At 74.0% G+C, this 186,703-nt stretch carries 167 protein-coding genes, 4 tRNA genes and 1 pseudogene; 66 read left to right on the forward strand and 106 right to left on the reverse strand.

Annotated features, from left to right (window positions below):
* Positions 1–508 precede the first annotated feature (508 nt).
* From glgB to RF644_RS13600, 3 genes are all read right to left on the reverse strand, one after another.
* Positions 509–4,447: a 1,4-alpha-glucan branching protein GlgB gene (gene glgB / locus RF644_RS13590; protein ID WP_368796875.1), complete on the reverse strand. Its 3,939-nt coding sequence runs from the start codon at positions 4,445–4,447 to the stop codon at positions 509–511.
* A gap of 53 nt (positions 4,448–4,500) precedes the next feature.
* The gene (treS, locus tag RF644_RS13595) at positions 4,501–6,267 is read right to left on the reverse strand and encodes a maltose alpha-D-glucosyltransferase (protein ID WP_017831955.1); all 1,767 of its coding nucleotides are present in this window, start codon (positions 6,265–6,267) and stop codon (positions 4,501–4,503) included.
* A 109-nt stretch (positions 6,268–6,376) separates the two neighbouring features.
* Complete coding sequence (locus tag RF644_RS13600) at positions 6,377–8,830, reverse strand: alpha-1,4-glucan--maltose-1-phosphate maltosyltransferase (protein WP_368796876.1); 2,454 nt, start codon at positions 8,828–8,830, stop codon at positions 6,377–6,379.
* Positions 8,831–8,987: 157 nt separating this feature from the next.
* Here RF644_RS13600 and glgP point away from each other — a divergent pair, with 157 nt between their 5' ends.
* Entirely contained in the window at positions 8,988–11,585 is a 2,598-nt protein-coding gene (gene glgP, locus RF644_RS13605; RefSeq protein ID WP_368796877.1) for an alpha-glucan family phosphorylase, read from the forward strand.
* Between the two features lie 112 nt (positions 11,586–11,697).
* On the opposite strand, the gene glgX is transcribed toward glgP, so the two are convergent.
* Genes glgX through RF644_RS13635 form a run of 6 tightly spaced genes read right to left on the reverse strand, consistent with a single transcriptional unit; the run spans position 11,698 to position 18,198 of the window.
* Complete coding sequence (gene glgX / locus RF644_RS13610) at positions 11,698–13,917, reverse strand: glycogen debranching protein GlgX (RefSeq protein ID WP_368796878.1); 2,220 nt, start codon at positions 13,915–13,917, stop codon at positions 11,698–11,700.
* Positions 13,904–14,881 (reverse strand): 23S rRNA (guanosine(2251)-2'-O)-methyltransferase RlmB, encoded by a 978-nt coding sequence (gene rlmB, locus RF644_RS13615; protein ID WP_284562672.1) that lies wholly within the window; start codon positions 14,879–14,881, stop codon positions 13,904–13,906. The genes glgX and rlmB overlap by 14 nt, the downstream gene beginning before the upstream one ends.
* Before the next feature lie 35 nt (positions 14,882–14,916).
* Positions 14,917–16,347: a cysteine--tRNA ligase gene (gene cysS / locus RF644_RS13620; protein ID WP_368796879.1), complete on the reverse strand. Its 1,431-nt coding sequence runs from the start codon at positions 16,345–16,347 to the stop codon at positions 14,917–14,919.
* A 35-nt stretch (positions 16,348–16,382) separates the two neighbouring features.
* On the reverse strand, positions 16,383–16,874 hold the full coding sequence (ispF, locus tag RF644_RS13625; RefSeq protein WP_368796880.1) for a 2-C-methyl-D-erythritol 2,4-cyclodiphosphate synthase: 492 nt from the start codon (positions 16,872–16,874) through the stop codon (positions 16,383–16,385).
* Between the two features lie 3 nt (positions 16,875–16,877).
* Positions 16,878–17,708 carry a 2-C-methyl-D-erythritol 4-phosphate cytidylyltransferase gene (gene ispD, locus RF644_RS13630; protein WP_368796881.1) on the reverse strand — a complete coding sequence of 277 codons (831 nt, stop codon included), beginning with the start codon at positions 17,706–17,708 and terminating at the stop codon, positions 16,878–16,880.
* 7 nt (positions 17,709–17,715) lie between these two features.
* Complete coding sequence (locus RF644_RS13635; RefSeq protein WP_017831963.1) at positions 17,716–18,198, reverse strand: CarD family transcriptional regulator; 483 nt, start codon at positions 18,196–18,198, stop codon at positions 17,716–17,718.
* 155 nt (positions 18,199–18,353) lie between these two features.
* On the opposite strand from RF644_RS13635, the gene RF644_RS13640 reads away from it, so the two are divergent.
* The gene (locus RF644_RS13640) at positions 18,354–18,905 is read left to right on the forward strand and encodes a hypothetical protein (protein WP_017831964.1); all 552 of its coding nucleotides are present in this window, start codon (positions 18,354–18,356) and stop codon (positions 18,903–18,905) included.
* Positions 18,906–18,985: 80 nt separating this feature from the next.
* On the opposite strand, the gene RF644_RS13645 is transcribed toward RF644_RS13640, so the two are convergent.
* Positions 18,986–19,666, reverse strand: coding sequence for a winged helix-turn-helix domain-containing protein (locus tag RF644_RS13645; protein ID WP_368796882.1), 681 nt, complete (start codon positions 19,664–19,666; stop codon positions 18,986–18,988).
* Positions 19,663–20,931, reverse strand: a complete 1,269-nt coding sequence (locus RF644_RS13650) for a sensor histidine kinase (protein ID WP_368796883.1) — start codon at positions 20,929–20,931, stop codon at positions 19,663–19,665. Before RF644_RS13650 ends, RF644_RS13645 begins: the two co-directional genes overlap by 4 nt.
* A 220-nt stretch (positions 20,932–21,151) precedes the next feature.
* Between RF644_RS13650 and phoU the strand changes: the two genes are divergently transcribed.
* A complete protein-coding gene (gene phoU, locus RF644_RS13655; protein WP_017831967.1) occupies positions 21,152–21,850 on the forward strand; it encodes a phosphate signaling complex protein PhoU in 699 nt (232 codons plus the stop codon).
* 105 nt (positions 21,851–21,955) lie between these two features.
* Here phoU and RF644_RS13660 read toward each other — a convergent pair whose 3' ends face one another.
* The 3 genes from RF644_RS13660 to RF644_RS13670 form a co-directional block, all read right to left on the reverse strand.
* The gene (locus RF644_RS13660) at positions 21,956–22,714 is read right to left on the reverse strand and encodes a phosphoglyceromutase (RefSeq protein ID WP_368796885.1); all 759 of its coding nucleotides are present in this window, start codon (positions 22,712–22,714) and stop codon (positions 21,956–21,958) included.
* Positions 22,715–22,811: 97 nt separating this feature from the next.
* On the reverse strand, positions 22,812–23,126 hold the full coding sequence (locus RF644_RS13665; protein WP_229587767.1) for a DUF2516 family protein: 315 nt from the start codon (positions 23,124–23,126) through the stop codon (positions 22,812–22,814).
* A gap of 10 nt (positions 23,127–23,136) precedes the next feature.
* The gene (locus RF644_RS13670; protein WP_368796886.1) at positions 23,137–24,306 is read right to left on the reverse strand and encodes a PLP-dependent aspartate aminotransferase family protein; all 1,170 of its coding nucleotides are present in this window, start codon (positions 24,304–24,306) and stop codon (positions 23,137–23,139) included.
* An 81-nt stretch (positions 24,307–24,387) separates the two neighbouring features.
* Between RF644_RS13670 and tmk the strand changes: the two genes are divergently transcribed.
* The 3 genes from tmk to RF644_RS13685 are packed head-to-tail and all read left to right on the forward strand — an operon-like array spanning position 24,388 to position 27,862.
* The gene (gene tmk, locus RF644_RS13675; protein ID WP_368796888.1) at positions 24,388–25,107 is read left to right on the forward strand and encodes a dTMP kinase; all 720 of its coding nucleotides are present in this window, start codon (positions 24,388–24,390) and stop codon (positions 25,105–25,107) included.
* Positions 25,104–26,243 carry a DNA polymerase III subunit delta' gene (locus RF644_RS13680; protein WP_368796889.1) on the forward strand — a complete coding sequence of 380 codons (1,140 nt, stop codon included), beginning with the start codon at positions 25,104–25,106 and terminating at the stop codon, positions 26,241–26,243. The genes tmk and RF644_RS13680 overlap by 4 nt, the downstream gene beginning before the upstream one ends.
* Positions 26,244–26,272: 29 nt before the next feature.
* Positions 26,273–27,862, forward strand: a complete 1,590-nt coding sequence (locus RF644_RS13685; protein ID WP_368796890.1) for an alpha/beta hydrolase — start codon at positions 26,273–26,275, stop codon at positions 27,860–27,862.
* Positions 27,863–27,902: 40 nt separating this feature from the next.
* Here the strand turns inward: RF644_RS13685 and RF644_RS13690 are convergent, their stop codons facing one another.
* Positions 27,903–28,622 carry an HAD-IA family hydrolase gene (locus tag RF644_RS13690; protein ID WP_368796891.1) on the reverse strand — a complete coding sequence of 240 codons (720 nt, stop codon included), beginning with the start codon at positions 28,620–28,622 and terminating at the stop codon, positions 27,903–27,905.
* A gap of 221 nt (positions 28,623–28,843) precedes the next feature.
* Here RF644_RS13690 and RF644_RS13695 point away from each other — a divergent pair.
* Positions 28,844–28,916 (forward strand) — tRNA-Thr (locus RF644_RS13695).
* Between the two features lie 788 nt (positions 28,917–29,704).
* On the opposite strand, the gene RF644_RS13700 is transcribed toward RF644_RS13695, so the two are convergent.
* On the reverse strand, positions 29,705–31,522 hold the full coding sequence (locus RF644_RS13700) for a sensor histidine kinase (protein ID WP_368796892.1): 1,818 nt from the start codon (positions 31,520–31,522) through the stop codon (positions 29,705–29,707).
* A gap of 78 nt (positions 31,523–31,600) precedes the next feature.
* Here RF644_RS13700 and RF644_RS13705 point away from each other — a divergent pair, with 78 nt between their 5' ends.
* From RF644_RS13705 to RF644_RS13725, 5 genes are all read left to right on the forward strand, one after another.
* A complete protein-coding gene (locus RF644_RS13705; RefSeq protein ID WP_368796893.1) occupies positions 31,601–32,698 on the forward strand; it encodes a PP2C family protein-serine/threonine phosphatase in 1,098 nt (365 codons plus the stop codon).
* Positions 32,695–34,650, forward strand: a complete 1,956-nt coding sequence (locus tag RF644_RS13710; RefSeq protein WP_368796894.1) for a glycosyltransferase family 2 protein — start codon at positions 32,695–32,697, stop codon at positions 34,648–34,650. Before RF644_RS13705 ends, RF644_RS13710 begins: the two co-directional genes overlap by 4 nt.
* On the forward strand, positions 34,634–34,966 hold the full coding sequence (locus RF644_RS13715; RefSeq protein ID WP_017831980.1) for an STAS domain-containing protein: 333 nt from the start codon (positions 34,634–34,636) through the stop codon (positions 34,964–34,966). The genes RF644_RS13710 and RF644_RS13715 overlap by 17 nt, the downstream gene beginning before the upstream one ends.
* Positions 34,959–35,390 (forward strand): ATP-binding protein, encoded by a 432-nt coding sequence (locus RF644_RS13720; RefSeq protein WP_368796895.1) that lies wholly within the window; start codon positions 34,959–34,961, stop codon positions 35,388–35,390. The genes RF644_RS13715 and RF644_RS13720 overlap by 8 nt, the downstream gene beginning before the upstream one ends.
* Positions 35,391–35,609: 219 nt before the next feature.
* Positions 35,610–36,248, forward strand: coding sequence for a glycosyltransferase family 2 protein (locus RF644_RS13725; protein ID WP_368796896.1), 639 nt, complete (start codon positions 35,610–35,612; stop codon positions 36,246–36,248).
* 25 nt (positions 36,249–36,273) lie between these two features.
* Here the strand turns inward: RF644_RS13725 and RF644_RS13730 are convergent, their stop codons facing one another.
* From RF644_RS13730 to RF644_RS13745, 4 genes are all read right to left on the reverse strand, one after another.
* The gene (locus RF644_RS13730) at positions 36,274–36,594 is read right to left on the reverse strand and encodes a hypothetical protein (protein ID WP_368796897.1); all 321 of its coding nucleotides are present in this window, start codon (positions 36,592–36,594) and stop codon (positions 36,274–36,276) included.
* 59 nt (positions 36,595–36,653) lie between these two features.
* On the reverse strand, positions 36,654–37,118 hold the full coding sequence (locus tag RF644_RS13735; RefSeq protein WP_368796899.1) for a hypothetical protein: 465 nt from the start codon (positions 37,116–37,118) through the stop codon (positions 36,654–36,656).
* Between the two features lie 112 nt (positions 37,119–37,230).
* Positions 37,231–38,214, reverse strand: coding sequence for an NAD(P)H-quinone oxidoreductase (locus RF644_RS13740; protein WP_368796900.1), 984 nt, complete (start codon positions 38,212–38,214; stop codon positions 37,231–37,233).
* A 108-nt stretch (positions 38,215–38,322) separates the two neighbouring features.
* A complete protein-coding gene (locus RF644_RS13745; RefSeq protein ID WP_368796901.1) occupies positions 38,323–39,759 on the reverse strand; it encodes a deoxyribodipyrimidine photo-lyase in 1,437 nt (478 codons plus the stop codon).
* Positions 39,760–39,854: 95 nt separating this feature from the next.
* Between RF644_RS13745 and RF644_RS13750 the strand changes: the two genes are divergently transcribed.
* Positions 39,855–39,942, forward strand: a tRNA-Ser gene (locus RF644_RS13750).
* A 147-nt stretch (positions 39,943–40,089) separates the two neighbouring features.
* Entirely contained in the window at positions 40,090–44,088 is a 3,999-nt protein-coding gene (locus RF644_RS13755; RefSeq protein WP_368796902.1) for an ExeM/NucH family extracellular endonuclease, read from the forward strand.
* Positions 44,089–44,128: 40 nt separating this feature from the next.
* Here the strand turns inward: RF644_RS13755 and RF644_RS13760 are convergent, their stop codons facing one another.
* Positions 44,129–46,093, reverse strand: coding sequence for an FAD/NAD(P)-binding protein (locus tag RF644_RS13760; protein WP_368796903.1), 1,965 nt, complete (start codon positions 46,091–46,093; stop codon positions 44,129–44,131).
* A gap of 64 nt (positions 46,094–46,157) precedes the next feature.
* Between RF644_RS13760 and RF644_RS13765 the strand changes: the two genes are divergently transcribed.
* Positions 46,158–48,275: a prolyl oligopeptidase family protein gene (locus RF644_RS13765; RefSeq protein WP_368796904.1), complete on the forward strand. Its 2,118-nt coding sequence runs from the start codon at positions 46,158–46,160 to the stop codon at positions 48,273–48,275.
* 13 nt (positions 48,276–48,288) lie between these two features.
* Here the strand turns inward: RF644_RS13765 and RF644_RS13770 are convergent, their stop codons facing one another.
* The 4 genes from RF644_RS13770 to RF644_RS13785 form a co-directional block, all read right to left on the reverse strand.
* Entirely contained in the window at positions 48,289–48,699 is a 411-nt protein-coding gene (locus RF644_RS13770; protein ID WP_017831991.1) for a phage holin family protein, read from the reverse strand.
* Positions 48,700–48,711: 12 nt separating this feature from the next.
* Positions 48,712–49,134 (reverse strand): spore germination protein GerW family protein, encoded by a 423-nt coding sequence (locus RF644_RS13775; protein ID WP_017831992.1) that lies wholly within the window; start codon positions 49,132–49,134, stop codon positions 48,712–48,714.
* A gap of 175 nt (positions 49,135–49,309) precedes the next feature.
* Positions 49,310–49,398, reverse strand: a tRNA-Ser gene (locus RF644_RS13780).
* A gap of 78 nt (positions 49,399–49,476) precedes the next feature.
* Complete coding sequence (locus RF644_RS13785) at positions 49,477–50,571, reverse strand: glycosyltransferase (RefSeq protein ID WP_368796905.1); 1,095 nt, start codon at positions 50,569–50,571, stop codon at positions 49,477–49,479.
* A 107-nt stretch (positions 50,572–50,678) separates the two neighbouring features.
* Here RF644_RS13785 and RF644_RS13790 point away from each other — a divergent pair, with 107 nt between their 5' ends.
* The gene (locus RF644_RS13790) at positions 50,679–52,145 is read left to right on the forward strand and encodes a lipopolysaccharide biosynthesis protein (RefSeq protein ID WP_368796906.1); all 1,467 of its coding nucleotides are present in this window, start codon (positions 50,679–50,681) and stop codon (positions 52,143–52,145) included.
* 71 nt (positions 52,146–52,216) lie between these two features.
* Here the strand turns inward: RF644_RS13790 and RF644_RS13795 are convergent, their stop codons facing one another.
* The 3 genes from RF644_RS13795 to RF644_RS13805 form a co-directional block, all read right to left on the reverse strand.
* The gene (locus RF644_RS13795) at positions 52,217–53,305 is read right to left on the reverse strand and encodes a glycosyltransferase family 2 protein (RefSeq protein ID WP_368796907.1); all 1,089 of its coding nucleotides are present in this window, start codon (positions 53,303–53,305) and stop codon (positions 52,217–52,219) included.
* Positions 53,306–53,358: 53 nt separating this feature from the next.
* Positions 53,359–55,545: an ATP-dependent DNA helicase RecQ gene (locus RF644_RS13800; protein ID WP_368796908.1), complete on the reverse strand. Its 2,187-nt coding sequence runs from the start codon at positions 55,543–55,545 to the stop codon at positions 53,359–53,361.
* A gap of 577 nt (positions 55,546–56,122) precedes the next feature.
* Complete coding sequence (locus tag RF644_RS13805) at positions 56,123–57,919, reverse strand: AMP-binding protein (protein ID WP_368796909.1); 1,797 nt, start codon at positions 57,917–57,919, stop codon at positions 56,123–56,125.
* A 158-nt stretch (positions 57,920–58,077) separates the two neighbouring features.
* On the opposite strand from RF644_RS13805, the gene RF644_RS13810 reads away from it, so the two are divergent.
* Positions 58,078–59,604, forward strand: a complete 1,527-nt coding sequence (locus RF644_RS13810) for an MFS transporter (protein ID WP_368796910.1) — start codon at positions 58,078–58,080, stop codon at positions 59,602–59,604.
* Positions 59,605–59,613: 9 nt separating this feature from the next.
* On the opposite strand, the gene RF644_RS13815 is transcribed toward RF644_RS13810, so the two are convergent.
* A complete protein-coding gene (locus tag RF644_RS13815) occupies positions 59,614–60,906 on the reverse strand; it encodes a DUF2254 domain-containing protein (protein WP_368796911.1) in 1,293 nt (430 codons plus the stop codon).
* A gap of 120 nt (positions 60,907–61,026) precedes the next feature.
* Here RF644_RS13815 and pstS (RF644_RS13820) point away from each other — a divergent pair, with 120 nt between their 5' ends.
* Positions 61,027–62,169 (forward strand): phosphate ABC transporter substrate-binding protein PstS, encoded by a 1,143-nt coding sequence (pstS, locus tag RF644_RS13820; RefSeq protein ID WP_368796912.1) that lies wholly within the window; start codon positions 61,027–61,029, stop codon positions 62,167–62,169.
* Positions 62,170–62,192: 23 nt separating this feature from the next.
* Complete coding sequence (locus RF644_RS13825) at positions 62,193–63,275, forward strand: ArsO family NAD(P)H-dependent flavin-containing monooxygenase (protein WP_368796913.1); 1,083 nt, start codon at positions 62,193–62,195, stop codon at positions 63,273–63,275.
* Here the strand turns inward: RF644_RS13825 and RF644_RS13830 are convergent.
* Positions 63,272–63,496, reverse strand: coding sequence for a hypothetical protein (locus RF644_RS13830; protein ID WP_017832004.1), 225 nt, complete (start codon positions 63,494–63,496; stop codon positions 63,272–63,274). The two genes, RF644_RS13825 and RF644_RS13830, sit on opposite strands and share 4 nt — an antisense overlap.
* Before the next feature lie 162 nt (positions 63,497–63,658).
* Between RF644_RS13830 and RF644_RS13835 the strand changes: the two genes are divergently transcribed.
* Together RF644_RS13835 and RF644_RS13840 are read left to right on the forward strand one after the other, a co-directional pair.
* Complete coding sequence (locus RF644_RS13835) at positions 63,659–63,913, forward strand: hypothetical protein (RefSeq protein ID WP_035926085.1); 255 nt, start codon at positions 63,659–63,661, stop codon at positions 63,911–63,913.
* A 165-nt stretch (positions 63,914–64,078) separates the two neighbouring features.
* The gene (locus RF644_RS13840; protein WP_368796914.1) at positions 64,079–64,363 is read left to right on the forward strand and encodes a hypothetical protein; all 285 of its coding nucleotides are present in this window, start codon (positions 64,079–64,081) and stop codon (positions 64,361–64,363) included.
* Between the two features lie 108 nt (positions 64,364–64,471).
* Here RF644_RS13840 and RF644_RS13845 read toward each other — a convergent pair.
* Positions 64,472–64,544: transfer RNA gene (locus tag RF644_RS13845), tRNA-Lys, on the reverse strand.
* A gap of 134 nt (positions 64,545–64,678) precedes the next feature.
* Between RF644_RS13845 and glsA the strand changes: the two genes are divergently transcribed.
* From glsA to RF644_RS13865, 4 genes are all read left to right on the forward strand, one after another.
* Positions 64,679–66,550 carry a glutaminase A gene (gene glsA, locus RF644_RS13850; protein WP_368796915.1) on the forward strand — a complete coding sequence of 624 codons (1,872 nt, stop codon included), beginning with the start codon at positions 64,679–64,681 and terminating at the stop codon, positions 66,548–66,550.
* A 43-nt stretch (positions 66,551–66,593) separates the two neighbouring features.
* On the forward strand, positions 66,594–67,238 hold the full coding sequence (locus RF644_RS13855; RefSeq protein WP_017832008.1) for a hypothetical protein: 645 nt from the start codon (positions 66,594–66,596) through the stop codon (positions 67,236–67,238).
* 292 nt (positions 67,239–67,530) lie between these two features.
* Positions 67,531–68,145 carry a DUF47 domain-containing protein gene (locus tag RF644_RS13860; RefSeq protein ID WP_368796916.1) on the forward strand — a complete coding sequence of 205 codons (615 nt, stop codon included), beginning with the start codon at positions 67,531–67,533 and terminating at the stop codon, positions 68,143–68,145.
* A gap of 4 nt (positions 68,146–68,149) precedes the next feature.
* Positions 68,150–69,166 (forward strand): anion permease, encoded by a 1,017-nt coding sequence (locus RF644_RS13865; protein WP_368796917.1) that lies wholly within the window; start codon positions 68,150–68,152, stop codon positions 69,164–69,166.
* 139 nt (positions 69,167–69,305) lie between these two features.
* Here RF644_RS13865 and pstB read toward each other — a convergent pair whose 3' ends face one another.
* The 4 genes from pstB to pstS (RF644_RS13885) form a co-directional block, all read right to left on the reverse strand.
* The gene (gene pstB, locus RF644_RS13870) at positions 69,306–70,085 is read right to left on the reverse strand and encodes a phosphate ABC transporter ATP-binding protein PstB (RefSeq protein ID WP_095650878.1); all 780 of its coding nucleotides are present in this window, start codon (positions 70,083–70,085) and stop codon (positions 69,306–69,308) included.
* 63 nt (positions 70,086–70,148) lie between these two features.
* Entirely contained in the window at positions 70,149–71,282 is a 1,134-nt protein-coding gene (gene pstA, locus RF644_RS13875) for a phosphate ABC transporter permease PstA (protein ID WP_017832012.1), read from the reverse strand.
* Positions 71,282–72,217: a phosphate ABC transporter permease subunit PstC gene (gene pstC / locus RF644_RS13880; RefSeq protein ID WP_126349852.1), complete on the reverse strand. Its 936-nt coding sequence runs from the start codon at positions 72,215–72,217 to the stop codon at positions 71,282–71,284. Before pstC ends, pstA begins: the two co-directional genes overlap by 1 nt.
* Before the next feature lie 175 nt (positions 72,218–72,392).
* A complete protein-coding gene (gene pstS, locus RF644_RS13885; protein ID WP_368796918.1) occupies positions 72,393–73,505 on the reverse strand; it encodes a phosphate ABC transporter substrate-binding protein PstS in 1,113 nt (370 codons plus the stop codon).
* Between the two features lie 302 nt (positions 73,506–73,807).
* Between pstS (RF644_RS13885) and RF644_RS13890 the strand changes: the two genes are divergently transcribed.
* Positions 73,808–74,956, forward strand: a complete 1,149-nt coding sequence (locus tag RF644_RS13890) for an aromatic acid exporter family protein (RefSeq protein ID WP_368796919.1) — start codon at positions 73,808–73,810, stop codon at positions 74,954–74,956.
* 28 nt (positions 74,957–74,984) lie between these two features.
* On the opposite strand, the gene RF644_RS13895 is transcribed toward RF644_RS13890, so the two are convergent.
* From RF644_RS13895 to arsB, 3 genes and pseudogenes are all read right to left on the reverse strand, one after another.
* Positions 74,985–75,413 (reverse strand): arsenate reductase ArsC, encoded by a 429-nt coding sequence (locus tag RF644_RS13895; RefSeq protein ID WP_368796995.1) that lies wholly within the window; start codon positions 75,411–75,413, stop codon positions 74,985–74,987.
* An 18-nt stretch (positions 75,414–75,431) separates the two neighbouring features.
* Positions 75,432–75,869, reverse strand: a pseudogene (locus tag RF644_RS13900) (low molecular weight phosphatase family protein); the annotation flags it as partial.
* Positions 75,847–76,938: an ACR3 family arsenite efflux transporter gene (gene arsB, locus RF644_RS13905; protein WP_368796920.1), complete on the reverse strand. Its 1,092-nt coding sequence runs from the start codon at positions 76,936–76,938 to the stop codon at positions 75,847–75,849. The gene arsB and the pseudogene RF644_RS13900, both read right to left, overlap by 23 nt.
* A gap of 84 nt (positions 76,939–77,022) precedes the next feature.
* Here arsB and RF644_RS13910 point away from each other — a divergent pair, with 84 nt between their 5' ends.
* The 3 genes from RF644_RS13910 to disA are packed head-to-tail and all read left to right on the forward strand — an operon-like array spanning position 77,023 to position 79,970.
* Positions 77,023–77,409, forward strand: a complete 387-nt coding sequence (locus RF644_RS13910; protein ID WP_368796921.1) for an ArsR/SmtB family transcription factor — start codon at positions 77,023–77,025, stop codon at positions 77,407–77,409.
* A gap of 49 nt (positions 77,410–77,458) precedes the next feature.
* On the forward strand, positions 77,459–78,886 hold the full coding sequence (gene radA / locus RF644_RS13915; RefSeq protein WP_095650876.1) for a DNA repair protein RadA: 1,428 nt from the start codon (positions 77,459–77,461) through the stop codon (positions 78,884–78,886).
* Positions 78,887–78,893: 7 nt separating this feature from the next.
* Complete coding sequence (gene disA / locus RF644_RS13920) at positions 78,894–79,970, forward strand: DNA integrity scanning diadenylate cyclase DisA (protein WP_031282255.1); 1,077 nt, start codon at positions 78,894–78,896, stop codon at positions 79,968–79,970.
* A 16-nt stretch (positions 79,971–79,986) separates the two neighbouring features.
* Here the strand turns inward: disA and RF644_RS13925 are convergent, their stop codons facing one another.
* Positions 79,987–80,730 (reverse strand): hypothetical protein, encoded by a 744-nt coding sequence (locus tag RF644_RS13925; protein WP_368796922.1) that lies wholly within the window; start codon positions 80,728–80,730, stop codon positions 79,987–79,989.
* Positions 80,731–80,754: 24 nt separating this feature from the next.
* On the opposite strand from RF644_RS13925, the gene RF644_RS13930 reads away from it, so the two are divergent.
* Complete coding sequence (locus tag RF644_RS13930; RefSeq protein ID WP_368796923.1) at positions 80,755–81,732, forward strand: A/G-specific adenine glycosylase; 978 nt, start codon at positions 80,755–80,757, stop codon at positions 81,730–81,732.
* Here RF644_RS13930 and RF644_RS13935 read toward each other — a convergent pair.
* The 20 genes from RF644_RS13935 to dacB all read right to left on the reverse strand — a co-directional run bounded on the left by RF644_RS13935 (position 81,716) and on the right by dacB (position 102,145).
* Complete coding sequence (locus RF644_RS13935) at positions 81,716–82,243, reverse strand: amino-acid N-acetyltransferase (protein ID WP_133411178.1); 528 nt, start codon at positions 82,241–82,243, stop codon at positions 81,716–81,718. The two genes, RF644_RS13930 and RF644_RS13935, sit on opposite strands and share 17 nt — an antisense overlap.
* 132 nt (positions 82,244–82,375) lie before the next feature.
* The gene (locus RF644_RS13940) at positions 82,376–84,940 is read right to left on the reverse strand and encodes an ATP-dependent Clp protease ATP-binding subunit (RefSeq protein WP_035926045.1); all 2,565 of its coding nucleotides are present in this window, start codon (positions 84,938–84,940) and stop codon (positions 82,376–82,378) included.
* Between the two features lie 304 nt (positions 84,941–85,244).
* Positions 85,245–85,577 carry an Lsr2 family protein gene (locus tag RF644_RS13945; RefSeq protein WP_368796924.1) on the reverse strand — a complete coding sequence of 111 codons (333 nt, stop codon included), beginning with the start codon at positions 85,575–85,577 and terminating at the stop codon, positions 85,245–85,247.
* 260 nt (positions 85,578–85,837) lie between these two features.
* Positions 85,838–86,053, reverse strand: a complete 216-nt coding sequence (locus RF644_RS13950; RefSeq protein ID WP_017832026.1) for a hypothetical protein — start codon at positions 86,051–86,053, stop codon at positions 85,838–85,840.
* Between the two features lie 75 nt (positions 86,054–86,128).
* A complete protein-coding gene (gene lysS, locus RF644_RS13955; protein ID WP_095650873.1) occupies positions 86,129–87,652 on the reverse strand; it encodes a lysine--tRNA ligase in 1,524 nt (507 codons plus the stop codon).
* Positions 87,653–87,696: 44 nt separating this feature from the next.
* A complete protein-coding gene (panC, locus tag RF644_RS13960; RefSeq protein WP_368796925.1) occupies positions 87,697–88,599 on the reverse strand; it encodes a pantoate--beta-alanine ligase in 903 nt (300 codons plus the stop codon).
* Positions 88,596–89,552: a Rossmann-like and DUF2520 domain-containing protein gene (locus RF644_RS13965; RefSeq protein WP_368796926.1), complete on the reverse strand. Its 957-nt coding sequence runs from the start codon at positions 89,550–89,552 to the stop codon at positions 88,596–88,598. The genes panC and RF644_RS13965 overlap by 4 nt, the downstream gene beginning before the upstream one ends.
* Positions 89,549–91,075, reverse strand: a complete 1,527-nt coding sequence (locus RF644_RS13970; protein ID WP_368796927.1) for a PH domain-containing protein — start codon at positions 91,073–91,075, stop codon at positions 89,549–89,551. The genes RF644_RS13965 and RF644_RS13970 overlap by 4 nt, the downstream gene beginning before the upstream one ends.
* On the reverse strand, positions 91,072–91,584 hold the full coding sequence (locus tag RF644_RS13975) for a PH domain-containing protein (RefSeq protein ID WP_031282261.1): 513 nt from the start codon (positions 91,582–91,584) through the stop codon (positions 91,072–91,074). Before RF644_RS13975 ends, RF644_RS13970 begins: the two co-directional genes overlap by 4 nt.
* Positions 91,585–91,594: 10 nt before the next feature.
* A complete protein-coding gene (locus RF644_RS13980; protein WP_133411186.1) occupies positions 91,595–92,164 on the reverse strand; it encodes a DUF3180 domain-containing protein in 570 nt (189 codons plus the stop codon).
* A 12-nt stretch (positions 92,165–92,176) separates the two neighbouring features.
* Positions 92,177–92,707: a 2-amino-4-hydroxy-6-hydroxymethyldihydropteridine diphosphokinase gene (folK, locus tag RF644_RS13985; protein ID WP_368796928.1), complete on the reverse strand. Its 531-nt coding sequence runs from the start codon at positions 92,705–92,707 to the stop codon at positions 92,177–92,179.
* A 1-nt stretch (position 92,708) separates the two neighbouring features.
* Positions 92,709–93,170, reverse strand: coding sequence for a dihydroneopterin aldolase (folB, locus tag RF644_RS13990; RefSeq protein ID WP_017832034.1), 462 nt, complete (start codon positions 93,168–93,170; stop codon positions 92,709–92,711).
* Positions 93,167–94,114, reverse strand: a complete 948-nt coding sequence (gene folP / locus RF644_RS13995; protein WP_368796929.1) for a dihydropteroate synthase — start codon at positions 94,112–94,114, stop codon at positions 93,167–93,169. Before folP ends, folB begins: the two co-directional genes overlap by 4 nt.
* Before the next feature lie 4 nt (positions 94,115–94,118).
* On the reverse strand, positions 94,119–94,874 hold the full coding sequence (folE, locus tag RF644_RS14000) for a GTP cyclohydrolase I FolE (RefSeq protein WP_095650869.1): 756 nt from the start codon (positions 94,872–94,874) through the stop codon (positions 94,119–94,121).
* A 12-nt stretch (positions 94,875–94,886) separates the two neighbouring features.
* Entirely contained in the window at positions 94,887–97,007 is a 2,121-nt protein-coding gene (gene ftsH, locus RF644_RS14005) for an ATP-dependent zinc metalloprotease FtsH (RefSeq protein WP_368796930.1), read from the reverse strand.
* Between the two features lie 194 nt (positions 97,008–97,201).
* Entirely contained in the window at positions 97,202–97,753 is a 552-nt protein-coding gene (gene hpt / locus RF644_RS14010) for a hypoxanthine phosphoribosyltransferase (protein WP_017832038.1), read from the reverse strand.
* Entirely contained in the window at positions 97,743–98,858 is a 1,116-nt protein-coding gene (gene tilS / locus RF644_RS14015; protein WP_095650868.1) for a tRNA lysidine(34) synthetase TilS, read from the reverse strand. Before tilS ends, hpt begins: the two co-directional genes overlap by 11 nt.
* Complete coding sequence (locus RF644_RS14020; protein ID WP_035926022.1) at positions 98,855–99,334, reverse strand: hypothetical protein; 480 nt, start codon at positions 99,332–99,334, stop codon at positions 98,855–98,857. The genes tilS and RF644_RS14020 overlap by 4 nt, the downstream gene beginning before the upstream one ends.
* 126 nt (positions 99,335–99,460) lie before the next feature.
* Positions 99,461–100,642 carry a zinc-dependent metalloprotease gene (locus RF644_RS14025; protein ID WP_368796931.1) on the reverse strand — a complete coding sequence of 394 codons (1,182 nt, stop codon included), beginning with the start codon at positions 100,640–100,642 and terminating at the stop codon, positions 99,461–99,463.
* 45 nt (positions 100,643–100,687) lie between these two features.
* Positions 100,688–102,145 (reverse strand): D-alanyl-D-alanine carboxypeptidase/D-alanyl-D-alanine-endopeptidase, encoded by a 1,458-nt coding sequence (dacB, locus tag RF644_RS14030; RefSeq protein ID WP_368796932.1) that lies wholly within the window; start codon positions 102,143–102,145, stop codon positions 100,688–100,690.
* Between the two features lie 235 nt (positions 102,146–102,380).
* On the opposite strand from dacB, the gene RF644_RS14035 reads away from it, so the two are divergent.
* From RF644_RS14035 to RF644_RS14050, 4 genes are all read left to right on the forward strand, one after another.
* Complete coding sequence (locus RF644_RS14035) at positions 102,381–102,908, forward strand: inorganic diphosphatase (protein ID WP_133411193.1); 528 nt, start codon at positions 102,381–102,383, stop codon at positions 102,906–102,908.
* A gap of 457 nt (positions 102,909–103,365) precedes the next feature.
* Positions 103,366–106,995, forward strand: a complete 3,630-nt coding sequence (locus tag RF644_RS14040) for a TM0106 family RecB-like putative nuclease (protein WP_368796933.1) — start codon at positions 103,366–103,368, stop codon at positions 106,993–106,995.
* A complete protein-coding gene (locus RF644_RS14045; protein WP_368796934.1) occupies positions 106,992–107,654 on the forward strand; it encodes a hypothetical protein in 663 nt (220 codons plus the stop codon). The genes RF644_RS14040 and RF644_RS14045 overlap by 4 nt, the downstream gene beginning before the upstream one ends.
* A gap of 52 nt (positions 107,655–107,706) precedes the next feature.
* Positions 107,707–108,369 carry a hypothetical protein gene (locus RF644_RS14050; protein ID WP_368796935.1) on the forward strand — a complete coding sequence of 221 codons (663 nt, stop codon included), beginning with the start codon at positions 107,707–107,709 and terminating at the stop codon, positions 108,367–108,369.
* Here the strand turns inward: RF644_RS14050 and RF644_RS14055 are convergent.
* Genes RF644_RS14055 through RF644_RS14070 form a run of 4 tightly spaced genes read right to left on the reverse strand, consistent with a single transcriptional unit; the run spans position 108,327 to position 111,988 of the window.
* Positions 108,327–109,307 (reverse strand): glycine betaine ABC transporter substrate-binding protein, encoded by a 981-nt coding sequence (locus tag RF644_RS14055; protein ID WP_368796936.1) that lies wholly within the window; start codon positions 109,305–109,307, stop codon positions 108,327–108,329. The two genes, RF644_RS14050 and RF644_RS14055, sit on opposite strands and share 43 nt — an antisense overlap.
* Positions 109,304–110,116, reverse strand: a complete 813-nt coding sequence (locus RF644_RS14060; RefSeq protein ID WP_368796937.1) for an ABC transporter permease — start codon at positions 110,114–110,116, stop codon at positions 109,304–109,306. Before RF644_RS14060 ends, RF644_RS14055 begins: the two co-directional genes overlap by 4 nt.
* Positions 110,113–111,354: an ABC transporter ATP-binding protein gene (locus RF644_RS14065; protein WP_368796938.1), complete on the reverse strand. Its 1,242-nt coding sequence runs from the start codon at positions 111,352–111,354 to the stop codon at positions 110,113–110,115. Before RF644_RS14065 ends, RF644_RS14060 begins: the two co-directional genes overlap by 4 nt.
* A complete protein-coding gene (locus RF644_RS14070) occupies positions 111,347–111,988 on the reverse strand; it encodes an ABC transporter permease (protein WP_368796939.1) in 642 nt (213 codons plus the stop codon). Before RF644_RS14070 ends, RF644_RS14065 begins: the two co-directional genes overlap by 8 nt.
* 149 nt (positions 111,989–112,137) lie before the next feature.
* On the opposite strand from RF644_RS14070, the gene RF644_RS14075 reads away from it, so the two are divergent.
* Positions 112,138–113,562 (forward strand): NAD(P)/FAD-dependent oxidoreductase, encoded by a 1,425-nt coding sequence (locus RF644_RS14075; protein ID WP_368796940.1) that lies wholly within the window; start codon positions 112,138–112,140, stop codon positions 113,560–113,562.
* Positions 113,563–113,572: 10 nt separating this feature from the next.
* Here RF644_RS14075 and RF644_RS14080 read toward each other — a convergent pair whose 3' ends face one another.
* Both RF644_RS14080 and serS read right to left on the reverse strand, forming a co-directional pair.
* Complete coding sequence (locus RF644_RS14080) at positions 113,573–114,565, reverse strand: HAD family hydrolase (RefSeq protein WP_109222302.1); 993 nt, start codon at positions 114,563–114,565, stop codon at positions 113,573–113,575.
* An 83-nt stretch (positions 114,566–114,648) separates the two neighbouring features.
* Positions 114,649–115,953 carry a serine--tRNA ligase gene (gene serS / locus RF644_RS14085; RefSeq protein ID WP_017832053.1) on the reverse strand — a complete coding sequence of 435 codons (1,305 nt, stop codon included), beginning with the start codon at positions 115,951–115,953 and terminating at the stop codon, positions 114,649–114,651.
* Between the two features lie 160 nt (positions 115,954–116,113).
* On the opposite strand from serS, the gene RF644_RS14090 reads away from it, so the two are divergent.
* Positions 116,114–117,055 (forward strand): diacylglycerol kinase family protein, encoded by a 942-nt coding sequence (locus tag RF644_RS14090; RefSeq protein WP_368796941.1) that lies wholly within the window; start codon positions 116,114–116,116, stop codon positions 117,053–117,055.
* Between the two features lie 27 nt (positions 117,056–117,082).
* Here the strand turns inward: RF644_RS14090 and RF644_RS14095 are convergent, their stop codons facing one another.
* From RF644_RS14095 to RF644_RS14105, 3 genes are all read right to left on the reverse strand, one after another.
* Positions 117,083–117,409 (reverse strand): hypothetical protein, encoded by a 327-nt coding sequence (locus tag RF644_RS14095; RefSeq protein ID WP_368796942.1) that lies wholly within the window; start codon positions 117,407–117,409, stop codon positions 117,083–117,085.
* Between the two features lie 144 nt (positions 117,410–117,553).
* Positions 117,554–118,555: a prephenate dehydratase gene (gene pheA / locus RF644_RS14100; protein ID WP_368796944.1), complete on the reverse strand. Its 1,002-nt coding sequence runs from the start codon at positions 118,553–118,555 to the stop codon at positions 117,554–117,556.
* Positions 118,552–118,887 carry a rhodanese-like domain-containing protein gene (locus RF644_RS14105; RefSeq protein WP_017832057.1) on the reverse strand — a complete coding sequence of 112 codons (336 nt, stop codon included), beginning with the start codon at positions 118,885–118,887 and terminating at the stop codon, positions 118,552–118,554. The genes pheA and RF644_RS14105 overlap by 4 nt, the downstream gene beginning before the upstream one ends.
* A 218-nt stretch (positions 118,888–119,105) precedes the next feature.
* Between RF644_RS14105 and RF644_RS14110 the strand changes: the two genes are divergently transcribed.
* The 4 genes from RF644_RS14110 (at position 119,106) to gabT (ending at position 125,532) form a co-directional block, all read left to right on the forward strand.
* Positions 119,106–120,575 (forward strand): APC family permease, encoded by a 1,470-nt coding sequence (locus tag RF644_RS14110; RefSeq protein ID WP_368796945.1) that lies wholly within the window; start codon positions 119,106–119,108, stop codon positions 120,573–120,575.
* An 88-nt stretch (positions 120,576–120,663) separates the two neighbouring features.
* Positions 120,664–122,205: a PucR family transcriptional regulator gene (locus RF644_RS14115; RefSeq protein ID WP_368796946.1), complete on the forward strand. Its 1,542-nt coding sequence runs from the start codon at positions 120,664–120,666 to the stop codon at positions 122,203–122,205.
* Between the two features lie 296 nt (positions 122,206–122,501).
* Complete coding sequence (locus tag RF644_RS14120; RefSeq protein ID WP_368796947.1) at positions 122,502–124,040, forward strand: NAD-dependent succinate-semialdehyde dehydrogenase; 1,539 nt, start codon at positions 122,502–122,504, stop codon at positions 124,038–124,040.
* Positions 124,041–124,188: 148 nt separating this feature from the next.
* A complete protein-coding gene (gene gabT, locus RF644_RS14125) occupies positions 124,189–125,532 on the forward strand; it encodes a 4-aminobutyrate--2-oxoglutarate transaminase (RefSeq protein WP_368796948.1) in 1,344 nt (447 codons plus the stop codon).
* Positions 125,533–125,687: 155 nt separating this feature from the next.
* Here gabT and RF644_RS14130 read toward each other — a convergent pair whose 3' ends face one another.
* Positions 125,688–126,641: a hypothetical protein gene (locus tag RF644_RS14130; RefSeq protein ID WP_368796949.1), complete on the reverse strand. Its 954-nt coding sequence runs from the start codon at positions 126,639–126,641 to the stop codon at positions 125,688–125,690.
* Positions 126,642–126,910: 269 nt separating this feature from the next.
* On the reverse strand, positions 126,911–127,336 hold the full coding sequence (locus RF644_RS14135; RefSeq protein ID WP_284562725.1) for a hypothetical protein: 426 nt from the start codon (positions 127,334–127,336) through the stop codon (positions 126,911–126,913).
* A gap of 139 nt (positions 127,337–127,475) precedes the next feature.
* Here RF644_RS14135 and RF644_RS14140 point away from each other — a divergent pair, with 139 nt between their 5' ends.
* Complete coding sequence (locus tag RF644_RS14140; RefSeq protein ID WP_368796950.1) at positions 127,476–128,987, forward strand: amidase; 1,512 nt, start codon at positions 127,476–127,478, stop codon at positions 128,985–128,987.
* Here the strand turns inward: RF644_RS14140 and RF644_RS14145 are convergent.
* Entirely contained in the window at positions 128,984–129,175 is a 192-nt protein-coding gene (locus RF644_RS14145) for a hypothetical protein (RefSeq protein WP_284562727.1), read from the reverse strand. The two genes, RF644_RS14140 and RF644_RS14145, sit on opposite strands and share 4 nt — an antisense overlap.
* A 174-nt stretch (positions 129,176–129,349) precedes the next feature.
* On the opposite strand from RF644_RS14145, the gene pgm reads away from it, so the two are divergent.
* Complete coding sequence (gene pgm, locus RF644_RS14150; protein WP_144836458.1) at positions 129,350–130,984, forward strand: phosphoglucomutase (alpha-D-glucose-1,6-bisphosphate-dependent); 1,635 nt, start codon at positions 129,350–129,352, stop codon at positions 130,982–130,984.
* Here pgm and RF644_RS14155 read toward each other — a convergent pair.
* On the reverse strand, positions 130,974–131,672 hold the full coding sequence (locus tag RF644_RS14155) for a metal-dependent transcriptional regulator (protein ID WP_368796951.1): 699 nt from the start codon (positions 131,670–131,672) through the stop codon (positions 130,974–130,976). The genes pgm and RF644_RS14155 overlap by 11 nt on opposite strands.
* Before the next feature lie 226 nt (positions 131,673–131,898).
* Here RF644_RS14155 and RF644_RS14160 point away from each other — a divergent pair, with 226 nt between their 5' ends.
* From RF644_RS14160 to RF644_RS14180, 5 genes are all read left to right on the forward strand, one after another.
* Positions 131,899–132,432: a DUF4242 domain-containing protein gene (locus RF644_RS14160; RefSeq protein WP_017832068.1), complete on the forward strand. Its 534-nt coding sequence runs from the start codon at positions 131,899–131,901 to the stop codon at positions 132,430–132,432.
* Between the two features lie 125 nt (positions 132,433–132,557).
* A complete protein-coding gene (locus RF644_RS14165) occupies positions 132,558–133,649 on the forward strand; it encodes an acyl-CoA dehydrogenase (protein ID WP_368796952.1) in 1,092 nt (363 codons plus the stop codon).
* Positions 133,625–134,377, forward strand: coding sequence for an ABC transporter ATP-binding protein (locus RF644_RS14170; protein WP_229588180.1), 753 nt, complete (start codon positions 133,625–133,627; stop codon positions 134,375–134,377). The genes RF644_RS14165 and RF644_RS14170 overlap by 25 nt, the downstream gene beginning before the upstream one ends.
* Positions 134,374–135,555 carry an ABC transporter substrate-binding protein gene (locus RF644_RS14175; protein ID WP_368796953.1) on the forward strand — a complete coding sequence of 394 codons (1,182 nt, stop codon included), beginning with the start codon at positions 134,374–134,376 and terminating at the stop codon, positions 135,553–135,555. The genes RF644_RS14170 and RF644_RS14175 overlap by 4 nt, the downstream gene beginning before the upstream one ends.
* The gene (locus RF644_RS14180) at positions 135,552–136,448 is read left to right on the forward strand and encodes an ABC transporter permease (RefSeq protein WP_368796954.1); all 897 of its coding nucleotides are present in this window, start codon (positions 135,552–135,554) and stop codon (positions 136,446–136,448) included. Before RF644_RS14175 ends, RF644_RS14180 begins: the two co-directional genes overlap by 4 nt.
* A gap of 3 nt (positions 136,449–136,451) precedes the next feature.
* Here RF644_RS14180 and RF644_RS14185 read toward each other — a convergent pair whose 3' ends face one another.
* Complete coding sequence (locus RF644_RS14185; protein WP_368796956.1) at positions 136,452–136,781, reverse strand: CDGSH iron-sulfur domain-containing protein; 330 nt, start codon at positions 136,779–136,781, stop codon at positions 136,452–136,454.
* Positions 136,778–137,839, reverse strand: coding sequence for an iron-containing redox enzyme family protein (locus tag RF644_RS14190; RefSeq protein ID WP_368796957.1), 1,062 nt, complete (start codon positions 137,837–137,839; stop codon positions 136,778–136,780). The genes RF644_RS14185 and RF644_RS14190 overlap by 4 nt, the downstream gene beginning before the upstream one ends.
* 182 nt (positions 137,840–138,021) lie before the next feature.
* Here RF644_RS14190 and RF644_RS14195 point away from each other — a divergent pair, with 182 nt between their 5' ends.
* The 5 genes from RF644_RS14195 (at position 138,022) to RF644_RS14215 (ending at position 144,711) form a co-directional block, all read left to right on the forward strand.
* The gene (locus tag RF644_RS14195; RefSeq protein WP_017832075.1) at positions 138,022–139,380 is read left to right on the forward strand and encodes a uracil-xanthine permease family protein; all 1,359 of its coding nucleotides are present in this window, start codon (positions 138,022–138,024) and stop codon (positions 139,378–139,380) included.
* 149 nt (positions 139,381–139,529) lie between these two features.
* Positions 139,530–139,931, forward strand: coding sequence for a hypothetical protein (locus RF644_RS14200; RefSeq protein WP_017832076.1), 402 nt, complete (start codon positions 139,530–139,532; stop codon positions 139,929–139,931).
* Positions 139,932–139,968: 37 nt separating this feature from the next.
* Positions 139,969–140,394 (forward strand): four-helix bundle copper-binding protein, encoded by a 426-nt coding sequence (locus RF644_RS14205; RefSeq protein ID WP_368796958.1) that lies wholly within the window; start codon positions 139,969–139,971, stop codon positions 140,392–140,394.
* 1 nt (position 140,395) lies between these two features.
* Positions 140,396–142,825, forward strand: coding sequence for a phosphoenolpyruvate synthase (gene ppsA, locus RF644_RS14210; protein WP_368796959.1), 2,430 nt, complete (start codon positions 140,396–140,398; stop codon positions 142,823–142,825).
* On the forward strand, positions 142,822–144,711 hold the full coding sequence (locus RF644_RS14215) for a heavy metal translocating P-type ATPase (RefSeq protein WP_368796960.1): 1,890 nt from the start codon (positions 142,822–142,824) through the stop codon (positions 144,709–144,711). The genes ppsA and RF644_RS14215 overlap by 4 nt, the downstream gene beginning before the upstream one ends.
* Before the next feature lie 9 nt (positions 144,712–144,720).
* Here the strand turns inward: RF644_RS14215 and RF644_RS14220 are convergent, their stop codons facing one another.
* The 4 genes from RF644_RS14220 to RF644_RS14235 form a co-directional block, all read right to left on the reverse strand.
* Positions 144,721–145,149, reverse strand: a complete 429-nt coding sequence (locus RF644_RS14220) for a universal stress protein (RefSeq protein ID WP_035925941.1) — start codon at positions 145,147–145,149, stop codon at positions 144,721–144,723.
* A gap of 86 nt (positions 145,150–145,235) precedes the next feature.
* Complete coding sequence (locus RF644_RS14225) at positions 145,236–145,664, reverse strand: universal stress protein (RefSeq protein ID WP_368796961.1); 429 nt, start codon at positions 145,662–145,664, stop codon at positions 145,236–145,238.
* 76 nt (positions 145,665–145,740) lie between these two features.
* The gene (locus tag RF644_RS14230; protein WP_035925940.1) at positions 145,741–146,172 is read right to left on the reverse strand and encodes a universal stress protein; all 432 of its coding nucleotides are present in this window, start codon (positions 146,170–146,172) and stop codon (positions 145,741–145,743) included.
* A 163-nt stretch (positions 146,173–146,335) separates the two neighbouring features.
* Positions 146,336–146,752 (reverse strand): Hsp20/alpha crystallin family protein, encoded by a 417-nt coding sequence (locus RF644_RS14235; protein WP_031282283.1) that lies wholly within the window; start codon positions 146,750–146,752, stop codon positions 146,336–146,338.
* A gap of 271 nt (positions 146,753–147,023) precedes the next feature.
* Between RF644_RS14235 and RF644_RS14240 the strand changes: the two genes are divergently transcribed.
* Entirely contained in the window at positions 147,024–147,542 is a 519-nt protein-coding gene (locus tag RF644_RS14240; protein ID WP_126346532.1) for a hypothetical protein, read from the forward strand.
* Positions 147,543–147,562: 20 nt separating this feature from the next.
* Here RF644_RS14240 and RF644_RS14245 read toward each other — a convergent pair whose 3' ends face one another.
* Positions 147,563–148,888, reverse strand: a complete 1,326-nt coding sequence (locus RF644_RS14245) for an erythromycin esterase family protein (protein ID WP_368796962.1) — start codon at positions 148,886–148,888, stop codon at positions 147,563–147,565.
* Positions 148,885–150,240 carry a phosphoribosyltransferase family protein gene (locus tag RF644_RS14250; protein WP_368796963.1) on the reverse strand — a complete coding sequence of 452 codons (1,356 nt, stop codon included), beginning with the start codon at positions 150,238–150,240 and terminating at the stop codon, positions 148,885–148,887. The genes RF644_RS14245 and RF644_RS14250 overlap by 4 nt, the downstream gene beginning before the upstream one ends.
* A gap of 271 nt (positions 150,241–150,511) precedes the next feature.
* Here RF644_RS14250 and RF644_RS14255 point away from each other — a divergent pair, with 271 nt between their 5' ends.
* Positions 150,512–151,090 (forward strand): hypothetical protein, encoded by a 579-nt coding sequence (locus RF644_RS14255; RefSeq protein WP_368796964.1) that lies wholly within the window; start codon positions 150,512–150,514, stop codon positions 151,088–151,090.
* A gap of 24 nt (positions 151,091–151,114) precedes the next feature.
* Here RF644_RS14255 and RF644_RS14260 read toward each other — a convergent pair whose 3' ends face one another.
* From RF644_RS14260 to RF644_RS14280, 5 genes are read right to left on the reverse strand one after another with little or no spacing between them, the layout of a single operon-like run.
* Positions 151,115–152,161 (reverse strand): enoyl-CoA hydratase/isomerase family protein, encoded by a 1,047-nt coding sequence (locus tag RF644_RS14260; protein WP_368796965.1) that lies wholly within the window; start codon positions 152,159–152,161, stop codon positions 151,115–151,117.
* A gap of 40 nt (positions 152,162–152,201) precedes the next feature.
* On the reverse strand, positions 152,202–153,026 hold the full coding sequence (locus RF644_RS14265) for a glycerophosphodiester phosphodiesterase family protein (protein WP_017832089.1): 825 nt from the start codon (positions 153,024–153,026) through the stop codon (positions 152,202–152,204).
* 10 nt (positions 153,027–153,036) lie between these two features.
* Positions 153,037–153,915 carry an HAD family hydrolase gene (locus RF644_RS14270; RefSeq protein ID WP_229587237.1) on the reverse strand — a complete coding sequence of 293 codons (879 nt, stop codon included), beginning with the start codon at positions 153,913–153,915 and terminating at the stop codon, positions 153,037–153,039.
* 14 nt (positions 153,916–153,929) lie between these two features.
* Complete coding sequence (locus RF644_RS14275) at positions 153,930–154,448, reverse strand: YbhB/YbcL family Raf kinase inhibitor-like protein (RefSeq protein ID WP_017832091.1); 519 nt, start codon at positions 154,446–154,448, stop codon at positions 153,930–153,932.
* 55 nt (positions 154,449–154,503) lie between these two features.
* Positions 154,504–155,433: a carbohydrate kinase gene (locus RF644_RS14280; protein ID WP_368796966.1), complete on the reverse strand. Its 930-nt coding sequence runs from the start codon at positions 155,431–155,433 to the stop codon at positions 154,504–154,506.
* Positions 155,434–155,643: 210 nt separating this feature from the next.
* Between RF644_RS14280 and RF644_RS14285 the strand changes: the two genes are divergently transcribed.
* Positions 155,644–157,101 (forward strand): glyceraldehyde-3-phosphate dehydrogenase, encoded by a 1,458-nt coding sequence (locus tag RF644_RS14285; RefSeq protein WP_368796967.1) that lies wholly within the window; start codon positions 155,644–155,646, stop codon positions 157,099–157,101.
* Positions 157,102–157,220: 119 nt separating this feature from the next.
* Here the strand turns inward: RF644_RS14285 and RF644_RS14290 are convergent, their stop codons facing one another.
* From RF644_RS14290 to fdhD, 10 genes are all read right to left on the reverse strand, one after another.
* The gene (locus tag RF644_RS14290) at positions 157,221–158,540 is read right to left on the reverse strand and encodes a M18 family aminopeptidase (protein WP_368796968.1); all 1,320 of its coding nucleotides are present in this window, start codon (positions 158,538–158,540) and stop codon (positions 157,221–157,223) included.
* Positions 158,541–158,549: 9 nt separating this feature from the next.
* The gene (locus tag RF644_RS14295; RefSeq protein WP_368796969.1) at positions 158,550–159,653 is read right to left on the reverse strand and encodes a lysostaphin resistance A-like protein; all 1,104 of its coding nucleotides are present in this window, start codon (positions 159,651–159,653) and stop codon (positions 158,550–158,552) included.
* 87 nt (positions 159,654–159,740) lie between these two features.
* Complete coding sequence (locus tag RF644_RS14300; protein ID WP_368796971.1) at positions 159,741–160,802, reverse strand: Gfo/Idh/MocA family protein; 1,062 nt, start codon at positions 160,800–160,802, stop codon at positions 159,741–159,743.
* 73 nt (positions 160,803–160,875) lie between these two features.
* Entirely contained in the window at positions 160,876–161,895 is a 1,020-nt protein-coding gene (locus RF644_RS14305; protein ID WP_368796972.1) for a LacI family DNA-binding transcriptional regulator, read from the reverse strand.
* Between the two features lie 41 nt (positions 161,896–161,936).
* Entirely contained in the window at positions 161,937–163,391 is a 1,455-nt protein-coding gene (locus RF644_RS14310; RefSeq protein ID WP_368796973.1) for a GH1 family beta-glucosidase, read from the reverse strand.
* The gene (locus RF644_RS14315; RefSeq protein WP_368796974.1) at positions 163,391–164,287 is read right to left on the reverse strand and encodes a carbohydrate ABC transporter permease; all 897 of its coding nucleotides are present in this window, start codon (positions 164,285–164,287) and stop codon (positions 163,391–163,393) included. Before RF644_RS14315 ends, RF644_RS14310 begins: the two co-directional genes overlap by 1 nt.
* Positions 164,284–165,405, reverse strand: a complete 1,122-nt coding sequence (locus RF644_RS14320) for a carbohydrate ABC transporter permease (RefSeq protein ID WP_017832100.1) — start codon at positions 165,403–165,405, stop codon at positions 164,284–164,286. The genes RF644_RS14315 and RF644_RS14320 overlap by 4 nt, the downstream gene beginning before the upstream one ends.
* Before the next feature lie 64 nt (positions 165,406–165,469).
* Entirely contained in the window at positions 165,470–166,786 is a 1,317-nt protein-coding gene (locus RF644_RS14325; RefSeq protein ID WP_017832101.1) for an ABC transporter substrate-binding protein, read from the reverse strand.
* A gap of 173 nt (positions 166,787–166,959) precedes the next feature.
* Positions 166,960–167,694, reverse strand: a complete 735-nt coding sequence (locus RF644_RS14330) for a glutamine amidotransferase (RefSeq protein ID WP_109222247.1) — start codon at positions 167,692–167,694, stop codon at positions 166,960–166,962.
* A gap of 40 nt (positions 167,695–167,734) precedes the next feature.
* A complete protein-coding gene (gene fdhD, locus RF644_RS14335; RefSeq protein ID WP_368796975.1) occupies positions 167,735–168,592 on the reverse strand; it encodes a formate dehydrogenase accessory sulfurtransferase FdhD in 858 nt (285 codons plus the stop codon).
* 396 nt (positions 168,593–168,988) lie between these two features.
* On the opposite strand from fdhD, the gene RF644_RS14340 reads away from it, so the two are divergent.
* The 5 genes from RF644_RS14340 to RF644_RS14360 all read left to right on the forward strand — a co-directional run bounded on the left by RF644_RS14340 (position 168,989) and on the right by RF644_RS14360 (position 172,823).
* Complete coding sequence (locus tag RF644_RS14340; RefSeq protein WP_368796976.1) at positions 168,989–169,579, forward strand: alternate-type signal peptide domain-containing protein; 591 nt, start codon at positions 168,989–168,991, stop codon at positions 169,577–169,579.
* A gap of 109 nt (positions 169,580–169,688) precedes the next feature.
* The gene (locus RF644_RS14345) at positions 169,689–170,276 is read left to right on the forward strand and encodes a hypothetical protein (RefSeq protein WP_368796977.1); all 588 of its coding nucleotides are present in this window, start codon (positions 169,689–169,691) and stop codon (positions 170,274–170,276) included.
* Between the two features lie 23 nt (positions 170,277–170,299).
* Positions 170,300–171,280 carry a hypothetical protein gene (locus tag RF644_RS14350; RefSeq protein WP_368796978.1) on the forward strand — a complete coding sequence of 327 codons (981 nt, stop codon included), beginning with the start codon at positions 170,300–170,302 and terminating at the stop codon, positions 171,278–171,280.
* The gene (locus RF644_RS14355) at positions 171,277–171,969 is read left to right on the forward strand and encodes a signal peptidase I (RefSeq protein ID WP_368796979.1); all 693 of its coding nucleotides are present in this window, start codon (positions 171,277–171,279) and stop codon (positions 171,967–171,969) included. The genes RF644_RS14350 and RF644_RS14355 overlap by 4 nt, the downstream gene beginning before the upstream one ends.
* A 101-nt stretch (positions 171,970–172,070) precedes the next feature.
* Positions 172,071–172,823 (forward strand): PIG-L deacetylase family protein, encoded by a 753-nt coding sequence (locus tag RF644_RS14360; RefSeq protein WP_368796980.1) that lies wholly within the window; start codon positions 172,071–172,073, stop codon positions 172,821–172,823.
* Positions 172,824–172,848: 25 nt separating this feature from the next.
* Here the strand turns inward: RF644_RS14360 and RF644_RS14365 are convergent, their stop codons facing one another.
* Positions 172,849–174,063: an MFS transporter gene (locus tag RF644_RS14365; RefSeq protein ID WP_368796981.1), complete on the reverse strand. Its 1,215-nt coding sequence runs from the start codon at positions 174,061–174,063 to the stop codon at positions 172,849–172,851.
* Entirely contained in the window at positions 174,056–175,339 is a 1,284-nt protein-coding gene (locus RF644_RS14370) for a glycosyltransferase 87 family protein (protein WP_368796982.1), read from the reverse strand. Before RF644_RS14370 ends, RF644_RS14365 begins: the two co-directional genes overlap by 8 nt.
* A gap of 227 nt (positions 175,340–175,566) precedes the next feature.
* Here RF644_RS14370 and RF644_RS14375 point away from each other — a divergent pair, with 227 nt between their 5' ends.
* Positions 175,567–176,301 (forward strand): GAF and ANTAR domain-containing protein, encoded by a 735-nt coding sequence (locus tag RF644_RS14375; protein ID WP_368796983.1) that lies wholly within the window; start codon positions 175,567–175,569, stop codon positions 176,299–176,301.
* Between the two features lie 66 nt (positions 176,302–176,367).
* Here RF644_RS14375 and RF644_RS14380 read toward each other — a convergent pair whose 3' ends face one another.
* The gene (locus tag RF644_RS14380; RefSeq protein ID WP_017832112.1) at positions 176,368–177,177 is read right to left on the reverse strand and encodes an SDR family oxidoreductase; all 810 of its coding nucleotides are present in this window, start codon (positions 177,175–177,177) and stop codon (positions 176,368–176,370) included.
* 173 nt (positions 177,178–177,350) lie between these two features.
* Between RF644_RS14380 and RF644_RS14385 the strand changes: the two genes are divergently transcribed.
* Entirely contained in the window at positions 177,351–178,022 is a 672-nt protein-coding gene (locus RF644_RS14385; RefSeq protein ID WP_368796984.1) for a hypothetical protein, read from the forward strand.
* A 24-nt stretch (positions 178,023–178,046) separates the two neighbouring features.
* Here RF644_RS14385 and RF644_RS14390 read toward each other — a convergent pair whose 3' ends face one another.
* Positions 178,047–178,976, reverse strand: coding sequence for an NADP-dependent oxidoreductase (locus RF644_RS14390; protein WP_368796985.1), 930 nt, complete (start codon positions 178,974–178,976; stop codon positions 178,047–178,049).
* Positions 178,977–179,149: 173 nt separating this feature from the next.
* Here RF644_RS14390 and RF644_RS14395 point away from each other — a divergent pair, with 173 nt between their 5' ends.
* On the forward strand, positions 179,150–179,569 hold the full coding sequence (locus RF644_RS14395; RefSeq protein WP_035925887.1) for a VOC family protein: 420 nt from the start codon (positions 179,150–179,152) through the stop codon (positions 179,567–179,569).
* A 68-nt stretch (positions 179,570–179,637) separates the two neighbouring features.
* Here the strand turns inward: RF644_RS14395 and RF644_RS14400 are convergent, their stop codons facing one another.
* The 5 genes from RF644_RS14400 to moaC form a co-directional block, all read right to left on the reverse strand.
* Positions 179,638–180,096 (reverse strand): SRPBCC family protein, encoded by a 459-nt coding sequence (locus RF644_RS14400; RefSeq protein ID WP_133411381.1) that lies wholly within the window; start codon positions 180,094–180,096, stop codon positions 179,638–179,640.
* Positions 180,097–180,242: 146 nt separating this feature from the next.
* Positions 180,243–181,415, reverse strand: a complete 1,173-nt coding sequence (gene moeB / locus RF644_RS14405; protein WP_368796986.1) for a molybdopterin-synthase adenylyltransferase MoeB — start codon at positions 181,413–181,415, stop codon at positions 180,243–180,245.
* Between the two features lie 5 nt (positions 181,416–181,420).
* A complete protein-coding gene (locus tag RF644_RS14410; RefSeq protein ID WP_035925876.1) occupies positions 181,421–181,873 on the reverse strand; it encodes a molybdenum cofactor biosynthesis protein MoaE in 453 nt (150 codons plus the stop codon).
* On the reverse strand, positions 181,870–182,409 hold the full coding sequence (locus RF644_RS14415; RefSeq protein ID WP_368796987.1) for a MogA/MoaB family molybdenum cofactor biosynthesis protein: 540 nt from the start codon (positions 182,407–182,409) through the stop codon (positions 181,870–181,872). Before RF644_RS14415 ends, RF644_RS14410 begins: the two co-directional genes overlap by 4 nt.
* Complete coding sequence (gene moaC, locus RF644_RS14420; RefSeq protein ID WP_368796989.1) at positions 182,406–182,903, reverse strand: cyclic pyranopterin monophosphate synthase MoaC; 498 nt, start codon at positions 182,901–182,903, stop codon at positions 182,406–182,408. Before moaC ends, RF644_RS14415 begins: the two co-directional genes overlap by 4 nt.
* A gap of 171 nt (positions 182,904–183,074) precedes the next feature.
* Between moaC and RF644_RS14425 the strand changes: the two genes are divergently transcribed.
* Entirely contained in the window at positions 183,075–183,542 is a 468-nt protein-coding gene (locus tag RF644_RS14425) for a pyridoxamine 5'-phosphate oxidase family protein (protein WP_368796990.1), read from the forward strand.
* Positions 183,543–183,607: 65 nt separating this feature from the next.
* Positions 183,608–184,453, forward strand: a complete 846-nt coding sequence (locus tag RF644_RS14430) for an alpha/beta fold hydrolase (protein ID WP_368796992.1) — start codon at positions 183,608–183,610, stop codon at positions 184,451–184,453.
* 4 nt (positions 184,454–184,457) lie between these two features.
* Here RF644_RS14430 and RF644_RS14435 read toward each other — a convergent pair whose 3' ends face one another.
* Together RF644_RS14435 and glp are read right to left on the reverse strand one after the other, a co-directional pair.
* Positions 184,458–184,844, reverse strand: coding sequence for a hypothetical protein (locus RF644_RS14435; protein ID WP_109243703.1), 387 nt, complete (start codon positions 184,842–184,844; stop codon positions 184,458–184,460).
* Between the two features lie 93 nt (positions 184,845–184,937).
* Positions 184,938–186,170, reverse strand: coding sequence for a gephyrin-like molybdotransferase Glp (gene glp / locus RF644_RS14440; protein ID WP_368796993.1), 1,233 nt, complete (start codon positions 186,168–186,170; stop codon positions 184,938–184,940).
* A 49-nt stretch (positions 186,171–186,219) separates the two neighbouring features.
* On the opposite strand from glp, the gene RF644_RS14445 reads away from it, so the two are divergent.
* The gene (locus RF644_RS14445; RefSeq protein WP_368796994.1) at positions 186,220–186,549 is read left to right on the forward strand and encodes a biopolymer transporter Tol; all 330 of its coding nucleotides are present in this window, start codon (positions 186,220–186,222) and stop codon (positions 186,547–186,549) included.
* The last annotated feature ends 154 nt before the right edge of the window (positions 186,550–186,703 follow it).

Below are 186,703 nucleotides of genomic sequence, written 5' to 3' on the forward strand. Positions count from 1 at the left end.
AACCAATCAACCGAATAAAACATCCGGTATCAACAAACATGGCACACTATTGAGTTCTCAAACAACAGACCGATCAGCCGTGTCTCGCTTGACACCTTGCTGCCGGAGTGCTCTGCAACCTTAGCCCTTCCGGTCGACCCCGGTCAATCTCAGGTGAACTCTTGGTTACCTGATCGTGACGGCGCCACCTTCCGGCGAAGCTCACAATCTCCCACTCTAACACTTTTCCGTCCCCGTGCAACTCGCTGGCTGCTCGGTCGGGACCGTTCGGTGGGGGATGCCGCCCCGTGGATCTCCCGGAGGAGTTCCTCGCCGCGACGACTTGGATGAAGTTACTCGGTTTCCGCGGCCCGTGCAAACCGGCCTCCCGGACCCGTCGCCGTCACCCGCCGGCGGTTTCTCCGAGCGCCCCGCGTCCCGGTCCCGGGACGGCGGAAGGGCCCGGATCCGAGGATCCGGGCCCTTCCCCTGACTCCGGCCGGCTCCCGCGGGAACGGCCGGGGCCGGCTCAGTGCTCGGCCGGCTTGAGGTACAGGACGGCGAGCGGCGGGACGGTCAGCTCGACCGAGGCGGGGTTGCCGTTGTGGGCGCCCTCGGTGGCGGTGACCTTGCCGAGGTTGCCCACGCCCGAACCGCCGAAGAGTTCGGAGTCCGTGTTGAGCGCCTCGACCCACTCCCCCGCCCACGGGAGGCCCAGCCGGAAGTTCTCGTGCGGGTTGCCGGCGAAGTTCGCCACGCACACGAGCGGGTTGCCCTGCTCGTCCCAGCGCGTGAAGGACAGCGTGTTGCGCCCGGCGTCGGCCGCGTCGATCCACTCGAACCCCGCAGGGTTGTTGTCCCGCTCGTACAGCGCGGGGGTCTCCCGGTAGATCCCGTTGAGTGTGCGGACCAGCTCCTGGACCCCCTTGTGCGGCGGGGTCTCGGAGAGCCACCAGTCGAGGCCGTGCTCCTGGGACCACTCGGACTCCTGGGCGTACTCCGTGCCCATGAAGATCAGCTGCTTGCCGGGGTGGGCCCACATGAACGCCAGGTAGGCGCGGACGTTGGCGAGCTGCTGCCACCGGTCGCCCGGCATCTTGCGCAGGAGGGAGCCCTTGCCGTAGACGACCTCGTCGTGGGAGATGGGGAGCAGGAAGTTCTCCGAGAACGCGTAGACCAGCGAGAACGTGAGCTTGTTGTGGTGGTAGTACCGGTTGACCGGATCCTCCGCCATGTACTCGAGGGTGTCGTTCATCCACCCCATGTTCCACTTGAGCCCGAAGCCCAGCCCGTCGGCGTCGGTCGGCCGGGTCACGCCCGGGTACGACGTCGACTCCTCGGCGATCATGACGATCCCCGGGGTGCGCTTGTACGCGGTGGCGTTGGCCTCCTTGAGGAACGCGATCGCCTCGAGGTTCTCGCGGCCGCCGAAGACGTTGGGCTCCCACTCCCCCTCGTTGCGCGAGTAGTCCAGGTAGAGCATGGACGCGACCGCGTCCACGCGCAGGCCGTCGACGTGGAACTCCTCGAGCCAGTAGGAGGCGTTGGCCACCAGGAAGTTCCGGACCTCGTTGCGGCCGTAGTCGGGGATCAGCGTGCCCCAGTCCTTGTGCTCGCCGCGGCGGGGGTCGGCGTGCTCGTACAGGGGCTCGCCGTCGAAGCGGGCCAGCGCCCACTCGTCCTTCGGGAAGTGACCCGGGACCCAGTCCACGATCACGCCGATGCCGGCCTGGTGCAGCTTGTCGACGAGGTAGCGGAACTCGTCCGGGCTGCCGAAGCGGGAGGACGGGGCGTAGTAGGACGTCACCTGGTAGCCCCAGGACCCGCCGAACGGGTGCTCGGCCACGGGCATGAACTCCACGTGGGTGAAGCCCTGCCAGGTGAGGTACTCGACGAGCTCCTTCGCGAGGTCCTTGTAGCCGAGGCCCTTGCGCCACGAGCCGATGTGCAGCTCGTAGACGCTCATGGGCGCGTTGTGCGGATCGGTCGCCGCCCGGCGCGCCATCCAGGCGTCGTCCTGGAACTCGTAGTCGGACTCGAAGACGCGGGACGCGGTGGACGGCGGCACCTCGGTGCCGAAGGCCATGGGGTCCGCCTTCTCGCGCCAGCCGCCGTCCCGGCCGAGGATGCGGAACTTGTAGGTGGCGCCGGAGCCCAGGCCCGGGACGAAGATCTCCCACACACCCGAGGAGCCGAGGGAGCGCATGGCGTGCTCGCTGCCGTCCCAGCCGTTGAAGTCGCCGATGACCCGCACCGCCTGGGCGTTGGGCGCCCACACGGCGAAGGCCACGCCGGAGATGTCGCCCATCGCGGAGGGGTAGCGGCGCACGTGCGCGCCGAGGACGGTCCACAGCGTCTCGTGGCGGCCCTCGCCGATGAGGTGGAGGTCCAGCTCGCCGAGGGTCGGCCCGAAGCGGTACGGGTCGTCCAGCCGCTGCGGCTCCAGGTCCCGGTAGGTCACGTCCACGCGGTAGTCGGGGATCCGGCCCGGCTCGTGCGCGGGGACCACGCCCGTGAAGATGCCGCCCCACTCGTGCTCGAGCTCGAAGGTGCCGTCCTGCGTCACGACCGCGACCGCGGACGCGAACCGGCGCAGCGTGCGCACGGTGACGCTGCCGTCCGGGTTCAGATGGGCGCCCAGGACGCTGTGCGGGTCGTGGTGGCGGCCCTCGGACACGGCGGCCAGCACGTGCTCGGCCACGGGCACCGGTCCCGCAGGGGCCACGTCGTGGCCGGCCGGGACGGCGCGGGACTTCTGGACGGGGTCGGATCGGTCCTGCGGAGTGCTGGCGCTCACTGCGTCCTCGATTTCCGTTCCCGCTGCCGCGGGCATGAGTCGCGCGGAGCGGGAGCTGTCGTCGTCGTGGTCGGTGCCGGGGGCGGGGTCCGCACCGGCGGTATCAGGGTTCACGCTACGCGACCGGAGGCTCTCCAGTGAACGGCGAACCGCCGCTGCCGGGACCTCCACCCAGTCGGGGCGGTTGCGCTGCTCGTAGACGACCTCGTACAGGGCCTTGTCCAGCCACAGCGCCTGGAACAGGGGCGACCCGCGGTCCACCGGGTGCCCGGCGCCCTGCTCGTAGCCTGCCAGGAACGCGTCGCCGGCGCGCCGGCCCCACTCCTCGGCGTCCGCCGCGCCGGCACGGGCGCCGAAGGCGGCGGCGTAGTCGAAGGAGCGCAGCATGCCGACCACGTCGCGCAGGGCGACGTCCGGCCGGGTGCGCTCCTCGATGGCGCGCAGGGGCTCCCCCTCGAAGTCGAGCACCTTGAACTGCCCGTCCTCGGTCTGCAGGACCTGGCCCAGGTGGTAGTCGCCGTGGATGCGCTGCAGCGGGGGCAGCTCCGGCACGTCGCCGAGGGAGGTGATCAGCTGGTCGAGGGCGGCCGAGTGCTCCGAGAACAGGGAGCCGGTCTCCGTGCGGGCCCAGCGCAGGCGGCCGCCGAGGTCGTTCAGGAGGCGGGCGCGGGCGTCGTCGTCGGGGGCGTCCGCGCCGAACGCGCGGCCCAGGTCGCGGTGCACGCGCGCGGTGGTGCGGCCCAGTTCGCGGGCCTCCTCGGTGAAGTCCGTGCCCTGCTCCGCGGCCTCGACCGCCCGGCCCCACGCGTCGGCGGAGCCGGCGAGGAACTCGGTGGCCACGGCCAGCTGGCCCTGCACGGTGCTCAGCCCGGTGCGCCAGCGGGCGTCGAGCCACCCGAAGGTGCTCGGCACCGCGGGGCAGCCGAGCGCGGTGAGCTCACGGCCCACCTCCACGTCCGGGTTGTCGCCCTCCCCCAGCACACGGAAGAACTTCACGATCACGGCGTCGGCGTCCGCCCGACCCGCGGGCGGGGTGAGGATCACCGAGGAGTTCGACTGCTCGCTCGAGATCACGCGGACCTGCGCGGGCGTCTCGACCGCGTAGGGGACGCGCAGCACGTCGGCGTGCGCGCCCGTCACGGTCAGCCCGAGCGGGCCCGAGCTGAGCTGCTCCGCGCGCTGCATGAGCCCCAGGACCGGCCCGACGAACGCCGGGTCGCCGACCCCGTCGTAGACCCAGGGGCCGGCCACGGCGTCCTCCGCACCGGGCAGCGGCAGCCCGGTGCGGTGGGCCACGGCACGGCCGGCGCGGGCGGCCCGGTCCCGGAGGAAGCGCGCGGCCCGGCGCGGGGTGGCGGCCTCCTCCGCCGGGACGCCCGTCCCGGCGTCCTCGGCCGCGGCGGGCGCCAGCTCGCCGACGAGGAAGCGCTCGGCGCCCTCCAGGGGCGCGGCGCGGAAGCTCAGCGGCACCTGGAGCAGCTCGGTGCGCGCCCCCTCGGAGGCCTCGACCAGCAGGAGCCGGGCGCCGGCGCCCTCCTGGTCCGGGAGGGCCAGCTGGGCGACGACCCGCAGCTCCGTGCCCGCACCGCCGTCCGCGAAGGGGAACCACCGCTGCCGCGGCAGCCACCGGCGCAGGAGGTCGAGGAGCTCGTCGGGGTGCTGGTCGGTCATGGGATCGGGTCCTTCCGGGACGGGCGAGGAGGTGGCCGGACGCGCGGACGCGCTCAGGACTTGGTGGCGGTGATGATCGGCATGGCCGTGGTCTGGGGGGACGTGCCGTCGTCACGGGGAGCGGCCCGGAGGCGCAGCCAGAAGAAGTCCTGGCTGCCGAGGGTGATGCGGTACTCCCCGGCCTCGTCCACCTCACCGAACAGGTCGCCGCCGAAGAGCTCGCGCAGCCCGCGGCCCGCGAACTGGGGCAGCCGGATCCGGGCGCACGCCGGGGTGTGCGCGAGGTTGAACAGGCACAGCACGGTCTCGCCGCGCCCGTCGTCGGCCTCCTCGTCGGGGAGCACGCGCAGGAACGCGAGCACGGAGTCGTGGTCCGTCTCCACGCCGACGTACGAGCCGAGGCCGAACGCCGGGTGCGCCTTGCGCACCGCGAGCATCTGGCGCATCCAGTGCAGCAGGGACGACGACGACGCCAGCTGCGCCTCCACGTTGACCTGGTTGTAGTGGTAGACCAGCGACTGCACCACGGGCAGGTACAGCTTGCCCGGGTCCGCCTTGGAGAACCCGGCGTTGCGGTCCGGGGTCCACTGCATGGGGGTGCGGGACGCGTCGCGGTCGTCGAGCCAGATGTTGTCGCCCATCCCGATCTCGTCCCCGTAGTACAGGAACGGGCTGCCCGGCAGGGACAGGAGCAGGGCGTGGATCAGCTCGATCTCGGCCCGCGAGTTGTCCAGCAGGGGGGCCAGGCGGCGGCGGATGCCCACGTTGGCGCGCATGCGCGAGTCGGGGGCGTACCAGCCGAGCATCGCCTGGCGCTCCTCGGTGGTCACCATCTCGAGGGTCAGCTCGTCGTGGTTGCGCAGGAACGTGCCCCACTGGGTGCCGCGCGGGATGTCCGGCGTCTCCCGCATGGTCTCCACGATCGGGGCGGCCTTCTGGTCCCGCAGCGCGTAGAAGATCCGCGGCATGATCGGGAAGTGGAAGCACATGTGGCACTCGGGGTCCTGCTCGCTCCCGAAGTACTCCACCACCTCGTGCGGCATCTGGTTCGCCTCGGCGATCACCACGCGACCCGGGTACTGGTCGTCGATCATGCGCCGCAGCTCGACCAGGAAGTCGTGGGTGCCGGGGAGGTTCTCGCAGTTGGTCCCTTCCTCCTCGATCAGGTACGGGATCGCGTCGGCCCGGAAGCCGTCGATGCCCATGTCGAGCCAGAACTTCACCACGTCGTGGACGGCCTCCACCACGGCGGGGTTCTCGAAGTTGAGGTCCGGCTGGTGGGAGAAGAACCGGTGCCAGAAGAACTGCCGGCGGATCGGGTCGAACGTCCAGTTCGACTCCTCGGTGTCCACGAAGATGATCCGGGCGTCCTGGTACAGCTCGTCCGTGTCCGACCACACGTAGAAGTCGCCGTAGGGCCCTTCGGGGTCCTCGCGGGAGGCCTGGAACCACGGGTGCTGGTCGCTCGTGTGGTTGAGCGGGAGGTCGATGATCACCCGCAGGCCGCGGGCGTGCGCCTCGGCCACGAGGCGCTTGAAGTCGCTGATCGTGCCGAACTCGTCGAGCACCGAGTAGTAGTCCGAGATGTCGTAGCCGCCGTCGCGCAGCGGGGACTCGAAGAACGGCGGCAGCCAGAGGCAGTCGATGCCCAGCCACTGCAGGTAGTCGAGCTTGTCGATCAGGCCGGAGAAGTCGCCGGAGCCGTCACCGTTGGCGTCGGAGAACGCCCGGACGAGCACCTCGTAGAACACCGCTTTGCGGAACCAGTCGGGGTCGTGGGAGATGCCGGGGGCGTTGAGCGAGTACGGCGAGATGCTCATGCGGGGGTGCCGCCTTTCGGACAGGTGGGTCGGAGGCCATCGGAGCTTGCGGAGGGGGCCCTCCCGGGGACGTCGCCCGGGAGGGCCCCGACGGGGTGCGGTCGAGCCCCTACTTGACGTTGCGGCGGACGTGCAGGACGTGCGCGGGGTCGTAGTGCGGGTCCAGGCGCACGTAGTTGTGCGTGCCCCACTTCCAGGAGTTCCCGCTGAGCAGGTCGTCCACCCAGAAGCTGCCGTCCTCGTTGAAGTCCGCGTCGTCCAGGTCCAGGGACTCCAGGTCCAGCCACACGGTGCCCTCCCGGGTCGCGTGCGGGTCCACGTTCACGACCACGATCACCGTGTCCTTGTAGCTCGAGCCCCCGTGCCGGACGGTCTTCGTCCTCGAAAAGGCGACCAGGGCGTCGTCGGACGTGGACTGCACCGTCAGGTTCTGCAGGTCGCCGAACGCGGCGTGCCGGCGCCGGATCTCGTTGAGCCGCGTGAGGTACGGGGCGAGGGACACGCCGCGCTCCTCGGCGCCGGCGAAGTCGCGGGGCCGGTACTCGTACTTCTCGTTGTCGACGTACTCCTCGGCGCCGGCCCGGGCCACGTGCTCGTAGAGCTCGTAGCCGGCGTAGACGCCCCAGAGGGGCGAGCCGGTGGCGGCCAGGACGGCACGGATCTTGAAGGCCGCGGGACCGCCGAACTGCAGGTACTCGGTGAGGATGTCGGGGGTGTTGACGAAGAAGTTCGGCCGGTACACCGCCGAGGTCTCGTGGCTGACCTCCTCGAGGTACTCCTCGATCTCCTTCTTGGTGTTGCGCCAGGTGAAGTAGGAGTAGGACTGCTGGAAGCCGACCCGGGCGAGGCCCTGCATCATGGCCGGGCGGGTGAACGCCTCGGCCAGGAACACGACGTCGGGGTGCTTGGCGTTGACGGTGCCGATCAGCCACTCCCAGAACCACAGGGGCTTGGTGTGCGGGTTGTCGACCCGGAAGATCTTCACCCCGTGGGAGATCCACAGCTCCACGATCCGCAGCACCTCGAGGGACAGGCCCTCGGGGTCGTTGTCGAAGTTGATCGGGTAGATGTCCTGGTACTTCTTCGGCGGGTTCTCCGCGTACGCGATGGAGCCGTCGGCGCGGGTCGTGAACCACTCCGGGTGCGCGGTGACCCACGGGTGGTCCGGGGAGGCCTGCAGGGCGAGGTCCAGGGCCACCTCGAGGCCCAGGTCCCCGGCGCGGGCCACGAAGCCGTCGAAGTCCTCGAACGAGCCGAGGTCCGGGTGGATCGCGTCGTGCCCGCCCTCGGGGGCGCCGATGGCCCACGGGGACCCCGGGTCCTGCGGACCGGCCACCAGGGTGTTGTTCGGGCCCTTGCGGTGCGCCGTGCCGATCGGGTGGATCGGGGGCAGGTAGATGACGTCGAAGCCCATGGCCGCGACGCGGTCGAGGCTCTCGGCGGCGGTCCGGAAGGTGCCGGAGGCCCACGTGCCGGACTCGGCGTCGAACACGGCGCCCTCGGAGCGGGGGAAGAACTCGTACCAGGACCCGCGGCCGGCGGCGGCGCGCTCGACCTTCAGCGGGTAGCGGCGGCTCTCGGTCACGAGGTCCCGCAGCGGCCGCTCGGCGACCACGGCGAGGACCTCGGCGGAGGTGCCGGCCTCGAGCCGGTGCTCGGCGGGCAGCTCGCCGTTGCCGAGCGTGCGGGAGACCGCGCGGAACAGCTCGGCGTCGGAGTCCGGGCGGCCCGGCTCCGCGGCGGCGCGGTCGAAGAGCACGACGCCCTCGGCCATCATGAGGTCGACGTCCTGGCCGACCCCCACCTTGATCTCGGCGGCGTGGCGCCACGTCTCGAACAGGTCTCCCCAGCCCTCCACGGCGAAGGTCCAGGCGCCCTCGGACGACGGCGTCAGCCACGCCTCGTAGCGGTCGGTGCCGGGGGTGGTGAGGCGCATCGGCACGCGCTCGGCCTCCGCGCCCTGCGGGTCGTAGAGCACCGCGGTCACGCCCAGGGCGTCGTGGCCCTCGCGGAACACGGTGGCGCCCACGCGGATCGACTCGCCCGGCACGGCCTTCGCCGGGAAGCGGCCGTCCTCGACCACGGGGCTCACGCCGACGACCGGGATCCGGCCGTAGACCAGGCCCTCGCGGGAGAACGCCGAGCCGGCGGCCTTCCGGCGCGTGGTCGTCGACTTCCGCGGCGTGGTGGCCTTCTTGGCGGTGGCCGTCCTCGTGCCGGCGGCCTTGGCCGCGGGCGTCCCTGCGGCCGACTTCGCCGCGGCCGTCCTGGCCGTGGACGCCCGCTTGGCACGCGGCTTGGGCTCCGTCGCGGGGACGACGGCGATGCCGGGCTCGTCGGCCACGGGCGCCGTGACCTCGGGCTCCGGGGCCTTCCGGGCGGTGGACGCTCTGCGCCGCGCCGGTGCCTTCTTCGCGGGCTGCTCGGCCGGCGCCGCGGCGGCACCGGACCCGGCACCGGGAAGGGCGGGCGTCGTCGTCGAGGGGTCGGGGGCGGGCGCGCCGGACGGGCTCGAGGCCGGGTCGGACGGGGGCGGCGTGTTGGCTTGGCTCACCTGGACCACGTTAGCGACAAACCCGGCGATCGTTAAGCCCGCTGTCGAACCGTGGGACGGTGTCGCCGTCCCGGTGTCACGGCCCCGGTCGGGCGGTGCGGCGCGCCGGGGGACGGATGGGCGGCGGCACCGCCGTCCGGCGCCGCCGCACCGGTAGTCTGACGGCGTGAAGGCAATCCGTAGATTCACCGTGCGCACCGTGCTGCCGGAGTCCATCGCCCCTCTGAGCCGACTCGCGAGGAACCTCCGCTGGTCCTGGCACCGGCCCACCGAACAGCTGTTCGCCGAGCTGAACCCGCAGGCCTGGGACGCGGTCCACGGGGACCCCGTCAAGCTCCTCGGCTCCCTCACCCGGGAGGAGATCCAGCAGATCGCCCAGGACCCGGCCACGGTGCGCCGGATCGATGAGCTGGACGCCGATCTCGAGCGCTACCTCACCGACGACCTGTGGTACCAGAAGACGCAGGCGGAGGACGCCCCGCGGTCCATCGCCTACTTCTCCGCCGAGTACGGTGTCACCTCCGTGCTTCCCCAGTACTCGGGCGGGCTGGGGATCCTCGCCGGCGACCACCTCAAGAGCGCCTCGGACCTCGGCGTGCCGGTGGTGGGGGTCGGCCTGTTCTACCAGCACGGCTACTTCAAGCAGTCCCTGTCCCGCGACGCGTGGCAGCAGGAGTCCTACCCCGTGCTCGACCCGGACGGCATGCCCCTGACGCTGCTGCGGGAGGAGGACGGCAGCCCGGCCCGGATCACCCTGCCCCTGCCCAACGGCCGCTCCCTGTCCGCCCACATCTGGCGGGCCGACGTCGGCCGTGTGCCCCTGCTGCTGCTCGACTCCGACATCCCGGACAACGACGACCACGCCCGCAACGTCACGGACCGCCTCTACGGCGGCGGCGGCGACCACCGGCTCCAGCAGGAGCTGCTCCTCGGGATGGGCGGGATCCGGGCGCTGCGGGCCTTCTCCCGGCTGACCGGGGCGCCCGCCCCGGAGGTCTTCCACTGCAACGAGGGCCACGCCGGGTTCCTGGGCGTCGAGCGGATCGCGGAGCTCATGGACCCGGCGGACGGGACCGAGCCGATGACGTGGGACGAGGCCCTGACCGCGGTGCGCTCGGCCACCGTGTTCACGACCCACACCCCGGTGCCCGCGGGCATCGACCGGTTCGAGCAGGCGCAGATCGAGCACTTCCTCAACGCGGGTCTCGCCCCGTCCGTGCCCACGGCCAAGGTCCTGTCCCTGGGCGCCGAGGACTACGACGGCGGCGACCCCGCCAAGTTCAACATGGCGGTCATGGGCCTGCGCCTGGCGCAGCGGGCCAACGGGGTGGCCAAGCTGCACGGCGTGGTCTCCCGGGGCATGTTCCAGGGGCTGTGGCCGGGCTTCGACGTCGACGAGGTGCCGATCGGCTCGATCACCAACGGCGTGCACGTCATGACCTGGATCGACCCCCGCATGGCGGAGCTGGCCCTCGACCCGATGGGCTCGGACCTGAACCGGGCCGCGCGGTGGCGCCGGATCTACGGCGCCGACGACGCCGAGCTGTGGGCCGTCCGCCGGGAGCTGCGCACCCGCCTGGTGGAGGACGTCCGGGCCCGGCTGCGGGCGTCGTGGAAGAAGCGCGGTCTCGCGGACGCCGAGCTGGGCTGGACCGACTCGGTCCTCGACCCGGGCGTGCTCACGATCGGCTTCGCCCGCCGGGTGCCCACCTACAAGCGGCTCACGCTCATGCTGCGGGACCCGCAGCGGCTCAAGCGGATCCTGCTGGACCCGGAGCACCCCGTCCAGCTCGTGGTCGCCGGGAAGTCCCACCCTGCCGACGAGCAGGGCAAGCGCCTGATCCAGGACCTCGTGCGCTTCACGGACGACCCGGAGGTGCGCCACCGGATCGTGTTCCTCCCCAACTACGACATCGCGATGGCCCGGACCCTCTTCCCGGGCTGCGACGTGTGGCTGAACAACCCGCTGCGCCCGCTCGAGGCGTGCGGCACGTCCGGGATGAAGGCCGCCCTCAACGGCGGGCTGAACCTCTCGGTGCTCGACGGCTGGTGGGACGAGATGTACGACGGCCAGAACGGCTGGGCCATCCCGACCGCCGACGAGGGCGCGCACCCGGACGAGCGCGACGACATCGAGGCCGCCGCCCTCTACGAGCTCATCGAGAACCACGTGGCCCCGCGGTTCTACGGCGAGACGGCGGAGGGCTCGGACCCGAACACCGACGGCGTGCCCCACCAGTGGCTGGCCATGGTCAAGCACACCCTGGCGACGCTGGGCCCGCAGGTCTCCGCCAAGCGCATGCTCGAGGACTACGTGCAGCACCTCTACGTCCCGGCCGCCGTCTCGGGCCGCCGGGCGGCGCTGGACGGCCACGCGGCCGCCCGGGCGAAGTCCCGGTGGGTCGGGCGCGTGCGCCAGGCGTGGGGCCAGGTGGCGGTCGAGCACGTGGACGCCGAGGGCGTGGCCCAGGAGCCCCAGATCGGGGACGAGCTCACGGTGTGCGCCTATGTGTCCCTCGGCTCGCTGAGCCCGGAGGACGTGTGCGCGGAGATCGGGTACGGCCGGGTCTCGGAGACGGACCACATCCACGAGCGCAAGTACGCGGGCCTGAGCCCCGTCGGCGACCTCGGCGGGGGGCGGCACAAGTTCTGCGGCACGATCACCGTGGACCGCTCGGGCCCGTTCGGCTACACCGTCCGGTTGCTGCCCGCCCACCCCGAGCTCGCCGACAAGGCCGAGCTGGGACTGGTGACCAACGCCTGAGCAGCCGCCGCGCGGCGCGCAGGAGGGGCCGCACCCGTGATCCACGGGTGCGGCCCCTCCTGCGCGTGCCCCCGCGGCTCAGCGCACCGGGCCCCTCAGCGCACCCGGGTGCTCAGAGCACCCGGAAGAGCGTCACCGAGCCGGCGGGCACGCCCTGCGCCTGGCCCGCCCGGTAGCGCGTCCCGTAGCGTCCGTGCAGCACGGAGGCCGTGCTGTGCACCAGGGAGTAGACGCCGTCGGCCTTCGCGAGGGGGTGCCCCTGCTCGTCCGGCCGCAGGAGCTCCGCGAGGTTCGGGAAGGTGATCGCCATGTCGGCGCTCGCGCCGTTGATCACCATGAGCCCCGCCACCCGACCGCCGCGGGACCCGATCAGCACCTGGATGGTCCGGGCCCCGGGGGTCTGCCAGCCGGTGGCGGTCATGGCCGAGCCGTCGGGGCCGAACCAGTGCATCATCACCTCGTCGGGGCGGGTCGGGAAGTGGGACGGCTGTCCGGCCAGGAACTCCCCGCGCACGCCGATCAGGGAGCGGGTGGCCGCGAGCATGGCGCGGTCCGCCGGCGTGAGCCGCCAGTCCACCCAGGACAGCTCGTTGTCCTGGCAGTAGGCGTTGTTGTTGCCGCGCTGGGTGCGGCCGAACTCGTCCCCGGCCGTGATCATGGGCACGCCCTGGGAGAAGAGCAGGGTGGCCATGACGTTGCGCATGGTCTGGGCCCGGTCGGCCCGGATCCGCACGTCGCGCGCCGGGCCCTCCACCCCGTGGTTCCACGAGTGGTTGTCGTTGGTCCCGTCCCGGTTCTTCTCCAGGTTGTCCTGGTTGTGCTTGTTGTCGTAGGAGACGAGGTCCGCCAGCGTGAAGCCGTCGTGGGCGGTCACGAAGTTCACGGACGCCAGGGCGCTGCGCCCGGACGCGGCGAACATGTCCGAGGAGCCGGCGAGCGCCCCGGCGAGCCGGGCGGCGTTGCCCCCGTCCCCGCCCAGGCTCATGCTGCGCGGGCCGGTGAGCCAGAAGTCGCGGACGGTGTCCCGGAAGCGGTCGTTCCAGTCGGCCCACCCCTCGGGGAAGTGACCGGTCTGCCAGCCGCCCATGCCCACGTCCCAGGGCTCGGCGATGAGCTTCGTCCCGAACAGGGCGGGGTCCGCGCCGACGGCCACGAGGAAGGGGTGGTTGCGGGTGAAGCGGTGGCGCTCGTCCCGGGCCAGCTCGGGGGCGAGGTCGAAGCGGAAGCCGTCCACGTGGCAGCGCTCCACCCAGTAGCGCAGGGAGTCCAGCGCCATCTGCACCACCCGCGGGTTGCCGAAGTTCACGGAGTTGCCGCACCCCGTGACGTCCACGTAGCGGCCGTCCTCGCCGTGGCGGTAGTAGGCCTCGTCGCCGAGTCCCCGCCAGCAGTAGGCGGGCTCCTCCTGGCCGGCCTCCGCCGTGTGGTTGTAGACGACGTCGAGGTAGACCTCGAGCCCCGCGCGGTGCAGCTCCCGGACCATCGCCTTGAACTCGTCCAGCACGCCCTGCGGTCCCCGGGCGCGGGCGGCCTCGGTCGCGTAGCCGGCGTGCGGGGCAAAGAAGCCCAGGGTGTTGTAGCCCCAGTAGTTGCTCAGCCCGAGGGACGTGAGGTGCGGCTCGTCCAGGTGGGCGTGCACGGGCAGGAGCTCGACGGCTGTGACGCCCAGGGACGTGAGGTACCCGGTCATCGCGGGGTGCGCGAGCCCGGCGTACGTGCCCCGCAACTCCTCCGGGACGTCCGGGTGCAGGGCGGTCAGGCCCTTGACGTGCGCCTCGTAGACGACGGTGTCCCGCCACGGGGTGGCCGGGCGGCGGTCCTCGTCCCAGTCGAAGTCCTGCTGGACCACCACGGAGACGTAGCGGCCCCCGTAGGCGTCGGGGCCCGGATCGACGACGCCGGGCGGCGGGGCGACGCGGCGCAGCCCCTTGCCGTAGGGGTCGAGCAGGATCTGCTGGGCGACCGGGTCCGGGGAGCGGTGGCGGGAGGCGACCGGCGAGTCGGCGGGCACGAACCCGTACTCCGTGCCGGCGGGCAGGGCCGGCGCCTCGTCCCGGTGCCGCAGGTAGTCGAAGCCCGTCTCCGAGAGCCGCTGCTGCTCGGCCGGCGGGATCGTCCCGTGGTGCACGCCGCCGGTGCGGCCGGTGAGCCGCCGCCGCTGCCAGCGGCCGCCGGGCAGCCGGAAGACGATGTCCAGGTCGGGGATCCCCGGGGCGTAGACCGCCACGTTCGCGCTGCCGTCGCGCTCCGGAGAGGGGTGGACCCCGAGGGGGTAGGGGTGGGAGACGTACGGCCGACCGGTGTCCTGCCGCCGGGGCTCAGGAACCAGCACGGCGTCGCGACACCTCGTACAGGGTGATGCCCACGGCCATCGAGGCGTTGAGCGACTCCATCGTGGAGTCGATGGGGATGGAGACGACCTGGTCGCAGTTCTCGGTGACCAGCCGGGACAGGCCCTTGCCCTCCGAGCCGACCACGATGACGAGCGGCTCGGTGGCCAGCTCGAGGCCGGGCAGCTCGACGTCGCCGCCGCCGTCGAGGCCGACCACGAAGTAGCCCATGGCCTTGAGCTCCTCGAGGGTGCGGTTGAGGTTGGCCGCCTTGGTGACGGGCACGCGGGCCGCGGCGCCGGCGCTGGTCTTCCAGGCGGAGGCCGTGACGCCCACGGACCGGCGCTCGGGCACGATCACGGCGTTGCCGGAGAACGCGGAGACGCTGCGGATGATGGCGCCGAGGTTGCGGGGGTCGGTGATCCCGTCGAGGGCGACCATCAGCGGGGGGCGCCGGATGTGCCGCTTCTCCCACTGGGTCATGAACTTCCGGGCCGCCTCCACGGCGTCCTGGTACTCGTAGGCCGGCACCTGCAGGGCCACGCCCTGGTGCACGGCGTCGCTGGTGAGCCGGTCGAGCTCGCCCTTGGAGGCCTCGAGGATCGTGATCCCGCGCTCGGCGCAGAGCTGCAGGATCTCGCGCACGCGGTCGTCGACATCGATCTTGCTCGCCGCGTACAGGGCCTTGGCGGGGATGTCCGCGCGCAGCGCCTCGACCACGGAGTTCCGCCCGGTGACGAGGTCCTCCTGGACCTTGCCGCGGGTGCGGGCCGGGGAGCGGCCGCCCGGGCCCTGCCGCCGCTCGGCGGCCTTCTTCATCTTGTGCGCCTTGTGGTACGGGCGGTCCTCGGCCTTGGGGGTGGGGCCCCGGCCCTCGAGGGCCTTGCGTCCGTGGCCGCCGGTGCCGACCAGCGGGCCCTTCTTGTTCTTGCGGATCGCGCCGGGACGTTGCTTGGGGGTTGGCATGGGTTCCTCTGTTCGGTCGGTGTGGTGCGGGCCGGTCAGGCCACGGACCAGGTGGATCCGCCGGCGGCGTCGCGCACCGCGACGCCGGCGGCGGCGAGCTCGTCCCGGAGGGCGTCGGCCCGGGCCCAGTCCTTGGCGGCGCGGGCCTGGTCGCGCTGGGCCAGCAGCGAGCGCACGAGGGCGTCGAGGGCCGCGTGCTCGGCGGCGTTCCCGGCGGCGTCCCCGAGGTCCATGAGCGCGCTCAGGCCGAGGACGTCGGTCATGGCGCGCACCGCCCGGGCGGGCGCGGCGGCGTCCACGCCGTCGGCGAGCGCGGAGTTGCCGGCGCGGACGGTCTCGTGCAAAACGGCGAGGGCCTGGGGCACGTTGAGGTCGTCGTCCATGGCGTCGCCGAAGGCGGTCGGCACGTCCCCGGCCGCCCCGTCGAGGTCGGCGCCGGCCTCCCGGGCCGCGCGCAGGAAGGACTCGACCCGTTCGACCGCGGCCGTGGCCTCGGCGAGGGAGGTGGGCCGGTAGTCCAGCACGGAGCGGTAGTGGGCCTGGCCGAGGTAGTAGCGCACGGCCAGCGGCCGGGCCTCGGTGAGCATCTCCGCCGGGGAGACGGTGTTGCCGATCGACTTGGACATCTTCTCGCCCGCGTAGGTGACCAGCCCGTTGTGCAGCCAGAGCGTCGCGAACCGCTGCCCGGCCGCCGCCGACTGGGCCAGCTCGTTCTCGTGGTGGGGGAAGCGCAGGTCCAGTCCGCCGCCGTGGATGTCGAAGTGCTCACCGAGGTACTTCGCGGCCATGGCGGAGCACTCGAGGTGCCAGCCGGGCCGGCCGGCGCCCCAGGGCGAGTCCCAGCGGGCGGTCTCGGGCTCGCCCGCCTTGTGCCCCTTCCACAGGGCGAAGTCGCGGGGGTCCCCCTTGCCGCGGGGGTCGGCGTCGGGGGCGTCCTGCATGTCGTCGACCGACTGGTGGGTGAGCTCGCCGTAGCGCTCCCAGGAGCGGACGTCGAAGTAGACGTCCCCGGAGCCGTCCGGCGCCGGGTAGGCGTGCCCGGCGTCGACGAGGGTGCGGATCAGGGCGTGCATCTCGGGGACGTGGCCCGTGGCGCGCGGCTCGTAGGTGGGCCGGCCGACGCCGATGGCGTCGTAGGCGGCGTTGAACGCCTGCTCGAACCGATAGGCCAGCGCCCACCACGGCTCGCGGGGGTGGTCGCCGGCGTAGTCGGGGGCGAAGGACGCGGCCGAGTTCGCGAGGATCTTGTCGTCGATGTCGGTGACGTTGCGCACGGTGGTGACCCGGTAGCCGCGGTGGGCGAGCCACCGGGCGAGCTGGTCGAAGACCAGGGCCGAGCGGACGTGGCCGATGTGCGGCATGCCCTGGACGGTGGCGCCGCAGTAGTACAGACGGGCCTCGCCGGGGTGGGCGGGCGCGAAGTCCCGCACGGTCGCGGTGGCGGTGTCGTAGAAGCGCAGAGTCACACGGCCCATCATAAGGGCGGGCGGTGGCGCCCCGGTCAGGCCCGGCGCGCGTCCGCGGGCACGACCAGCGCGGTGGCCACGGCCGCGAGGCCCTCCCCGCGGCCCGTGAGCCCCAGCCGGTCGGAGGTCGTGGCGCTGACCGTGACGGGCGCGCCGGCCGCGGCGGTGAGCACGGCCTCGGCCTCGGCCCGCCGCGGCGCGAACCGCGGCCGGTTCCCGATCAGCTGCACGGCCACGTTGCCGATCTCGAAGCCGGCCTCCCGCACGATCCGGGCCGCCTCCGCGAGGATCCGCACCCCGGACGCGCCCTCCAGCTCGGGGCGGTCCACGCCGAAGTTGGCGCCCAGGTCGCCCGTGCCGGAGGCCGAGAACAGGGCGTCGGCGGCGGCGTGGGCCACGACGTCCCCGTCCGAGTGCCCGGCGAGACCGCGCTCCCCCGGCCACTCGAGGCCCGCGACCCACAGCGGGGTGCCCTCGGGCCCGAAGGCGTGGACGTCGACGGCGATGCCGGTGCGGGGCAGGATCACGGGTCAGGGCTCCTCGGGGTCGAGCAGGTCGGGGTGAGGGCCGGGGGTAGGAGCGGCGGTGACGGGCACCGCCGCGTCCGTGCCCGGTGCGCGGCCGCGCAGCACGGCCTCGGCCAGCACCAGGTCGAGCGGGCGGGTGATCTTGAAGGCGTGCTCGTGGCCGGGCACCGTCAGCACGGTGGTCCCCGGGGCGTGCGCCTCCACGAGGTAGGCGTCGTCGGTGACGGACCCGGGATCCGTCCCGGCCTCCGCGGCGGCGCGGTTCACCGACCGGAGCAGGGCGAGGTCGAAGCCCTGCGGGGTCTGCACCGCGCGCAGCACCGTGCGGTCCACGGTGCCGAGCGACCGTCCGGCGTCGTCGACCCGGCGCATCGTGTCCGCCACGGGCAGCACGGGGACCACGGCGCGCTCCCCGGCGCGCAGCCGGTCCACGACGGTGCGGAAGACCTCGGGCGGGGTGAGGCAGCGGGCGGCGTCGTGGACGAGCACCGCGGTGCAGGCGGGCTCGGACCGCGCGAGCTCGGTCAGCGCCTCGCGCACGGACTCCGCGCGGGAGGCGCCGCCGGTCACGGGCCGCGCGCCGTGCGCCCGGGCGGTCGCGGAGAGCTCGACGTCCCCGGCCGGGACGGTCACCAGCACGGGCCCGGTCAGCCCGGCGCACCGGATGCCCCGCAGCGCGTGCTCCAGGAGGGGGCGGCCGTCGAGGGCCACCAGGGCCTTGGGGATGCCGTGCCCGAGTCGTGTGCCGGAGCCCGCCGCCACGACGACGACGGCGAACCCGCCCTCCGGGGAGGGCGGGTTCGCCGTGGTGGACCGTGGTGCGTTCCCGCTCACGGGTCGGTCAGGACGCCAGGATGTCGTCGAGGCGCTTCTCGGCCTCTTCCTCGTCGATCTTCTTGGCGAGCGCCAGCTCGGAGGTGAGGATCTGGCGGGCCTTCGTCAGCATCCGCTTCTCCCCCGCCGAGAGCCCGCGGTCGCGGTCGCGGCGCCAGAGGTCGCGCACGACCTCGGCGACCTTGAGCACGTCGCCGGAGGCGAGCTTCTCGAGGTTGGCCTTGTAGCGCCGGGACCAGTTGCTGGCCTCCTCGGTGTCCTTCGCCTGCAGGACCGAGATGACCTTCTTGAGCCCGTCCTCGTCGACGACGTCGCGCACGCCCACCAGGTCGACGTTCTCCGCGGGCACCTCGATCACCAGATCCCCCTGGGTCACCTTGAGCTTGAGATACATCTTCTCTTCGCCCTTGACGGTGCGGGTCTTGATCTCCTCGATGGTCGCCGCGCCGTGGTGCGGGTAGACAACCGTCTCGCCAACCTCAAAAACCATATGGAAATACCCCTTTCAGAACTTCCATTCTAACACGGTGTAGGATTCGCCGATCCGGGACGGACGGGGACCGGGGGCCCGTCGATGCGGACGATCCGTCGGCAAACGGATAAGCTGGTCGGGACATCGTCCTGAGCTCCCGAGGAGTACGCGCCGTGAAGATCGCCGCCCGCCAGAAGCTGCGTCGCGCAGGCCTGAGTGCCGCCGCCGCGGCCGCCCTGCTGACCACCGCCGGATGCGCCTACATCAACCCGCCGGCCACGACCATGGTGTACTCGGCCGCGGACGGCATCGTGGAGCAGGTCGGGGACGTCAAGCTGGCCAACGTGCTGATCGTGGCGACCGGCGCCGACCAGGAGGGTCGCGTGCTGGGCACCCTGGTGAACGACGGCGACCAGGACGTCACGCTGTCGATGGACGTCGACGGCGCCACCGCCGAGGTGCAGATCCCCGCCGGCGGCACCGTGGACCTCGACCAGGACGACCCGGTCGTGACCGTGGACCGTGCCGGCGCCGAGCCGGGTCTCATGGTCGAGACCGAGTTCACCGCCGGCGGCGAGTCCCTCACCGAGCGGGTCCCGGTCCTGGACCACACCTTCTCCCGCTACGCCGAGTTCATCCCCGGCGGCGCGCCGAGCACCCCGGCGAACCCCTCCAACACGCCCGTGCCCGTCGAGGAGATGGTGGGCCAGGAGAGCGGTCACTGACGACTCCCACCGGCGCGCCCGAGCGGAAGGGCCCGGAACCCCTCGGGGTTCCGGGCCCTTCCGTCTGCCGGGCCGCCGGCTCAGCCCTCGAACTTGTAGCCCAGGCCCCGCACCGTCACGAGGTGCCGCGGGGCGGAGGGATCGGGCTCGATCTTGGCGCGCAGGCGCTTGACGTGGACGTCGAGGGTCTTGGTGTCCCCCACGTAGTCCGAGCCCCAGACCCGGTCGATGAGCTGCCCGCGGGTCAGCACGCGCCCGGCGTTGCGCAGCAGCATCTCCAGCAGCTCGAACTCCTTGAGCGGCATGGCCACCCGCTCCCCGTGCACGCTGACCACGTGCCGTTCGATGTCCATCCGCACGGGGCCGGCCTGCACGGTCGCCGAGACGAGCTCCTCGGGCTCCCCCTGCCGGCGCAGGACCGCGCGGATCCGCGCCACGAGCTCCCGGGACGAGTAGGGCTTGGTGACGTAGTCGTCGGCGCCGAGCTCGAGCCCGACCACCTTGTCGATCTCGGCGTCCTTGGCCGTGAGCATGATGATCGGCACGGAGGAGCGCTGCCGCACCTGACGGCACACCTCGGTGCCGGACAGCCCGGGGAGCATGAGGTCCAGCAGCATCAGGTCGGCGCCGGTCCGGTCGAACTCGGCCACGGCGTCCACGCCGTTGTCGACGACCTCCACCTCGAACCCCTCCTTCCCCAGCAGGTAGGAGAGCGGGTCGCTGAGGGACTCCTCGTCCTCGACGATCAGGATGCGGGTCACTGTCGGTCCTCCGTGCTCCTGGCGCGCGCCGCAGGGGCGGCGGGCCGTGGGGTCGATGCGTCTGGGCGGGGTGGTGCCTGCTGCGGCACCGGGCGGGCGGTCGCGCCGGGGGCCGGCTGCGCGGTCCCCCCGGGGTCGTCGGCGCCCTCGATCTGGGGGATGCTGAGGGTGAACGTGGAGCCGCGGCCCGGCTGCGACCACAGGGTGGCCTCGCCGCCGTGCTGGGACATGACGTGCTTGACGATGCTCAGTCCGAGCCCGGTGCCGCCCGTCCGGCGGGAGCGGGCCGCGTCCACGCGGTAGAAGCGCTCGAAGATCCGGTCCTGCTCGTCCTCGGGGATGCCCGGGCCCTGGTCGGTCACCGAGATCTGGGCCATCCCGTCCCGCTCCCGGACGCCGACGCCCACGCGGGTGCCCTCCGGGGAGTAGTGCACCGCGTTGTCGATGAGGTTGCGCAGCGCGGTGACGAGCAGGTCGGGGTCGCCGAACACGGGCCGGGTGACGCGCCCGCCCACCGCGATCTCGATGCCCTTGTTCTCGGCCGGGAACCGGTTGCGGTCCACGGCGTCGGCGATCACCTGGTTGAGGTCCACGGGCCGGCCCTCGGTGACCACGTCCGCGCCCTGCAAGCGGGAGAGCTCGATGATGTCCTGGACGAGGGCGGTCAGCCGGGCGGACTCCTTGTGCAGGCGCCGGGCGAAGCGGCGCACGGCCTCCTCGTCCTCGGCCGCGTCCTCGATCGCCTCGGCGAGCAGCCCGATCGCCCCTACGGGGGTCTTCAGCTCGTGCGAGACGTTGGCGACGAAGTCGTTGCGGATCGACTGCGCCCGGACGATCTCCGTCTGGTCGTCGGCGAGCAGCAGGATGTACTCCTCCGCGATGGGGGCCACCCGGACGTCGAGCACCACCGCGCCCGTCTGGAACGGTCCGCGGGACAGCTCGACCCGCCGCTCCTCGATCACGCCGCTGCGCCGGGCCCGGCGGATCATCTCGAGCATCTGCTCGTGCACCACGGTGTGCCCGCGGACCAGTCCGAAGGCGTAGGCGGCCGGAGAGGCGCGCACCACGCCGTCGACCCCGTCCACCACCACGTAGGCCCGGCCGATCACCGCGAGCACGTCCGCGGTGCCGTCGGGCAGCGTGGGCTCCTGGACGTCGGCGCGGGCGCGGCGGCCCCGTCCGCTCACCCGGAGGGCGATCAGACCGCTCACCCCGAGGGCGAAGCCGAGCAGACCCGCGGCGACGGCGATGGCAGTTGGACTCACGGAACCAGCTTAGGCACTCGGGGGCGCGGGGGCCCCGCGCCGGGCGTCACGAGCTACAGGTTCAACCAACGTTCATCCTAAGATGAGCGAAAGTTCACTCCTGGCTGTGACGGTGGCGGCGGGTGTGCTCGCACCCGGCCCCCACGTCATCCGTCCCGCTCCGCGCCGCACCCCGGCCGCGGCTGCCGCGGACGCCGCCGCATCTCGAAAGGACGCATCCGTGCGCAAGGTTTTCCAGGCAGAACTCCACCAGGTCGGCGAGGAGCTCATCCAGATCGCGACCCTGGTGCGCGAGGCCCTCGCCCGCGCCAAGGACGCGCTCCTCGACGCGGACATCCAGCTCGCCGAGGAGGTCATCTCCAACGACGCCCGGATCGACTTCCTGCAGAACGACCTCGACGAGCGCTCGATCGACATCCTCGCGCTGCAGAGCCCCGTGGCCTCGGACCTGCGGATGATCGTGGGCGCGTTGCGGATGAGCGCCTCCCTGGAGCGTGCCGGCGACCTCGCCCGGCACCTGGCCCAGGCCGTGCGCATCCGCTATCCCGAGCCGGTCATCCCCGAGCCGCTCGTGGAGACGTTCACCCGGATGTTCGACCTCGACCTGCAGATCCTGGACCGCGTCATCCAGGTGCTCCAGACCCGCGACCTCTCCCTCGCCGACGACATCTACTCGCTCAAGGGCGAGGTCAACCAGCTGCACCAGTCCGTCTTCGACGCGCTCGCCGCGCCGAGCTGGGACTCGTCGGTGCCCACCGCCGTGGACGTCACCCTGTGCTCCCGCTACCTCGAGCGCATCGGGGACCACGGGGTCTCGGTGACCCGCAAGGTCTCCTACCTGGTGACCGGGGACTGGGTCCCGGCCAGCTCCGACCGCCCCACCGGCCACGGCCACGTGGGCCGCGACGGGGGCGAGTGAGCCCTCGCCCGGGCGCCGGCCGAGCCGCGCCCGGGCACAGGACAGGGGCCGGGTCCACCAGCACGGTGGACCCGGCCCCTGTCCGTGGGCGGAAGCCTTCCGGGACTACTTCTTGCCCTGGTTGGCGACCGCCTGGATCGAGCTCGCGGCGGCCTCGGGGTCGAGGTACTCGCCGCCGGCCACGAGCGGGCGGAGGTTCTCGTCGAGCTCGTAGTAGAGCGGGATGCCCGTGGGGATGTTCAGCGCCGCGATGTCCTCGTCCGAGATGCCGTCGAGGTGCTTCACCAGGGCGCGCAGGGAGTTGCCGTGGGCCGCGACGATGACGGTCCGGCCGGCCTGCAGGTCGGGGACGATCTCCTGCTCCCAGTACGGCATGAAGCGGTCCAGGACGTCCTTGAGGCACTCTGTGCGGGGCGCGTCCGGCACGTCCGCGTAGCGGGGGTCGCCGGCCTGCGAGAACTCGGACGAGTCCTCCAGCTCGGGGGGCGGGACGTCGTAGGAGCGGCGCCAGGTCATGAACTGCTGGTCGCCGTACTCGTCGCGGACCTGGGTCTTGTCCTTGCCCTGCAGCGCACCGTAGTGGCGCTCGTTGAGCCGCCACGACCGCTTCACGGGGATCCAGTGCCGGTCCGCCCGGTCCAGCGCGAGGTGGGCGGTGGTGATGGCCCGGCGCAGGAGCGAGGTGTGCAGGACGTCCGGGGCGATCCCCTTCTCGACGAGCAGCTCACCGCCGCGGACGGCCTCCTCCCGCCCCTTCTCGGTCAGGTCCACGTCCACCCACCCGGTGAACAGGTTCTTCTCGTTCCAGTCGGACTGTCCGTGCCGGAGCAGGACGAGCTTGTGCGGTGCTGATTCGGTAGCCATGGGGCCATTCTTCCACCCGGGCGGCGGCGCGGGACAAGCCGGCGTCACGGGCGCCCCGTGTCGTGGGGCCGGGCGCCGCGCGCCCGGGGACGGGCGGTCACCAGTTGTTGGGGCCCTTGGACTCCAGGCCCACGGCCGGGCGGACGTCGGCCAGGTAGACCCCCACGGCCGTGCCCGCGATGAGCAGGACGAACAGGCTGGGCCGCAGCAGCATCAGCGTGAAGACCGTGAACGCGAGGGAGCCGCCCGTGAGCGCGAGCCAGAAGCCCTTGGTGCGCTTGAAGGCGCGCTGGAACTGCACCGGCGCCTTGGTCAGGCAGTCCACGAAGGCCCACACGGCCAGGCCGGCGACGACCAGCGCCAGCGCGATGTCGATGAAGCGCACGAGTAAGAAGACCCAGGGAATGTCCACGCCGCCCAGCCTACCGGTCGATCCCGCACAGGACGCGGTCGAGGTCCTCCCAGAGGTCCTCGACGTTCTCGATGCCCACCGACAGGCGCAGCAGCGTCTCCGGGACGCTGGGCGGCTCCTCGTGGTGCCGCCGCCGCCGCTCGATCAGCGACTCCACCCCGCCGAGCGAGGTCGCGGGGGTCCACACGCGCAGGGCGTCCACGGCCGCCTCGACGGCGGCGACGTCCCCCGCGGGCACGATCGCCACGATCGAGCCGAAGCCGTCCATCTGCGCGGCGGCACGCTCGTGCCCGGGGTCCCCGGGCAGGCCCGGGTAGCGGACCTCGCGCACGGCCGGGTGCCGCTGGAGGCGGCGGGCGAGCTCTCCGGCGGTGGCCGCGGAGCGCTCGACCCGCACCGCCAGGGTGCGCATCCCCCGCAGCGCGAGCCACGCCTCGAACGGGCCCGGGACCGCGCCGTGCAGGGAGCGGTGCCCCTTCAGCCGGGTCCGCAGGGCAGGGTCGGAGGTGACGGCGGCCCCCAGGACGACGTCGGAGTGCCCCGCCAGGTACTTGGTCACGGAGTGCACCACGATGTCGGCGCCGTGCTCGAGCGGTCGCTGCAGCAGCGGGGTGGCGAAGGTGTTGTCCACGCACGTGAGCACGCCGCGCTCGCGGGCCGCCGCGAGCAGCGCGGGGAGGTCGGCGACCTCCAGCATGGGGTTGGTGGGGCTCTCGAGCCAGAGCAGGTCGGCGGCGTCGAGCGCGGCCACCACGTCCTCGGTGTCCGTGACGTCCACGGTCCGCACGGTGAGCAGCCCGCGGGACTCGAGGTCCGCGGCCAGGGCCAGGGAGCCCTGGTAGCTGTGCCGGGGCAGCACCAGGCGGCCGCCCGCCGGGACGAGCGAGAGCACCGACGCGACGGCGGCCAGTCCCGAGGCGTAGGCCAGTCCGGGGAGCTCCGCCCGCTCGAGCCGCGCCAGCACGTCCTCGAGGTCCTCCCACGTGGGGTTGCTGAACCGCCCGTAGGTGCGGTCCTCGGCGTCGAGCCCGCCGGAGCCCCGGTACGTGGAGGTCAGGACGATGGACGGGCCGACCGGCGCGTCGTGCTCCGGTGCGGGCCGCCCGCCCGCGACCAGCACGGTGTCCGGGCGGAGGTCGGTGGAGCCGTGGGCGGGCGGGGTCTCGGAGCGCGCAGTCATGGCCCCAGGCTATCGGCCCGCGGCGTCCCCAGCCGCGCGCGCACCGGCGGCGCTGTCCGCGCGGGTGGATAGGCTGGGACCGTGACCTCCCGACCGGCCCCCGCCCCGCCGCCCGCCTCCGCCGCGGCGCCCTCCCCCGCGCCGTCCGGGCGCGGGCTCTTCGTGGTGTTCGAGGGCGGGGACGGCGCCGGGAAGTCCACCCAGGTCGGCCTGCTCGTGGACGCCCTGCGCGCCGAGGGGCACGACACCCTGCGCACCCGGGAGCCCGGGGGGACCCCGCTGGGCGAGCGGGTGCGCGAGCTCGTGCTGGACCCGGCGCACGGGCCCGTCGACGCCCGCGCCGAGGCCCTGCTCTTCGCCGCGGCCCGCGCCGCCCACGTCGCCCAGCTCATCCGCCCCGCGCTCGCCGCCGGCCGGACCGTGGTCTGCGACCGCTTCGCCGACTCCTCCGCCGCCTACCAGGGCGCCGGGCGCGGCCTCGGCCTGGACCGCGTCGCGGAGCTCAACGCGTGGGCCACGGCCGGGCTCGTCCCGGACCTCACCGTGCTGCTCGACGTCCCGGCCGGCACGGGACGGACCCGCCGGGAGGCCCGTGACGGCACCGCGGGCGACCGCCTGGAGACCGAGCCCGACGCCTTCCACGACGCGAACCGGGCGGCGTTCCTCGAGCTCGCCGGCCGGGCGCCGGAGCGCTACCTGGTGCTCGACGCCACCCGGCCGGCCGGGGAGCTCGCGGCCGCCGTGCGCGAGCGCCTGGCCGGTGTCCCCCGCTCCGCCCGGGCCGCGGAGGTGGGCGCGTGAGCGTGTGGGACCAGCTGCTGGGCCAGGACGCCGTGGTGGCGCAGCTGCGGCGCGCCGCCCAGGAGGACCGGCCCACCCACGCCTGGCTGTTCACCGGTCCGCCCGGCTCGGGGCGCTCCAACGCGGCGCTCGCCTTCGCCGCGGCCCTGCTGTGCGAGCAGGAGGCCCCCGCCGAGCGCGGGTGCGGGCAGTGCCACGCGTGCCGCACGGTCCTGGCCAGCTCGCACGCGGACCTCACCCACTTCGTCACGGAGAACCCGCAGATCACCATCGAGGAGGCCCGCGAGCTCGTGGTCCGTGCCCAGGACCGGCCCTCGGTGGGCCGCTGGCGCGTCATGGTGGTCGAGGACGCCGACCGCATGGCGGAGCGCACCTCGAACGTGATGCTCAAGGCCATCGAGGAGCCCCCGCCCAACACCATCTGGCTGCTGTGCGCCCCGAGCCCGATGGACGTGCTCGTGACCATCCGCTCCCGCTGCCGTCCGGCCACGCTGAAGGTGCCCGCTGTGGAGGACGTGGCCGAGCTGCTGATCCGCCGGCACGGAGTGCCCCGGCAGCGCGCGGAGGAGAGCGCCCGGCTGGCGCAGTCCCACGTGGGGATCGCGAAGCGGCTCGCCCTCTACGACGACGCCCGCACCCGGCGGCAGGAGGTCGTGTCCATGCCGCTGAAGCTCTCCGGGGTGCCGGACGCCGTGCGCGCCGCGGACCGGCTGCACAAGATCGCCGTGGAGGAGTCCCAGGCGGACGCCGAGTCCCGCAACGAGGCGGAGCGCAAGCAGCTGCTCGTGGCCCTGGGCGCGCCGGAGTCCGGACGGGTGCCGCCGGCCATCCGCGGCGCCCTCAACCGGCTCGAGGCCGACCAGAAGCGCCGGTCCCGGCGGATCCAGACGGACACCCTCGACCGCTTCCTCATCGACCTCACCACCTTCTACCGCGACGTCCTGACCCTCCAGCTGCGCACGGGCTCCGCCCTGGTCAACGAGCATCTGGCCCAGCAGCTGCAGGACCACGCGTCCAACTCGACCCCCGAGCGGACGCTGCACCGCATCGACGTGATCAGCCGGACCCGGGACCGGATCCGCACCAATGTCAGCGCACAGCTGGCCTTCGAGGCCATGGCCGTCTCCCTGCTCTGACCCCGCCCCCGACCCCCTCGAGGAGCCCCATGACCCGCCGCGCCGCCCCCTCACGCCGCGCCCTCCTGCCCGTCACGGCCGCACTGGCCGCGACCGGCCTGCTCCTGAGCGGCTGCTCGTCCCTCGGGGCCGGCGCCACGGGCGAGCCGACCTCCGGGGGCGCCACCGGCGCCGTCGTCGAGGGCACCCCCGAGGAGCTCCAGCGCTACTACACGCAGACCGTCACCTGGGAGGACTGCACGTTCGAGGTGGAGACCAACGGCGCGCAGGACGACCTCCGGTGCGCCGACGTCGAGGTGCCCCTCGACTACGCCGACCCCGGCGGGGCGACCACCACCGTGGTGATGTCCCGCCTGCCCGCCGAAGGGGACGCCCGCGGCAGCCTGCTCCTCAACCCCGGCGGGCCCGGCGCCTCCGGGGTGGACGCGATGCTCTACGCGCAGTACACGGTCACCGGCGACGTGCGCGAGGCCTACGACGTCGTGGGCTTCGACCCGCGCGGGGTGAGCCGCTCCGAGGGCATCGAGTGCCTCGACGACGCGGAGCTGGACGCGTGGCGCGCCGAGCCGATGTTCGACCCCGAGGAGCAGCCGGTCGAGCAGATCCAGGAGGAGTACGAGCAGCTCGGCGCCGCGTGCGTGCAGGACTCCGGCGAGCTCGTGGCGCAGATGGACACCGTGAGCGCCGCCCGGGACATGGACGTGCTCCGAGCCGTGCTCGGCGACGAGCGGACGACCTACCTGGGCTTCTCCTACGGCACCCACCTGGGCGCGGTGTACGCCGACCTGTTCCCCGACCGGGTCGGCCGGCTCGTGCTCGACGGCGGCGTGGACCCCACCCTGAGCGACATGGAGGCCACCGCCGACCAGGCCGAGGGCTTCGAGGACAACCTGCGCCACTGGGTGCAGCAGTGCCAGTTCGAGATCCGGGACTGCGTGGTGGCCGACGTCTCCACGGACGAGGCGCTGATGCGGATCCAGGAGCTCATCGCCTCCGTCGAGAAGGAGACCGTGACCGCCGCCGACGGCCGGCGGGTCACCGCCACCAACGTGGTCGAGGGCATCCTGGGGCCCCTCTACGCGACCACCGGCTACGAGACGCTCAACGAGTCCCTGGGCGCCGCCTTCGGCGGCGACTTCTCCGCGCTGCTCGCCCAGTCGGACGCCACGCACGGGCGCGACGCCGAGGGCCGGTACACGAGCAACATCACCATGGCGTTCACGGCCGTCAACTGCCTCGACCGGCCCGACGGGACGGTCACGGCGGAGCAGATGGCCCAGCACCAGGAGGAGCTCGAGCGGGTCGCCCCGACCTTCGGCCCGTACCTCGGCTACGGCGACGCCGCGTGCCAGGGATGGCCGGTCGACCCGGCGGGCCTGCCGGAGCCGCTCGACGCCGCCGGCGCCGATCCCGTCCTCGTGGTGGGCACCACCCACGACCCCGCGACCCCCTACCACTGGTCCGAGGCCCTCGTGGAGCAGCTCGACAGCGCCCGGCTGCTGACCTACGACAGCTACGGCCACACCGCCTACACGGCCGGCAACCGCTGCGTGCGGGACGCCGTGGACGCCTACCTGCTGGAGGGCGAGCTCCCCGCGGAGGGGACGATCTGCTCCTGATCCGCCGCGACCCGGGCGACCGGTGCCGGCGCGGTGGGCGTCAGCCCGCGCCGGGCACCGGCGTGCGGACGAGTCCGGGGAGGTCCCGGACCGAGTCGACCACCACGTGGGCGCCGGCCGCCCGCAGGGACGCGGCGTCGTGCGCGCCCGTGCGGACGCCGACGACCGCGGCGGAGCCGGCCCGTAGACCGGCCTGCACGTCCGCCGCGGTGTCCCCCACGACCATCACCCGGCGGACGTCGCCGAGGTCGAGCGCCAGCACGGCGGTGAGCACCATGTCCGGCCAGGGGCGTCCGCGCCCCGCGTCCGAGGGGCACAGGCTGAGATCCGCGAGACCCGTCCAGCCGAGCTGCTCGAGGAGCGTGTTCAGGCTGTGCCGGTTGTAGCCCGTGGCCAGGCAGACCCGCAGGCCCGCCTCGCGCAGCGCCGTGACGGCCTGCTCCGCGCCCTCCACGGGGATGACCCCCTCGGTGGCCAGCAGCTCGTCGAGGTGGCGCTCGAAGTCCCGGACCGCCTGCCGTGCCCGGTGGGGGTCGCTCGCGAACAGCTGCTCGAGCACACCCGCCTTCGACTGGCCCAGCGTGTCCCGGACGTGGTGGAGCATCCGCCGGAACCGCTCCGAGCCGGGGTCGACGCCGAGACCGGTCACGGTGCGCTCGAAGGCCCGCTCCATGATCCCGTTGTCGTGGAACACGGTCCCGGACATGTCCAGGAAGGCCAGTTCGAGATCCGGCGCGATGCCGCCGTCCGGTGTGCGCACTGGGCTGCTCCTGTTCCGGGCGGACCGCAGCGGCCGGCCCCGTCGTCGTGTCCGTCCATGCTGCGCTCCAGCGCTCCGGGCCGGTAAGGCCGGGGAGCCGAAGAGCCGGTGAACTCCCGGGGAACGCCCGCACCGTGCCCGGCCCCGCCGATTGGGGACGCCCCCGCGCTCTCTGCTACAGTTTCACCTGCACTGAGGCCGTCCCGGACGGCCGCGTGCACGCCTCCTTAGCTCAGTCGGTAGAGCGTTTCACTCGTAATGAAAAGGTCGTCGGTTCGATTCCGACAGGAGGCTCCGACCGGAGAAGGCTCCGGACCCCCTGGGTCCGGAGCCTTCGTCGTCCCGCCCCGAGCTCGTCCCGCCCCGCCGCCGGCCCTCACCCCGCGATCCCGCGCGACGGGCGGCGCGGACCGGCCGTCACAGTCGCGTCCCCCCCCCTGGTCACAGTCGTGTTCGGCGGGTGGGACGCGCCGTACGCTGAGGCAACCGGGCGCGATCGGCCGCCACGGACCACTTGGGCGGTGCACCATGCAACTCCGTTCCCGACAGCGCCTCGGCACGCTCGTCCTCGCCGGAGCGGCCCTGGTGACGTCCGCCTGCGGCTCCTCCCCCGGTCCTCCGCCGGTGCCCGCTGCTCCGGGAGCGCCCCGGTGGTGCGGTGGGCGCGCCGGGGGACGTGGTTCTTAATCGGGCTGGCGGTCGCGGTGCGGCTCCTGGGCGGCGCCGTCCCGGAGGAGGAGGCCTGGGTGATCCCCTTCGCCATGGCGCTGGGCGTTCTCGCGGCCGCCTGGGCCGCCGGCCTCCGGCGGCGCGTCACCGCCCGTGACGCGCGGCCCGCCGCGCCGGAGCGGCCGCTCCTGCGGGGCTTCGCGCTGGTGTCCGTGGTCGCGCTCCTGGTGTTCTGGGGCACGTCGTCGGTGGCCGAGGCCATGGGCCGGGCCCTGGCCTACGACCTGGAGGAGGAGCTGGGGACGATGCCGCGGGCGGTCGTCTACAGCGAGAAGCCGCTGCACATCGGCCTGCCCGGGGTCCGCGCCGAGGAGCTGGGCGGACCGGACGACCCGCTCCACCGCTACGACGGGCTACGGCTCCTGACGCTGCGGGGCGGCCGGTACTTCCTGCTGCCCGAGCAGTGGACGGTCGCCGGCAGCACCGTCCTGGTGCTGCCCGACGACGACTCGGTCCGACTGGAGTGCAGCCGCTGATCCGTCCTGCTCCGCCCGGTCGGGGTCCTCCGCCCCCGCCGGTCCGGCCGCCGGGAGGGTCAGGGTGAAGACGGTCCCCTCCCCCGGTGCGCTCTCGCAGCGGATGGTGCCGCCGTGGCGCTCGACGATCTCGTGCACGACCGCCAGGCCCAGTCCCAGACCCGGGATGGCGCTCATCCGGGCGTTGCTGCTGCGGAAGAACCGGCCGAACACGTGCTCGGCGTCCTCCGGGCGCATCCCCATGCCGCGGTCCGCCACCTGCACCTGCACGGTCGTCCCGGCCCGGGCCACCCGGACCGTCACCGGCCCGCCGCCCGGGGAGTACTTGATGGCGTTCGAGAGCAGGTTGTCGAGCACCTGCCCCAGGCGCACGGGGTCGCAGGGCAGCACGAGGCGGGGCGGGGCGTCGACCCGCAGGTCCACCCCCGCCTCCGCGGCCCGGAGCCCGGCCGCCGCGACGGACTGCTGGACCACCTGGACGAGGTCGGCCTCCGCCGTCTGCAGCGCCAGGACGGGGCCCGCGGTGCGGAGGAGGTCCTCGACCAGGACGAGCAGCTGGTCGGCGTTGCGCTCGACGACCTCCAGCCCGGAGCGGACGTGCCCGGGGAGCCGCTCGTCCATGGCCAGGAGCTCGGTGTAGCCGCGGATGGACGTCAGGGGCGTGCGCAGCTCGTGGGAGACGCCGGCCACGAAGTCGTCCTTGGCCTGCAGCGCCGCCACCAGCTCGGTCACGTCGTTGAACGACAGGACGGAGCCCTCGGTCCCGCCGTCCTCGTCCCGGAGCACGCGGGCGGACACGGAGAGCACCCGCTGCAGGGGCGGCTCCCCCGCCCAGACCAGGGCGTCGGAGAAGGACTCGCCGCGGATCGCGCGGCGGGCGGGACGCCGGTCCACGGGCAGCGGCGTCCCGTCCCCGTCCGCGTAGACCCGCAGGTCCGCCTCGGCGCCGTCCCGCACCCCCTCGGGCAGCGAGAGCTCGTGGATCCGGTGCTGGCGGCGGTTCATGAGGATGTCGTGGCCGTGCTCGTCGATCGCCAGCACGCCCACGTCCACCGTGTCCAGGACGGTGTTCAGCAACCGTTCCCGCCGCGCGGTCACGCCCAGCAGCCGGCGCAGCTCGGCGTCCTTGGCCTCGAGCTCGGCGTTCTGGCGCTCCATGCTGTTCGACAGCACCTGGACGGTGAGCCCGATGCCCAGCAGCATGACGGGGATCAGCAGCGGGGCCGTCAGCAGCTGCGCGCTCAGCGGCCGGGGCGGGACCAGGAGCGGGACCCACACCATGGCGAGGGTCAGGACGAACCCCAGCGGGGCGGACGCCCGGGGCAGCCGCCCGGAGCCGGTGAGCCAGATGACGGGGAACGCGGCCATGATGCCCACCCCGGTCACCGTGCTCAGCGTGCCCTCCCGCAGCAGGGTGATGGGGAAAAAGTCCAGGACCGGGACGGCCAGGAACGCCCCGTAGGGCAGCCGGTCCCACGGCACCAGCACGCACAGGGCCGTCAGCGCCACCGTGAGCGCCAGAGCCAGCTGCACCCGCAGGTCGCCCCGCAGCGGCTCGTGGACCACCCAGATCCCGGCGACGAGGACGACGGTCGTGACGAACAGCGGCAGCTGGCTGAGGAGCACGCGCCGGCGCATCGACAGCTCGTGGAAGCTGATCCGGTCGAGGGAGAGGACGGTGAGCAAGCGGTCCACGGGGAACTCTTCCGACTGGGTGCGTCACCCTCGGGGGGTCGGGATGACAATTGCAAAGAATAGCGGCTTAATGGGTCCATGACCCCCTCCCCCCAGGGTCGCCGTGCCGTCGTGATCGAAGACCACGACGACATCCGCAACCTCCTCGCCCAGACCATCGGCATGCGCGGCTTCACCGTGACGACCGCCGCGACCGGCCTCGAGGGCATCGAGGCCGTGCGCCGCGACGGCGCCGATCTCATCACCCTGGACCTCAGCCTCCCGGACCTCGACGGGCTGGAGGTCTGCCGGCGGGTCCGGCAGTTCTCGGACGCCTACCTGCTCATGGTCACGGCCCGCCCGGGCGAGATCGACCGGCTGGAGGGCCTCGAGCGCGGGGCGGACGACTACATCAGCAAGCCGTTCAGCCCACGGGAGCTGCAGGCCAGGATCGAGGCGATGTTCCGCCGGCCGCGCGCCCGGGCGGAGCAGGCCGACGCCGAGGAGCTGCGCCGCGCGGCCGAGGTCCAGCGCAGCCTGTTGCCCGCCGCCGCACCGTCCGTGCCCGGCTACGACGTGGCCGGGGCGTGCCGGCCGTCCCGCAGCGTGGGCGGGGACTTCTTCGACTGGTACACGACCGAGGGCGGGCTCCAGGTCTCGCTGGCCGACGCCATGGGCAAGGGCATGGGGGCCGCGCTCATCGCCGCCACCGTGCGCGCCGTGCTGCGCTCCGCGGCCGGGCAGCCGGACATGGCGCAGGCCTTCGGCGACACCTGCCGGCACCTCGAGCACGACCTCGCCCACTCCGACTCCTTCGTCACGCTCTTCCACGCCCGCCTGGACACGGCCGACGGGGTCGTGGAGTACGTCGACGCGGGCCACGGGCTGGGACTGCACGTGCGCGCGGACGGGACCGACCGGCTGCGCCCGGGCGGCCCCCCGGTGGGGGCGGTGCCCGGGACGCAGTGGGTGCCCGGCCGGATCGTGCTCGCGCCCGGCGACGCCCTCGTCGTCGTCAGCGACGGCCTCCTCGACGCGTACGAGGACGTCGACGACGCCGTGCGGGCGGTCGCGGACGTGGTCGCCCGCCACGAGGACGCCGCGTCCGCCTGCACCGCGGTCCTCGACCTCGCCGGCGAGGAGACCCGCACCGACGACGTCACCGCCGTGGTCGTCCGCCGCCGGTCCGCCCCGTGAACCGCTTCCTCGTCCGGCTCCTGGTCGTCCTCACCCTCCTGCTGGGCGTCAACTACATCGCCTGGCGCTGGCTCGAGTCGCTGAACTGGTCGGCGTGGTGGATCGCCGTGCCCCTGGTGCTCGCCGAGACGTACAGCCTGATCGACGTCTCGCTGTTCGGGCTCACCGTCTGGCGGCTCCGGCGGCGCGGGGAGGCCGGCGCCCCGCCCGCGGGCGCCACCGTGGACGTGTTCATCACGACCTACGACGAGCCCCTCGACCTCGTGATGGGCACCGCCCTGGCGGCGCAGGCCATCCGGCACCCGCACAGCACGTGGATCCTCGACGACGGGGCCCGCCCCGAGCTCGAGGCGCTCGCCGCCGAGCACGGGCTGGGCTACCTGACGCGCAGCGAGGACTGGACCGACCGGCCGCGCCACGCCAAGGCCGGCAACCTCAACAACGCCCTGATGCTCACCCAGGGCGAGTTCCTGCTGATCCTCGACGCCGACCAGGTCCCGGCCCCGGAGATCCTGGACCGGACCCTGGGCTGGTTCAACGACCGCAGGGTGGCGCTCGTGCAGACGCCGCAGTGGTTCGTCAACGTGCCGGACCACGATCCGCTCGGCAGCCAGGCCCCCCTGTTCTACGGCCCCATCCAGCAGGGCAAGGACGGCTGGAACGCCGCCTTCTTCTGCGGCTCCAATGCGATCCTGCGCCGCGAGGCGCTCATGCAGCTCGGCCTCTCCGGCTACGTCCAGGAGGTCGAGCAGGACGTGAAGGAGTCCCTCGCCCGCACCCGGGCCGCCCTGCGGAGGGCGCGGCGGTCCCCGGAGGCCGCGAACCCCATCGTCGCCGGCATGCTCGACGACGTCGAGGCCGCCACCGAGCGGGCCCGCGCCGAGCTGAAGGCCGGCGCCCCCCTGACCGAGCTGACCTACCGCCTGCAGCGCGAGGTGGACGCGGCGGCCCGGCGCACCGTCACGCAGGACTTCTCCCAGATCGAGGCGGACCTCGCCTCGATCGCCGCCCTGGACCTGCCCCCCGAGGACGGCATGGTCTGGCCGGACGAGCTCGCCTCCGCCGTGGACCGGATGTCCCGCCGCGACCTGTCCCCGCTGGCCGCCGTGGAACCGGTGCGGGAGGTGCTCGAGGCGGTCTCCGTGGACCGGCCCGGCGAGGCCCAGCCGGTGATGCCGCTGGCGACGATCTCGGTCACCGAGGACATGGCCACCGCGATGCGCCTGCACGGCCTGGGCTGGCGCAGCGTCTACCACCACGAGGTCCTCGCCCACGGCCTGGCCCCCGAGGACCTGAAGACCATGCTCACCCAGCGCCTGCGCTGGGCGCAGGGCACGGTGCAGGTGCTGCTCCGGGAGAACCCGCTGCTGCAGCGCCGGCTGGGGTGGGGCCAGCGGCTCATGTACTTCGCCACGATGTGGAGCTACCTGTCCGGCTTCGCGGCCGTCGTCTACTTCGCCGCGCCCATCGTGTACCTGGTGCTGGGCATCCTCCCCGTCACGAGCCTCAGCTGGGACTTCTTCGTCCGCTTCATCCCCTTCATGGTGGTGAACCAGCTGCTGTTCCTCGTGGTGGGCCGGGGCATCCCCACCTGGCGCGGCCAGCAGTACAGCCTGGCGCTGTTCCCCATCTGGATCAGGGCGTGCACCACGGCCGCCCGCAACGTCTGGTTCGGCCGCCCCCTCGGCTTCGCCGTCACGCCCAAGGTGCGGCAGGACGCCGGCCCGGCCTGGCACCTCATCCGCCCGCAGCTGGTGGTGATGGGGCTGCTGGCCGCGGCCCTCCTGGTGGGGACCGCCCGGCTGGCGGTGGGGCTGAACGAACCGGTGGGAACCCTGGTCAACGTGGCCTGGGTCGCCTTCGACCTGGTGGTGCTGAGCGTGCTCGTCACCGCCGCGAGATACACGGGCTTCGAGCCCGAGGAGAGGAGTGCCGATGCAGTTCACGATTGAGCAGAAGCCGAGGTTCGCCCACATCACGGGCACCGGACGGCTCAACATGGTGGGAGCGCCCAAGCTCCGGGAGGTCGTGGCGAAGGTCGTCGACGAGGGCAGCAACCACGTGGTGGTCGACCTCGGCGGCACCGAGTTCATGGACTCGTCCGGTCTGGGCGCCCTCATCGGGTGCCTCAAGCTGGCCCGCCAGGCCGGCGGCGACCTGCGGATCGCGAACGTCCGCCCCCAGGTCCGCATGGTCCTCGAGCTCACCAGCATGCACCGCGTCCTGACCCCCTACGACACCGCCGACGCGGCCTTCGCCGATGACTGAGCCCACGGCCCGCCGCTCGCGCCGGGGCCCGGCCACCGCCCTGACGGTGGACGCCCTGCACGAGGACCTGGACGCGCTGTGGGGGGAGGCCGCGTTCGTGCCCGAGACCGACCGGATGGCCTTCACGCTCGCGGTCGTGGAGGCGGCCGGCAACGTGGTGGTGCACGCGGTGCCCGCGGCGGAGGAACCGATCGAGCTGTCCGTGGACCTGGTCGCGGACCCCCACCGGCTGGAAGCGCGGATCTACGAGATCGGCGCCGCACCGGCGCAGGTCGACCTCACGGGGGCCATGGCGCAGGAGCACCGCGAGTCCGGCCGCGGGCTCGCCCTGATCCAGGCCCTGGTCAGCCGGGTGGTGTTCGAGCGGCACGGGGACACGAACGTCTGGAAGCTGTGCCGGGTGTGCGGCCGGGACGAGGTGTAGCACCCCCGGGGACGCGCCGAACCCGCGTCCGGCCGGGGCGGACGTCCCCTGATTTGCGGATGTAAACTGTCCGCCGTGATGCCTAGACTTTGGTCCAGGACAACACGTCAGGGGGCTCACGTTGTCACCGAGAACACTCGTTCAGGGGCCGGTCGGGCGCCCCGCCGCAGGGGGACGTCAGCGGCGGGACGCACGCCGGGCACGCCGAGAGAAGTCGTCATGATCGCCGCGATCATTCCCGCCCACGACGAGGCGGCCCGCGTCGAGCACGCGGTCGTCTCCCTCCACCGCCAGACCCGTCCGCCGGAGCGCATCCTCGTCATGTCGGACGACTCCACCGACGCCACCGTCGAGGTCGCCCTGCACGCCGGCGCCGAGGTCCTGCTCACCGTCGACAACCGGCACCACCGTGCCGGGGCGCTCAACCAGGCCCTGGACACCGTCCGGATGGAGCCGGACGACCTGGTGCTGGTCCTCGACCCCGGCGTCCGGCTGCCGCCGGGCTTCCTGGCCCGCGCCCTGGCCGCCCTCCGGGACCGCAACGTGGGCGCCGTCTCCGCCCGGTCCACCGCCGTCGGGGGCCCGGCCGCACTGATCCGCTGGCAGGCGCTCGAGGACGTCCACCGGTCGTTCGGCCGCTACTGCGACGAGGGCGCCGTGACCGGCCAGACGCGTCTCGCCCTCGACCTGGAGGCCGTCGGCTGGCGCCTCAGCCCGCCGCTGGAGGCCGAGGAGGACGGGCCCGTCCCGGTCGAGCACCTCGCGCCCGTCCCGGCGGAGCACGCCGTCCCCGCCCCGGTCGAGCGCGTCGTGCCCGTCCCGGTCGAGGTCCTGCGGGTGGAGCCGGCGGCCGCGTGATCCGCCGCCCGGCCCGCCGGGACGCTCAGTCGCGGGCGGCGCGGCCCACGAGGACGGCCGCCGCGCCCGCGAGGACCGTGGTGGTCAGGCAGCCGATCGGCAGGGGCAGGCAGCAACCGCCCACCGTGACGTTCGTGCCCCGGCGCGTCCGGGTGGAGTACCCGGGGAAGGGGAGCATCCGGAAGCCGGAGCGGCGCCCGTACCCCCCGCCCCGGCGGCCGGGCAGGTCGTAGCCCGGGCCGAAGCGGCCGGGGCCTCCGCGGCCGGGTCGGCCGAGGGGCGAGCGGGACCAGCGGGCGTCGAACTCGCCGTCGGCCGCGCGGTAGTCGTATCCGGAGGGGTTCATGCCGCCCATCAAACCATCAGCAGGCTGTCGGGTCCACCCCGTCGCCGCCGGGAACGGGCTCAGCCGCGGCGCAGCAGCTCCTCGGCGCGCTCCACGTGCTCCCGCACGGCCTCGGCCCGGCGGACGACCGCGTCCAGCCGGTGGGTGGAGGACTCCTCGTCGGCCCGCACGAACCGGGCCATGGTGAGGGCCTCCGCCGCCTGGGCCATCGCGTTGCCGGCCCGGGAGAGCTCACGGTGGACGTCGTTGAGGTAGCCGCCCGCGGAGGCCGGGATGTCGTGGCTGCTGCTCGGCGCCGTGCGCTGCGCCGCCGCGCACACGGCCCGCACCTCCGGCAGCAGATCGGCGAGCGCGTTGGCGGTGGGCACCACGGACTGCGCGAGCGTCTTGTCCGGGAGGCTCTCGAGGATCTGGTGGAAGCGGTCCAGACCCCGGCGGAACCGGTCGTGGGCGCGGCGCCACACGCCCAGACCGAGCTCGGCCTCGTCACGGCGAGCGGCGCGGTAGTCGCGCAGGAATGCCACGGGCGGTCCTTTCGAGTGGAGACAGTCCATCCTACGGCGGCCCGGCCCGCCCTCCGTGCGCACGGAGGGCGGGCCGGGACCGGGCCGTCCGCGGCCGTGCCGAGGGGTGCGCTCAGGGGACGAGCAGCACCTTGCCGATGTGCGTACCGGAGTCGAAGTACTCGTGGGCCCGCGCGACCTCGTCCAGGGGGAACGTGCGGTCCACGACCGGGCGGACGGCCCCGGACTCGACGTGGGGCCACACGTGCTCCCGCACGGCGGCCATGATGCGGGTCTTCTCCGCCACGGGCCGCGGGCGCAGCGTGGTGCCGATCACGGCGGCCCGCTTGGCCATCAGCTTGCCGAGGTCCAGCTCCCCCGTGCGCCCGCCCTGGGTGGCGATGACCGCGATCCGGCCGTTGGTGGCCAGCGCGTCCAAGTTGCGCCCCAGGTAGGAGCCGCCCACGACGTCGAGCACGATGTCGGCGCCGTGCCCGTCCGTGAGCTCCCGCACGCGCGCCACGAAGTCCTCCTGCCGGTAGTCGATCGCCTCGGCGCCGAGCCGCCGTGCGGCGTCTGCCTTGTCCGGGCTGCCGACCGTGGTGAGCACGCGCAGGCCGAGGGCCCGGCACATCTGGAGGGCGTTGGTGCCGATCCCGCCGGTGCCGCCGTGTACCAGGACCGTCTCGCCCTCGCGGGCGGCGGCGGCCATGAAGACGTTGGAGAACACCGTGGCGCACACCTCCGGCAGGCCGGCGGCGGCGACGAGGTCCACCCCGGCGGGCGCGGGCAGGACCTGGCCGGCCGGGACGACGACCTCCTCGGCGTAGCCCCCGGAGTCCAGGAGGGCGACGACCTCGTCGCCGGGGGCGAACCCGGCGCCGGCGGGCACCTCGGGGCCGAGCTCCTGCACCGTGCCCGAGACCTCGAGGCCGAAGACGGTCGACGCCCCGGGCGGGACCGGGTACCTGCCCAGCCGCTGCATGACGTCGGCCCGGTTGATCCCGGCGGCCCGGACCCGGATCCGCACCCCGTCGGGCGTGAGCTCCGGGGCGGGGACCTCGGCGACGGCGAGGACCTCCGGTCCGCCGGGGGTGGTCTCGAGCACTGCGCGCATGGTGGGGCCTTCCGGTCGGGGGCGACGGTCGCTCCCATTGTGTCGCGGGGCGGGCACCCGGTCACCCGGCGTCGGCCCGTGGCGAACAGGGGAACGCCGGCGCCGCCCTCAGCGGATCGAGGCGTAGGCGTCGAGGGCGCGTCCGCGGCTGGCCGGCAGGTCCACGACCGGCTCGGGGTAGCCCACCGACGGTCCGAGCAGACCGGGCTCGTGCGGGTCCACGCCCTCGTCGCCGGCCAGCTCGGGGATCCAGCGGCGGATGTAGCGGGCCTCGGGGTCGAACTTCCGGCCCTGGGTGAGCGGGTTGAAGATCCGGAAGAACGGGCTCGCGTCCGCGCCGGAGCCCGCGACCCACTGCCAGTTCCCGGGCCCGCTCGCCGGCTCGGCGTCCACGAGCGTCTCCCAGAACCACTGCTCCCCCACCCGCCAGTCGACCAGCAGGTTCTTGGTGAGCAGGGACCCGGCGACCATCCGGACCCGGTTGTGCATCCACCCCGTGGCCCGCAGCTGCCGCATGCCCGCGTCCACGAGCGGGAAGCCGGTGCGCCCCTCCTGCCAGGCCCGGACGTCGCCGGCGGCCTCCGCCGGGTCCCGCCACGGGAACGCGTCGAAGGCCGGGCGGACGTGGCGCACGTGCAGGTCCGGCACCTGGTGGAGCAGGTGCCAGTTGAACTCCCGCCAGCCCAGCTCGGCCAGGAACTTCTCCAGCCCCGGGCTGCTCCCCTGCTCGGACCGGTGCCGGACGGCCGCGTCCCAGACCGCGAACGGGCTGATCTCGCCCCACCGCAGGTGCGGGGAGAGCCGGCTGGTGCCGTCCCGGTCCGGCCGGTCGTGGCCCTCGGCGTAGTCCTCGACGCGGTCCAGGAAGTCGTCCAGCCGCTCCCACGCGGCCGCCTCCCCGGGCGTCCACACCGCGGCCAGCCCGGCCGCGCGCTCCGGGGACGCCACCAGGTCCCAGTCCTCCTGGTCCTCGGTGCCGGCGGCCGCCGCCACCGCCGCGGCGGCGCCCCGGCCCGGTCCGGGCACGGGGAGCGGCTGCCGGATCTCCAGCGCCCGGAGCGCCTTCCAGAAGGGGGTGAACACCTTGTACGGGCCGCCGGCGCCCGTGCGCAGGGTCCACGGCTCGTGCAGCAGCGCGGCCTGGAACGAGTGCGCCTCCACCCCGTGCTCGGCGCACCACTGCTTCACCCCGGCGTCCACGGCGAGCTCGGGCCCGCCGTAGCGGCGGTTCCACGTGACGCCGCCCGCCCCCGTGCGCTCGATGACCTCGGGGAGCACGGTCCCGGCGGGACCGCGGCGCAGGACCAGGGGGATGCCCAGCTCCCGGAGCGACTCCCGCAGGGACCGCAGCGACCCGTCCAGCCACCACTTCGCGGCCGCGCCGAGGGGCCGGATCCCCTCGGACTCCTGGTCCAGGACGCAGAGGGCGACCACCGCGCCGCGCCGGCACGCGGCGTCGAGGGCGGGGTGGTCCGTGACGCGCAGATCGTCCCGGAACCACACGATCGTCGTCGTCCCGCGGTCGGGGCTCTCGGGTGCGTCCACGCGCTCACCCTACCGGGGCTTTGGCGGCGTTCCGGGCGCCGTGGAAGAATGGGCTGCGCGCTCCGCCGCCCCCGCCGGGGGCCGGACGGGCGCGGGGAAGGTTGTCCGAGCGGCCTAAGGAGCCGGTCTTGAAAACCGGTGTGCGGTGACCCCGTACCAAGGGTTCAAATCCCTTACCTTCCGCCTTGGCACGAGGCCCCCACCGCGAACGTCCGGTGGGGGCCTCGGCCCGTCCCGGGGCCGGAGAAATGTCGCGGTGTCGTGGTCCCCCGTTCACCTCTGCGTGCTGAAATGGGGACAACGCACCGCCGCATCCCCCGGAGGACCCCCATGGCGCCCCAGAAGCACCGTCCTGCCCTGCTCGCCGCGCTCGCCGCCGGCGCCGTGGTCACCTCGACCGGTCTGGTCCTCCCCGCGGCGTCCGCCCAGGGGACGGCGCCCCCGCCGGTCCCCGCCGCGGGGGCGACCGCGGCCGGGGAGACGGCCGTCGAGCTGCTCTACTTCAACGACTACCACGGCCGGCTCTCCTCCGACCCCCTCCTCTTCGCGGGCGCGATCGAGCAGCTGCGCGCGGAGAACGAGGACGGCACGCTGCTGCTGTCCGGCGGGGACAACGTGGGCGCCTCCGAATACGTCTCGGCCGTGCAGCAGGACGACCCCACGCTCGACGTGCTCGACGCGCTCGAGCTCGACGCCTCCGCCGTGGGCAACCACGAGTTCGACCGGGGTGCGGACGACCTGACCGGCCGCATCACCGAGCGCGCCGACTTCCCCTACCTGGCGGCCAACGTCACCGGCCCTGACGGCGAGCTCGTCACCGAGGCGTCCGCGACGTTCGACGTCGAGGGCGTGCGCGTGGGCGTGGTCGGCGCCGTCACCCAGCAGACCGCCACGCTAGTCTCGCCCGGCGCGATCGAGGGCATCACCTTCGGCGACCCCGTCGAGGCCGTCAACGCCGAGGCCGAGCGGCTCGAGGCGGACGGGGCCGACGTCGTGGTGGCCGTCTACCACGAGGGCGCCGCCGACGCGGCCGACGCCCTCGGCGACCGGCTGGTGACCGGCACCAGCGCGACCGTGGACGTGGTGCTCAACGGGCACACCCACCAGGTCTACGACGAGGGCGTCGACGTGGACGGCGACGGCGACCTCGACCGCGCGGTCCTGCAGGCCGGCTCGTACGGCGGCAGCCTCGGGCGGATCTCCCTGAGCTACGACGAGGACGCCGACGACGTCGACCTCACCACCGGCGTGCTGGCCGTCGACGAGGTCGTCACCGCGACCGAGGAGGAGCTGGTCGCCCGGTATCCGCGCGTCGCGGAGGTCGCCGGGATCGTCGCGGACGCCGAGGCGGTGGCCCTGGAGCGGGGCAGCACCCCGGTCGGCGAGATCACCGGGGACATCACCACCGCCTACGGTCTGCGGGACGGCGTGCAGGCCCGCGACGACCGCGGCGCCGAGTCGAGCCTCGGCAACCTGGTCGCCGAGTCCATCCGCGACAGCCTGGACGAGTCGGACGGTGTGCAGATCGGCCTCATCAACCCCGGCGGCCTGCGCGCCGACCTCCTCTGGGCGGACGACCCCGGCCAGGCCATCGACGGCGAGCGCGACGGCGTGGTGACGGAGTCCGAGGCCAACCAGGTGCTGCCCTTCGCCAACAACCTCACCACCGTGACCCTCACCGGCGAGCAGTTCGAGCGGGTCCTCGAGCAGCAGTGGCAGCCCGAGGGATCGTCCCGGCCGTACCTGCAGCTGGGGCTGTCCGAGAACGTGTCCTACACCTTCGACGCCGCCCGCCCGGCCGGTGAGCGGATCACCTCGATCACGGTCGACGGGCAGCCCGTCGCCCCGGCCGCCGAGTACGTGATCGGCTCGGTGTCCTTCCTGGTGGAGGGCGGCGACAACTTCACCGCCCTGACCGAGGGCACCGACGTCACCGACACCGGCCGGATCGACCGCGACGCCTGGATGGAGTACCTCGCCGCCCGCTCCGCCGACGCCCCGATCGCCCCGGAGTTCGACCGCCGGTCCGTGTCGCTCGTCGACGCGGCCGCCGAGGGCTGCACGGTGGCGTTCGAGGTCGCGCAGCTCGACATGACCTCCCTGGGCGCCCCGGCCACCACGGAGCTCTCCGTGCGCGAGGGCGGGCCGGAGGGCACCGAGATCGGCACCGCGGCCGTCGCCGGGGGCGCGGCCACGGTCGCCGTGGACACCTCCGCCCTGGCCGAGGGCGCCCCGGTGTGGCTCGTCGCCGAGCCCTCCGGCACCCGGGTCCGCGTCCCGGAGCAGGTCCTCGCCCTGGCCGAGGGCTGCGCGCCGGACCCGGCCCCCACGGACGGGACGGGCGAGGAGCCCGCCGCGGCACCGGAGCCCGGGGCGGGCACCCCTCCGGTGGAGCCGGCGATCCGGGAGATCCGGGAGATCCAGGGCACCGGGGACGTCTCGCCGGTGGCGGGGCGGGCGGTGACCACTCGCGGCGTCGTCACCGCCGTTTACGCCACCGGCGGGCTCGACGGCTACTACGTGCAGACGCCCGGCACCGGCGGCGACCTCGACCCGGCCGTCCACGACGCCTCCGACGGGGTGTTCGTGCACTCCCCGGACACCGCCGCCGCCGTGCAGCCGGGCCAGCACGTCGAGCTCACGGGAACCGTCGCCGAGCACCACGGCCAGACCCAGCTCCGCGTGCGGACCGACGGGCTGACCGTCCTCGACGAAGCCGCCGGGACGGTCGAGCCCGCCGCCGTCAGCTGGCCCACGGACGAGGCGGAGCGCGAGGACCTCGAGGGCATGCTGCTCGACCCGTCCGGTGAGTTCGTGATCACCGACAACTACGCCCTGAACGGCTACGGCGAGATCGGCCTGGCGGCCGGCACCACCCCGCTCGTGCAGCCCACCGCCGTGGGCGCGCCCGGCTCGCCCGAGGCCGCCGCGCAGGCCGCCGACAACGACGCCCGCGGCGTGCTGCTCGACGACGGAGCGACCACCAACTACGGGAACTTCGCCAATGCCTCGGTCCCGTTGCCCTACCTCACCGCCGAAACCCCGATGCGGATCGGCGCGCCCGTCGACTTCGTGGCGCCCGTGGTGCTCGGCTACTCATTCGACGAGTGGCGCCTCCAGCCCACGACCCGGGTGACCGGGGCGAACCCCGAGGACGCCCCCGTGGTCGCCGAGAACACCCGCACCGCCGCCCCCGAGGACGTCGGCGGGACCGTGCAGCTGGCCACGTTCAACGTGCTGAACTACTTCACCACCACCGGCGACGAGCTGACCGGCTGCACCTACTACACGGACCGCGCCGGCGACCCGGTCTCGGTGCGCGGGGGCTGCGACGCCCGCGGGGCGGCCGAGCAGGAGGACCTGGAGCGCCAGCAGGCCAAGATCGTCGCCGCCGTCAACGCCCTCGACGCCGAGGTCGTGTCCCTGGAGGAGATGGAGAACTCCGCGAAGTTCGGCAAGGACCGGGACCAGGCCCTGTCCGAGCTCGTCGACGCCCTCAACGCCGCCGCCGGTACCGAGCTCTGGGCGTACGTGCCGTCACCGGCCCAGCGGCCCGCCGTCGGGGACGAGGACGTCATCCGCACCGCGTTCATCTACCAGCCGGCCGCGCTCGAGACCGTCGGCGAGTCCGTGATTCTGGGCGACGAGGAGAACTTCGACAACGCCCGCGAGCCGCTGGCCCAGACGTTCCGCCCCGCCGGCGGGGATGCGGGCGAGGACTTCACGGTGATCGTCAACCACTTCAAGTCCAAGGGCTCCGCTCCCTCCACCGGCCCCAACGCCGACGCCGGGGACGGCGCCGGGGCGTGGAACGCCGACCGCACCGCCCAGGCCCAGGCCCTGGTGGCCTTCGCCGAGGAGCTCAAGGCCACCCAGGGCACCGACCGGGTGTTCCTCACCGGCGACTTCAACTCCTACGACCAGGAGGACCCGATGCGGGTCCTGCACGAGGCCGGCTACACGAACCTGGCGCCGGCGGGCGAGCACTCCTACGCCTACGGCGGGATGGTCGGCTCCCTCGACCACGTCCTGGCGTCCCCCGCCGCGGCCGGGACCGTCACGGGCTCGGACATCTGGGAGATCAACGCCCACGAGTCGGTGGGCCTGGAGTACAGCCGGCACAACCACAACGTGGTCGACCTCTACGCGGCCGACCCGTACCGGGCCTCCGACCACAACCCGGAGATCGTCGGCCTGGCCCCCGCCGGCGCCGGGCCCGCCGGCCCGCAGAAGCCGGGCAGGGGCAACTCCGGCGAGCACCCCGGCAAGGGTCTCCGGGAGCACGCCGACGACCGGGCCCGCGAGGTCCTGCACCGCCGCCTCGGCTGACCCGACCGCGGCGCGCCGGCCGGCCCCGGTGCCCCCGGGGTCAGTCGCGTGCCGGGGCCGGGCCCAGCACCGCCGCGGCGATGCGGTCGGCGTCCGCCAGGGTCCGGGCACCCAGCTCCGCGGACGCCCCGGCCTCTGCGGCGATCGCCACGCCCCACTGGACGGCCGAGAGCTGCAGGCCGAGCACGAGGACGCCGGGCTCCACGCCGCCGTCGACGCGCACGGCCCGGTACGGGGGCCGGGTGACGTCCAGCCCGGTGCCGGGCACGGTCGCGACGCCGTCCCGGGCCTCCATGGCCCGGACCCGCACCAGGCCCTCCCGGTGCATCGCGGACAGCAGCGGGGAGATGTTGCGCCGGACGTCGTTGGGCGGGGACATGGCCTCCACGAGGTGCTCGGCGCGGAAGGGCTCGTCCTTGACCCAGGGGGAGCTCGCCACGAACCGGCCCTCCTCCTCGTCCACGAGGAACTGCGGGTCCGGGCCCAGGAAGCGCACCACGCCGGCACGGGCCAGCGCCGCCAGCTGCTGGTTCCGCAGCACCGGCGGCCCGGAGGCGAGGCCCTCCACGAAGGGCTCGAACGTGCGCCGCAGCTCGTCGGTCCAGGAGGCGTCGCTGATCCCGAGGTCCGCCAGCACGGCCTTGAGCACGGTGCGCGCGGCGTTGAGCGAGGCGACGGCCATCTGCAGCGGGTCGTCCTCGCCGGCCAGCGCGCCGTGCACGTCCCGGTCCAGGTGGTGGACCAGGGCCGCCGCGTACTCGTCGTGGGAGCCGAAGCTGAGCCCCTCGAAGGGGCGGGCCAGCCGGAGGGCGTTGAGCTGCCGTCCCGGGACCACCGCGGACGCGATGAGCCGCTCGGCCCGGGAGGTCCAGGGCCCCTCGGGGTGGTCGTCGCCGGTGCCGAGCACGGCGTCAAAGCACGCCAGGAACTCCTGCGGGTCGGTCTCGAAGGCGTCCGGGGCGGTCCGCGCCAGGACGGAGTAGTAGTTCCACTGGGCGTCCTTGCGGATCAGCGGATAGAGGTCCGTCTCGAAGGACAGCGGACCCTCCGCCCGCGCCGCGAGCGCCCGCACGGCGTCGAGGGTGAAGAACCGGGTGACGAGGGAGCCGGCGTAGTAGCCCTCGAGCACCGCCTTGGAGCGGTACGGGGCGCCGCGGCGGGAGCCGGCCACGATCACGGGCTCCCGCCCCGAGGGGTGGTAGACGTAGCGCTCCCCGTCCTGGGTGTAGATCCCGCCGCGGCCCTCGGTGACCTGGGCCAGGACGTCGCAGAAGTTCAGGCCCATGCCGCGCACCAGCACGGTGCGCCCGGCGGGCAGGTCGTCCCAGTGCACGTCGGCGGGCACGGCGGGCGGCCAGTAGGTCAGCCCGAGCTCGGCGGCGCCGTCCACGAGCTCCCGCTGGTCGGGGCGCAGGTCGGCGTCGAGGTGGCCCAGGGCGAGCACCACGGCGTCCGCCGGGAGGTTCTGCCCGCCGCTGATCTCCACGTCGTAGCGGTGCCGGGCGTGCTCCCGCACGTGCACGCCCACGGCCTCGGCCCGGTGCACGGCGAGCTGCACGGTGGCGGGGAGGGCGTCCTGCAGCGTGCGGAAGATCCAGGAGAGGTAGACCCCGTACATCCGCCGGGACGGATAGGACTGGGGCGTCATCCGGGTCAAGTGCGCGGCGTCGTCGGGGTCCACGGCGATGGTCCCCGCCACGGCGGCGAGCCGCCAGTGCTCGAAGCTCATGTTCCGCAGCGGCTCGAGCGGGTCCACGGGCAGCACGCCGTCGTCGGCGATCACCGTGGGGAACACCGAGGGCGTGTTCATGAGGTACAGCGGGGACTGGTTCGTCCGCCACACGTGCCCCGGACCGGGCGGGAAGGGGTCGACGACGTCGATGCGCACCCGGGCACCCGAGGCCGCCGCACGGGCCGCGAGCCGCTCCACGGCCGAGAGCCCGCGCGGGCCCGCCCCGATCACCGTGACCCGTCGTTCGGAACCTGGCCTGCCCGTTGCGCTCATGGCCCTCAGGATATCGACCCGCCCGCCGGGCCACGGGCACGGGCCTGCGCCTACGATGGCGGACATGACCGAGACCGCGCAGACCGCCGCCCGCCCGACCGCCGAGCAGCCGCACGACGAGAACCTGTGGCTGGAGGAGATCACGGGCGACGCGCCCCTGGAGTGGGTCGCCGGGCAGAACGCCCGCACCCTGGCGGCGCTCGAGAGCCCGCGGCTGCGCCGCCTCGAGGCCGACGTGCTCGCGGTCATGGACTCGACCGAGCGGATCCCCATGGTCGCCAAGCACGGGCCGCACTACTACAACTTCTGGCGCGACGCCGAGCACCCCCGCGGCGTCTTCCGCCGCACCACGTGGGAGTCCTGGCTCGGCGGGGACACCGAGTGGGAGGTCCTGCTCGACGTCGACGCGCTGGCCGCCGAGGAGGGCGTCGACTGGGTCTGGGGCGGGGCCCGGCTGCTGCGCCCGCAGTACACCGGCGGGCGGCACCGGCGGGCGCTGCTCAGCCTCTCCCCCGACGGCGGCGACGCGAAGCGGGTGCGCGAGTTCGACCTCGACGAGCGCCGGTTCGTGTCCGGCGGCTTCGACGTCCCCACGGCGAAGTCCACCGTGACGTGGGTGGACGCCGACACCCTGCACGTGGGCACCGACTTCGGCCCCGGCTCGATGACCACCTCCTCCTACCCCCGCACCGTGCGCGTCCTGCGCCGCGGGCAGGACCTCGCCGAGGCCCGGCAGGTGTTCGAGGTGGCCGAGGACCACGTGCAGGCCGTGCTCGTGCGGGACCACACCCCGGGCTTCGTCCGGGACGTGGCCGTGGACGTGGTCGACTTCTTCGCCTCCCGGACCTACCTGGTGCGGGAGGAGGGGCTCGTGCACGTCGACGTCCCCGACTCGGTGACGGTGGACCTGCACCGTCAGTGGCTGCTGCTGCGCCCGCAGGAGGAGCTCGAGCTGGACGGGGCCGTGCACCCGGCCGGGTCCCTGCTCGTGGCCGAGCTCGAGGCGTTCCTGGCCGGGGACCGCTCCGTGACCGCCGTGTTCGTCCCGGACGCGCGCACGTCGCTGCAGTCCTGGTCCTGGACGGCCGACCGGCTGATCCTCAACCTGCTGCGGGACGTCTCCTCGGTGGTCCGCGTCGCCGAGCCGGGCCCCTGGACCTCGTCCGAGCTGCCCGGGGCGCCGGCCCTGCACAGCGTGGACGCCTACGCCGTCGACGACGAGGACCCGGAGGCGGGCAACGACTACTGGCTCGTGTCGACCGGCTTCCTCACCCCGACCACCGTGTCCCGCGGCACCCTCCCGGCCCGCGGCGGGGCGACGTCCCCGCCGCGGGTGGCGAGGACCGCCCCCGCGTTCTTCGACGCGTCCGGGCTCTCGGTCGAGCAGCACTTCGCGGTCTCGGCGGACGGCACCCGGGTGCCCTACTTCCAGGTGGGCCCCGCCGACCCGGTCCTCGACGGGCGGAACCCGACGCTGCTCTCCGGCTACGGCGGCTTCGAGGTCTCCCGGACCCCCGCCTACTCCGGGGCCCTCGGGCGGTCCTGGCTGACCCGCACCGACGACGCCGGGCGGTCCGGGGTCTACGTCCTCGCCAACATCCGCGGCGGCGGGGAGTACGGCCCCGCGTGGCACCGGGCCGCCCTGCAGGGGAACCGGCACCGGGCGTACGAGGACTTCGCGGCCGTCGCGGCGGACCTGCAGGCCCGCGGGGTGTGCACCCGGGAGACGCTCGCGTGCTCGGGCGGCTCCAACGGCGGGCTGCTCGTGGGCAACATGCTCACCGGGCACCCCGATTTGTTCGGGGCGGTCTCCTGCGGGGTGCCGCTGCTGGACATGCGCCGCTACACGAAGCTGTCCGCGGGCTACTCCTGGATCGCGGAGTACGGCGACCCGGACGACCCGGAGCAGTGGGAGTCCGTCCGCACGTTCTCGCCGTACCACCTGCTGGAGGAGGGGCGGGACTACCCGGACGTCCTGTTCTGGACCGCCACGAGCGACGACCGCGTGGGCCCCGTCCAGGCGCGCAAGGCCGCCGCGCGGATGCTCGGCATGGGCTACGAGAACGTGTGGTTCTACGAGGCCACCGAGGGCGGGCACGCGGGCGCGGGCGACAACAAGCAGGCCGCCCGCCTGCACGCGCTGTCCCACGAGTTCCTCTGGACGGCGCTGCACCGGGGCTGAGTCCCGGCGCGGGTCAGCGGCGCTCGCGGTCCGGGACGGCCCAGCCCATCAGGAGGGACACCACCCCGATGATCAGGGTGGCGAGCACCGCCGTCCAGAGGAAGGAGTCGATCTCGAGCCGCAGCGGCGTGAAGGAGCTCAGCCAGGACGTCAGCCACAGCATCGCCGCGTTGACCACGATGGCGAACAGCCCCAGCGTGAGGCAGGTGATCGGCAGGGACAGGATCGTCAGCACGGGCCGCACGACCGCGTTCACGGCGCCGAAGACCAGGCCGACGAACAGGTAGGCCAGGACCGACGCCGTGGTCTCGCCCCCGACGGCCGAGACGACGGACGGGTCCGCCGCGATGCCCATCCCGGGCAGGATCCAGGCGGCCACCCAGATGGCGAGCGCGTTGACGAGGACACGGAGCAGGAAGGACATGGCCCCATCCTGTCAGGAACGGCGGGTGACGGCGGCCCAGCCCACGAGCGCGGCCGCGCCGCACAGCGCCAGGCCCAGGGTGAGGGCGATCCGCCCCGCGTCCACGGCGGGACGCCACGTGACGCTGTCCCCCCGGACCACGTAGACCCCGGCCGGCTCGGCGTGCACGCCGTAGCCCACGCCCGATCCGCTGCCCGAGCTGTCCTTCTCCTCGCCCGAGCCCCCGCCACCGCCGCCCCAGCCCCTGACGCGGGCCACGGGCACGACCGTGGTGCCGTACGCCTCGTACGCCTCGCCGAAGACCCGGCGCACCGTCACGGCGTCGACCGCCTCCTCGAGGACGGAGCGGTCCGTGAGCCCGGCGCGCCAGGCGGGGGCGGGGCGGGGCGCACCGGGTGCGGCGGGCGTGGTCTGCGGACGGTCCTGCTCCGGCATGGTGGCCTCCTGGGCTCGGGCGCCGGCGGCGCGCTGAGCCCCAGTCTAGGAACCCGCCGGCCCTCGGTCACGGGGCGGCCGCAGATGACGGGCGGGGCCGGGCGCGGGCCCGGAACGCGAAACACCCCGGACCGCGGGTCCGGGGTGTTTCCGATGTCCTGAGACATCACAAGCGCGGAGACGGGGGGATTTGAACCCCCGGTCGAGTTTAACCCCGACCCTTCATTAGCAGTGAAGTCCATTCGGCCGCTCTGGCACGTCTCCATCCGCGGCCCACCACGCGGGTGGGCAACACGGGTCAGCTTAAGGGAGGACCGGGCACGGGGTCAAAGCTGGGGTGGCTCAGCCGGCGATCTGCTGGTAGATGCGCCCGAACCGGGTGCCGACGGCACCGCGGGAGAACCGCTCCCGCACGGTCTCCGCGATCCGGGCCGGATCCGCGTCCCGGAAACGGTCCCACCCCCGCAGGACCGCGTCGGCCAGGGCCTCCGGGTCCCAGCTGTCGACGAGCACCGAATTCTCGTCCGTGCAGTAGTCGTCGAAGCCGCCGCTGAGCGGCACGACCGCCGGGCGACCCGCCGCGAGGGACTCGGCGACCGCCGTGAAGAAGTTCTCCTGCGAACTGGGCAGGAAGAACACGTGGGCGCGGGACATCTCCTCGAAGACCCGGGACGGCTCCACCGCCCCGGTGAACACGACGCGGTCCGCGATGCCCAGCTCCCGGGCCCGGCGCCGGGCGCTGTCGAGGAGCGGGCCCGAGCCGACCATGGTGTAGCGGACGTCCGCGCCCCGCTCGACGATCCGGGCGACCGTCTCCAGCGCGAGCAGGGGCTGTTTGCGCTCGATGAAAGCCCCCACGCCGACGAGCCGGACCGGGGGCGACGGCGGGAACGGGAGCACCGGACGGGGGTTGTCCACTACGCAGGGCACCACGTGCGTGGCTCCCGGGCGGGCGAAGCGGGCCATCTCCTCCGCGAGCTCCCGCGTCACCCCGGTCACGGCGTGGGGCAGCCGCAGGGCGTGGCGGGACCACGCGAGGCGCTCCCACAGGGGGCCCACGCTGGCCGGGGCGACGACGCCGTTCCAGTGCTCGGTGTGCACCCAGGGGCGGCGGCGCAGCAACCAGGAGGGGGCGGCGATCAGGACGGCGGAGAAGGCCATGGTGTGGAGGACGTCCGCGCCGCGCAGGCCCCGGCGGATCGTGCGGGCGACCCGGACGTAGCTCAGGGGGTCCGTGAAGTCGAGCCACACCCGGGTGACGGGCACACCCTCGTAGGCCTCTCGGACGTCCGTCCGGCGGGTCCGCCCGATGACGACGTGCACAGCCGCGACCTCGTGTCCGGTCTCCTGCAGGGACCAGCAGTGCTCCAGGACGAACGGGGTGCGGCTGGGCACGTCCCGGTCCGGGAACCAGGCGGTGACCACGAGAGAACGCATGAAATGAGGACCTTCCGACGGAGTGGTGCCCGAGTGGGCTCGGCCCAACTCTAACGGCCGGGGCTAGACTCGGCCCCGATGAACTCCCGTGCCCATCGGAGGACCGCATGACGGCCCGCCTCCGCGCCATCCTCTTCCCCCCGCCCAACCACGAGAACACCGACAACCCGCTGGGCTCGGCGTTCGCGCTGACCGTCCTGGCGGTCTTCGTGCAGGGGCTCACCCGGCTCGGCTACAGCATCCTGGTGGCCCGGCTGCTCGGTCAGGAGGCCCTGAGCGACGTCAACACGGTGATCTCCCTCGCCTCGCTGCTCGTCCTGCTGTGGCCGCAGGCCGGAGGCACGACGGTCTCCAAGTTCACGGCCATGGCACGGTCGCGGCAGAACCCCGTGGAACAGGCCGCGGTCGGTGCGTTCGCCGCGCGCGGTGTCGCGGCGGCGACGGCCGGACTCGCCGCCGTCGCCGCCGCCTGGGCGGCCTTCAGCCTGCATCTGCCGTGGTACTACGCGCTGTCCGCGGGGATGCTGCTCATCGCGCTGTCCGCGTACAACTTCGTGCGGGGCGTGCGCACCGGCAACAACCAGTTCGTGACGACGACAGCGTGGGACGCCCTCAGCTCGTTCGTCAGCCTGACGTCGTTGACCCTCGTCCTGCTCGCCGGTTGGACCCCGTGGCTGCTCGCGCCCCTGATCCTCGGCTACCTGCTCTACTCCCTGCCGGCGTGGCCGCGGCGTTCCGGCACGGTGCCGCCCCCGGAGCTGCGGCGGGAGATGCTGGTCTTCACCGCCTGGACCTCGGTGCACCTGCTCACCTCCACGGGCCTGCTCCAGCTCTCCGTGATCATCGGCCGCACCATCGACAGCACCGGGGCCCACGGGCTGTACGTCGCCGCCGTGGCCCTGGCGACACCGGCGAGCATGCTCTCCGCGTCCATGCTCACGGCCCTGTCGCCCAGCATCGCCCGGATGTACGGCGCCGGGGACCGCGAGGGTTTCCGGGCCCAGGTGGACCGGATCATGCGGATCATGGTCGCGGTCTTCCTGCCGGTCTTCGCGGTGGGCATCTTCTGGGCCGACGCGCTCATGCTCCTCGTCTACGGAGCCGACTACGCCGCGGGGGGCTCCCTGCTCGTGCTCCTGTTCGCCGCGGTCTCGTGCACGAGCTTCAACGCCGCCACCTCCCGCCTGAGCGGCACGGTCGCCTGGGGCGTGAAGGTGCTGGCCCTCGCCAACGGTGCGGGCCTCACCGTGGGCGTCACCACGATCTACGCCCTGGCCCCGACGCTCGGCGTGACTGCCGCAGCCGTCGGCTATCTGGCCGGCGCCGCGCTCGCCGCCGCCGTGCCGCTCGTGGTCGTCTGGCGCCTGGACGCCATGCCCTGGACGGGACTGGTCGTCCGCATCCTCATCGGTTACGCGCTCGTCCTCGGCGGGCTGGCCATCCTGCCCGAGGAGCCCGTCTGGTGGCAGTCCGCGGCGGTGACGGCAGGGTTCCTCGGCGTCTGGGCGGGACTGTCATGGCGCGATGCCGGCCCGCTCGTGCGGGCTCTCGCCGCGCGCGTGCGACGGGGCTGAACCGGAGGGGCACCGCGCCCGGGTCTGCCGTCGACCGCAGGCCGGCACAGAGCCCGCGTGGCCCTGGGCTCTCAGGCGAGCAGTGAGCCGGCCATGAACCGGAGGGACCCGTCCCGGTGCAGGGTGCGGGAGAGCCGTCGCGGGAACAGCGTGGCCGGGCGTCCGAACCGGCGGCGCGCGGCGGCGGCGCCCCCGATGCGCTCGGCGTCGGTGGTGCCGGCCAGGAGCAGGTCCAGCAGGTCCCGGTCGGCCCGGGCCACCGCCTCCTCGGCGCCGGGGGCGGAGTCCAGCAACGCACGGGCGGCCCGCGCGGCGCCGTCGGCGTCCTCCGTGGTCCAGCGGCCGGCGCGGTCACCCACGTGGCCGAACAGGTGCACGCGCAGCACCTTGACCACGAAGGAGCGGCGCAGCGGAAGGGGCAACCCCCGGAACCACTCCGACGCCGCGAGGTCCACGAAGGCGGCCATTTCGCGCTCGAGCGGCCGCGGTTGAGCTGTCACCCGGTCGCCGGCGTCGCTCCAGACGATGTAGCCCGGGCGTCCGCGCGCGTAGTCGATCCGGCCTCCGTCGACGTAGAGGCGCAGGGCGAACTCCTGGTCCTCCGCGGTGACGTGCTCGCCGTCGAAGGCCAGCCCGAGGGCCCGGGCCGTCTCCGTGCGGACCAGACCGAAAGCACTCGTGCGGTAGAGCACGCGGTCCCGGAGCACGTCGAGGTCCCTGGTCCGGCGGGGCCGGGTGACGGGGGTCCGGACGTGCCCGCCCCCGCTGCGCGTCAGCCACGGGACCACGGCGGCCGATCCGTGCGCCTCGGCCAGCGTCAGCCAGCGGGCGAGCGCCCCCGGGTCGAGGGTGTCGTCGCTGTCGAGGAAGCTGACGTAGCGGGCGTCGGTGGCGGCCAGCGCCAGATTGCGGGGACCGGCGGCGCTGCTGCGGCCGTCCTCGCACTCCAGCACGGTGACGAGGTCGCGGTGCTCCACGGCGACGTCCGCCAGTACGGCCCCCGGCTCGATGTTGTGGCACACCACCGTGATCCGGACACGGCCCTCGGCCCCGACGGGCAGTCCGCCGGCGACCACGGAGGCGACCGCCCGGCCCACGGGGCGGCGGGTGCTGTGCACGGGGATGATGACGTCGATGAGCGGCACGGGAGCGGAGGACACGCAGGCCAGCGTACAAGACCGCGCCGGGCGGCCCGCCCGGCGCGGTCCGCGCCTCAGCCCTGGGAGGCCAGGACGAACGGCAGCACGGGCCCGGAGCCGGCCCGGCGCAGCGCGCGGGCGGCCACGGCGAGCGTCCAGCGGCTGTCCACGAGGTCGTCGACCAGCAGCACCGGGCGCCCCCCGAGCCGGTCCAGCCCCTCCGCGAGCTCGGGGGGCACCCGGAACTTCTCCCACAGGGCCGCGAGGCGGTACGCGCTGTTGCCGCCGTGCCCGCCGGACGGGAAGCCCTCGGGGACCTCGAGCTCCCCCAGATAGGGCAGGTGCCCGACCTCGGCCATGCCCTCCGCCAGGGAGTGCACGAGCCGGGGGCGCGAGCGGGACGGGATCGAGACGACGGCCGCGGGCCGGTCCGACCAGCGCCACTCGGCGAGCACCTGGACGCACGCCCGGCCGAGGGCGGGGTCCACCGGTCCGTCGACCGGCGCGCCCTCCTCGTCGGTGCGGAACACCTCGCGCAGCCGGTTGCCCCAGCCGAGGTCCGTGAGCCGGGCGAGCGCCCGGCCCTCGGCGCAGCGCTCCTCCTCGGGGATCCGGCCCTTGACCTCGACCCCGAGGCGCGGCATCCCGGTGGGCCACTGGGCGCGCGGCTCCACCACGACGCCCACGCGGGTCAGGGCGGCGCCCGCGGAGTCGGTGGCGGACTCGTCGACGGTCGTGGGGTACCAGGGGCCGGCGCAGCTGTCGCAGCGCCCACAGGGCTCGGCCGTGGCGTCGTCGAGCTGCCGGGCGAGGAACTCCATGCGGCACCCGGTGGTGCGCTCGTACTCGAGCATGGCGTTCTGCTCGGCCACCCGTGCCGCGGCGATCCGGCCGTAGCGCTCGGCGTCGTAGCGCCACGGCACGCCCGTGCTCTGCCAGCCGCCCTGCACGCGCTCCACCGCGCCCTCGACGGCGAGCACCTTCAGGAGCAGCTCGAGCGGGCTGCGCCGGACGTCCACGCGGGACTCCAGCACGGCCACGGACAGGGCGCCGCCCGCGGCCCCCAGCTCGTCCAGGACGGCGGCGGCCTTCTGCTCGGTGGGCATCGACGAGGTGGCGAAGTACTCCCAGATCCGGCGGTCCTCGGTGCCCGGCAGCAGCAGGACGTCCGCGTTGTCCGTGGCGCGGCCCGCACGGCCCACCTGCTGGTAGTAGGCCACGGGCGAGGACGGCGCCCCCAGGTGCACCACGAAGCCGAGGTCCGGCTTGTCGAAGCCCATGCCGAGCGCGGAGGTGGCCACGAGGGCCTTGACCCTGTTCTCCTTGAGGGCGGCCTCGAGCTCCTCGCGCTCGCCCTGGTCGGTGCGCCCGGTGTAGGCGCGCACGGGGATCCCGGCGTCGGCGAGCGCCTGGGCCGTGTCCTCGGCGGCCCCCACGGTCAGCGCGTAGATGATCCCGCTGCCCGGGAGGGACCCGACGTGCTCGAGCAGCCAGGCGAGGCGGGCCGTGGCCGAGGGCAGGTCCAGCACGCCGAGGCGCAGGGACGCCCGGGAGAGCGGGCCGCGGAGGGTGAAGACCTCCCCCGTGCTGCTGCCGCCGGGCCGCACGCCCAGCTGCTCCTCGACGTCGGCGACCACGCGCTCGTTCGCGGTGGCGGTCGTGGCCAGGACGGGGACCTGCTCCGGGAGCCGGGCGATGAGGTCGCGGATGCGCCGGTAGTCGGGGCGGAAGTCGTGGCCCCAGTCGGAGATGCAGTGCGCCTCGTCCACCACGAGCAGCCCGAGCCGGGCGACCAGCTGCGGCAGCTGCTGCTCGCGGAACACGGGGTTGTTGAGCCGCTCCGGGGAGACCAGCAGGACGTCGAGCTCGTCGGCGTCCAGCTGCGCGGCGATCTGCCCCCACTCGGTGGCGTTGGCGGAGTTGATGGCCGCCGCCCGGACCCCCGCGCGGGCGGCGGCGGAGACCTGGTCCCGCATGAGGGCCAGCAGCGGGGAGACGATCAGGGTGGGCCCGCGGCCCCGGGCGCGCAGGAGCAGGGCGGAGAGGAAGTAGACCGCGGACTTGCCCCAGCCGGTCCGCTGCACCACCAGGGCCCGCCGGCCGCGTCCCACGAGGGCCTCGACCGCCTCGAACTGCCCGGGGTGGAAGGCGGCGTCCGGCCGGCCGGTGAGCGCGCGCAGCAGGCGGAGCGCGTCCTCGTGCAGGGCCGGGTCCGGCGCGGTGTCGTGGGCGGCGATGTCGTGGGCCGGGGAAGTCGTCATGGCCCCAGTCTTCCAGGGCCCCCCGACGCCGCCCGACCGGAGGGCGGGGCGTGCAGTGGCGACGGGGCCCGGACAGAGCGATGCGCCCGCTGCCCATCCGTCGAACGGATGGCCCCCGCAGCGGGCGCATCGACCGGCCTGACGGCCGGTGGCGAGCATAGACTCGCCTGGCGGGAGTACCGCCCCCCAGCGGTGCTCCCATTCGGTTCACCCCCCGATGAACCGGTTGCACCGGCACCCCCCGATGCCTGCGTGCACGCGGCCCATCCCCCGATGAACCGCAGTCGATCCGCCCCCCGGCGGATCGGTTGGTTCCGCCCCATCGGGTGAACCAATTGCCACCATGGTGGCAGGGTTTCTGTGACCTGTCACGGCCCGTGAAGTCACATTCGATCTGGGGGACGTCCAGACAGATTCATCTGTTTGCACTAGTCAACGAGGGGTCCCGTGGCGGCTTTTCGCTACCAGTGGGTATTCGGCGGCGGCGGGCGTGGCACGAAGTGGGGACATCCGGGGCCCTCGGCGTCCCCCGTTGGGCGCACGCCGGGCGCCGTGCGCGGCGTCACATTGCGGGCGCTCAGCCGCGCAGCCCCGGGAAGTCGGCCTCCGTGTACTCGACGCCGTACCCGTCGGCCCCGGGCGCCGCGGGGCCGGAGCGGTCCGCAGCCTCCTCCCGCTCGCGCAGCACCACCCGGCGGATCTTGCCGGAGATCGTCTTGGGCAGGTCCGTGAACTCCACCCGGCGCACCCGCTTGTAGGGGGCGAGGTTCTCCCGGGCGAAGCGCAGGATCTCCCCGGCGAGCTCCCGGGTGGGCTCCGCGCCGGCGGCGAGCACCAGGTAGGCCTTCGGCACCGCGTGCCGGACCGGGTCCGGCGCCGGGACCACGGCGGCCTCGGCCACCGCGGGGTGCTCGATGAGCACGGACTCCAGCTCGAACGGGGAGATCCGGTAGTCGGAGGCCTTGAACACGTCGTCGGTGCGGCCCACGTACGTGTAGACGCCGTGCTCGTCGCGGCGGGCGATGTCGCGCGTGTGGTACCAGCCGTCCTTGACGACCTCGGCCGTGCGCTCGGGCTCGTCGATGTAGCCGGCCATGATCCCGGGCGGGTCGTCGTCGACCCTCAGGCAGATCTCCCCCTCCTCGGCGGGCGCGCCCGTCTGCGGGTCGAAGAGGTCGACGACGAAGCCCGGCAGGGGCCGGCCCATGGCACCCGGCACCACCGGCTGCCCGGGGGTGTTGGCGATCTGCAGCGTGGTCTCCGTCTGCCCGTAGCCGTCCCGGATGGTCACGCCCCACGCGTCCTGCACCCGGCGGATCACCTCGGGGTTGAGCGGCTCGCCGGCGGAGACGGCGGACGTCGGAGGGTCCTGCACACGGTGCAGGTCCGCCTGGATGAGCATCCGCCACACCGTGGGCGGCGCGCAGAAGCTCGTCACCCCGGCCCGGCCCATATGCTCCAGGAGACCCGCCGCGTCGAAGCGGGACTGGTTGTGGACGAACACGGTGGCCTCCGCGATCCACGGGGCGAAGAAGTTGGACCACGAGTGCTTGCCCCAGCCCGGAGAGGCGATGTTCAGGTGGACGTCACCGGGGCGCAGGCCCATCCAGTAGACCGTGGACAGGTGCCCGAAGGAGTACGAGGCGTGGGTGTGCTCCACGAGCTTGGCCTGGGACGTGGTGCCGGAGGTGAAGTACAGCAGCAGGGGGTCACGGGAGCGCGTGACGCCCTCCGGGACGAAGACGGGGTCCGCGGCCGCGGCCTGCTCGTACGGGTGCACGGGACGGCCGGGCAGCTGCGCGCGCGCCGCCTCGACCTCCGCGGCGGCGCCGACGACGACGAGCTCGTAGTCGCCGTCGACGCCCGCGAACTTGGGGGCGTTGGCGGCGTCCGTGACGACCCACGAGACCTTGCCGCGCTGCACCCGGTCCAGCAGGTCGGCCGGCGGCATCATCACGGCGGTCGGGATCAGGGGCGCGCCCAGCTTCATGCCGGCGAGCTGGGTCTCCCACAGCTCGAGCTGGTTGCCGAGCATGAGCAGCACGCGGTCGCCGCGCCGCACCCCCAGGCCGCGCAGCCAGTTCGCGGTGCGGGCCGAGGACCCGGCGAGCTCCCGGAAGGTCCGCCGGAGCTCCGTGCCGTCCTCCTCGACGATCCACAGCGCGTCCCGGGCCCCGCGCTCCGGGTCCCGGGCGACGTGGTCGAACCAGTCCAGGGCGTAGTTGAAGTGCTCCATCCGGGGCCAGCGGAACTCCTCGCGGGCCCGGTCGTAGTCCTCGCGCAGCGCCAGGACGCGGTCCCGTGCCGCCTCGTACTGCTCGGAGACGCCGGGGGCGGCGTCGGACGTCGCGCTGGTGGGGACCGGCTCGGCCATCGGGGACCTCCATGGTTGTCGCTGCGGGCCGGACGGAACCGTCCGGCGGGCCATCCCGTGCAGTCTAGTGCGGCGCCCCTCCCGCGTCCGGGGCGGGCCCGGTGCCGGCTCTGGGAGGATGGGGGCCGCACCCCCGCCCGGAAGGAGCCCGTCCCGCCATGCTGTCCCCGGCACCCGACGTCCCGGTCCGCGCCGGCGCCCGCGCGTGGGCCGCTCTCGTGGTCCTGATGCTGCCGGTGCTGCTGATCTCGGTGGACAACACGGTGCTGAACTTCGCGCTGCCGGAGATCTCCCGCGAGCTGCGCCCCACCGGCACGCAGCTGCTGTGGATGGTGGACGCCTATCCGCTGGTGCTCGCCGGGCTGCTCGTGCCCATGGGCGCCCTCGGGGACCGGGTGGGCCGCCGCCGGCTGCTGCTGGTGGGCAGCACGGGCTTCGCGGCGGTGTCCGCGCTCGCCGCGTTCGCCCCGACCGGGGAGGCGCTCGTCGCCGCGCGGGCGCTGCTGGGCCTCTTCGGCTCGATGCTGATGCCCGCGACCCTGTCCCTGCTGCGCAACATCTTCCACGACCCGACGCAGCGGCGGACGGCCATCGCGGTGTGGGCCACGGGCTTCTCGGCGGGCGGGATCCTGGGCCCGGTCGTGGGCGGGTTCCTGCTCCAGCACTTCTGGTGGGGCTCCGTGCTCCTCCTGGCGGTCCCGGTGCTGCTGCCGCTGCTGGTCCTGGCGCCGGTGCTGGTGCCGGAGTCCCGCAACCCGGCGCCGGGCCCGGTGGACGTGCCCAGCGCCGCGCTGATCATGACCGCCATGGTGGCGCTGGTCCACGGCATCAAGGACCTCGGCGGCCACGGCCCGTCCGCCGGCGTGCTGGCCGCCGCGGTGCTGGCCGTGGCCGCCGGGGCGCTGTTCGTGCGCCGCCAGCTGCGCAGCCCGGTGCCGATGCTGGACCTGCGGCTGTTCCGCCACGCCCCGTTCACCGGCGGGCTGCTCAACAACCTGGTGGCCTCGACCACCTTCATCGGCTTCCTGTTCTTCGTCTCCCAGTACCTGCAGCTGGTGGAGGGCCTGCCGCCCCTGGAGGCGGGCCTGGCCCTGCTGCCGGGGGCCGTGGTCACGATCGTCTCGGGGCTGCTGGTGGTGCACGTGGTCGGCGTCGTGCCCCCCGCGCTCGTGCTCGGCGGCGGGCTGCTGGTCATGGCCTCCGGCTTCCTGCTCGTCCTGCTCGGGGACCTCTCCGGCGGGCTCGTGCTCGTGGTGGCCCTCGTGGTCATCGGGCTGGGCTCCGGCGCGGCCCAGACGATCGCGGGGGACCTGATCCTGACCGAGGTGGCCCCCGAGCAGGCCGGCGCCGCCTCCGCGATCTCGGAGACCGCCTACGAGCTGGGGGCCGGGCTGGGCGTGGCCGTCCTGGGCACGGCCGTGACGGCGACCTACGCCGCCCGGGTGGCGGTGCCGCCGGGCCTGGACCCCGGGCAGGCCGCCACCGCGTCCGAGACCCTCGGCGGGGCGGTCGACGTCGCCGCGGCCCTCGGCCCGGACGCGTCCGGGGAGCTGCTGGCCTCGTCCGTGGCGGCCTTCGAGGCCGGCGTGCACCTGTCGGCCGGGATCGGCGCGGCCCTGCTGGCCGGGACCGCCGTGGCCGTGGGCCTGTTGCTGCGCCGGGTCCCGCGGCTCCGGCGCCGGTAGCGGTCCCGCTCAGTCGGCCGAGCGCAGCCTGACGTGCTGCTCCACGCGCGCGAGGTCCCGGGGGTGGGGTTCGCTCTCGCGGAAGCGGGCGAGCAGGACGTCGACGTGCTCGCGCGCCTGCCGCCGCACGGACGGGTGGACGGTCGCCGCCTCGATCCGGGCGGCGAGGTCCACGAGGGCCAGCAGGACGCTGACGTGCCCGGTGGCGTGCGGGCCGATCTGGTCGAACGGCATGTCGACGATCTCCTCGACCCCTACCGTCCCGTAGCGCAGCCGGTGCACGCCGTCGACCACCACCGTGTTCCCCGGCAGCGGGCGGGCCACGGCGGCGACGATCCCGGACGCGACCTCCTCGACGGCGTTGACCGCGGTGTAGGGGTCGTTGGTGCTCGGGGAGAGGGCGCGCACGGCGAGCTCCACGACCTGCTGCTCCGCGAAGCGGACGTCCTGGAGCGCCGAGCGCGAGTCGCCCACCCGCACGCAGCGCCGCAGCCGGTCGGCCAGCTCCCCGGCCCGGTGCGCGGGCCACACCCGGACCAGCGGCTCCTCCGCCAGGACGTGGTCGCCCACCCGCGGCACGAGCTCGAGGACGACGTCACCGGCCGCGGCGTGGTCCCGGAGCCGCTCGTAGTCGACGCCGACGACGTAGCCCACGCTGCCCGCGCGGACCTCTCCCCCGCCGCTGCGGCGCCCCGCGGTCCGGACCAGCTCCTCCGGCGTCTCCTCCGGGTGCCACCGCTCGATCACGTCCAGCAGGCGCCGGCGCGCGCCGTGGACGAGGGTGTCCACCTGCACGGAGTCGGCGATGTGGTGGATGAAGTAGACGATCAGGGCGACGTCGGCGACCGCCATCAGCACGGCGAGGTTGACCGCCAGGTGCGGGACGAACGGCTGGGCGAGGTCGTCGGAGGCGGAGCGGATCGTGCGCAGCACCAGGAGGGTGTAGATGAAGGTGGACACGAGCACGCCCAGCACGACCTGGTTGCCGCGGTCGGCCATGAAGTTGCGCACCAGCCGGGGCCCGTAGGTCGAGCTGGCCGTGGCGATCACCGAGATGGTGATGGAGAAGGCGGTGGCGGCCACGCCGAGCATCGATCCGCCGATCGCGGAGAGCATCGACCGGGACCCGTCGATGCCGACGGCGTAGACCCACGCGATCCACGGGGAGTCCAGGTCCTCGGGCAGCCACCGGTCGACGGCCACCACGGACTGGGCCAGGACGACGGCGGCGAGCACGCACACGGCGGGCACGAACCAGAACCTGTCGAACACCCGGCGCCACGAGCCGGAGAGCTTGTCCATGCGCCCACCCTAGACCTGCCCCTCCCGGCGGTGGCGGTAGGCTGGGCGCCCGGACCCGCGCACCCGCGGACGCGCCACCTCCCTGACGCCCCACCTGACCGCCCTCGAGGAGATCTCCCCATGCTCAACGCTTCGCGACCGCGCCGACGGAACAGGACCGGCCGTGCGCTGCGGGCCGGCGCGGCCCTGGTCCTGGTCCTGGCGGCGCTGACCGGGTGCGGCTCGGACTACCCCCTGGGCGAGGAGCAGCGCCGCGCCGCGGAGGAGGGCGGCTCGGACCTGTCCGGGATCCTCACCGGGGTGGGCTCCTCGGCGCAGAACGCCGCCATGCTGACGTGGCGGAGCGGCTTCGAGTCGATGCACCCGGACGCGCAGGTGCAGTACCTCTCCGCGGGCTCCGGGGCGGGGCGCAGCGCGCTCGTGGGGGGCGGCACCGACTTCGCCGGCTCGGACGCCTACCTGGACGAGGAGGAGCAGGCCGAGGTCCGGGACTTCTGCGGCCCCGGTGGCGCCCTGAACATCCCCGTCTACATCTCCCCGATCAGCGTGGCCTTCAACCTCCCCGGCATCCAGGAGCTCGACCTCGACGCCGCGACCATCGCGGGCATCTTCCGCCACGAGATCACCCGGTGGGACGACCCGGCCATCGCCGCCCAGAACTCCGGCGTGGAGCTGCCCGACCTGCCGATCACGCCCATCGCCCGCGCGGACGACTCGGGGACGACCGAGAACTTCACCGACTACCTGCACTCGGTGGTCCCCGAGGTGTGGACGGACGAGGAGGACGGCGGCTGGCCGGCAGGGCTGCCCACGGAGCGCTCCCAGGGCAACGCCGGGGTGGTGAGCCTCACGGCCGAGACCGAGGGCGCCGTCACCTACGCGGACGACTCGCTCGTGGACGACTCCCTCGGCAAGGCCCGGGTGAAGGTGGGCTCCGAGTACGTGGCCGTGTCCGGCGAGGCGGCCGGCACCGCGGTCGGCGAGGCCTCCCGGGTGGAGGGCACCGGCCCGCACGACATCGCCCTCGAGCTGGACCGCGAGCCGGACGCGCCCGGGGCCTATCCGGTGGTCCTCGTCTCCTACCACATCTACTGCAGCAGCTACGGGGACCCGGAGGTCCTCGAGCTGGCCAAGGAGTTCGGGCACTACGTGGTCAGCGAGGAGGGCCAGCAGGCCTCCTCGGAGGCCGTCAAGAGCGCCCCGCTGCCGGAGAACCTGACCGCCGAGGCGCAGGCCGCCCTCGACTCGATCACCCTCCGCTGACCGGCCGGCACGGGAGCACGGACGTGGGCGAGGTCCTCGACGTCGCCGTGGTGGGCGCCGGGCAGGCCGGACTGGCCGTGGGCTACCACCTCCGGCGCACCGGCCTGTCCTTCGCGCTCCTCGACGAGCAGGAGGCGCCGGGCGGGGCGTGGCGGCACGTCTGGCCGTCGCTGCGACTGTTCTCCCCCGCCGCGTACTCGTCCCTGCCCGGGCACCCGATGCCGGACACGGACGGGGCCGCCCCGGACGCCGCGCACGTGGTCGAGTACCTGTCCCGGTACGAGGAGCGCTACGGGCTGCCCGTCCGGCGGCCGGTCCGGGTGCGGGCCGTGCACCGTGACGGGGCGGGGTTCCGCCTGGTGACGGACGACGGCGGGCTGCGGGCGCGCGCCGTCGTGAGCACCACCGGCACGTGGTCGCAGCCGTTCCGGCCCGCCCTCCCCGGGCAGCGGGAGTACCGCGGCGAGCAGGTGCACAGCGCCCACTACGAGGGGCCGGCGCGGTACCGCGGCCGCCGCGTGCTCGTGGTCGGCGGGGCGAACTCGGGGGCGCAGATCGCCGCCGAGCTCGCCGAGGTGTGCGAGCTGACGTGGTGCACCAACGCCCCGCCCCGCTACCTCCCCGACGAGGTCGACGGGCGCGAGCTGTTCCGCGTGGCCACGCTGCGCGCCCAGGCCCTCGCCGCGGGCCGGCCGGATCCCGGCGGGGTGGCGAGCCTCGGCGACGTGGTGGCCGTTCCCTCCGTGCGCCGCGCCCGCGACGCCGGGGTGCTCGACCCCCGGCCGATGTTCACGCGCTTCACCGCGCACGGCGTGGTCCTGACGGACGGCCGGGAGCAGCCCGTGGACGCCGTCGTCTGGTGCACCGGGTTCCGCCCGGCCCTCCGGCACCTGCGGCCCCTGCGCCTGCGGGAGGACGACGGGCGGATCCGCACCGAGGGCACGGCCTCCACCCGGGTGCCCGGCCTGTACCTCGAGGGGTACGGGGACTGGACGGGCCCGGGATCGGCGACCCTCGTCGGTGTCGGCCGCTCGGCGCGGGACACGGTCGCGGCGGTGCGGAAGCGGCTCGCCGGCGGCCGGGACCAGCCCGCGGCCGCCCCTTAGACCGGGTCGTCGGGTCCAAGGTCCTCCGGTCGCCGGTCGCGCCGGACGAAGCGGACCACCCGGACGGCGATCACCCCGGCCCAGAGCAGCAGCAGCACGAACACGAAGGCGCTGAACACCCCGTCCTCCGAGGACCAGGTGAGCAGCTGGCCCGCGAGCAGCAGCACCGCGGTCGCGGAGAGCAGGATCAGCGCGGTGCGCTCGCTGCTTCGCTCGGACATGGCGGCTCCTGCCGGTGGGCGTCCTGGTCCCCGGATCCTCGCACATCCCGGACGGGTGCGTCCTGGAGGGCTCCGGTCCGGGAACGTCATCCGCCGCCCTTCCCTCGACAAGGCGGGCCGCCGGGCTACCGTGGAGAGGTCCCCGACAGAGAGGCTCCCCCGATGCGCCGCACCCTTCCCGCCGTGGCCCTGCTCGCGCTGACGCTGACCGGGTGCGACGACCGGCCGGAGGAGGTGGCGAGCACCCCCGGTGCCTCCCCCACCTCCTTCAGTCCTCCTCCCCCGGTCACCGCCACGCCGACCCCGACGCCCGACGGCCTGCCCACGGATCCGGGCACGGGGTCCGCGGCTCCGGCCCCGGACCCGCCCGGCCCCGAGTCGGTCCCCACCCCCTCCGAGCAGCTCGACGGGCCGTAGCGCGGCCCGGGCGGGAGGACGCCGGCGTCCGGCCGGACAAAAGTGCAGGGGATGCCGACGGATGTCCACACCTCGATCCCTCGGCGACACGCGCGGGCCACGGGTGCCCCCGGGCTCTCACATGCATAAACATGGGCATACCCCCTCTCCCTGGAAGGTTCCCCCATGTTCGAGAACACCGCTCTCGTTCCCCGCCCCCGCTGGGCCACCCATCAGGAGCTGACCGACCCCGAGACGGTCACCAACTCGCGGGAGCTGCCCGCCCGGTCCCTCGCCGGCCCGTCGGCGGTCGCGCTCCTGGAGACCTGGGAGGTCATCACCACCGCGGACGGCTCCTACGCCCACCGTGACGGGCTCGTCCTGCACATCGGCCACGAGGCGTGGACCGTGGAGCAGGCCAGGGCCCTGCACGACCGCATCGGCGAGGCCCTCGCCCTGCTCGACCGGTAGCACCACCGGCGCCGCCGGGCGCCCCCGCGCACCGGGTCGCCCGCCGCGGGAGAGCAGAGAACCCCACCGGCCCCGGGCGCACCGGGAGCGATGGGGTTCTGTCGCGGGTGGGCCCCGTGGGGCTCGAACCCACGACCCATGGATTAAAAGTCCACTGCTCTACCAGCTGAGCTAGAGGCCCGTGCTCCACCGGCGAGCGCGGGGCGGCCGGTCCGGAGCGGGCACCACTCTACCGCACGGTCCCCTCGGGAGCCGGACGCCTAGAGTGGTGGGCAGTCCCGTGCCACCCATGCCGATTCGACCGGAGGACCGACCGTGCCGCACCCGAGCACCGAGGAAGAAGCACGCACGGAGACGGAGCTCTTCGGTCCGTCGGCCGTCACCGAGTACCTCGAGCAGGTGGTGGAGCAGCTGCGGGACGTCCGCGGCGGCGAGCCCAGCTCCTCCATCCCCGCCCTGGCCCGGGCCGACACCGAGCGCTTCGGCGTCGTCATCGCCACCGCGGACGGCCACGTGTACGAGGCCGGCAGCACCCGGGACGAGTTCAGCATCCAGTCGATCTCCAAGGCGTTCACCTACGCGCTCGCCGTGTCCGACCTCGGGGCGGAGGCGGTGCACGCGAAGATGGACGTGGAGCCGAGCGGGGACGCCTACAACGAGATCTCCCTCCAGCCCGGCACCGGGCGCCCCGCCAACCCGATGATCAACGCCGGTGCGATCGCCTCCACCTGGCTCGTCCCCGACAGCGACCGCGACCTGCGCCGGGACCGGATCCGCGAGGCCTACTCGCGGTGCGCGGGCCGGGACCTGGCGATCAGTCCCGAGGTCCTCGCCCAGGAGCACGCCGCCGGGGACCGCAACCGCGCCCTCGGCTACCTCCTGGCCTCCGCCGGGATCATCGAGGGGGACCCGACCCAGGCCCTCGAGGACTACTTCGCCCAGTGCTCGGTGCTGATCACGTGCCGCGACCTCGCCCTGATGGGCGCGACGCTCGCCAACGGCGGCACCAACCCGCTGACCGGGGACGAGGTCTTCGACGTCGACACGGTCTCCCGGGTGCTGTCCGTGATGAGCTCCTGCGGCATGTACGACGACGCCGGCGAGTGGATGGTCCGGGTGGGCCTGCCCGCGAAGTCCGGGGTGGGCGGCGGCATCATCGCCGTCCTGCCCGGGGAGCTGGCCGTGGCGACCTTCTCCCCGGCGCTGGACCGGCACGGCAACAGCGTGCGCGGGGTGCTCGCCTGCGAGCGGCTCTCCCAGGACCTCGACCTGCACTTCACGCACACCGCCCGGGTGGCCCGCTCCACGGTGCGCGCCAGCTACCCGATCGACCAGTCCCCTTCCCTGGTGCGCCGCAACGCCGAGGCCGAGGCGGTGCTGGCCGACCACGGCAAGGACGCCGTCGTCGTGGAGCTCCAGGGCGACCTGCTGTTCACGGGCACGGAGACCGCGATCCGCACCGTCCGCGACGTCGCCTACGAGGCCTCGTACGTGGTGGTGGACATGCGCCGGGTGGACGTGATCGCGGAGTACGCGATGCCGCTCCTGGCCAAAACCCGGGTCGAGCTGCAGGCGGCGGGCCGCACCGTGGTGGCGGTGGCCACGGACCCGGGCTTCGCCGGCTCCTTCGGGGGCGAGCCGCCGCTCGAGGTGTTCCCCAGCCGGGCCGCGGCCATCAAGTGGGTCGAGGACCGGCTGCTCGAGGAGCACGGCGGCCCGGAGTGCACCCCGTCCCGGGTGAAGCCCGTGGAGTCCGAGCTGTTCTCCCGGCTGGACCCCGAGGACGCCCGGGACCTCCGCGCCCGGACCGTCGAGCGGACGTGGGCGGCCGGGGAGAACATCCTGCGCACGGGGCAGAACTTCGCCGGCATCCACCTCATCGTCAGCGGCAGCGTGTCGATGTCCCTGCGCACGCCCACCGGCGAGCGCATCGAGCTGCAGGTCCTCGGCCCGGGGATGAGCTTCGGGGAGCTGGCCCTCGGCACCGGGAACAAGCAGCACGCGACCCTGAGCGCCGTCACCGACGTCACCGCGCGGGTGCTGCTCCCGCAGGCGCTCGCGGAGCTCGAGCAGGAGGAGCCCGCCCTGGGGCTGCGGCTGTGGAAGGCGCTGGCCCGGGACGGCTTCGAGCAGACCGACCAGCAGTGGCGGGACGCGGCGGTGCACGCCTCGACGAGCGACTGGTGAGCGCTCCGTGGCCCGCCGCGGGCCACGGCCGTACGCTGGACGCATGAGCGACGCGCCCCGCCACCACAAGCCGGTGAAGTTCTCCCCGGAGCAGTTCGAAGCGCACGAGGGCGGCCCCGACCCGGCCCGCGTCTCCGAGGCGGCCCACCTCGCCGCCCACGCCCTGGTCTCCCGCGGGCGCGCCAGCGACGATCCCGAGATCAGCCGGCGGCTCATCGAGCTGACCGACGAGCAGGGCCTGGAGGGGATCGCCGAGATGTGGGCCGAGGCCCCGGCGGTGTCCCTGCCCGGGGCCCTGTGGCGGCTCTACGCCCTGCGGGCGGGGGTGCGCAAGGACCCGGTGCGGATGGGCCGCTACTTCACGGCGGGACGGGGCACCGCGCAGGTCTCGCACGTGGTGGCCGGTGTCGCGGAGCCCCCCGGGGCGGACGAGATCACCTCGATGGCGGACGCGATCCTCTCCGGCGCGTTCAACGGGGAGTTCGACGTCGCCCTGGACCGGTTCGCGGCCTTCTGCCGCGTGATCGCCCTCGGCCGGATCCGGCTGGCGGACACCGGGCAGATGCCGGTCGTGGACCCGGACGCGGCCCGGGCGCCGAGCACCGTGGCCCTCACCCAGCGGCTCGAGCGGACCGCGGAGGAGCTCGAGGCCGCGGCGCACCAGTGGCGCCGCGGCCACCTCGACTGAGCCCCGCCGTCCGGGCGTGCGGAGGTCCCGCCGTGCGGGAGCCCACAGCCGCAGGACTTGGCCCCACGGGCACGTCGACTACCATGGAACCCAGGTGCCGGGCCGCGGCAGCCCCGGGCTCCATCACATAGCCGCCACGAGCGGCCTTCCGCCGAGAGGCGCTCCCGGTCCGGCACCGCCCCCCTCCTCCTTCCGGGACCACGGGCCGCCCCCGGGCCGCCCGGCGGCCCCATGTACAGTGGGATCCGCCGTGCTCCGCGGCGCAGGTCACGACGCCCAGGACGGTCAACACATGGCGCTTCGCATCTTCCCGGAGGACGAGCTGGTCCTGGACCTGCTGGCCGACATGTCGGGACAGGTGACGGAGACCGTGCGGCTCCTGTCCGAGCTGATGGGCTCCCCCGAGGCCGACACCGCGACCCTCGACGCGATCCGCGAGTGCGAGGCCCGCTCCACCGACCTGTACTTCTCCGTGATGACCACGGTGCGCTCCACGTTCGTGATCCCCATCCCCCGGCAGGACGTCTACATCCTGGGCCACTGGCTCAACAAGGCCGCGGAGGAGCTGCTGGCGGTCGCGGAGGCGCACGTCGCCTACGCCCTCAGCCGGCCGCCCTCCTACGCCACGGACCAGCTCGGGGTGATCGAGCGGATGTCCGAGCTGACCACCCGGGCGATGCGCGACCTCGGCAGCCTCCAGGGCCTGGACGACTACTGGTACGAGATGCTCCGGCTGGGCAAGCAGTCCGAGCGCATCTACCAGCTGCACATGGGCCACCTGCTCGAGAACCACAAGGCGATCCCCGCGATGCGGCGCGAGCGCGCCGTCCGGCGCTTCGCCGGGGCCGCCCGGGCCCTGGTGCGGGTCTCGACCGAGGTGGGCCGCATCGTCGTGGCGGAGTCCTGAGCCCGTGCTGACGGCCCTGACCGTCCTCGGGATCGTCCTGGCCGTGACCCACACCGTCGTCAACGGTTTCCACGACGCCCCCAACGCCCTCGCCCTGCCGGTGCGCTTCCGCGCGCTCACGCCCCGGGTGGGCCTGGTGTTCACCGCCCTCGTCAACGTCGCCGGCGTGTGGGCCGCCGCGTACCTGCTCGCGGACTGGGTCATCACGGGCGTCCCCGTGCCGCACAGCGTGGTGGGCTCCGCGACGATCGTCTGCGCCCTGGTGACCACGATCGGCTGGAACCTGCTCACGTGGCGGTGGGGCATGCCCAGCTCCTCGACCACGGCACTGGCCGGCGGGCTGCTCGGCGCCCTGCTGGGCGCCCGCGCCGTGGGGCTTACAGCGGTGGACCCGCTCACGGCCACGGCCTTCTACCAGGTCGTCGTGCCCCTGGTGCTGGCGCCGCTGGTCGCCTACGCCGCGGCCTGGGTGCTCGTGGTCCCCCTGCTGCACCTGCTGCGGCACTCGGAGCCGGACGCCACCACGTTCCGCTCCCGGCTCGTCCTGGCCATCGGGGCGGCGGCCGTCTCCTTCGGGCACGGCATCCACCACGGCCGCCGGGCCGTCTGGGTCCTCGCCACGCTGCTGCTGTGCGCCGGCCTCCAGGACCCGCTGGCGGGCGGGGCCGGCCCGTGGCTGTTCCTCGTCGTGGCGGCCGGACTGGCCGTGGGCACCCTGTTCGGGGCCTGGCGGATCGCCTACACCCTGTCCTCCCGGATGATCACGATCGACCCGTTCCGCGGCGCGGTGGCCCAGGGCGTGGCCGGGTCCCTGCTGTTCCTGGGCGGGACGCTGATCCCCGTGCCGATGTCCACGTCCCAGACCACGGCTGCCGCGATCCTGGGCGCGGGACGGCAGCAGCGCTTCCACACGGTCAACGTCCGGGTGGTGCGGCGGGTCCTGCTGGTGTGGGTCCTCACCGTCCCGGCCTGCGGCGTGCTCTCCGGGACGCTCCTGCTCGCCCTCTCACCGCTGCTCTAGACGCCGCAGCGGCGCCGGCGCGGGCCCCGGGCCGTCGGCCCCGGAGCATTGCCTGCCGAGGCGGGCGCACCGACGACGACGGGCGCCGGCCGCCTCCTCGGAGGTGACCGGCGCCCGTCGTCGTCGGTGCCGGGGCGGCTCAGCCGAAGCGGCCGGAGACGTAGTCCTCCGTCTGCTTCTCCCGGGGGTTGCTGAAGATCTCGGAGGTGGGGCCGTACTCGATGAGCTTGCCCGGCTTGCCGGTGCCCTGGATGTTGAAGAACGCGGTCCGGTCCGAGATGCGCGCGGCCTGCTGCATGTTGTGGGTCACGATCACCACGGTGTAGTCCTGCTTGAGCTCGTTGATCAGGTCCTCGATCGCGAGCGTGGAGATCGGGTCCAGGGCGGAGGCCGGCTCGTCCATGAGGATCACGTCCGGCTTGACCGCGATCGCCCGGGCGATGCACAGGCGTTGCTGCTGGCCGCCGGAGAGGCTCGAGCCGGGCTTGTCGAGGCGGTCCTTGACCTCGTTCCACAGGTTGGCGCCCTGCAGGGAGCTCTCCACGAGCGCGTCGGCGTCACCGCGCGAGATCCGCTTGCTGTTGAGCTTCACGCCCGCGAGCACGTTGTCGCGGATGGACATGGTAGGGAACGGGTTGGGGCGCTGGAAGACCATCCCGATCATGGAGCGCACCACCACGGGGTCCACGCCGGGGCCGTAGAGGTCCTCCCCGTCGAGGAGCACCTGGCCCTCGGCGCGGGCGCCGGGAATGACCTCGTGCATGCGGTTGAGGGTGCGCAGGAAGGTCGACTTGCCGCAGCCGGACGGGCCGATGAACGCGGTCACCGACCGGGCGTCGATCCCCATGCCGACGTCCTCGACGGCCAGGAAGTCGCCGTAGTAGACATTGAGGTGGTCGACGTCGATTCGCTTGGACATGTGTGTTCCTTGCTTCTTTCTCGCAGGGGTGCGTGCGGGAGGTGCGTGCGGGATCGGGGTGCGTCAGCGGCCGGCGACCTTGGGCGCGAACGCCCTCGCGACCAGTCGGGCGACGAGGTTGAGCAGCATCACGATCAGGATCAGCAGCAGCGCCGCGGCCCACGCGCGCTGCTGCGAGGGGTCCGGGCTCGTCGGGGACGTGGGCGTCATGATCTGGTAGTAGATGAACGTGGGCAGCGTGGTCATCCACCCGGAGAACGAGTTCCAGTTGATGGCGGTCGCGAAGCCGGCGGTGACGAGCAGCGGGGCCGTCTCCCCGATCACCCGGGCGATCGCCAGGGTCACGCCGGAGGCGATCCCGGAGATCGCCGTGGGGATCACCACCTTGAGGATCGTCCGCCACTTGCGCACGCCCAGGGCGTAGGCGGCCTCGCGGAGCTCGTTGGGGACGATCTTCAGCATCTCCTCGGTGTTCTTCACGACCGTGGGGATCATCAGCACGGTCAGCGCGACCGCCGCGACGAAGCCGAAGCGGGTGGACGGGCCGAACAGGAGCCCGAAGAGGGCCGCGGCGAACAGGCCCGCCACGATGGAGGGGATGCCCGTCATCACGTCCACGAAGAACGTGATGCCCCGTCCCAGCCAGCCGCCCCGCGAGTACTCCACGAGGTAGATGGCGGTCAGCAGGCCGATCGGGACCGACAGCAGGGTGGCCCAGAAGGTGATGGACACGGTGCCCACGATCGCGTGGTACGCACCGCCCAGCACCGGGCCGTCCCCCGCGGCCGCGGCGTTGTCCGTGGCGCCGGTGACACCGTTCATGGACGTCAGCAGCAGGTTCGAGGTCAGCCCGGGGAGCCCGTTGGCGAGGACCGTCCAGATCACGGAGATCAGCGGGATCACCGCGAGGACGAAGGCCGTGTAGACGAGGTAGGTCATCAGGGAGTCCGCGCCCTTGCGCCCGCCCTCGATCATCGAGACGACGATCGGCGCGGCGACCAGGAAGACCGCGGCGGCGAGGACGGCCCAGAGGGCCGTGGAGAAGCCCAGGAGCGCCGCGAGGGCGGCGCCCACCACCACGGCGCCGGCGCCGATCACGGGCACCAGCCACTTCGGCTTCTGGTTGCGGGTGAGCATCGACCGGCGGGGCGAGGACGGACGCACGGGCGTGGGACTGCGGAAGGCGGTGGAGGACATCAGTTGGCTCCCGAGAATTCCTTGTAGCGGGCGACGATGGCGCGGGCGATCATGTTCACGACCAGGGTGATCACGAAGAGGATCAGTCCGGCGGCGATGAGCTCGGACAGCCGCAGGCCGTAGGCCTCCGGGAAGTTGAGGGCGATCTCCGCCGCGATGGTCTGGTTGCCGGACTGCACGAGGGACGCGGTGAGCGGTCCGCTCGAGAGCACCAGGGCCACCGCCATGGTCTCACCCAGCGCACGCCCCAGGGCGAGCATCACCGCGGAGATGATGCCGGGACGGGCGAAGGGCAGCACCGTCATCCGGATCATCTCCCACCGGGTGGCGCCGAGGGCCAGCGCCGCCTCCTCGTGGAGCTTCGGGGTCTGCACGAACAGCTCCCGGGACATCGCCGTGATGATCGGCAGGATCATGATGGCCAGCACGATCCCGGCCGTGAGCATGGTCTTGCCGGTCTGGGACGCGGGGCCGCCGAAGATCGGGACGAACCCGAGGTTGGTCGAGAGCCAGTCGTAGAAGGGCACCACCGAGGAGGCCAGGACCGTGGTGCCCCAGGCTCCGTAGATCACCGACGGGATCGCCGCCAGCAGGTCGATGACGTAGCCCACGGGCTTGGCGATCCGTGCCGGCGCGTAGTGCGAGATGTACAGGGCCACCAGCACGCCGATCGGGGTGGCGATCACCAGGGCGATCACGGCCGCGATCACCGTGCCGATGACCATCGGCCAGATGTAGGACCAGAAGCCGGCCCCGCCGGAGACCTCCTCGGCCGGGGCCTGGAAGGTGGGCAGCGCCTGCAGGAACAGGAACAGCGCCACGGCCGCCAGGACGGCGAGGATCAGCACGCCGGCCCCGAGGCTGAGCCCGGAGAAGATCGAGTCGCCCGCCTTGCCGCCGGCGGCGGTCTTCCTGGTGGTGACGGTGGTGGACATGTCGGGTGCCCCTTCGATTGCCTGACACGGATGGCGCCGGGACGGGGTGGTGCCCCGGCGCGTGGGTCCGGTGACGCGCCTCACGGAGAAGGCGCCTCACACACGAATGTCCCGTTCGGTGCGGGCACGGGCGGAAGGGCCCGGGCCCGCACCGAACGGGACCAGCAGAACTGGATCAGCCGGCGACCGTGATCTGGTCGATCGCCTCCTGCGCGGCGGTGCGCAGGCTCTCGGACATGGGAGCGGAACCGGCGGCCTCGGCCGCCGCCTGCTGCCCCTCCTCGCTGATGACGTACTCGCCGAACGCCTTCGCGAGGTCGGCGGTCTCCTGGGAATCGTACTGCGGGCAGAAGATCTCGTAGGACACGAGCACGATCGGGTAGGTCCCGGACTCGGTGGTGTCGCGCTCCAGGTCCATCGCCATGTCGTACTCGGCGCGGCCCTCGACCGGGGAGGAGTTCTCGACGGCGGCGGAGGCGGCCTCCGGGGAGTAGTTCACGTACTCCCCGCCGACGCCCACGGCCACGGTGCCGAGGTCGCCCACGGCAGAGGCGTCCGCGTAGGTGATGGCGCCCTCGGTGGCGGTGGTGGACTGGACCACTCCGGCGGTGCCCTTGTTGTTCTCCGCGGCCCACTGGGACGGCCAGTTGCCGGAGACCTCCTCGGTCCACACCTCGGGGGCGGCCGCGGCCAGGTACTCCTGGAAGTTCTCGGTGGTGCCGGACTCGTCGTTGCGGTGCACCACGGTGATCGGGGTCTCCGGCAGCTCCGCGTCGGGGTTCTGCTCGGCGATCGCGGGGTCGTTCCACTCGGTGATCTCGCCGGTGAAGACCTGGGCGATGGTCTCGCCGTCCATGTTCACGGTGTCGACGCCGGGCAGGTTGAAGGCCACCGCGATCGGGGAGATGTAGGCCGGGACGTGGAAGCCGCCGTCGGGGCCGCAGATCTCCTTCGACGCCTCGTACTCCTCGTCGTCGAGGTAGGCGTCGGAGCCCGCGAAGTCCGCCCCGCCGGCGGTGAAGGCCTCGCGGCCGGCACCCGAGCCGTCCGGGGAGTACTGCACCGTGGCCTCGGGGTTGGCCTCCTGGAAGCCGTTCTGCCACGCGGTCATGGCGGCCTGCTGGGAGGACGCGCCGATACCCGTCAGCGTGCCGGAGACGCCGGAGCCGGCGGCGGTCTCCGCGGAGTCCGAGCCCTGGCCCGTGGCGTTGTCCGAACCGCACGCGGTGAGCGCGAGCGAGCCGATGGCGAGAACGGCTGCGGAACGGCCGAGGTGGGAAACCTTCACTTGAGTAGCCCCTTCAGATCACAGTGGTGCCCCGTCGAGGGGCCGTCGTTCGATGTGGCGCCGGCAGAGTTCCGGGCCGGTGCGAGAGGTGGACCTGCGGGCGGGCCGCGGACCTCTCACCGAGAGACGTTAGGGAGCGCAGGTGGCCAGATTGGCCCGTGAAGGTGAACGGAGGGTGAACACCGCCCCCCGCAGCCGTGCCGTCGTTGCACATCTCACACCGCGCCCGCCCGATCCCGGCCCGGTGCGGGGGCTCCGGCCCCCGCACCGGCGGTCCCGTGCTGCTCGCCTAGGATGGCCCCATGCAGCCAGGCAACCGTGCGCGAGCCGCGGCCCGCGCGGTGCGCAGCCGCACCCGGATCGGTGTGACGCGGGTCCGGACGGGGCTGCTCCAGAGCTTCCAGATCACGGTCGCCAGCGTCGGCGCCTACGTGATCGCGGAGCAGCTGCTGGGCCACTCCGGGCCCATCTTCGCGGCCACCGCGGCCCTCGTGGCCCTGGGCTTCGCGAAGGACGGGCTGCGCTACCGGCGGGTCCTCGAGGTCTCGATCGGCTGCACCCTCGGCATCGCCGTGGGGGACACGCTGATCCACGTCCTGGGCACGGGCGTCTGGCAGGCCGGCGTGGTCCTGATGACGTCGATCCTGCTCGCCCGCTTCCTGGACAACGGCACGCTGTTCACCACCCAGATGGGGCTGCAGTCGGTGCTCGTGGTCCTGCTGCCGCCGTCCCAGGACGGGGTCTTCGCGCGGTCCACGGACGCGGTCGTGGGCGGGCTGTGCGCCCTGGCCATGGCCTACTTCGTGCCCACGGACCCGCGGAGCCAGCCGCGCCAGGGCCTGCGGGCGCTCGTCGATGAGTTCTCCGGGGTGCTCCGGGAGGCGAGCCGGGCCATGGAGGACTACGACGCCACCGCCGCCTGGCACGCCCTCGTACGCGCCCGGCAGACCCAGCCGCTGGTGGACTCGGTGACGTCCGGGCTGAAGTCGGCCCTCGAGATCGCCACGGCCTCGCCGCTCTACCGCGGCCGCCGCGCGGAGGTCGAGGGGATCGCCCACTCCATCCGCTATCTGGACCTCGCCGTGCGCAACGCCCGGGTGCTCGCCCGCCGCCTCGCCTCCGTGCTCAACCACGTGACGCTCTCCGACGAGGCCGTGGCCGCCATGAGCGCCGCCCTCGAGGACCTCGCGGACGCCGTCGTCACCCTGGGCAACGCGCTCGCGGTGGCCTCCCCCGGCTCCCGGGAGAGCTACCTGCGCCAGGCCCGCAACGAGCTGGCGAACGTGGCCGGGCGCCTGCACCCCGGGCAGATGGGGGTGCGCACCATGGAGGGCGAGACCCTGGTGCTGGACATGCGTCCGATGGTCGTGGACCTGCTGGAGGCGGCCGGGATGACGCACGACGAGGCACGGGACCAGCTCCCCCGGCTCGAGGGGTGGGACCGCGCCTGAGCCGGGTCGGTCTCGGCCCCGAGGCCCCTCAGCCGGCGGTCTCGCCGGGCAGGAGCTCCGCGATCAGCTGCTGGATCCGGGCCCTGATCTCGTCCCGGATGGGGCGCACGGACTCCACGCCCTTCCCCGCCGGGTCCGCCAGCGCCCAGTCCTCGTACCGCTTGCCGGGGTAGAACGGGCACGCGTCCCCGCAGCCCATGGTGATGACCACGTCGGAGTCCTGCACGGCCTCGTCGGTGAGGACCTTGGGGATCTCGGCGCTCATGTCGATGCCCTCCTCGGCCATCGCCGCCACGGCGGCCGGGTTCACGGAGTCCGCCGGCGCGGAGCCGGCCGAGCGCACCTCGATGCGCCCCCGGGAGAGGTGGCTGAGGTAGGCGGCGGCCATCTGCGAGCGCCCGGCGTTGTGCACGCACACGAACAGGACGCTGGGCCGGTCCGTGCGCTCCGCGGTCAGCTCGTCCAGCAGCCGCCGGACCCGGGTGTCGATGTCGTCGCGGACCAGGCGCATCCGCTCGGCGCCCTCGATGCCGCGGGCGGACGGCTCGTCGGTGTGCCAGGTCTCGATGCTCCCGGCCATGCCCTCGACGGGCTCGACCCTCGCCTCGTCCCCCAGGACCACGACCCGGTCCACGGTCCGCAGCAGCTCGGGGTCGATGGGCTTCGGCGTTCCGGAGGACATGTCCGCACCGACCTCGGCGACCACCTCGGCGGACAGGGCGTTGATCCTGCTTCCCGGCGTGGTGCCGGCGGAGTGGACCTCCACCGCCCCTGCGGCGTGGTGTTCCATGAGGGCGGCGGCCATCTGGGACTTGCCGCCGTTCTTGGCGCACACGAACAGGACGGAGGGCTGGGTGGTCTCGCTCAACGGTTGCTCCTGGATCTGGGGGTCAGCGGGTGGGGACGGTGGCATCGCCGGGGAAGAGCTTCCGGCCCACCCACAGGGACACGTAGACCAGCGCGACGAGCACGGGCACCTCAATGAGCGGGCCGACCACCCCGGCCAGGGCCTGACCGGAGGTGACCCCGAAGGTGCCGATGGCCACGGCGATGGCGAGCTCGAAGTTGTTGCCGGCGGCGGTGAAGGCCACGGTGGTGGACTTCGCGTAGTTCAGCCCCAGCGCCCGGGAGGCCAGCAGTGCCACCCCGAACATGAGGAAGAAGTAGACAACGAGGGGCAGGGCGATCCGGGCCACGTCCCACGGGTTCGAGGTGATGGCCTCGCCCTGCAGGGCGAAGAGCAGCACGATGGTGAACAGCAGCCCGTACAGGGCCCAGGGCCCCAGCTTCGGCAGGAACGTGCCCTCGTACCACTCCCGGCCCTTGGCCTTCTCGCCGAGGGTGCGGGTCAGGAACCCGGCCACCAGCGGGATCCCCAGGAACACCAGCACCGAGACGACGATGGACCACACCGAGAACTCCGCCGACGTCGTCGGCAGCCCCAGCCAGGCGGGCAGGACCTGGAGGTAGAACCAGCCCAGGGCGCCGAAGGCGATCACCTGGAAGACCGAGTTGATCGCCACCAGCACGGCCGCCGCCTCCCGGTCCCCGCAGGCGAGGTCGTTCCAGATGAGGACCATCGCGATGCAGCGGGCCAGGCCCACGATGATCAGCCCGGTCCGGTACTCCGGCAGATCGGGGAGGAAGATCCAGGCCAGGGCGAACATCAGGGCCGGGCCCACGATCCAGTTCAGCGCCAGGGACGCGCCCATGAGGCGCCGGTCGGCGGCGATGCGGCGGGTCTCGTCGTAGCGGACCTTGGCCAGGACCGGGTACATCATCACCAGGAGCCCGATCGCGATGGGCACGGACACCTCGCCGATCTTCACGGCCTCCAGGGCGGTGTTCAGACCGGGGACGAAGCGGCCCAGCAGCAGACCGGCCACCATTGCGGCGACGATCCAGACGGGCAGCCAGCGGTCGAGGAAGGACAGATCCTTCATCACGCCCTGGTGGGCGGCGGGGGCGGTGGTGGTGCTCATGGGCGGGCGGACCTCTTCACATCGACGGGCATCTATCCCGCACAGTACGGGTCGCATCGACAGCCGTCAATGTAGGATGGGGGGATGACTCTTGCTCCGGACCTCGACAGCACGGCCGACGCCGGGACCGCCGACCGGTGCACCCCCGGCGCACCGGCCACGGAGTGTTGCTCGCTCTCGGGCGGACCCATGGGCCACGACGACGCCCGGCGCGTGGCGGGCCTGCTCAAGGCCCTGGCCGACCCCACCCGGCTGCGCCTGCTCTCCCACGTGGCCGCCCAGGGCTGCGACAGCGTGTGCGTGTGCAGCCTCACGGACGACCTCGGCATCAGCCAGCCCACGGTCAGCCACCACATGAAGAAGCTCGTCGAGGCCGGGCTGCTCACCCGCGAGCAGCGGGGCAAGTGGGCGCACTACTCCGTGGTGCCCGGGGCGTTCGCGGAGCTGCGCGCCTTCCTCGACCTGCGCTGAGCCGGCCGCGGCGCTTGGGCCGTCCGAGGCGGCGGCTAGCCTGGACGCCATGAGCACCCGCACCCGCCGCAACTCCCCCGCCTACCGCTGCACCGAGTGCGGCTGGAGCACCGCCAAGTGGGTGGGCCGCTGCGGGGAGTGCCAGGCGTGGGGCACGGTCGAGGAGATCGGCGAGCACAAGGCCCGTACCACGGCCGCCCGGTCGATCGCCGAGCCCGCCCGCCCCATCGCCCAGGTGGACGCCACGGTGGCGGCCTCCGCGCCCACCGGGGTGCCCGAGCTGGACCGGGTCCTCGGCGGCGGACTGGTCCCCGGCGCGGTCGTGCTGATGGCGGGCGAGCCCGGGGTCGGGAAGTCGACGCTGCTGCTCGACGTCGCCGCCCGCTTCGCGGAGGGCGCGGGCGAGGGCACCCGCGACGTCCTCTACGTCACCGGCGAGGAGTCCGCGGCGCAGGTGAAGCTGCGCGCGGACCGGATCGACGCCGTGGCACCCACCCTGTACCTCACCGCCGAGACGGACCTGGCCACGGCGCTGGGCCACATCGAGAAGATCTCCCCCCGCCTGCTCGTGGTCGACTCCGTGCAGACGCTGGCCAGCGCCGAGGTCGAGGGCTCCGCGGGCGGGGTGACGCAGGTCCGGGAGGTCGCGGCCTCCCTGATCGCCGCGGCCAAGAAGCGGAACATGACCACGCTGCTCGTGGGGCACGTGACCAAGGACGGCTCCATCGCCGGGCCGCGGCTGCTCGAGCACCTGGTGGACGTCGTGTGCCAGTTCGAGGGCGAGAAGCACTCCCGGATCCGGCTGCTGCGGGCGGTCAAGAACCGCTACGGCCCCACGGACGAGGTCGGCTGCTTCGACCTCACCGAGACAGGTATCACGAGCGTGGAGGACCCCTCGGGCCTGTTCGTCTCCCGCACGGCCCTGCCCGTCTCCGGCACGTGCCTCACGGTGACCCTGGAGGGCCGCCGGCCCCTGCTCGCCGAGGTGCAGGCGCTGCTGGACCGCTCCTCCACCGCCCAGCCCCGGCGGGCCACCGCCGGCCTGGACTCCCAGCGGGTCGCCATGCTGCTCGCCGTGCTGCAGCGGCGGGCCGGCGTGAACCTGGCCGGGCTGGACTGCTACGTCTCCACGGTCGGCGGGGTGAAGCTCACGGAGCCGTCCACCGACCTCGCCGTGGCCATGGCGCTGGCCTCGGCCGCGCAGGACCGGCCCCTGCCGCAGCGCCTGGTGTGCTTCGGAGAGGTGGGCCTGGCCGGCGAGGTGCGGCCCGTCCCGGGCATCGGGCGCCGCATCCAGGAGGTCGCCCGGCTGGGCTTCACCCACGCGGTCGTGCCCGCCAGCCCCACCGGCCCGGGCCCGGTCCCGGCGGGGTTCACCGTCCGGGAGGTGACCACCATCAGCGACGCCATGGAGCTGCTCTTCCCCCGGTCCGCCGCAGCGCCCGCCCGGAACCGGCAGACCGCCGCGGCCGTATGATGTGACCGTGGCGAAGACCCCTGAGAACGCACTGCGCAAGACGCTGGCCCGCATCGCACCCGGCACGGAACTGCGCACCGGTCTCGAGCGGATCCTGCGCGGGCGCACGGGCGGGCTGCTCGTGCTCGGCTTCGACCGCTCCGTCGAGGCCATCTGCTCCGGCGGCTTCGACATCGACACCGACTTCACCGCGCCCAGGCTGCGGGAGCTGGCCAAGATGGACGGCGCCATCATCTGCGACCGGGACGCCACCCGCATCCTCAAGGCCGGGGTGCAGCTCGTCCCCGACGCCTCGATCGGCACCACGGAGTCCGGCACCCGGCACCGCTCCGCCGAGCGCACCGCCAAGGAGACCGGGGTCCCGGTGATCTCCGTGAGCCAGTCCATGAGCGTCATCACGATCTACGTGGGCGAGACCCGGTACGCCATCGAGGGCTCCCAGTCGATCATGGCCCGTGCCAACCAGGCCCTGCAGACCCTCGAGCACTACAGCCACCGGATGGAGCAGGTGCTCGGCAACCTGTCCTCGCTCGAGATCGAGGCGTCCGTGACGGTGCGGGACGTGGCCCTGACCCTCCAGCGCATGGAGATGGTCCGGCGGATCTCCTCCGAGATCGGCTGGTACGTGCTCGAGCTCGGCGTGGACGGGCGGCTCATCGCGCTGCAGCTCGAGGAGCTCACCGCGGGCACCGGCCCGGGACCGGACGTGGTGCTGCGCGACTACCTGCCCGACGGCACGCCCGCGGAGGGCATCGAGGAGGGGCTGGGGCGGCTCGCCGAGCTCACGCCCACGGAGCTCATCGACCTGCAGCGGATCGCGGTGTCGGTGGGTCTCGTCGAACCGCAGGGCAGCCTCGAGACGGACCTGCACCCGCACGGCTACCGGCTGCTGGAGGGCATCAAGTCGATGCCGCGGGCGGTCGCCAACCGGCTGGTGCGCCAGTTCGACGGCCTGCAGTCCCTGATGGCCGCCAACCTGGAGGACCTCAAGGCGGTCGAGGGCATCGGCGAGCAGCGGGCCCGCACGGTGCGCGAGTCCCTCTCCCGGATGGCCGAGACCAGCCTGCTCGAACGCTTCATGTGAGCCGCGCGCGGCGCGCTCACTCCAGGACGAACGGCACGGGCTCCGCGGTGCGCTCCCCGAGGGACGTCACGAGACGGTAGTACCCGGCCTGGGCCTCGCCCCCCGCCTCCGTGCAGCCCTCGGCGGTGCGCAGGCGGTTCCACGTGAGCCGGGCGACCTCCTCCTGTCCGGGCTCGACCGTCACCTCCGCGTCCTCGGAGCCGGCCTGGCAGTGCCTGCTGTCGAAGACGGTGTCCGCCCCCGAGGTCACCTCGTAGACCATCTGGGACGTGCCCGCGTTGACGCGGCAGGGGTCCTCCCCGGTGTTCTCCAGGGTCAGCTCGAGGACCGGCTCGACGTCCTCCGGGTAGCTCTCCCGGTCCGTCGACGCCCGCACGGCGAGGTCGGGGCCGCATTCCTCGACCGGCCCCTCCGTGGCGGGCGCGGACGCGGACCCGGAGGCCGACGCGCTCTCGTCCGGCCGCGGGGTGAAGTCCGCGAAGGGCTCCTCCGAGGCCGCGGCGGCCGAGGCGGTGGCGGCCTCCGGCGCCGGGACGTCGTCCGTCTCCCCGGAGCCGAGCATGCCCGCGACGGCGGAGACCAGTCCCACCGCCACCAGCACGAGCAGCACGCCCGCCGCGAGGCCCGCCACGAGCCGGCGGCGCCGGTACACCTCGGGGCTCAGGCGCCGGGATCCGGGGTCGCGGGGAGCTCGTCCGTCGTCGTCGTGACCGTTCCCCGACCGTCCGTGGGGGGTGCTCCCGGAACCCTTCTGCGCCATGCTCCCAGGCTACAGTGGACTGCGATGAGCTCCCCGCACACTGCCCCGCCCGCCGCCGCGGAGCCCGCTCCGCCGGGCCTGCACCGGGCCGTGACCGACTGGTTCGACGCCGCCGCCCGGGACCTGCCGTGGCGGGACCCGTCCTGCTCCCCGTGGGGGGTCATGGTCAGCGAGTTCATGCTCCAGCAGACGCCCGTGGTGCGCGTGCTGCCCGTGTGGCGGGCGTGGATGCAGCGCTGGCCGCGGCCCGCGGACCTCGCGGCGGAGAGCGCCGGGGAGGCCGTGCGAGCCTGGGGCCGGCTCGGCTATCCGCGGCGGGCCCTGCGGCTGCACGCGGCCGCCGTCGAGATCACCGAGCAGCACGGGGGCCGGGTGCCGGCCGCGCACGAGCTGCTGCTGGCCCTGCCCGGGGTGGGCGCCTACACGGCCGCCGCGATCGCGGTCTTCGCCTTCGGCGACCGGCAGACCGTGGTGGACACGAACATCCGCCGCGTGCACGCCCGGGTGGTCACGGGGCGGGCCCTGCCCTCGCGGTCGCTGACCGCCGCCGAGCTGCGCCTCGCGGAGGAGCTGATGCCCGCCGACGACGCCCTGGCCGTGCGCTGGAACCAGGCTGTGATGGAGCTCGGCGCCCTCGTCTGCACGGCCCGCTCGCCCCGCTGCGAACAGTGCCCGGTGCGGGACGCGTGCGCGTGGGTTGCCGCGGGCCGGCCCGAGCCCGTCGAGGCGCCCCGCGGCCAGGCCTGGCACGGCACGGACCGCCAGGTCCGTGGGGCGATCATGGCCGTGCTGCGGGCCGGGTCCGCGCCGGTGCCGGCGCCCTCCCTCACGGGGCCCGTGGACGTCGCCACGGGCGCGGGCCTGACGCCGGAGGCCCTCCGGGCCCTGGACGCCCTGCACGGGCTGGGCGCCCCGGAGGAGCAGCGCCGGCGCGCCCTGGACGGGCTGGTGCGGGACGGGCTGGCCGCCGCGGGACCGGCCGGGGTCAGTCTTCCGGGCTGAGCTCGAGCAGCATCCGGGTGTTGCCGAGGGTGTTGGGCTTCACCCGGGCGAGGTCCAGGTACTCGGCGACGCCCTCGTCGTGCGAGCGCAGCAGCTCGGCGAACACGTCGGGGTGCACCTGGTTCTGGTTGGGCATGACCTCGAAGCCGTGCCGGCTGAAGAAGTCGACCTCGAAGGTCAGGCAGAACACGCGCGAGACCCCCACGGCGCGGGCCCGCTCGATCAGCCCGGCCAGCAGGGTGCGCCCCACCCCTCGGCCCCGCCACTCGTCGGAGGTGGCCAGGGTGCGGACCTCGCCCAGGTCCTCCCACATCACGTGCAGGGCGCCGCAGCCGACGAGTCCGGCCTGCTCGTCGCCGACCGCCTCCACGACCAGGAACTCCTGGATGCCCTCGTAGTAGGCGACCGTGTCCTTGTTGATCAGCACCCCGGCGCGCGCCAGCGGGGCCACGAGGTCCTTGATGGCGGGGACGTCGGAGGTGCGGGCGGGTCGCAGGCGCAGGTCGGTCACGACCCCCAGTGTACGCTTGCGAACTCCGCCGGCCCGCCGGAGCCGCTCTCCGTGACCGTCCCCACTTGGGCGGACGCCGAGGGGCCCGCCGCGCGGTTGCGCGACGGGCCCCTCGGCGGGTGCCGGACGGACTCAGCCCTCGGAGCGGTTCTCACCGTCGCCGCGGGCGACGTCGACGTCCTCGAGGCCGCCCATCGGGTCGACCATGCCGTCGCCCGTGAGGTCGGACATCGGGGTGGAGGAGAAGGTCAGCTTCTCCGCGTCCCCCTCGCCCTCGGTGTCCACGAAGATCTTCTCCCCGGTGCTGATCTCCCCGAAGAGGATCTTCTCGGACAGCTGGTCCTCGATCTCCCGCTGCATGGTGCGGCGCAGCGGGCGGGCGCCCATGGACGGGTCGTAGCCCTTGCGGCTGACCCACCGCTTCGCGGCGTCGGAGAGCTCGATCGACATGCCCTGGTCGCGCAGCCGCTCCTGCAGCCGGGCCACGAACAGGTCCACGATCTGCACGATCTCGTTCTCGGTGAGCTGCGGGAAGACGATGATCTCGTCCACGCGGTTGAGGAACTCGGGCCGGAAGTGCTCCTTGAGCTCGTCCTGCACCTTGGCCTGCATGCGCTCGTAGTTGGACGCGGGGTCCACGCCGGTCTGGAAGCCGACGGGGACGGCACGGGAGATGTCCTTGGTGCCCAGGTTCGTGGTCATGATGATCACGGTGTTCTTGAAGTCCACCACCCGGCCCTGCGAGTCGGTCAGGCGACCGTCCTCGAGGATCTGCAGCAGCGAGTTGAACAGGTCCTGGTGCGCCTTCTCGACCTCGTCGAAGAGCACCACCGAGAACGGCTTGCGGCGCACCTTCTCGGTGAGCTGGCCGCCCTCCTCGTAGCCCACGTAGCCCGGAGGGGCGCCGAAGAGCCGGGAGACGGTGTGCTTCTCCTGGTACTCGGACATGTCCAGGGTGATGAGGGCGTCCTCGTCCCCGAACAGGAACTCCGCCAGCGCCTTCGCGAGCTCGGTCTTGCCGACGCCCGTGGGCCCGGCGAAGATGAACGACCCGCCCGGGCGCTTGGGGTCCTTCAGGCCCGCACGGGTGCGGCGCATCGACCGGGAGAGCGCCTTGATGGCGTCGTCCTGGCCGATGATGCGCTTGTGCAGCTCGTCCTCCATGTGCAGGAGACGGCCCGTCTCCTCCTCGGTGAGCTTGTAGACGGGCACGCCCGTGGAGGCGGAGAGGACGTCGGAGATGACCTCGGGGGTCACCTCGGCGAGCTCGTCGCCGCCCTCGCGCCAGGCACGGTCCTTGTCGTCCCGCTCGGCGATGAGCTTCTGCTCCGTATCGCGCAGCGAGGCGGCCTTCTCGTAGTCCTGGCCGTCGATCGCGGCCTCCTTGAGCCGCTTGACCTCGACGATGCGGTCGTCGAGCTCCTTGATCTCCGGCGGGGCGGTCATCCGCTTGATGCGCAGCCGCGCACCGGCCTCGTCGATCAGGTCGATCGCCTTGTCCGGCAGGAACCGGTCGGAGACGTACCGGGCGGCCAGGTGCACCGCGGCCTCGAGGGCGTCGTCCGAGATCGAGACGCGGTGGTGCGCCTCGTACTTGTCGCGCAGGCCCTTGAGGATCTCCACGGCGTGCGCCTCGGAGGGCTCGTCCACCTGGATCGGCTGGAAGCGGCGCTCGAGGGCCGCGTCCTTCTCGATGTGCTTGCGGTACTCGTCGAGGGTCGTGGCGCCGATCGTCTGCAGCTCGCCCCGGGCCAGCATGGGCTTGAGGATCGAGGCGGCGTCGATCGCGCCCTCGGCCGCGCCGGCGCCCACGAGGGTGTGGATCTCGTCGATGAACAGGATGATGTCCCCGCGGGTGCGGATCTCCTTGAGCACCTTCTTGAGCCGCTCCTCGAAGTCGCCGCGGTAGCGGGAGCCCGCCACCAGGGACCCGAGGTCCAGGGTGTAGAGGTGCTTGTCCTTGAGCGTCTCCGGGACGTCGCCGCGCACGATGGCCTGGGCCAGGCCCTCGACCACCGCGGTCTTGCCCACGCCGGGCTCGCCGATCAGCACCGGGTTGTTCTTGGTGCGCCGGGAGAGGATCTGCATGACCCGCTCCATCTCGCGGAACCGCCCGATGACGGGGTCCAGCTTGCCCTCGCGGGCGGCGGCGGTGAGGTTGCGGCCGAACTGGTCCAGCACGGCCGAGCCCGCGGGCGTGCCCTCGGACTGGCCGGCCGAGCGCACGCCGGCGCCCTCCTTCTCGGGGGTGCCCCCGCCCTGGTAGCCGGAGATCAGCTCCAGCACGGTGGAGCGCACCTTCTGGGGCTCCGCGCCGAGCTTGGTCAGCACCTGCGCCGCCACGCCCTCGCCCGCGCGGATGATGCCCAGCAGGATGTGCTCGGTGCCGATGTAGTTGTGGCCGAGCTGGAGGGCCTCGCGCAGCGAGAGCTCGAGGACCTTCTTGGCCCGGGGGGTGAAGGGGATGTGCCCGGACGGGGCCTGCTGGCCCGGTCCGATGATGTCCTGGACCTGCTCGCGGGCGCCGGTGAGGGTGATGCCCATCGAGTCGAGCGCCTTGGCGGCCACTCCCTCGCCCTCGTGGATCAGCCCGAGCAGCAGGTGCTCGGTGCCGATGTAGTTGTGGTTGAGCATCCTGGCCTCTTCCTGGGCCAGCACCACGACCCGGCGGGCGCGGTCGGTGAAGCGTTCGAACATGGATACTCCTCAGTCGATGTCTGCACCCGATGCTACGCACCCGAGGGGGCGATCGGGGGGCTGTTCGCCACCGGCGAGAAGACCGGGGGGCCGGGGCGCGGGCGGTCCCCGGAACAGCCCGGGGGAAATGCCGGTGTTCGCGTCCGCACCGGCAAAGGCGCAGGTCATCAAAAGAATGCCGGGGCATTTCGCGCCCGGGCCCCGCGGCGGCCGATAGGGGCACGGACCCGGCGGGAGGAAAAGGGAAAGGAGGGACCGGCGGACCGGTCCCTCCTCTATTCCGCCGGACGCGGAACGCGCGCTCTTATTTGTGGGCGTCGTAGTACGCCTTCTGCACGTCCTGGTGAATACGGCCGCGGTCGGAGACCGGGTGGCCGTTCTCGCGGGCCCACTGCCGGATGGCGGCGGTGTCCGGGTTGGACTTGCCGGTGGGCCGGGCCTGCTTGGGCGTCTGCTTGCCCTGCTGGGCGCGCCGGGCCTTGGCGATGAAGGGCCGCACGGCGTCGCGCAGCTTGGCGGCGTTCTCCTCGGAGAGGTCGATCTCGTACTGCGCGCCGTCGAGGCCGAAGCGCACGGTCTCCTCCGCGGGCCCGCCGTCGAGGTCGTCCTCGAGAATGATCTGCACGGTCTGTGCCATAACTGGAACTCTCCTCCGCCTTTCGGCGCTCGTCTCTGCCCGGCCGCGCCGAGAGCGGCGCTTCCTGAGGCGGTGCTGATTCCCCCGTGTGATACCGGATGATCCTGATCGTGAATTCCGGAGAACTCCGACGGACCCGAACACCCGGCGTCGTCGAGTTTATCCTACAATTACCGGGCGGAATTCAACAGCACGAAAAAGCAGACAAACAGGGCGCCAATTCGAATTCATCCGAAAGACGGTGCGGCGGGGCCGGGAGCTCAGCGCTCCGTCCGGCGGCCGCGGCGCGGGGAGTGGCCGAACGGCAGGTCCTCGCCGTCGCGCTGCTTGAGCTCCTCGTACCAGCGCTCGGCGTCCTCCTGCGAGCGGGACTCGACGGCGCGCTCCGTGCGGTCGCCGCGGAAGATCCAGCGGAGGATGAACCAGAAGATGATGCCGATGCTGATCGAGGGCAGCAGGACAGCGATGTATTCCATGGGTGCGATTCTCCCGGGGAGATCTGGGCGGAGGCTGGGGACGGCGAGGGGCCGCGGCACGGCCGCGGCCCGGACTCAGTCCTGCTCGGGCTTCATGAGGGGGAACAGGATGGTCTCCCGGATCCCCAGGTCGGTGAAGAGCATGATGAGCCGGTCCAGGCCCAGGCCCAGCCCGCCCATGGGCGGGGCGCCGTGCTCGAGGGCGCGCAGGAAGTCCTCGTCCAGCCGCATGGCCTCGTCGTCGCCGGCCGCGGCCCGGTGGGACTGCTCGGTGAGCCGCTCGCGCTGGACCACGGGGTCGATCAGCTCGGAGAACGCCGTGCCGCGCTCCATCCCGCCGATGATCAGGTCCCACGCCTCGATCAGGCCGTGCTCGGAGCGGTGCTGGCGGGCGAGCGGCTGCGCCGAGGGCGGGTAGTCGCACACGAAGGTCGGCTGGACCAGGGTGGGCTCCACGATCTCGCCGAACAGCTCGAGCACGTACTTCTCCGCGTCCCACATCGGGCCGACGGGGACCTCGTGCTCCTCGGCGATCCGGTGCAGGGTCTCCACCGGGGTCTCCGGGGTGATCCGCTGCCCCACGGCCTCGGAGAGGGCGGGGTAGACGGACAGCCAGCGCCACTCCCCGCGCAGGTCGATCGTGCCCTTGTCCGTCTCGATGGTGTCGACGCCCAGGGCGTCGGCGCACGCGAGGATGATCTCCTTGATCCGCTCGGCCATCGTGAACTGGTCGGCGTAGGCCTCGTAGGCCTCCAAGGTGGTGAACTCGGGGCTGTGCGAGGAGTCGACGCCCTCGTTGCGGAAGACCCGCCCGATCTCGAAGACCCGCTCGATCCCGCCGACCACGGCGCGCTTGAGGTAGAGCTCCGTGGCGATGCGCAGGGTCATGTCCTGGTCGAAGGCGTTGAGGTGCGTCTCGAACGGGCGGGCCGTGGCCCCGCCGTGCACGAGCTGCAGGATCGGCGTCTCGATCTCCACGTAGCCGCGCTCCACCAGGACGTTGCGCACCGTCTGGATGATCCGCGCCCGCTGCACGACGACGTCGCGGGCCTCGGGCCGGACGATGAGGTCGAGGTAGCGCCGGCGCACCCGGGTCTCCTCGCTGAGCTCGTTGTGCAGCGTGGGCAGGGGCCGGAGCGCCTTGGACGCCATGGTCCAGGCGTCGGCCATCACGGAGAGCTCGCCGCGGCGGGAGGCGATCACCTCGCCGTGCACGGCCACGAAGTCGCCGAGGTCCACGAGGGACTTCCACTCGCCCAGGGACTCCTCCCCCACCTTCGCCAGGGAGAGCATCACCTGCAGGCGGGTGCCGTCCCCCTCCTGGAGGGTGGCGAAGCACAGCTTGCCGGTGTTGCGCACGAAGACCACGCGCCCGGCCACGCCGACGAACTGCCCGGTCTCCTCGCCGGGCTCGAGGTGGCCGTGGGCCTCCCGCACCTCGGCGAGGGTGTGCGTGCGCTCCACGCCCACGGGGTAGGCCTCCCGGCCTGACTCGAGGAGCCGGGCGCGCTTGGCGAGGCGGAACTGCATCTGGTCCGAGAGCTCGGCCTGCTCGGCCTCTGCCTGGGCGGTCGGGGAGGTGTTCTGCGCGTTGGTCACAGTTGTCCAGGATAACGGGGAGGGTCAAATCCCGGCCGGGGCGCTCACAGCACGAGGTTGTCGATCAGCCGGGTGCCGCCCACGTGGGCGGCCACGAGGGCGAGGGCGCCGGGCGCCGGCTCGACCGGCGCCAGGGTGCGGGGGTCGACGACGACGAGGTAGTCGAGCCGGACCCGGTCCTCGCTCCCGATCGGCTCGGCGTCGATCCGCCGCCGGGCGGCCTCGAGCTCCAGCTCCCCGGCGGCGAGCGCCCGCAGGGTGCGCGGGAGCACGAGCGCGGAGCGGCGCTGCGCGGCGTCGAGGTAGCGGTTGCGGGAGGACAGGGCCAGCCCGTCCTCGTCGCGCACGATGGGCACGGGCCGGACGGTGACGGGCAGGTCGAAGTCGGCGACCATCCGGCGCACGAGGAGCAGCTGCTGGGCGTCCTTCTCCCCGAAGTACGCCCGGAACGCGGCCGGCCCGGGCGGGGCGGTGATGTTGAGGAGCTTGTTGACCACGGTCAGGGCGCCGTCGAAGTGGCCGGGGCGGCTCGCGCCGTCGAGCACGGCGCCGAGCCGGCCGGAGGTGACGCGCACGAGGGGCTCCCCGTCCGGGTACATCTCCGCCGTCGACGGGGCGAAGACGAGGTCGGCGCCGAACCGGCCGAGCAGCTCGACGTCGGCCTCGAGGGTGCGCGGATAGCGCTCGAAGTCCTCGTCCGGACCGAACTGCAGCGGGTTCACGAAGACTGAGACCGCGACCACGGTGTTCTCCTGCCGGGCGAGGCGCACCAGGTGGCCGTGCCCCTCGTGCAGGGCGCCCATGGTGGGCACGAGGCCCAGCGACGCCCGCTCACCGGGCGCCCCGTCCCGGGCCGCGCCGAGCCGGTCGGCCAGCGCGGCCCGGAACTCCTCGATGCCCCGGCAGACGCGGGGAACGCCGGTGGGGGTGCCGGTGGGGTCGCTCACAGGGTGTCCTCTCCGCCGGTGCCGCGGGTGCCCTCGGTGCCGTCGGTGTCCCGGGTGAGCTCGAGGGCGGCGAGCACGGCGTCGTAGCGCGGGCGGTCGAGCAGGCCGCGGTCCAGGGCGCGGCGGGCGGTGACGCGGGCGAGGTCCAGGTAGGCGAGCAGGACGTCGTCGCCCCCGTGGCCGTGGGCGTACTCGTCGAGGGCGTCCCGGTGGGCGGCCACGGTCCCGGCGTCGCCGCGGGCCACGGGCCCCGTGAGCGCCGACTCCCCCGCGGCCAGGGCGTTGTCCAGGGTCGCGCGCAGCAGGGGCCCCACCATCCGGTCGGGGCGCTCGACGCCGATGTCGCGGAGCACCTGCATGGACTGTCCGGCGACCGTCATCAGGTGGTTGGCACCGTGGGCGAGGGCCGCGTGGTAGAGCGGGCGGTCGGCCTCCGCGACGACCACCGGCTCGGCGCCCATCTCGACCACCAGCGCCTGGGCGATGGGCAGCACCGGTCCCGGGGCCGTGATCCCGAACGAACAGTCGCTCAGCCGGGCCAGGTCCAGGCTCATGCCCGTGAAGGTCATGGCCGGGTGGATCGCGAGCGGGATCGCCCCGAGCCGGCGGGCCGGGTCCAGGACGCCGGTGCCCCAGCGGCCCGCGGTGTGCACCACGAGCTGCCCGGCCTGCCACAGCCCGGCGTCGGCGAGGCCCTGCACGAGCCCGGGCAGCTCGTCGTCGGGCACGGCGAGCAGCACGAGCTCGGCGCGCTCGAGCACGGACGGGACCTCGAGGACGGGCACCCCGGGCAGGAGGGCCTCGGCCCGGTCCCGGCTGGCCTCGGAGACGGCGTTGACGCCGACGACGGCGTGGCCGGCGGCGCGCAGCGCGGCGCCCAGGACGGCGCCCACCTTCCCGGCGCTGACGACCCCGACACCGAGGCGTCCCGGGCGGTCGGACGGGTGGCTCATGGTCTCTCCTGGCGGGGGGTGTGGGGGTGGCTCGGGCCGTCGGCCAGTCTACGGGCCCCGGTCGCGTGCACCGCCTGGGCCGCGGCGAGCGCCCGGGCGTCCCCGGTGTCGAGGTGCGGGACCATAACGCTCACGGGCCCCGGCGTGGAGTGCAGCTGGACGTCGGCGAGCCCCAGGGCGCGCTCGAGCGGGCCCTGGCTCACGGCCACCGACTGGGTCTTCTCGTGCGGCAGCACGGCGGTGCGCCGGCTCAGCCGCCCGGACCGGACTGCGAGGACGTCCTCGGTCGCGGCGAAGCCGGTCCGGCGGTGCACGAGGGGGTCGAGCCACCGGGCCCGGCGTGGGGAGGTGGTGAACCGGCCCTGCGCGCCCAGGCCGTGCAGGCCCTCCCGCAGCAGCGCGGCGAGGTCCCCGTCCCGGGCGCCGGGCAGCGCGAGGTGCAGGACCTGGTGCACCTGGGGCAGGGTGCCGACGGGCAGCAGGGTCGAGCGCATGGCGTCGCCCTCCCCCGCCGCGGGCCCGTAGCCGGCCACGTTGACCCGCACCCGGTACCAGCCGAAGGGCCGCCAGAGCAGCGGCTGGTCCACGCCCACCGCCTGGATCCGCCCCGCCGGGACGGTCTGGGAGCGGACGCTGAACAGGCCGTAGCGCACGCGCATGCCCTCGGGGACGCGCAGCAGCCTGAAGTGGTAGCCCTGCTCGACCCGGCGGTAGGAGACGGCCCCGAAGCTGATGAGCCCGGGCAGCCAGGCGGCGAGCATCGCCGGGGCGGCACGGGGGTCCACCAGCAGGGCGGCCGGTGCGGCGGCCAGCAGCACGGCCAGGGCGACCGACGAGCCCGAGGCGAGCACGGAGCCGATCAGCCGCGGCACCGGCACGCCGAGCACCGGGCGCTCCTGGTCCCCGGTGACCGCCCAGGGGGCCGGTCGCCGCACGGGCGCGCCGGGCGCCGCGCCGGGCGCCGGGGCGGCGGGGTCCTGGCCCGGGGCGGCCAGGCCGAGCCGGCCCAGCAGCTCCCCGCGCAGCACGCGGGCCTGGGCGTGGGTGAGGTAGGACAGGGACACCGCGGACTGCCCGGCGTCGGCCACCTCGAACTTCAGCTCCGCCAGCCCCAGCAGCCGGGGCAGGAACGGGCGGTGGATGTCGATGGCCTGCACCCGGTCCAGCCGGGCCTGGCGCTCCTGCCGGAAGAGCACCCCGGAGCGGATCCGCACGTGCTCCGGGGTCACCTGGTAGCGGGTGAACCACCAGGAGACCAGCACGGCCGCGGCGAACACGAGGAGCACGACCGCCACGAGCCCGGCCAGCACCCACCAGAAGACGGCGCCCATCCGGGCCGGGTCGAAGTCCTGGGGCGGCACGGCGTCCCTGCGGCCGAGGAAGGCGTTGAGGAAGTCGTCGAGGAGGATGTTGACGAAGGCGCCCGCGATCACGACCATCGCGAGCCATCCCTTGACCACCGGGGTCAGCGGGTGGACACGGTGCCACTGCGGGGCCGCCGCGGGGGCGGGGGCAGCGCTCACAGGCCCGCCAGGAGGGCCTCGCCGCGCGCGGTGAGCCGCTCGCGCAGCCGGGACGCCTCGGCGTGTTCCACCCCCGGGATCTCGGCGTGGCTGCCCACGGCGGCGGTGTGCAGCTTCACGGTGGCCAGGCCGAAGCTGCGCTGCAGCGGGGAGACCGACACGTCCACGTACTGCATCCGGCCGTAGGGGATCACCGTGACCCGCTGGTAGAGCAGGCCGCGCCGCACGAGCAGGTCCTCGCCGCGCTCGGCGTAGCCGATCGCCCGGACCCGCCGCGGGGCCAGGAGCACGGAGAGCAGCCCGGCCGCCAGGACGGCCGCGGGCGGCAGCAGCAGCAGGCCCAGAGGGGCGCCGGACCAGACGCCCGTGGCCGCCAGCACCGCCGGCCAGCCGAGGGCGGCGAGCCAGAAGAGGGTGCTGAGGAGGGTGGAGAGCACCACCACGGAGAGGTGCTTGGGCGAGACCCGGGTCCAGGCCAGGCCCTCGGGGTCGATCGCGGGGTTGCTCAGGGGCACCCGGTCACCGGGCGTCCCCGCCACGGGGCCGCCGACGGGCTCGTGGGCGGATCTCTCGGGCATAACCACCTTCTCCCTCGGGAAGCTCCTTCTGCCGCCCCCTACGGTACTCGGCGCCCTCCTCGGCGTCGGGATCGTCCGGCGGCAGCTTGCAGAAGCCCTCCACGATCCAGCCGACCACCACGAGCACGAGCCCGGCCCCGGCGTGCACCAGGCTGGCCCACAGCGGGCCCTGCTCGGAGCGCACGGAGACCAGCGCGAGCTGCTCGACGGCCACGGCGGCGTGCCAGCCGGTCAGCATCGCCCCCGCCCAGGCCACCGCCTGCGCGCCGGCCGCGGTGCGGGCGGCCACGAGCGGGTCGAAGCGCTCCGGGTGCGCTCCGTCCTGGTGCCGCTTGACCCGCACGCCCAGCACCAGCAGGGCCGCGGCCACGGCGGCGAGGGCCGCGAGCGAGGCCCACGGCAGGATCAGCAGCGGCCCGCCCGCGCCCGTGGACAGCCGGTTGGCGGTCCAGCCGACCGCGCCGGCGGCGGCGGCGCACATCAGCAGCGCCGGGACCGTGAGCACGTGCACGGCGGCGCCCCCTCAGTCCCCGTCCCCGCCGGGGGCGGGGTCCTCGGGCAGCAGGGGGATCGTGTCCGGGCCCAGGCCGCCGAGGTCCTCCGCCCGGCGGGCCAGCTCGGCGACGCTGCGCCCCTCGAGCGTAGCGCCGGGGTCCATGAGGGCCCAGGGCACGAGCACGAACGCGCGGGTGCCGGCGCGCAGGTGGGGCACGGTGAGGTCCGGCTCGTCCAGGCGCAGGTCCCCGTAGACCACGATGTCGACGTCGAGGGTGCGCGGGCCCCAGCGCTGCGTCCGGGTCCGGTGGTGGCGCTCCTCCACCTCCTGGCACGCCCGCAGCAGCCCGAAGGGGCTCAGCTCGGTCTCCACCTCGAGGACCGCGTTCAGGTAGTCCCCCTGGCCGGCCGGTCCGCCGACCGGCCGGGAGCGCACGATGGGCGAGGCGCGGACCAGCGTGATCCGCGGGTGGGCGGCCAGCTCGAGGGCGGCGCCGCGGAGGGTGGCCTCCCGGTCGCCGAGGTTGGCGCCGAGGGCGAGGACGGCCCGGGTGCCCATGTCAGCGCTCCCGGTAGATGGTGACGGAGACGTCGGAGAACGTCACCTCGATGGGCGCCTTGGGCTTGTGCACGGTGACCTCCACCGCGTCGAGCGGAAAGCGGGCGAGCAGCCGCCGGGCGACCTGGTCGGCGAGGGTCTCGAGCAGGTTGACGCTGGGACCGATGACGATGTCCCGCACCTCCTCGGCGACCTCGCCGTAGTGGGCGGTCAGGGCGACGTCGTCCGAGGCCCCCGCCGCGGCCAGGTCCAGGTACATGACGAGGTCCACGAAGAAGGGCTGGCCGCTGCGCTTCTCCTGGTCGAAGACCCCGTGGTAGCCCACCGCGCCGATGCCCAGGAGGTTGATCCGGTCCCGGCGGTCGGGGGCCCTGGTGGTGGACACCGGGACGTGCTGGCGGCCGGCCCGGTCCCCGGCGCGCATCCGGGCGGCGTCCGCGTCCTCGCGCGGCACGCGGTTCACCGGTCCGCTCCGGAGGACGCCGCCGGCAGCACGCCGGCGGCGGCGGCGGGGCGCAGCAGGGCCGGCTCCACACCGCGCCAGGCGTGCGCGGCGGCCACGGCGTCGACGCTCGGGCGCACGGCGTGGACGCGCACGCACCACGCGCCCGCGTGGGCGGACAGCGCGCTGATCGCGGCCGTCGCCGCGTCCCGCCCGGCCGCCGGGCGCGGCGCGCCGTCCTGCTCGAGCAGGGTGCCGAGGAAGCGCTTGCGGGACGCCGCGACGAGCACCTTGTGGCCGGTGGCCGTGAAGCGCGGCAGCGCCCGGAGCAGCTCCCAGTTCTGCGCCCCGCGCTTGTCGAAGCCCAGCCCGGGGTCCAGGACCAGCTTCTCGGGGGCCAGGCCGGCGGCCAGGCAGCGCTCCGTCAGCGCCTCGAGCTCCCCGAGCACCTCCCCGGCCACGTCGTGGTAGACGGCCCGGGAGTCCTGCACGTCGGGCAGGCCGCGGGCGTGCATGAGGACGTAGGGGGCCTGCCGCTCGGCGACCAGGTCGATCATGTCCTGGCTCGCGCGCAGCCCCGAGACGTCGTTGACGATGTGCGCCCCGGCGTCCAGGACGGCCTCGGCGGTCCCGGCGTGGAGGGTGTCGACGCTGAGCACCGCGCCCGCGGCGGCGAGGGCCTCGACCACGGGCAGGATCCGGCGCCGCTCCTCGGCGGGGTCGATCCGCTCGGAGCCGGGCCGGGTGGACTCGCCCCCGACGTCGACGATGTCGGCGCCCTCGGCGAGCATGCGCAGCCCGTGCGCGATCGCGGCCTCGTGCCCGGCGTGCTCGCCGCCGTCGCTGAAGGAGTCGGGGGTGACGTTGAGGATGCCCATGACCAGCGTGCGCCCGGTGGGCAGGTTCTCGAAGGAGCCCCAGCCGGAGGGCCGGTGCGCGGGGTCGGTGCGGAGGGGGGTCGTCATGTGCTCAGCGCCCCAGGATGAGGCTCATCGCCTCGGCGCGGGTGGCGGGCTCGCGCAGCTGTCCGCGCACGGCCGAGGTGACGGTCTTGGCGCCCGGCTTGCGCACCCCGCGCATGGACATGCACAGGTGCTCGCACTCGACCACCACGATCACCCCGGCCGGCTGGAGGTGCTCCACGATCGCCTCCACCACCTGGGTGGTCAGCCGCTCCTGGACCTGGGGCCGGCGGGCGAAGAGGTCCACGAGGCGGGCGAGCTTGCTCAGGCCGGTGACCATCCCGTCGTGGCCGGGGATGTAGCCCACGTGGGCGTGCCCGTGGAACGGGACGAGGTGGTGCTCGCAGGTCGAGTAGAAGGGGATGTCCTTGACGAGGACCATCTCGGAGTGGCCGATGTCGAAGGTCGTCCCGAGGATCTCGGCGGGGTCCTGGTGCAGGCCCGCGAACATCTCCGCGTACGCCCGCGCCACGCGTCCCGGGGTGCCCTGCAGGCCGTCCCGGTCCGGGTCCTCGCCGATCGCCAGCAGCAGCTCGCGCACGGCCGCCGCGACGCGCGGCTGGTCGACCGCCCCGGCGCCGGCCTCCAGCGCGGGGGCGGGGTCGGGGTACGGCGGGTCGAACGCCTCCGCGCGCAGGTCGTGCGCGCTCGTCTGCTTCGTGCGGGCCTCGTGGGGCAACGCGCCCTCCTTCGGGATCTGCCGGTGCGGCGGGGTCTGCCGGACGGGACGGGAGTCGGCGGACGCGACCGGCTGTCGCTCCATCCTAGGCCCGGCTCAGTCCGTGCCGGCCCCCGGGGTGCGCTCCGCGGAGGGCCCGGTGGTGCTCGAGGAGCCCGCCCCCTCCCCCGGCGGCACCGAGTGCCCGCGCTCCGGGACCTCGAGGGGGTGCTCCGGCTTCGCGGCGGCCGCCTGGTCCTGCGGGGCCAGGGTCGCGGGGTCCTGGGCGTGCAGCCGCCGGGCCTCCTCGCGCTCGGCCTGTGTGACCACGGGCGGGTCCTCGGAGAGCGGCCGGGTGTCCTTGGACAGCCACACGGGCCGCAGGTCCCGCTTGCGGATGTCGTGGAAGAGGTCCGCGATCTGCGCCTCGTTGAGCGTCTCCTTCTCGAGCAGCTCGAGGGCGAGCCGGTCGAGGACGGGGCGGTTGTCCATGAGGATCGCGTGCGCCTCGTCGTGGGCCTGGTCCAGCAGGGCCCGCACCTCCTCGTCGACGATCGCGGCGGTGCGCTCGGAGTACTCCCGGCCCGAGCCGGCGGCGTCCCGGCCGAGGAACGGCTCGGAGCTGTCCCCGCCCAGCTTGATCGAGCCCACGCGGGCGCTCATGCCGTACTGGGTGACCATCTTGCGGGCCGTGTCGGTGGCCTTCTGGATGTCGTTGGACGCGCCGGTGGACGGGTCCCGGAACACGATCTCCTCCGCCGCGCGCCCGCCCATGGCGTAGGCCATCTGGTCGAGCAGCTCGTTGCGGGTGGTCGAGTACTTGTCGTCCATGGGCATGACCATGGTGTAGCCCAGGGCCCGGCCGCGGGGCAGGATGGTGATTTTCGTGACCGGGTCCGTGTTGCGCAGGGCCGCGGCCACGAGCGCGTGCCCGCCCTCGTGGTAGGCGGTGACCTTGCGCTCGAGCTCCTTCATGATCCGGCTGCGCTTCTGCGGACCGGCGATGACCCGGTCGATCGCCTCGTCCACGGCGCGGTCGTCGATGAGCTGGGCGTGGGAGCGGGCCGTCAGCAGCGCGGCCTCGTTCATCACGTTGGCGAGCTCGGCGCCCGTGAAGCCGGGGGTGCGCTTGGCCACGGCGGCGAGGTCCACGTTGTCCGCGAGCGGCTTGCCCTGCGAGTGCACCCGGAGGATCTGCAGGCGGCCCTTCATGTCGGGGGCCTCCACACCGATCTGGCGGTCGAAGCGGCCCGGGCGCAGCAGCGCCGGGTCCAGGACGTCGGGGCGGTTGGTCGCGGCGATCAGGATGACGTTGGTGGTGGCGTCGAAGCCGTCCATCTCGACGAGCAGCTGGTTGAGGGTCTGCTCGCGCTCGTCGTTGCCGCCGCCCATGCCCGCGCCGCGCTGGCGGCCCACGGCGTCGATCTCGTCCACGAAGATGATGGCCGGCGCGTTCTCCTTGGCCTGCTGGAACAGGTCGCGGACCCGGGAGGCGCCCACGCCCACGAACATCTCGACGAAGTCGGAGCCGGAGATCGAGAAGAAGGGCACGCCGGCCTCGCCGGCCACCGCCCGCGCGAGCAGGGTCTTGCCGGTGCCGGGCGGGCCGTAGAGCAGCACGCCCTTGGGCACCTTCGCGCCGAGGGCGGTGAAGCGCTCCCGCTCCACCAGGAACTGCTTGATCTCGTCGAGCTCCTGCACGGCCTCGTCCGCGCCGGCGACGTCGGCGAAGGTCACCGTGGGGTTGTCCTTGTCGAACATCTTGGCCCGCGAGCGGCCGAAGCGCATGACCTGGGACCCGCCCCCCTGCATCCGGGAGAACACGAACCAGAAGATGGCGAGGATGATCAGGAACGGCAGCATGAAGCCGAGGAGGCTGGTGAACCAGTTCGACTCGACGGGCTGGTCCGTGAACCCCTGGAGGTCCGCCGCGTTCATCGCGTCGACGACCTCTTCCCCGCGCGGGGTGACGTAGTAGAACTCCACGCTGCGCCCGAGGTCGCGGCCGTCGAGGGAGAGGTCCTCCTCCAGCTGGAGCTCGACCTTCTGCTGGCCGTCGTAGATCTTCGCCTCGGCGACCTGGCCCTCGCGGAGCAGCTGCAGGCCGACGTTGGTGTCCACGCGCCCGGAGGAGCCCGTGGTGAGCGTGCCCACCAGGGGGAAGAGGATCAGAGCGGCCAGCAGGACCCAGAACCAGGGTCCCCTGAAGAAGTTGTTGGGTTTTTTCGCCGTGGCCAAGCCGCTGATCCTCCCGTGGATGGTTGTCCGGGCCCCCTCGAGCCCGTGCCCGCCCAGGGCCGGAGGTCCAGGGGACGCAGACCTACAATGTACAGCCCGGACTCGGGGTCGGGCCCCGGACGGGCCGGGAGTTCCCTGTCAGCGGACACCCGGCCCGGGAACCGCCGCGGCGCACGCCCGGCCGGGGCGCCGGCTCACTCGTAGACGTGCGGCGCCAGGGTCGCGATGCAGTCGAGGTTGCGGTACTTCTCGGCGTAGTCGAGCCCGTAGCCCACCACGAACTCGTTGGGGATGTCCCAGCCCACGTACTTGACGTCGATGGAGGTCTTCGCGGCCTCGGGCTTGCGCAGCAGGGCGCAGATCTCGACCGAGGCCGTGCCGCGGGACTCGAGGTTGGCGCGCAGCCAGGACAGGGTCAGGCCCGAGTCGATGATGTCCTCCACGATGAGCACGTCCCGCCCCGTGAGGTCCGTGTCCAGGTCCTTCAGGATGCGGACCACGCCCGAGGACTTGGTTCCGGAGCCGTAGGAGGACACGGCCATCCAGTCCATGGGGTACTGGCCCTGGAGCGCCCGGCACAGGTCGGCCATGACCATCACCGCGCCCTTGAGCACGCCCACGAGCAGGACGTCCCGGCCCCGGTAGTCGGCGTCCACGGCGGCCGCCAGCTCGGCGATCCTCGTGTCGATGTCTTCCTTGCTGTACAGGACCTCGGTGAGATCCCCCTGGACGTCCTCAGCCTTCACGGCGCTCCTCGGGTGATGCGGATGCGGGTCGGGTGGCGCTCGCAGGCCGCGGGCGGACGAGCTCCAGGTGCCCCGGGCCACGGGTGCCCGCCGTCGGGCGGCGGCGCCACACCGACACCTTACCCGCCATCTGCACGGGCCCCGCGGCCCCGTGCCCCGCGGCGAACTCGTCCAGCGCGCCGAGCCGCTCGTAGGCCGGGGTCTGCCCGCCGGCGGCGACCACGGCCGCCGACAGGGCGCGGCGGCGCAGCGCGGGGTGCGCGGCCCGTACCGTGGCGAGGTCCAGGGCCAGGGAGCCGGGCAGCTCCGGGGCGGCGGCGCGGGCGCGCTCGAGCAGCTCCCCCGCGGCGCCGTCGAGGTAGTCCGCGTCGGGGCCGAGGATCGCGGCGGACCGGGCCAGGGCACGGGCCAGACCGGGTCCGAGCTCGTCCTCCAGCAGCGGGAGCACGCGGTGGCGGACCCGGGAGCGCATCAGGGTGGTGTCCCGGTTCGTGGGGTCGTGCCAGGGCTCGAGCTGCTCGGCGGCGCAGATCTCCAGGGTCTGCGCGCGGGAGAGGTCGAGGAACGGGCGGAGGTAGGTGACGCCGTCGAGCTCGCGCACGGGGGGCATCCCGGCCAGCGAGCGGGTGCCGGAGCCGCGGGCGAGGCCCAGCAGGACGGACTCCGCCTGGTCGTCCAGGGTGTGCCCGAGCAGCACGGCGTCGGCGCCCGTGCGCCCCACGACCTCCGCGATGCCCGCGTAGCGGGCGGTGCGGGCCGCCATCTCGGGACCGCCCGCGTCCCGGCGCACGGTCACGGCCGTGACGACGACGGGCGCCAGCCCGGTCTGCTCGAGCGTGCGGGCGGCGCGGGCCGCGACCGCCGCGGAGTCCTCCTGGAGGCCGTGGTCGACCACCACGGCGCCCACGCGCAGCGTGCCGCGCCGGGCGAAGTGGGCGGCGGCGGCGGCCAGCGCGAGGGAGTCGGGCCCGCCGCTGCAGGCCACCAGCACGAGCGGGGGCTCCGCGGAGGTCCGGGGGACGTGCTGCCGGACGGAGTCGAGCACACGGCGCCGCCCCGCGGCGACGTCCGGGGACAGTCGGCCGCGGCGGGCGAACTGGGTCACCGGCGGGCGTCCTCGCGGTCGCTCGCGGCCTGCTGGTTCTGCGACTCCCGCACGGCCAGGCGCACGACCTTGGCGAGGGTCGGGGCGGTCTCGCCGAGCAGGTCCAGGGCGGCCTCGAGCTCCTGCCGCGGGACCACGTGGGCGAGGGCCGCCACGGCGTTGGTCTCGCTGTGGATGCCGGCCTGGATCTGCGTGGTCGACAGCACGGGCTGCGAGGCCTCGACCGCGGCGAGGACCTCCTCGATGTCGGGGGTGCCGATGCGCTGCTCCAGCATCACCAGGCGCTCGTAGACCGCCGGGTTGCCGATCTTGATCCGGCGGCCGCTGTTGAGCTGCGACAGCATGGGGGCGGAGAGGCCGAGGACCTCGGCCAGCCGCCGCTGCGTGATGCCGTAGGCCTGGACGACCGTGCCGAAGCGCTCCGACAGGGGCTGGCCGTACAGCTTGACCTGCTGTTCGATATTCTCTGTGCTCACGTAAAGATTTTGTCACACAAAGGTGATCCGACCTACCGCGTGTCGCGCTGTGACCGAGGTCTCCGGGGCGGGGCGCCCCACCCCTAATGTGTATGAATCTGCATGTCAAACGGGGGTGCGTGGTGTCTACCACATTCCCGGCGGCTCCGGGGCGGGGAGGGGCCGGCGGGGCGGTGCGCCCGGGCCCAGCACGCGCTCGATCCAGCGCTCCGGGGCGTGGATCTCGGCCTCCGTGGGCAGGTGCTCCGGGGCCTCCCAGATCCGGTTGAACGACTCCAGTCCCACGGTCCCCACCACGGTCGTGACGAACCGCTGGCCGTCGCTGTACTGGCGCATCTTCGCGTCCATCCCGAGCAGGCGCCGGACGAAGCGGTCGAGGCTGCCCTGGAGCTCGGAGCGCCGCTCGAAGCGCCGCCGGATCGTCTTCACGGAGGGCACCACGGAGGCGTCCACCCCGTCCATCACGAAGTTCGCGTGCCCCTCGAGCAGGCTCATCACGGCGGTGAGGTGGGAGAGCACCTCCCGCTCCCGCCGCCCCATGAGCAGGCTCACCACGCCGAGGGAGGCCCGGGGCTCCTCCGCCCCCGCGCCGCGCCCGGGCAGGGAGCGGACCGCCTCCGTGAGCCGCGCCCCGAGGGTCTCGGCGTGCCCCATGAGGGAGTCGGCGAGCTCGTTGATCTGCTCGATCATGTGCTCGCGCAGCCACGGGGCCGCGGCGAACTGGACGCGGTGGGTCTGCTCGTGCAGGCAGACCCACAGCCGGAAGTCCTCCGGCTCGACGTTGAGCTCCCGCTCGACCGTGAGGATGTTGGGCGCGACGAGCATCAGCCGCCCGCCGGGGTGCCGCTGCGCGGCCACGGCGGAGACCAGCCCGGCGTACGGGTCGTACTGGCCCAGGACCTTCGCGGAGAGGAACCCGAGGACCGCCGCCATCTCCATGGCGGTGGCCGTGCCGCCGAGGGCGGTGGCGGCCGCGCCGAACTGCTCCGGGCGGCGCCGGCGCAGGGCCTCGACCGCCGGTTCCATGAGGACCTCGAAGGCCTGGGCGTTGGCCTTCGACCACCCGGCGCGGTCCACGACGAGCACGGTGGAGTCCCGCAGGTCCCGCGCCGCCTCGAGTCCGGTGATCCGGTGGACGTGGTCCACGGACGCCTCGGCGTGGCGGCGCATGGAGGCCACCGCCGTCTGCATGGCCCGGGCGGACATCCTCGGCCCCGGCGGCGTGAGCCGGGCCGCGGCGGAGGCCGCGAGGTCCCACCGGACGATCCCGGGCGCGTCCGTCTCCGGCGGTCGTTGTGCTGCGCTCATGGCCTCATGCAACCACACGCGCCTGGGAGCGGCCGGCGCGGGCCGTCACAGGAGGGCCAGGGCCGCCACCGCGCGGTCCACGGCGTCCCGGGCGGCGGCGGGGTCGGCGACCTCGTTGAGCACCACGGAGAACGTCAGCAGCCGCCCCCCGTCCGTGCTGACGTGCCCGCTGAGGGCGACCACGGAGTTCAGCGTGCCCGTCTTCGCCCGCGCCAGGCCCCGCCCGGGGCGCTCGGCGTCGTCGTCGAACCGGCCGGCGAGGGTCCCGCTGCCGCCGGCCACCGGGAGCGCCCGGGCGCCGGGGGTCAGCGCCCCCGTGGGGTCGGTGACCATGGCCCGCACGACCTGCTCGAGCGCGCGGGCGGGGATCCGGTTGCGCAGGGACATCCCGGACGCGTCGGAGAGCACGGCGCCCGGCGCCGGGACGCCGTGCGCCTCGAGCGCCGCGGCCGCGGCGGCACGGCCGCCGGCGATGCTCGCGGGCCGGTCCGCGGCCCGGGCCGCGAGCCGCGAGAGGACCTCGGCGAGGTGGTTGTCGGAGTCCTGCAGCATGAGCTCGGCCTGCTCGGCGAGGGTCGCGGACTCGACGGCGGCCAGCTCGGCCGCGCCCTCGGGCGCCCGGTCGGGCGCGACCCCGGGGACGGAGGGCGCCCCGCCCCCGGGGAGCCGGGCCGCGAGCTCGGCCGCGAAGACCTCGGCGACGTCCTGCGCCGCGTCCACGGGCCGCTCCGCCGACGGGCCCTCCCCCGCGGGCACGCGGTGGGACCAGAACGCCATGGGCGCGACCGGCCCGATCTGCCCCGCCGCGACGTCCCCCGCGGCCCAGTCCTCGTTGACGTCCGGTCCGGCGAACAGGCTCGCGTCCCACCGCACGGCGGTGGGCCCGGCCGCCCCCCGCTCGGCGAGCGCCTCGGCCGTCTCCTGCGCCAGGGTCCGGATCCCGGCCCGGCCCAGCACGGCGTCCGGGTCGGAGCCGCCCGGGCTCAGCAGGGTGTCCCCGCCGGCCACCAGCACCACCGTGCCCGGCTCCGGCCCCTCGACCACCGTGGTGCGCAGCCGCCGGCCGGGGTCGGCGTGGGTGAGCAGGGACAGCGCCGTGACGAGCTTCTGGTTGGAGGCCGGGACCAGGGGCGCGTCCGCGTCCCGCTCGAGCAGCGGCTCCCCGGTGAGGGCGTCGGCCACGAGGACGGAGCGCCGTCCGGCGGCGGCCCCGGCGAGCACGGGCTCCACCGCCGCGGCCACCTCGTCGGCGCCTGGCACGGGGGCGGCCGGGTCGGGGGGCACGGCCCCGGCGGGAGCGGGCGCCCCTACGGGGAGGACGCGGGCCGCCGGGAGGTCGTCCCCGCCCAGGCCCAGCGCGGGGGCCCAGTGGGGGTGCAGCCAGCCCGCCACGCCCACGCAGCCGGCGGCGAGCAGCGCCGTCAGGGCACGGTGACCGGGGCCCGGACGGGCCCGCGGCCGCCGTCGTCCGGCGAGGGGACCGTGGCGTCGGGGACTGCTCATGCCCCCATTGTGGCCCGGTCCGCGGCGCCGCGGCGGCTCCGGCGCCGGCCCCGGGGCGGGGCCGCGGCGGCCCGGGCGCGGCCCCGTGGCGGGCCGGACGGTTACCGCCGCCCGCGGGGCCGCCGCTATCGTGGGTCTCGGATCTGCCCCACCCCGCCCGGGTGGTGCGGCCGCGCTCGGCCGCTGTCAGCCCTTTCCGGCCCTTCCGGGCCCATCCAGCACGAGGAGAAGCACCATGGAGTTGGACGTCACCATCGAGATCCCCCGGGGATCGCGCGTCAAGTACGAGATCGACCACGAGACCGGCCGCCTCCGCCTGGACCGCGTCCTGTTCACGTCGATGCAGTACCCCGCGCACTACGGCTACTTCGAGGACAGCCTGGGCGAGGACGGCGACCCGCTGGACGCCCTCGTGCTCCTGGACTTCGAGATCGTCCCGGGCGTGCTCGTGGAGTCTCGCCCCATCGCCGTGTTCAACATGAACGACGAGGCCGGCGGGGACGCGAAGATCCTGTGCGTGTCCACAGACAAGCGCTACGACCACATCCAGGGTCTCGACGACATCGACGAGTACAAGCTCAAGGAGATCCAGCACTTCTTCGAGCGCTACAAGGACCTCGAGCCCAACAAGTGGGTCAAGGGCGAGGGCTGGGAGGGCCGGGAGACCGCCGAGCGCCTCGTCGAGGAGGCCCGCGAGCGCTTCGAGCAGTCCCACTACGACTCGGCCGCCGAGGCCGAGGAGAAGGCCGCGTCCACCGACTGAGCGGACGGGCACGCGCGGGGGCCGGGGACCGGAGGGGTCCCCGGCCCCCGCGCGTCCGGGGCCCCGGGCCCGGCCCGGGTCGGCGCGTGACGTGCGCCCTACAGGGATTCCATGATTTTCGTTATATTGGGATCGGCCGGCTCAGCCGGCCCGACGGCCCCAGGATGCATCCCCCCATCGGCATCCGGGCCGCCGACCGGGATCGAGGTCGCCGGAGCGCACCCGCGAGGTGCCCGGTGGCGGCGGGGGTCCCCCCACCCGCGCCGCATCCCATCGATCTCTCCCGGTCCATCCCGGCGGGCCGGTCACCGGTCCCCGGGAGTCGGCCGGCAGGTCCGAGGACCTGCCGGCCGATCCCCGTCCTGCGCTGCCGGTCCCGCCCTCCTTGTGACGTCCGGTCCCTGTGGTTCGATGGACGCGGACCCGGGACGGACCCGGCGCCGTCGGAAGGATGCGCATGTTCCTGCTGGGCCCCGAGGCGGACCTCGTCTTCTCCGCGAGCGACCTGGTGCGCGCGGCCGAGTGCCCCTACGCGAGCCTGTGCGTCCTGGACGAGAAGCTGGGGCGGGCGCCCCGCCGGGCCCCGGAGCGGGACGCGATGCTCGCCCGCACGGCCGAGCTGGGCGACGCCCACGAGCACCGGGTCCTGGCCGCGCACCTGGCGGCGTTCGGCCCCTGGGACGCGACGACCGGACGGGGCGTGCACGAGGTCGAGCCGGCCCGGCGGATGGACCGGGACGAGCTGACCGCCAAGCACGCCGAGTCCCTGGACGCCCTGCGCGCGGGCGCCGACGTGGTCTTCCAGGCCTCCTTCTTCGACGGCGCCTTCCACGGCCGCGCCGACTTCCTCGTCCGCCGCCCGGACGGCGCGTACGCGGTGCACGACACCAAGCTCGCCCGGCACGCCAAGGTCACCGCCCTGCTCCAGCTCGCCGCCTACGCCGACCAGCTCGAGCGGGCCGGGGTGGACGTGGCCCCCGAGGTCACCCTGGTCCTCGGCGACCAGCGGGAGGCGGTCTTCCCCGTCTCCGAGCACCTGGCGGTCTACCGCGAGCGCCGGGAGCGGTTCGTCGCGGCCGCCGCCGCGCACCGGGCGCGGACCGGGCCCGTGGACTGGCAGGACGACGACGTCGCCCGCTGCGGCCGGTGCGAGCACTGCGCCCGGGCCGTCGCCGAGCACCGGGATCTGCTGCTGACGGCGGGGCTGTCCGTGCGGGTGCGCCGCACGCTGCGCGACCGGCACGGCGTGCGCACCGTCGACGAGCTCGCGCTGCTGGAGGACCGGCGGCTCCCCGCCGCGCTGCGGCGGCTGCGGGACCAGGCGGCCATGCAGACCGGCCGGGGCGGGGAGGACGGCTCGGTCGAGTACCGGAAGGACGGGGGGACCCGCCGGGTCGCCTACCGGGTCACGGCCACGGACCCCGTGCGGCGGCTGCCCGCCCCGGACGCCGGGGACGTGTTCTTCGACTTCGAGGGCGACCCGCTGTGGCAGGACCCGGGGGATGCGACGTCCTGGGGGCTCGAGTACCTGTTCGGCGTCGTGGAGCAGCCCCCGGAGCCCGGCGCCGCCCCCGTCTTCCGTCCGTTCTGGGCGCACTCCCGGGCCCAGGAGCGGGACGCGCTCCTGGCGTTCCTCGACTACGTGGCCGAACGGCGCCGGCGCTTCCCCGGCATGCACGTCTACCACTACGCGAACTACGAGAAGGCGGCCCTGCGCCGGCTCTCGCTCGTGCACGCGGTGGGCGAGGACGCCGTGGACGAGCTGCTGCGCGAGAACGTGCTGGTGGACCTCTACGACACCGTGCGGGCAAGCCTGCGGCTGTCGGAGAGCTCGTACTCCATCAAGAAGCTGGAGCCGCTCTACATGGGCGAGCACCTGCGCACCGGGGACGTCGTGGACGCCGGTGCCTCGGTGGTCGCCTACGCCGACTGGTGCACGGCCCGGGCGGCCGGGCGGGAGGAGGACGCGGCGCGGCTGCTGGCCGGGATCGCCGACTACAACGCCTACGACTGCCTCTCGACCCTGCGGCTGCGGGACTGGCTGCTGGGCCTCGCCGGGATCTCCCCGGACCCGGCGGACCACCCGCCGCGCCCCGCCCAGGAGCGGCTCGAGCTGCCCGAGGAGCTGCCGGACGCCGGGATGACCGGTGCCGAGCAGCGCCTGCACGAGCACCTGGACGACCCGTCCGCGCGGGACGCCCTAACCGAGGAGCAGCGCACGGCCGTCGCGATGGTCGCCTCCGCCACCGGCTACCACCGGCGCGAGCGCAAGCAGTACTGGTGGTCCCACTTCGACCGCCTCGAGGGCCCCGTGGAGGACTGGGAGGACACCCGCGACGTGTTCGTGGTCCGGCGCGCGGAGGTCCTCGAGGACTGGGCGAAGGACCCGGGCAAGCGCAGCAGCGCCGCACCCACCCGGCTCCTGCGCCTCGCAGGCCGGTTCGGCGAGGGCTCCACGCCTAAACCCGGCACCGCCGGGCTGTTCCTGATGTACGGGGCCCCCGTGCCCGCGCACCTGGCCGAGGACGCCGCCCCGCGCGGCAGCGGCCGCGCCGGGGACTGGACCGCCGCTCTCGAGGACGTGGAGGAGCACGAGGACGGCACGGCGGTGCTCACCGTGCGCGAACGGCTCAAGAAGCCGCGGGACGCCCCGGCTCCCGAGCCCTGGACGGAGCTGCCGATCGCGCTGGGCCCGGCCCAGCCGATCGCCGCCCGCTCCCTCGAGGAGTCCCTGCAGACCCTCGCCGCCCGCACGGCCGACGCCCTGCCGGAGCTCCCGCGGCAGCCCGGCCTCGAGCTGCTGCAGCGCCGGGCGCCGCGGCCCGCGGACGGGAGCCCCCTGCCCCGCCCGCACGACGGCCCCGACGGCACGATCGACGCCGTGGTGCGGGCCCTGCGCTCCCTCGACCGCAGCTTCCTCGCCGTCCAGGGGCCCCCGGGCAGCGGCAAGACGTTCCTCGGCTCCCACGTGATCGGCCGGCTCGTGGAGGCCGGCTGGCGGATCGGCGTGGTGGCGCAGTCCCACGCCGTCGTCGAGAACCTCCTCACCGGGGTGCTCGAGAAGGGCGGGGTCGCCCCCGAGCGCGTCGGCAAGAAGCCGCCCTCGGGCCGCCCCGCGGACCGGGCGACGCCGTGGCGCGAGGTCCCGGGGAAGGACTTCGCCGCGTTCCTGGCGGACGGCGGCGCCGTGGTGGGCGGCACCGCGTGGGACTTCTCCAACGCCAAGCACCTCGAGGACGAGGCCCTGGACCTGCTCGTGGTCGACGAGGCCGGGCAGTACTCGCTGGCCAACACCCTGGCCGTGTCCCGGGCCGCGCGGCGCCTGCTGCTGCTGGGCGACCCGCAGCAGCTGCCGCAGGTCTCGCAGGGCACCCACCCCCTGCCCGTGGACGAGTCGGCGCTGGGCTGGCTCTCCCACGGCTCGCCCACGCTGCCCGCCGAGCACGGCTACTTCCTGGACCGCACCTGGCGGATGCACCCGGCCCTGTGCGAACCGGTCTCCGAGCTCTCCTACGCCGGGCGGCTCGGGTCCGCTCCGGCCGCGGGCCGCCGAGAGCTCACCGGCGTGGCCCCGGGCCTGCGCACCTGCTACGTCGAGCACACCGGCAACCGCACGGCCTCCCCCGAGGAAGCCCGGCGCGTCGTGGAGCTGGTGCACGGGTTCGCCGGGACGCCGTGGCGCTCAGGCCCGGGGGCGCCCCCCGTGCCGCTGGCGCCCGAGGACGTGCTCGTGGTGGCCGCGTACAACGCCCAGGTCGAGCTGATCGGCCGGGAGCTCGCCGCCGCGGGCCTGCGGGACGAGGACGGCGGCGGGGTCCGGGTGGGCACCGTCGACCGGTTCCAGGGCCAGGAGGCCCCCGTCGTGATCGTGTCGATGGCCGCCTCCGCCGCCGACGGCCCCCGCGGGATGGAGTTCCTGCTCTCCCCCAACCGGCTCAACGTGGCGGTCTCCCGGGGGCAGTGGTGCGCCGTGGTGGTGCGCTCCCCCGCCCTGACGGACTACCTGCCCGCCACCCCGGAGGCGCTGCAGGTGCTCGGCCGCTTCACGCGGCTGTGCCGCCGCGGACGGCCCGCGGGGCTGCCGTGAGCACCGAGCGCGTGCCCTACGTCCTGCACTTCGAGTCCAGGACGGTGGTGCTCGGCGAGCCGGCCCACCTGGAGGAGCTGGACGCCCTGCTGCGGCGCGCCGACGTCCGGACCCGCCCCACCTACTGGCACGGCATGCGCCAGGACGATCCCGGGGCGGCGCTCAACAGCGTGGGCACCGACCTCACCGCGGAGCAGTTCTGGGACCGCGTGGACGCCGGGGCGTTCGCCGCCGCCCGGTGGCCCGTGGACCTCGACGGCCCGCTCTACCTCCCGGCGCCGCCCGCGTGGCTGCAGCGGGCCCGGGCGTGGGAGTACGACCCCCTGGCGCCGGCCCTGGGCGCGGCAGCACCGGGCGGGTGGCTGCGGGCCCCGGGCTGGGCCGGGACCGAGAACAACGACGCCGGGGCGGCCGTGGGACTGCTCCAGCTGACCGACCCGGACTCCTTCTGGGTGCTCGGCTCCGACGCCGACCTGGCGGAGGTCGCCGCCACGGCCAAGGAGCTGGCCCCGTTCCGGCAGGGCTTCGACCGGCTCACCGCCTACTTCGGCCCCGACGACCGCATCGGCTGCCTGCGCCTGCCGGTGGTGTGCCGGGAGCCCCTCGAGGACGAGCTCATCGTGCAGGGGGTCGACATCGAGCCGCGGTTCTGGGAGTGAGTCCCCGCCGCGCCCCCGCTCCCCCGCGGCCCCCGTGCCCGATACTGGGACCGTGTACGTCGTGACCCTGGACCAGCGCCGCCGCGAGGCGGGCGACCTCGTGCCGGGCCTCCTGCGCCGCCTCGCGGACCTCGAGACCGTGGTGCCGTTCCAGCGCGCCCGGGCGCACGCGGTGCAGGGCATCACCGCCGATCCCGGCGCCGCGGTCGCGGCCGCGCTCGCCGGTCTGCGCGGATCGGCCTGGAGCGTGGGGGTCGGGGTGGGGCGGGTCCGGCTCGAGACCGCGACCGACCCGGACGGCCGGACGGGCCTGCGCGCCGACGGCCCCGGGACCGCGCACGCGCGCGCCGCCGCCGAGGCCGCCGCGGGCCGGGTGCCGGTGCGCGTGGTCGCCGAGGACGCGCCGGCCGCGGCGCAGGCGCAGGCCGTGCTGCGGCTGCTGGGCCGGATCGTGGCGGAGCGCAGCGACGCGGAGTGGCGCGTGGTCGACCTGCTCGTGCCGGGGGCCCGCGGTCAGCAGAAGGCCGTCGCCGCCGAGCTCGGCATCTCCCCGCAGGCGGTCTCCAAGGCGGTGGCCCGCTCCCTGTGGCAGGAGGAGCAGGACGCCCGGCCCGCGGCGGCCCGGCTGCTGGGCCTGTGCGAGCCGGCCCAGGGCGGCCCGGCGGGCGGGGCTCAGGGCTCGACGATGAACCCCTCGGAGAGCATCCACTCGTAGGCGACGTCGGCCGGGTCCCGCCCCTCGACGTCCACCTGCCGGTTGAGCTCCTGCATCACGTCGTCGGTGAGCGCCGCGGCGACCGGCTCCAGGACCTGCTCGAGCGCGGGGAACTCGTCCAGCAGCTCCGTGCTGAAGACGGGGGCGGCGTTGTAGGCGGGGAAGAACTGCCGGTCGTCCTCGAGCACGGTCAGGTCCAGGGCCGGGATGCGGCCGTCCGTGGAGAAGACCTCGCCGAAGTTGCACTCCCCGTCGTCGGTCGCCGAGTAGATCGCGCCGGTGTCGTAGATGCCGATGTTGCCCTCGGGCACCTCGCTGCCGCGGTCCAGGCCGTAGTGGGCCAGCAGGGGGGTCATCCCGTCGCTGCGGGAGTTGAACTCCGACTCCACGCAGAACGTCCGCTCGGCCACCGGCAGGTCCGCGATGTCCGAGACGGTCGCCAGGTCGTTGGCCTCGGCGTACTCGGAGCGCACGGCCATGGCGTAGGTGTTGTTGAGGGCCGCCGGGGCGCCCCACGTCAGCCCGTTGCCGAGGTCCTCCTCGTACACGGCCCGCCACTGCTCCTGCTGGTCCGGGATGCCCTCCGCCCGCCCGAGGTAGGTCAGCCAGGCCGTGCCGGTGTACTCGAAGGTGAGATCGGCGTCCCCGGAGAGCATGAGCTCGCGCACCGGCTGGGACCCGGGCACGTTGGTGATGTCCTCGGTCTCGAAGCCGGCGGCCTGCACCGCGAGCACCCCGATCTTGCCGAGGATGAGCTGCTCGGTAAAGTTCTTGGACGTCACCCGCACCTCGGTCCCCTCCGCGCCCTCGACGGGCCGGATGGAGCCGGGCGCGGCGTCGGGCACGTAGGCCGTGGACGGCTCGAGCCCGCAGCCGGTCAGCAGCAGGCCGGCGCAGGAGAGCAGCAGGACGCCGGCGGCGGCGCGGGAGGTTCTCATCGCAGTCCCTTCGGCCGCGCGACGTGCTCCACGACACGGCCGACCCAGTCGATGGCGAGGGCGAGCAGCGCCACGAGGATCGAGCCGGCGATCAGCACCCGCACGAGGTTGAGGTTGACCCCGGTGGTGATCAGCAGCCCGAGCCCGCCGCCGTTGATGAACGTGGCGAGGGTCGCGGTGCCGACCACCAGGATCAGGGCGGTGCGCACGCCGGCCAGCATGACGGGCACGGCCAGGGGCAGCTCGACCCGGAACAGGACCGAGGCGGCGCTCATCCCCATGCCACGGCCCGCCTCGACGAGGCTCCGGTCCACCCCGTCGAGACCCACCATGGTGTTCTTCAGGACGGGCAGGATCGCGTAGACGATCAGGGCGACCACGGCCGCCCTGAAGCCGAAGCCGAACCAGAAGGCGAACAGGACGACGAGGCCCACCGCCGGGGCGGCCTGGCCGACGTTCGCCAGCGCGATGACCGGGCCCGTGAGGAAGCGCAGCGGTCTGCGGGTCAGGAGGATGCCGACCGGGATCGCGATGAGCAGGACCACCACCGTGGCCACGACCGTCAGCTGCAGGTGCTCCAGGGTCAGGGCCCACAGCGATGCGGGGCTCAGGGTCACGGCCTCCGTCTCGGTGAGCTCCGCCGTGGTCAGCCAGAGCACGAGCAGGCCCAGCGCCGCGAGGATCGCCACGGGCTGCAGGAGCAGGCCCTTCCAGGTGCGCTGGTCCGGGTCGGCCGTGGCCGGGCGTGACACCGGGTCGTCGGCGGGCTCCGGCTCCGCGGCGGCGGGGCGCTCGGTCTGCGCGCTCATCGGTCCCCGCCTCCCGGGCTCGCGCTGACGGCGGGCATCTCGCCCGTGTTGTGGCCGAGGGGCGCGTCCTCCGCGGCCACGGTCCGGCGGGCCTCGGTGATCGCCGCCATGACGGTCTCGACGTAGATGACGCCCTCGAACCGGTCCCGCGCCCCCACCACGAGCGCGGCCCCCGTGCTGGAGACGAGCATGGTGTCCAGCGCGTCGTTGAGCGTGGCGCCCGTGCCGACCAGGGGCAGACGGTCGTTGCGCTCCCCGGGGACGGTCCCGAAGCGCTCGAGCTGCCGGCGGGAGGGCCAGGACAGCGGCCGGCCGCGGTCGTCGACGACGACGACGTCCCGGGTGCCCGCCTCGTCGACCCGCCCGAGCACCGCCCGGACGTCCTCGCCGGGGCGGGTGGTCACCGCGGGGACGAGGTCCACCTCCCGGACCCGGGTGAGGGTGAGCTGCTTGAGTCCCGCGCCCGAGCCGATGAAGTCCTCCACGAACTCGTCGGCCGGTTCCGCCAGGACGCGCTCCGGGGCGTCGTACTGGACGATCCGGGCGCCCTCGTCGAAGACCGCGATCCAGTCGCCGAGCTTGACCGCCTCGTCGAAGTCGTGGGTCACGCACACGATGGTCTTCTGCAGCTCGTGCTGGATGTTGATGAGCTCGTCCTGGAGCCGCTGGCGGGTGATGGGGTCCACCGCCCCGAACGGCTCGTCCATGAGCAGCACCGGCGGGTCCGCGGCCAGGGCGCGGGCCACGCCGACGCGCTGCTGCTGGCCCCCGGAGAGCTCCCTCGGGTACCGGTCGCGGTAGACGGCCGGGTCGAGGGAGACGAGCTCGAGCAGCTCGTCCACGCGGGCGGCGATGCACTGCTTGTCCCAGCCGAGCATCTTCGGGACCATGCCGATGTTGGTGGCCACGCTCATGTGCGGGAACAGCCCGCCGGCCTGGATCACGTAGCCGATGCCCCGGCGCAGCTCGTCGCCGTTCATCGAGGTCACGTCCTGGCCGTCGATGACGATCCGCCCCTCGGTGGGTTCGATGAGCCGGTTGATCATCTTCAGCGTGGTGGTCTTGCCGCAGCCGGAGGGGCCCACGAGCATGACGATGCTGCCCGCGGGGATCTCCAGCGTCAGACCGTCGACCGCGGCCTTGGCCTGCCCGGGGTAGCGCTTGGAGACGTTCTCCAGCAGGATCCGGGCCCCGGTGACGGAGGAGTCGGTGCGGGGGGTGGTCACGGAGTCAGACACGGATACCTCGCGATGTGGTGAGACGGCCGAGCAGCACGAGCAGCCCGTCCAGGATGAGTGCGACGACGATGACGGCCACGACGCCGGTGACGACCGACGCGAAGGAGTTGGCGCCCCCGAGCCGCGACAGGCCCGAGAAGATGAAGCCGCCCAGACCGGGGCCGAGCACGTAGGCGGCGATGGCGGCCACGCCCATCACCATCTGCGCCGAGACCCGCATGCCGGCCTGGATGACCGGCCACGCCATCGGCAGCTCCACGCGCAGGAAGGTCGCCGCCCTGCTCATGCCGAGCCCGCGCGCCGCCTCCACGGTGGCCTGCGGGACCCCGGCGAGCCCCACGAGCGCGTTGCGCAGGACGGGGAGGACGGCGAAGAAGGTGACGACGACGACGGCGGGGGTCACCCCGAAGCCCAGCGGGGCGATCAGCAGGCCGATGAGTGCGAAGGACGGGATGGTCAGCCCCACGGCCGAGACGTTGTTGGCCACGGTCGTGAGCCGGGGCGAGCGGTAGCACAGCGCCGCGAGGGCCACCGCGAGGACCGTGGCCAGGACCAGGCATTGGACCACCAGGGAGAAGTGCTGCCAGCTGGCGAAGAGGATCTGTTCCCACCGGTCGGACACGTACTCGATCACGGCACACCCTTCGGTCGTCGTCGATGACGTGGTCACCCGGTCTGGCAAGAAGGCTAGCACTCCGTTCTCATGGAGATGGCCCGGATCACACCCGCCCGAGCGCCGTCGGTGCTGTTGTCGGGCGGCGCGCCCGTTGGCAGACTCGGGGCATGACAGAGCCCCGGGACAGGTACGACGTGGTGGTGATCGGCGGTGGTCCGGTCGGCGAGAACGCGGCCGACCGCGTGGTGCGGGGCGGGCTGAGCGCCGCGCTCGTCGAGGCGGAGCTCGTGGGCGGGGAGTGCTCCTACTGGGCGTGCACGCCCTCGAAGGCGCTGCTGCGCCCGGGCGCGGCCCTCGAGGCCGCCCGCGGCGTGGCCGGGGCGGCCGAGGCCGTCACCGGCCCGCCGGACGCGGCGGCGGTGCTGCGCCGCCGGGACGGGTTTGCGGCGCACTGGGACGACACCGGCCAGGCGGAGTGGCTGGCCGGGGCCGGCGTGGACCTGGTCCGGGGCCGGGGCGCGCTGGCTGGGCCGCGGCGGGTCCGGGTCACCGCCGAGGACGGCGGCGTCCGGGTGCTCGAGGCCCGGCACGCCGTGGTGCTGGCCACGGGCTCGCGGCCGGTCGCGCCCCCGGTCCCGGGTCTCGGGGACGTGCCGTTCTGGGGCACGCGGGACGCCACCGCCGCGCAGGAGGTCCCCGGGTCCCTGGCGGTGCTCGGCGGGGGCGTGGCCGGCACGGAGCTCGCGCAGGCCTTCGCCCGCCTGGGCTCCCGGGTCACGGTGGTCGCCCGCAGCCGGCTGCTGAGCGCCTTCCCGTCCACCGCCGCGCGGCTGGTCGCCGAGGCCCTCGACGCCGAGGGCGTCACGGTCGTCGAGGGGCGGGCCACGGAGCGGGTCCGGTCCGCCGGCGACGGCGTCGAGCTCGTCCTCGAGGGCGGCGGGACCGTGTCCGCGGAGCGGCTGCTGGTGAGCACGGGGCGGCGGCCCGCGCTCGCGGGCCTGGGCCTCGAGGAGCTCGGCCTGGACCCCTCCGCGCTGCGGGTCGACGGCTCGGGCCTGGTGGCGGGCGCGGAGGGCGGCTGGCTCTACGCCGCCGGGGACGCGGCGGGCGGGCCGCTGCTGACCCACCAGGGGAAGTACCAGGCGCGCGCCGTCGCGGACTCGGTCGTGGCGCGCGCGGCCGGCCGGCTGGGGGCGTCCGCGCCCCCGTGGTCCCCGTACGCGTCCACCGCCGACGGGTGCGCCGTCCCGCAGGTGGTCTTCACCGACCCCGCGGTGGCCTCCGTGGGCCGCTCCGCCGAGCAGGCCCGCACGGACGGCCTGGAGGTGGACGTCGTGGAGCACGCCATCGACGTGGCCGGGGCGCTCCTGCACCGCGACGACTACCGGGGCTGGGCCCAGCTCGTGGTCGACCGGCGGCGCCGGACCCTCGTGGGCGCGACCTTCGCCGGCCCGGACGTGACGGAGCTGCTGCACGCGGCGACCGTCGCCGTGGTCGGCGAGGTGCCGCTGGAGCGGCTCTGGCACGCGGTGCCCGTCTTCCCCACCATCAGCGAGGTCTGGCTGCGGCTGCTCGAGGAGTACGGGCTCTGAGCCGCCGGGCTCAGAGCAGGGAGCGCAGGATCCGGGCGACGCCGTCCTCGTAGACCGTGTGCGTCACCTCGTGGCACGCGGCCGCGACCTCGTCCGGGGACTGGCCCATGGCCACGCCGCGGGCGGCCCAGTCGAGCATCTCGATGTCGTTGCGGCCGTCGCCGACGGCGACCGTGTGGGACGGGTCCACGCCGAGCCGGCGGCGGATCTGCTCCAGGGCGCTGGCCTTGGAGACGCCGTTGGCGGCGATGTCGAGCCAGGCGCTCCAGCCCACGGAGTACGTGACGCCGTGCAGCCCGGCCTCGTCGATCGCCCGGGCGAACTCCTCCGGGGTGTGCTCCGTGCTGTACACCACCATGCGCACGGCCTTCATCCGCGCCAGCTGGTGCAGGTCCACGCCGATCGCCTCGATGCCGAAGGACGCGTCCTGGAAGCGCTCCGTGGAGTAGAAGGACCCGTCCTCGGTCTCGAGGGCGAACTTCGCGGTGGGCAGGCGCTGCTCGAGGGCCTCGAGGGCCTGGCCGGGGTCGAAGGAGACGCACTCGAGCACCCGGTGGTACGCCGGCAGCTCCGGGTCCAGCTCGAGCGTCATGCCACCGTTGGAGCACACGGCGTAGCCGCGCTCCTGGCCGATGAGCTCCACCACGGGCAGGGTCGCCCCCTTGGAGCGGCCGGTGGAGATGACCACGTGGTGGCCGGCCGCGAGCACGGCCTGGGCCGCCTCGCGCACCGGGCGGGACATGTGGCCGTCGTGGTCGACGAGCGTGCCGTCGACGTCGAGGGCCACCAGGTACTGGACGCCCGCCTCCTTCTTCCAGCCGTTCGAGCGGGGAGGCTGGACCTTGAGGGGGATCCGGACGTCGGCGGCGGAGCGCGCGGGCGCGGTGGTGCCGCCGGCCGTGTCGCTGAGGTCTTCCGAGTGCTCGACCTTCAGCGGGACGGTGGAGTTGATGCCGACGAGTTCGTGCTGGTCCTCGGTGCCAGCGGTCTTTTCTTTTGTCATGCGGGACATGGTGCCACATCACACCGACAGGATGGCCGAGATGTCGATGTGAGATGAACAGGAGCCGAACGCCTCCCGGCGGCTCAGCGCCGGACGGGGATGGTCTCCTGGCCGCGCAGGTAGGGCCGCAGCGCCTCGGGGACGCGCACCGACCCGTCGGCCTGCTGGTGGGTCTCGAGGATGGCGGCCAGCCAGCGGGTGGTCGCCAGCGTCCCGTTGAGGGTGGCCACCGTGCGGGTGCCGCCCTTGCGGACCTTGCCGGCGGCGTCCGTGGTCTCGGGCAGCCGCTCCCGGATGTTGAGCCGCCGCGCCTGGTAGGTGGTGCAGTTCGACGTGGAGGTCAGCTCCCGGTACTTGCCCTGGGTGGGGACCCAGGCCTCGCAGTCGAACTTGCGGGCCGCGGAGGTGCCGAGGTCCCCGGCGGCGGTGTCGATCACCCGGTAGGCGAGCTCGCACTTGGCGAGCATCTCCTCCTCCCACGCGAGCAGCCGCGCGTGCTCCGCCTCCGCGTCCTCCGGGGAGCAGTAGACGAACATCTCGAGCTTGTTGAACTGGTGCACGCGGATGATGCCCCGGGTGTCCCTGCCCCCGGAGCCGGCCTCGCGGCGGTAGCAGGAGGACCAGCCGGCGTAGCGCAGCGGGCCGTCGGAGAGGTCGAGGATCTCGTCGGCGTGGTAGCCCGCCAGGGGGACCTCGGAGGTGCCCACGAGATACAGCTCGTCCTTGCCGACGTGGTAGATCTCGTCGGAGTGGGCGACGTCGAAGCCCGTGCCGCTCATGATCTCGGGGCGCACGAGGTTCGGGGTGGTCATGGGGACGAAGCCGTTGTCCAGCGCCTGGTCCTGGCCCATGAGCAGCAGGGCGGTCTCGAGCCGGGCGACGTCGCGCTTGAGGAAGTAGAACCGGGCGCCGGAGACCTTGGACCCCCGCTCCATGTCGATGCCGTCCACGAGCTCGCCGATCTCCAGGTGGTCCCTGGGCTCGACGCCCTCCGCGGCGAAGTCGCGGGGCTCCCCGACGGTCCGGAGCAGGACGAAGTCGTCCTCCCCGCCCGTGGGGACGCCGTCGAGGACGAGGTTGTCCACGACCGCGACGAGCTCGTCCTGACCGGCACGGGCGGCCTCCGCGGCCGCCTGCGCCTCCTTGACCCGGGCGGCCAGCTCCTTGACCTCGGCGAGCAGCGCCTGCTTCTGCTCGCCCTGGGCCCGGGCCACCTGCTTGCCGAAGGCGTTCTGCTCGGCCCGCAGGGACTCGTACTCGGTGATCAGCCGGCGGCGCTCGACGTCCGCCTCCAGGATCCGGTCGATCAGGGTGTCGTCCGCCCCGCGGGCACGCTGCGAGGCGCGGAAGACGTCAGGGTTCTCACGGAGCTGGTTGATGTCGATCACCCTGACAGGGTACCCAAGTCCTCCGGACGCGACGGGGGTTAGGGTGGAGGCCCGTCGCGATCCGCCCGGCGCCGCGGGCCCGCGGCCCCGTGCCGCGGCGCCACCGCCCCACCGCACGGCGCCACCGGTCCCCGGCGCCGCAGAACCGAGGAGTCCTTCCGTGACCGCCACTCCCGTGGCCCCCAAACGGGTCGCCGTCGTCATCAACCCCATCAAGGCCGACGCGGACGTCGCCCGCGACGCCGTCATCATCGGGTGCCGCAAGGGCGGGTTCCCCGACCCCGTGTTCTACGAGACCGCGGAGGACGACCCGGGCTCCTCGATGGCCCGCGAGGCGCTCGAGCAGGACGCCGACCTCGTCATCGCCGCCGGCGGCGACGGCACCGTCCGGGCCGTGGCGGAGGCGCTGGTCGGCCACGACACCCCGCTGGGCCTCATCCCGCTGGGCACCGGCAACCTCCTGGCCCGCAACCTGGGCGCCGACCTGGGCGATCCCCACCGCAACGTGGACATCGCGCTCTTCGGCGCGGAGCGGGCCATCGACATGGCCACGTTCCGCGTGGAGCTCGAGGACGGGACCGTGGGGGACCACGCGTTCTGCGTCATGGGCGGGGCGGGCTTCGACGCCCAGATCATGACCGACACCCGGGACGAGCTGAAGAAGCTGGTCGGCTGGGCGGCCTACGGGGAGGCCGGAGTCCGGCACCTGATCGCGCCCCCGCGGTGGGCCCGCTTCCGGATCGACGACGGCGAGTGGCAGAGCCGCCGCGTCCGCTCCGTGATGGCCGCCAACTGCGGGATCCTCACCGCGGGCCTGATCCTGGTGCCGCAGGCGAAGATCAACGACGGCCTGCTGGACCTCGTGGTGATGTCCCCGCGCAGCACGCTGGAGTGGGCGCTGATGGCCGCCAAGGTCGTGTTCCGGCAGCGGCGCGACCTGCCCGTGATCGAGTTCTTCGCCGCGAAGAAGGTGCGCGTGGAGTTCCACGAGCCCATCGAGTCCCAGATGGACGGGGACGGCACCGGGCTGATCAACGGGTTCGAGTCCGAGATCCTCCCGGGCGCGCTCTCCGTGCGGGTGCCGCCCTCCCAGGGCGACTGACCCGCACGGGCGCCCGGGCCCCGCGGGTCAGTCGGCGGGATCGGGCCGGCGGCTCAGGCCCGCCACGAACGCGGCCACGAGGGCGAGCACGGCCAGTCCCACGGCCACGAGCGGGCCCTGCCCGCGGTCCGTGACCGAGGCGACCGGCTCCGGGACGACCCGGGAGGCCGGCACGAGGTCGAGGGCGTCGGCGGGCCGGGGGTCCCCGACGACGGGGCTCGGGCCGATCTCGACGCGGACCACCTGGGTGGGCTCGGGCGGCGCGGCCGCCGCGGCCGGCGGCGCGGCGAGCGCGCAGGCCAGGAGGGCCGGGGCGGCGGCGAGGGTGAGGCGGCGGACGGCGGGAGCAGGCATGGTGGCACCTCCGGTCGGGCTCGGTCCCGACCCGGGGGGTCGATCGACACCGGCTGAAGATCGCGGGCACGGACGCGCCCGCACTCCCCATGGTGCATGTATTCGCAATTGCTAACAAGCGGGGGTGCGGTGCGCGTCCTCGCGTTACGCGCCGTCCGGCGCGCCCTGCGCGGGCGGGGTCTCCGGGGCCCGGCGGTCGCGGTCCTGGAGGGCGGCGACCCAGGCGGCCGCCGCGCGGAAGGCGTCGTCGGAGTGGTGCGGGGCCACGGTCGCCACCTTGTGGTCGGCCCGCGGATAGGAGCCGAGGAAGCGTGTGCTGGGACAGACGCGGCGCAGTCCCTCGACGGCGTCCGCCACCCGGGCGTCGAGGATGTGACCGTCGACGTCCACGCTGAAGAAGTACTCCCCGAGGAAGTTGCCCGTGGGCCGCGACTCGATCCGCGAGAGGTTGACCCCCCGGGTCGCGAACTGCTCGAGGATCTCCATGAGGGCCCCGGCGCGGTCCTCCCACAGGGGAATGACGAGCGTGGTGCGGTCCGCGCCCGTGCGCGGCGGCAGGGGCGCCCCGGGCCGGGCCACGAGCACGAACCGGGTGACGGCCGCCCTGTTGTCCCCGATGTCCTCCGCCAGCACCTCGAGCTCGGGGTGCTGCTCGACGACCACGGGCGAGCAGACCGCGGCGTCGAAGCCCGCCCGGGACGCCGGCCCCTCGCGCCCCGCCCCGCCGGGGAGCAGCGCGAGCGCCGCGGCGGCCGTGGAGGACGCCGGGACGTAGTCCACGCCCGGCAGCCGCTCGTCCATCCAGCCCCGCACCTGGGCCCATGCGTGGGAGTGCGTGGAGACCGTGCGGACGTCGGCGAGCGCCGTGCCCGGCGGGGCCACGAGGACGAAGCTGATGGGCACCAGCGCCTCCCGGACGATGCGCAGCTCGCTGCCGGTGGCCACCGCGTCGAGGGTCGCGGTCACGCCGCCCTCCACGGAGTTCTCGATGGGCACCATGGCGGCGTCGACCTCGCCGGAGCGGACGGCCGCGAGCGCCACGGGCACGGAGGACACGGGGAGGCGCTCCGCCTCACGGGCGCCCGCCACGCTCAGCAGCGCGGCCTCGGTGAAGGTGCCGGCGGGGCCCAGGTAGGCGTACCTCAACGGACGTTCGGGGTCTCGCCCGTCTCGGACACCATGGGCTTCTCGGCGTCCATCCACGCCCCCATGCCGCCCAGGACGTTGATGGGGTCGAAGCCGTACTGCTGGAGGTACGCCGTGGCCTTGAGGGACCGGCCGCCGGAGCGGCAGATCACGTACACGTCCTCGTCCACCGGCACCTCGCCGTAGCGCTCCGGGAGCTGCCGGAGCGGGATGTGCTGGGCACCGGCGATGTGCCCGGCCTCCCACTCCTCGTCCTCGCGCACGTCCAGGACGCGTGCGCCCTCGGGGATCTCCTCCACCGAGGCGCTCGGCAGGCTGTCCAGGTTGTCCATCGTCCGGGTCCTCTCGTCGGGAACGGGCTGTCCCGGACCAGCCTAGTCCGCGGGCACGGGGGCCGGTGCGCCCACCCCGCGGGCGGCCGGGGGCTTCCAGGCGGCACACAGAAACGAAACAATCCCTGTATAAATTGTGCCCTCGCCGCCGGGAGTGCCGTGCGGCGGGTCCGACCAGGCACCTCGTCCGGGTGTCCTCGACAGAAGGAAGAACTCCCATGAGCACCAGCGAACCCCGCAGCGCGGGGCCCGACGCCCCGGACCGCGAGGACCACGGCTTCAAGAAGGTCCTCGGCCGCCTCGACGCGATCGCCCTCGGCTTCGGCGCGATGATCGGCTTCGGCTGGGTTATCCTCACCGGCGACTGGCTGGCCGAGGCCGGGACCATGGGCACCGTGCTGGCCCTCGTCACCGGTGGGCTCATCATGGCCGTCGTCGGACTCGTCTACGGCGAGCTCGTCGCCGCCATGCCGTACGCGGGCGGGGAGCACAACTACCTCCTGCGCGGCATGGGCGCCCGGTGGGCCTTCGTCGGGTCCTGGGCCATCACCGGCGGCTACATCACCATCGTGGCCTTCGAGGCCGTGGCGGTCCCCCGCACCCTGCAGTACATCTTCCCGGGCCTGAGCCAGATCCCGCTGTGGACGGTGGCCGGCTTCGAGGTGAACCTGACCTGGGCGCTGGTGGGGTCGCTGACCGCCGTCATCATCACCGCGATCAACATCCGCGGCGTGAAGCACGCCTCCATGGTGCAGATCTTCGTGATCCTCTTCCTGCTGATCGTGGGACTCATGATGATCTTCGGGGCGTTCACCCGCGGCTCGGTCGACACCATGGAGCCGTTCTTCACGAGCGGCACGGCCGGCTTCTTCCTCGTGCTCGTCACCGTCCCGTTCCTGTTCGTCGGCTTCGACGTCATCCCCCAGGTCTCCGAGGAGATGCACCTGCCGGCCAAGCAGCTGGGCGGGACCATCATCGTCTCCGTGCTGCTCGCCGCGGCCTGGTACGTCATGGTCGTGCTCACCACGTCCTCGGCGATGTCCGGCGCGGACATCGCCGGCGCGGACATCGCGGTCGCGGACGCCATGGGAGCCATGTTCTCCAGCACGGCCGTGGCCAACCTGCTCATCGCCGGCGGCCTCGCCGGCATCCTGACGTCCTGGAACTCGCTCCTCATGGGGGCGTCCCGCCTGCTCTGGGCGCTCGGCAACTCCCGGATGGTGCCGCAGTGGTTCGGCCGCCTCCACCCGAAGTACGGCACCCCGGCCAACGCCCTGCTCTTCGTGGGCGCCCTCTCCTTCGTGGCCCCGTTCTTCGGCGCCGAGATGCTGGGCTGGCTCGTGGACTCCGGCTCCCCGTCCATCGTGATCGCCTACGCCCTGGTCTCCGTGGTCTTCGTGATCCTGCGCCGGACCGAGCCCGGCATGGAACGCCCCTTCCGGATCGGCGGCCACGGCCACGGCGGAACGGCGATCGGCGTCCTCTCGGTCGTGCTGTGCCTCGCTCTGATCAGCCTGTACCTGCCCGGGATGCCCGCCTTCCTCAGCGCGCCCGCCTGGACCATCTTCGGGCTGTGGTGGCTGCTCGGGCTCGTGTTCCTGCTGCGCATCCCCACCGGGATCCGGCCGGGCGCCGACGCCGAGCACCGGCTCGTCGCCGAGGTCGAGCGCCGCAGGCAGCGGAGCTGAGACGGCCGCCGCGCCGGGAACCGCCGCGCCGGGCGGTCCCCGGCGCGCCGGGAAGGACAGCGAGGACTGCGGAAGAGGAGGACTGCCCATGGTCACGGTCGCCCAGGTGCTCGGCCTGCCCGGGCTCGGGCTGGAGCCCGTCGTCGAGGCGGCCACCGACCTGCCGGTGAGCTGGGTGGTGACCAGCGAGCTCGCCGATCCCACCCCGTACCTCGAGGGCGGAGAGGTCCTCCTGCTGACGGGCCTCCACACCTCTGCCCGGGCGCACTCCTGGACGGAGTACGTCCGCCGGCTCACGGACCGGGGCGTGGTGGCGCTGGGCCTGGGCGTGGGCGGACGGCTGTCCTACCTCCGCGTGCCCGACGCGCTCGCCGCGGCGTGCCGGGACGCCGGGCTGACCCTGTTCCGGGTGCCCGAGCGCACCCCCTTCCTGGGCATCATCCGCGCCGCGGCCGAGATGCGCGCGGCGGAGGCGCGCACCGCCCTCGAGGCGATGCTCTCCGAGCAGCGGCGCCTGACCCGGGCCGCGGTGGGGCGGAACGGCCCGGCCCGGGTGGTCCGCACGCTGGTGTCGGTGCTCGGCGGCGGGTGGGCGGGCGTCTGCGCGGCGGACGCCCGGATCGTGGAGCGCTCCGGCCCCGGGCTGCCCGAGCTGCCCGCGGGCCGGACGCTCCCCGAGCTCCTCGACCGGCTGCGCCCGGCCGGGCTGCGCGGGTCCCTGAGCGAGTCCGGCCCGGCCGGCGCGGTGGTCGTCCACCCCCTCGGGGTGGACGGCGCCCCCCAGAGCTACCTCGTGGTGGTCCTGCCCGGCCCGGTCGATCCCGTCCGGACCGGCGTGATCGCCACCGCCGTGGCCCTGCTCTCGCTGCACGCGGAGCGCGCGGCGGAGCAGACGCTGTTCCGCCGCCGGGTCCGTGCGGGGGCCCTCGCCCTCCTGCTCAACGGCGAGGTGCGCTCGGCGGACGCCCTGCTGGGGGTGGCGGACGACACGACGTGGTTGACGGCACCCCGGGTGCGGGTGGCCCGCCTGCGCGGCGGCGCCGAGGAGCTGCGGGACGGCGTGCGACGCCTCGAGGCGCAGGCCGCCCACGGCGCGAGACCGGTGCTCGTCGGGGCGCCGGCCACGGAGCCCGGCGGCGAGCAGACCGTCGCGGTGCTGCTGGAGGACCTCCCGGAGCGGCTCGCCGAGGTGCGTGCCGCCGCCGAGGCCTCCGGGCTGCGGGCCGGCATCGGCGGCCCGGCGGCCGTGCACGAGACGGACGCGAGCGACCGGGAGGCCCGCGAGGCGCTGGAGCGCACCACGGACCGTCAGCGCGTCGGCACGTGGGACGACCTCGTGGCGGGCGGCGTCGCCGGTCTCCTCCCGCCCGAGGCCGCCCGGGCCTGGGCGCGGCAGCTGCTCGGCCCCGTCGACGGGGCCGGGCGGCTGTCCCTGCTGCGCACGTTCCTCGCCCACAACGGCAACCGGAGCGGGACGGCCGAGGCCCTGGGGATCCACCGCAACACCCTGCAGCAGCGGCTGCAGGAGGTCGAGGAGGCGCTCGGCCGGTCCGTGGACGACCCGCAGCTGCGCGCGGAGCTGTGGATCGCCCTGCGGCTGTCCGACCGGCCCGACCGAGCGACGCCGTAGCCCGCCGTCGTTCCTCTGTGCACTGTGCACGACGACGTCACGAAGATTCAGCATCCTGCTGGGTCGCCCCGGCGCTAGCCTGGAGCAGTCGGGGGACCGTGGCGGCCCCTCGGCGCCGGCTCCGCCCCGGCTCGGCGTCACCCGGTGACGACGTCCCCGCGGGGGAGCCCGTCCGGAGTCCTACGATGGACGGGCGGGCCCAGTGCTGTCGCCCGCCCGTCCGACGAACCCCCTGACGCAGCGCAGGGCCACCGGTGCCCGGTGGCCCGGCGCGCGTCGAGAAGAGAGGCTGATACATGAGCACCACGGACAAGGCCCCCGCGGCCACCGGCATGAAGGACCGCATCGAGGCGGTCCTCGCCAAGACCCCCACGGGACTGCTGATCGACGGTCAGTGGCGCGACGCCTCGGACGGGGGGACCTTCGAGGTGGAGAACCCGGCCACCGGCGAGGTCATCGCGACCATGGCCTCGGCCACCCGCGAGGACTCCCAGGCCGCGATGGACGCCGCCGCCGACGCCCAGGAGTCCTGGGCCCGCACCCCCGCCCGGGAGCGCTCGGAGATCCTGCGGCGCGCGTTCGACCTCGTGCAGGAGCGCGCCGAGGACCTCGCCCTGCTGATGACCCTGGAGATGGGCAAGCCGCTGGCCGAGGCCGCCGGGGAGGTCAAGTACGGGGGTGAGTTCCTGCGCTGGTTCGCCGAAGAGGCCGTGCGCGACTACGGCCGCTACCTCGACACCCCCGAGGGCAACCTGCGGATGCTGGTCACCCACAAGCCCGTGGGCCCGTGCCTGCTGATCACCCCGTGGAACTTCCCGCTGGCGATGGCCACCCGCAAGGTCGCCCCGGCCGTGGCCGCCGGCTGCACCATGGTGCTCAAGCCCGCACGGCTGACCCCGCTCACCTCCCAGTACTTCGCCCAGCTCATGCTGGACGCGGGCCTGCCGGCCGGGGTGCTCAACGTCGTCTCCTCCGCCTCCGCCGCGGCGGTCTCCGAGCCGATCATGGCCGACCCGCGCCTGCGCAAGGTCTCCTTCACCGGCTCCACCCCGGTGGGCAAGCAGCTGATGAAGCTGGCCACGGACAACGTGCTGCGCACCTCCATGGAGCTCGGCGGCAACGGGCCGCTGATCGTCTTCGAGGACGCCGACGTGGACAAGGCCGTGGCCGGAGCCATGGCCGCGAAGATGCGCAACATGGGCGAGGCCTGCACGGCCGCCAACCGGCTGCTGGTGCACGAGTCGGTCGTCGACGAGTTCGTCGAGAAGATGGCCGCGAAGATGGCCGCGCTCACCGTGGGCAACGGCGTGGACGACGGCGTGAGCGTGGGCCCGATGGTCGAGGCCAAGGCCCGCGACTCCGTCGAGGAGTTCGTCACCGACGCCGTCGAGCGCGGGGCGAAGGTCGTCGTCGGCGGGGCGCGCGTGGACGGGCCCGGCTACTTCTTCCAGCCCACCCTGCTGCGCGACGTCCCCGTCGACGCCCGGGCGGTGACCGAGGAGATCTTCGGCCCCGTGGCCCCGGTCGTCACCTTCAAGGACGAGGACGAGGCCGTGGCCCTGGCGAATGCCACCGAGTACGGGCTGGCCTCCTACGTGTTCACCGAGAACATCTCCCGCGGCCTGCGCATCGGCGACCGCATCGAGTTCGGCCTCATGGGCCTCAACGTCGGGGTGATCTCGAACGCGGCCGCCCCGTTCGGCGGCGTCAAGCAGTCCGGCCTGGGCCGCGAGGGTGGGGCCGAGGGCCTGCACGAGTACACCACCACCCAGTACATCGGTGTGGAGAACCCCTGGGCCAACGTCCCGAACCCCGGCACCGGCACCCCCGCCTGAGGTCCTGACCCGCGTTCCCGCACCGGGACGGCGGTCGTCGCAGGCAGCTGCGGCGGCCGCCGTCCCGTGCCGGGGCACTCCCGCCCGGCGCCCCCGACCGTTCCGTCCCGTCCTCACCGTCCCGTCCCCACCGAAAGGAGATCTCGTCGTGACCGAGATCCAGTACCGGCTCGAGCAGGTCCGTCGCCTCGACGGCGCCCTCCCGGGCCCCAAGTCCCGCGAGCTGTCCGAGCGGCGCGCCGCGGCCGTCGCCTCCGGAGTCGCCTCCTCCGTGCCCGCCTACGCCGCGGACGTGGACGGCGGGATCGTGCTCGACGTCGACGGCAACCAGCTCGTCGACCTCGGGTCCGGCATCGCCGTGACCAGCGTGGGCGCCTCCGCCCCCGCCGTGGTCGCCAAGGTGCAGGAGGCCGTGGCGCACTTCACCCACACCTGCTTCATGGTCACCCCGTACGAGGGCTACGTGGCCGTCGCGGAGAAGCTCGCCGAGCTCTCCCCCGGCGACCACCAGAAGAAGGCGGCGCTGTTCAACTCGGGCTCCGAGGCCGTCGAGAACGCCGTGAAGATCTCCCGCGTGCACACCGGCCGCCAGGCCGTGGTCGTCTTCGACCACGCCTACCACGGGCGCACGAACATGACCCTCGCGATGACCGCCAAGGTGATGCCCTACAAGCAGGGCTTCGGCCCGTTCGCCGGCGAGGTCTACCGCGTGCCCGTGTCCTACCCGTTCCGGGACCCGGAGGGCATGACCGGCGCCGAGGCCGCCCGCCGCGCGCTGCTCCAGGTGGAGAAGCAGGTCGGCGCCGAGAACGTGGCCGCCGTCGTGATCGAGCCCATCCAGGGCGAGGGCGGGTTCATCGTGCCGGCCGACGGCTTCCTGCCCGCGCTGTCCGAGTGGTGCACCGACAACGGCGCCGTGTTCGTCGTCGACGAGGTGCAGTCCGGCATCGCGCGCACCGGCGAGTGGTTCGCCGTGGACCACGAGGGCGTCGTCCCCGACCTGATCACCGTGGCCAAGGGCGTGGCCGGCGGCATGCCGCTGTCCGGCGTGGTCGGCCGCGCCGAGATCATGGACTCCGTCCACGCGGGCGGCCTCGGCGGCACCTACGGCGGCAACCCCGTGGCCTGCGCCGCCGCCCTCGGCGCGCTGCAGACCATCGAGGAGTGGGACCTCGTGGCCCGCGCCCGCCGGATCGAGGAGATCATCCGGGAGGAGATGGCCCCGGTGGCCGAGGAGACCGGCACCGTGGGCGAGATCCGCGGCCGCGGGGCCATGATGGCGCTGGAGTTCGTCCGGCCCGGCGGCACGGAGCCCGACGCCGACGCCGCCAAGGCGATCGCCGCGGAGTGCCTCGCGCAGGGCGTCATCATCCTGACCTGCGGGACCTTCGGCAACATCGTGCGCCTGCTGCCCCCGCTCGTCATCGGCGAGGAGCTGCTGCGCGACGGCCTGCAGGTGCTCGCCCAGGCCGTCCGCAACGCGGCGGCCTAGGCGAGCTCGAGGGGTCTCGTTCAGCGCCACCCTCCCGCCGCGCCGAGGGGTCTCGTTCGCACGGTCAGTCAGTCACATTCCGTCCGGACGGGCCCCCTCGGCGCGGCGGGCGGCCGGTCGCGGCCCCTTGCCCCGCGCACCCCGGCTCGGCCCCGTCACCGGCGGTGCGCGACCCCCATGGCCTCCCACACCAGGGCGACCGCCACCGGCACCCGGCCCCGCGTCGTCGTCGTGTGCCGGTGCAGGTCGTGAGCGCAGATCCGGAGCTCCCGCCACCCCGCCGACTCCGTGGCCCGCAACCGCCTGATGTCCAGCACTCGCTGCTCCGCCCGGTCGTGGTGGGCACCCTCGTACTGCAGGCTCAGCCGGTGGCTCTCCAGGGCGAGGTCGGGCTGCGCCAGCAGCGTCCCGTCGGGCCCCAGCAGGGGATGGTCGAGCACCAGGCCCCGGATCCCGTGGTCCTCGAGCAGCAGCCGCAGCCGTGTCTCGCCGGGCGAGTCCGACCCCACCCGCATCCGCTCGACCGCGGCGCGGGCCGTCCGGATGCCACGCCGCCCGGCGTGCGCCCGCACCCCGGTCTCGAGCTCGTCCGGCCGGCACACCGCGGCCACGGCCCGGCGGATCCCGTGGCGGTGGGCGTCGACCAGCCCGTCGGCGAGCACCGCTGCCTCCGTCACCGTGAGTTCGGCGCAGACGTCCAGGAACGTGCGCACCGGTGACGTGACGGCCACCCCGTGGACGCGGACCACCTCGTGCGGACCGAGGCGTCCCCTCCGGCAGACGACGCCGGGCCGCCTCAGGGCCCTCGAGTCGTCGGCGCGCGTGAGCCACAGCTCCGAGGACCGCTGCCAGGGGTCAGGAACCCGCATCCGGTGGAGCAGCGCCGCGGAGCGGTGGCTGATCACCGTCCCCGGATACCGGCGGGTCAGTGCCCGTGCCGCTTCCAGCAGCGGAGCGGGACAGCCGGCGGGGACCCGCACTCCCCTGCCGACGGGACTGGTGAGGTCGGCGTCCCGGAGCCGGTGCTCCGCGACGCCCAGGGCGAGTGCCTCCTGACGTGAGAAGCCGATTCCACGGAGTTCGGGCGGCAGGGGCCCGGGGTGTCTCATGCCGAGAGCATGACCGACGTGGACGGGCGGAGGAGGGCGCGAGCACACGGAGTGGCGCAGTCTTGCTCTCCCGGACCGTCATCGTGCCCCGGTGGAGTGCGGTTGCGCCGCCCGGCATTCTGCGGCCCCTCCAGGGCGAGGGGGCGGGTTCTGCACGTCGCCATCACCGAGGGGTCGCTGCCGGACCCTCCGCGACGCTGTTTCCCACCGAACGCGACCCCTCGCGCACCGGGAGCGCCGAACGCGACCCCTCGCACACGGTGGAGAGGTCAGCCGGAGCAGCGCTCCTGCAGGCCTCTGACCTCCTGGACCACGCTGATGAAGGAGCGCTCGCCCTGCCGGAAGCCGGCGACGGCCTCACGGACCGAGGTGAGCTGCCCGGACAGCTCGTCCGGGGCGGTGGCCGCGAGCTCGTCGACCTCGGTGAACAGCCCGGCGGGATCGTCCCGCAGCTGCTGCGGCGCGGTGCGCACGGTCTCGAGCACGCGGGCGCACGTCTCCTGGACGGTGGCCGGCGAGGCCCCGCCGGAGTCCGTGGGGGCGCTCGCGGCGGCGGACGCCGTCGCATCCGGCCCGGTGCCGGCCGTACTGTCCCCGTCGGAGGAGGGCGATGAGCAGCCGGCGAGGGCCAGGAGCAGGACAGACGCCGTCGCCGCGCGGATCGCCGCGGGACGGGGCGCACAGGCGGTGGGCACGGGGGTCTCCTGCGGGTCGGGGAAGGTCGGGAACCGGGGCGTGCGGGCACGCCCCGGACAGCCGCCAGCCTACTAGCCTGGGCTCAGCGCCCTGCGGAGCCCCGGAGGGGACCGCGCGACCGTCGGACAGGAGCCTGCCGTGACCTCGATCGGAGACCTCAGCGCCGTGCAGCTGCGGGACGCGCTCGCGCGCGGCGAACTGGGCGCGGTGGAGACCGCCGAGCACTTCCTGGCCAGGATCGAGGCGCGCAATCCGGCCCTGGGGGCCTTCGTCCACGTCGCGGCGGACCTCGCCCTCGACCGGGCGCGCGCGCTCGACGCCCTGCCCGCCGGGGCCGCCCGCGGAGCGCTGCACGGCGTGCCGCTCGCGGTGAAGGACCTGCACGACGTCGCCGGGATGCCCACCACCTACGGTTCCGCCGCCGTGACCGGGCGGCGCGGCGGCGCGTCTGTGGCGGAGGCCGACGACGACCTCGCGGCCCTGCTCGGCGCGGCCGGGGCGGTGTGCCTGGGCAAGACCCAGGTGCCCGAGTTCGGCCTCAACTGCTACTCCGAGAACCTCGTGGCCCCGCCCGCCCGGAACCCGCACGACCCGTCGACGGGGGCCGGCGGCTCCTCGGGCGGCCAGGCGGCGGCCGTGGCGGCGGGGCTGCTCCCGGTGGCGCCGGGCTCCGACGGCGGCGGGTCGGTGCGCATCCCGGCGGCGGTGTGCGGGCTGGTCGGGCTCAAGCCCAACCGCGGCCGGGTGCCCACCGCGGACGCGCAGTCGGACGCCGCTCAGCTCGTGGTGAACGGGCCTCTCGCCCGCACGGCCGAGGACGCGGCGCTGCTGCTCGACGTCCTGTGCGCCCCCGCGCCCGGCCCGGCGCACGGCAACGTGGTGCGGCGGGCGGTCCGCGCCGCCCCGCAGGGGTCCTTCCTGGACGGCGTGCGCGCGGCCCGGCGGGGCGACCTCCCGTGGGGGGACCGGCCCCTGCGGATCGGGGTGAGCACCGCCTCCCCGTTCGACGCCGTCCAGGACATCGAGGTCTCCCCGGAGGCCCGCGCCGCCCTCGACGCGGGCGTCGCCCGGTTGCGGGCCGCCGGGCACGAGGTCGAGGAGGCCGAGCTGTCCTACGACCCCGAGTACCCCGGGGCCTTCTTCGACGTGTGGACCACCTCGATGGGCACGGCCCCGCTGGACGACGAGCAGGCGGGGAGGCTCACCGGCCTCGCGGGGGCCTTCCGCGCCCGCGCCCTGCGCCGGTCGGCGGTCGAGCTGGCCCAGGCCGTGGGCGTCCTGCGCCGGATCGAGCAGGACGTGGTCCGGGCCTACGGCGCCTGGGACGTGGTCCTGACGCCCGCGCTCGCCATGACACCGCGGCCGCTGGGCTGGTACTGGGAGGGCTACGACCTCGCGGACCCCGCGGGCGCGGACCAGGACTACCGGCGCCAGTGCGGGTACACGCCGTGGACCTCGGTCGTGAACGTCGTGGGCCTGCCCGCGGTGACCGTCCCGACGCTGTGGACCCGCGCGGCGGGCGACGACGACGGGCCGGTCGTGCCCATGGGCGTCCAGCTCATCGGCCGCCCGAGCGCGGAGGCGCAGCTGCTCGCCGTCGTCGCCCAGCTCGAGGACCAGGGCCGCCCCGGCCCCCGCGCCGCGGCTTAGGAGTGGCCCAGGGCCTCCTCCTCCGTGTCGGGGTCGTCCGGATCGGTGGCCGCCTGGGGGTCCTCCTCCGGCTCGAAGCCGGTCGCGTTCTCGTCGGTGGTCAGCCCGATGCCCTGCTCGTTGTCCGGGACGGTGCCCTCCGGGCCCTTGCCCGAGCCCTCGGTCGTCCCGCCGGGTGCGTCGCTCATGGTGTCCCTGCCTCCTCGTTCGGTCCTGCCCTGTCTGGTGCCCTCATCCTGTCCCACCGGCCGCGATTCCTCCACCCCCGCGCGGGCCTCCCGCGCGGCACGGAGCACGAAACCTGGCGACCCGATCGCGTGCCAGCCCCCGCGGGCCCGCCGCCCGGCGGTAGGTTGGGCGCCATGACCAATCGTGCGGGCACCGTCGCCCAACCCAGTGACCTCGTCGACCTCGGCAAGCTCCTCGACGCCTACACCGACGTCGTGCCCGACCCCTCGGACCCGGACCAGCGCGTGGCGTTCGGCACGTCCGGGCACCGCGGCTCGTCCCTCAAGGCCTCGTTCAACGAGCAGCACATCGCGGCCATCACGCAGGCCATCGTGGAGTACCGCGCCGGCCAGCGGATCACGGGCCCGCTGTTCATGGGCAAGGACACCCACGCCCTGTCCGGGCCCGCGCAGGACACCGCGCTCGAGGTGCTGGCCGCCAACGAGGTCACCGTCCTGCTGGACTCCCGGGACGGCTACGTGCCCACCCCGGCGCTGTCCCACGCGATCCTGACCCACAACGCGGGCCGGGCGGAGGCGGTGGCCGACGGCATCGTCATCACCCCCTCGCACAACCCGCCCGGTGACGGCGGCTTCAAGTACAACCCGCCCAACGGCGGCCCCGCGGACTCCGACGCCACCGAGTGGATCGCCCAGCGGGCCAACCAGTTCCTCGAGAACGGCATGTCCGGGGTCCGCCGGGTCTCCCTGGAGCGGGCGCGGGCGGCGGAGACCACGGGCGGCTACGACTTCCTCGAGGAGTACGTGCGGACGCTGCCGGAGGTCGTCGACCTCGACGTGGTGCGGGACTCCGGTCTGCACATCGGCGCGGACCCCATGGGCTCGGCCTCCGTGGCCTACTGGGGCGAGATCGCCCAGCGCTTCGGGCTGAACATGACCGTGGTGAACCCGCAGGTGGACCCGCAGTGGGCGTTCATGACCCTCGACTGGGACGAGAAGATCCGGATGGACTGCTCCTCCCCGAACGCCATGGCCTCCCTCATCGGCAACCGGGACAAGTACGACATCGCCACCGGCAACGACGCCGACACCGACCGCCACGGCATCGTGACCCCGGACGCGGGGCTGATGAACCCCAACCACTACCTGGCGGTGGCGATCGACTACCTCTTCCGCGAGCGCACCGGCTGGTCCCCGGACGCCGGGGTCGGCAAGACGCTGGTGTCCTCCTCGATCATCGACCGGGTGGCGGCCTCGCTGGGCCGCGAGCTCGTGGAGGTGCCGGTGGGCTTCAAGTGGTTCGTGCCCGGCCTGATGGACGGCTCGATCGGCTTCGGCGGCGAGGAGTCCGCGGGCGCGTCCTTCCTGCGCCGGGACGGCTCCGTGTGGTCCACCGACAAGGACGGGATCATCCTGGCCCTGCTGGCCTCGGAGATCACGGCCCGCACCGGCAAGACCCCGTCCCAGCGCTACACGGAGCTCACCGAGGAGTTCGGCGCCCCCGTCTACCAGCGCATCGACGCCCCGGCGAGCCGGGAGCAGAAGGCCGCCCTGAAGAAGCTCTCCCCGGCCCAGGTCGAGGCGGACACCCTGGCCGGCGAGCAGATCACGGCGAAGCTGACGAACGCCCCCGGCAACGGCGCGGCGATCGGCGGGCTGAAGGTCACCACGAAGAACGCGTGGTTCGCGGCCCGGCCGTCCGGCACGGAGGACGTCTACAAGATCTACGCGGAGTCGTTCCTCGGCGAGGAGCACCTGCAGCAGGTCCAGCGGGAGGCCAAGGCGCTGGTGGACGGCGTCATCTCCTGACGGGCCCCGGAGGCGGTCCGGGCCGGTCCCGGGGCCGGACCCAGACCGCCTCCGCGGCGAGGACGTCCACCTCGACGACGTCCCCGTCCAGCACCACGGGCACCGCGCGGGACCGGTGCTCGCCGAGCACGAGCTCGGTGCCCGGCCGGATGCCGGCGGTTCCGAGCCGGCGCAGCACGGCCGGATCCGCGTCCGAGACCCGGGCCACCACCACGGGACTGCCCGGGGCGACGTCGGCGAGGAGCACGGCCGGGGCGGACGGCACGGTGCCGTCCCGCCGCGGGATCGGGTCGCCGTGCGGGTCCCGCTCCGGATGGCCCAGGAGGACGTCCAGCCGGGCGACGAACTTCTCGCTGACCGCGTGCTCGAGGACCTCGGCCTCCTCGTGCACCTCGTCCCAGGAGTAGCCCAGGTGGCCGGTGAGGAAAGCCTCGAGGATCCGGTGGCGCCGCACCATCTGGACGGCGACGTCCCGGCCGCGGTCGGTGAGGACGATCCCGCCGTGGGCGGGCCGGCTCAGCAGCCCCTGCGCGGTGAGCTTCTTGACGGCCTCCGACACGGTGGACGGGGACAGGCCCAACCGCTGGGCCAGCCCGGTGGTGGTCACGGCGTCCGAGGACCACTCCTGGGCCAGCCAGACCGTCTTCAGGCAGTCCTGGACGGACCGGTTCAGTTCTTCCGCGCGCACTCCCCCAGGCTAGCGACCCGCAGACGGCGCCGCCCGGCGCCGACCCCGGGCGAGCGGACCGGGGCGCATTATGCACCCTGCGGGCCCCCGGCACGAGGAGAACCGGCCTGGACGCCCCGTGTTGCGAAGTGTGACGGATTCCGGGACCTTCCGGTGGCAGGAGCCTAGCCTGGCAGGAGTGCCCGAGCGGCGACGCCGCCGCCCCGACCCGACGGAAGGAACCCCCATGTCGCTCCACCTGCTCGAGATCGTTCCCGCCTCCGCGTCCAAGGACGCCGTGACCCAGCTCATCGCCACGGTCTCCGAGGCCGTCTCCGCGGCGGGCGCCGAGTTCATCGAGTCCCAGGTCACGGCCGACCACGGACGGGTGTTCGTGATCGTGGAGGCCGACAGCGCCGAAGGCCTCGCCCAGACCGTGCGCACCGCCGCCGGGGACGCCGCCGCGGAGGTCACCGGCCCCGACGCCGTCCGCCTCGTGGGCGCCGAGCTCGACGACATCAAGAAGCTCAAGGGCGATGCGCAGTACCTGGTGGAGTGGGACATCCCCGCCGAGATCACCATGGAGCAGTACCTGGCGCGCAAGAAGGCCAACTCCCCGAAGTACGCCGAGGTCCCCGAGGTCTCCTTCCTGCGCACCTACGTGCGCGAGGACACCGCCAAGTGCCTGTGCTTCTACAACGCCCCCGACGAGGCGGCCGTGGAGCGGGCCCGCCAGGCCGTGGGCACCCCGTTCGACCGGCTGTTCAAGCTCAACGTCTGACGGGCCGCAGCACGCGACGACACGGCGGTCCCCGCGAGCCGGGGGCCGCCGTCGTGCTTCGACGCCCGGGCCCGCCCGCCGAGCGGACGAGCCCCGCCCCGCACTCCCCGGCAGAACGGAAGACCATGACCCAGTCCACGCGATCCCCGTCCACGGCCGGCGGGCCGGACCCCGAGGGCCGGCCCCTGCTCGCGCCGCTCGTCGACTACCCCGAGCACGAGTTCGTCCGCCGCACCGCCGCGGCGCGGGCCCGCGACGTCGACACGGCCGCCGCCTCCCCGCTGGGGACCCTGCGCGAGCTGGGCGCCCGGGGGCTGCTGGACCTCGGCCTGACCGGGTCGCTGGCCCCGCAGGCGGCCGTCGTGTTCGACCTCGCCACCGAGTGCACCGCCACGGCGTTCTCCCTGTGGGCCCACCGGGCGACCGTCGAGTACCTCGCCGCCACCGGGACGGAGATCCCCGCGGACGTGCGCTCCGGGGCCGTGCCCGGCTGCTCGGCGATGGCGCCGGCTTTCAAGGACGCCGCCGGCATCGGCGAGATCCCCGTGACGCTGACCGCCGGCGCGGCGGGACCTGTCCTCGACGGCACCGTGCCGTGGGCCTCCAACCTGTACCCCGAGGGCGTCGTGGTCCTGCCCGCCGTCCGGGAGGACGGCACCCGCGTGGTGGTCCGGACCCGGGTCTCGGCACCGGGGGTGACGGTGCGCCTGCTCGAGAACCTGATGGCGCTCAACGCGACGGCCTCGGGCGTTCTCGTCCTCGAGGGCGTGGCCGTCGACCCCGCCGAGGACCTGCTGAGCGAGGACGTCCCGTCCTTCCTCGCCGCCGTCCGCGGCCCGTTCCTGCTGCTGCAGACCGCCTTCTGCCTCGGCCTCTCGGCCGCCGCGCTGACCGCCGCGCACGAGGCCCTGCAGGGCGTCGCCGAGGTGTTCCGGGAGGAGCTCGAGGAGGCGGCCGCCGAGTACCGCCGCCTGCGCGCCGACCTCCTGCGCCTGGCGGAGGCACCCCGGGAGACCGCCCCCCGGGAGCTGTTCTCCCTCCGGCTGGACGCCGCGCTGCTCACGGGCCGGGCGACCCGGATCGAGGGGAAGGTCGTGGGCGGGCGCGGCTACGCCATGTCCTCCCCCACCGCCCGCCGGGCCCGCGAGGCCGCGTTCCTGCCCGTGCAGTCCCCCACGGAAGGTCACCTGCGGTGGGTGCTGCAGAACCTGGCCTGAGCCGCGCCGCGCCGGCGCTCACCGTCCGCGGGCTGCGCAAGAGCTACCCGGGGGCCTCCGCGCCCGCCCTCGACGGGGTGGACCTGACCCTGCGCAGCGGTGAGACGTTCGCGGTGCTGGGCCCCAGCGGGTCCGGGAAGTCCACGCTGCTGCGGGCGATCGCGGGGCTCGAGCCCCTGGACGGGGGCAGCATCGAGTTCGGCTGCGCCGACGAGCGCTTCGCCGTCGTCTTCCAGGACCCCGGGCTGTTCCCCTGGCTGTCGGTGCGCCAGAACATCGCCCTCGGCGGGCGGTACCGGCGCAACCGGGACCGCTTCGAGGACGCCCGCGTGGACGACCTGCTCGAGATCCTCGGTCTGGTCCCGCTCGCGCACACCCCCGTCCAGGAGCTCTCCGGCGGGCAGGCCCAGCGGGTGTCGGTGGGCCGCGCGCTCGCGGTGCGCCCCGACGTGCTGCTGCTCGACGAGCCGTTCAGCGCCCTGGACCCGGCGACCCGCAAGGACCTCCAGCTGTGGCTGCGCGGGCTCGCCACCGAGCTGGACCTGACGGTCTTCCTCGTGACCCACGACGTCGACGAGGCCATCACCCTCGGCGACCGGATCGGCTTCTTCGCCGGTCCGCGCGGCTTCCGCCGGCAGTGGGTCCCGGCGCAGGACGGCACGACGGCCGAGCAGATCCTCGCCCACTACCGCGGGGCCGACGACGGCTCCGGGAACTGGGTCATATGAGCGCCGGCGGGCCGAGCCGGCGGGTCCTGCTGCGGGCCGGGACGGGGGCCGCGGCCCTCACCGGGCTCGGCTGGGGCGCGGGCTCCCTCTACGCGGACAGCCAGCAGGAGGCGCGCGGCGCGGCCGACCCGGAGCGCCCGGTGCGGATCGGGTACCTCCCGATCACGGACGCCTCCCCCCTGCTGGTCGCCCACGCCAACGGGTACTACGAGGACGCCGCCGTCCCCGTGGCCGACCCCGTGCTCTTCCGCAGCTGGTCGTCGCTGTCCGAGGCGTTCGTGGCGGGCAAGGTGGACGCGATCCACCTGCTGATGCCCATGGCCCTGTACATGCGCTACGGGCTGCGGGCCGACGTGCGCATCACCGCGTGGAACCACACCAACGGCTCCGCCCTCACGGTCCGCCCGGACGTGGCGGAGATCGCCGACCTGGCCGGGGAGTCCGTGGCGATCCCGGCGTGGTGGTCCGTGCACAACGTGGTGGTCCAGAAGCTGCTGCGGGCCGCGGGCCTGACCCCGGTGATGCGCGAGAGCCCGTCCCGGGCGCGGCGCACGGTGGCCCTGCTGCCCATGGCGCCCTCGGACATGCTCCCGGCGCTGAACAACGGCGTGATCGGCGGGTACGTGGTGGCCGACCCGTTCAACGCCGCCGCCGAGGCGCGGCAGGTGGGGCACATCCACCGGTTCCTCGGCGACGTGTGGCGGGACCACGCGTGCTGCGTGACCATGATGCGCGGCGAGCTCCTCCGCAACCGTCCCGCGCACGCCGCCGGGTTCATGGACGCCCTCGTCCGGGCCCAGGCGTGGGCCCGGCAGAACCGCCCCGAGACCGCGGCGCTGCTGGCCGCCGGCTACCTCCCCCAGCCCCGGCCCGTGATCGAGCAGGCCCTGACCTACTCCGCCGCCGCGCACGGGGACGCCCTGCACCACCCGGACTGGCACGGCGAGCGCCTGGACTTCCGCCCCTACCCGTACGCGAGCTTCACCGAGGAGCTGGTCCGCGCCATGCAGGACACCGTCGTCGACGCCCCGGCGGGGTTCCTCGACGGACTGGACCCGGCGCTCGTGCACCGCGAGCTCGTCGACGACACGCTCGTGACCCGCAGCATCGAGAAGGCCGGCGGCCTCGCCGCCTTCGGCATGACCGGCACCACCCGGACCGAGGAGATCAGCGCATGAGCGCGCCGCACCCCGCCCCGCACGACACCCCGCAGGACACCCCGGGGTCCCCCACCGACCTCGACGACGCCGCCCGCAGCTCTCCGCCCGGGACCGGCCCGGCGGGCCCCGCCCCGGCGCGGACGACCCGGCGCACCGGGTCCCGCTGGACCGGCCCGGCCTGGGGGGCCTTCGGGGTGCTGGTCACGATCGCCGTGTGGTGGGCGTTCACGCACGCCGCGGCCGGGGCGAACACCATGATCGCCTCCTTCCAGCCCGAGCGCATGCCCGGTGCGGTGGCCTCGCTGGCCGAGCGTGGGGTGGTGGTCCAGGACGGCCTGACCAGCCTGTGGCGCCTGCTGTGCGGGCTGGCCGTGGCCACGGGCCTGGGCGTGCCGCTGGGCCTGCTCATCGGCTCCTACCGCCGCTTCCGGTGGACCAGCGCCCCGGTGGTGCAGTTCCTGCGCATGGTCTCCCCGCTGTCCTGGGCGCCCGTGGCCGTGGCGCTGCTGGGGGTGGGCAACGCCCCCGTCGTCTTCCTCGTGGCCGCCGCCGCGGTCTGGCCGATCACCATGAACACGGCCGCCGGCGTCAAGGCCCTGGACCCGCTGCACCTGCGGGTCGCCGAGACGCTCGGGGCCACCCCGGTCGAGCGGCTGCGCACCGTGGTGCTGCCCAGCATCCGGCCGTTCGTCATGACCGGGGTGCGGCTGGCCCTGGGGATCTCGTGGGTGGTCATCGTGCCGGCCGAGATGCTCGGGGTCAGCAGCGGCCTGGGCTACGAGATCCTCAACGCCCGGGACCGGCTGGCCTACGACGAGATGCTCGTGGTGATCCTCGTCATCGGCCTGCTGGGCATGGCGCTGGACCAGCTCGCCCAGTGGCTGCTGCGCGAGCCGGGACCGCGCCGCTGAGCCTCAGCGGGCCCGGAACCGGGCCCGCTTGTGCGAGCCGTCGCAGAACGGCTTGATGGACGACGCCCCGCAGCGGCACAGCGCCACGGTGGCGCGCCCGGGGTCGATGGGCCGGTCGTCGCCGTCCAGGAGTTCGTAGCCCCCGCGCACCAGCAGCGGGCCGTCGGGGCACACGGTGATCGTCGCCGCCGCGCCGGACCCGGCAGCAGCGGCCGGCCCGGGGTCGGGCACCGGCGCAGGCCCGGTCACCGGCGCAGGCTCGGGCACGGGCTCGGCGGCCGGGACCGGGCCCGGGACCGCCCGGGCGTCCTCGGGGCGCTCCGCGGCGCTCACCGGACGAGTTCCGCGGCGCCGCGCCGGGACGGCTCCGCCGCGGCCGGGCGCAGCGCGGACTCCCCCGCCTCCCACCGCGCGAGCGCGTGGCGGGCGGCGAGCGCGTCCAGGTGCAGGACGCAGCGCGCGCCGAAGAAGACGTCCGCCGCGACGGCGGGCTCGTCGACCACGAGGCCGCCGGCCATGTCCCGGGCCGCGATCTGCTCGTGGGCGGCGTCGGCCTCGACGTGCTCGTCGTAGAACGCCGCCGCGGCGGGCAGTCCCAGGCGGTGGAAGCCGCGCGCCAGGAACTTGGAGGGCACCGACGACGTCATCTCGTACATCGCCAGGTGCCCCACCACCGCGCCGCGCAGCCGGCGGTGCAGACCGAACATCGTGACGGTGTTGACCCCGGCGAGCCACTCGGCGGGCACCCGGTCCACGGCGCTGCCGTAGGAGTCGTCGAGGCCGGCCTCGCGCATCCCGGCCGCGAACAGCGCCGAGTGCATGCGCGCGGCGTCGCCGCCGCCGTACTCGTCGACCTGGATCTCGATCAGGCCGGCCTTCGCCCGGCCGCTCAGCCGGGGGATGCCCCAGGTGTGCGGGTCGCCCTCCATGAGCTGGTAGACGGACTTCAGCTGCAGGAACTCCCGGGCCTGCTCGGCGTCCGCCCGGCCGGAGAGGTGGCGCGCGAGGCTCGGCCCGTCGTCGTCGGCGGCGATGGCGAACAGGGCGTCGGCGACCGCCTGCGGCGTGCCGGGCACGGTGTCGGCGGGCAGCTCCGCGCGCAGCTCGGCCTCGAGCGCGCCGGAGAGGACCTCCCGCGCGCGCAGCAGCTCGGGGTCGCTCTCCCAGCGGTCGTCGACCCCGTCGACGCCCTGGTAGTGCAGGGCGTGCAGGACGAACAGGCTGAGCTGGACGTCGTCGTCGGCGAGCACGCCGTCCGCGCGGGACACGGCGGCGCGGGCGGCCGCCGACAGCCCCCCGGCCCGGGCCTCGGCCCCGGGGGTGCCGGGCTCCTCCCGGAGCACCGCGAGGAGGTCCTCGCCGAGCGGCCCTCGTGGCTGTGGCTGACGCATGTGTCGACTCCTGTCCGGGTGCTGGGGGTGATCGCCCACCATCATAGTTTCCATCACCGTGCTGATCATATGGACGGCGTCCGACAGCGCCGGGTCCGGCCCCCCTCTCCGCCCGGCGGGGCACCGAGTACAGTGGTGGAGGCCCGGATCCGGGCTCCCACCCCGCCGTCGAGGAGACCCGCATGAGTTCCCCCGTGCCCGGACGCACCATCGCCACCCGCCTCGGCCTGGGCTGGCGCCTCCACGGCGACGGCCGCACCGTCACCGCCGGTGAGGTCGTCAGGCCGCGGGAGCGGCTCACCTGGCCCCGGACGGTCACCATCGGCGCGCAGCACGTGGTCGCCATGTTCGGCGCCACGTTCCTGGTGCCGCTGATCACGGGCTTCCCGCCCTCCACCACGCTGTTCTTCTCCGGCGTGGGCACGATCCTGTTCCTGGTGGTCACCGCCGGCCGGGTCCCCTCCTACCTCGGCTCGTCCTTCGCCTTCATCGCCCCCATCACCGCCTCGATGAACCAGTACGGTCCCGGCGGCGCGCTGGGCGGCGTCCTCATGGCCGGCGCGGCGCTGTTCCTCATCGGCCTGGTGGTGCAGTTCGCGGGCACCGCCTGGCTCCAGAAGCTCATGCCGCCGCTGGTCACGGGCACCATCGTGGCGCTCATCGGGTTCAACCTGGCGCCGTCCGCGAAGGACAACTTCATGGAAGCCCCCGTCACCGCGCTGGTGACGCTGTCCTCCATCATCCTCGTCTCGGTGCTCTTCCGCGGCCTGCCCGGGCGCCTGTCGATCCTGCTGGGCGTGGCCATCGGATACGTCACCGCGGTGCTGCGCGACGAGGTGGACTTCAGCCGGATCGACACCGCCTGGCAGCAGCAGGGCCTCTTCGGGCTGCCCCCGTTCCAGACCCCCGAGTTCCACCTGCCCCTGATGGGCCTGTTCGTCCCCGTCATCCTCGTGCTGGTCGCCGAGAACATCGGGCACGTGAAGTCCGTGGCGCTCATGACCGGCGACGACCTCGACCCGTACATGGGGCGGGCGATCATGTCCGACGGGCTCGCCACCATGATCGCCGGCTCGGGCGGCGGCTCGGGCACCACGACCTACGCCGAGAACATCGGCGTCATGGCGGCCACGCGCGTCTACTCGACGGCGGCCTACTGGGTCGCCGCCGTGGTGGCGATCCTGCTGAGCGTCTTCCCGGTCTTCGGCGCCGCGGTGGCCACGGTCCCCGCAGGGGTCCTGGGCGGGGCCGCCACGGTGCTGTACGGGATGATCGGCATGCTCGGCGTGCGGATCTGGGTGCAGAACCGCGTGGACTTCTCGAACCCGGTCAACCTCACCACCGCCGCGGTGGCCATGATCATCGGGATCGCCGACTACACGTGGGAGGCCTCCGGGCTGCAGTTCGCGGGCATCGCCCTCGGCACGGCGGCCACGCTCGTGGTCTACCACCTCATGTCGTTCCTGGCCCGCGTGCGGGGGACGGTGGGCAGCGACCCGCTCGCCCCCGACACCACGCGGCTGCCCTCCCCCCTGGGCTGAGCTGCGCCGGACACCCCTCTACTCGTCGGTAGACGAAATGTGCCGGTGAGGGGCCGCTTTTCTTGGTGACCCAGGTCTCCTTTCCCCTAGCGTGGAGTGCGGGAGGGCCGAGCAGCCGGCCGCGCACCACGAGCTGCAGGGGAGAGACCATGCACCACAAACCGTCCGTTCTCGTCCAGGTCGACCTCGACGGCCGGCACATCCGGCTCGTCGTCAGCGGGTGCGTCACCGAGCTCAACCACCGGGCCCTGTGCCCCCTCGTCCGCCGCGCCCGCACCCTGGCCCCGGACATCGCCGTGGTCGTGGACCTCACCACCGCCCACCACGTCGAACCGGTCGCCGTGGACCTGTTGCGCTGGGCCGCGGAGCACGAGGACGCGGTGCGCGGCACGCCCGCCGTCGACTTCGTCCTCCCCGCCGAGCTCCCCGGCCACGGCACCGTGACCCGGCTCGCCGGGTGGGCGAACGCCCGCCGCCGCCCCGGGGCCCCCGAGCCCGCGCGCCGGGGGGCACGGAGCGGAGCCGCCCCGCGGTCCCGTCTCGCGGGCTGAACCGGCCCGTACCGTCCCACCAGAGGGAGGACACCCCGTGAGCACGATCAGCCGCGTCCTGATGGCGCACCCCGCCGCCCCCGAGCTCGCGCACGAGGAGCGGGCGGCAGAGGTCCGGTGCATCGAGGCGTGCCTCGAGGCCGCCCAGATCTGCCGGATCGGCGCCGACGCCTGCGTGGAGGAGGACGCCGTCGCGGACCTCCGCGACTGCCTGCGCGCCGAGCAGGACTGCGCGGTGATCGGCTCGGCCACCGCCCAGGTGCTGGCCCGCCTCGGCTTCCCGGAGCCCGGGGACGGCCGGGCCGTGCTGGTGCCGCTGCTCGAGGCGTGCGGGGCCGCGGCCCGGGCGTGCCGGGACGCGTGCCGGCGGCACGCCGAGGTCTACGAGCACTGCGCCCTCGTGGCCGAGGCGTGCGAGCGGTGCGACGAGGCCTGCGCGGACCTGCTGAGCCGGCGGAGCTGACGTGGCCGCCCCCGAGGTCCACTGGTTCGAGGAGCTCGGGATCGCGGACGTCCCCCGGGTGGGCGGCAAGAACGCCTCCCTCGGGGAGATGGTCCGGGAGCTGGCCTCCCGGGGGGTGCGCGTGCCGGGGGGCTTCGCGACCACCGCGGACGCGTACCGGTCCTACGTGGAGGCCAACGGGATCGGGCCCGCCCTCCGGGACCGGCTCGAGGACCACCGCGCGGGCCGGGCGACGCTGCGGGAGACCGGCGCCGCCGTGCGCGAGCTGTTCCTGCGCGGCGAGTTCCCCGCGCAGACGGCACGGCAGATCCGGCAGTTCTACCGGGAGCTCTCCGCGCGCACGGGCCGCGCCGGACTGTCCGTGGCCGTGCGCAGCAGCGCGACCGCGGAGGACCTCCCGGACGCGAGCTTCGCGGGCCAGCAGGAGACGTTCCTCAACGTGGTCGGCGAGGACGAGCTGCTGGAGGCGTGCCGGCGGTGCTACGCGTCCCTGTTCACGGACCGGGCCATCACCTACCGGGAGCTCAAGGGGTTCGACCACCTCGCGGTCGCCCTGTCCGTCGGCGTGCAGGAGATGGTCCGGGCGGACCTCGGCTGCTCCGGGGTGATGTTCTCGATCGACACCGAGAGCGGCTTCCCGCGCGTGGCCGTGATCAGCGCGACCTGGGGCCTGGGCGAGACGGTCGTGCAGGGCACCGTGGACCCGGACAAGTACCTCGTGTTCAAGCCCCTCCTCGACGTGGCGGAGGCCCCGATCGTGGAGCGGACCCGGGGGGCCAAGCTGCACAAGCTCGTCCACGACGACGACGCCCCTGCCGGGGCCGCCGCCACCCGGCTCGTGCAGACCTCCCCCGCGGAGCGGCAGGCGTGGGTGCTCGGCGACGACGACGTCCTGCGGCTCGGCCGCTGGGCCGTGCTCGTCGAGGACCACTACGGCCGCCCCATGGACCTGGAGTGGGCGAAGGACGGGCTGACGGGCGAGCTGTTCCTGCTGCAGGCCCGGCCGGAGACCGTCCAGGCCGGTCGCAGCGGGACCCGCTTCACGATCCACCACCTCCGGGGCGAGGGGCGCGTGCTCGCGGTGGGCGCCGCGGTCGGGGACGCCGTGGCCACCGGCCCGGCCTGCGTGGTCCGCACCGCGGCGGACATCGAGTCCTTCCGGGACGGGTCGGTGCTCGTCACCGAGATGACGGACCCGGACTGGGTCCCGGTGATGAAGCGCGCCGCCGCGATCGTCACCGACCACGGCGGGACCACCAGCCACGCGGCGATCGTCAGCCGGGAGCTGGGCCTGCCCGCCGTCGTCGGGACCGGGGACGCCTCGCGGACGATCCCGGAGGGCCAGGAGCTGACGGTCTCCTGCGCGGCGGGCGACCGGGGCACGGTCTACGAGGGCACCCTCCCGTTCGACGTCGAGGAGGTCGACCTCGGGGAGCTGCCGGAGTCGCGCACCGCGATCATGGTCAACGTGGCGAGCCCCGCCGCGGCCTTCCGCTGGTGGCGGCTGCCGGCCGACGGGGTGGGTCTGGCCCGGATGGAGTTCGTCGTCAACAACATCGTCGAGGTCCACCCCATGGCCCTCGTGCACCCGGAGCGGGTCCGGGACGAGGCGGACCGCCGGCGGATCGCGGAGCTGACGGCGGGCTTCCCGGACGGCCAGGAGTACTTCGTGCAGACGCTGGCGCTGGGCCTCGCCAAGCTCGCCGCCCCGTACCACCCCCGGCCGGTGATCGTGCGGCTCAGCGACTTCAAGTCCAACGAGTACGCCCACCTCGTGGGCGGGGCGGCCTTCGAGGAGCCCGAGGAGAACCCGATGCTCGGCTTCCGGGGGGCCTCCCGCTACTACGACCCCCGGTACCGGGAGGGCTTCGCCCTCGAGTGCCGGGCGCTGCGGCGGGTGCGCGAGCGCATCGGCTTCGACAACGTGGTGGTCATGGTCCCCTTCTGCCGCACCGTGGGCGAGGCGGACCGGGTCCTGGCCACGATGGCCGAGCACGGCCTCGAGCGCGGGCGGCACGGCCTGAAGGTGTACATGATGTGCGAGATCCCCTCCAACGTGGTCCTGGCCGAGCAGTTCGCCACGCGGTTCGACGGCTTCTCCATCGGCTCCAACGACCTCACGCAGCTCGTCCTGGGGGTGGACCGGGACGCGGAGGCCCTGCGGGCGCTGTTCGACGAGCGGGACGAGGCCGTGACCCGGATGATCAGCGAGGCGATCCGCAAGGCCCACGCCGCGGGCATCCCCATCGGCATCTGCGGCCAGGGGCCCAGCAACCACCCCGACTTCGCCGAGTTCCTGGTGCGGGAGGGGATCGACTCGATCTCCCTGAACCCGGACAGCTTCCTGCGCACCGCGCGGGGGATCGCCGAGACCGAGCGGCGCCTCGCGGCCGGGCCCGGGCCCGGGCCCGGGAGCACAATGGACGCATGAGCCTCTCGGTGGGCGCACGCCCCGACCTGGACGTCGAGCCCGGGCGCGCGGGGCGGCTGCTCGAGTTCCCGCGGCGCTATCCGCTCGTGGCCGTGACCCTGGCCGTGGGCGCCGTGGTCGTGGGACTGCTGGTCGCCGGGCAGCCGGGGCCGGCGCAGTGGCTGGGCTCCGGGTGGGCCCTGGTCGTGGCCGCCCGGGTGGCGTGGGGCATGGTCGCGGACGTCGTCGCCGGGCACTGGGGCGTGGACCTGCTGGCCGTCACGGCGATCAGCTCGACCGTGGCGGTCGGCGAGTACCTGGCGTCCCTCGTGGTGGTCCTCATGCTCACCGGGGGCCAGGCTCTCGAGGACTACGCGGCGAACCGGGCCCGCAAGGAGCTCAACGCGCTGCTCGAGCGGGCCCCGGTGCTGGCCCACCGGCGGCACCCGGACGGGTCCGTCGAGGACGTCCCGGTCGAGGAGGTCCGCCCCGGGGACGAGCTGCTGGTCCGCCCCGCCGAGGTCGTCCCCGTGGACGGGTGCCTGGTCGGCGCGGAGGCCGAGTTCGACGAGTCCTCCATCACCGGGGAGAGCCTGCCCGTGACCCGCCGCGCCGGGGAGTCGGTGCTCTCGGGCGTCCTCAACGAGCAGCAGGCCGTGGTGCTGCGGGCCACCGCCACCGCGGCGGACAGCCAGTACTCCCAGATCGTGGCGATGGTGCGGGAGGCCGCGGAGTCCCGCGCGCCGGTGGTGCGCCTGGCCGACCGCTACGCCGTGCCCTTCACCGCGTTCGCCCTCCTCGTGGCCGGGCTGGCGTGGTGGTACCACGGGGACCCGGTGGTCTTCGCCGAGGTGCTCGTGGTGGCCACCCCCTGCCCGCTGCTGATCGCCGCCCCCGTGGCGTTCCTGGGCGGGATGAGCCGGGCGGCGCGCAACGGCGTCATCATCAAGAACGCCGGGACCCTCGAGCGGCTCGCCGCGGTGCGGACCGTGGCCTTCGACAAGACCGGGACGATCACCTACGGCCGCCCCGAGCTGCTGGCCGTCCACGCCCGCCCCCCGTTCCCGGAGGAGGAGCTGCTGCGCCTGACGGCGTCCGCCGAGCAGTACTCCTCCCACGTGCTCTCCGCCTCGGTGCGGGACGCCGCGCTCGCCCGGGGGCTGGTGCCGGCCCCGGCCGAGGAGGCCCACGAGGAGGCCACCCACGGGGTCACCGCCACCGTGGAGGGACGCCGGGTGGTGGTCGGCAAGCGCGCCCACGTGGCCCGCTCCGCCCCGGACGTGGTCGAGCAGGCGCTCGGTCCGGGCGAGCTGGCCGTCTACGTGGCCGTGGACGGCCGCTTCGCCGGCACCCTGGTGATGAGCGACCAGGTGCGCGAGGACGCGGCGGCCACGATGGCCGAGCTGACCGCGCTCGGGGTCCGGGAGATCCTCGTGCTCAGCGGTGACGCCCGCGCCACCGTGGAGCACGTCGCCGCGGCGCTGGGCATCACCCGAGTGCTGCCCGAGTGCCTGCCCGAGGACAAAGTCCGCACCGTCCGCGGCGCCCCGCACCGTCCGGTGCTCATGGTCGGCGACGGCGTCAACGACGCCCCCGTGCTCGCCGCCGCCGACGTCGGCGTCGCGATGGGCGCCCGGGGCGCGACCGCCGCCAGCGAGTCCGCCGACGTCGTGATCCTCACCGAGGACCTCGCCAGGACCGCGACGGCGGTGCGGATCGGCCGGCGCACCATGCAGGTGGCCCTGCAGAGCATCTGGCTGGGCATCGCCCTGTCCGTGGTGCTCATGCTCGTGGCCGCCACCGGGGCGATCCCCGCGATCTTCGGCGCCCTCAGCCAGGAGGTCGTGGACCTCCTGGCCATCCTCAACGCCCTGCGCGCCCTCCGCGGGCCCCGCGGCGAACGGTGACGGGCCGGCTCAGTGCCGGACGACGAGCACCGGGCAGTGGGCGTAGGAGACGCACGCGTGGGAGACCGAGCCCAGGGAGGAGCCGAGCAGCCCGCCGCGGCCGCGCCGGCCGAGCACGAGCAGCTGCGCGGTCTCGCTCTCCGCGATGAGCCGGCCCGCCGGGCGGCCGTGCGTCACCGTGGTGGTCAGGCGGCCGGGGACGTCCTCCCCGAAGACGGCCGCGACCGTGCGCGCGAGGATCCGCTCGTGGTTGGCGCGCAGCGCCTCCTCGTCGACGAGGAGCTCGGCGTCCAGCACGGTGGGGTCCCCCGCGCACGCGATCGCCTCGAGCGGGGCGTCGAGGGCCTCCGCGAGCCTCGCGGCGAGCCGCAGGGCCTCCATCGAGGACTCCGAGCCGTCGATCCCCACGAGGATCCGCTGGTCCGTCGGTGCGTTCATGACCGAACCTCCTTGTCCGGGCCGGCTGCCGGGAGCCGGCCTGTCGGTGCCGCGTGGCCCGCGCCGGGTGGTCCGGCGCCGGCCGGTCAGTGCCGGACGACCAGCACCGGGCAGTGGGCGTGGTCGATGCACGCGTTGGAGACGGAGCCCAGGGCCGAGCCCCGCAGGCCTCCGTGGCCGCGGCGCCCGAGCACCAGCATCAGGGCGTTCTCGCTCTCCTCGACCAGGCGGGCCGCGGCCCGTCCGTGGAGCAGCTCGGCGCGCACGTGCTCCGGGGGGTCCGCGCCGAACACGTCGGCGACCGTCGAGCGGAGCAGCTCCACGCTGCCGGCCGGCGGCCGCTCCGGGTCGACGGTCTCCCAGCCCTCGTAGAGGGGCGGCCCCTCCCAGAACATGAGGGCGGTCAGCGGGACGCCCAGGGCCCGGGCGATCCTGTCCCCCGCCCGGAGGGCCTCCTTCGAGGAGTCCGATCCGTCGATGCCGACGAGGATCCGCTGCTGGGACGGTGCGTCCATGGCCGAGCTCCTTCGTTCCGGCGCCCGCGGTCCGTGCCCGGGGCGCGCTCCGTCCGCCAGGAACCTGGCGGACCGCTCAGTGCCGCACCACGAGGACGGGGCACTTGGCGTGGGAGACGAGGGCCGAGGAGACGGAGCCGAGGATCATCCCCAGCACCCCGCCCGTTCCCCGCCGGCCCACCACGAGCATCCGGGCCTCCTCGCTCTCCTCGATGAGCCGGGCGGCGGGCTGGCCGCGCAGGAGCCGGGTGGTCAGGTTCGCCGGGCGCTGCTCCCCGAACACCTCCTCGAGGGTGCTCTCGAACAGCTGCTCGCTGCCACGGCGGAACTCCTCGGGGTCCACCACACGGTAGCTCTCGTAGAGCAGCGGGTCCTCCCAGCACATGACGGCCTCGAGCGGTGCGCCCAGGGCCTCGGCGAGCCGCACTCCCTCCCGGAGCGCGGCCTTGGACGACCCGGACCCGTCGACTCCCACGACGATCCGGCCTCCGGACGACGGCTCGCCCATGGTGTTCCCCCTTGTTCCCGGCGGGCCGGCCGGTCCGCCTGTCTCCACGATAGGACCCGGTGAGGTCCGTCACAACGGATCCCCGGTCCCGGGGCCCGCATGACGGCCGGCGGGCGGAACCGCCCCGTCCCGCCTGCCGTCGCACGGGCGGAGCGCGGCGTCCTCAGCCGCGGGTGACCTGGATCTTCCGGGTCGCGGGCGGCTCGACGTGCCCGGCGACGGGCACGCGCACCTCCAGCACGCCGTCGCGGTACGCGGCGCTGATGTCCTCGTCCCGGCACCCGGCGGGCAGCGGCAGGGCGCGGGAGAACGAGCCGTAGCGGAACTCCGAGCGGTAGCCGCCCTTGTCCTTGTGCTCGGTCCGCTCCCTGCGCTCGGCCCGCAGGTGGAGCACGTCGTCGGCCACCGTGAGCTCCACGTCCTGCTCGGGGTCGATGCCGGGCAGCTCCGCCCGGATCACCACGGTGTCGCCGTCCCGGTACTCCTCCACACGGGGCCAGGAGGCCTCGACGTCCCCCTCCAGGAGGCGTCGGAGGGGCTCGAGCATCTCCAGCCCCTCCCTGCGCATCAATCCGGCCATGACCTGACTCCTTCCCGTGGCACCGGTGCCGCGGCCGTCCGGGACGTCCGGCGGGACCGGTGCGGTCCGCCTCGACCCTTCAAGCGTAGACACCGCCGACCGGGCGCGTAAGGGCCGCGGGGTCCGGGACGCATGATGACGGGGGCCCGCTCCGCCGGCCCCGGGGACGCTGGATTCGCAGGTGCGACAGGGCGATAATCGGGGCATCCCCACGGGTCCTGTCGCCGTCCGGCGGCCACCCCGGGGACCGGGAGAGATCGGGGTGTCCGCCGTGGACAACAACGTGATGAAGATCGTCTACACGTTCTTCCTGGGGGCCCTGCTGGCCCTGTTCGTGGGCCTGGGGATCCAGACGTTCTACCCGGGGCCGGAGATGCCGGAGCCGACCGCGGGGATGGAGTTCGTGCCCGAGGGGGGCGCTCCGACCGAGGAGCAGCGCGCGGAGATGGAGGAGAACGACCGGCAGTGGCGGCAGTGGCAGGAGGAGCAGCAGAGCTACAGCCGCGACGTGGCGGTCGTGGCCCTCGGCGCCTCCGTGGTGCTGCTCGGTCTCAGCCTCGTTCTGGAGAAGCGCAACAGGGTGCTGACCAACGGGGTGATGCTGGGCGGGCTGTTCACCCTGATCTACGCCATCGGCCGCAGCTTCGCCTCCAGCGAGACCACCATGACGTTCGTCGCCGTGAGCGTGGGCCTGGCCGTGGTGCTGGTCCTCGGCCACCGGCGCTTCTTCCAGGACCGCCCCCCGGCGGGCGCGCCCGAGGAGGCGCACCGGGAGCAGAGCGGCGTCTGAGCCGCTCCGCCGGGACGCCTCTAGAAGCCCGTCGGCTCGGTCTCCAGCTCGGGCTCCTCGGGCGGGGCCTCGTGGTGCAGGGGCCGCAGGGCGGCGGTCGTCCCGAACCACAGCAGCGCGTCATAGCGCTCCCCCATGCGGGTGGGGACGTAGTTGCCGGCCTCGCGCCACGGGTGGTACACCACCCCGACGGCCCGGTGGCCGAACCTCCCGGAGAGCCAGGGCCCGGAGCGGTCGCGGCCGAAGACGAGCACCGCGTCCTCCTCCAGCGCCCGGTGCAGGAGGTCCTCGTGGCTGCCGGCACGCGCCTGCGGGACGGCGAGCACCTCCTCGGCCGCGCCCCATGCCTCCGCCGCGACGACCGTGCCGGTCCAGGAGGCGAGGCCGACCAGGACCACCTCGTGCGCGGGGTGGCGCTCGCGCAGCAGCTGGCCCACGTTGACCAGCCCGGCGTCGAACATGTCGGTGGCCCGGGCGTCCCCCACATGGGAGTTGTGCTCCCACACCAGGCCCTTGGCGCCGGGCCCGTGGTGGCGGGAGAGCAGGTCCGCGGTGTCCGCCATGTGCTCGTCCCGCACGTTCCAGGACTGCTGGTCGCCGCGCACCATGGTCCGGTAGTAGCGCTCGGCGTCGACCGCCACCATGGCGTTGAGGGCGGCGTCGAACGCGGCGGGGTCCCCGGCCGTCCGGTCCATGGTGCGCCGGCGCACCTCGGCGAGGAGGGCGACGACGTCGGCCTCGCAGCTCTCGGGCACGATCCGCGTCCGCCACGCGTAGCGGTGCGGGTCCTCGTGGAAGGGAACGAAGCACTGCCACGCCTGCAGCGCGGCGGGCAGCGCCTCGGGGGCGCTCGTCCCGAGCCAGCCGATGATCTCCCGCAGCGAGTCCCACAGCGAGTAGACGTCCAGGCCGTAGAAGCCGACCTGCTCGTGGCCGGCCCGGCGGGCGTTCTCCTCCCGGAGCCAGTCGAGGAACTCGGCGACCTCCTCGTTCGCCCACATCCACGTGGGCCAGCGCTCGAAGCCCGCGAGGACGCCGTGGGCGTCGAGGTCCTGGTCCGCCTCGCCGCGCACCCACCGGTCGATCCGCCAGCAGTCCGGCCAGTCCCCCTCGACCCCGATCCAGGTGAAGCCGTACTCCTCGATGAGCCGGCGGCTGAGCAGGGCCCGCCACCGGTAGTACTCGTGCGTGCCGTGGGACGCCTCCCCCACGCACACGAACCGGGCGCCGGCGCAGCGCTCCACGAGCGGATCGAGGTCCTGCGCCGTCTCCAGCGGCTGGGCGAGGGAGCGGATCTCCGCGAGGACCCCGGCCTCCCGGGAGGGCCCGCGCCCGAGCGGGCTCACCGGGACGTCCCGTCGCCGTGCTCCCCGGCCGGGGAGAGGTGGCGCAGGAACCAGTCCCGGGCCAGCGCGGCGGCCTCGGCGAGCGTGCCGGGCTCCTCGAAGAGGTGTGTGGCGCCCTCCACCACGGCCAGCCGGGTGGGACAGCGCATCGACTCCTGCGCCCACCGGTTGAGGCCGAGCACCTCGGAGTCCTCGCTGCCGACGATCAGCAGGGTGGGTGCCTGCACCGAGCGCAGCCGCTCGTCCGCGAGGTCCGGCCGGCCGCCGCGGGAGACCACGGCCGCGATGGACGCGCCGGGCTCGGCCGCGGCCCACAGGGCGGCGCCGGCGCCGGTGCTCGCCCCGAAGTACCCGACCGGGGACGCCGCGGAACCGGGCTGCTCGCGCAGCCACGCCGTGGCCAGGAGCAGCCGCTCGGCGAGCAGGCCGATGTCGAAGACGTTGCCCCGGTCCGTCTCCTCCCCGGGGGTGAGCAGGTCGAGCAGCAGGGTGCCGAGCCCCGCCTGCTGCAGGACGGAGGCCACGTACTGGTTCCGCGGGCTGCGCCGGCTGCTGCCGCTGCCGTGGGCGAAGACCACCACCCCGGCGCCGGGCCCCGGCAGGTGCAGCTGCGCCTCGAGCTGCTCCCTCCCGGCCGGGATGCGCACGTCGGCGTCGACCGGATAGCCGGGCGCGGCCGGCCCCGCCCGGGGCGGCGCGGGCAGCTCCGGCTGGTGGCGGCGCCGGGCGGCGTCCAGCAGGGCCACCACCTCGTCGTCCTCGGTGGCGGAGAAGTCCCGGTAGTGGTAGCCGACGGCCGTGAAGTACGGCGGGGTCGCGAGGCAGATCACCTCGTCCGCCTCCACCACCCGGCCCAGGGCCTCCTGCGGGGCCACCGGGACGGCCAGCACCACGCGCGCGGCGCCCAGCTGGCGGGCGATCCGGCAGGCCACGCGGGCCGTGGAGCCGGTGGCGATGCCGTCGTCGACGACCAGGGCGGTCCGCCCGGTGAGATCGACCCGCTCCCGGCCCTCCCGGAAGCGCGCCGTCCGCGCCTCGAGCACGGCCCGCTCCCGCGCCTCGATCTGCTCGAGCTGCGCGTCCGTCACCCCGAAGTACTGGAGGGTCCGCTCGTCGAGCACGCGGGCGCCCTCCTCCCCGATGGCGCCCATGGCCAGCTCGGGCTGGGAGGGGACCCCCAGTTTCCGCACCACGATCACGTCCAGCGGCGCGTCCAGGATGCGGGCCACCTCGTGGGCCACGGGCACCCCGCCGCGGGGCAGCCCCAGCACCACCACGTCCTGCCCGCGCAGGGACCTCAGCCGCTTCCCCAGCTGCCGCCCGGCCTCGACCCTGTTCTCGAAGACCACCATGGTCCCCACCGCCTCTCCGGCGGGCGCGCGGCCCACCGCCCTCCGGTGCTCGCCCGGCTCCGTTCGCGCCCCCGGGTCCCGTGGGCCGCCGCGGAGGACTCCAGCGTAGGCAGGCGGGGAACACGGTGGAAGGCCCGCGGGCCAGGTGACGGACGTGGACAACGGAGCAGGCCCGCCCCACAATGTGAGCACGCCCCGGCGGCCGGCCGGCCGCGGATCCGGGCGCCCTGGACGGACGTCCCGCACCGGCGGGGGAGACGGAGCACGCCGCATGAAGGACCGCACGCAGGACAGCGCCGAGGACCGCACGGACGGCAGGGTCATGCGGACGGTCTACACGTTCTTCCTGGGGCTGCTGCTGGCCCTGTTCGTGGGTCTCGGCGTCGCCACGGTCCACCCCGGCCCGGAGGAGCCCGCGCCGCCCCCGGCGGTCGCGATGGCGCGGGAGACCCGCGAGCTCGCCCCGGAGGAGCAACAGCGGTGGGCGGCCTACGAGCGCGAACGGGGGGCGTGGGAGGTCGAGCACATGCGGTACAGCCGCGACGTCGGCGTGATCGCCCTGGTCGCGTCCGTCGTGCTGCTGGGGGCGAGCCTGGCGGTGGAGCGGCGCCGGCCGGTGCTCGCCCACGGCGTGCTGCTCGGCGGTCTGTTCACGCTGCTGCACAGCGTGGTCCGCAGCCTGGTCTCGCAGGACACCGTCGCCTCGTTCGCCGTGGTCACCGTGGCGCTGGCCGTGGTGCTGTACCTCGGCTACCGCCGGTTCGTGGACCGCCCCACCCCGGCCGGTGACCGGTGGGGTCCTCCCCGGCCGGTGGTCAGCGACAACGGGAAGCACCCGTCCCGCCGCTGAGCGCGCCGGGCCGGTGCCGGCCGGTCAGCGGGGCAGCGGCAGCTTCTCGTCGAGCACGGCCCGGACGGCCGCGACGTCGACGTCCGTGACGGAGGCGTGCTCCCAGGCCGGCCGGTTGTCCTTGTCCACGAGGACCGCCCGCACGCCCTCGGCGAAGTCGGGGCGGGCGATCGTGTCCGCGGCGAGGCGCAGCTCCCGCTCGAGGCAGGAGCGCACGCTGTCGTCGGCCGCCCCGCGCTCCAGCAGCTCGAAGGTGCGCACCAGCGAGGAGGGGCTCATCCCCGCGAGGTCCTCCGGCGCGGCGGCGACGATCTGCTCGAGGGTCGGGGCGCCGTAGCGCTCCTCGATCTCCTCCCACCGCGCCACCACGGAGGACGGCTCGGGCTCGCGCGCGAAGCGGGAGAGGGCGCCCTCCGGGCCCTCCTCCACCACGGCCCCGGCGAGGGCCTCGAAGTCCTCGTCCGCCACGAGGACGTCGGCCAACCCGAGGGCGACGGCGTCCGCGCCGCCGAGCCGCTGCCCGCCGAGGGCGAGCCAGCGGCCCACGGCCAGGCCCGGTTCGCCGCGGTGGTCCGGCCGGGAGACGCGCGGCAGGAACCAGGAGGCGCCGATGTCGGTGAAGAAGCCGATCTTCGTCTCGGGCATCGCCATGACCGTGGAGGGGCCCACCACGCGGTGGGAGCCGTGCACGGAGATGCCCATGCCGCCGCCCATGCAGATCCCGTTCATGAGCGCCACGTAGGGCTTGGGGTAGTCCGCGATCAGGCAGTCGAGGGCGTACTCGACGGCGAACACCCCCGTGGCCTCCTCCGTCCGCCCGGCGAGCACGGCGTCGCGGACCTCCCGGATGTCGCCGCCGGCGCACCACGCCCGCGGGGAGGCGGAGGTGACGAGCACGTGGCGCACGGCGTCGTCGTCCCGCCACGCGTCGAGCGCGGCCTTGAGGTCCCGGTACATCTGGGCGGTGAGAGCGTTGAGCTGACGGGGCCGGTTGAGCACGATGTGCCCGGTCCCGTTGCGGACCTCGGTCAGGACGTGCTGCGCGGTGCCGGTCGTGGCGGTGTCGGTCATGGCTCCCACCCTGCCACGGGCCGCGCCGCCGTGCCACGGCTCACACGCCGGAGGGCGGCCACTGTCCACGCTGCGCCAGGAGGGAGGCGAGCAGGTCGGCCCGGTCGGTGACGATCCCGTCGACCCCGAGCTCGAGCAGCTCCGCCATCTCGGCCGTCTCGTTGACGGTCCACACGTGCACGTCGATGCCGTGCCGGTGGGCGAAGTCCAGGAAGCGGGGGGTCACGAGCTGGACCTCGGCCCCGCCCCGCACCCGGTACCGGCGGGGGATCTGCACGGTGTCGAACGGCTCGATCCACCGGGCGGCCGCCCGCCGCGCGAGACGCCAGGTGGGCCCGCCCAGCCACGAGCACACGAGCAGCAGGCGCATCCCCTCCTTGCCGGAGGACGTGGGCACGGTCCGGCCGTCCAGCTCGCGGATCCGCCGCAGCGTGCGGCGCCGGCGGCTCTCGGAGAAGGAGGTCACCCGCACCCGGTCCACGGCGCCGAGCTCGTGGAGCAGCGCCGGCAGGGCCGCCACGGACGCCTCGTCCTTGACGTCCACGTTGAACTTCAGCTCGGGGAGCTCCGTCAGCAGGTCGGCGAAGCGGGGGATGCGCCCGGCACCGGCGACGCGCTCGGCCCTGATCTGCGCCCAGGTCAGAGCGGAGACCTTCCCGCTGCCGCCGGTGACGCGGTCGAGGGTCTCGTCGTGGAAGGACAGGACCACCCCGTCGGCCGTCGTGTTGACGTCCGTCTCGATCCACTCGTAGCCGAGGTCCCGGGCCGCCCGGAAGGCGTCGAGGGTGTTCTCGGCACCGTCCCGGCAGAAACCGCGGTGGGCCAGGGCTGCGGGGGCGTCGCGCCGGTGCGCTGGAGGGGTCACCCCCCTATTGTTACCCCGTGGTAGCGGATTGTCCCGCCCATGACGCGCCAGGTCGGCCGCCGCGCAGCAGGGCCTCGATCACCTGGGCCACCCCGTCCTCCTCGAACGGCGGGGCCGTGCGGCCCACGGCCCGCGCGACCGCGGGGTGCCCGCTCGCCATGGCGTAGCCGTGGGCGGCCCACGTGAGCATCTCGAGGTCGTTGGGCATGTCGCCGAAGGCCATCACCTCGTGCGGGCGGATGCCGCGCTCGGCCGCGTACTGCTCGAGGGTGCGCGCCTTGGTGAGCCCCTTCTGACCCATCTCCACGAGCGGGGCCGCCGCCACGGAGTGCGTCACGGACAGCCTGCCGGCCACGAGCTCGGCGAGCGCCCGGAAGTACTCCTGCGGCTCGGCGGTGTCCAGCTTGGCCAGGAACTTCACCAGCCCCTGGTCCTCCGGCAGCCGGTCCCGCAGCGCCCCGACCAGGGGGGCGCCGACCTCCATCCGGTCGGTCCTGGCCCACCCGTGGTCCGTGAAGACCCCCTCGAGGGTCTCCGCCGCGAACAGCGTGCCGGGGTGCCGGGCCGCGACCTCGTCCATGACCGCGAAGGCGTCCCGGGCCGGGAACAGGCTCGACTCCACGACCAGGTCGGCGCTGAGGTCGTAGACCACCGCCCCGTTCGAGCAGATGACCACGCCCTCGTGGCCGAGCTGCTCGCGCAGCGGGTCGAGCCAGCGCATGGGCCGGCCCGTCACGAACACCACGTGGATGCCGCTGTCCTGGGCGGCGCGGATCGCGTCGACGGTGCGCGGGCGGAAGCGGAAGTCGTGCCCCAGGACGGTGCCGTCGAGGTCGCTGGCGATCATCCGGATCGGCGCCGTCCCGGGGACCTCCGGATCAGGGCTCACGGGTGTTCTGCCACCTAGGCCTCGTGCGTCCCCGTGAGGCAGGCGCGGGCGATCCCGGAGCTGAAGAGCTGGAAGTTCACGACGGCGGGGCTGGCGCTCTCGTCGACCTCGATCTGCTCCTCGCCCACCGCGGTCACGCACACGATGTAGCGGTGCGGCCCGTGGCCGGGGGGCGGGGCGGCGCCCACGTACTCGTCGGTGCCGCCGTCGTTGCGGTGCTTGACCGCCCCGGCCGGAGGGTCGGACGCCGCGCCGCGCGCGAGGGAGGTGACGTCGGCGGGGATGTTGGACAGGCACCAGTGCCAGAAGCCGCTGGGGGTGGGGGCGTCCGGGTCGAAGACCGTGACCACGTAGCTCTTCGTGCCCTCCGGGGCCCCGGACCAGCTCAGCTGCGGGGACACGTCCTGGCCGCCGGCGCCCATGATGCCCGAGAGCTGGGCCGGGGCGAGCGGGCCGCCGTCGGAGATGTCCTCGGAGGTGAGGGTGAAGCTCGGCAGGTCGGGCAGGTCGGCGTACGGGTCGCGCTCGGGCACGGGCTCTCCTTCGGGACGGGACGGGTGGGGTCGGGGCGGGGCGGGGCGGGACGGGTCAGGGCGCGGGCAGCTCGTCCTTGCGGGGCAGGTCCGCGCCGGCGCGGGAGACCGTGACGCCGGCCGCCGAGGCGGCGTAGCGCAGCAGCTCGCCGACCTGCTGCTCGTCCAGGTTGTCGATCCGCTCGCGGGCCGGCGCGCCCGTGTAGCCGTGGTCGGTGAGCCAGCCGAGCAGCGCGGCCATGAAGGAGTCCCCGGCTCCCACGGTGTCCGCGACCGTGGTGCGGGCGGCGGGCACCTCCACCCCGCGCGGCCCGGTGGCGCGGGTGCGGGCCCAGGGCCCCAGGGGCCCGCGGGTGACGACGACGAGCTCCGCGCCGGCCTTGAGCCAGGCGCCCGCGCTCTCCTCGACGCTGCGGTGGGGGTACAGCCACAGGAGGTCCTCGTCCGAGGCCTTCACGACGTCGGCGAGGGCCACGAGCTGCTCGGCCCGGGCCCGGGCGTCCGAGGAGTCCGGGATGATGGACGGCCGGCAGTTGGGGTCGTAGGAGATCAGGGCCGAGCGGTGGGCCTGCTCCACGGCGTGCAGGACCTTCGAGGCGCCGGGCTCGAGCATCGCCCCGATCGACCCCACGTGCAGCAGGGAGGTCTCCCGGAGCAGCTCGGCCAGCTGCTCGTCCGAGAGGTCCAGGGACCAGTCGAGCTGGAAGTCGTAGGTCGCGGCGCCGTCCTCCCCGATGACGGCCTCGGCCACGGAGGTGGGCCGCGTGTCGGCGTCGAAGGGCAGGAGCACGCCGTTGTCCCGCAGGTGCGCCTCGACCTGCGTGCCGTACTCGTCCTCGCCGTAGCGGCCGAGGAACTGGACCTCGTGGCCGAGCCGGGCCAGGCCCACGGCCACGTTCATGGGGCTTCCCCCGGCGTGCGCGCGGGGCTCCTGGCCGCGCTTCGAGACCACGTCCACGAGCGCCTCACCGATGACCGTCAGCATGCTCTCACGGTAGCACCCGCCGCCCCCGCCGGCCCCGGCACCGGACCGGCCCGCCGGGCCCGTAACGGGAGCCCTTCCCGCCCCCGGTGCCCCTAGAATGGAGGGCGGCGTCCTGCGCGAACCGCAGCGGCGCGCACCCGACCGCGCAACGAGGCGCGGCACGTCACGGCCGGACACGATGACGTCCCCGGCCGAGGAAGAGAGTCATTCTTGAGCACTCCTGAAAGCTGGGCCGACCGCGAGTCGCTCGCCGAGGGCATCGTCCCCCTGGTCGGACGCCTGCACCGTGAGAACAAGGTCGTGCCGACGGTCTACGGCCGCTCCCTGGTGCACAAGTCCGTCACCCAGATCATCAAGGCGCACCGCTTCGCCCGCCGGATCGACGGCGAGGAGCTGCCCCTCGAGGACACGACCCGCCTGCTCGAGGCCATGTCCGGGCTGAACCTCGGCACCTGCGCGGTGGACCTCGGCAAGCTCAACCGGCTCGCCCACGAGTCGGACCAGGACCTCGAGCCGTTCCTGCGCGAGGAGCTCGCCCCTGTGGTGGACCGCAGGGCCCAGAACTCCCCGGAGTCCCAGGACGTGGTGCTCTACGGGTTCGGCCGCATCGGCCGCCTGCTCGCCCGCATCCTCATCAACCGCAACGACGGCACCGGCCTGAACCTGCGCGCCGTCGTGGTGCGCAAGAAGCCGGGCAACGACCTGGTCAAGCGCGCCTCCCTCCTGCGCCGCGACTCGGTGCACGGGAAGTTCGACGGGACCATCCACGTCGACGAGGAGAACGACGTCATCACGGCCAACGGGGTGGCCATCAAGTTCATCTACGCGAACGACCCCACCGAGATCGACTACACCGCCTACGGGATCGACAACGCGATCGTCGTGGACAACACGGGCGTGTGGCGCGACGAGGCCGGGCTCTCGAAGCACCTGCAGGCCAAGGGCGTGGCCAAGGTGCTGCTCACCGCACCGGGCAAGGGCGACCTGAAGAACATCGTGTGCGGGGTCAACGACGACGTCATCACCGCGGAGGACACCATCCTGTCCGCCGCGTCCTGCACCACCAACGCGATCACCCCGGTCGTGAAGGTCCTGCACGACAAGTACGGCATCGCGCAGGGCCACGTGGAGACGGTCCACTCCTACACCAACGACCAGAACCTCATCGACAACTGGCACAAGGGCGACCGCCGGGGCCGCTCCGCCGCCCTCAACATGGTCATCACCGAGACCGGCGCCGCGAAGGCCGTGGCCAAGGCGCTGCCGGAGATGGCCGGCAAGCTGACGGGCAACGCGATCCGCGTCCCCACCCCGGACGTGTCCATGGCCATCCTCAACCTGCAGCTCGAGCAGGCCCCGGAGTCCGAGGACGCGGTCAACCAGTACCTGAAGGACATCTCGCTGAACTCGTCCCTGCGCAAGCAGATCGACTACACCGACTCCCCCGAGATCGTGTCCACCGACTTCGTGGGCTCCCGCCGCGCGGGCGTCGTCGACGGTCTCGCGACGATCGTCAACGGCAGCTCGCTGGTGCTCTACGTCTGGTACGACAACGAGTTCGGCTACTCCTGCCAGGTCGTGCGGGTGCTCGCCCGGATGGCCGACATCGCGATGCCGCAGTTCCCGGCCGAGCGGGTCGCGGTCGGCACGGCGTCGATCCCCGGCTGAGCCGCCCCTCGGCGGCAGCGGACCGTCCGCGCCGAGGGGTCGCCACCGAACGGAACGAGCGACTCGCACCGTTCAGTGGCGACCCCTCGCGCAGCAGTTCGAGCAGGCGGCGCAGCGGGTCAGGCGGTGTAGAAGGCCCCCGCGACGGCCCCGAGGGCCGCGACGTCGTCCACGTGGCACAGCTCCCGGGCGGAGTGCATCGACAGCAGGCCGATGCCGACGTCGATCGTGCGCACCCCCAGCCGGGCCGCGGTGATGGGCCCGATGGTGGACCCGCACGGCACCCGGTTGTTGGAGACGAACTCCTGGTAGCCCACACCGGCGCGCGCGCAGGCCTCGGCCCAGATCCCGGCGCCCACGGCGTCCGTGGCGTAGTGCTGGTCCGCGTTGATCTTCAGCAGCGGCCCCGCCCCCGGCACCGGCCGGTTCACGGGGTCGTGGTGGCCCTGGTAGTTGGGGTGCACCAGGTGCCCGGCGTCGGCGGACAGGCACACGGACCCGGCCAGGGAGCGCCGGTGCTCGGCGGCGGAGCGGCCCAGGCCCTCACCGATGCGCACCAGCACGTCCTCGAGGAACGGTCCCGCGGCGCCGGAGCGGGTGCGGGAGCCGATCTCCTCGTGGTCGAACGCGGCGAGCACCGCGATGTGCCGGCCCTGCTCGACCGACTCGGCCTCGCGGGCGAGGGCGCTCAGCCCGGCGTGCACGGAGGACAGGTTGTCCAGCCGACCGGAGGCGAACAGCGTCCTGCCCTGCCCGAACACGGCGGGGGGCTGGGCGTCCGCCAGCACCACGTCGTAGCCGACGATGCGGGCCGGGTCCACGGGCCCGCCGTCCGCGTGCTCGGCCAGCAGCGCGAGGACGTCCGCGTCCTCCGGCTGCCCCACTCCCCAGATCGGCTGCACGTGCTGCTGGCGGTCGAGCTGCAGGCCCTTGTTGGCCTCGCGGTCCAGGTGGATGGCGAGCTGCGGGATGCGGGCCACGGGGCCGGTGGCGGTCAGGTGCTCCACCGGGGCGCCGTCCGTCCCGCGGACCACGAGCCGGCCCGCCAGGCGCAGCTCGCGGTCCAGCCACGAGTTCAGCAGCGCCCCGCCGTAGGTCTCGACCCCGGCCTGGAGCCAGGTGTGGGCCGTGGTGGTGGGCCTCGGCTTGAGCTTGAAGCCCGGCGAGTCGGTGTGCGCGCCGAGGATCCGGAACCCCGCCGCGGGCGGGACCTCCGCCGGGGTGGCCCACGCGATGACGGCCCCGTCGCGGAGCACGTAGCGCCGCCCGCGGACGCCGGTCCGGGCCCAGTCCTCCGTCTCGTCGAGGCGGACGAAGCCCGCCTCCTCCAGCCGCGCGGCGGCGGCGTGCGCGGCGTGGAAGGAGCTCGGCGACTCCATCACGTAGCGGCCGAGGTCCTCGACGGCGGACCGGGGGTCGACTGCGGTGCGGGGTTCCATGCCGTCAGTCTACGAAAGGTGCTGGGGCGCGCGTCCGGGAGCCTGTCCCGCCCAGTGGCCGGGACAGGCGGGCGGGCCGGGGCACACCCAGGCTCCGGGCCCGCGGCCCTCCCCACCGGGTCCGGGGCCGGCCGCGAGGAGGAGGGGCGGCCGCGGCGGGTGCACGGTCCGGGTCACCTCCACGCCGCGCCGGCGCGCGCCGCGGACCACGAGCCACGCGAAGACCAGCTGCAGGCCCGCCGAGAGGGCGAGGGCCACCCAGGACGACTCCTCGGCGTCCGGGTCGGCCAGGCCGAGCGCCCCGAAGAGCGTGGCGATCACGTTGTTGACCACGTGCAGGGCGATCGCCGCCTCGAGCCCGCCGGTGCGCCACGTCAGCCAGCCGGCGACGACCGCCATGACCGCGACCGCCAGCAGCCCCCAGGCATCGTACAGGTGCCCGAACGTGAACAGGGGCACCGGCAGCAGGATCGCGAACACGGGCCGGCGCAGCCACCGTCCCACGGTCTGCAGCAGGTAGCCCCGGAAGACGAGCTCCTCCGCCGCGCACTGCAGCGGGACCACCAGCACGATCATGGCGATCAGCCACCAGAAGCCCTCCACCGGCTGCGGGGCGGTCAGCGAGCCGAGCAGCGCGTACTCCACGAGGAGGGCGGCCGCCTGGCCCACCGCGTAGACGGCCAGGGCCACGAGGAGGCACCGGCCGAGGAGGCCCCAGCGCAGCCGTCCCGTCACGGACAGCAGCAGCCCGAGGGGCCGGGGGCCCGTGATGGCCCGGGCCGCGAGGAGCGCCGGGATCATGAGGACCAGGGAGAAGAACAGCATGAAGAAGATCGCCGGGTCCATCATGTCCAGCTCCGTGCCCCCGAGGAAGACCTCGTCCAGGGCCTCCTCGCCGCGCACGGCCACGAGCCCCACGGCCCACACGATGCCGAACACGATGGCCAGCACCCCGTAGAAGGCGCCGAAGAGCAGCAGCTCCACGAGCGGCTTCCACCACCGGTGGTCGGGGTCGGCGTGGCCGAGCCGGTGGTACGGCAGGATCCGGGGCCCGGGGCCCGAGGGGTCGTCGTCGAGGGATCCCTGCCTCCAGGGGGCGGCGCGCGTGGTCATGCCTCCCACGGTATCCGCAGCCGGTCCCTTCCGGACACGCGACAGTTCGGGGGCGCCCGTCCGGTGCCCCGTCGTGGCGCCCGCCGGTCAGGGCAGGTCGCTGCGGTAGCGCAGGCCCATCTGCCGGCGCGCGTCGTCGAGCAGCTCCAGCACCAGCACGGTGTCCGCGAGCGGCATGCGCGGGCTCTCGGTCAGGCCGGCCTGGAGGCAGCGGGTCACCTCCCGCAGCTCGTGGGCGAAGCCGTGCCCGGCGGCCCGGAAGCGCTCGGTCCGCGGCGCGGCTCCCCCGGACCGGACCACCAGCTCACCGGGGTGGTACAGGGGCGCCCCGGTGCGCAGCCAGCCGTCCGTCCCGCTGATGGTGACCGTGCCCGGGCAGTCCGTCTCGATGGACGTGGTGAGGTGGGCGTGCGCGCCGTCCGCCCACGTGAGGGTCAGAGCGTTGTGCAGGTCCACGCCGTCCTCGTGGAGGACGCCGTGGGCCGTGAGGCCGTCCGGTGCGCCGAGCGCCGCGAGCGCCCAGGTGAGCGGGTACACGGCGAGGTCCAGCAGGGCCCCTCCGCCCGCCGCGGGATCCCAGAGCCGGGACCCGGGGTCGTACGGCACCGGGGCGCCGAGGTCCGCCTGGAGCCAGCGGACCCGGCCGATCTCGCCGGAACGGACGATGTCGAGGGCGCGCCCGAAGCTCGGCAGGAAGCGCGTCCACACCGCCTCCATGAGGAACAGCCCGCGCGCCCGGGCGAGCTCCCGCAGCTCCCCCGCCTCCCGGGCGTTCATGGTCAGCGGCTTCTCGCAGAGCACGTGCTTGCCGGCCTCGAGGGCCGCGCGGGCCACCGCGTGGTGCTGGGCGTGGGGCGTGGCAACGTAGACGACCTCCACGGCGGGGTCCGCGACGAGGCGCTCCCAGCCGGTGGTGCCGTCGTGGTCGTGGTGGCTCCGGGCCGCGCCGAAGCGCTCGGCGAACGCCTCGGCGGAGGACCGGGAGCGGGAGCTGACGGCCGAGAGCACGGCGTCGTCGAGCAGCGCCAGGTCCTGGACCACGCGGCCGGCGATCGACCCGGTGGCGACGACCCCCCAGTGCACGGGACGGCCGGTCGCCGTCGCGGGGTCGTCGCCCGCCACCGGGGCGGGGAGGGCTGGAGGGGGCATGGTGGCCTTTCGAGGAGGATCCGGGGACGCCGACGACGGCGCCGGGGCGCCGCCCGGCTCGGGGCGGGAAGGACTAGACGGAGTCCCGGAGCACGAGCGAGGTCGGCATGATGGTCACCCGGTCCGTCGGCCGGCCCTCGATCATGTCGACGAGGGTCTCGGCCATCTTCCGGCCGAGCTCGACGATCGGGTGGTTCACCGTGGTCAGCGCGGGGGTCACCGACGTCGCGAAGGAGTCGTCGTCGAAGCCCACCACGGCGATGTCCTCCGGGATGCGCAGGCCGCGGCCCTGGATCACGGTGTACGCCCCGGCCGCCATCTGGTCGTTCGCGGCGAACACGGCGTCGACCGGCCGGCCGCGGTCCAGCAGCCGCTGCATGGCCCGGGCCCCCGAGGCGAGCGTGAAGTCGCCCACCTCCACCAGCTGGTCGTCCAGCCCGGCCTCCCGCACCGCGGTCCGCCAGCCCGCCAGCCGGTCGATGCCCGGGGGCATGTCCTGCGGCCCGGCGATGGTCGCGATGCTCCGCCGCCCGCTCGCGGTGAGCAGCCGGGTGGCGCTGCACGCGGCGGCCTCGTTCTCGACCTCCACGTAGTAGGCGTCCTCGGCGCCGACGAGCGGGCGACCCGCGAACACCATGGGCAGCGACCCCGAGAGGTGGGTCCACGAGTGGTCGCCACTGTGGTGCGAGACCACCAGGGCACCGTCCACGTTGCCGCCGAGCAGGAAGCTGCGGGTCTTCTCGGGCTTCGCCTCGGACGCGATGACCATGTTCAGGGTGAAGTCGGTGTCCGTCAGGTACATCGCGATGCCCTGGACCACGGTCGTGAAGAAGGGATCCGCGAACACCTTGGACGTGGACTCCGGGATGATCAGGGCGACCGAGTTGGCCCGTCGCTTCGCCAGCGACCGCGCCGCCCGGTTCGGGGTGTAGTCGAGGGCCTCGATGGCCTTCCGCACCGACTGCGCCAGCTCGGGGTCGACGCTGGGCGAGTCGTTCACCACCCGGGACACGGTCGCCCGCGAGACCCCGGCCAGCGCGGCCACCATCTCGAGCGTCGGCACGGGCCGGGAGCCGCCTGCGCGCTGCGTCATGATCATCTCCGGTGCTCTCGGCGGATGGGCTGGCATCAATGCTAGGCGCCCGTGGACGGGGCCACCGGCGTGCGGTCCGCGGCGGCGGCGATGACCCCGGCGTAGGCGCGACCGCTGTCCTTGACCGTGCGCTCGAACGTCCCGTAGTCCACCCGGACCACGCCGAAGCGCTTGCCGTAGCCCCACGACCACTCGAAGTTGTCCAGCAGCGACCACACGAAGTAGCCGCGGACGTCCGCGCCCTGGTCGATGGCCGCCCCCACGGCCGCGATGTGGCCGAGGACGAACTCGGTGCGCTCCGTGTCGTGGACGGCGCCGTCGTCGCTGACGACGTCGTCGTAGGCGGCGCCGTTCTCGGTGACGTACAGGGGCGGGAGCGCGGGGTACTCCTCGCCCAGGCGCACCAGGAGCTTCCGCAGTCCGTCCGGGTTCACCTCCCAGTCCATCGCCGTGCGCGGCAGGCCGCGGCTCGGGAACGCGATGTCCTCGGAGCCGATCCAGCACGAGGACGTGGGGCGGCTGGCGCCGCCGGAGTGGCCGTCGCCGCCGGAGGACTCCGGGTGCCCGCTGATGAGGTCGTCGTGGTAGTGGTTCACGCCGAGGAAGTCGAGGGGCGCCCCGATGGTCGCGAGGTCACCGTCCCGGACGAGCTCGCGGAGGCCGAACCGGTCCAGGTCCGCGAGGGTGTCCTCGGGGTATGCGCCGCGCAGGATCGGGTCCAGGAAGAGGCGGTTCTGCAGGGAGTCGAACCGCCGGGCCGCGTCGAGGTCCACCGGGTCCGAGGGGTCGCGCGGGATCGAGTTGCTGAGGTTGAGGGTGATGCCCAGGTGCTCGGCACCGCGGGACCGCAGGTGCTCGACCGCGAGGCCGTGGGCCAGGTGCTGGTGGTGCACGGCGGCGACGGCGGCCCGGGGGTCCTGCCGTCCGGGCGCGTGCACCCCGGCCGCGTAGCCGAGCAGCGACGAGCAGAAGGGCTCGTTGAACGTGGTCCAGTGCCGCACCCGGTCGCCGAGCACCGAGTGCACGTCGTCGGCGTACTCGACGAAGCGGTGCGCGGTGTCCCGGTGGGCCCACCCGCCCTTCTCCTCGAGCGCCTGCGGCAGGTCCCAGTGGTACAGGGTCAGCCAGGGCAGGATGCCGGCCTCGAGCAGCTCGTCGACCAGGCGGGAGTAGAAGTCCAGGCCCTCGGGGTTCGGGGCCCGGTCGCCGGGGCGCACCCGCGCCCAGCTCGTGGAGAAGCGGTAGGAGCCGAGCCCGAGCTCCTTCATGATCCGCACGTCCTCGGGCATCCGGTGGTAGTGCTGCACGGCGTCCTCCAGGGTGTCGCCGTTGGCCACGGCGCCCGGCAGCCGGGCGAAGGCGTCCCAGACGGAGTCCTCCTTGCCGCCCTCGTGCCCGGCGCCCTCCACCTGGGCCGCGGCGGTGGCCGAGCCCCAGAGGAAGCCCTCGGGCCAGCTGCGGTGGTGCACGGCTGCGTCTTCTGCGTTGTTCGGCATTAGCCCTTCACTGCTCCTTGCATGATTCCGGAAATGAGTTGTCTGCCCGCGACGGCGAAGAGCGCCAGGAGGGGGAGGGTGGCCATGACGGCGCCGGCGAGGACGATCGAGTAGTCCACGTAGCGGGCCGACTGCAGCTGGCTCAGCGCCGTCTGCAGGGTGGGGTTGCTCGCGTCGAGGACGAGCAGCGGCCACAGGAAGTCGGTCCACGCCGTCATGAAGGTGAACAGGCCGAGGATGGCCATGGCCGGGCGGGCCGCGGGGAGCGCGACGTGCCAGAACGTGGAGATCATCGACGCCCCGTCCATCCGGGCCGACTCGATGAGCTCGTCGGGGATGACGTCCACGAGGTACTGGCGCATGAAGAACACGCCGAACGCCGTGACGAGGGTGGGCACGACGACCGCCCCGATCTCGCCGGTCCAGCCGAGCTCGCGCATGAGCATGAACAGCGGGATGATGCCGAGCTGCGTGGGGATGGCCATGGTCGCGACGACCGCGACCATGAGGCCGTCGCGCCCCTTGAACCGCAGCTTGGCGAACGCGTACCCGGCGAGGGTGGAGAACGTGACCACCGAGACGGTGATGATCCCCGAGATGAGCACGCTGTTGCCGAGGGCCAGCCAGAAGGGGATGGTGTCGAAGACCTCGCCCACGTTCGTCCAGAAGTTGCCGCCCGGCAGCAGCGGCGGCCAGGTGCGGCCGAGGGCCTCGTTGGAGCGGCTGCCGATGATCACCGACCACCACAGCGGATAGGCGCTGGCCAGGAAGAACGCGGAGAGCAGGCCGTAGGTGAGGAAGCCGGGGCGGTGCCCGTCCCCGAAGATCCGCCGGCGCACGGGCACCGCCCGCGACCGCCGCGTCCTGGTCCTCGTGGGTGCGCCGGTGACGGTCATCGTGTCCTCCTCGTGGTCGTCGGTGCTGCGGCCGCCCGTGGCGCCCCGGTGCCGGTGTTCGCCGCCGCGTCGGGGACGACGGCGTCCACCGCACGCGGCCTCCGCCGCCGACCGGCCCCGCGCCCGGTTCTGCGCGGCGGCCTCCCTCCGTCGGACGCCGTCGCGATGCGGCGCGAGACCAGGTAGTTGACCAGGCCGAAGAGCAGGATGAGGAGGAAGAGCAGCCAGGCGATGGTCGCGGCCTTGCCGAAGTTCTGCCGCTGGAAGGCCATCTCCCAGAGGTAGAGGACCGTGGTCTGGAACTGGCGCTGCGTGCCGCCCGCGGCCACGGGGTCGAAGAGCCTCGGCTCCGTGAAGATCTGGAGTCCGCCGATGGTGGTCGTGATGACCACGAACACCATCGTGGGGCGGATGCTCGGCAGGGTGATGCTGAAGAACCGGCGGAGAGGGCCCGCGCCGTCGATCGCGCCGGCGTCGTACAGGTCCCGGGGCACCGCCTGCATCGCCGCGAGCAGGATCAGCGCGTTGTAGCCGGTCCAGCGCCAGTTGACCATGGCGGCGATGGCGATGTGGCTGGGCAGCGTCTCGTTCTTCCACAGGATCGGGTCGACCCCGAAGCTGCCGAGGATGTTGTTGATGAGCCCGTACTGCTCGCCGAACATGTTCGTGAAGATCATGGCCACGGCCACCGGGGTGACCACGTAGGGCAGCAGCACGCTCATCTGCCACAGCGTCCTGGCGCGCAGGTTCTGGTCCAGGACCGCCGCGATCAGCACCGCGGCCGCCAGCTGCGGGATGCTCGAGAGCAGGAAGATGCTCACCGTGTTGAACAGCGAGTTCCAGAAGAACCGGTCCCGCAGCACCTCGGTGAAGTTGCCCAGCCCCACGAACTCGCCCCGGCCGGTGAGCAGGTGCCAGTCGAAGAGCGAGACGAAGAACGTGTACCCGAGCGGGAAGAGCCCCACCACTCCGAAGAGGACGAAGAAGGGCGCGATGTACAGGTAGGGGGAGGCTTTCAGGTCCAGGACGATGAGCCGCTGTCTGCGGGTCGGCCTGGGCGGACTCGGCGCCGGCGCGGCGGGCGCCGCGGCGGCGGGACGGTGGGCTGTCGTGGTCATGAGGGTCTCGCGCTTCCGTGAGGGGGCCTCCGGCGGATTCCGGAGGCCCCGTGGCCGGGTCCTGCTAGTTGTTGACGACCAGGTCGTCGAGAAGCGCGAGGGCCTCGTCCCAGGCCTCGTCGGCCGTGGCGGTCCCGGCGTCGAGGCGCTTCAGCGGCGGCAGGAAGACGTTCTCCTGGATCACGGAGTCGTGCGGGCCCTTGAACTGGGCGACGACCCCCTCGGCGCGGGACGCGAGGATCACCCCGGTGGGTGCGTCGTTGAACACGGGGTTCGGTTCGGCGTCCTCGACCAGCTTCTCCTGGGCCTCGATGGTGCTGGGGAAGTTGTTCGCCTTGGCCGACTGCTTGACCTGCTGCTCGGGCGCGGTGAGCCAGGCCGCGAGCTTCGCCGCCTCCTCCGGGTGCTCGGAGGTCTCCGGGACGGAGAGGAACGCGCCGCCCCAGTTGGAGGCGCCGCCCGGGAAGACGTCGGCGAAGTCCCACCCGCTGCCCTCGCCGCCGCCGGCGGACTCGAGCTGGCCCTCGATGGTGCCGAGCATCCAGCCGGGGCAGACGAAGGTCGCGAAGGAGCCGTCCACGAAGGCCTGGCCGTTGCCCCAGTCGAACTGGGTCTGGTTGGCGGAGAGGCCGTCCAGCGTGCCCGCGGCGAGCAGGTCGAAGCGCTCGCGCAGCTGCTCGTTGCCCTCCACGTTGAGCTCACCGTCGGCGGTGTAGTAGCCCTCGTCGAGCTGGTTGACCATCGAGTTCCACACGAAGCCGGACTGGTCGTACCAGGCCTTGCCCGTGGTCTCCTGGTACTCGCGGCCGAGCTCGAAGTAGGTCTCCCAGGTGGCGTCGTCCCCGCCGAAGAGCTCCGCGACCTCCTCGCGGTCGCTGGGCAGACCGGCCTCCTCGAAGAGCTTTCCGTTGTAGCAGAGGCCCTGGGGGCCGATGTCGGTGCCGTACCCGATGACGCGGCCCTCGGGGTCGGTCCCCTGCTCGAACTTCCACGGCACCCAGTTGTCCTTGATGTCGGCCGCGCCGTGCTCGTTGAGGTCCACGAACTGGTCGGAGACCTCCATGATCGAGCCGAGCCAGCCCTCCTCGATGGCGGTGACGTCGCTGAGCCCGGACCCGGCGGCGATCTTGGTGAAGGCGTCCGTGCGCGCGTTCGAGCCGCGGTCGATGTTCGTGGCCTTGATGGTCACGCCCGGGTTCAGCTCCTCGTACTCGCCGTAGAGGTCGTCGTAGCCGAAGGTCCCGAAGGTGGTGACGGTGAGCTCGACGGGGTTGTCGGCGCTGGCCGGCTCGCCTCCGCCCCCGCCGCACCCCGTGGCGACGGCTGCCAGTGCCGCCGCACCCGCCAGGGCTGTCGTTCGCTTGAGTCGCGTGTGTCCCACGGTCACTCCTTGTGTGAAGGGCTGGAGAGGAGCTGCTTTTGAGAGAGCGCTCTCTCTGCTGTGCCTCGACTGTATGTGCCGTGACTCACACCGTCAAGAGAGCGCTCTCTCAGATCTCGGAGAAGTCGCTCCGCGTCGTGCTGGACGGACGGGACGGGCCCGTCCGCGGCGCGTCAGCGGGCGTAGCGGTCCACGAAGGCGGCGAGGATCTTCTCGGGCTCGGTCACGGGCGGCCCCGTGCGGATCCGGTCCTTGACGTCCTCGGCCTCGGCCGGCGGGAAGTACCCGTGCTCCTTGTACGCCTCGATCCGGCGGAGCAGGGCGGGGGCGTCGAGCTCGGGGTGGAACTGGGTCGCGTAGAGGTTCTGCTTGATCCGGAACATCTGGACGGGGCAGTCCGCTCCGGTCGCGAGCAGGACGGCTGCGGGCGCCAGGGTGCGCGTACCCTCCTTGTGCCCCACGAACCCGTGGAACGCCGGCGGGAACTCCCGGAGCAGCGGGTCCCGCAGCCCCTCCTCGGTCAGGGTGACCTCGATGACGCCGATCTCCTCGCCGCGGGTGCGGTCCACGATCCCGCCCTGGTGCGTGCCGAGGGTGCCGACGCCGTAGCAGGCGCCGAGGAACGGGAAGTCCCGGGCGACCACCTCGTCGAGCAGGTCCCGCATCTCGGACTCGGCCCGCCGCTGCACCTCCGACTTCTGCTGCGGCGGGTCGGAGGAGTTGAACGGGGACCCGCCGATGACGACCCCGGAGTAGCGCTCGAGGTCGATCGGCGGCATGGGCCCGGCCTCCAGCCGGACCCGGTGGAGGTGGCTCTCCTGCAGGCCGCTGAAGCGGCAGATGGTCTCGTACTCCTCGTCCGCGACGTCGTCCTCGGCGCGGGTGGCGAGCAGCAGGAAGGGCTTCATGACCCCATCGTAGCCAGCGGCGGGGCGCTCCCCCGCCCGCTCAGGGGACGAGGCGCTCCTGGTGCGCGTAGGCGTTGAAGGAGGTGCCGCGGCTGAAGCCGAGCAGGGTGACCCCCGTCTGCTCCGCGAGGTCCACGGCGAGGGCCGAGGGCGCCGAGACGGCCGCGAGCGCCGGGACGCCGGCCATGTACGCCTTCTGCACCAGCTCGAACGAGGCGCGGCCCGAGACCTGGAGCACGGTGGAGCCCAGAGGCAGGAGGTTCTCGCGCAGGGCCCAGCCCACCACCTTGTCCACGGCGTTGTGCCGCCCCACGTCCTCCCGCACGCACAGCAGCTCGGGCTCGCCGGCACCGTCGCCGTCGGGACCGTCCGGGAAGCGGAAGAGCCCCGCGGCGTGGACGCCGCCGGTCGTGGCGAACAGCTTCTGCCCGGTGCGCAGCCGGTCCGGCAGGGCGAGCAGCGCGGGCACGGGGAGCCCGGTCCGGTCCGCGGCGGGGTCGAACGAGGAGACCTTGGTGACGGCCTCGATGGACGCCGTGCCGCAGACCCCGCACGACGACGACGTGTAGACGTGCCGCTCCATGGAGGTGTCCGGCAGGGCGACCCCCGGCGCGAGCCGCACCTCCACCACGTTGTAGGTCCGCTGCCCGTCCGGGCCGACGCCGCTGCGGTAGTCCATCTGCACGATCTCGGCCGGCGTGCGCACCACGCCCTCGGAGACGAGGAACCCGGCCACGAGGTCGAAGTCGTGACCCGGCGTGCGCATCGTGACGGTGAACGGCCTGCCGTCGAGCCGGATCTCCAGGGGCTCCTCGCCGGCCAGGGTGTCCGCGCGTCCGGTCCCGCCGCCGTCGGCGGTGTACCGGTGCACGCGGCGCCGCTGGGAAGCTCGGGTCATGGCGGTCCTCCGGTCCCGGCTCCACCGGGTGGGAGCCCTCCCCGGCATCCTATGGGCGCGGCCCGCGGGGGCCGAAGCGGCGGCATTACCGAACAGTAACGTCGGGCGAAGTGGGGACAGGCAGGTTCTGTTCTTATTCATAGACTTTTGTCTAGAGTTGACGTGTCAAGGGAATTCGGCGGCAGGGCTGCCGGCGGATCCCCCGGGCGATCCACTGCGGTTCCACGGGCCGGCGCGCCGAGGCGCGGCCGTCGCAGCGGGCACCCCGTCCCCCGTGATCCGGGGGGACCGGGTGCACGCCGCCTCCGCGGACACCCCACCGGATGCCCGGCACCACACGCGCACCGATCCCGCGCGGCCTCTCCTCTCACCCCTCTCTCGCTCGAAGGCGGAACCATGAACACTGCAGCGCAGACCCCCCTGTCCGAGTCCACCGCGCAGGCCGGTCGGAACCGGCGGGCCGGCAAGGCCGTCCTGGCCGGCGCCGTGGCCGTCGGCCTCCTCGCCGCCGGCGGCGGGACCTTCGCCAAGTGGTCCGAGGAGCAGGCCATTGCTTCCGCCGACCGCATCATGGCCGGTGAGCTCTCGATGAAGAACACCACGGTGTCCTGGACGGACGGCGCCGGGAAGGACATCAACCCGGCCGTCTACAAGATCGTCCCCGGCGACACCGTCCAGCTCCACGCCTCCACCACGGTGATCGCGGAGGGCGCCAACCTGCAGGGGTCCCTCGAGCTGCAGCTCCCCGCACAGCTGCAGCAGGAGATCGACGCGCTCGAGAAGGCCGGCTACGTGTCCTACGACGTGACGCTGGCCAGCGACGAGAAGTCGGCCCGGGACTCGTTCCCGGTCACCAAGGACGACAACGGGGACACCGTGACGGCCGTCGCCACGTTCACCTGGAAGGCGGACATGACCACCGGCAGCGCCGGCGAGAAGGTGGCCAAGTCGCTGAACGGCACCAAGCTCGTCCTCGCCCAGAAGTGACCGTCCGGGGCCGACCGGCCCCACGGTGCCCCGGTGCGGCGACGACGCCGCACCGGGGCGCGCTGCCCCTTACACCCCGTCTCGCTCCGTCTCACCCCCAGAGGCTCCCATGACGCGCACTCCCCGCTCCCGCCCCTCGACCGCCGGCCGCGCCCTCGCCGCCGCCGCGGCCGCGCTCCTGGCGCTGACCCTGCTGGGCAACAGCCTCGGAACGGCCGCCCGCTGGTCCGACGAGGCGCCGCTCGAGACGCAGGCCGTCAGCACCGGCGCCCTCGACGTGGCACTGGAGCCCGCGCGGGCGACCCTCCACCGCACCGACGTCGATCCCGCGACCGGTGCCCTCCGGCGCGGAACCACCGACGTCACCGGAGCGGCGGACGCCCTGTCCGCGCTGGCCCCCGGCGACACGGTCGTCGTCACGACCCGCGCGGTCCTCGACGTCGAGGGCGCGAACCTCGCCGCGACCCTCACGGTCGATCCCGGCGTGCCGGCCGGCGGCGCGGTCGTCCCCCGCGTCGATCTGGTGCCGGTCTCCGGCGCGCCGCCGCAGCCCGGGCCGACCTCCTGGACGGTGACCTCGGCCCACGACGGCGCGGTCTACGACCTCACCGTCTCCTACGAGGTGTCCCCGGACCCCGCCGCCCAGGGCACGACCGTCACGCCGGGCCCGCTCACGGTCGCCCTCACCCAGCACTGATCCCCCCTCTCCCAGGAGCTCCCATGAGCCAGTACCGCACCCCCACGGCCTACGTGCTCGGCGTCCTCGTCCTGCTCGCCGTCATCGTGCTCACGACCCCGAACGGCGGGACCCACGCCCGCTGGTCCGCCACCGCCCTCGCCGAGGTGCCCACCATGACCACGGGCCGGATCGGCTTCGAGATCGCCGCGGTCGAGAGCGCCGAAGGCGCCGCGACCCTGACCAGCACGTCCGGCTTCGACGTCCGGTACCGGCCGGTGCAGGTCTCCCTCGTCGACGCCGCCGGGGAGTCCGTGGCACTTCCGCAGGACATGGGCTTCGCCTACCGCACCGGTGCCACCTGCGCCGGCGGCACGGCTCCGGCGCAGTGGACCGCCGTCGCGCCCGGCGGCTCCGCCGCGGTGGACGTCCGCGGGGAGCTCCGGGCGCCCCTGGAGCAGGACCGGCCCGCCGGGCTGTGCCTCACCGTCTCGACCGAGGCCGTTCCGGTCGCCGCGCTGCGTGCGCTGAACGAGCAGGAACTGCGGGTCGTGACGCAGGTGGAGGCCGCCTCGCTCGAGGAGGGCGCCTGGCCCGTGACCCGCCCGTGGACAGTGCCGCTCGTCCTGAAGATGCCGGCCGAGGAGCAGCCGACGACCGCTCCTCCCCGCCCGGCGGCGGGACAGTGCAGCGTTGACGGGCCAGCCGCGCTGCTCCGGTGGACCTGGTCCGGTGGCGCCGATGCTCCGGCCGTCACCGCATGGGAGATCTGGATGCGCCCGCTGGGCACCACGGCGGCGCCCACTCGGGTGAAGACCGTCTCGGGCGGAGCGGCACGGACGGTTCACGTGGACGTCTCCGAGCTGCCGGCCTCATCGGACAACCGGCCCAGCCAGGACTACGAGACCCTCGTGCGGGCAGTGTTCGCCACGGGGCCGGCGTCCCACGCGGACAGCGCCTACGCGTGGAAGCTCAAGACGCCCGGCGGAAGCGGCAAGATGAACTGTGAAGGACTCCCGTCATGACCACCGTGCTCCGCAAGACGCTCCACCCGCTGCTCGTGCTCGCCCTGGCCGCGGTGGCCGCGCTGCTGCTCGCCGTCGTCGCCCTCCCGCTCGCGCTCGGCTGGGTGCCCCTGACGGTGCTCTCCGGCTCGATGGAGCCGACCGTCCCGACCGGCAGCCAGGTCGTAGTCGCCCCGCTCGAGCGCGAGGACGACGCCGCGGGGCTGAGCACCGGGGACGTCGTGACGTTCATGCCCCGTCCGGACGACCCGACCCTCGTGACCCACCGGATCGTGGGCGTCGCGGTGGACGGCGAGGGACGGCGCAGCTTCACGACGCAGGGCGACGCCAACGCCGCCCCGGACGCGGAGCCGGTCACCGCCACCCAGCTGCGCGGCCTGGTGAAGTACCACGTGCCCTGGGCGGGCTACGCCGCCACCCTCCTGGACGCGGAGCAGAAGCGCGGCGGGATCGTGCTGGTCGCCGCGGCGCTGTTCGGCTACGCGCTGTGGCAGCTCGTGGGCGCCGTCCGGGACCGCGCCCGGGCCACGGACGAGAGCGCGGACGAGAGCGCGGAGGCGGACCGGGTCGCGGAGCGGGACCACGGCGCCGACGGCGTGGCGGAGCAGCTCCCGGCCGGGGAGCAGGCGTTCCCGGCGGAGGCCCCGACGGAGGCGCTGCCGCTGGTGCCCGCCGCCGCCGGCCGCTGAGCGGCGCAGCGCTCGCCCGGGGGCCGGCGCACCCTGCCGGACCGTCGACGCCGGGCGAGCCGCCGTTGCCGGTCCCCGGCGGCGGGGCCATGATGGGGACCATGACCGAGACCCCGCTCACGCACGTCGACGAGAACTGGCAGCGCGCCCTGGTGGTGGTGGCGCACCCGGACGACATGGAGTTCGGCGCCGCCGCGGCCGTGGCCCGCTGGACCGGACAGGGCAAGGACGTGGTGTACTGCCTCGTCACCAGCGGGGAGGCCGGCATCGACGGCCTCGAGCCGCAGCAGTGTGGTCCGCTGCGGGAGGCGGAGCAGCGGGAGTCCTGCCGGGTCGTGGGCGTGGAGCAGGTGGAGTTCCTGCACCTGCCGGACGGGGTGCTCGAGTACGGGGTGGCGCTGCGGCGCCGGATCGCGGAGGTGGTCCGCCGGCACCGCCCGGACGTGGTGATCACCAACAACTTCCGCGACACCTGGGACGGCGCCACCAACCTGAACCAGGCCGACCACATCGCCACGGGCCGGGCCACCCTGGACGCCGTGCGGGACGCCGGCAACCGGTGGGTCTTCCCGGAGCAGGTCGAGGCGGGCCTGCAGCCGTGGCCCGACGTGCTGGCGGTGTGGGCGGCGGCCTCGCCCGACTCCCGGCACGCGGCGGACGTCACGGAGACCTTCGACGCCGGCGTGGAGTCCCTGCGCGCGCACGGCGCCTACCTGGAGGGCCTGGGCTGGGCCGACTTCGACCCGGACGCCTTCCTGCGGGGCAACGCCGCCGCCGTGGGCGAGCGGCTCGGGGTGCCGCTCGCGAGCTCCTTCGAGGTGCTCCCCCTGCGGTGGGGCGGCACCGAGGACTGAGCCCGGCTCCGCCGGCGCGGAGCAGTCAGGCCGACTCGGGCTCCCGGAGGACCAGGAGCACCAGCAGCACGGCGAGGACCACGAGGGCCGCCACGAAACCGACGGCCCCGGCCCAGCCGGTGACCGTGTAGAAGACCCCGCCGGCCGTGCCCAGCACGGACGAGCCCGCGTAGTAGAAGAGCGTGTAGAGGGACGATGCCTGCGCCTTGCCGGTGCGGGAGCGCACCGGGACCCATCCGGACGCCACGGCGTGCGCGGCGAAGAAGCCGGCGGTGAACAGCAGCAGCCCCACGACGATCACGGGGATCGACGGGACCAGCGTGGCCAGCAGCCCGGCGAGCATCACGGTCCCGCTGCTCGCGAGGACCACCCGGCGCCCGTGGGCCGCCGCGATCCGGCCGGCCGTCCCGGAGGACCAGGTGCCCGAGAGGTAGGCGAGGAACAGGAGGCTCACCACGGTCTGGGACACCCCGAACGGCTCCTCACCGAGGTGGAAGCCCAGGTAGTTGTAGATCGCCACGAACCCGCCCATGAGCAGGAAGCCCTGCAGGTAGAGCACCAGCAGACCGCGGTCCGCGAGGTTCGCCCGCAGCCGCCCGAGCAGACCGGCCGGCCCGGTGAGCCGGACGGTCTGGCGCACGAACCCGCGCTGGCGCGGGGCGATCAGGACGAAGACCACGGCGGCCAGCGCGGCGAGCACGCTCACGGTGATCGTGCCGGTCCGCCAGCCGAAGGCGTCGCCCACGGGTGCGGCGATGATGCGCCCGGCGAGGCCGCCCAGGCTGGTGCCCGCCACGTAGGTGCCGGCGGCCACGGCCGCGTGCCGGCGGTCGAGCTCCTCCGCGAGGTAGGCCATGGCCACGGCGGGGATCCCGCCCAGGGCGATGCCCTCCGCGAAGCGCAGCGCCACCACGGCCTCGAAGCTCGGCGCCAGGGGCATGACGAGCCCCAGGACCGTGGCGGAGACGACGGCCATCACCATGGTCCGCAGCCGGCCCCACCGGTCGGAGACCACGGACCATGGCAGGACGCCCACGGCGAGGCCGAAGGTCGCGGCGGAGACGCCCAGGGACGCCCGCGCGGCGTCGATCCCGAGGTCCGCGGCCAGGAGGGGCAGCACGCCCTGCACGGAGTAGAGCTGGGCGAACGTCGCCACGCCGGCGCACAGCAGCGCCAGCAGCACCCGGCGGTAGCCCCGGCTGCCGCGGTCGTAGCCGGTCCAGCCGCCGGGCTCAGCCACGACCGGCCCCGCGGTTCTCCCGGGCCCCGGCCCGCAGCCCGGTGACCACCCACAGGCCCAGGAGCAGGAACAGGGCGAGATAGGGCAGCGCGGCCACGGCGTCGATCGCCGGCCCGGGGATGCCCACCGGCCTCAGCCACGCGTCCCAGCGGATCGGCCCGACGTACAGGCCCACCAGGGCGACCCCGCCCAGCACCAGGGCGAGCCGGCGCGGACCGTCCCGGAGGAACGCCGGCCACGCCTCGACCCACAGCGCCGTCCACACGAGCCCCCACCACACGTGGTGGTGGGACCAGGTCACCGGGGACAGGTAGAGCATGAGGAGGGCGTTGACCGCCACCACGGAGAGGATCATCCCCCGGGCGGCGAGGACCCGGATCAGCAGGGCAACGCCCACCACCGCGGCGAGGAGCAGGACCCCGCGCAGCAGGGGCTCCGGCTCCCCGGGGACGCCGAGGTGGAGGAGCACCCCCTGCAGCGAGGTGTTGTCGACGTACGCGGTGTCGCCGACGCGCTCGTCGCTGAGCACGGCCTCGGTCCAGAACACGACCGCGTCCCGCGGCAGCGCCAGGAACCCGATCAGCACGGTCGCGGCGAAGGTGAGGCCCATCGTGAGGATCGGCCGCAGCTGTCCGCGGACCAGGAACACCAGCCCGAACGCGAGGGGGGTCAGCTTGATGCCGGCGGCCAGGCCGATCCAGAACCCGCGCGGGATCCGGCCCAGCAGGGTGTCGTCGCGGGTGCGCAGCAGGTCGTAGAGCACCAGGGCCATGAGCAGCGCGTTGATCTGCCCGAGACCCACGTTGCGCATCCACGGCCCCGACCACAGCAGCACGGCGGTGCCGGCGGCCACTGCGGTGGCGGGGCCCAGCAGGGCCTGCAGGGGCGCCGGCCGGCCGCGGGCGGCCGCCCGGCGCAGGAGCACGGCCGAGAGGACCGCGGCGACGCCCATCGAGGCGAGACCCAGGGCGAGCTCGGTGAGCCGCTCGGGGAGGAAGGCGAGCGGCACGAACAGCAGCGCCGCGAACGGCGGGTAGGTGAACGGCAGCCCGCCGTCGCCGTCCGGGCTGAGCCCGGGGCCGTAGAGCTCGTCGTCGAAGCCGTGCCGGTCCACCACGGCCATCCCGCCGAGCCGGTAGACGTCCAGGTCGATGCTGCTGTCGAGGACCAGCCACACGGACCGCACCAGCACGCCCGCCAGCAGCAGCCACACCAGGCCGGTCAGCGCCGTCGAGCGTCCGGTGCGGGACGCGACGGCGGCGGACGGAACGCTCACCAGGGCCTCAGTTCTCGGGTCGGTGCGTGCCGGAGCGGACGCAGGCGGAGGTTGCGGCACCCACTCTAAGCCCGCCCCGGTCCCGCCCCCCGTCCCGGCCGGCCCGGGGCCGGGGCCGACGGCCCGGGAACACGGCATGATGGACCCTGACACGTCGGAGACACCGCGACGGCACGCACCCCGGGCAACCGGGACCGCGTGCCTGCCGCGAGCACCGGAGGAGAACCATGACGGAGCACGAGACGGGCGGCCCGCCCGGGGCGTCCTTGCACGAGCTGCTGCTCGAGAGCGAGGACATCGCGTCCTTCCTCGACGCCCTCTCGGGCCGCATCGCCCAGGCCCTGTCCACCGACGGGGACGAGGTGTGGTGCGCGGTCACCCTGCTCCGGCCGAAGCGGTCCTCCACCGTGGCCTCCTCGAGCCCCGCGGCCGAGGCCCTGGACGAGATCCAGTACCACTACGGTGACGGGCCGTGCCTCACGGCGTCCCGCGAGAACCGGCTGGTCCACGTCCCGGACACCCGTTCCGATCCCCGGTGGCCCGAGTACGGCCGGGCCGCCGCCGCCCACGGCATCCTCTCCGCCCTGGGGGTGCCCCTGGACCTCGCCGGCGAGGCCTCGGCGGCCCTGGACGTCTATGCCGACCGTCCGCACAAGTTCGACCGGGCGACGATCGAGGTCATCCAGCGCGAGGTGGCCTCCGCCTCCAGCGCGCTGCGCCTGGCCGTGCGGATGGAGAAGCACCGGGACGCCGAGGCGGACCTGAGGGCGGCCATGGCCTCGCGCACCACCATCGACCTCGCCGTGGGCATCGTCATGAGCCAGAACCGCTGCACCCAGGAACAGGCCTTCGACATCCTCCGGTCCGCCTCCAGCCACCGCAACGTCAAGCTGCGCGACCTGGCCGCGGAGCTGGTCGCCACCGTCGGACAGGGCCCGGCCACCACCCACTTCGACCGCTGACGGCCCTTCCGGCGGGCACTGCTCCGCTCCCGCGGAAGGACCGGGGCCGCGTGCGGACGGGAGCGGCTACCCCTTCCGCCACTCGTCGCTCGTCAGGTGCGAGCCCGCCTGCGGTCCCATCTGCACCATGCCGCCGTCGACGACCCAGGACGCCCCGGTGACGTAGGCGGAGGCCGGGGACGCGAGGAACGCGATGACCGCGGCGACCTCGCGGGCGTCCCCGGGCCGGCCCAGCGGCACGCCGGGACGGTGGGCGGCCCGCGGGTTCTCGTCCTCCTGCCCCGTCATGGGGGTGGCGATCTCCCCCGGGGCCACCGAGTTCGCGGTGATCCCGTGCTCCCCCAGCTCGAGCGCGATGGTCTTCACGAGTCCGCCGAGGCCGTGCTTGGCGGCGTCGTAGGCGCTCGAGCCGACCCGGGGCACGTGCTCGTGGACGCTCGTGACGGCGATCAGCCGCCCGCCCCGCCCGGCGGCCACCAGGTGCCGCGCCGCCGCCTGGAGGCACACGAACGCGCCGTCGAGATCGGTGGCGAGCACTTTGCGCCACGTGCCCAGGGACGTCTCCAGGAACGGGACGTTCGCCCCCGTGCCCGAGTTGTGCACGAACACGTCCAGGCCGCCCAGTCCCTCCACGAGGCCGTCGACGACGGCGCCGCAGCGCTCCAGCTCCGTGGTGTCCAGCCGCGCCACCACGGCCCGGCGGTCGTAGGACCGGACCTCCTCCGCCGTCCGCTCGGCACCCTCCTCGTCCCGGTGCCAGGTGATCCCCACGTCCATGCCGGCCGCCGCGAGCGCCACGGCGGTCGCACGCCCGATGCCGGAGTCGGAGCCGGTCACCACGGCCGTGCGGGGTTCGAAGTCGGGAGCGTGCTCCATGGTCGTCGCCTTCCCTCCGTGCAGAGCGCGGACCGCCGTGCGGGACGGCCCGGGGGCACCAGCCTATTCCCGGCGGTGACGTTGGGCACACCCCCCGGCCGGAGCCGTTGCGGACCGCGGCCGAGGAGAGGAAGATCTTAAGCAAGCTGATGGTCGGAGACGAGGAGAGCGTCATGGCACACCAGGACCCGTCAGGATCGACCGTCCCGGAGGAACCCCGGGAGCCCGGGAAGGACCGGCCGGGCGCCTCCACCCCGCGAGGGCGGCGGCAGGAGGTGGTCGCCGCGGAGAAGCGGGAGTTCGGGGGCGTGAAGTTCGGCTCCGCGTTCTTCGGCTGGATGACCGCCACGGGCATCGCCGTGCTGCTCACCGCCCTGCTCGGTGCGATCGGTGCGGGCGTGGGCGTGGCGACCAGCTCGGACCCGGGCGAGATCGCGGAGCAGGTGGCGCAGGACGCCGGCACCGTGGGCCTCGTCAGCGGCATCGCCCTGGCCCTGGTCCTCTTCGTCGCCTACTTCGCCGGGGGCTACGTGGCCGGGCGGATGGCCCGGTTCGACGGCGCCAAGCAGGGGGTCGCCGTGTGGGTGTGGGCGGTCCTCATCGCGATCGTCCTGGCGGTCCTGGGCGCGGTGGCGGGCGAGCAGTTCAACGTGCTGCGCGAGCTCAACAGCTTCCCCCGCATCCCGATCGGCGAGGGCGCCCTGACCACGGGCGGCATCATCGCCCTGGTGGTCGCCGTCCTGATCCCGCTGCTCGCGGCGGTCCTCGGCGGCCTGGCCGGGATGCGCTTCCACCGGAAGGTGGACCAGGCCGGCATCGACCACCAGTACCGCTCGCACTTCTAGGACCGCGCCTGGGACCGGGGCGGGTCAGAGCTCGAGGACGAGCCGCCCCCGCACTCCCCCGGCCTCGAGCCGGCGGTGCGCCTCCGCGGCGTCCGCGGCGGGCAGGACGGCGGCCACGCGCAGGGAGAGCACCCCCTCCTCCACGTACCGGCGCAGCCGGTCCAGCTTCTCGCCCGAGTGGTACTCCTGGGGCACGCTGATCCGGTGCACGGTGATCCCCCGGCCCGGGTCCCCCGTCCAGTGCCGCACGGTCGCGAACCCTCCGCCGTCCCGGACGGCGGGGGCCGCCTTCTCGTTCAGCACGGCGGCGTCCACGAGGGCGTCGACCCCGTCGGGGAAGAACTCCCGGATCCGCTCGGCGACGTCGTCCCCGCGTGCCACCACGTGATCGGCGCCGAGGCTGTCGACGAGCTCCAGATCGTGCTCCGCGGCGTCCGCGATCACGGTGAGGCCCTCGTGCTTGGCGAGCTCCACCACGTAGTTGCCGAGGGTCCCGGCGGCCCCGGTGACGGCCAGGGTCTGCTCGGGCTGGAGGTCCAGCACCTCGAGGACCTGCAGGGCCGTGAGCCCGTTCATGGGCAGCGTGGCGGCCGTGGCGAAGTCCGTGTCCGCCGGGAGACGGGCGATCGAGTCGTCGGGGGCGACGAGGAGCTCCGCGTAGGCGCCCCCGTGCTCCCCGCGCGGCAGGGCGATGGCCATGACCGCCTCCCCCACGCGCCAGGCGCTGCCCTCCCCCACCTCGTCGACGACCCCGGCCGCGTCCATCCCCGGCACGTACGGCGGCCGCAGGTGCTCCACGGGTTGACCGCCGGCGCGCAGCAGGGTGTCCGTGGGGCTGACGGCGGCCGCCCTGACCCGGATCCGGACCTCTCCGGGACCGGGGTGGGGGTCCGGCACCTCGTGGACGGCGAGGACCTCGGGCCCTCCGAACGTCTCGACTCCGATGACTCGCATGCCCGTTCCAACCCCGGGGCGCCCGCACCCATTCCGGCTCCGCGCCGATGCCGTTCCGATGCCGTTCCGATGCCGTCCTGACATGCGGGCGAGGATCCCGTCACACCGTTGCGGCCCCGCCGGTCCGGGGCCATGCTGAGGGCGGGTCCCGCCGCACCACGAAGGGGAGCACCATGGCACCGACAGACTTCATCACCCTTCCCGTCTCGGACCTGGAGAGATCGAAACGGTTCTACTCCTGTCTCGGCTGGCGGCTGCACCCGGCGTTCGAGGGCACCGGCGCCGGGACCGTCGAGATCCGCGAGGACGAGCACGTCATGGTCCTGAGCGAGGACCGCCACCTGCGCCTGGTGGGGCCCGGGACCCCCGGCACCCCGGCCGACGCCTCCGTCGTCAACGCGCTCAGCGTCGACTCCCCGGACGAGATCGACGTCATCGTCGACCGCGCCGTCCGCGCCGGCGGGACCGAGGGCGACGCCCAGGACTACGGCTTCCTGCGCTCGCGCTGCTTCCGGGACCCCGACGGCCACCAGTGGGAGATCCTGTGGGTCGATCCCGCGGCGGCCTCCGTCCGCGCCGCCCGCCGGCGGTGACCGCGGGCACGGCGGAGCCCGGTCACCACGGGTGACCGGGCTCCGTCCCGCCTCGGCGGCTCAGGTGCTCACTTCTCGGAGACGGCCGCCGCGAGCCGCTCGAGGGAGTGCTCCAGGGCGCCCTCCTCGAAGAGCGGGAAGGACACGGCCTTCCTGGCGTCCGGGGTCGCGTGCTCCCACGAGTAGGTCTCGGTGACCAGCGTGGCGCCGGGGCCCTGGGGCTCGAGCTCCCAGATCCACTCCCAGCCCTCCAGCTCGGCGCCCTGCGGCTTGGGCTTCCAAGCGAGGAGCTTGTTCTCGTCGTAGCCGGAGACGGTGTTCTCCATGACGTAGTCGCCGCCCATGTGCTCGCCGTTCATGTTCATCACGAACACCTGGCCGACCTTCTGGATGCGCTGGTCGTCGCCGGAGACGACCGTGCCGGAGCCGTCGATCTGCCGGTGGCGCGACGGCAGGCTGAGGACGTCGAAGATGGCGTCGGCGGGAGCGTCGATGACGCGGCTGGCGGACAGGCTGTTCTCGGACACGGGTGGTTCCTCTCGTCGGCAACGGTACGGCCCCACCGTAGACAGACGGGACCGGTCCCTGGCCAGGGCTGTCCGCTCCCCGCGTAGCCGGGCCCCGGCCGGGTTCTCGACGCCGTGGACGGGGGCGGCCGCCCGGGCGGACCGGGTCAGTAGGGCTGCTGGGACGGGTCCACCTGCTCGATCCACGCCAGCACCCCGCCCTCGAGGTGCGCGACGTCGGTGCGGCCCGCGGCGCGCAGGAGGTGCAGGGCCCGTTCGGAGCGCGCCCCGGCCTTGCAGTGCAGCAGCACCCGGCGGCCCGGGGCGATCCGGGCGAGGGCCTCCCCGGACTCGAACTGGTCCAGCGGGAGCAGCCGTGCCCCGGGGATCGCCGCGAGCCGGGCCTCGTAGGGCTCCCGGACGTCGACGAGCTCGAAGTCCGCGGCGCCGCGCTCCCGGGCCGCCAGCAGCTCCGCGAGCTCGGGGGCCGTCACGGTGGGGACGCCTCCCGGCTGCGGGCCGGGCGCCGGGCAGGCGGGGGCGCTGTCGCCGGCCGACGCCAGGGTGGTCACGGGCGCGCGGCCCGGCGTGGGCACCAGCGGGATCTCCCACCAGCGCGCCGAGAGGGCGTCGTAGGTGGCGACCCGGCCGAGCATCGTGGTGCCGATCCCGGTGACCAGCTTGACGGCCTCGACCGCCATGGCAGTGCCCAGCAACCCCGGCAGCACGCCGAGCACCCCGGCCTCGGCGCAGCTGGGCACCGTGCCCGGCGCCGGGGGCACGGGGTAGAGGTCGCGGTAGGTGGGCCCGTGCGCGCCCCAGAACACCGAGTACTGGCCGTCGAAGCGCAGGATCGAGCCCCACACGTGCGGGACACCGGCCAGCTCGCACGCGTCGGAGACGAGGTAGCGGGTCTCGAAGTTGTCCGTGCCGTCCAGGACGAGGTCGTACCCGGCGAGGACCTCCTCCGCGCTGTCCGCGGTGAGCCGCTCGCGGTGCTCCACGACGCGCACCAGCGGGTTGAGGTCGGCGATCCGCGCGGCGGCCGAGGCGGTCTTGGGCGCCCCGAGAGTCCCCTCGCCGTGGATCACCTGGCGCTGCAGGTTGGAGGCGTCCACGTCGTCGTCGTCGACGACGCCGAGGGTCCCGACGCCCGCGGCGGCGAGGTAGAGCAGGGCCGGGGAGCCGAGACCGCCCGCGCCCACGCACAGCACCCGGGCGTTCTTGAGCCGCCGCTGGCCCTCCTCGCCGATCTCGGGGACGGTCAGGTGGCGGGCGTAGCGGCGCAGCTCGGCGTCGGTGAGCTCCGCGGCGGGCTCGACGAGCGGGGAGAGGTCCACGGCGCTCAGGCGTCCAGTCCGACCCACTCGGTGGAGCCGTCCGCGAACCGCTGCTCCTTCCAGATGGGCACCTCGGTCTTGATCCGGTCCACGAGCGCGTCGCAGGCGGCGAACGCGAGCTTGCGGTGGGCGGCGGCCACGGCGGCCTCCAGGGCGGAGTCCCCCACGCGCAGGTGGCCGACCCGGTGGGCGGCCCAGATCCGCACCCCGGGGAACTCCTCGGCGACCCGGCGGGCCACGTCCTGGACGGCCCGGTCCGCGCCGGGGTGGCAGGTGTAGTCGAGGCTGGTGACGGGGCGGCCGCCGTCGTGGTCGCGGATGACACCGCTGAAGGAGACCACGGCGCCGGTCCGCTCGTCCTGCACGGCCTCGACGGCCCGGGCGTGGTCCAGGGGCTCCTCGGTGACGAAGGCGCCGACCACGGCGGTCTCCGCCTGGATCGGTCCGGGTGTGCTCATCGGTCGGTCTCCTCGTGCGGTCGGGGGTCGTGGCGGGGGCCGTCGTGCCCGCGGTCGCGGTGGCCCTCGAGCTGGTCGCAGACGTGGTCGAGGATCGGCTCGAGGACCTTCAGCCCGTCCCAGACCCCGCCGGTGGAGCCGGGGAGGTTGACCACGAAGGTGGCGCCGCTGACCCCGGCGTGCCCGCGGCTGAGCACCGCCAGGGGGGTGGTCCTCCGGCCCTCCGCCCACAGTGCCTCCATGATGCCGGGCAGCTCGCGGTCGAGGAAGGGCCGGGTCATCTCGGGGGTGAGGTCGTCCGGGCCGAGACCGGTCCCGCCGCTGGTGACGACCACCCGGGGGCGGTCCGCGGGGACCCGGGCCACGAGCAGCCGCTCGAGCTCGGCGCGCACGTCCTCGCCGTCGGCCACCACGAACGGACCTTCGACCTCGAAGCCGTGGGAGCCGAACCAGTCGGCGGCGATCCGCCCGCTCCGATCCTGGTAGACCCCGGCGGCGGCGCGGGTGGAGGCGACGATGACGGCGGCACTCCTCATGCGGTGTCCCCGTCGGTCCGCGCCCAGTCCCCGGACTTGCCGCCGGACTTCGCGAGCACCCTGACCCGGTCGATCTCGGCCAGCTTGTCCACGGCCTTGATCATGTCGTAGAGGGTCAGGGCGGCCACCGAGGCCGCGGTCAGCGCCTCCATCTCCACGCCGGTCACCCCGCGCGTGCGCACCGTCGCGGTGATCCGCACGCCGTCCGCCAGCCGCTCGAAGTCCACGGTCACCTTGCTGATCGGCAGCGGGTGGCACAGCGGGACGAGCTCCGGGGTCCGCTTGGCCGCCATGATGCCGGCCACCCGGGCCACCGGCAGGGCGTCCCCCTTGGGGAGGTCCGCGGCGAAGACCTGCTCGACGACGTCGGGGCGGGTGCGCAGCGTGGCCGTCGCAGTGGCCTCGCGGGTGGTCACGGCCTTGTCGGAGACGTCCACCATGTGCGCGGACCCGTCCGCCCGGACGTGCGTGAGGCTCTGCTGCTGCTCGGTCATGTCGGTTCGGTCCCCTTCGGCTCTCCCGGATGGTGCGTCCCTCCCATTCTGGCCCACCCCCGTGCCGCGCACCGCCGCGTCATGTCTGGTCCCGCCCCGGGGCGCGGTGCTAGCTTGACGGGACGCGACCACGATGCCGTGGCGCCACCCGCCCAGCCCGAGGAGCACAGCATGACGGACGAGCACTCCGGCGACGTGGAGGAGCTGGCGGTCAACAGCTGCTGGGACCTGCTCCGGGACGCGGGCGTCGGCCGCCTCGCCGTGTGGGTGGAGGACCACCCGGACATCTTCCCGATCAACTTCGTGGTGGACCACGGGACCCTCGTCTTCCGCACGGCCGAGGGGACGAAGGTCGCCGGGGCCCTCACGGACATCCCCGTGGCGGTCGAGATCGACGGGTACGACGAGCCCGCAGGGAAGGCGTGGAGCGTGGTGGTCAGGGGCCGCGCCGAGCGCATCCAGCAGATCCAGGAGCTCACGGACACCCTGGACCTGCCGCTGTTCCCGTGGCAGACGGGGCGCAAGGGCGTCTTCGTCCGGGTCGTGCCGTCCCTCGTGACCGGCCGCCGGTTCCCGGTCGCGGACCCGGAGGTGTGGCGCACCCCGCTCTCGGGGGTGCGGCGCGCCCCCGACGAGTGAGCGCCCGGACGCTGCGTTCCACGCGTGGCCCGACGCCCGGACCGCGCCGGGACTAGCCTGGCCGGATGGACCGGCCGACCCTCCGCCCTCCCGGCGACCTCCGCCCCGGCGTGCGTCTCGACGTGCGCGACGACGGGCCCCCGGACGGGGAGCCCGTGCTGCTGCTGCACGGCTTCCCGCAGGACGGCACGAGCTGGTCCGGGGTCGCGCCCGTGCTGCGGCGCGCCGGCCTGCGCACGCTCGTGCCCGATCAGCGCGGCTACTCCCCCGGCGCCAGGCCCCGGGGCCGCCGCGCCTACCGGCTCGAGCTGCTCGTCCAGGACGCCGTGGCGCTGCTGGACGCCGCCGGGCTGGAGCGCGCCCACGTCGTCGGCCACGACTGGGGCGGGATCGTGGCGTGGGCCTTCGCGGCCCACCGGCCGGAGCGGACGGCGTCCCTGACGGTGGCCTCGGTCCCCCACCCCCGGGCGCTCGCGCGCTCCCTGACCCGCTCGCCGCAGGCGCTGCGCTCGGCCTACGTCGGGGCCTTCCAGGTGCCCCGGCTCCCGGAGGCGCTGCTCGGCCCGCGCCTCGAGCAGCTCCTGCGCCGCTCCGGCCTGCCCGCGGCGGAGGCCGCCCGCTACGCGGCCCGGATGCGGGAGCCCGGCGCGCTCACCGGCGCCCTGAACTGGTACCGCGCCCTGCCGCTGTCCCGGCTGCGCACCGGACCGGTGGACGTGCCGACCACGTACGCGTGGGGCGCCCGGGACCCCGCCCTGGGCCGGCGGGCCGCAGAGCTCACGGCCGAGCACGTGCGGGGGCCCTACCGGTTCGTGGAGCTTGACGCCGGCCACTGGCTGCCGGAGACCCGTGCCGTGGAGCTGGCGGGACTGGTGCTCGAGCGCGTCGGCGGGACCGCGAACACCCCGTAGCGGCTCAGCCCCGCGGGGAGGGACCCTCGGACGGCGCGTCCTCGCGCCGGCGCCGGGGGGTCCCCGCGATGCGCAGCGCGGCCTGGACCGCCAGCAGCGCGAACGCCGCGTAGTAGATCCCCACGGAGGGGTAGAGCTGGGGGACGGTGCCGTTCCAGCCCACCAGGGTGAGCACGAACAGGACGCCCCCGAGCACGAGCAGCCCGAGGTGCGCGGTGCCGAAGGCGCCCCGCTCGCCGCGGCGGGCGAGGAAGAGCGCCAGGACGGCGAAGAAGATCGGGAAGAGCATCTGGCCCACCACGGTGATGCCGTTCTGGTGGTACTCGTAGCGGCCGAGCGCCTGGATCACGGCGGTGGCGGCGAGGAGCAGCGGGGCGAGCAGGGACGTCATGGGGACCTGTTCTGTGCGATCGTCCGGGCGGGGGCGCGGACCAGTCTAGCGAGCGGCGGGGACACCGCCGCGGCGCCCCGGGCCCGCACCGGGTCAGTCGAGCAGCAGCAGCTCCACCGGGGTCCCCGCCGGCAGCTCGGCCCCGCCCGCCGGCACGAGCGCGAGGGCGTTGGCCCGGGCCGCGGCGGCCAGCAGGTGGGAGCCGGGCCCGCCCGCCATCCGCACCGTGGCGCCGTCCCAGACGGCGCGGCGCACCTGGGTCCGCCCGGGCAGCGGCCGGACGGCCTCCGCGAGGGGCCCCGTGCGGCGCGCCCGCGGCACCGGGGCGCCCACGGTCTCGGTCAGGGCGGGGCGGAGGAACATCTCGAAGGACACGAGGGTGCTGACGGGGTTGCCGGGCAGGCAGACGAAGGGCACGCCGCCCGGCGCCGCGAGGCCCTGCGGCCCCCCGGGCTGCATCGCGACGTGCACGAACTCGCCGTGGGGCGCGAGCACCTGCCGGACGACCTCGTAGGCGCCCTCGCTCACCCCGCCCGAGGAGACGAAGAAGTCGGGCCTCCGCGCGGTGTCCTCCGCCAGGCGTGCCGCGAAGGCGCCGGCGTCGTCCGAGAGCAGGTGGGCGCCGACCACCTCCACGCCCGCCTCCGCGAGCTGGGCGCGCAGGATCGCCGCGTTCGCGTCGAAGATCTGGGCCGGGCCGCGCGCAGCGCCGGGCGCCACGACCTCGTCGCCCGTCGTGTACAGCACGGCCCGGGGGCGGGCGCGCACGGTCAGCTCCGCGCACCCCAGTGCGGCCGCGAGCCCGATCCGGGCGGGGGTGAGCCGCTGCCCCGCGACCAGCGCCGTGTCCCCGGCGACGACGTCCTCGCCCGCGCGGCGGACGAACCTCCCGGCCGGCTGGCCCGCCGGGAGCCGCAGGCGCGTCCCGGGTGCCGGGAAGCCCCCCGGCAGCGACTCCTCGACGGGCACCACGGCGTCCGCGCCGGACGGCAGGGGCGCGCCGGTCATGACGGGGGCCGCCTCCCCGGGGCCGAGCGGACCCGGGACGTGGCCGGCGGGCACGGGGGCGACGACGACGAACGGGGTGCGCCCGTCCTCCCCGGGCGCCGTCCGGCTGTCGGCGGCGCGGATCGCGAAACCGTCCATCTGGGAGTTGTCGAAGGGCTGCAGGCTCAGGGGCGCCACGAGGTCCTCGGCCAGGACCCGGCCCGGCGCGGCCGCCAGCGGCAGGGTCTCCGTCCGGGCGCGGACGCCACGCAGGGCCTCCGTGACCGCACGGCGGTGCTCGTCGACGCTGCGGACCGGGTGCTGCACGTGCCTGCTCATTCCTCCAGCGTAGGTGCCGGGGCGCGCCCGTCCTGGCAGGATCGGGGCCATGACGCGACGGGATGTGGAGCACACGCCGGACGGACGGTGGATCGTGGTGGACGGCCGGCGGTGGCGCCGCCAGGACCCCGGGCTGCCCGAGGACGTCGCGGCCCGACTGACGTCCCACCTGGGCCGGGCCCGGGCGGCCGTCCGCACGGTGCGGCGGGACGGCACGGAGGAGGAGCTGCGGGCCGTACGGGACCGGGTGGGGATCGCCAAGCTGGGCCTCGGTGAGCGCGGCACGCCGTGGTGGGAGCAGTCTCCCGCCGAGCAGGAGGCCCGGTGGACGGATGCTCTCGCGCGGCTGGACGAGCAGGCCCCGCCGGAGCCGGCGTGACCCCGTACGGCGGCCGGGGCATTCTCGGCATGCTGGGGACTGATTACACTGGGCGGACCATCCCGGCACGCCGAGCACCGTGCGGGCCGGAGACGACCACCGAGGCGGTGACATGAGCGTTTCCCTGGGACTGCCGCGGCTGCGCGATGCGGGT

Origin of the sequence: Kocuria sp. CPCC 205258 (assembly GCF_040981005.1) — a bacterium.
In the GTDB taxonomy this organism is placed as follows: Bacteria; Actinomycetota; Actinomycetes; order Actinomycetales; family Micrococcaceae; genus Kocuria; species Kocuria rosea.

What these genes read in the sequence shown, in the direction of transcription:
- glgB (WP_368796875.1), bottom strand. Translation starts at nt 4,447, where the DNA reads ATGACCGACCAGCACCCCGACGAGCTCCTCGACCTCCTGCGCCGGTGG.
- treS (WP_017831955.1), bottom strand. Translation starts at nt 6,267, where the DNA reads ATGAGCATCTCGCCGTACTCGCTCAACGCCCCCGGCATCTCCCACGAC.
- rlmB (WP_284562672.1), bottom strand. Translation starts at nt 14,881, where the DNA reads ATGCCAACCCCCAAGCAACGTCCCGGCGCGATCCGCAAGAACAAGAAG.
- RF644_RS13635 (WP_017831963.1), bottom strand. Translation starts at nt 18,198, where the DNA reads ATGGTTTTTGAGGTTGGCGAGACGGTTGTCTACCCGCACCACGGCGCG.
- RF644_RS13660 (WP_368796885.1), bottom strand. Translation starts at nt 22,714, where the DNA reads ATGGCTACCGAATCAGCACCGCACAAGCTCGTCCTGCTCCGGCACGGA.
- RF644_RS13670 (WP_368796886.1), bottom strand. Translation starts at nt 24,306, where the DNA reads ATGACTGCGCGCTCCGAGACCCCGCCCGCCCACGGCTCCACCGACCTC.
- RF644_RS13685 (WP_368796890.1), top strand. Translation starts at nt 26,273, where the DNA reads ATGACCCGCCGCGCCGCCCCCTCACGCCGCGCCCTCCTGCCCGTCACG.
- RF644_RS13705 (WP_368796893.1), top strand. Translation starts at nt 31,601, where the DNA reads ATGACCCCCTCCCCCCAGGGTCGCCGTGCCGTCGTGATCGAAGACCAC.
- RF644_RS13715 (WP_017831980.1), top strand. Translation starts at nt 34,634, where the DNA reads ATGCAGTTCACGATTGAGCAGAAGCCGAGGTTCGCCCACATCACGGGC.
- RF644_RS13720 (WP_368796895.1), top strand. Translation starts at nt 34,959, where the DNA reads ATGACTGAGCCCACGGCCCGCCGCTCGCGCCGGGGCCCGGCCACCGCC.
- RF644_RS13725 (WP_368796896.1), top strand. Translation starts at nt 35,610, where the DNA reads ATGATCGCCGCGATCATTCCCGCCCACGACGAGGCGGCCCGCGTCGAG.
- RF644_RS13730 (WP_368796897.1), bottom strand. Translation starts at nt 36,594, where the DNA reads ATGAACCCCTCCGGATACGACTACCGCGCGGCCGACGGCGAGTTCGAC.
- RF644_RS13740 (WP_368796900.1), bottom strand. Translation starts at nt 38,214, where the DNA reads ATGCGCGCAGTGCTCGAGACCACCCCCGGCGGACCGGAGGTCCTCGCC.
- RF644_RS13755 (WP_368796902.1), top strand. Translation starts at nt 40,090, where the DNA reads ATGGCGCCCCAGAAGCACCGTCCTGCCCTGCTCGCCGCGCTCGCCGCC.
- RF644_RS13760 (WP_368796903.1), bottom strand. Translation starts at nt 46,093, where the DNA reads ATGAGCGCAACGGGCAGGCCAGGTTCCGAACGACGGGTCACGGTGATC.
- RF644_RS13765 (WP_368796904.1), top strand. Translation starts at nt 46,158, where the DNA reads ATGACCGAGACCGCGCAGACCGCCGCCCGCCCGACCGCCGAGCAGCCG.
- RF644_RS13770 (WP_017831991.1), bottom strand. Translation starts at nt 48,699, where the DNA reads ATGTCCTTCCTGCTCCGTGTCCTCGTCAACGCGCTCGCCATCTGGGTG.
- RF644_RS13775 (WP_017831992.1), bottom strand. Translation starts at nt 49,134, where the DNA reads ATGCCGGAGCAGGACCGTCCGCAGACCACGCCCGCCGCACCCGGTGCG.
- RF644_RS13785 (WP_368796905.1), bottom strand. Translation starts at nt 50,571, where the DNA reads ATGCGTTCTCTCGTGGTCACCGCCTGGTTCCCGGACCGGGACGTGCCC.
- RF644_RS13790 (WP_368796906.1), top strand. Translation starts at nt 50,679, where the DNA reads ATGACGGCCCGCCTCCGCGCCATCCTCTTCCCCCCGCCCAACCACGAG.
- RF644_RS13800 (WP_368796908.1), bottom strand. Translation starts at nt 55,545, where the DNA reads ATGACGACTTCCCCGGCCCACGACATCGCCGCCCACGACACCGCGCCG.
- RF644_RS13805 (WP_368796909.1), bottom strand. Translation starts at nt 57,919, where the DNA reads ATGGCCGAGCCGGTCCCCACCAGCGCGACGTCCGACGCCGCCCCCGGC.
- RF644_RS13810 (WP_368796910.1), top strand. Translation starts at nt 58,078, where the DNA reads ATGCTGTCCCCGGCACCCGACGTCCCGGTCCGCGCCGGCGCCCGCGCG.
- RF644_RS13815 (WP_368796911.1), bottom strand. Translation starts at nt 60,906, where the DNA reads ATGGACAAGCTCTCCGGCTCGTGGCGCCGGGTGTTCGACAGGTTCTGG.
- pstS (WP_368796912.1), top strand. Translation starts at nt 61,027, where the DNA reads ATGCTCAACGCTTCGCGACCGCGCCGACGGAACAGGACCGGCCGTGCG.
- RF644_RS13830 (WP_017832004.1), bottom strand. Translation starts at nt 63,496, where the DNA reads ATGTCCGAGCGAAGCAGCGAGCGCACCGCGCTGATCCTGCTCTCCGCG.
- RF644_RS13835 (WP_035926085.1), top strand. Translation starts at nt 63,659, where the DNA reads ATGCGCCGCACCCTTCCCGCCGTGGCCCTGCTCGCGCTGACGCTGACC.
- RF644_RS13840 (WP_368796914.1), top strand. Translation starts at nt 64,079, where the DNA reads ATGTTCGAGAACACCGCTCTCGTTCCCCGCCCCCGCTGGGCCACCCAT.
- RF644_RS13855 (WP_017832008.1), top strand. Translation starts at nt 66,594, where the DNA reads ATGAGCGACGCGCCCCGCCACCACAAGCCGGTGAAGTTCTCCCCGGAG.
- RF644_RS13860 (WP_368796916.1), top strand. Translation starts at nt 67,531, where the DNA reads ATGGCGCTTCGCATCTTCCCGGAGGACGAGCTGGTCCTGGACCTGCTG.
- pstB (WP_095650878.1), bottom strand. Translation starts at nt 70,085, where the DNA reads ATGTCCAAGCGAATCGACGTCGACCACCTCAATGTCTACTACGGCGAC.
- pstA (WP_017832012.1), bottom strand. Translation starts at nt 71,282, where the DNA reads ATGTCCTCCACCGCCTTCCGCAGTCCCACGCCCGTGCGTCCGTCCTCG.
- pstC (WP_126349852.1), bottom strand. Translation starts at nt 72,217, where the DNA reads ATGTCCACCACCGTCACCACCAGGAAGACCGCCGCCGGCGGCAAGGCG.
- RF644_RS13890 (WP_368796919.1), top strand. Translation starts at nt 73,808, where the DNA reads ATGCAGCCAGGCAACCGTGCGCGAGCCGCGGCCCGCGCGGTGCGCAGC.
- arsB (WP_368796920.1), bottom strand. Translation starts at nt 76,938, where the DNA reads ATGAGCACCACCACCGCCCCCGCCGCCCACCAGGGCGTGATGAAGGAT.
- RF644_RS13910 (WP_368796921.1), top strand. Translation starts at nt 77,023, where the DNA reads ATGACTCTTGCTCCGGACCTCGACAGCACGGCCGACGCCGGGACCGCC.
- radA (WP_095650876.1), top strand. Translation starts at nt 77,459, where the DNA reads ATGAGCACCCGCACCCGCCGCAACTCCCCCGCCTACCGCTGCACCGAG.
- RF644_RS13925 (WP_368796922.1), bottom strand. Translation starts at nt 80,730, where the DNA reads ATGGCGCAGAAGGGTTCCGGGAGCACCCCCCACGGACGGTCGGGGAAC.
- RF644_RS13930 (WP_368796923.1), top strand. Translation starts at nt 80,755, where the DNA reads ATGAGCTCCCCGCACACTGCCCCGCCCGCCGCCGCGGAGCCCGCTCCG.
- RF644_RS13940 (WP_035926045.1), bottom strand. Translation starts at nt 84,940, where the DNA reads ATGTTCGAACGCTTCACCGACCGCGCCCGCCGGGTCGTGGTGCTGGCC.
- RF644_RS13945 (WP_368796924.1), bottom strand. Translation starts at nt 85,577, where the DNA reads ATGGCACAGACCGTGCAGATCATTCTCGAGGACGACCTCGACGGCGGG.
- RF644_RS13950 (WP_017832026.1), bottom strand. Translation starts at nt 86,053, where the DNA reads ATGGAATACATCGCTGTCCTGCTGCCCTCGATCAGCATCGGCATCATC.
- RF644_RS13965 (WP_368796926.1), bottom strand. Translation starts at nt 89,552, where the DNA reads ATGAGCCACCCGTCCGACCGCCCGGGACGCCTCGGTGTCGGGGTCGTC.
- folK (WP_368796928.1), bottom strand. Translation starts at nt 92,707, where the DNA reads ATGGGCACCCGGGCCGTCCTCGCCCTCGGCGCCAACCTCGGCGACCGG.
- folP (WP_368796929.1), bottom strand. Translation starts at nt 94,114, where the DNA reads ATGACGACCCCCCTCCGCACCGACCCCGCGCACCGGCCCTCCGGCTGG.
- folE (WP_095650869.1), bottom strand. Translation starts at nt 94,874, where the DNA reads ATGGAGCGACAGCCGGTCGCGTCCGCCGACTCCCGTCCCGTCCGGCAG.
- RF644_RS14025 (WP_368796931.1), bottom strand. Translation starts at nt 100,642, where the DNA reads ATGAGCGCAGCACAACGACCGCCGGAGACGGACGCGCCCGGGATCGTC.
- dacB (WP_368796932.1), bottom strand. Translation starts at nt 102,145, where the DNA reads ATGAGCAGTCCCCGACGCCACGGTCCCCTCGCCGGACGACGGCGGCCG.
- RF644_RS14035 (WP_133411193.1), top strand. Translation starts at nt 102,381, where the DNA reads ATGGAGTTGGACGTCACCATCGAGATCCCCCGGGGATCGCGCGTCAAG.
- RF644_RS14040 (WP_368796933.1), top strand. Translation starts at nt 103,366, where the DNA reads ATGTTCCTGCTGGGCCCCGAGGCGGACCTCGTCTTCTCCGCGAGCGAC.
- RF644_RS14055 (WP_368796936.1), bottom strand. Translation starts at nt 109,307, where the DNA reads ATGAGAACCTCCCGCGCCGCCGCCGGCGTCCTGCTGCTCTCCTGCGCC.
- RF644_RS14060 (WP_368796937.1), bottom strand. Translation starts at nt 110,116, where the DNA reads ATGAGCGCGCAGACCGAGCGCCCCGCCGCCGCGGAGCCGGAGCCCGCC.
- RF644_RS14075 (WP_368796940.1), top strand. Translation starts at nt 112,138, where the DNA reads ATGACAGAGCCCCGGGACAGGTACGACGTGGTGGTGATCGGCGGTGGT.
- RF644_RS14080 (WP_109222302.1), bottom strand. Translation starts at nt 114,565, where the DNA reads ATGACAAAAGAAAAGACCGCTGGCACCGAGGACCAGCACGAACTCGTC.
- RF644_RS14095 (WP_368796942.1), bottom strand. Translation starts at nt 117,409, where the DNA reads ATGCCTGCTCCCGCCGTCCGCCGCCTCACCCTCGCCGCCGCCCCGGCC.
- RF644_RS14105 (WP_017832057.1), bottom strand. Translation starts at nt 118,887, where the DNA reads ATGGACAACCTGGACAGCCTGCCGAGCGCCTCGGTGGAGGAGATCCCC.
- RF644_RS14110 (WP_368796945.1), top strand. Translation starts at nt 119,106, where the DNA reads ATGAGCACCAGCGAACCCCGCAGCGCGGGGCCCGACGCCCCGGACCGC.
- RF644_RS14115 (WP_368796946.1), top strand. Translation starts at nt 120,664, where the DNA reads ATGGTCACGGTCGCCCAGGTGCTCGGCCTGCCCGGGCTCGGGCTGGAG.
- RF644_RS14120 (WP_368796947.1), top strand. Translation starts at nt 122,502, where the DNA reads ATGAGCACCACGGACAAGGCCCCCGCGGCCACCGGCATGAAGGACCGC.
- RF644_RS14130 (WP_368796949.1), bottom strand. Translation starts at nt 126,641, where the DNA reads ATGAGACACCCCGGGCCCCTGCCGCCCGAACTCCGTGGAATCGGCTTC.
- RF644_RS14145 (WP_284562727.1), bottom strand. Translation starts at nt 129,175, where the DNA reads ATGAGCGACGCACCCGGCGGGACGACCGAGGGCTCGGGCAAGGGCCCG.
- pgm (WP_144836458.1), top strand. Translation starts at nt 129,350, where the DNA reads ATGACCAATCGTGCGGGCACCGTCGCCCAACCCAGTGACCTCGTCGAC.
- RF644_RS14160 (WP_017832068.1), top strand. Translation starts at nt 131,899, where the DNA reads ATGTCGCTCCACCTGCTCGAGATCGTTCCCGCCTCCGCGTCCAAGGAC.
- RF644_RS14165 (WP_368796952.1), top strand. Translation starts at nt 132,558, where the DNA reads ATGACCCAGTCCACGCGATCCCCGTCCACGGCCGGCGGGCCGGACCCC.
- RF644_RS14175 (WP_368796953.1), top strand. Translation starts at nt 134,374, where the DNA reads ATGAGCGCCGGCGGGCCGAGCCGGCGGGTCCTGCTGCGGGCCGGGACG.
- RF644_RS14180 (WP_368796954.1), top strand. Translation starts at nt 135,552, where the DNA reads ATGAGCGCGCCGCACCCCGCCCCGCACGACACCCCGCAGGACACCCCG.
- RF644_RS14190 (WP_368796957.1), bottom strand. Translation starts at nt 137,839, where the DNA reads ATGCGTCAGCCACAGCCACGAGGGCCGCTCGGCGAGGACCTCCTCGCG.
- RF644_RS14195 (WP_017832075.1), top strand. Translation starts at nt 138,022, where the DNA reads ATGAGTTCCCCCGTGCCCGGACGCACCATCGCCACCCGCCTCGGCCTG.
- RF644_RS14200 (WP_017832076.1), top strand. Translation starts at nt 139,530, where the DNA reads ATGCACCACAAACCGTCCGTTCTCGTCCAGGTCGACCTCGACGGCCGG.
- RF644_RS14215 (WP_368796960.1), top strand. Translation starts at nt 142,822, where the DNA reads ATGAGCCTCTCGGTGGGCGCACGCCCCGACCTGGACGTCGAGCCCGGG.
- RF644_RS14220 (WP_035925941.1), bottom strand. Translation starts at nt 145,149, where the DNA reads ATGAACGCACCGACGGACCAGCGGATCCTCGTGGGGATCGACGGCTCG.
- RF644_RS14225 (WP_368796961.1), bottom strand. Translation starts at nt 145,664, where the DNA reads ATGGACGCACCGTCCCAGCAGCGGATCCTCGTCGGCATCGACGGATCG.
- RF644_RS14230 (WP_035925940.1), bottom strand. Translation starts at nt 146,172, where the DNA reads ATGGGCGAGCCGTCGTCCGGAGGCCGGATCGTCGTGGGAGTCGACGGG.
- RF644_RS14235 (WP_031282283.1), bottom strand. Translation starts at nt 146,752, where the DNA reads ATGGCCGGATTGATGCGCAGGGAGGGGCTGGAGATGCTCGAGCCCCTC.
- RF644_RS14250 (WP_368796963.1), bottom strand. Translation starts at nt 150,240, where the DNA reads ATGGTGGTCTTCGAGAACAGGGTCGAGGCCGGGCGGCAGCTGGGGAAG.
- RF644_RS14255 (WP_368796964.1), top strand. Translation starts at nt 150,512, where the DNA reads ATGAAGGACCGCACGCAGGACAGCGCCGAGGACCGCACGGACGGCAGG.
- RF644_RS14260 (WP_368796965.1), bottom strand. Translation starts at nt 152,161, where the DNA reads ATGACCGACACCGCCACGACCGGCACCGCGCAGCACGTCCTGACCGAG.
- RF644_RS14280 (WP_368796966.1), bottom strand. Translation starts at nt 155,433, where the DNA reads ATGCTGACGGTCATCGGTGAGGCGCTCGTGGACGTGGTCTCGAAGCGC.
- RF644_RS14290 (WP_368796968.1), bottom strand. Translation starts at nt 158,540, where the DNA reads ATGGAACCCCGCACCGCAGTCGACCCCCGGTCCGCCGTCGAGGACCTC.
- RF644_RS14295 (WP_368796969.1), bottom strand. Translation starts at nt 159,653, where the DNA reads ATGACCACGCGCGCCGCCCCCTGGAGGCAGGGATCCCTCGACGACGAC.
- RF644_RS14300 (WP_368796971.1), bottom strand. Translation starts at nt 160,802, where the DNA reads ATGCCCCCTCCAGCCCTCCCCGCCCCGGTGGCGGGCGACGACCCCGCG.
- RF644_RS14305 (WP_368796972.1), bottom strand. Translation starts at nt 161,895, where the DNA reads ATGACGCAGCGCGCAGGCGGCTCCCGGCCCGTGCCGACGCTCGAGATG.
- RF644_RS14310 (WP_368796973.1), bottom strand. Translation starts at nt 163,391, where the DNA reads ATGCCGAACAACGCAGAAGACGCAGCCGTGCACCACCGCAGCTGGCCC.
- RF644_RS14315 (WP_368796974.1), bottom strand. Translation starts at nt 164,287, where the DNA reads ATGACCGTCACCGGCGCACCCACGAGGACCAGGACGCGGCGGTCGCGG.
- RF644_RS14320 (WP_017832100.1), bottom strand. Translation starts at nt 165,405, where the DNA reads ATGACCACGACAGCCCACCGTCCCGCCGCCGCGGCGCCCGCCGCGCCG.
- RF644_RS14330 (WP_109222247.1), bottom strand. Translation starts at nt 167,694, where the DNA reads ATGAAGCCCTTCCTGCTGCTCGCCACCCGCGCCGAGGACGACGTCGCG.
- fdhD (WP_368796975.1), bottom strand. Translation starts at nt 168,592, where the DNA reads ATGACCCGAGCTTCCCAGCGGCGCCGCGTGCACCGGTACACCGCCGAC.
- RF644_RS14340 (WP_368796976.1), top strand. Translation starts at nt 168,989, where the DNA reads ATGAACACTGCAGCGCAGACCCCCCTGTCCGAGTCCACCGCGCAGGCC.
- RF644_RS14345 (WP_368796977.1), top strand. Translation starts at nt 169,689, where the DNA reads ATGACGCGCACTCCCCGCTCCCGCCCCTCGACCGCCGGCCGCGCCCTC.
- RF644_RS14350 (WP_368796978.1), top strand. Translation starts at nt 170,300, where the DNA reads ATGAGCCAGTACCGCACCCCCACGGCCTACGTGCTCGGCGTCCTCGTC.
- RF644_RS14355 (WP_368796979.1), top strand. Translation starts at nt 171,277, where the DNA reads ATGACCACCGTGCTCCGCAAGACGCTCCACCCGCTGCTCGTGCTCGCC.
- RF644_RS14360 (WP_368796980.1), top strand. Translation starts at nt 172,071, where the DNA reads ATGACCGAGACCCCGCTCACGCACGTCGACGAGAACTGGCAGCGCGCC.
- RF644_RS14375 (WP_368796983.1), top strand. Translation starts at nt 175,567, where the DNA reads ATGACGGAGCACGAGACGGGCGGCCCGCCCGGGGCGTCCTTGCACGAG.
- RF644_RS14380 (WP_017832112.1), bottom strand. Translation starts at nt 177,177, where the DNA reads ATGGAGCACGCTCCCGACTTCGAACCCCGCACGGCCGTGGTGACCGGC.
- RF644_RS14385 (WP_368796984.1), top strand. Translation starts at nt 177,351, where the DNA reads ATGGCACACCAGGACCCGTCAGGATCGACCGTCCCGGAGGAACCCCGG.
- RF644_RS14390 (WP_368796985.1), bottom strand. Translation starts at nt 178,976, where the DNA reads ATGCGAGTCATCGGAGTCGAGACGTTCGGAGGGCCCGAGGTCCTCGCC.
- RF644_RS14395 (WP_035925887.1), top strand. Translation starts at nt 179,150, where the DNA reads ATGGCACCGACAGACTTCATCACCCTTCCCGTCTCGGACCTGGAGAGA.
- RF644_RS14410 (WP_035925876.1), bottom strand. Translation starts at nt 181,873, where the DNA reads ATGAGCACACCCGGACCGATCCAGGCGGAGACCGCCGTGGTCGGCGCC.
- RF644_RS14415 (WP_368796987.1), bottom strand. Translation starts at nt 182,409, where the DNA reads ATGAGGAGTGCCGCCGTCATCGTCGCCTCCACCCGCGCCGCCGCCGGG.
- moaC (WP_368796989.1), bottom strand. Translation starts at nt 182,903, where the DNA reads ATGACCGAGCAGCAGCAGAGCCTCACGCACGTCCGGGCGGACGGGTCC.
- RF644_RS14425 (WP_368796990.1), top strand. Translation starts at nt 183,075, where the DNA reads ATGACGGACGAGCACTCCGGCGACGTGGAGGAGCTGGCGGTCAACAGC.
- RF644_RS14430 (WP_368796992.1), top strand. Translation starts at nt 183,608, where the DNA reads ATGGACCGGCCGACCCTCCGCCCTCCCGGCGACCTCCGCCCCGGCGTG.
- RF644_RS14435 (WP_109243703.1), bottom strand. Translation starts at nt 184,844, where the DNA reads ATGACGTCCCTGCTCGCCCCGCTGCTCCTCGCCGCCACCGCCGTGATC.
- glp (WP_368796993.1), bottom strand. Translation starts at nt 186,170, where the DNA reads ATGAGCAGGCACGTGCAGCACCCGGTCCGCAGCGTCGACGAGCACCGC.
- RF644_RS14445 (WP_368796994.1), top strand. Translation starts at nt 186,220, where the DNA reads ATGACGCGACGGGATGTGGAGCACACGCCGGACGGACGGTGGATCGTG.